We start from the raw sequence: 223,494 nt of genomic DNA, 5'->3' as shown, positions 1-223,494 counted from the left end.
TTAATTTTTTATCAACAAGTTTTAAACATAAAAATTCGTAAATTTTCGTATCTTTTTTTAAAATTGACAATTTCAACAAAAAGATATTGACATATTTTTTTAAATATCTATATTTTTTCGTTTTTTAAAATTGGTTGTTTTTTCTTCCTAAAATAATAAAATTTGTTATACTTTTTATTATTTATAATATTAAAAATATTTATTCAAATAATTAAAAATTTTATTTTAAAATAAGGAGAATTATGAAAAGAACTTATCAACCAAATAAGAGAAAACATGTGAAAACACATGGTTTTAGAGCTAGAATGGCTACTGCAAACGGAAGAAAAGTGTTATCTAGCAGAAGAGCAAAAGGCAGAAATAGATTAACCGTTTCTGAAGCTTAATTAGAAATTTAAAATGAAAAAAGAAAATAGACTTAAAAAAAATTGAGAATTTCAGGATGTTATTAACAACAAAAAACAAATAGTTACTAAAAGTTTGATTTTGTATTATAAATCATTTAATATTTTTCAAATTGGTATTTCCGTTCCTAAAAAATTTTCAAATGCTGTAAAAAGAAATTATTACAGAAGACAAATTAAGTCAATATTAAATAAAATTAATTACAAAGAAATTAAATTTCAAATAGTTTTAATTTTAAGGAAAGGATTTCTGAATCTCTCCTTTCAAGAAAAAGAAAACGAGATTATTAAAATTTTTAGGAGGTTAGGAAGTGGAGAAAAAAACTAAAAAGCCCAAATCCTATGACTTCTTCAAAGGTAAAGAAAACCCAAATGAGCAAAAGGGTGTTTTTGCAAAAATATGAAAATGATTTAAAATTTTTATTTATGCATTTATATTCGGAACATCATTAACAGGGTGTATTCAGTCCTTTGTTATTAAATCTTCAGTTCATACAGGAGCAGGAATAGAATTTTATAACTCTTCAGATGCTATTTCTCCAAATGCTGTTGTATTTAGAAAAGAAACAAATAGCGAAGGAAAAGAAGTTATAGTAAAGAAAAAAACTAATGATAATTTTTATGTTTCAAATCAAGATGAAGTAGGAAAAAATGTAATTTCCGAGCTCAAAAAACAAGCGAATGGAAAATATGGTGATTGAGCCAATTACAATGCTTTAATTTTATTTCAAAATGAAAAAGGTGAATACGAATATGCCAAAGGTGATGAAACTATGGCAAAAGAGTATTTATTTATAAACAGTTCAATGAATGAATATAATCAAAAATATAATTGAACAGATATTAAATTCTTAAGTGCACTTGGCGAAACTATTAAACACGAAGAAGAATATGTTAATAAAGCAGATCCTAATGTAAATTCTTATATTTGAAAAGTAAATAATCAAATAGCACCAAACGAAACTAAATTGGAAAATAATAACAAATTTTCTCGAGACTTTATACATTATTTAAATTCTAAAATATTGACATTTGATGAATTTAAAGATGGAAAATTAGATAGAGCGATAAGCGAAATAGAATTAAAAGGTCGTGGTGCTTCGCAAGAAAATATTGATATTGTTAAAAATTACACCAAAACTTTAAAACCGATTTTAACAGATGCAAGATATACAAAAATATATAATAACGAACTTCATTTAGAAACTTCTAATTTAAAAGATCGTGTAACATTTTATGAAGCAATTCCTTATTCACTTGGAGAACCTCAAAAACCAGTGGTAACTTGAGGAGATTCTTGAGGATTAGGTCCATTTTACGGTTTATTTATTTGACCAATGTCAAAAATAATGATCGCACTAGCTGATTCAATGTCCTTAATGAGCACATTCGGTTGATCTTCAATAATTACAATCTTAATAGGTGTTTTAATCACTAAAATAATTTCGTTTTCATTTAGATTTAAATCGTTGTTTAGTCAAAACAAACAACAAGAATTACAAGTTAAAAAAGCGAAAATAGATGCTAAATATCTACCGCATAAAGGTAATAAACAAATGGAAGCGAGGCAAAAACAAGAAATTGCTGATTTATATAAGAAAAATAACGTCAGTCCTGTTGAGCCCTTTAAACAACTATTAATAACAATGCCAATTTTTATTGCTATGTGGAGAATTTTACAAGGAATTCCAAGCATTAAAGCAACCACTTGATTAGCAATGAATTTATCTTCAACTTCGTGACAAGAATTATTTGGTGGAAATTGAATTTATTTACCAATATTACTAATAACAGCAATAATTCAAATTGTTCAACAAATTCTTCCAAGAATTCTTGCTAAGAAAAATAAAACTTACTTGATGAACGCGGCAGAAACGGCTGCTATGAAAAAACAACGAAAAACTCAATTATATACTGGTGCAATATTTTTATTTATGGGTCTTATGTTCCAAGCTTCGATTCAAATTTATTGAATTTTTGGTGGATTATGAGAAATAGGGCAAATATTATTTGTTCATTATTTCCAAAGAACAAAATTATTTAAAGAAAAAGTACGCCCTTGAATTAATAAAAAGAAACCAGCATAAAATTTAATATAAAAAAATGCAGACTTTAAACATCTGCATTTTTTAAAATTTAAATTTAATTAAATTTTCACTTGTATATAAAAACCCATATTTAACAACACTATTAAATATGGGTAATTTATTATTTATTATAGAACTCAACAATTAGGGCTTCGTTAATTTCTTTATTTAATTCTCTTCTTTCTGGAAGTCTTAATAAAGTTGCTTTAAAATCTTTATATTCAATTCATTCTGCTTTAACTCTTGTTTCTAATGCCGAAAGAATTTGTGCATTGTTTCTTAGTTTTGCTTTTAATTCTACAACATCATTAACAGATACTTGCATTGAAGGAATATTTGCTTTTTTACCATTTAAAGTAAAGTGTCCGTGATTAACTAATTGTCTTGCTTGTCTTCTTGTTTCTGCAAAACCTGCTCTATAAACAATATTGTCTAATCTTGTTTCTAACATTTGTAAAAAGTTAGTTCCTGAAACACCTTTACGCTTTAAAGATTTAAAGTATGTATTTTTAAATTGTCTTTCGTTAATTCCATACATAAAACGAACTTTTTGTTTTTCATATAAGTGTAATCCGTAATCTGACAATTTAACCCTTTTATCTCCATGTTGCCCTGGGGCATAAGTTCTTTGTTTACCTTTAGCAAACTCTTTTCCTGTTTCTAAAATAGAAAAACCCAATCTTCTGGATTTTTTAAATACAGGACCTAAATATCTTGACATTTTTTCCTCTTTCTGCATTAAAAGAGTAAGAATAATTCTATATCAGGATTTTAAATCTAATGATTTCGGCATCCAGCAAGCTTACTCTCAAATTTAAAACAAATTTAAAAAAACTTGACATATATTAATTCTGCTGTGTTTAATGCTTAAATATTTTACAATAATTTTGTATAATTAAAAGTAAATGAAACAATTTTTATTTATTGCACTAGGATTTTTAATTCTTTTTTTAATATTACTATTACCAATTATAGTTATAAGTATTAAAAAAAGATATGTTTTAAAAATTAAAGAAAAAATTGATGAGTTAAAAAAACATCAGTTATTTTTAAAACATAACGAAATAGAAACACTTATTAAACAAGTGTATATTTTTTTAAGACAACAAAAAAAAGAACAGTTAGTTAAAGAATATTTTGAAAAAGAAAAAAAATATTTAAAATACGATAATAAAATTCAGGAAAACCTAAATAAAAAATATGAAAAAATGAAAGATCTTTTACATATAGAAAATGAAATTAATAAGTTTTTAAAAATTCGTGAAGATTTTATTAAAGTGATTAAAAAAGAATTTAATTATATTTTAAAAAATAATGAAGCCATTTTAGGCCATTTAAGCAGTTTAAATAAAGACTTACATAAAGCAACAATTTTTTATAAATCGTGTAAAGAAGATTTTGCTCACGATAGTAATAATATAGATTTTTTATTGTCGGAAATAGCTAAAAACAATCGCGAAATCCAAACAACTTATTTTTTAGATAAAAATATTGATAGCAACTTTAAATTATTAATAGAAAATCAAAAAAAAATTTTTAATTTATTTTCTATATTAAATTATTCTTCTTATTTGAAAGTTGTTTTAAACGAGAATTTAAATGAAGAATTTAATAAATTAAAAAGATTTTATCAAGAAAATAGCGACTTGATTATCGATTTTCCATACAAATGAAATAATGTTTTTTCAGAATTAACAGAATTAAGTAAACAAGTTAAAAAAGAACACGAAAATTTTAATTTTTCTAAAATTAATCAAAATATAACTGAAATTTACAAAAAAATTTATCAAACAGAATATCAAATTTTAAAAGAAAGAAAGGCTAAAGAATTAGTTTTAAAAAATCTTTTAGTTTTAGAAAAGCATAAAAAAAATTGAATTGATATAGTTGCGAAAATTGAATTTGCTTTTCCATTTTTAAAAACAGAGTTATTTAAAATAAAATCTAGATTATTTAATATGACATTTTCTAAAATACGTAATAATGAAATTTCTTTTTTTGAAAGAAGAAAATATTTTTCTCTTTATATAAATGAATTTATTAATATAAAATCACAAATTGAAAATATTTTAAAAAATAAAAACGAAAATGATGTTTGACTAATTAAAAATATTAACGAAACATGAGATGATAAAAATAAAATTTTAGAAAATTCCTTTTTAAAAATCGAAAAAGAAAATTTACTTTTATCTGAAACTGAACAAAAAGCTTTAACAAAAATAAAAAAACTTGTTTTATTAATGAAAAATTTCAGTTCTAGTGATGAAAAACTTATATTAAATAAAAAAATTATTCAATCAATTGATGAAAATCATAAAATTTTTTTAAAGCTTGTGGATAAAATAATATTAAATAATTTATTTTTAAAAGTAAATAGTTATAGAAAATTTAAAAATAAATTAGATGCAACTATGAGAATTGCTGAATCTTCTTATGCTCAAGGAAAATATGATGATAGTTTAAAAACAATTACAAACTTTTTAATTCAGGAGAATAAATAATGTACGATTTAATTTTGATAAGATATGGTGAACTTGTTTTAAAAGGAGGAAATAGAAAGCAATTTACTAACACCTTAAAACAAAATATAATAAAGCAAGTAGGAGAAGTTCCGATAGTTGCTTTTGATAGAATGTACTTAAATTATAGCGAAGATAATTTACGAAGATTAAACTACGTTTTTGGAATTTCTTCTTTTTCCCCTGTTAAAAAAGTTGAAACTAATATTGAAAAAATTAAGGAAATAGTTTTGCAAGAATTAGATCCTAATTCTAAAACATTTAGATTAAATTGTCACAGAAATTGAAAAAAATTCGAATATAACTCAGAACAAATTATTAATATAGTCGCATCACAAATTTTAAAAAACACTAATAAGAAAGTAGATTTGTTTAATTACGATGAAAAAATTAACATCGAAATTAGAGAAAATTATAGTTATATTTTTAATAAATCTTATAAAGGTTTAGATGGATTACCTGTTGGTATATCAGGAAAAACGCTCCATTTAATTTCCGGAGGAATTGATTCCCCTGTTGCTGCATATGAATTGATGAAAAGAGGAGTTCATGTTGATTTTCTTTCGTTTATAACACCGCCACACACTGATGATAAAACAATAGAAAAAGTAAATAGAATCGTACAACTTTTATCAAATTATCAAGGTGGCTCGAAATTATTTCAAATCAATTATACTGATTTAATGAATTATATTGGTTTTGTTTCCGATCAATCGTATAAAATAAATTTAATGAGAAGAAGTTTTTATCGAATAGCAGATATAATTGCTAAAAAAGGAAATTATTTAGCAATTTCAAATGGTGAAAATTTAGGTCAAGTTGCATCACAAACGATGGAATCAATTTATGTAATTGGAAGTCAAACAAGTTTACCAATTTATCGACCGCTATTAACTTTTAATAAAAATGATACAATCAAAATAGCACAGAAAATTAAAACATATGAAATTTCTATTGAAAAAGCAAATGAAGCATGCGAAATTTTTGCTCCCAAAAGACCTGTTATTAAGCCGACATTTATTCATGCTGAAAAATTAGAAAATGAATTAAGCGAAATTAAAGAATTAGAAAATCAAGCAATTGAAACAAAAATGACTTTTAGTCGTTTTAAAAACATTTTACAATAGACAATAAGTTAAAAAAGAAAATTAAAACGGACTTTTTCAAAAAGTCTGTTTTTTATAATTGAAAAATAAAATTTTATTTTTCTTAAATAATTTTACTTTACATTTTACAATCATTAATCATTATAAGTAAAATATAAACTAAAAATATATTGTTTATTAAATAGAAATTATTTTTAGATCCCGGAATTAAAATGACCTCTTTGTCAACGTTTTTATTTATTCGATATTTAATGGACAAATTATCTAAAATGAATTTAAATTTACTATTTTTGTTTATAATAACCAATTCTTTTGTTCAATTTTTACTTTCATATTTTTTAATCACAATTTCATTATTTATATTATTTAAATTAAACATTAATTTTATCATCGGAAAAATAATGTTTATTTTTTCTATATAAATTTCGTTTCCATTATTTAAATTTGAAAATTGAGAGTTTTTATTATTTTTAAAAATGTTATTAAGAAACAAATGCTTATTGATTAATAAGTCATCAATAGCCTTCATAAAAATTTCGTAATATAAGTGAGTTGGTTTTAATAATGAAAACATTTTAATATTTACTTTTTTTGGTTCGATTTCGCTCATTAAAGAAATTTTTCAATTATTTTTAGAATAATATGGCATTTGATTTTCTCGATGATAAAAAAACCAAAAAATATAATTACTTAAAACATAATCAAATATTATTCGATTTCTATCGATAATGAAATTATTAAAAACTTCTTTGTTTTTAACAAAATTATCGAAATCATTGAAAGTATTAAATATCTTGATTATACTAAAATCTTTTCTTTTTCAATAATTTGCACTTAAAAGCGTTCCGATCTGAGCGATTTTTGCCATAATTGCATATTCTTTGCTCACTATGTAAATATTTTTAAAAAATTCATTGTAATAATGGTTTTTAATATTTTTTGCCAAAATTATTTCGATTTCAATAATTTCATTATTAAACATTATTGAAATTTTTTTAAATACTTTGTTAGTGCTATAAATTTTAATAACATTTAATTTAGAAATTCATAAATCTACTTTATCATTTAAATAGTTTGAATTTAAATTAGAATCATTTAATACAACAAAGTCTAAATCATTTGGTTCTCTATTTATTAATTTATGATAATTTAGAGCAAAACTCCCTTGAACTATTAGTGTTATATCATTAAAAATATCACTCATATTTTGAGAATTTCATTCAAGAAAACTTATTAGTAATTCTTTTTTCACTATAAAATAATAGCATTTTATTTCTTTTTATATAAACACCAAACTTTATTTTTTAATATTTTAAATAAAAATAGCATTTTAAAAAATGTTTACCTTTTTTACTTTTCTATATCTTATAATTAAATTATAGATATAAAAATTATCTATAAAAAGAAAAAAGGAGAAATTAAAAAAAATATGAAAACAACTTTTTCATTACTAAATTTATCACAACTAACAACAGGAATCGTTGTGCCGATTCATAATCAAACACGGGAGCAAAATAATGATTTAAAAACTATCTATAGCGACATTTTATTTTTTGATGCTATAAACAAAATGGATAAAGGCGAAGGAAATGTATTTAAAAATGATTTCGTTCATTTTATTAAAGAGTTAGAAAAAGAAGATTATCAAAATATTAATAAAGAAATGAAATTAGACATTTTCATTTCTAATGATCAAAAAAATACATTTTTAGAAATTTATAAAAATAATAGTTTATTTTACCAAGAAGCAGAAAAAACTTACATGGTTTTTCAAAGTCAAAGAGCACTATTTTCTTCCCGTCAAAGAATGTCTATTTCAAGTTGAATAAATATTTTAGAAAACAAATTTTTAAGCATTTCTGATGAACCATCATTTTCTAATATAATGGGGATATTTGGACTTATTTTTGCTGGTGGTGCTTCAATAGTTGCTGCACCTTTCACTGGGGGCACAACTTTAGCTATGCTTGCCGTTGGAGGGGGAGCTCTGGGTTCTTCCATTGGTTTTAGTTTTTGAGAAGGTAGCAGAATAAATAGTGCTAAAAGAAAAAAAGAATTTCTTAAGTTAATTTTAAGAGAATATAGAACACTTTATGATTTTGTTTTGGAAAGCAATGATTATCAAAAAGAATCAAAAATAAAAAGTTTATTTAAAGAATATGCAAAAAAAGTTAATAGTGTATTTCCAAATTTAATCGACTTTGAAGATTTTGAAGTTAAAACAAACACAGATCTCTTTTATGATTATGAAATATATGGTGGTTATTAATTAAATGAAACAAAACAAAAAACCAACAATTTCCTTATATCATTTTATAAAAAGATTGATTTATAATTGAAATACATTATATTTTTCAATTTCAATTTTGATTTTATTTTCAATTCTAGCACCAATTGTGTGGATTTATACCAATAATGGAAAAATCGATTCTCTATTGTTTCTTTTTATTGGATTAACCAGTTTATTATCTATTTTTCGTTTGACAAAAGATATTCAAATTTGCTTTATTTATCTAAAAATGATTGATAATAATTTACTTAATACTGATGATGAAATAAGTAGAGAAAAAATAAAACAGATTTTAATGTTTTATAGAAAATATATTATTGTTTCAGAAAAAAGAATTAATAGTTTTTTGAACACATACAATTTACTAACTGATCTTAATGATCGAAAACTTAAATCATATTATGTAGAATCTAAAGTATCTACTGGGTTATTTTGCTATCCTATAATATTTGGGATAATGTTGATAATTGGTAGATATACACTTTTCAGTCATATTATATCTTTGGAAAACATTTTTATTTGACTTTTTTTCTTATGACATTTTGGCTGAGTTGTTATAATTGCATTAATTCAATCAGCAATTGAAGTATTTATTACAAGAAAAAATAAAAAGCATTTTGAATTCGATTTATAAATCTATTTGTTTTAAATATTTTTAAATAATGAAAAAAGAAAAATTTTTTTAAAAATACACCTTAATTAATCAAGGTGTATTTTTAAAATCGTTTAGATTTTAAAATTTGCATTTAAAATCCTTTATTTTTATAAGTCTTTACATTTTTAAATTAATTATTATATAATTTAAATTATGTATAATCACAAAAAAATAGAAAAAAAATGACAAGACATTTGAGAAAAAACTAAAGCGTTTAAAACAACCGATAAATCAAAAGAAAAATATTATGTTTTAGATATGTTTCCTTATCCTTCGGCTTCTGGACTTCATGTAGGACATCCTGAAGGTTATACTGCGACCGACATTGTTGCTAGATACAAAAGATTAAAAGGATTTGATGTATTACACCCAATCGGTTGAGATGCTTTCGGTCTTCCTGCAGAACAATATGCAATAAAAACCGGGAATCATCCAGCTCCATTTACTCAAAAAAATATTAAAGAATTTACTAGACAATTAAAAAGTTTAGGTTTTTCTTATGATTGAGACAAAACAATTGATACAACCGATCCTAAATTTTATAAATGAACTCAGTGGATTTTTAAAAAATTATATGAAAATAATTTAGCTGAAATAAAAGAAATTGATGTAAACTGATGTCAAGAATTAGGAACCGTTTTAGCAAATGAAGAAGTTGTAGTTAATGAAAAAGGGGAAAGAGTAAGTGAAAGAGGTAATTTTCCAGTAGTTAGAAAACCGATGAAACAATGAGTTTTAAAAATCACTGAGTATGCTGAAAAATTATTAGAAGGTCTAAAAAATGTTGATTTTCCTGAATCGTTAAAAACTTTACAAGAAAATTGAATTGGAAAATCAACAGGTCATAATGTCGTTTTCAAAATTGAAAATTCCAATGAAACTATAAAAGTGTTTACTACTAGACTAGAAACAATTTTTGGAGTCTCATTCATAGCAATTGCCCCAGAACATGATTTAGTAAAATCATTATTAAGCAATAAAAAAATTAAAGAATTTATTGAATATACAAAAACTTTAAGTGATAGAGATCGAATTTCTAACATCAAAGAACAAAATGGAATTTATACACAAATTAATGCAATCCACCCATTAACTAATGAATTAATTCCGATATGAATAGCTGATTATGTTTTAAATTCTTATGGAACTGGGGCTATAATGGGCGTTCCTGATGGCGATGAAAGAGATAAAAAATTTGCTAGCAAATATTCACTAAAAGTTAAAAATATTTTAATTAAAAAAGATGAATATGAATATTTAATTAATTCACAAGAATTTAGCAATTTAAATATTTTTGATGCAAAAAATCAAATTTTTGAAAAAATGAAAAAGCAAGATCTTGCAAAAGAAAAAATCAGTTATAAAATCAGAGATTGAATTTTTTCAAGACAAAGATATTGAGGAGAACCCTTTCCTGTTTATTTTGATGAAAATGAAAATATTTATTTAGAGGAAAATATTGTTGAATTGCCTTATATGGAAAATATCAAACCATCACAAACTGGCGAATCTCCTTTAGCAAATAATAAGCAGTGATTATATTTTGAAAAAAACGGAAAAACTTATAAAAGAGAAACTAATACAATGCCACAATGAGCAGGAAGTTCATGATACTTTTTAGCTTATATTTTGAAAAATGATGACGGTAGTTATCTTGCTTTAGATAGTAAAGAAGCATATGAAAAATTTAAAAAATGGTTACCTGTAGATCTATATATAGGGGGGCAAGAGCATGCTGTCGGTCATTTGATTTATTCAAGATTTTGACATAAGTTTTTATATGATATAAAAGTTTTACCTAATCAAGAACCATTTCAAAAAGTAGTTAATCAAGGAATGATTTTAGGACCGGATGGACAAAAAATGTCTAAAAGTAGAGGTAATGTTATTAATCCCGATGAAATTGTTGAAGAACTTGGTGCTGATACATTAAGAGTTTATGAAATGTTTATGGGTCCACTAGTTGATACAAAAGAGTGAAGTGTTGAAACAATCAAGGGAATTAGAAGATGATTAGATCGTGTGCAAACAATTATCTATAAATTTGCAGATAATAAATCATTATTAGATGAAAATCATTTTGATAAAGAATTTCAATCTATATGACAATCGACTATATTAGAAGTATCTAATGCAATTGAAAATTTAAAATTTAATATTGCAATTAGCAAATTAATGATTTTTATTAATGCTTTGTATAAAATTGAAAAAATTCATTCATATAAACCTTTAATTGATTTTTCAATTTTACTTTCACCTTTTGCTCCTCACTTAGCAGAAGAATTTTTAGAAAAACTAAATCAAAAGCAATTATTATTTCAAACTTGACCAACTTATGATGAAAAATTAATTGTTATAAATTCAGTTAAAATACCTGTTCAAATTAATGGTAAAGTAAGAGCGATTTTAGAAAAAAATGAAGAAGATGATGAAAATTCGCTTTTTGAAAAAGCATTAAATAATCAAAATGTTAAAAAACATATAGAAAGCAAAAAAATAAATAAAAAAATTTACATTAAAGATAAAATAATTATTTTTAATACAAATTAAAAAACATTAATTTTAAAAAATGGGCAAAAAACAATTTATTGATTATTTTTGCTTATTTTTTTTAATTTCAAATTTATTTTTGTTAAAATTTATTTTTAAATAAATAATATTTAAATTATTTTTTGAACTAATGTTTATTAATAATAAATTAGTTATATAAAAACAAAAAAAGGAGGTTAATTTGAAAGAACAAGCAGTTTTAAAAAACAAAATTTCTCTTTGAAAAATTACTGAAAGAACCAGATTTTTTATCATTGTTGTTTTATTAACAACGATGTCTGAAATAGTTATGCAACTGTTTATGCCATTTTTTGTAAAAAACTTGATTGACGAAGGGATTGTTAAACAAAACCTTGATGTCGTGGTTAAGTTTGGTAGTTTGTTAATTGGAATGGCCGTTGGTAGTTTGATGCTCGGAGTTTTAGGTGGAGTTTTTATAGCAAAAATATCTGCTATTTTAACTTTTAATATTCGAAAAGAAATTTTCAATAATGTTCAAAAATTTTCATTTGGAAACATTGATAAGTTTTCTACTGGAGCAATTTTAAACAGAATGCTAAATGATGCTAATAATGTTCAAACGGCATTTATAATGATGATAAGAGCATTTGTGAGAGCGATTTTTATGTTAATAGGAGCATTATTCTTCTCCTTTAGTCAAAGTCCACAATTATCAATGATGTTTTTAGTTATTATTCCTATTTTAATTATTACATCAGGAATAATATGATGAAAGGCATTTCCAATTTATGTAAAATTATTAAAAAAATATGATGAATATAATTTTAAATTACAAGAAAATTTATCAGGAATAAGAACAATTAAATCATATACTACAGAAAAACATGAAGCATCAATTTTAGAAAAAATTGTCAATAAAGTGATGAAATCTAATATAAAAAGTTCAACTTTAAGTATTTATGGTCAAGTTGTTACAATGGGTATTATATTCGCTTCTTTATTAAGTGTTGCAATAATTGGGAAACAACAAATTCTTGATGGGAAAATGGAAATCGGTTTATTAGCAGCATTTGTTTCTTATGTATGACAAGTTACAATGTCATTAATGCTTTTAACAATGGTGTTTTCCAATGTTGCCCTTTCTATACCTAGTTGAAAAAGAATTAAAGATATAATTAATGAAGAAAGTAAAATCGATGAAAATATTAATGGAAAAACAGAAATAAAAAACGGAAATATTCGATTTGAAAATGTGTTTATGAAATATCACGAAGAAGAAGGCTATTCACTAGAGGATATTAATATCGATATTAAACACGGTCAGACAATTGGAGTAATTGGACAAATTGGAAGTGGTAAAACCACCTTTGTTTCTCTTATTTCAAGACTTTATGACACTACAAAAGGGCAAGTTTTTGTAGGTGATGAAGATGTTAAAAATTATAATGTTCATTCATTAAGAGATGCTATTGCAGTAGTTTTACAAAAAAATACATTATTTAAAGGTACTATTCGTTCTAACTTAAAATGAGGAAAACAAGATGCGAGCGATCAAGAAATGTATGAAGCATTAGAAAATTCGGGAATTTTAGATTTTGTTAAAGATTTAGAAAAAGGATTAGATAGCGAAGTAGAACAAGGCGGAAACAATTTTTCAGGAGGTCAAAAGCAAAGACTTTCAATTGCTAGAGCATTAATTAAAAAACCAAAAATTTTAATTTTAGATGATTCTACATCTGCTGTTGATGCTAAAACTGAAAAACAAATTAGAAATGCTTTTAATACAAAAATCAATGATTGCACTAAAATTATAATTTCTCAAAGAGTTTCTTCAATTGAACAATCGGATAAAATAGTTGTTTTAAATGAAGGAAAAATTTTAGCAGTTGGAACACATCAAGAGTTATTAAATAACTGCGAATTTTATGCTTGATTAAACGAAACTCAAAAATCAAAAGGAGGTTATGGTGAAATTGAATAATAAACCTTCAGGAAAAAGAATTCGTTTAGCAAAAGGGGAAATGAAAAAAATATCTAAAAGACTTTTTTCAACCCTTTGAAAAGAATATAAATGACAAATAATTTTTGCGATTATTTTTATAATTTTATCAGCTTGTGGAATGTTATTTCAACAATTATTTGTCGGAAAAATCTTAATAGATGGATTTTTTAAAGATTTTAATTTAGAAAACTTTAAAAATGGAAGTTGAACTTTTAATGAAAGTGGTTTTGTTTTAATGATGGCATTTTCAGCATCAATATTTGCAGTAAGTTTAGTATCCCAATTTGCATATAATAAAATTATGGTTAATTTGACTTATAAATTTACTACAAAATTAAGAAATCAAATGTACAATCATTTACAAAGTTTGCCAATTTCTTATTTTGATAAAAATCAAAAAGGAGATATTTTAGCTAAATTTACAAGCGATATTGACACATTAAATATTTTCATTTCTCAAAGTTTACCTCAATTGATTAATGCTATTTTTACTTTAAGTACATCGCTAGTTATAATGTTTGTTTTAAACTGATTTTTAGCAATTTTAACAATTATATTATCAATTATTTTATTTATACCATTAGTTCTTTTAGGAGCTAAATCAGCAAAACATTTTGCTAAGAGACAAAAAGTAAATGGTCATTTATCAGGTTATGCTGAAGAAATGATTTCAGGAATCAGAGTCGTTAAAGTATTTAATTACGAAGAAAAAAGTAAAAATGAATTTGAAAAAATTAATCTTCAATTATCAAAAGTAGAAGAAAAAGCAAATATATTTGCTAATACATTATTTCCAATTGCTATGAATATGGGAAATATTGTTTTTGCATTAATTTCTATAATTGGTGGAGTAATTTTAGTTAGTTCAATTAATAGTTCGGTATTTTTACTAACAATAGGAACACTAGTATCATTCACTCAATTTGCAAGAAGTTTTGCTTATCCAATTTCTACCGTATCACAACAAACTAATACCATTTCTTTAGCTCTTGCTGGAGCATTTAGAATTTTTTCAATTTTAGACACTATTCCAGAGGAAGATAATGGAAAAATTACTAGTGTTAAAATTATGAAAAATTATGAAACTAATGAAATTTCAGAAGTAGATTTAGAAGACGTTTTTGGAGTTTATGCTTGAAAAATTCCTTTAGAAAATGGTAAATTTACATATAAAACTGTTAAAGGTGATATTGAATTTAAAAATGTATCTTTTGGATACACAAATGAAAAAATGATTTTAAAAGATATTAATTTGGAAGCTAAACAAGGACAAAAAATTGCTTTAGTTGGACCTACAGGAGCCGGAAAAACTACTATAACAAATCTTTTAAATCGTTTTTATGATATTCAAAAGGGTGAAATTTTATACGATGGAATTAATATTAAGGAAATTGAAAAAGCATCACTAAGAAGACTTTTATCGGTTGTTTTACAAGAAACATCTTTATTTACCGACACTATTAAAAATAATATTGCTTATGGACAAAATGAAGCAAATGATTATATAATGGAAGATGTTTCGATAATGACCAACTTAACCCACTTTATACAAAATCAAAGTCATTCGTATGATACCTTATTAAAAGATTCGGGAAATGAATTATCACAAGGGCAAAAACAATTATTTTCAATTGCAAGAGCAAGCTATACAGGGGCACCTGTTTTAATTTTAGATGAAGCAACAAGTAGTATTGATACAAAAACGGAAGTGACTGTTCAAAATGCAATGGACAAATTAATGATTGGTAAAACATCGTTTGTTATCGCTCACAGACTAAGTACTATTCAAAATTCTGATGTTATTTTAGTGATGAAAGACGGACAAATAGTTGAACGAGGAAATCATGATGAATTAATTGCTAAACAAGGTGATTATTACACTCTATGAAATAACGCTTTAGCGAAAGCGAACGATTAAAAATAATAAATTAAAGATGAAATGGCTCACCTTTTTTATTTAAATAGGAAAATTAAATATATATTAATAATAAATCAATTTTGATTTTTATAATATTATTTTTTATCCTTATGATTTTATATAAAACTTAAGAGAAAACCACAACTATTCAGTGGTTTTTATTTTTTTATTTTAGTAAAAATATTATAATTTATATGATATGAAATTTTTTGAAAAACTAAAAACAAGGCTATTTGGTTCTAAAGAGGAAAAAGAAGAACTTAAAAAGATAGAATTACAGAAAAAAACGGAAAAACTAGAGAAAAAAATTGAAAAAGATCTTCAAAAAAGATTGATAAAGGAAGATAAGTTAGACAAGTATGTAGAAGGACTTAAAAAGTCTAACGTTTCGTTAACACAAAAGATTATTAATTTGCAAAATTCTCATAAAAAAATTGACGAAGAACTTTTTGAAGAATTAGAAGAAATTTTAATTATGTCAGATATTTCTTTTTCATTAGTAGAAATCATTTTGTATGAAATTAAAAAAGAAGTTAAAAATGAAAATATTAATGATCCTAAATTAATTGGCGAAATTATTGCAGATAAAATCTATACTATTTATGCTAACAATTCAATAATTAATACTCAATTAAATGTTGAAGATAATAGATTAAATGTTATTTTAATGGTTGGTGTTAATGGTTCTGGAAAAACTACCTCTATTTCAAAAATAGCTAAAAAATATTGTGATTTAGGCAAAAAAGTTTTAATAGCAGCTGGAGATACATTTAGAGCAGCGGCAGTAGAACAATTAAAAGTTTGAGCAGAAAGAGCTGGAGCTGATATTGTTGTGCCAAATGAAAACGAATATGATCCAGGCTCAATAGTTTATCGTTCTTTAGATAAAGCTATTGAAGAAAACTATGATTTATTAATAATAGATACGGCAGGTAGATTACAAAATAAAGTAAATTTAATGAATGAACTAGCAAAAATTAACAACATTATTCACAAAAGAATCCCTGAAGCACCGCACGATTCGTTGTTAGTGATCGATGCAACAACAGGACAAAATGGAATATCACAAGCAAAACATTTTAAGGAAGTTACACCGATTTCTGGAATTGTTTTAACAAAAATGGATGGAACAAGTAAAGGAGGAATTATTCTTTCAATTAAAGAACAACTAGATTTAAATGTTAAATTAATAGGACTTGGAGAAAAGATGGAAGATTTACAAGAATTTGATCTTGATGCTTTTATTTATGCTCTGACAAAAGGTTTAATTGAAGTTTAAAACATATATGAATAATATAGATGAAAGAGAATTATTGATTGAATTATTTGAAAAATATTCTGGTTTACTTACACAAACTCAAAAACAAGCATTTAAACTTTTTTATTTTGAAGATTTATAATTATCAGAAATTGCCAAAATTTGTGTAACAACCAGAAGTGCTGCTTTTGATGCAATTAAAAAGGCTAAAAATAAATTGATTAAAATAGATAGTGAACTAAAAAAGTAAAATGGCAGCATTTAAACCAAACAAAGAAATTGTTTTTTATTTAGAAAATAAAATAAAAAAATTTAAAAAAATTTCTAAAGTTTATTTTTGATCAAATATCATTTTATCTATTTCAATAATTTTAGCAAACATTCTTTCAATAATTTTAGCAATTTTATATTTAGACAATGCAGCTAATATCATAATTGCTGATAGTGATTTAGGAGTTAATATACATTCAAAATCTCAATGAATCGAGATTTTGAAGATGCTTTCATTTACTTCGCTTTTTGTAGTATTTTTAATTGCAATATTCTTTTTAAGTGTATTTTTAACTTTTTTTAATTCTTCTTTTGAGTATAAAAAATATAAAAAAATTCAGAGGCAATTAGCTTTTTATATTACAAAATATCATTCCAAAAATTCTAAATATACATTAGAGCAATTTAAAGAAGATTTACAAAAAGTGGAACCGATATTTTTAAACTGACATAAACGTAGTTCTAAAAAAGAACTGAAAAAAATTTTATTTAAGAGAGTTAAATAATATGGAAAATTTAAAGTATGCAAGATTAATTTATAGAAATATTTTTATAAAATCAGTAGTTTTAAAAACTCTGTTTTTTTCTCTAACTTTTGCAACTTTTGCTTTTATTTTTATTAGTTCAATTTTCACTGCCTTTTATTTAGCTGGACATACAATAAGATTTAGAGTTGTTTTACCTAAATTTTCCGCATCGGATAATTTCAGAGATGTTTATGTATTAATATCAGGTTGATTTTCTGCTGCTGTTACTTTTTGTACATCAATTATTTCTTTTTTCACAATGAATGATAAATATAAACAAAATAAAAAATATTTAATTACTTTAAGATTAGAATTTGCCTTATATAAAGCTAAAATCGGGATTTATAAAAAAGCTAGACAACGAGAAACTGTTTTTTTAGAAAGAACAATGATCATTGCTAATTGAAATGCAATTCAAAAAGAAGCTAACAATAAACCTGTTATTTTAAGTTCGAAAAGTAAATCAATGTATTATCTTCAAGATTTAGACGAATATACCGAAAAACAAACATTACAATATGCTAAAGACATTCAAAAACTTTATCAAAGAAAGTTATTTGTATCTTATACAATTTTTGCTATTTTAAATATAATTTTAATAATAATGTCATCATTAATGGTTGTTATCAACTTATATTCTTTAAGATTTAATCAATTTCCTGATATACCAGGAACAGAGGGAACTATTTACTATTTGATTATAGTAACTTCCATTTCTGCTTTTGTGACTTTTTTAACTTCAATATCTTCATTTTTTTCTTTCTCGGAACGAAGAGCAAAATTAAATTCTGACATTCAGGAATTGGAAAACAAGTTAAATGAGTTTAAAACAGTTCCAATTGAAGATCTTAATGGTTGAATTGAATCCATTGCCAATTATGATGAAGATTTATCAACAGAAATGTAAAAAATATATTATAATAATTTTATGTGATTATTAATTGTACAAATAGTAATATTTTTTTTATGAAATACTGGTTCATCAGCGATTTTATTTTTAAGAATAAAAACCCCTTATAAAATTTTTAAAAAGACCCATGTTTGAGGAAAAATGGAAAGAATTAACCTTTTTCCTTATAATACATATGTATTTGCAACATTAGGTTATATGATGAATGTTATTTATAGTTTATTTCATTATGGTTATTTTTCGCAACCAATAAATATTACTATTACATTTTTCGCTTCATTAATTTATATTATTTCTGTTGTTTTTTACACTTTAGGAATTTATGTGTCTTATAAAATAAGACAAAACCCATTATGACTATATAAAGAAAAATAAAAACTTGTTAACAACCAAGTTTTTATTTTTTTATAAATCATTTATTTTTATTTTGATATTCTTTAGCAACATTCACTCAAAATCTTTTTCTTTTTTAACAACCTTTTTTTAGTTGTGAAATAAAAAAGAACAAATAAACGAATTATCATTATTTGCAAAGTTTTATTTAAATCGTTATCAACAATTACTTTTGTTGCTACAACTCTTCGTTTTTAAAAATTTATAACTTAAAATCAAATCTCCAGTGTCTTTATTTAATTTTTCCATACTAATTAATATCCGTTATTTTAATTATATAAGTTAAAATTTTTAAATAAAAAAGCACATTTAGCGCTTTTTTATTTATTGTTTATTTATTTTCTTTTTCCAAAAATTGTTCTTTTTAATATTAATAAAATAATAGCGGGAATTACTAACAGAATTGCTATCGATAAAAAGAAGAGACGCATATAAATACGATTCATTCTGATTTTTAATTGATCTACTTCAGTATCTTTGATAACTTGAAAACCAAAATATTCTTGGATATCCGATAATCTTTTTTTTCTAGCAATAGATAAAACTATCAAAATAACAATCGATAAAACTACAATTATTGTTAAAACAATTGAAAGATAAGTAGGACTTGGTGTTATTTTATTAATAAATGCTTCAAAATTCAAGATTACATCATTGAAATTTTTATCTTGGAAATATCAGAAAAACAAAGCTGCTAATCCCACGTAGAAAACACAAAAAATTGTCATTCAATTATGATGAATTTGTTGTTTTACTAATTTTTTATATAAATTAGCAATCGAAGCAGGAACACTCTGTGCATTTCGTTTTAATTCTTCTCTATAATTATTTAATGATTTTTTAATTGAACTGTGCTCAATTCAACGAACTGAAAATTTATATAAAGAAAAAATTAAAACAATTGCAGGTATTATAAATCAACTCCATTTATAATCCTCTTCAATTAATTTTATTTTTTTGAGTGAATTTGTAGCAATTAAAGTAATTGCAATTGCAGACAATAATGAAATAATAAAATAGAATAGAACTTGAATTAAAATTATTCTTTTTTCTAATGCAAATACTTTATAAGGGCCATTGGGAACAATTCCATAAGGATCTTTTAATTTACTTTTATAAGAACTTTTTTCAGAATAATTAGTTGTGTTTTCTATTTTATAATTTTCAAAATGAACTGTTTGTGTATTATTTAAAGGTGTTGGTTTCATAATTATTTTTTCCCATTATTATTATCAGTTTTAAGTATAGCTAAAAACGCTTCCTGCGGAACTTCAACAGAACCTATAGCTTTCATCCGTTTCTTTCCTTCTTTTTGTTTTTTTAATAGTTTTTGACGTCTTGTAGGATCGCCACCATATAATTTAGCAGTAACATCTTTTCTATATGCTTTAATAGTTTCTCTAGCAATAACTTTAGAACCAATTACCGCTTGAACTGGAACTTCAAATGATTGTCTAGGAATAACTTCTTTTAATTTTTCTGTTAATTCTCTTCCTTTGTAATAAGAAAAATCTTTATGTACAATCATCGAAAGAGCATCTACCTTATCGCCATTTAGTAAAATATCTAATTTAACTAATGAGGATTCTCTATAACCAATAAGTTCATATTCAAAAGATGCATATCCTTTAGAAATTGATTTTAGTTTATCAAAAAAATCAAAAATAATTTCAACTAAAGGAAGTTCATAAATAACTCTTCTTCTTGAAGTGTCAATAAATTCAATGTCAATATAAATTCCTCTTTTGTTTTGACAAAGTTCCATAACTGCTCCAACATAATTTTCAGGAACTATAATCGAAGCTTTAATATATGGTTCTTCAATGTGGTCGATAAAAGTAGGATCAGGAAAATTAGAAGGATTAGAAATTATTTCAATACTTTTATCAGTTTTAAAAATATGGAATTCTACTGATGGTGCCGTTGCTATTAAATCAATTCCGAATTCCCTTTCTAATCTTTCTTGTAATATTTCCATATGTAACATACCTAAAAAACCTATTCTATATCCAAATCCTAATGCTTTAGAAGATTCGGGCTCAAAAGTAATAGAGGAATCGGATAAGGAAATCTTTTCTAACGATTCTTTAAGTAAATCAAAGTCTTTACTATCAATTGGATAGAATCCTGTATAAACTACTGGTTTAAGTTTTTTATATCCGGGAAGTGCAACATTTGCTGGTTTTTTTGTTAAAGTAATTGTGTCACCTACAGAAATATCTTTGGCATCTCGAATTGAAGCGGCAATTCAACCAACTTCACCCGAAACCAATTCTTCTTTTTTCAATTCATTAGGAGTTCTTACCCCTAACTCAACAACATGAAATTTTTTGCCGCTGGACATTAATGTAAAATTATCACCGACAGCAATTTTCCCTTCGACAATTCGAACTAATAAAACAACTCCTTTATATGGATCGAAATAAGAATCAAAAATTAATGCTCTCAGTTCTTTTTCATCATCAGCATTTTTAGGATAAGGTATTTTTTCAATGATTGCTTCTAAAACTTGTTCAACATTCAATCCTGTTTTAGCAGATATTAACACACTATCATCAGCGGGAATTCCAATAATATTTTCGATTTCTTTTTTTACTCTTTCAGGATCGGCTGAAGGTAAATCAACTTTATTAATAATCGGAATTATTTCTAAATTATTATCAATAGCCAAATAAACATTTGCCAAAGTTTGTGCTTCTATTCCTTGTGTAGCATCTACAAGTAATAGTGCACCTTCAGTTGCAGCTAGAGATCTTGAAACTTCATAAGTAAAATCAACATGTCCTGGAGTATCAATTAAATGAAAAATATAATCTTTGTATTTTAATTGAACTGCATTTAATTTAATGGTAATCCCTCTTTCCTTTTCTAAATCCATAGAATCAAGATGCTGAGTTTTTAATTCTCTTTGAGTAACAGCTCCAGTAATTTCTAAAATCCTATCAGCTAGTGTGGATTTTCCATGATCAATATGGGCAATTATGCAAAAATTCCTAATCTTTTCTTTTTTCATATTATTTTAATTTTACAATAAATTAGTTTTTTTAATATTAAAAAAAGCAACTTATGGTTGCTTTAATGTTAAGATTATAACTTTCAAACTTAAAACTAATTATTGACTATTTGTATTGCCTTGTGCATTTTTTTGTGCTTCTTCTTTGTCTTTTTGAACTTCTTTTGTTGTTTCAACAGCAGGATTCTTAGACTCTTTTCTAATTTGATTTCTATATATTAAATATGAACCAGCAACAGCAAAACTTGTTATGCAAACTGCTAAAAATCCACCTCAAAATCATCTATTTCTTCTTCCTGCTCTTGTCTTTGCCTTTCCAGGATTAAAGATTTTTTCTTCTTCTAATTTTTGTTCAGGTTTTGCATTAATATTAATTGTATTTGTCCCAATAAGATTTTTATCAAGCATTTCCACTGTATTGTTTAAATCTTTAACAAGAATTTCTACTGTATTATTTGTTGTTTTATCCATAAATACCTCGTCTAAATAATAAAAATTATATCATTTTATTTATTTTTATTATAATTTTTTTATTTTTTTGTAAAATAATACTTGTAAAATAATCTAAAATAATATAAAAATAATTTTTTAATAAAATGCTTATAAAATCAACGAATATAAAATTAATAATAATTTAGTAAAGTGGACTAAAATTTCTTTTGTTTATATAACATTTATTTGCTAAGTTAAGTTTGAATGTTAATTTTATTTTTAAAAGGAAAAATATGGAAAAACAATATAAAAATACATTAAATATGCCATATACAGAATTTGAAATGAAGGCAAATTTAACAGAAAAAGACGAAAAATTTAGAAAGTATTGAGAAGAAAAACAAATTTATCAAAAATTAGTAAATAAAAACAAAGGTAAAAAACAGTATGTTTTACATGATGGACCTCCATATGCTAATGGAGATCTTCATTTAGGGCATGCTTTAAATAAAACTATTAAAGATATTATTGTTAGATATAAAATGATGAAAGGTTTTTATTCTCCTTTTATTAATGGATGAGATACTCATGGATTACCAATTGAACTCAAAATGCTTCAAAAACTCAATAAAAATCACAAAGATTTTTCAGTTTTAGAATTAAGAAAAGAAGCAGAAAAATATGCTTGAGAGCAAATTGAAATTCAAAAAGAGCAAATGAAAAAATTACAACTTTTAAGTGATTTTAAGGAAATTTATGTTACTTTAAGACCTAAATTCGAAGCGAAACAATTAACTTTATTAAAGAAAATGGCATTAGAAGGATTATTAAGAAAAGGCTTAAAACCAGTTTATTGATCCCCTTCTAGTCAAACAGCATTAGCAGAAGCGGAAGTTGAATATGCAGAGCACAGATCGCCATCAGTTTATGTTTCTTTAAAAATAACAAAAGGAAATTCATTTGTAAACAAAGGAGAAAATTTAGTAATTTGAACAACAACGCCTTGAACATTAATTGCCAATTCAGGAGTTGCTGTTGGTGAAAATTTCAATTATTCAAGAATTTCAGTTAATGAAAACATTTATATTTTAGCAACTGAATTAATAGAAAAACTGGCAGCAGAATTTAAATGATCTGATTATAAAATTCTTTCAACTTTTAAAGGTAAAGATTTATTGAATGTAGAATATAGAAGACCTATAAAAAGAGAAAAAGTTGGAAAAGTAGTTTTAGGACATCATGTTGAAATAGGCAGTGGAACCGGAATGGTTCATATGGCTCCTTTATTTGGTGAAGATGATTTTATCATTGCCAAAGAATACGATCTAGAATTTATTATGCATGTTGAAAAAGATGGTGTTTTAAACAGCGAAGCCGGAGTATATGAAGGAATGTTTTATGAAGATGCAAATAAATCCATTGGTTTATTTTTAGATGAACAAAAAGAGTTGTTAAAATTACAATTTATTAAGCACTCATATCCACACGATTGAAGAACTAAAAAACCTATAATTTATCGGGGAACACCACAATGATTCGTTTCCATTGATAAATTTAAGCCAGAAATTTTAAATGCAATTGAAAAGATTAAAGTCCATCATGATTGAGCTAAAAAACGTTTAACTAAAATGATCGAAAATAGAAATGAATGAACAATTTCTCGTCAAAGATCTTGAGGAGTTCCAATTACAATTTTTTATGATGAAAATAATGAACCAGTTATTAATGAAGAAGTATTTGATTATGTAATTGATTTAGTTGAAAAACACGGAAGTAACATTTGATATGAAAAGGAAACAGATGAATTACTGCCAGAAAAATACAGAAATAAAAATTGAACTAGAGAAATGGATATAATGGATGTTTGATTTGATTCAGGTTCAACTTCAATTGCTGTAGAAATTGAAGGAACAACTAAACCATTTGAATTATATTTTGAAGGATCTGATCAATATCGTGGTTGATTTAACTCTTCATTAATAAATTCTGTTGTATTTAGAAAAGAAGCTCCATACAAAGAACTTTTATCACATGGATTTATTGTTGATTCTAAAGGGCAAAAAATGTCTAAATCGTTAGGAAATGGAGTTGCTCCGCTTGATTTAATTTCAAAATATGGAGCCGATGTTCTTAGACTATGAATAGCAAATAGTGAATATTCAGATGATGTTTCATATTCAACTAAAATTTTTGAACAAAATATCGAAATATATAGAAAAATAAGAAATACATTAAAATTTTTACTAGGTAATATTAATGATTTTGATTATAAGCAAGATGTAAAATTAACTGATATTCATGCCTTAATAGATGAAAGAATAAGTAATCTAAAGAATTCTATTATTAAAAATTATGATGAGCATAAATTTTTAGCAGTTGTAAAAGAAATTAATAATTTTATTATTGATTTTTCAGGATATTATCTTTCAATAGTAAAAGATGCACTTTATGCCGACGAAAAAGATTCGGTAGAAAGAAAAATGATTCAAAAAAATCTATATAATTTAACATTAGTTCTTTTAATTGCACTTTCTCCAATTATCCCTACCACAACAGAAGAAGCATATTCGTATATTAATAAAAAAGATAAAAAAGAATCTGTGCATTTGGAAGATTTTTTTGAATTTCAAGAAATTAAAACTGATTTAGAAAATGAATGAAAAGAATTTTTTAAATTAAAAGACGAAGTTTATAAATTAATAGAAGAACAAATAAAACTAGGAACATTTAAAAGACAAAATGAGGCTAAGGTATTTATAAATTCCGATAGTGAATTTATTAAAAAATTAGACTTAGTTAAATTATTAATGGTTGGTTCTGTTGAATTTTCTCAAACATTAAAAGTGACATCATTTGATTCGTTTAAATGTCAAAGATGCTGAAATCATTTTGAAAAAGAAAAAATGGTTAATGACATTTGCCAAAGATGTGATAGGGTTTTAAAAAATGAAAGATAAAGCAAATAAAGTATTAAATGACTGAAAAAAATCGATTATTGCTTTTAATAGGAAAAAATTAATTATAAATTCTATACTAACAGTTTCAATTTTATTAATTTTGACATTAATTGATCAACTAAGCAAAAATTTAATTTTTGAACATAAATATTTTACCGCAAAGCCTAATTGAAATGAAAATAACACAATTATCGATTATGGATTTATCGGTTTTAGACCGCTTATGCACTATGGTGTGACTTCTGGACTTGAAAGATTATTTGGTGGTTTTTGATTCATTCACTTATTCAGTTTAATTATTGTAATTGTTACCCCTTATTGAATGGTATTTAGTAAAAGATATTATTTATTAGTTTTCATCGGATTTTTATGATCTGGAACATTTGGAAATATGATTGATAGATTTATGTATAATAACGGTGTAAAAGATATTTTATTTATACCTTGAAGAGATAATGGAACATTTAATTTTGCTGATATATTTATTATAATCGGAGCAATTGGTGTTTCGCTTTCATTTATATACATAAGTTTAATTGAATCACATTTAGAAAAAAGAAAACAAATTAGGTCAAAAGCAAAGTTGAATGAACAAGAATCATTAAATCAAGTAATCGAGAAAGAAGAACAAGAAAAATAAAATTTAGTAATGAAATTAGCACTTTTTGATTGAAAGTGCTAATTTTTAATTTATAATTATATTTATAAAAGGAGGTAATATGAATCTGTATATTTATTCAGATGAATCTGGTGTATTAGATAATAAGGGAAAGTATTTTGTTTATTCAGGTTTTATTTTTATTGGCGACCAACAATTACAACAAGCATTAATAATGTATGGTTCTATCGAAAAAAGTGTAAAAAAACAACTTTCTATTCCGAAAAATCAAGAACTTAAGGGAATTTCTTTTAATGCACAAAATAAATATAGAATTATTAAAATTTTAAAACGTTTTAAAGATTTTCATAAGTTTTCTATTTACATTGAACAAGATAAAATTAGAAAAAAAGAGATTTTTAAAAATCAAAAAAATCGGAGAAGATTTTTAGATTATTTATATAAATTTATAATTAAATCAGCAATTTTAGATTTAACACAAAAAACTAAATTGAACTTAAAAGAGGTTCAGCAAATATTTATCAATGTTGATAATCAAAGTATTAAAACTTCAGGATGATATGATTTAAAAAGTTCTATTGTCAAGGAATTCACAAAGGGGATGTATAATTATGAATACGATATTCAATGAGATGCTATCTTTCCTAATTTAAATCCGAACAATATTCATTTACAATATTGCAATTCAAAACATCATTTATTGATTAGGCTTTCTGATCTTTTAGCAAATTCAGTAAATTTTTCTTTAAAAAATAATAAAAATATTTTTGAAATTCTAAAAGAAAACTTCATAGTAGTTGACTATACAAAAAAATATCCAAAATAGAATAGTATATTAAATTAAAAAAATAATTTAAAATCCCCTTTAATCAAATTTTAATATTTTTAATTGAAATAAAAAATTTTAAATTTATATTAATTTGCAAAAAACATTTATTAAAAATATTATTTTATATTAAAATAATACTATGGAACATAAAAAAAGCGACAAAAAATTTGATTATTTAGAAAAAATTATTAAAAGTTATATTGAAACAGGTGAACCAATTGGTTCAGAAACTCTTAAAGAAAAATATAATTTAAATGTTTCATCTTCAACAATTAGAAGTATAATGGCTCAATTGGAAAAAGATGGATATTTAGAAAAATCGCATATATCAAGCGGAAGAATTCCATCTTTAAAGGCTTATAGATACTATGCAAAAAATGTTGAATCATCAGAAAATCAGAATCTTGAAGAAAGACTAAATGATATTTTTGCAAAAAGAAGATTATCAATTGACAAAACAATTGATGAAGCAGCAAAAATTATAACTGAAATTTCAGGAATAACTTTAGTCACTTCAACTAGTTCCATAAAAGAAAAACTACGTTCTATTAATTTAACTATACTAGATGAAAATTCTAGTGTAATTATTTTAGTTACTTCATCAGGAAGAGTAGAAAATAAAACAATTTTCTTTAGCGACGAAGTCGAGAAAGAAGACATAAAAATAGCAGTTAGAGTATTTAAAGAAAGACTAATTGATGTTGCTTTAAATGAAATCCAAGAAACAGTAAAATTAATTGCCCCAATATTGGCGAAAGAAATAAAAAATCTTGATAATGTTTTAAAAACATTTATGCAAAATGTTTTTAATTTTAAAAATGAAATCGAAAATAAAATATTTAATAAAAATAGTTTAATTTTATCAAAAGAGATATCTCGTGAAAAATTAACTGAAATATTAGAGTTAATTGAAAAAAAATCAATTTGAGAAACAATTGAAGATAAAATTGAGGAAGATGAAAATTTAAAAATTAAAATCGATTCAAAAGAGGCTGCCTTTATTTCTAAAAAGATTGAAAATAAAGAGATCAGCAAAGAAATAACCGTTGTAGGACCGACAAAAAGAATGGATTATTCCTTTGTTTTAAATGCTTTAAATTTATTAGAAGAATTTTTAAAGAAAGAAAAATAGAAAGGATTTATAATGGAAAAAGAAAAAGAAAATTCAATAGAAAATCCAAAGAAAAATCAAACGAAAAAAAGTTATAATAGTAAAACACAAAATAAATTTTCAAAAAGAAAAGAATCTAAAAAAGAAGAAAAAAGTTTAAGTGAAAAATATAAAATTAAAATTTCATTATTAGAGTTAGAAAACGAAAAATTAAAATTACAATTAGAAAAAAATAACGAAGAATTAAAAAATAAGGCAATAGAAATTCAGCAAAAAGCAAAAGAAGAAATTCAAAAACATAAAGATGAAAATTTTTCAAAAGTCGAATTAGAATTAACAAACATTAAAAAATACGGAATTCAAAAATTCTTTGAAAGTTTTTTAATCCCTTTAAGAAACTTTGAATTAGCAATTTCTGCTGGAGAAAAACAAAACAATCCTGCAATTTTAAATTATGTAAAAGGTTTTTCAATGTTATTTAAACAAATTGAGCAAGTTTTTGCCGACTTTGGAATTAGTAAAATCGAACCATATGTTGGTCAAGAATTTGATGCCGAATTACATGATGTTTTTGAAACTATAGAAGATGAACAATTAAAAGATAAGATAATATCAGTTAAAAGCAATGGTTATAAATTATATGATAGAGTAATTAAACCGGCTGTAGTTGTAGTTGGTAAATAAAATGAATACAAAAGATCAAATTATTAGTGCTATTAAACAGGCGTTAAATAAATTATCAATTGATAAACAGATAATTTTAACTGAACCAAAAAATTTTGGTGATTATTCGACAAATATTGCACTAACTTTAAAAAATCAATTAAATAAAAACCCATTAGAAATAGCAAATTTAATAGTTACTCATATTGATAAAGAAAAATATTTTATTGAAAAAATAGAAATTGCTAAACCTGGTTTTATTAATTTTTTTGTTAAAAATAATATTTTTGTTGAACAAGTTAATGAAATTAATGAAAAAGGATTAGATTATGGAAAACTTAATCAAAATCAAAAAATAAACATTGAATTTGTTTCTGTTAATCCAACGGGATTTTTACATCTTGGACATGCTAGAGGAGCGGCGGTTGGAGCTACACTTGCTAATGTGTTAGAATTTGCGGGAAACAAAGTTTTTAAAGAATATTATATAAATGATGCAGGTAATCAAATAGATTTATTAGCTATTTCTGTTTTTACAAGATATTTACAACATTTTAAAAAAGATGTAAAAATGCCTGAAAATTCTTATATTGGTCAAGATATTGTTTGAGTTGCTCATGTAATTATTGAAAAATATCGAGATAAATTTGTCAGCTCTTCTTTCGAAAATGAAGAAGTTAGAAATTTTTTCAAAAATGCTTCGGTATTTATTTTGATGAATCAAATAAAAAAAGATTTAAAACTTTTAGGTATTGAATTTGATAAGTTTGCAAGTGAAAAGTTACTTTATAAAGAAAATAAAATTCAACAAGCATTAAGTAAATTAAAAGGCACATACGAAAAAGATGGTGCTCTTTGGTTAAAAACAAGTGATTTTGGCGATGATAAAGATCGCGTTTTAATTAAAAAAGACGGAAGTTATACATATTTTTTACCAGATATCGCCTATCACAATCAAAAATTTTTAGATAATGGTGGTGTTGATAAATTAATTGATGTTTGAGGTGCTGATCACATCGGATACATAAAAAGAATGGAAATAGCACTTAGTCAATTGGGTTATGATTCAAAAAATGATTTTAAAGTTTTGACTTGTCAAATAGTTAGATTAATGAAAGATGGTCAAGAATTAAAAATGTCTAAAAGAAAAGGCATTACATTTACTGCTAGAGAACTAGTTCATCTAGTGGGAAAAGATGCAGTAAGATTTTTCATGATAGATAGATCAGAAAATTCAGGTTTAGATTTTGATGTGGAAATCGCAAAAGAAAATTCACAAAAAAATCCAGTATTTATGGTTCAATATGCTTATGCTAGAGCCAATCAGTTACTAAATAAAGGAAAATATTTAAATCAAAAAGCTAGCAAAATAAGCGAAGCTTTAGCAATCAAATTAATAAATGTTTTAAAAGATTTTCCTGAATTAATTAAAAAAATTAGTGTAAATTATAAAATTAATTTAATTTCTGAATATCTAATTAAATTAGCAAAGGAATTTAATTCATTTTATTCTAATGTAAAAATTATTAATAGCAAAAACGAAACCAGTTTATTAGCACTTGTCAAGGCTACAAAAACCGTTTTAGAAATAGCGATGAAATTAATAGGAGTGTCAACTCCTGAAAGGATGTAATCAAAATGAAAACAATGATTAATTTAGCTAAAGAAATTTTAAATAATACAAAAGATTTAGAATTTGAAGAAATTTTTCTTTATGTTAAGGAACATTTGTATGAAAGATGAGTAAAAGATTTACCAAAACTTTCTGACGAAGAAGAAAAAAACCTCTTAACTAAAAAAAGAGGTGAATTGTATAAATTATTAACAGTGGATAGCAACTTTAAAAGATTAAATGACGGAAAATGAACAACCCAAGTGGTTGATAGCATTTTTTAATTACAAAATTTATTTTTTAATAGAAAAGGTTAATTATTTAACACAGACAAATTAATTCCTAAGCATAAAAGAATTAATTTGTCTGTGTTTTTTTAATAATTTAATTAGGAGGAATTATGAAACAAAAAATAAAAATAATTTTAATAAATAAATTTAGATTTTCTTTATTAATTTTAATTTCTGCAATAAAATCTATAATTTTTGGTCTTTCATTTTTTTCATTATTTAAAATTTTTAATTCAATTTTAAATTCAAATGAAATTAAAGAAATATTAATCTACAGTTTTTTATCACTTTTATTTGTGATATTTAATGTACTACTAAATAGTATATATAAACACTTTTATAAAAAATATTTAAATACAATTATTAATATTTTAATAAAAGAGGCAACAGATAATCTCGAAACACTTTCGGTCAATAAATTTAAGTTAAAGACAGACGAAGAAATTTTGTATTATTCAACAGAAATTCCGAAGCAAATTTCAGGTTTTTTCTACGAAATAATTTTTCTTTTAATTGAAGACATTATGAAATTTATTGTAATAATTACTTTATTTTTCTATTTTAATTGAATTATTGGAATTTTAGTTACTATAATGGGAATTTTATTAATTTTATACTATAATAAAACACTATTTTTAATGACTAAAATTGATTATAAATCAATTGATTTAGAAGAAGAAAACAGATATCATTTAAACAACTTTTTAAAATTATATAAATATTTTTTCCTTATGAGAAAAAATAAATTATGATTTATCTTATTAAATTTAAAAATAAAAGATAATCATAATCAAATTTATAAAAACGAAAAGAAATATTTTAAAATTGATGCACTTAATGAATTTGTTATAGCACTTTTTATAATTATTAATATTTTAATTTTTAGTTTGTTTACTTTTTACAATTTATTCAATTTTACAATTGACATTTTATTAATTGCTTTTATTTTAATTTCAAGTTGAACTTTAAATATTACAGACATTTATCGTTCAATTCCAGCATTTTCATTAGCAAAAGAATTAATAAATGAATTAGATGAAGTTAAAGAAAAAGAGATTCAAACTGAAAAAAGCAATTTATATTTTAATGAGTTAAACATAAGAAATTTAAACATTTTCATTAATGAAAAAAATATAATAAAAAATTTAAATTTATCTTTAAAAGAAAATGAAAAATTAGCAATAGTTGGCAAAAGTGGCGCGGGGAAAAGTACATTGGTTAATTTACTTTTAAATAATAATGTTTTTGAGCAAATTTCATTTAATGGATCAATTGATTGAAATGAGCAAAATGCTATGGAAATGTCCAATCAAGAAATAAAAGAAAATTTTATATTTGTTGGTACTGAAAATAATTTGTTAAATGGGACTATAGAAGAAAATATTTCTTTATTTTCAAAACAAATAGATTCTTTAAAACTAAAAGAAATTTGTAAACTATTAGAAATAGATTATTTGAATTTGGAAATACAAATTAACACAAGTGAATTTAAATTAAGTGAAGGAGAAAAGAAAAGAATTATTCTAGCTCGTCTATTATATTTATCTAGCAATAAAATAGTAATTCTTGACGAATCATTTAACAATTTAAATAATAAAATGGCAGAAAAAGTTAGAGAAATTATAATGGAAAATTCAAGAATTTATATTGAAATATCTCATAACTTTTCTGACAATGATTATAAAAAATTTGATAAGGTGGTAAAACTATAATGATAAAAACGCTATTAAAAAAACCGATTACAAATTCAATATTACTATTATTATTTGTTTTATCATTTTTCCCTGTTTTATCAATTTATTTTCAAATTGAAGCAATTAAAATACTTTTTGAAAATAACATTGATAATAAACAGTTTATTATTTTTCAAGTTTTATCTTTAATTTTAGAATTGATTTGTCTCCCTATAAAATCACTAGTTAATATTTTTATAAAAAAACAGAAAAAGACAGTTATTTTAGAACAAAAACAAAAAATTTATCAAGCTATTAGCAATCAAAAAATCACTGATTTTCACTCAAAAAATTCTAATTCAAAAGTTTTTGATTTAGAGACTAATATTAATAACTATTATTCATTTTACTTAGACAATTTTTATAATATTTTTTGATATTCAACAATTTTTACATTTTTAATTATTTTCATTTTTATTGAATCATTTTTATATTCATATTGACTTTTACTTGTTATTGGCTTTTTGATAATTTCATTTTTACTTTTTATTTTTTTACCAATTATAAATAGTAAAAAAATAAAAAAAGTCAATGAAAACTACTTAGTTAAAGTTGATCAAAATATTGCTAATTTTTCTAATATCGTTAATAATTATGAAGCATTTTATTGAAATAATAAAACAGCAATTTTTAAAAATTTAATTCAAAAAGAAAATATTGAATCAAATGATGAATCATTTAAATTGTCAAAAAAGAAAATTTGACTAAAGTTTTGAGAAATCTTATTCAGTTCAGCTATAGATCGATTAGTTATTTTGACTATTGCCATAACAAGCATTATTAATCCGATTAATAAAATTTTAGTTTCATTAATTGAAAAAATATTTAATGACAGCAAAAATTCAGGAATTTTTGCTGTTGAAACTTATAAAGAAGCAAGAGAAAATAGTGCATTAAAAAGCAGGATAGAAGAATTTAAAGTAGAAACTATTAATTTAAAAAATAATGTTAACCAAGAAATTAAAACAATAAAAATGGAGAAAATCAATTTTTACATAGAAGATAAAATTTTATTTTCACAAGATATTAATTTAGAATTTTTAGAAAACAACATTTATTTAATTAAAGGTAAAAGTGGCTCAGGAAAAACAACAATTATAAATTCACTTTTAAATATCAAAAAAATTGATAAAGGTAATTTACTAATTAATAATCAACAATTTAATGAACAAATGTATTTAAATTTTTTAAATCAATTAGTTTATTTTAATAATGAAGAAATAAATTTTATTAAAAGTGCAAAAGATGTAATAAGTCTATACACAAAAAATGTTGATGAATTAAAATTAAAAAAAGCTTGTGAATTAGCTAAAATTGACTTTGATATTGAACAAGATTTTTTAAATTTATCTAAAGGCGAAAAACAAGAGTACAACTAGCAGTGTTTTTCTATTTAGATAGAAAAATATTAATTTTAGATGAAGCATTATCGGCAATTGATTATCAAACAAGAATAGAAATAATTAAAAATTTAAAAAGCTTAAAAAACAAAATTATTATTATTGTTTCTCATCATATTAAAACAGAAAATAATTTACTATTTTCAGATGTAGTTAATATAAATGATTATAAAAAAAAAAAAAAAAATGATCATCAAAAATAGGTGATCATTTTTTAAATTATTTATTTTATAAATTTAAAAAGGACAATATATCATCAATAGTTAATTCTTTTTTATTAACTAGCTTTTTTACTTCATCTTCATCAGAAAATGCAATACCAATGTTTCCTATTGCTTCCATTTGATTTTCTGGTTTTAGTGCCAAAGCAACAACAAATTTAATTAATTGATTATCAATTTTAATAATATCTTTTAAAGAAACAAAAATAATATTATTTTTCAAAACAAATGGCGAACAATCAAAATTTCCATGAGGTAAAAATAAATAATTTCCAATAGCAACCGATGATTCTTTGTCTCTTTGAATCATTGAATTTAAATATTGATCAGTTACAGAGTTTTGACTTTTAAATTTATCAAAAACAAATTCAAAAATTTCTTTTTTATTTTTTAAATCTACATTTAAATAAATGCTCTTTTTATCTAACATCTTTCTCCTTTATATAATTCTTTTAAAGTTTTTAAATCTTTTTTATTTCAATAACTAAAATAATTATTTAAAAATAATTGTAAATTATTATTTAACTCTTTTTGCATTTTCAAAGATTGTAAATCATTTTTATAATCGAATTTTAATAAATAATTAATTATTTTTATTAAATTTATTTTATCTATATTCGCTTCGTTTAAAAGTCTATAAATTACAAAAAATCTTTCATTTATGCTAATTTTTTGCAATGGATTGCGGGCGACTCGAACATTTAAATCATTTATATATTTAGAACAAAAACGCTTAGTAATTTTATTTCAGTATACAATCAAATCTTCTTTATTAAACTGATTATATTTTCAATTAAGAGCTAAAATTAAATCGTTTGCTAAATTTTGAATTTGTTTTTTAATATTTTCATCATTAAATGATTGATTTGTATATTGATAATTTAAAAAATGTCCTAAATAACCAATTGCTGAATGAAGACCATTTATTAAAACTAATTTCCTTATTATGTATGGATCGATTTGATCAACATATTTAATTAACTTCAGTTTATAATAACAATTATTTTGGGCAATTATTTCGAAATAATTTTCAACATAAACAGTCATTTTTTCATCATTAATAACTTGTGGAATGATGCAATCAATAGAAACATTAATAAAATTTCAATTAGAATTTAAATTTAATGATTTTTTAAACTGTTCTGAAATTTTATTACCATTTTCAAAACAATAAATATCTTTCTTTTTGCTTTTATCAGCTTTTTGAAAATATTTTTGAATATAAACTAAATTATTACTTTGAATTGAAGTAGAAACGATATTTACTTCATTTATTAAATCAACAATTTTTTTCTCTTCGTTTGATCAAATTGCTTTAAAATCATTAATTTCAATTTTTTCATTTGTTTCAACATTTATAATTTGATACTTTTTTAATTGATTTAATTTATCAACAACTTCTTTATTTGTGTCAATGAAATAAATTTTTACATCATTTTGCTTATAAATATTTGCTATTAAACCTCTACCAATATTTCCAGCTCCAAAATGAAGCACACTAATTTGTTTCATTTATAATTTCCTCAATTATTTGTTCATATCTTTTTTTATTTAAAAATTGATCTAAATCATAAATTTTTGCATTAGGATTTTTTGCTTTAACTCTATCAAATAAGGAATGAATTGTAATAATAATTTTTTCATCTCCTTGTAAATTATTAATTGCTTTGTGAGCAACTTCAATATTATTAATTTCTTTACTTTTTAATAAGTTTTTAAAAATTCCCGATCCCATAACACTAGAGCCCATTCCTGCATCACAAGCAAAAATAACATTTATTTTTTTATCAAAAATTTTATTTTCTTTATTAACTTTCATATTTTTGCTTTTTTCTTGGGCAATTTTTAAATCACTTGTCAATATCATTTTTTTCTTAGAATATTTTTCAGTTAAATAAATAGTTAATCAAGCACACAATAATGAAAATGATGCTGAAAAAACTATTCCTAAAGTTAATCCCAAAATATCTTTTCAATTTTTATTAACTTGTATAAATTGAGAAATTACAGAACCTGGAGATACAGGCGCAACTGCACCTACATCAAATAGTTGGAAAGTTAAATTTCCAACTATCCCTCCTGCAATTACTGATAGAATTAATAGTGGTTTTAATAGCACAAATGGAAAATATACTTCGTGAATTCCGCCTAAAAAATGAATTGGAATAGTAGAAGCGGCTTGAGCTTTTATTTCTTTATTTTTTCTTCCTCCAAAAATAATTCAAGCGATTAATACACCCAATCCTGGGCCTGGATTAGATTCTAATAAAAATAAAATTGATTTACCAGTTTCACTTACTTCAGCTGTTCCTAAAGGAGTAAAAACTCCGTGATTAATAGCATTATTTAAAAAGAAAATTTTTGCTGGTTCAATGATTATCGCTAATAATGGATAAAGTTTATAATTTTTCATTGCTTTAACCATTTCTGATAAACCGACATTTAAATAGCCAATTACATAAACACAAATATAGAAAATAGGAAATAGTAAAACAAAACCTAAAATTCCTAGATAGAAATTATTAACGAGCATTTCATATCCTGACTTTATTTTGTTAATTCAAAATTTTTCTGTGTGTTTTAAAATTAAAGCAGCCAAAGGACCAAAAATCATCGCCCCTAACAACATTGAGCCGCTACTTTCTGTGATTTCTTTAAATAAATATGATTGTCCAGCCGCAATTACAGCAATAGCAACTAATGATGCAATTGCTGCACCTCTTAAATCATAGACTCTTTTTCCGCCTAAAAAAGCAATTAATAATGGAATAACATAAATTATTCCAATATCAATCATTGATGCCAATTCTTGATTAGGAGTTCAACCTTTTGGATGAACAAAGGAAGTTAATAATCCTCAAGCAATGAAAATTCCTATTATTGGCATAATCATTGATGAAAGCGCAGAACCAAAAGATTGAATTTTTACTTTTAATTCCTTTTTTCAACTAATTTTCATATTATCTCCTATATAATTTAATAAATGCATAAACACAATGTTATTTATTTATTAGAAAAATATTCTAATCAAAACATCAATATAATTTACAAATCTATTTCAATTTTTTTATTAAGTAAATTAAATGAAGTTAGCAATTTGAAATTAAAGGAAGTAGCTTTAAATTCTAATTGTTCACAAGCTTCAGTTGTAAATTTTGTAAAAAAACTAGGTTTTAGTACATTTCAAAGATTATTATTTCAAATTGAAAAAGATTATAATTTTATTTCCGTTTTAAAAGAAAAAGAGATAGATCAAAATGTAGAAATAAGACCCGTTCATTATAAAATTCAAAAATATTACAATTTAATTCAAAGTAATTTAATTTTCGCATTTCATAAAAATCAGGATGCCATTTTAAAATTAGCTAAATTATTAAAAGAGAAGAAAGAAGTTTATTTATTTGGTAAAGGTTCTAATTTAGAAATAATGTCAATTTTTCATAAATATCTTTCAGCAAAAGATATTAAATGTCATTATTCATATGATTTAGATTTACAGGAAAAATGAATTAATTATGTGAAAAAAGACAGTTTATGCATCTTTTTTTCCTTTTCTGGAAATACTGAACCAATTGTTTCTAATTTTAAAATTATAAAAAATACTGAATGTTATACAGTATCTTTTACTTCTAATTATGAATCATATTTATTTACAAACAGTGATTTAAATCTTGTTACTAATTTAAATGAAGATGTTTTAGAAAATCACGCATCTGTTAGAATATCTTTTCTTTTTATTTTACTAAACATTATAAATATGCTTTAGAGTAAGATTACTCTATCAAAATTTTAGTGAAATTATCTTTTTATTTTTCACTTTATAAATAAGTTCATAATTTTTGAATTAATTCATAAATCAATTAAAAAAAGGAATAAAAAAAGCAGCAACTCCCTATTTTCCCATCTCTGGTATTTTCGGCGTAAAAGGGCTTAACTACTGAGTTCGGAATGGTATCAGGTGATCCCCTTTGCTATGATTGCTGTAATTATTATACATAATTTTTTTAAAAAAGCAAAATATTTTTTCTATTTTCTATAAAAAGCAATAAAAATTAAAAAAACATTATATAATTAATAATATTATTTTAAAAAAAAGAAAGGAAATAAATGAAATTTTTCAAAAATAAAACAATAAATCTTGTTTTAATAATTATTTTGGCAGTTATTGTTGGTTGAGCTGTATGAAAAATAATGCAGCCAAAACCTGCTTATGCAACAATAGATCAATTTTATGCGAAATTAAATGAATTTTCAGCTAAAGCCGACGATGATAAATTCTTTTCATCGGTTTATATGGATGAAAATTCTTGAATTTTAAAGTATAAAATACCCGAAATTAATAATGCTGGAATTTTTGTTCATAATGAATATATTGTTAATATAAGTCCTACAATTGCAAGACAATTAAACGGTTCTGTTACTGAACAAATTAATGCCGCAATGAAATATAACGAAGCAAGCAATTTAGTTACAGAATTGAAAAAAACTGGTGAAAGTTTAGGATTTATAAATGAAGGAAAATTCAAACCTTCATTATGACAACAAATTTTAAGCTTTATTCCTCTTTTGTTTTCATTTGCATTACCTATTTTACTTATTGTATTTTATTACAAAATGTTGAAAGGAAGCAGTTGAGGTGGAATGGGTGGATTTTTTGGTCCACAAAATAATAGCCAAGCTGTTAAAGTGATGTCAGATAAAAGATTTAGTGACATCGCCGGTAACAAAGAGGTTAAAGAAGAGGTTATGGAACTTGTTGATTATTTAAAAAATCCAGGAAAATACGAAGCAGCAGGCGCTAGAATTCCTAAAGGGATTTTATTAGGTGGTCCTCCAGGAACTGGTAAAACTTTATTAGCAAAAGCAACAGCCGGTGAAGCAAATGTTCCATTTTTCTTTATTTCTGCATCTAACTTTGTTGAATTGTATGTTGGTATGGGTGCTAAAAGAGTAAGAGAATTGTTTAAAGAAGCAAGAAAAGAAGCGCCGGCGATAATTTTTATCGATGAATTAGATGCTGTTGGTCGTTCAAGAGGTTCAGGTATTGGTGGAGGAAATGACGAAAGAGAGCAAACACTTAACCAATTATTAGTTGAAATGGATGGAATGACCGATAATAGCGGAATACTAGTTATTGCAGCAACTAACAGAACAGATGTTTTAGATCCTGCTTTACAAAGACCTGGGCGTTTTGATAGAACAATTACTGTTAATTATCCAGATATCAAAGAAAGAGAAGAAATTTTAAAATTACATGCTCGCGGAAAACGTGTAGATGGAACAATCGATTTTAAAAACATTGCTAAAAGAACTCCAGGATTTTCTGGTGCGCAATTAGAAAATGTTATTAATGAAGCATCAATTTTATCAGTTAGAGAAAATACAAAAGTAATTACAGCTACTCAAATTGATGAAGCTATTGATAGAGTAATGAGCGGACCTGCTAAAAAACACAGAACAATTACAGAGCAAGAAAGAACAATGGTTGCTTACCACGAAGCAGGACATGCTGTTGTCGGTATTAAATTACCTGGTGGAAATAAAGTTCAAAAAATTACTATAATTCCAAGAGGTAATGCTGGTGGATACAATCTTATGTTGCCTGAAAATGAAAAATATAATGCAACAAAATCTGAGTTGCTCGCAACAATAGCATCATTTATGGGTGGTAGAGCAGCTGAAGAAATTATGTATGGCGCACCTGAAATTTCAACAGGTGCTGCAAACGATATTGAAAAAGCTACAAAAATTGCTAGAAGAATGGTTACTGAGTTTGGAATGTCATCTTTAGGTCCTATTCAATACGAAGAAAATTCAGCAAATCCTTTTTTAGGAAGAGATTATGCTAAAAATATGTCATTTTCGCATCAAGTTGGACATGAAATTGATTTAGAAGTAAGAAAAATAATTTCTGAAGCTTATGAAAAAGCAGTAGAAATTATTAATTCAAATAAAGAATTGCTAGAATTAATAAAAGATTCTCTTCTTGAAAATGAAACAATTGTTGCTGAAGAAATTGAATATATTGCAAAAAATATGAAATTACCAGTTCGTGATGAAGTTAGCGAAAAGAAATCAAAAGATTTAGATTTAGATGAGCTAATTGAAAGTGTTTCTAATAAGGAAAACGAAACAGATTTAAAAGATAAACAATCGCAAGATGATTTAAATAATAGTGATAATAAAGAAAAATAAACAAATCCAAAATAAATTTTAAATATTTTATTAGTACCTATTTTATATAGGTACTTTTTTTGTGAAAAACATTTAATAATTTGTTGCTTTTTTTAAAAAAATATTTATAATTATTTAGGTATTTTTTTAGGCATCTAAATTAAATATAAAATTATTATTCAAAATAAGGAGATAATATGGAAAGAAAATTTAATGAACAAGAATTGGTCAGAAGAGAAAAATTAAAAAAATATAAAGAATTAAATATTAATCCTTTTTCTCAAGCTGATAAAATTATTGATAATTCAACATCTTTAATAGTTAAATATTATAATTATTCTAAAAATGACCTTCATGAATTGAATTTTGAAAGTTCTATAGTTGGTAGAATAATGACTTTTAGAGGTCCTTTTATTATTTTAAAAGATGAAAACGGTAAATTACAAGTTTATTTTAACAAAAAAGAAAATTCTGAATTAGCGCAATTAGTAGAAACTTTTGATATTGGTGATATTATTCAAGTTAAAGGCATTGTAATGAAAACTAATACAGGAGAAATTTCTGTTAAAGCAAAAGAAATAAAACTATTAACAAAGTCGCTTAAACCACTTCCTGAAAAATATCATGGGTTAGCTGATGTTGAAGAGAAATATCGTCATCGTTATGTTGATTTAATAATTAATGAAGAAGCAAAAGAAATTTTTTGAACAAGAAGTAAAATTATTTCTTATGTTAGAAAATATTTTGATGATTTAAAATATTTAGAGGCCGATACTCCTGTATTGCATCCAATTTTAGGGGGAGCAAGCGCTAAACCTTTTACAACATTCTATAATGCACTAAATATGGATTTTTATTTAAGAATCGCAACTGAATTACCGCTAAAAAAACTTTTAGTAGGTGGTTTTGATAGAGTGTATGAAATTGGAAGAATTTTTAGAAACGAAGGTGTAGATACTACACATAATCCTGAATTTACTTCAATAGAATTTTATGAGGCATATTCAGATTTAGACGGAATGATGAAAAGAACTGAAGATTTAATTTCTGCTTTAGCAAAAAAATTAAATCGTGAGGAAATTGTTTATGGAGGCAATAAAATTTCTTTAAAAGCACCATTTAAAAAAATTGACATGGTTGATGAAACATCTAAATATGTTGGAATTAATTTAAAAAATGCTACATTCGAAGAAATTAAAAAAATTGCAATTGATAATAAAATTAAAATTGAAAATTACTATACTTCTGGACATTTAATAAATGAATTGTTTGAATTATTTGTTGAAGAAACTTTAATTCAGCCAACTTTTGTTTATGGACACCCAATTGAAATTTCGCCGCTTGCAAGGCAAAATGAAAAAGATAAAAGATTTACAGATCGTGCAGAATTATTTATTAATAAAAAAGAGTATGCAAATATGTTTAGTGAATTAAATGATCCAATTGATCAACTTGCTAGATTCGAATCTCAATTAGAAGAGAAAAAATCAGGAAATGATGAAGCAAGCGAAATCGATATGGACTTTATTGAAGCATTAGAATACGGAATGCCTCCAGCAGGTGGTTGTGGTATAGGAATTGACAGATTAGTAATGCTTTTAACAGGCAAAGAATCCATTAGAGAAGTATTACTATTTCCACATTTGAAAAATAAGGAGAAATAATGAAAAAATTATTTGCATTCGATCTCGATGGTACTTTATTAAATTCAGAAAGCAAATTTCATTTAGAAACAATTGATGCTTTAAATAAAGCTAAAGAAAAAGGACATTATTTAGCTATTGCTACTGGAAGAGGAGTAGCATCAACATCCATTTTCTTAGATCAATTTGCTAATTTTGACTTTTTAATTTGTAATAACGGTACCGTTGTATACGATGTTAAAAACAAAAAAACTTTAATTAAATCTTATTTACCTAAAGAATATTTATATACTTTAATAGAAGAAGCTAAAAGAACACATTCTTTTTTCACTTTAAGTACTGAGAAAAAAGTTTATCCTTATAAAAAAGAAGGCGACGATTTTTCTTGATTAAATGAACAAGAGTTAATGGATTATAGTGCTCAAGGATTTAAAAGTGAACAAGAAATATATGATGCTATTGAAAAAAATGGTGAAAAAATAACACAACTAGCTTTAAGAAATTCTGAAGATAAAGTTAAAGCTTTAGCAGAAAAATATAGAAATATTTTTAAAGATAATGCAACATGCTTAGTAACAAACAGAGTTTATTTTGATGTTAACCCTGCAAAAACTGATAAATTTTATGGTATTTTAACAGCATTAGAAGAATTGAATTTAACAACTGAAAATTTAGTTACATTTGGTGATTCGGGAAATGATGTTATGATGATTGAAAATGCTAAATTCGGATTTGCAATGGGAAACGCAACTCCAGAAGCTAAAGCTGTTTCTGTTGAAGCAATTGGTCACTTTAATAGCGATGCGATTGCTAAAAAGATTTTAGAATTGATTTAATTAATAATTTTAATGATTAATAATAAAAAACAAAACAACAATTATTTAAATTGCGTTGTTTTGTTTTTTATTATTAAAAGAATTTTCAGCTGATTTAAAAACTAATTTATTTTTTATTTTTAATAAAAAAATATTATCCTTTATTTTATAACTACTAGTTCTATTTTTTGAAATAATAAAATTAAAAATGGACTCAATTTTACCTTTAGTTAAGTTAATATTATAATAATTTTCATTGATCATTTTATAAATTAAATAATGAAAATTATTCTGTTTTTTTAATAAAAAAGAGGCATCATAATTTTTATTTTTCCACCTTTTATAAACTCAATTTTTTTTTAAATTTTTTAAATGAAGAAAAAAATTAAACATTTTGTATTTATAAAATAAAAAAAACTTAAATAAATATTTATTTTTTAGTTCCAATCTTATTTTGTTTCTTTGATAAATGTTTTGATTATTAGAAGAATCGATTGCATATTCTATTTGTTTTTTTTTCAATTTATTTTCAATTTGTTTTTTTCATAATTTGTTAATTAATGGTCTTTTAATATTCATTGAAAATATTTTATTGTTAGTTTTAATTCCTCAATAATTTACGATTTTATTTTGTTTTTTTTGCATAATAGCACTTTCAATAAAATCATCTTTATTGTGAGCGATAAACAAAACTGAGCAATTTTCTTGTTGATAAATTTGTTTAAAAAAATCGTATCTTATTTTTCGGGCAATATCTTGAAAATTTCCAGTTAGTGGATAATTTTGTTTATTAACATTTAAAGTAAAAAAAGGAATCTGATATTTTTTACAATATTGTTCAACTATTATTTGATCTTTATTGCTGTCAATTCTTTTATTATAATTTATATGAGCAACTACAACGTTATACTTTTTAAATTTGTTAAGCATAAACATTGAATCGGGCCCACCGCTAACTGCTAAAAGAATCTTTTCTTTTTTTATTTTTAGCATTAAATCTTTCAACAATTATTCTAATATCATTTGATAAAAATTGAATAGCTGCATCAGCAGCTGTTTCAACAACTTTTTCTATTATTTTTTGTTCTTCATTATTAAAGGGAGTTAAAACATAATTTTTATTTTCCTTATTTAAAGGTCTTGAAATTCCAATTTTTAATCTTTTAATTTGTTCTGTCCCTAACTGCTCAATAATATCTTTCATTCCGTTGTGCCCAGCAGCTGAACCGTTATTTTTAATTGCTGCTTGACCGATAGAAAAGTCCATATCATCATAAATGATTAAAATATCATCATTACTTATTTTAAAAAAATGTGCTATTTTTTGCACAAACAACCCTGAATTATTCATATATGTTAATGGTTTAGCTAAAATATAATCATCAGCTTTTGCAAAAATACCATTAAATTTTTGCTTATCCAAATTTAATTTTAATTCTTGGGCAATTTTGTCTATTACCCAAAAACCCACATTATGCTTTGTATTTTTATATTCATCTCCAGGATTTCCTAATCCAACAATTAATTTCATAATTATAAATTATATAAAAAATTAAGTTTATTTTTTAAATAAATGTCTTAAATTAGTATTTCTTTCAATGTCAATATTTTTTAGAGCAAATTCTAGCACCTCTTTTTCTCCGATCAATTTTAAAAACTCTTGTGCTCTAGTCATACCTGTGTAAATTAATTTTCTTGTTAAAAAACTTTTGTAGTTATTGAAAATCAACATAATAATTACAGGAGATTCTGATCCTTGAAATTTATGAACAGAAATACAATAAGCTAAAGTGATATATTTTTCAAACTGTTTCTTTGTATATTTAATTTTTTTATCATTAGCAAATTTAACAATAATGAATTTAATTTCTTCTTTATATATGGCTACATCCTCAATTATTCCAATTTCTCCATTAAAAACATTTAATTCAGAATCATTTTCGTTTTGAATAACTTTATCATTTATGAAGAATTTTTGATTTTTTATTATAAAAAAATCTTGATTGTTGTTAAAAATTTTAGATTGAACTATTAAATTAACATTATCAATTCCTGCTATTCCTTTATAAAAAGGAGCAATAATGGTGATATTTTCAATTTTATAAAGTTTTAAATAATTGTCCATCTCGTTTTCAAATACTGATACAAAATTTTCTTCAGTAATTTCTATAAAATCAGATTCATAACTATTAAAATCTGGCAAAATACCTAAATTTGCTTTTTGAGCATCGTTAATAATTTGCATTTTATCTTTTTGGCGATAGTTATTTTCTAGTTTTATAACATTAAAATAGCCACTATTGATAAAATCCGATAGTAAATTACCATAGCCTATTGCAGGAAGTTGATCATTATCGCCAATTAAAATAATTTTTTCTAATTCATTAATTTTTATTCCCTTTAATAGTGAATAAAAAACACTGGTATTAATCATAGAAAATTCATCTATAATTAAAACATTAATGTTTTTTGTGCTTTCTTTTTTGAAAACAAAAACATTTTCCTCTTTTTCAGCTTCTAAAAAAGAGTGAATGGTTTTAGCATTAGCAAAAGATTTTTCTGTTATTCTAAATGCAGCTCGACCAGTCGGGGCTAAAACTGCGATTTTACTTTTTTCATATTTATTTTTAAGATTATTTCAAATATGCTTTAATAATTCCGTTTTACCAGTTCCTGGACCGCCTGTAATAATAGTTAAATTTTGATTTAAGGCAGTTTTAATAGCACTTTCTTGAATATCATCCAAGTAATTTGGGATATTCAATGTAAATTTAAAATTAGAATTTTCTTTTTTGAAAATATCATCAAGTTTTTCATAAATAAATAATTCTTGTTTTAAAATATTTTTTAGTGTTAAAGATTTATTTATCGGATTATAAAAAAGAAATTTTTCATTAATACACATTTTAACAATTTCTTTAAAATATTCATCAGTTATAGGAAAGGTTCTTTTAACATAATTAAAAATAATTTTAATATTACTATTTATATAAGTGTTTCCAGAATCTTCAAAGTATTTTAAAAAAGCATTTAAAATTAAATACTTTAGTCTTTTTAAATTATCGTGTGAAAACCCCAATGCTAAAGCGAATTCATCAACTTCTTCAAACAAAAAAATATTGTCATCAAAATTCAATAATGAATAAGGATTTTCTTTTAATTCATTTCACATTTGAGATAAAAGAAAATTATTTTTTAATTTTTTATAAAAACTTTTAGATAACTTATTAACATTAAAAAAATCTAAAATTTCAGTTTCTAAATCTTGAGTAGTTAAAATGTCAAAAATAGTTTGAGCTTTTTTCTTTGAAATGCCAACATTGAAAATTTCGTTCGGTTTTTTCTTTAAAAATAAAACAGCATTATCACCTAATTTGTCATAAATGTCTTCTGCTACTTTCTTACCAATTCCTTTAAATACTGAAGAAGAAAAATAATTTATTACTTCTGATTTTTCAGAAGGAGCAATTGGTTGAATTTTATTTAATTCTCAAGTATCGGGGTATTTTTCATTTTTACTTTCTTGAATTTCAATTAAATATCTATTATTTAAAATAATTTTTTCAACTGATTTAATTTTATAAATATTTTTTTGTAAATCTTCAAATAAAAAAATAAAAAAGTCACTTTTATCACTAGCGAAAAGAATTTTTTTAATTTTGCCTTCAACTGTTTTCATTTTTCTATTATATCTTTTTTAATAATTTTTTAATATTTATTTTTATTAGTTCGGTTATAATTTTAATTATGTTAAATATTAAATACATATTAAATAATAAAAATGCGGTCGTAGAAGGATTGAAAAAAAGAAATTTTGACACTTCAGTTATTGATAAAATAGAAGAATTAGGTAAACAACGAAGTGAACTAATGTCTGCATTACAAGTTTTGGAAAATCAGAGAAACGAAAAATCAGCATTAATTGGTAAATTTGTTAGAGAGAAAAAAGATCCTACCAATCTTAAAAAAGAAGTTCAAATAATTAAAGATGAAATAGAAATAATGACTTTAAAAACAGATTCAACAAATAAAGAAATTGACGAGATTTTAATGACCATTCCAAATTTACCTTTAGATGATGTGCCATTTGGTGTAGATGAAAATGATAATGTTGTAATAGAAACTAACGATAAGTTGGGCAGAGGAACTGTAAAGGCGCTAAAGCCGCATTATGAAATTGGGGTTGAATTAGATATTTTAGATTTTACTAGAGCAGTAAAAATGTCCGGTTCAAGATTTGCAATTTTTAAAAACGAAGGAGCAAAATTAATTAGAGCATTAGTATCATTTATGTTAGATGTTCATTCACAAAATGATTATATTGAAATGGTTACTCCAACAATGGTAATGTCTAAAATGCTTTATGGAACTGGACAATTACCTAAATTTTCAGAAGATTTATATAGAATAGAAAATAATGATTTATGAATGATTCCTACAGCAGAAGTAACTTTAACTAATTATCATAATGATGAAATTTTAGATCTTACTAACGCTAAAAAATATGTAGGTTATACTAAATGTTATAGATCCGAATCTGGTAGCGGCGGAAAAGATACAAAAGGATTAATTAGATCGCATGAGTTTCATAAAGTTGAACTTGTTAAAATCACAAATAAAGAACAAGCACTGAAAGAATTTGAAAAAACAGTTAACGATGCTTCTAGCATTTTAGAAAAACTCAAAATTCCCTATCGTAAATTACTTTTATCATCTGGTGATTTAGGTTTTTCTTCAAGAAAAACAATTGATTTAGAATTATGATTACCTTCGGAACAAAGATATCGTGAAGTTTCATCAATTTCTTATTTTGGAGATTTTCAAGCTCGCCGTGCAATGATAAGATATAAAAATCAGAGCAATTCAAATGAATATGCTCATACAATTAACGGTTCTGGAATAGCAATTGACAGAGTTTTTGCGGCTATTTTAGAACAATATCAAAATGAAGATGGTTCAATTGATATTCCCGAGGTTTTAGTTCCTTATATGAATAATTTGAAAAAAATAACTAAAAAATAAATAAATTATCAGATTTTTTTTAAAAAATCTGATTTTTAATTTATTTTATTACAATATAGAACAAGGATTATTATGAAAAAAACTAAAATTTTAAATTCAGCACTTTTTTCATTTTTACCATTAGCAACTTTTATTTCTTGCGGTGATACAAAATTTGATCAAAGTGATGATGGCGTTCTTAAAATCGCCAATTCTTTTCCCGCTGAAAGCGGACAGACATTAGCATTAAAAGAAATAATTAAAAAATGAAATGTAAAAAAAGAAGTTATCGACAAATGAGATAATCGTTTTTTACCAATTGATTTATTTTCCATCCAGGGTGGATATCAAGGTCTTGCTGATGATTTAAATACTAAATTACCAATTAAAGCAAAAGATAATTTGTATAATTTAGTATTTAATTATCCTACAGTTGTATCGATGTTAGCAAAATACGACATGCAATTAGATTTAAATGGAGTTAATGAAAAAGAAAGAGATTTGACAATTAAAGAAATTGTTAATAGTAAAATTTCAAGTCAATTTTTAACTATCAATAATCAAATAGTTGGTGTTGCTAAAAGAAAAATGGAAAATTCATTATGAGCAATTCCTACAAGTCGTTCTTCGCAAGTTATTACAATCAACGATTCAGTATTTGCTTATATAATAAAAAGCGCAATTGAAACACCTAATTTTGCTACTATTAAAAAGGAAGATTTATCATTTTTTGAAACCATTTTGCAAAAGGGTTTTTATGATCAAGAGGAAGTTAAGAAAATTTGAGGTCCATATACGCCAATTAAATTTGAAGATGGCGGATTAGCAGGATATGAATTTTCCAAACAAGCACTAGAAAATTATGATGACTTTTTTGATTTAATTTCACGAATAAAAAAATCGTTTACTAATTTAAATGAAAAAATTTTTGGTGTTGATTCAGTTGCTAATTTACTATTTCAAATGTCATTTGCAGAAGTTAATGGAAATTGAGATGAATTTTTATTAGGTATTGATCACAAGAAAGATCTGGTTGATTATTCAGCACTTTTAACAAAAGGAACTGAAAAAAATGCAATTTTCGAAAGAAATTTTAATAAAATTGCTAATTTAATAAATCAAGGAACTTTGTTTATTAAATCCGGTAGAAACTTCTCTTCGAATTTATTAAAAAATCATAAACTTTTATTCGCTATGGGCTCTTCATCGGGGTATTCAAATTATTTTACAAAAAATAATGATACTTATAAATTTGCCTTATCAGTATTTGATAAAAATTTAAACAAAAATATAAATAGTGAAATTGATTTTGGGAAAAAAACCTTCGCTTTATTAAAACCGACTAAAGATGAAATTAAAAAAGGAATTATTGCAAAATATTTAGTTTCTAATTCTACATATAACTATATTTATTACAATTCCAATGATGCTAATTTAAAAACTTCTAAATATGCTATTGAATCATCGCAAGAGTTTTTAAAAATAGTACAATCGCTTTCAAATTATGAAAGTGCTAAGGAAAATGAAAGTGTTGCATATATTTCTACTAATGATGAATTTAGCAATTTAAATAAACTGTTTTTTGATAAAAAAATTGTTTTAAATCCTGTAAAATTAGGAAATTATAATGTTTATACAATTGATAAGAATCAAATTATTAATGATAACGAAACCAAAAACGGTGTAAAAATAAAAATAATAACAAGTGGACAAACTTTACAAGAAAATGAAATAACAGTTATTATGGCACCCTATTATTTAAATAAAGAAAATATAGATTATTATAACAAAATAATCACTTTGCAAGGACCTTCTTTAATGGGTGTTCATTCTAATGAAAAAGAAAATTATGCAACTTTAAATTTTATAAAGTGATTTGTTAGTGAAAAACAGAATTGAGAACTTAATCAAAATAATAATGTTATAAATTTTCACAATATAACTGCACTAGAATTTTTTGCAAATGCTTCCGGTTATATTGTTCCAACTAAAGAAATGATAAATGAAAATTATTTTAATATTAATCCTAACAATCAAATGCTTAATGAAATATTTAAAAATATATCTAATCCACAAAACGGAGAAAATTTTGCAATTTATGAAGATCCATCCGATTCTAGACTAGCTGCTTTTAGAAGTGGAATTGAGGAAACTATAATTGCTTATTCAAATAGATCCAATAAACGGGAAAAGGAAACATTTGATGAATATTTAGTTAAACTTAAAACGATATTAGGAGCAAATTTTTCTTAAAGTAAATATTTAAAATAAATTTAAATTTAAATAAAACAACAAATGAATTCATTTATTTTAATGATTTTTTTGTTGTTTTTTATTTTGAAAATATTTAATAATTAACAAATATCTTTTAAATAATTTGTGGTAAATTTAAATTAGTTTTTAATACAAAAATAATCAATATTTTTCAGCATTTAATAGTCAATTTTTTAGGAAAAATCGCCTGTTTTTCCCAAATTTTTCCGTTTTTTGACAAAAATGACAAAAAACCGATATATATATGTGGAGGTATATATGAAAGATAATAAGACTTTAGTTTCATTAAAAGAAGCAATAAAATAATTAAGCAATATGAAAAACATCAATGTAAAATAGATTTTAAAGACGAAAAAAAGTGTAGAATTATAATGGAAGGAGAAAAAATAAAAATGCAAGAAACTAGTGAGAAAAAAATCACACTTAAATCTTTATATAATTTAGTTTTTAATATGCAAAATGTGCTTTTGGATGTTCAAAAACAAACTAATGAAAATTCTTCTGATATCAAAGACATTAAAGTGGTTCTAGCAGACCACAGTAGAATTTTGCAAGAACACAGCCAAGATATTAAAGAAATAAAGGTTGTTTTAGCAGAACACAGCCATGATATTAAGGAAATTAAAGAAGACATTAAAATGTTAAAATCTTTCCACGAAGATGATATTAAAAAATATAAAGATAAAAAGTAATTTAAAATTGACATACTGATTTTTATAAAATAAATGCTACTTTTATAAGAAAATAAAATAAATTGACTGATATTTTTTCTTCAGTCAATTTTTTAAATTTTAAGATAAATTTAAATTAGTTTTTAATACAAAAATAATCAGTATTTTCAGCATGTAATAGTAAATTTTAGGAAAAAATAGTAAAACATTGAAATTCTATAAAAAACTTATATGCATAAAAAACATCAGCTTAAAATTTAACCTCTAGATAATTGATTTTTTTGCCATTTTCAGATCATTTTTTTTCATAACCCGTCATTACATTTCCTTCAGATAAATTGCTATTATGAAAATCATTGGTTGAATTAATTATTTTAGCTCCATATTCATTAAGTGATTCAATTGAGTATTGAAAAAGAAAATCATTATCTGTTTTAAATTTTAAAATTCCATTTTCTGAAAGCAAACTTTTATAAATGTCTAAAAATATTTTATGAGTTAACCTTCTTTTTGCATGTCTTTTTTTAGGTCATGGGTCAGAAAAGGTTAATCAAATCAAATTAGTTTTGCCATTAATTAAATCTGGTAATTTAATAATATCTTGATTAATAATTTTAAAATTTTTAAGTTTTAATTTTTCTGCTTTTTTCATTGATTTTAGTGCGACTGTTGGATATTTTTCAATTCCAATATACATTATATGAGGATTTTTATTCGCGAGTTCTACAAGCATCTCACCCTTACCCATTCCCATTTCCAAAACTGTATTTTCATTAATTTCAATAGGAAAGTTTTTAATTAAATATTCACTTTCTAAAAGCTTTTCTTTAGCATTAGGTATATTTCTTAATCTCATAATAAAAATAATACTAAAATTTATTTTTTTTAAAAGTATAAATAATATAATTATTTAGATTATGAAAAAATATAAGCAAATTTTGTTAAAATATCTGAGTTTTTTTTCACTAGCAACAAATTTTAGCTTTTTTGTCTCCTGTAATCATCAACAACAGGAACAGAAAGCAATTGTAAATTTTGTAGAAAACTCAAATAAAGATCAATATTTAAAAATCTCTCTTTATGAAAATAAATCAGCTTTTTATATTTCTGAAATTGGCTTGAAAAGATTAACAAAAAGAATTCAAGATAATTTATTTTTTGGTCCTGAAATAATGTTTTTAAAACAAATAAATATAAACAAGCAAATAAAATTATTCCAAGATGATAGAAAATTAACTGGTTTTTTTTCTTCTAACACACAAGAAATTTTTATAAATAGTGAATTTTACGAAAATATTGATAATGAAGACGATCGAATTGAGTTATTGTATCAACTAATTTTTCATGAATATATTCATTTTTTAGATTCTGTTTATTTTTCCAATTATGGAAATAATTTTAAAGTTAAAGGAAAAATATATAATGATTTTTTTATTGACAATATTAATAAGTTATTAAAAACAGATACAAAAATGGACTATGAAAAAGTATCGGATATAATTAATGAAAATCATTTATTTAATAAATTGACTTTGAAAGAGATTTTAGATAAAGTTAATAAGGAAAAAAATAAGTTAGATTTCAATTTTGAAAATACTTCCTTTTTCCCAAAAAACACAGATCCATCGATAGTAATCGAGGATGTGAATTACTATTATAATTATGAAGAATTCATTGCTAGAGAAGCATTTAAGTATTTTTATAAAGAAAAAGAAAATAATTTGTCACTGAATAGTGATACTTTTTTAAGAGAATGATTAAGAGTTGCGGACGTTAAAAAGAAAGATAAAAAGGTTGTTATTGAAAAAATTTATGCTCCTTATGTTTTATTTGATAATAATGATTTATCTAATAATGAAAATGTAAAAAAATTTGCAAATATTTTTTTAAAAGCAATGAATTATGGCAAAAATATTAGTGGAATTTTTATTGATGATCAAACAAAATTGAACAATTTAAATCAAGTTATTAATTCACGAAATTTCAATTTAGTTAAATTTATCGGATATTTAGACAATCAGAAAGTTAATGCACTAGTTTTTAAAAATAAAAAAGAATCCAACTTAATTAAAATTCCTATTATTTATAATACTTTTGATCAATTTAAGTTTTTTAATGATCAAAAGTATTATAGTTATTATTCAAGCGAATTTTTAGACATAGAATTAATTGATAAAAATTATTTACCTAAATTGTGAACTGACTATAATAATAATGGTAAAATAGAAGAGAATGAATTAAAAGAAATTAATAATTTTTCAGACAAGTTTAATGACAATTATTATCCCTCTTCTTTTAGAAGCTTTTTTAAAAATTTAGATAATTATAATTTTATAAATTTTAAAGATAAAAAAATTAATCAAAAGGAATAAATATGAATGTAGCGCTAAATAAATTTCTCAATGTTCAAGCATATAAATATAATGGTAAACTTTATCGTCAATGAAGTGGAGTAAGAATTTTAGAAGATAACGAAGATCATGTGGTTGTGTATTTAGATAGAAAAACTAAAGTAATGGAAAAAAGCAAGCATAGATGAACAATTAGAGATAATACTATTTGATTTTTTCATAAAAAACATTTTTTTAATGCTTTAATAACAATAAAAAATAATCGTCATTACATTTATATTAATTTAGCATCACCTTATTTTGCAGAAGAAAATACTATTAAATATATAGATTATGATTTGGATATCAAGGTTTATCCAAATAAAGATTTAAATATTATAGATCGAGCAGAATTTATTAATAATGCAAAAAAAATGAAATATTCAAGAAAGTTAATTGATGTAGTTTTTGAAGAATTAAAAAAATTAGTGAATTGATACTATGATGATTATTATATATTTAATGGTAAATACATAGACAACTTTCTTAATAAATTCAAAATAAAGTAAAAAAACAAAAGCAAATGTAAAATCTGTTTTTGTTTTTTTAATTAATTTCTTTAGTTAAAATTTTTAATTTTTCAATAAATTCTTTCACCATTAAATATCAAACAATGCTCCCTATAAAATAATGAGTAATAATTCGATAATTAAAAATATCAACCTTTTCTTTTAAATGATGACCAATCATTTTGTTATTTTCAAAATAAAACATTAAAGTACTATTATTTTTATCATAACAATTTCAAAAAATAGATTGATCATTTGTTGTTTTTATTTCTAGATAAAAATTACTTTTTAACTGGTCATTATCAAAATATTTTTTAATAATTTCCGTTTTAGAAACAATATTAAATCTTTTAATATTAATATTTTTATCTTCGATCAAAGATAAAAAATGATTAAGTGCAACCAAATTAACTTTCAATTTGATAATTCTTTTTGCTCTTAAGTAAAATACTTGTTTAGATATTGATAGTATTAAAAAAACTGAATATAAAAAAGAAATGACACTAGATAAAATAATTCAAATTATTTTTAATTCTTTTAAATTGTTTAAATAAAACAAAGGAGTAAAAACTCAATAGAAACTAAAAATCAAAGAAAAGAGAATAAAATGCTTTCAATTAAATTTTATTTTTTTAAAAAATGTTAAACTTTTTGTTTCAACAAATTCACTATCTTTAAATGAATTATATAAAAACATAAATTTGTCATCTAAATTTGTTGAATGAATAAAATCATAACTACCGGCTATCATTTTTATTTTTTTATCTTTTTTCATAATTTTCCGCTTCTATAATTAAATCGTTTATTTTATAAATTCTCACACATATTCTTTCAACAATTTCAAAAAGCGAAAAAATATTTCATACAGATTCGCTTATGCTTAAAGATTTTAAATTTATGTTTAGCAAATCTATATTTTGCTCTGTTTCATATATTTGATTGTTTTTAATAAAAATGTTATTATTTTCATCGTTTAATGGCATTCCTATATAAAAAATTCTCATATTTTTAGTTAGTATTTTAACTCAGCTATAACTTGTTTGCATTTTTTTAGAAAGAATATTAGTAAAATTTAAACTATCAGAATTTATAAATTCAATTTCTTTGTAACAAATATCATTTTTATTTATTTTATTAAAAACATCTAAGAAAAAAATCTTTGAAATTTTATATTCTCAAACCTTTTCTCCTGGATTTTCTTTTATATATTGAAATAAAATGATGGCACATAAAATAAAAAAGGAAGAAAGCCAAAAAAGCATCGCTAAAATAAACATTTTTATATTATAATCAAAAACAAAATCTGTAAAAGTTAATGAAAGGGATAATATAGCAAATATAATGAATAAAAACAAAGAAATTATCAACAAAAAATGAGATCAATAAGACATTTTTTCATGGTTTTTGTTTTCAAAATACCATTGTTTTTTTAAAACTATATTTTCTTGCTTATTATCATTGGATAATCAAAAATTGATAATGCTATGGATTTCTTCTTTATTCATTTTTAATTCCTTTTATTAATATTATAAAATACAACAATAAAATTTATTTTTTTTAATTAAATATTTGTTAAATTAAAAAAGCAAATGTAAAATCTGCTTTTTTAACTAATTAATTTCTTTAGTTAAAATTTTTAATTTTTCAATAAAATTTTCAACTAGTAAATAATAGATATTTAAAAAGTGAGAAGTAATTTTGTAATTAAAAATATCAATTTCTTCTTTTAAATAGTAAGTAATTATTTTTTTATTGTCCTCAAAATAAAACATTCAATTACTATTATTTTTATCATAACAATTTCAAAAAATAGATTGATCGCTTGTTGTTTTTATTTCTAGATAAAAGTCGCTTTTTAGCTGGCTATCATCAAAATATTTTTCAATAATTTCCGTTTTAGAAACAATATTAAATCTTTTAATATTGATATTTTTATCTTCAATTAAAGATAAATAATTATTTAGCATAACTAAATTAACTTTTAAATTGACAACTCTTTTTGAACTGAAAACAAATATTTTTTTAGATATTAGTAAAATGAAAAAAACTAAATACAAAAAAGAAAATACAGATGATAAAATAATTCAAGTTATTTTTAGCTCCTTAGATTCGTTATAAATAAACAAAGGAGTAAAAACTCAATAAAAAGTATAAATTAAGGAAAAAATAACTAATTCTCTCCTACCTAATTTAACTTTTTTAAAAAATTTTGCCCTTTTTGTTTCTAAAAATGGAAATTTGTCAAAATTGTCTTCAAAAAATGTTGAATTTTCATCTAAATTAGTAATATAGATTTCTTGAAAATTTTTACTAATTTGTTTTATTTTTTTATCTTTAGTCATAGTTAGAGCCTTCAATAATTAAATTGTTAAGTTTATAAAAATTTATACAAATTCTTTCGATGATTTCACTCAATTCAATCGATATTTTTTCTCAGATTGTATCAACTTCAAAAAATGTTACTAAATGAATGTCTAATATATTTATCTTATTACTAATATTAATTATTTCCTTTTCTTTTATAAAAATATCATTTTTTTGTTTGTCTTTATTATTTCCAAAATAAATCTTTAAATTATTTTTGGTTAAAATTTCAATCCAAAAATAATCGCTTTTTAAATTTTCTGGAATATGATTATTAAATCTTAAACTTTCATCTTTTAAAAAGACGATTTTTTTATAACAAATATCATTTTTATCTAGTTCATTAAAAACTTCAAGAATTTTTTCTTCTGTAATTTTAAATTCATAGATTCTTTTAGCTTTTTCTTCTATTTTTTGATGTTTTAGAAAAAGTCCAAATACAGCAGATAGAGCTCCACATCATAGTAAAATCGCTAAAATAAACATCGAAATACTTGTATTTAATTCAAATTCAGATCGTTTATTTACTATACTAAATGCAATAGCTGCTATAAAAAATAATATAACGAGAATCAAAGATAAAAAAATCCACAATCCGAATCATTTTACTATTATTTCTTCTGTTTTATTTTTGTAAATTATTCGATGAGAAGGCTTGATAGCGATATTTTTTTCTCTTTCTGGATCGCTCATTCAAATGTCTTTAATTTTATTTATTTTTTCATTGTTCATTATTAATAAAGACCTTTAAATATTGCATTTGGAAAACAGTTGTTTTGCTTTTTGATAATTTGTTATAGCATTTTTAAATAAAAGTGAAAAAAAACTTTGATATCTTTTTAGTTTTTCATCAATATTATGTCTTTTAAAAGTTTTAAACAATTCGCACATTGGTTTTTCAAATAGTTTTTTATTTTTTTTAATCACATTTCAATTAGAAGAGAAAAATAAATGAATGAAAATATTTTTAAAAAAGAATTTTTCAATTTTTTCTCACTCATGATAATTTTGTGATAATTTTAATTCACTATAAAGATAATCTAAATTATGAGCAATACCCATAATTCGATTTGGGCTTTGTTTTTTAGATAAACCCTTGAAATTTAAATCGTATTTATAAGTATTTTTATTAATATATTTAGTTTTAGTTGCGCGATAAAATAAATTAATTGTTACAGCAAAATCTTCAAAAATATATCCTTTTTTAAAAGGCAAATTTTGCTCTAAAAATCATCTTTTATTAATTGCTTTATTTCAAATAAAATAAGATTCTTTTTCTAAAAAAATCACCGGATCTTCTTTAGTTTTATTACTACTAAAATCAATTTTTCTTAAAAAATTAAAAACTCTAATATTATTTAAAACTAAAATATTTTTAGCATAAATAATTTGATAGTTATTTTCTTTTATTGCCTTATTAAATTCCTCGATTGTATAATTATAAATTTGGTCATCAGGATCTAAAAAATAAAAATAATCAGTTTTACATTGTTCAATTAATATGTTTCTAGCATTAGCTAATCCACCATTCTGATCAAGTGAAATAATTTCAATATTAAATAATTTATGATTTTCTTCTTGAAATTTTTCTAGCATAAATTGTGTATTATCAGTAGATTTATCATTTAAAAAAATAACATCAAAATTTTTATCAATTTGATTTTTTAAACATTTAAAAAGTTTAGGATAAAATTCTTGTTTATTAAAACAAGGTATAAGTAGTGAAATTTTGTTCATAATAATGCTTTCTTTTATTTTTTTATTATTAAATTATACAACTATTTAAAAAATATCTAATTAAGACAGAAAAATCCCTCAAAATGAAAGGGATTTTTTTATTTGTATTTAAAAAAATTACTAACTTTTATTTTCGTTAATTATCTTTTGAAAAAAATCTACATATTTTTGAGTTTCTTCATCTCAAGATTCAAAAACTTTATAACAATTTTCTTTTACATTATTATATGTTTTTAGATCGCTAAATATTTCAATTATTTTATTAGCAAATAATTCTGGATCATTTTTAGCAATAAAGCCAGTTTTATTATCAACAAATCTTTCTGAAGGGCCGGTGTTTTCTAATGTTATTGCAGGAACTTTAAATGATGCGGCTTCTCCAACAACCAGAGGATCGTTATCAAAAATAGAAGGAAAAACGAATAAATCACTTGCAGCTAAAATTTCTTTTTTCAATTCTTGATTTTCAACAACTCCGGTGTATATGATTAAATTATCGATTTCTAATTTAATTGCTAGATTCTTAAAATAATCGAAATCCGGTCCGCCTCCTGCCAGTATAAAACGGAAATTAAATTTTTTATTTTTTAAAATTTTTAAAACATTAAAAATAAACTCAATATTTTTATATTTATGTATTCTACCTAAAAAAGAAAGAATTTTTATGTTTTCATCTTCAATATTATTTTCTTTTTTAAATCTCAATTTCAATTCTTCTATCTGTTTATCATTTAATTTTTCGATATTTAAGCCGTTTCTAATTATTTTTGCTTTATGTTTAAAATTAAATTTTTTCATTTCTTCTTTCATAGATTTTGAAACGAATGTAAAATTATTGCTCTTATTTAAAATTTTTATTTCAATTTTATATAAAAAAGATGCCAATCATGGTTTTTTTACTAGTTCCAAAAAATGAAAATAATTTTTAGTGTGTTGTGTAATAACTAAAGGGATGTTGAATTTTTTTGAAACATTTTGTGCTAATCTAGTAGAAAATATCGAGCCATGAACATTGATTATATCTGGATCAAATTTTTTTATTTCGTTTTTTAGTTTTTTAGTTATTTTTTTTGACACAAAAGAATTTTTAAACAAAACATTTGTTTTTACATTAAAAACTTCAAAAGGGAAATTTTGGTAAGTTTCGGTATCTGAAATTTTTGGTGTAAATATCTTCACTTGATGACCTAAATTAATTAGTGATTTAGCCAAATTAGCAACTGCAATTTCTGTCCCTCCGATAGATGGATAAAAATGGCAAGTAAAAATGATTATTTTCATATTTTTTCCTTGAATAAAGTATAGATAAAATTATTAAATATTTTTCAATTTATTTTTTGAAATTTAGTATATTTTTTGTCTATTTAATGTGTTTAAAGTAAAACAACTTATTTATTTATTTTTTTTCTTCAATTTAAATCGTCTTTAATCATATCTTCTAGTGAGTATTTAGGGTAAAAATTCAGTTTTTCTTGAATTTTTTTAGTGTTAGCTGCTAAAAAATCAGGATCCCCTGCTCTTCTTGGACCGTACTGAAAATCAATTTTTTTATTTAAAATTTTTTCAAATTGTTTAATAATTTCTAAATTAGAGTGAACTGAATTTGCTCCTGCATTAAATACATCGCTTGGATTATTATCCAAATAATAATTTAATAAATAATGAGCATTTGCTAAATCGCTTACATGAATATAATCACGAACACATGTTTTGTCACTGGTTTTGTAATCGTTTCCAAAAATAACTATTTTTTCATTATTTAAAATAGCATTTGAAATTACTGGAATTAAAAGTGAATATTGATTTGTTTTAGAATACAATCCACTTCTTAATAAACGGTCGGCACCTGCAACATTAAAATATCTTAAAATTCCGTATTTAAATAAAGGATTTGTTTTAGCATAATCTTGAATTATTTGTTCACACATCAATTTAGATTTTCCGTATGGATTAATAGGGATTTTAATTGCATCTTCATTAATTTTTTGTCCTTCACCTTGGCCGTAAACTGCAGCTGATGAAGAGAAAATTAATTTATTAACTTTATATTTATCCATTAATTGTAAAACATTAATTGTTCCATTTAAATTATTTTTATAATATTCGATTGGTTTTTGAACGGATTCGCCAACTTTTATTAATGCAGAAAATAATGCAACAGTATTAATTTTATTTTCTTTAAAAACTAATTCCAAATCATTTAAATTATTATGATCTAAATTATAAAATTTAACATTTGGATGGATAAAATCTTTATTGCCAGTCGAAAGATTATCAACAATAATTACATTCTGATTTTCATCAATTAATTTTAAAGCAAATATATTCCCAATATAACCGGCTCCGCCGAGTAATAAAAAAGTTTCTTTTTTCATATTTAATATTATAAATACTTTTTTTAAAAAATAAAAAATATCTAAATTTCATAAAATTTAGATATAAAAGTTAAAGTTTTTTTTCTTTTATGTGTTCAATTATTGATTGCTTAATTTTTAAATCATTAAGTGCATAGTCAATATTTGCTTTCACAAATCCTTCAATAGAACCTAAATCATATCTAGTTCCTTCTAATTCAAAAGCAAATATTTTCTGAGTTTTCATTAGTTCAGGAAAGGCATCTACTAGCTGAATTTCACCGCCCACGCCAGGCAATGTTTGCTTTAATAATGTTACAATTTCTGGTGTAAAAACATATCTACCAATAATTGCTTTGTTAGAAGGGGCATTTTTAACATCTGGTTTTTCCACAGCACTAGCAATTTCAAAAACTTTTTCATTTTTTTCTTCTAGATTTTTTGGGACAACAATTCCGTATTTATTTACATTTTCTCAAGGAACTGATGTAACACCTAATATTGACGCTTGTTTTTTGTTGAATTCATCAATTAATTGTTTAATTGCTGGTTTATTGGGGCTATATATTAAATCATCTCCCAAGATAACAGCAAATGGCTCGTTTTTAATTTTTCTAGAAATTAATGAAATAGCATGTCCTAGACCGAGTTGTTCATCTTGATAAATTGTCCCAATTTTTATTTTTGAAGATTTATCAAAATTTGTTTTTTGAAGCAAGTTTAGTAGTTCGTCTTTATTTTTTTGTCTTAATTCTTCTTCTAAATCATAATAAACTCTAAAATATTCAAGAAGTTGTTCTTTTCTGGGAGAAATGATTAGTCAAATTTCTTCAATTCCTGAATCAATTGCTTCTTCAACTAAATAATCAATTGCTGGCTTATTCAAAATTGGAACCAATTCTTTATGAACCGTTTTAGTTAAAGGCAAGAATCTTGTTCCTCATCCAGCAGCAGGAATAATTAATTTTTTTACTTTCATATAATAATTATAAAATAAAAGTAATTAAGTTATAAACTTTGTTATTATTTATTTTTTTCATAGTCAATTATTTTTTGAAAAAAATTTACATATTTTTGAGTTTCTTCATCTCAAGATTCAAAAACTTTATAACAATTTTCTTTTACATTATTATATGTTTTTAGATCGCTAAATATTTCAATTATTTTATTAGCAAATAATTCTGGATCATTTTTAGCAATAAAGCCAGTTTTATTATCAACAAATCTTTCTGAAGGGCCGGTGTTTTCTAATGTTATTGCAGGAACTTTAAATGATGCGGCTTCTCCAACAACCAGAGGATCGTTATCAAAAATAGAAGGAAAAACGAATAAATCACTTGCAGCTAAAATTTCTTTTTTCAATTCCTGATTTTTAACAACTCCGGTGTATATGATTAAATTATCGATTTCTAATTTAATTGCTAGATTCTTAAAATAATCGAAATCCGGTCCGCCTCCTGCCAGTATAAAACGGAAATTAAATTTTTTATTTTTTAAAATTTTTAAAACATTAAAAATAAACTCAATATTTTTATATTTATGTATTCTACCTAAAAAAGAAAGAATTTTTATGTTTTCATCTTCAATATTATTTTCTTTTTTGAATTTAAGCTTCAATCTATCAATTTCCTGATTTTTTGCTATTTCTATGTTTAAGCCGTTTCTAATTATTTTTGCTTTATGTTTAAAATTAAATTTAACCATTTCATCTTCTAGTGATTTAGAAACTAATGTAAAATATTTACTTTTATTTAAAATTCTTATTTCTCTTTTATAAACTAATGAAGATAATTTGTGAAACTTAAAAATTTCTAATATTGGTAAATAATTTTTAGTGTGCTGAGTTATAACTAATGGAATATTAAATTTTTTTGAAACATTTTGAGCTAATTTTATGGAATAAACAGAACCATGACAACTTATAATATCAGGATTAAATTTATCTATTTCGTTTTTTAATTTAACATCAATTTTATCTGAAACAGTAATAAAATTAAAAAAATTTTTTGTTTTTACATTATATACTTCAAACGGAAGTGATTTATAATTTTCTCCTTCAGAAACTTTTGGTGTAAAAACTTTTACTTGGTGCCCTAAATTGACTAGAGATTTTGCAAAATTAGTTATTGCAATGTCCGACCCGCCAATTGTGGGAAAAAAGTGACATGTAAAAATCATTATTTTCATATTTTGAATCTTTCCTTCGTATTTATAGTATTAAATATTTTAGCAAAATAATAAAAAACACGAAAAATATTTAATATCTACAATCTAATATTTTCTCTTTATTAATAATATTTTATTTGTGCTATAATTTAATAACAATTTGAAAGGATAAAATGAGTAAAATTTCATTACTTATACCTTGTTTTAATAAGGAAAAATATTTACCTATATTATTTAGAACATTAAAAAAGCAAACTGATAAAAATTTTAATGTTATTTTTTTAAACGATAAATCAACAGATAATACTGAATTTATGTTGCAAGAATTTAAAAAAAATAATAATCATTTATTTGATATAAATATTATTTCGTTAAAGAAAAATAGCGGAATTTCTAGAGCAAGAAATCTTTTGATCGAAAGTTGTCAAACAGATTATTTTTATTTTTTAGATCCTGATGACCAACTTTATGCACACACAATTCAATATCTGAATTTAGCGATAGAAAAAGAAAATTTTGATTTAGTTTATGGAACATTTTCGCTAAAATATAAAAATATTAGAATTTTTAACTATTTTAGAAAAAAACAAATAAAAAAAGTTAATGCTAATCCTATTTCATTTTTAAAAAATGAGCAATATTTTATTTGGAATAAATTAATTAATAAAAACTGATATACAAACCAAAATTTGCATTTTTTAAATGGGACAATTTTTGAGGATTTTCCAGTTACAATAAATTTATTTTTTAGGGCTAGAAAAATAAAATATTTAAATAAAAATTTATATATTTACAAAATAAACGATTTAGGATTATCCCGTTCTTTAAATAGAGAAAGAATTTCAGGGATAGCAAAAAATTTAGATTATTTATATACAGAATTAGAAAAAACAAGAAATATATAAAAATGATTAAAAATAGATAAATTTTTCCTAAAAAATATTTTATTTTCAATTTTTGGTTATAGTCATTTTAATGTTTTATTAAAAAATAGAAACAAATTTATAGTTGAAATTTATGAATTATTAAAAATTATAGAAAAACATAAAATAGATAAGAGAATAGAAAAATATTCACTTGATGATTTTATATTTAAAATCTTCAAGAAAAAATATGCAAAATTAAAAATCTCTTTAATGCAATACAATCGTTATTATAGTAGCATAAGTGAAAATACAATATTTAACAAGTAACTAATACTTGCTTATAAATTTAATATTAAATAATAAATTATTAATTTGCATTAAAATAAAAAGAATTTAATATACTTTTTTTATTTAACTTCAATTATTGAACATGTGAAAAAAACTTAAAATAAAATTTGGCACTTTTTATTTGTAAGTGCCAATTTTTGTGCTATAATAGTTTCATAATAAAATTTTTAAAAATAATTAAGGAGAATTTATGGCAAAAGAAATAATTTTAGGTATAGATTTAGGAACTACAAATTCAGTAGTTGCTATAGTAGAAGATAAAAAACCAGTAGTTTTAGAAAATCCAAGTGGTAAAAGAACAACTCCATCTGTTGTTTCTTTTAAAAACGGAGATACTATTGTTGGTGAAATAGCAAAAAGACAATTAGAAACAAACCCTGATGCTATTGCATCTATTAAAAGATTAATGGGTACAAGTAAAACAGTAAAAGCAAATGGAAAAGAATACAAACCTGAAGAAATTTCAGCAATGATTCTTTCTTATTTAAAAGAATATGCAGAAAAAAAAGTTGGTAAAAAAGTTTCAAAAGCAGTTATAACTGTTCCTGCATATTTTGACAACGCTGAACGTGAAGCGACAAAAACAGCTGGAAAAATCGCAGGATTAGAAGTTTTAAGAATAATTAATGAACCAACAGCCGCTGCACTTGCTTTTGGACTAGATAAAACAGACAAAGAGATGAAAGTTCTTGTGTTTGACTTAGGTGGTGGAACATTTGACGTTTCTGTTCTTGATTTAGCAGGTGGAACATTTGAAGTTTTATCAACAAGTGGTGATAATAGACTTGGTGGTGATGATTGAGATAATGTTATTGTTGAGTGATTGATTGAAAAAATTAAAAATGAGCATAATTACGATCCTAAGAAAGACAAAATGGCAATGGCTCGTTTAAAAGAAGAAGCAGAAAAAGCAAAAATTTCTTTATCAGAACAATCAATAACAACTATCTCTTTACCATTTTTAGCAGTTTCAGAAAATGGACCTATTAATGTTGAATTAGAGTTGAAAAGATCTGAATTTGAAGCAATGACTGCTCATTTAGTTGATAAAACTAGAAAGCCAATAATGGATGCATTAAAAGAGGCTAATTTAGAAGCGAAAGACTTAGATGAAATTTTATTAGTTGGTGGATCAACTAGAATTCCAGCTGTTCAAGTTATGATTGAACACACATTAGGTAAAAAACCAAATAGAAGCATTAATCCTGATGAAGTTGTTGCAATTGGTGCAGCAATTCAAGGTGGTGTTTTAGCAGGAGATATAGATGATGTTTTATTATTAGATGTAACACCATTAACTTTAGGAATTGAAACAATGGGTGGAATTGCTACTCCATTAATTCCTAGAAATACAACAATTCCTGTAACTAAATCTCAAATTTTTTCAACTGCAAGCGATAATCAACCAGAAGTAACAATTTCAGTTGTTCAAGGTGAAAGACAAATGGCTGCAGATAATAAAGTTTTAGGAACATTTAATTTATCAGGAATTGAACCAGCACCTAGAGGTGTTCCACAAATTGAAGTTTCTTTTTCAATTGATGTTAATGGTATTACAAAAGTAACTGCAAAAGACAAAAAAACAAATAAAGAACAAACTATAACTATTCAAAACTCTTCAACCCTTTCAGAAGAAGAAATTCAAAAAATGATTAAAGAAGCTGAAGAAAATAGAGAAGCAGATGCTAAGAAAAAAGATAGAGTAGAAACAACTGTTAGAACTGAAGCATTAATTTCACAAATTGAAAAATCCTTAAAAGATCAAGGCGACAAAGTTGATGCTTCTCAAAAAGAAATGTTAAATAAACAAGTAGAAGAACTAAAAACATTATTAAAAGAAGAAAAATTTGATGAATTAAAATCAAAATTAGATCAAATAGAACAAGCTGCACATGCTTATGCTCAACAAGCAGCTAATGCAAATGCTAATTCATCAGAAGATGATACAATAAAAGCAGATGTAAAAGAAAATTAATAAAAAATAGTTTATAAAAAAGCGGATAAATCCCGCTTTTTATTTTAATTTATTTTACATTCTAATGATTTATTTTTTGTTTTTATAACATAGTAACTAATAAGTGTTAAGAAAATATAAAGCATTTTTTTCTTTTTACAAATTTTTAATTCATAATGAACAAAAAGAACTTTAATAATGAAGTTTCATATCAATATAAAACAAGGAGTTATAACAGATAAAAATGTTGGATCAGATAATTTGCCATTAGCAAAATTATAATCATTTATACTCAAAATTAATAAAATAGTTGAAATTAAAATTATTATTTTTAATAATAAAGATAAATAGCCCATTATTTGTAAAACTAAATTTTGCTTTTTGCTTTTTTCATCATCATTAATTTCTTGTTCATCAATTTGATAATTTAAAAAATATAAATTGATTAGTGTAAAGAAAATAATAAATAATTTATTTTTCTTAGATTCATTAATCTCCATTTTAATATAAATAACTTTAAAAGCAAAAGTTCATATCGCTATTACTGAAGTAATAATTCAACAAAAAATTGAAAAAATAAACATTTCTGCTCCAATATCTTTTGATAATATGTTAAAAAGATACTGACCTATTATTCTGCTATAAGCGAATAAAATAATAGCTATTAAAATAACTATTTTTTCCGCAAGGGAAATAAAACCGATAGTTTTTATCATTTTTCTTTCTATTTTTTTATTATTATCAAAATAATTAATACTTTTATCTTTTTTAATAAAATACAAGAGAATTAATATAAAAAAGATATATAGCAATTTAGTTTTAATATTTTCATCGATATACATAAATACATAAATAGATTTTAAAATTAAAATAGTAGTTAAAGAGACGGAACTTAATATAGTCATTATTGCTCCATAACTTTCTAATGAATAAATATTTAAAGAAAAATCAATAATCACTGAAATAATTGCAGAAATTAAAAATATTGTTACAGTTAACGATAGAAAACCAAGAGTTTTTAAAAATTTCATTAGATGATACCTTTTCTTTTTGTTTTGTTTAGCAATTTTTATAGAATAATATCTATATTTTAATTATAATTAAAAAACAACTACAAAAATTAACAATAAATAAAAAATTGACTTTTTATTTAAAATTTCAATAATTAATGCCGAATTATAAAAATGATTGCAATAAAAATGATCCTCTTTATTTTAGATGATCATTTTTTTATTTATAAAATATTAATTAAGTTAATTTAAATTTAATTTTATTATTTTTTATTAAATAGAAACTAGTAAGAGTTAAGAAAATATATAGCATTTTAATATTTTTATGATCTTCGGTTTCAAAATAAATAAAAACTACTTTAAATATAAATGTTCAAATTCAAATAACTATTGAAATTGATAACAATAAGATTGAAAGAGTAAATGTTATATCGCTTAATTGTTTGAACATTAAAGGTCTTTCAGAACTTAGTGCAAACAAAATAACAAAACTTATTATCATTATTTTTTCAATTAAAGAAATATAACCAAATGATTTTATAATTATATTTTTATTATTAGTTTCAAGCGAATTATCAAAATACTGGTTATTTTTATTTTTTTCAATAAAGTATATGTTAATTAAAGTGAAAAAAATATAAAGTAATTTAATTTTTGTTTCTGCTTTAACATAAAGCATTACATAAATTGTTTTAAATATTAGTATAATTATTAAAGCAGAAAGACTCAAAGATGTTACTATTATTCCGAAAATAGAATTATAAAGTACTCCTGTGCTCGCTTCAACAATCATTGAAATAGCTCCTATTAAAATAATAAATGCATTAAATAAATTTATAAATCCCATTGTTTTTAAAAACTTCATTAAACAACTCCTTTGTTTTAAATTATTATTTATAACTTAATTTTAGTTTAAAACATAAATCAAATTAAAAAAAAAAAAAAAAAAGAAATTATTTTTTTATAGCAAGCATTATTTTTATATTAAATATTTTTTTATTTTTTTTAATTAATTAGTTGTATAATATACAAGTTCATTTTAATTAATATAAGTAAATATGTTCATTTTAGTTCATTATCTTGACCACTATGAACTAAATTTAAATATTTTTTGACCGATATGCAAAAATATTTTTGAAAATCTTAAATTTTGTTGTATAATTATTAGTGGTCGAGAGACCATAGTTTATTTATTACATTTCAAAAATTTGTTTTATATTTATTAAATTTGTTAAGTTTTATTTTGATAGTCACAAATATTAATTGATTAAGCATTATTTCTATTTTTATGTATTTTATCACCTTCATACAAGGTATCTCCTTTCTTATTTTATAATTAAATGTAATTATAAATAATTCTAATTGATAAAAACAGTATTCTTAATTAATAATAATTTAACAAATAATAATTTAATAACTAAGATTGAGTTCTTAGTTATTTTTTATTTTAAATAAAATTAAAATGTTATAATTTAAATGTTATTTTTATTATATTCAAAGGAGAAAAATGTCAAAAATTATTAGTGTTCATGCACGAGAAGTTTTAGATTCAAGAGGTAATCCAACTGTTCAAGTTGAAGTTCGCACAGAGTTAGGAGGATTTGGTTCTGCTATTGTACCATCGGGTGCATCAACAGGAACAAGAGAAGCTTTAGAATTAAGAGATCAAGATAATCAATTTGCATCAAATTGATTTGGCGGAAAAGGAGTAATGCAAGCAGTTACAAATGTTAATGAAAAAATTGCTCCAGTAGTTTTAGGAATGGAAGTTACTGATCAAAGAAAGATTGATTTAGCTATGATCGACTTAGACGGAACACCATTTAAGAAAAATTTAGGTGCTAATGCAATATTGGGAGTATCATTAGCTGTTGTTAGAGCTGCTGCTGATGAATTAGATTTACCATTATATAAATATATCGGTGGAACAAATGCTAGAAAATTACCAGTTCCAATGTTAAACGTTATTAATGGTGGAGAACACGCTTCTAATACAATCGATTTTCAAGAATTTATGGTTATGCCTTTAGGTGCAAAAACAATTAGAGAAGCACTACAAATGGCTAATAAAGTATTTCACAATTTAGCAAAATTATTAAAAAAAGCAGGTCACGGAACACAAGTTGGTGATGAAGGGGGATTTGCTCCGAATTTAAAATCCCACGAAGAAGCTTTAGATTTTTTAGTTGAAGCGATTAAAACAGCAGGATTTGTTCCCGCTACTAAAGGAGAAAAAGCGGTAGCAATCGCTTTAGATGCTGCATCATCTGAATTATATGACTTAAAAACTAAAAAATATACATTTGGTAAATTAAAAGATGCAATCGATTCAAAAAAAGAAGGTTTTGCAAACTTAAAAGACAAAGTTGAATTTACAACAGATGAATTAGTTGATTATTACGGAAAACTATTTGATAAATATCCAATTATTTCAGTCGAAGATGGATTTGCTGAATCTGATTGAGAAGGATTTGCTAAATTCAACAAGAGATTTGGATCAACACATCAAATTATGGGAGATGATTTAACTGTTACAAACGCTTCAATTTTATCTGAAGCAATTGCAAAAGAATCGATTAATTCCATTTTAATTAAATTAAATCAAATTGGTTCGGTTTCAGAAACACTAGATACAATCGAATTAGCTCACAAAGCCGGATTTACTGCGGTTGTGTCTCATCGTTCGGGTGAATCGGAAGATACAACAATTGCTGACTTGGCAGTTGCTGTAAATGCTGGACAAATTAAAACCGGTTCCCTTTCAAGAACTGATAGAGTTGCAAAATATAATAGATTATTAGCGATTGAAGAAGAATTAGCTGAAGCAGCACAATATGATGGAGAAAAAACCTTCCATAACTTAAAAAGAAATGTTAAATAATAAAGTTAAACAAAATACTTTATTTAAATAGAATAAAAAAAGTTGACATTCTAAATTTTAGTTAGTCAACTTTTTTATATTTTTGTTTCATAATTTTCATATTTATAATAAAAATGAATAAAGAATTTAAATTAAATAAATATCTATTTTAGTAAATTCACTTTCAAAACAATAGAACTAAATAAAGAAACAAAAGTATGGATAAAAATTAAAAACACAGGAATATTTAAATTGAATTTTTTTATTAAAAAGTTAATAAATTCTTTTTTAAATATTATAAATAGTAAAAAAAGGAGAATTGTAAAAAATAACTATTAGTAAATGTAAATACATTTTAACTAAAATTGTTTTTGTTCCATTTCTATCTAATAAATTAACATCACAAAAACTTTATAAATAAGATAAAAAAATTAAAAAAAGTGATAATCGTCACTATATTTGTAATGCATAATTTAAAATACTTTATAAAATTGAGCTGATGCTATTTACTACAGGATTAGTTCACGAAGTTCAAGAAATGACTTTTTTAATTGTTTTAATCGCTTAAATAATATTTTTAAAAATATCATCATTATATTTATGATTTTTTTATTATGTTTATTGCTATATACACTTTGAATTATTATTATAGATGCAAAAAAACATTAAACAAAGTAATGGAAGTCACTATAAATATCATTCTATTATTTTTATTAATCATCTTCCTTTTAATATTAATTTTATTATTAAATATTTAAAAAATAAAAAATTTCTCCCCAAAAAATAGGGAGAAAAAATGTACATATAAGTTATAACAAAAAAACAACATTTAATGAAATATTTATATTTTTTATTTAATAAAATTAATAATAATTATATAAAATGAGACAAATGTTTGTTTATACTATGATACGGATATATCGCTATATAAATTGTAGTGTTTTAAAACTATAAATTATTTTTTTATTTTAAATAAGAAATTATTTTATAAAATATATTTATAAAATATAAAAAAGGAGAAAATTTGAAAACAAAAGTATTTTAATTATGTCAACCATTACTGCAGTTGGCAAATTAATATCAATTTTAATAATTATGCATAAAAAAATAGATAATAAGGAAAATGAAGAAAATAAAAATAATAAACAAATAAAAAATCTTATATTTAACGACATATTGCATTCGCCCAGTGTTGAAAAAATGAAAAATGACTTTTTTAAAGCAACCGCTGTTTTAGCTACATTAGCACTAATTCCTAGTAACTTTACTGTTGTAGGAACACTAATTGGTATTTCTATTTATGAATATAGATCATTAAAAGATACATTGAAAAAGGTAGAAAACGCTACTAGAATTTTAATGAACATCCAAAATCAATCTCATGAGCATGCCCTGTTGTTTTTGCAGCTACAAAAATATTGGAGAGCATTTTAACATATGTTGCATTTGTATAGTGACAACTATCATTTAAATGCTTTTTTGAAAATGAAGTTAACTAAATGAGTTTATTTCCCTTTTATTGGATTTATAATTTTTTATCTTATTTATAAAGTTTTTTGCGATGTTAATTTATTAGATAGAAACAGAGCGAGAAAAATTTTATTTAAAATTATTATTAGTTTAACTATAATAGTTCTATCTAGTTTTCCAATAATTTTATTTTTAACATGAATGTTTGGTCTTTTGTATAACACTAGCAAAAATTCCCTTTATATTGCTTTTTATTTTTTATCAGTATTACTAGTATTTGGAATTCTTTCAACTCTTAGTGTTATAATAACAAAAAAATCATTAAAAACCTTTTTTAATATTGAAAATGATAGTAATTTTAAAAGTAAATTAATTTATTATAGTGCTAAAATTACAAATCAAAAAAAGTACTATCAAAATTTAATCAAAAAATTCAAAGATCAAACTACTTATTGCTTTTTAAGTGATGATTTTGTATGCGAATCTTATGATGAAAATGAAATAATGTTAAATAATCCAAACATAAGCGATTATATGGAAAATAAATACAGAAAAGGTGAGTGAACAATATATGGTTCTTGATTGAACCGAGGGATTTTAGCACTGTATTCTGAATATGATTATTTTTATAAATTAATTATTTTACATCAAAAAGCAATTAATGAAAATGCAACTTATGTAGTAAAAAATGTTAATAAATATTTGTTATTTATTCGAATAACCAGTTTTATTTTACAAGTGGGTTTTTTTATTCCATTAATTTATTTTAAAAATGATCCAATACAAATATTTGTTATTTTATCATATATTATAATTTCAATTTTAATATGCGTATGAAGATTCAATTTTGCTAAAAAGAAAATTTTTAAAATTTGAGAAAATTATTATTATCAAGATTAAAAAAATAAACTAAGTAATTTAAACAAAATAAAAACAGTGGATTTTATACTTTTAAAAATTCCGCTGCTTTTTATATCGCTTTATGGTATAAATTATTTATTAAATGCACTATCATTTATTTCAGTATTAGCAGGAAGAATTACATTAGCCCTTTTAATAGTTGCATCAGAACCAACAAAAGCATCTTTTTCAATTACTAATTTTTCTTTTCTTTCACCTAAATTAAATGTTATTGTAGTAAGAAGGTTGTCTTTAAATGCGCCATTTTCAATTTTAGATACTTCAGTTGATTTAAAATTCAATTCAGTTAATTTATTATTTCAAAAGGCTCCAGTTTTAATAGTTTTTAATTTTGATTTTTCACTTATAATCAAACTGTTAATTTGATTTAATTCAAAAGCGCCTTTATCAATAGTTTCAACACTATCTGGTAATATTACTGATTTAATATTATTTCCAGAAAAAGCCTCTTCACCTATATATTCTAAATTAGTAGCTTTAGAAAAATCTAATTCAGTAATTGTTTGGTCGATTGAAAGAGAATTATTATTTCTAAAAGCTTGTTTTTCAATTCTTTTTAAAGTTGCAGGAAAAATAATTTTAGTTAAATAATATTGAACAACTTTTGTTTCCACTTCAGTTCCGTTTTTGATTTCTTCGCCCTTTAAAACAATTCTGCTTTCTCTATTTAAAAAAGCACCAGGATTAATAACTTCGATATTTTCTTTACTTAGATCAAGGGTATAAGTTTTATTTTTTTCGTCAAAAGTTACATTAACAAAGTTTCCGCTTTCATCTTTTTTATCAGTTCATAATTTTGCATAGTTTGTATTATCTCCACAAGAAACAGCTATTAAAGGTAAAATAACCGCAGGAGATAGTGCTAAAAATATTCTTTTTTTCATATCAAAATTTTACACTATTTATTAATTTTTGTATAAAAATGATTAATAAATTATAATTGTTTATATGTATAAATTAAGTTCAGAAAATCAACCTCGCGGAGATCAGCCAAAAGCAATTAAAGAATTAGTTAAAGGTGTAATGGAAAATAAAAAGCATCAAGTTCTTTTAGGAGTAACGGGAAGTGGAAAAACTTTCACTATGGCAAATGTCATTATGCAAACCAATAGACCTGCAATAATTTTGTCTCACAATAAAACACTGGCATCGCAACTTTATTCTGAAATGAAAATGTTTTTTCCAGAAAATAAAGTTGAATATTTTGTTTCACATTTTGATTATTATCGTCCTGAATCATATTTACCATCGAAAGATATTTATACTGAAAAAAGTAGTAAAACAAATTGGGATTTAGAAGCTATGCGAATGTCAGCAATGAATTCACTAATTAGTAGAAGAGACACAATAGTTATTTCATCTGTAGCTGCAATTTATGGTGCACTTAATCCTGCTGAATATGAAGAATCGTTTATATATATTGAAACAAAACTAAAGTTAACAAGAGAAAATTTATTTCGCAATCTTGTTAAAATTGGTTATTCAAAAAACTTAATGGAATTAAGTCCTGGAGAATTTCGTTCTAAAGGAGATTCTGTTGAATTATTTCCTAGCTGAACTGATGATTTTTTAGTAAGAATTGATTTTTTTGACGATGAAATAGAAACAATTGCTTTTATTGATAAATTAAATAAAACAATAATTAAGAAAGTTAAAAATTTTATTATTTATCCTGCAAGTTCATATACAGTTACAAATAATACTATCGAAAAAGCAACAATCGAAATTGAAAAGGAACTGGAAGAAAGATTAAATTATTTTGTTTCAGAAAATAAACTACTGGAAAGACAAAGATTGGAAGATAGAGTAAAAAATGACATTGATTCATTAAGAGAGTTTGGTTTTTGTTCAGGAATTGAAAATTATTCAAGACATATGGATGGTAGACAAGAAGGAGAAAAACCTTATACATTAATTGATTATCTACCTAAAGATGCATTAATTTTTATTGATGAATCTCATATTACTATACCTCAATTTAAAGCTATGTATAATGGCGATTATCAAAGGAAGCGAAATTTAGTTGATTACGGTTTTCGTCTTCCTTCGGCTTTAGATAATCGTCCATTAAAATTTGAAGAATTTCAAGAAATTGAACAACAGAAAATTTATATTTCTGCAACGCCCGGGGAATATGAATTAGATAAAACAAATGGTGAAATAGTTACACAAATAATTAGACCTACAGGTTTATTAGATCCGATAATAGAAATAAAGCCGACTGAAAGACAATTTGAAATAATGTTTGATGAAATTAAAAATCAAATAGATAATAAGGAAAGAACAATTATCATTACAGCAACAAAAAGAACTGCCGAAGAGTTATCACGAAGCTTTCGGGACAAAAAAATTAAATCCGCCTATATTCATTCTGAACACAAAACTTTTGAAAGAAATGAAATTTTAAGAAAATTAAGAAAAGGAATTTATGATGTTGTTGTTGGAGTAAATTTATTAAGAGAAGGAATTGATTTGCCAGAAGTTTCTCTGATAATGATTTTAGAAGCTGATGTTAATTCATTTGCTAGATCAAAAAATGCTCTTATTCAAATGATTGGAAGGGTTGCTAGAAATGATCACGGTAGAGCTATTTTATTCGCTGATAAAATCACTGATAATATAAGTGAAACTGTAAAAGATAATGAAAATAAAAGAAAAATTCAAATTGAATATAATGAAAAAAACAATATTGTTCCTAAAACAATTATTAAACCCATTTCGGATCCAATTCAAGGATTTAGTGACATTGATAAACTTGAAAATTTAGGCAAAATAAAATCTAAAAAAGAGAAAAAGGCTTTAATTGATAGTTTAAAAAACGAAATGGAAATACACAAAAATAATAATGATTTTGAAAAAGCAATTGAACTAAGAGATTTAATTTATGAACTTGAAGCAGAACTATAAAATTAACAAAATTTAAAATAAAAATCTGCATAAAAAAAAAAAAAAAACATTTCTTTTTATTTTAAAAAGTGATATCATTTATTCGCATAGGCAACTATGCGCTTAAAATTATCATAATTACTTTTAGATTTGTTTTATTTAGTTTATTTCTTTATTTTTATTTTTTTAATAATTTTGTTAAACTCCTTTTACTTCACACAATTTTACACTTTTTTACACAATACACAAGTTTCAAAATATAATAATTAAAAATAAGATAATAACTTAAGATATGATATCCTACTTAATTAATTAAGTAGGTTTTTTATTACTTTTTTTACAATTTTATTATTTTTAATATTTTAAATTTTTGGTAAAATATAAATATTAATGTATTTTTATTTATGGATGGGAAATAGGTGAAAGACTATTCTGTGGTTGGTTTTAAATGCATTTAAAATAACAATAAAATAATATTTATTAAACGAAAGGAAATAAAATGGCAAAATTAAATTTCGATAGATCTAAAGAACACGTAAATATCGGAACAATTGGACACGTTGATCACGGTAAAACTACTTTAACAGCAGCTATTGCTACAGTTCTATCTAAAAAAGGATTAGCAGAAGCTAAAGACTATGCTTCAATCGATGCCGCTCCAGAAGAAAGAGCACGTGGAATTACAATTAACACAGCACACATCGAATATGAAACAGAAAAAAGACACTACGCTCACGTTGACTGTCCAGGACACGCTGACTATGTTAAAAATATGATTACTGGTGCAGCACAAATGGACGGTGCTATTTTAGTAGTAGCAGCAACAGATGGACCAATGCCTCAAACTAGAGAACACATCTTATTATCAAAACAAGTTGGAGTACCTAAAATTGTTGTATTTTTAAACAAAGTAGATATGTTAGCTGGTGAAGAAGAAATGGTTGATTTAGTTGAAATGGAAATTAGAGACTTATTATCAACTTATGAATTTGATGGAGATAACACACCAGTTATTAGAGGATCAGCAAAAGGTGCATTAGAAGGTCAAGCGCAATGAGAAGAAAAAATTATGGAACTAATGGCTGCAGTTGATTCATACATTGATGCTCCAGTTAGAGAAATGGATAAACCATTTTTAATGGCTGTTGAAGATGTTTTCACAATTACAGGACGTGGAACAGTTGCAACTGGTAAAGTTGAAAGAGGACAAGTTAAAATTAACGAAGAAGTTGAAATCGTTGGTTATAAAGAACAACCTAAAAAAACAGTTGTTACAGGTATTGAAATGTTTAGAAAAAACCTTGATTCAGCTATGGCTGGAGATAATGCTGGAGTTTTACTACGTGGAGTAGATAGAACTGAAATTGAAAGAGGACAAGTTATTGCAAAACCTAAAACAATCGTTCCTCATACAGTATTTAAAGCAGCTATTTATGCTCTTAAAAAAGAAGAAGGTGGACGTCATACACCATTTTTCCAAAACTACAAACCACAATTTTACTTTAGAACAACAGATGTTACTGGTGGAATTAAATTTGATGCAGGAAGAGAAATGGTTATGCCAGGAGATAATGTTGATTTAACAGTTGAATTAATTGCTCCTATCGCCGTAGAACAAGGTACTAAATTCTCAATCCGTGAAGGTGGAAGAACTGTTGGTGCTGGTTCAGTAACAGAAATTATTAAATAATTTTAAACTCAAATAACACTAGCGAAATAGTGTTATTTTTTTTTTTTTTTTTATGATAAATAAAAAAGTAAATGAATGTATAATATTTATATGGATAGTGTTAAAATTTTAATAAAAAATAATATCAGAATCATTGCTTCTAATGTAACTGATGTTTGTCAAAAAGCAATTGAATATCAAGAAACATTACCTTTTACTTCGTTGATTTTGGCAAAAGCAATTTCTGTATTTGCTCCTTTATCTTTTATTTTATCAGCAAAAGAAGGAAAGGTCACTTCTTTTATTAAAAGTGATGGAGCAATTAAAAATTTAATTGTCGAATCAAAAAACGATGGTTCAATTAGAGCTTTAATCGGAAATCCAAATATCGAAACTGAAAAGGATGATAGCGATTTTGAAAACACTCCATTAATTTTAGGAATAGGTAATGAAGGAATTTTAAGAATTACAAGAACTAGCGGAACTCACACTTTTGGTGGAGAGGTTAAATTAGTTAAATCAGATTTAATTACAGATTTAGCTTATTATTTCGAAGTTTCTGAACAAATTTTTACAGCAATAAGATCAACTGTAAAATTTGAAAATAAAAATAAAATTCAAAGAGCTAATTCAATAATTTTCCAACTTTTACCTAATCACCAGGAAGATGACATCGTTTGAATTGAAAATTTTATTAAAAACAACGATCTAGAAACAACGAATTTACAAGACTATATAAATAAAATGGAAGCTAATTTACTTTCAGAAAAACCAATATTTTGAAAATGTGAATTTGATAGAAATAAAGTTATAAGTGTTTTACAAGATGTAGTTAAAAAAGAAAAAAACGATTTATTTGAAAATGATGAAAAAATTGAAATAGAATGTCATTTTTGTAAAGAAAAATTTTATTTTTCAAGAGAGGAGATAAGCTAATTATGGAAAAGAATGTTTTAGTTGAATTAATAGATGTATCTAAAGTTTATAAATTTAAAAAAGTTTTAAATAAGATCAATTTTAAAATTCATAGCGGAGAAAGAATTGCTCTTTTAGGAGGTAATGGTTCAGGAAAATCAACATTAGTGGAAATAATAGGAAAAATTAGAGAAAAAACTTCGGGAGAAATTAAATATAATCCTAATTTAAGAGTTGGATTTCAATTTCAAGAATCTAAATATCCCAATTCAATAACCGTTAAAATGGTAATTGATTTTTATAAAGATACTTTTCCTGATAGTTCTGCTAATTCAATTAGTGATGAGCACATTCAAAATTTATTAAAATTATTTAGATTAGAAGTTTATTTAAATAAAAGAATTTCCAAATTATCAGGAGGAGAACAACAAAGATTAAATATTTTATTAGCATTAATAAATAGTCCTAATTTTTTAATTTTAGATGAATTATCTACAGGTTTAGATATTAAAATTAAAAGAGAAGTAATGGAATATATTACAAACTATTTAAATTTAAATCCTGAATGTGCCTTGATTTTAATTACACATAATCCTCCTGAGGTGAAAAAAATGTGTAATAAATTAATTATTTTAGATAACGGAAATTTTGTCGAAAATAGAGAAATTAGCACAATTGAGAAAGAAGAAAATTTAAATTTAGATGAATATTTAGAAAATGTATTTAACAAACTTTATAAAAAGGATGATAAAGTTTATCAAATACCGGATAAAATGAAATATTCTTCAAAATCATTATTTTCAAAGATTTTTAAAAAGAAAGGAGGTAAATAATGTTAGCTATTTTTAAATTTATAAATACATATTTTTGAAAAAGTATTATTGGTCCTATTTTCATTTTTTTATTTCCAATAATGACAATGGGTACACAAGGTTTATCTGCGATTTTGCTTTCAAGTTTTTCAAAAACAGCAGCCAATTCAGTGCTTAAAGATATAAATTTTTCTACTGTTTATTTTTCTTTATTATCAAATGGTATTTTGGTATTTTCGATGCTTATTGTTAGTTTCAAAAGAACGACACTAGTAAAAAGGATTGCCGCTATAGGGGTTAATAAATTTTATTTTCTATTAGCTGCTATTTCTTATCAATTTATTTGAGCAATTTTAACTATATTATTTATACCAATTATTAGTTTCTTTTTATTTGGTTTTTATGAATTTACCGATCGTTCATTGATATTTAATTCAGGATATTACAAAGCCATTCCATTTATGTTATTACTATTTTTAGTTTCGTCAGGAATCGGGTTATTATTTGCATCTATTTTTAATAATTCTATAGCTAGCAATATTGTTTCATTTATTTTTATTCAAATAATTAATATAATTACAACTTTATCTCCGGCACTCAAAGATAATTCAACATTTCAAGCAATAGAATTATTTTTACCAACTAGTTATTCTATTATTCCGATGAAATCAATTATGAGCACTAATCTTTATTCATCATTTTTTACTTCCGATAATTGAAAATCATATGTTTTCCCAATAGCTAGTTTAGCATTTGTGGGATTATCATTAGGACTTTCTTTAAAACTATTTAAATGATACTAATGAATAATAATACAAAAAAAATTACAATCGCTTCAGTCGAATCATTTACAGGGGGTGCTTTTTCAGCAAAAATTGTTTCAACTCCAGGAGCATCTGCTTATTTTAAAGGATCATTAGTAACATATTGAAATGAAATTAAAGAAAAATTAAATGTAGATACATCTTTAGGAGTTGTAAATGAAAAGGTAGCACTTTCAATGGCGCTTAATGGCAAAAAATTTTTTAATGTTGATTATTGTTTTGCTTTTACTGGCAATGCTGGTCCTGATGTTTTAGATCAAAAACCAGTTGGAGAAGTTTATATTGCTATTAATGACAAAGTTATAAAATTGTTATTAAAGGGTAATAGAAAGGAAATAATTAATCAAGCAGTTGAATATGCTTATAACGAGTTTTTACGCTTAAAAATTTAGGAAAAATCGCCTGTTTTTCCTAAATTTGTTTATTTTTTAGCTAAAATCGCAATTTTTTGTCATATATATTGGAGGTTAAAATGACAGATAATAAAGCATTAAAAAATGCAATAAGTGAAATTGAAAAAAGATTTGGTAAAGAAGCAATTATGCTTTTAGGCGATAAACCACCTGTAGATGCAGAGGTTTTTTCATCAGGTTCATTGGCAATTGATCACGCTTTGGGAATCAAAGGATTTCCAAAGGGAAGAATAATTGAAATTTTTGGACCTGAATCATCTGGTAAAACTACAATAAGTTTGCATGCAATTGCTGAAATTCAAAAAGAAGGTGGTATAGCAGCATTTATTGATGCTGAGCACTCAATCGATCCTACTTATGCTAAAAATTTAGGAATTAATATTGACAATTTAATTTTATCGCAACCCGATTCAGGTGAACAAGCATTAGAAATTGTTGATACACTTGTTAAAACTGGTGCTATAGATTTAATTGTTGTAGATTCGGTAGCTGCACTAGTTCCAGAAGCAGAATTAAATGGCGAAATGAAAGATCAAACAATTGGAGCGCAAGCTAGATTGATGTCTAAAGCACTAAGAAAAATCACTGGTTCATTAAACAAAAATAAAACTACAGTTATTTTTATTAATCAAATCAGGGAAAAAGTGGGGATAATTTTTGGTAATCCAGAAACAACTCCAGGCGGTCGTGCTTTAAAATTTTATTCATCGATCAGAATGGAAGTAAGAAAATCTACTCAATTAACTACTGGAAGTGATATTACTGGTAATTTAGTTAAAATAAAAATAGTAAAAAATAAATTAGCTGTTCCATTTAAAACAGCGAATGTTGAAATTATTTTTTCACAAGGAATTTCTAAATTTGCAGAAATAGCACAATTAGCAGAGGATTATGGAATTTTAGTTAAAAAAGGTGCCTGATATTCTTATAACGGTGAAAATATTGCCCAAGGAAAAACCAATTTACGTCTTTATTTAGAAAATTCACTTTCATTTTTTGAAGAATTAAAAAATAGAGTTATTGAAAAACTTAGTGAAAATTAGTTTTTAGGTTAAAATATAAATTATGAAAAAAGGAATTGGAATTCTTTTTATTGGTGATGTTTTTGGAAAACCCGGAATTAATAATTTAGAAAAAAATATACCTTTATTAAAAGAAAAATATAAAATTGATTTTATAATCGCTCAAGGCGAAAATGTTTCAGGTCGTAAAGGACTAAACGAAAATGATTATTTACAATTAAAAAAAATTGGAATTAATGCAATTACTTTAGGAAATCATGTTTGAGCTGATGAAAACATTTATAAAATAATTGATAATCCAGAAATCATTAGACCTTATAATATAAATAAAAATTATAAAGGTCATGGAACATCCGTTTTTACAGTTAATGGATATAAATTAAGAATCACTTCGATGCTCGGAATTACATTTAATAAATTATTATTTCCTTGAAACGAAGAAACTGCTGATAATTTTTTTGATGCATTTGATCAAATTTATAAAAAAGATCAAGTGGAAAAAAATGTTGATTTTCACATTATAGACTTTCATGCTGAAACTACATCGGAAAAAAGTGTTTTTGGTTTATATGTTGATGGTAAGGTAGATGCATTTATTGGAACTCATACTCATATTCAAACTAACGATGCAAAAATTTTGCCCAATGGTACATTATATATAACAGATGCAGGAATGACTGGTCCGATGAACGCAGCGATCGGTGCTAATTTTGATGAAGTTTATCAGAGAATGAGATACGAAAAGAAAATTAAATTTACAGTTTCTAAAAATAAAACTCAATTTAATGGAGTATATTTAAAATTATCAAAAGATCAAAAAAGAAAAAAAATCATTCCAATTTCTCTAGATTTTTAAATAACTTTATAAAAGCAGGTGCTATGCCTGCTTTTTTTATTAAAAATATTTTGATTTTATTTTAAATGTAGTAAAATTAAAAGGCATTAAAAAAAGCAATTATTAAAAAAATAAAAAATATTTTGTTTTTTAAAAATATTGTGTATAATGATTAATGCAATTTAAAAGCATAGATCTTTCAAAACTAGATACAAAAACCATAATACATTCAAATCAATTTCAAGAGTTTGATCCTGGCTCAGGATGAACGCTGGCTGTGTGCCTAATACATGCATGTTGAACGAAGCAGTGCTTGCACTGACTTAGTAGCGAATGGGTGAGTAACACGTACCTAACCTACCTTTAAGATTGGGATAACTATTGGAAACAGTAGCTAATACCAAATATGGGGTTCTTTCGCATGAAAGAGCCTTAAAAGAAGCCCTTAAAGCTTCACTTAGAAATGGGGGTGCGGAACATTAGTTAGTTGGTAGGGTAAAGGCCTACCAAGACGATGATGTTTAGCCGGGCCGAGAGGCTGTACGGCCACACTGGGACTGAGATACGGCCCAGACTCCTACGGGAGGCAGCAGTAGGGAATTTTCCACAATGAGCGAAAGCTTGATGGAGCGACACAGCGTGCAGGATGAAGGCCTTCGGGTTGTAAACTGCTGTTGCAAGGGAAGAAAAAATAAGATAGGAAATGATCTTTAATTGACGGTACCTTGTTAGAAAGCGATGGCTAACTATGTGCCAGCAGCCGCGGTAATACATAGGTCGCGAGCGTTATCCGGAATTATTGGGCGTAAAGAGTTCGTAGGTTGTTTGTTAAGTCTGAAGTTAAATACTGGAGCTCAACTCCAGCCCGCTTTGGATACTGGCAAACTGGAATTGCAAAGAGGTTAGCGGAATTCCTAGTGAAGCGGTGGAATGCGTAGATATTAGGAAGAACACCAATAGGCGAAGGCAGCTAACTGGTTGTATATTGACACTGAGGAACGAAAGCGTGGGGAGCAAACAGGATTAGATACCCTGGTAGTCCACGCCGTAAACGATGATCATTAGTTGGTAGAAAAATTTACCGACGCAGCTAACGCAGTAAATGATCCGCCTGAGTAGTATGCTCGCAAGAGTGAAACTTAAAGGAATTGACGGGGACCCGCACAAGCGGAGGAGCATGTGGTTTAATTTGAAGATACGCGTAGAACCTTACCCACTCTTGACATCCCTTGCAATGCTATAGAGATATAGCGGAGGTTAACAAGGTGACAGATGGTGCATGGTTGTCGTCAGCTCGTGTCGTGAGATGTTAGGTTAAGTCCTGCAACGAGCGCAACCCTTGTCTTTAGTTACTAATATTAAGTTAAGGACTCTAGAGAGACTGCCTGGGTAACCAGGAGGAAGGTGGGGACGACGTCAAATCATCATGCCTCTTACGAGTGGGGCAACACACGTGCTACAATGGTTGGTACAAAGAGAAGCAATATGGTGACATGGAGCAAACCTCAAAAAACCAATCTCAGTTCGGATTGAAGTCTGCAACTCGACTTCATGAAGTCGGATTCGCTAGTAATCGCAGATCAGCTACGCTGCGGTGAATACGTTCTCGGGTCTTGTACACACCGCCCGTCACACCATGGGAGTTGGTAATGCCCGAAGCCGGTTAGTTAACTTCGGAGACGACTGTCTAAGGCAGGATCGATGACTGGGGTGAAGTCGTAACAAGGTATCCCTACGAGAACGTGGGGATGGATCACCTCCTTTCTACGGAGTACAAAGACATCTTTTAAATTTGGCGTATTTCAAAATCCTTTATTTAAAAATTAATTAATATAAAGTAAAGGTTATTATGGGCTTAGCCAAAAAGTTTTGTATCTAGTTTTGAAAGATTTATCTTTTAAATTCAATAGTTCTTTGAAAACTGAATAGCAAATATTTGAATAATTTCAAAATATTTCAACAACGACATTAAAAAATAAACCGAGTCTAACTGTTAAAGTTAGCAAAATAAATTAGATACCTTAGATATATAAATCTAAACAATAGGCTTAAAAAATACAAGTTATATTAGCTTTTAAATAAGTAAGAGTATATGGTGGATGCCTTGGGTCTGGAAGTCGATGAAGGACGTGAATACCTGCGATAAGCCTCGTGGAGCTGGATTGCGCTGTGATACGGGGATTTCCGAATGGGGGAACCTAACTAGATAAACTCTAGTTGATTTATAATGAATCCATAGTTATAAATGCGAGACACGTTGTGAACTGAAACATCTTAGTAGCAACAGGAAAAGAAAATAAATAATGATTTCGTTAGTAGTGGCGAGCGAATGCGAAAGAGCCCAAACCATCAATTAGATGGGGTTGTAGGACATTCTATATAGAGTTACAAAAATTTATTATAGTTGAAAAAGTTGGGAAGCTTTGACAAAGAGGGTGATATCCCCGTAAACGAAATAATAGATTCTCTTGAGTGTATCCTGAGTAGGGCGGGGCACGTGAAACCCTGTCTGAATCTGCCGGGACCACCCGGTAAGGCTAAATACTAACCAGACACCGATAGTGAAACAGTACCGTGAGGGAAAGGTGAAAAGAACCCCGGGAGGGGAGTGAAATAGATTCTGAAACCGTATACTTACAATTAGTCAGAGCCCGTTAATGGGTGATGGCGTACATCTTGCAGTATGGGCCGGCGAGTTATGTTAACATGCGAGGTTAAGTGGAAAAAAACGGAGCCGTAGGGAAACCGAGTCTTAATAGGGCGCTTTAGTATGTTGATATATACCCGAAACCAGGTGATCTATCCATGAGCAGACTGAAGCTTAGGTAAAACTAAGTGGAGGGTCGAACCGTAGTACGCTAAAAAGTGCCCGGATGACTTGTGGATAGCGGTGAAATTCCAATCGAACCTGGAGATAGCTGGTTCTCCTCGAAATAGCTTTAGGGCTAGCGTGTAGTGTTAAGCATTGGGGGTAGAGCACTGAATATGGAATGGCGGCGCCTAGCTGTACTGACTATAATCAAACTCCGAATACCAGTGTGTATTACTATGCAGTCGGAACATGGGTGATAACGTCCGTGGTCGCGAGGGAAACAACCCAGATCGTCAGCTAAGGTCCCAAAATTATGTTAAGTGAGAAAGGTTGTGAGGTTTCCTAAACAACTAGGATGTTGGCTTAGAAGCAGCCATCATTTAAAGAGTGCGTAATTGCTCACTAGTCAAGAGATCTTGCGCCAATAATGTAACGGGACTAAACATAATACCGAAGCTACGGGTACGAAAGTACGTTAGAGGAGCGTTCTAAGTGGCGGTGAAGCTAAACCGCGAGGATTAGTGGAGTACTTAGAAGTGAGAATGCCGGCATGAGTAACGATTCGGAGTGAGAATCTCCGACGCCTATTGGGAAAGGTTTCCTGGGGAAGGTTCGTCCACCCAGGGTTAGTCAGGACCTAAGATGAGGCAGACATGCATAGTCGATGGATAATAGGTTAATATTCCTATACTTCCTATAAAAGTGATGGAGTGACGGAGAAGGATAATACTACCACTTATTGGATTGTGGGGTAAGCAACAAGAAGGATAGTTTGGCAAATCCGGCTATCATAACTTTGAGTTGTGATGCATAGTGAAAGAGCAATCAAGTAGCGAATTGTATGATTTCATGCTTCCAAGAAAAGCTTCTAACGCTAATTTTATAGGAACCTGTACCGAGAACGGACACACGTTCCCAAGATGAGTATTCTAAGGCGAGCGAGAAAACCAATGTTAAGGAACTCTGCAAAATTATCCCGTAAGTTCGCAAGAAGGGATGCCTACTTTAAGTAGGCCACAGTAAAATGGGGGGGGTGACTGTTTATCAAAAACACAGCTCTCTGCTAAGTCGCAAGACGATGTATAGGGGGTGACGCCTGCCCAGTGCCCGAAGGTTAAGTGGAGCTGTAAGCATTAGCGAAGCAGTAAAATGAAGCCCGGGTGAACGGCGGCCGTAACTATAACGGTCCTAAGGTAGCGAAATTCCTTGTCAACTAATTATTGACCTGCACGAAAGGCGTAACAATCTCCCCACTGTCTCAACATTGGACTCGGTGAAATTATGGTCCCAGTGAAAACGCTGGGTACCCGCATCAAGACGAAAAGACCCCGTGGAGCTTTACTATAGCTTCGTATTGAAAATTGGTCTAACATGTGTAGGATAGGTGGGAGACTTTGAAGTAAGGACGCCAGTTCTTATGGAGTCAACCTTGAAATACCACCCTTGTTATATTGATTTTCTAACTTGCTTCCATTATCTGGAAGGAGGACAGTGCGTGGTAGGTAGTTTGACTGGGGCGGTCGCCTCCTAAAAGGTAACGGAGGCGTTCAAAGTTACACTCAGTATGGTCAGAAACCATATGAAGAGCGCAAAGGTAGAAGTGTGATTGACTGTGAGACCTACAAGTCGAGCAGGTGCGAAAGCAGGACTTAGTGATCCGGCGGTACATTGTGGAATGGCCGTCGCTCAACGGATAAAAGCTACCCCGGGGATAACAGGCTTATCTTCCCCAAGAGATCACATCGACGGGAAGGTTTGGCACCTCGATGTCGGCTCATCGCATCCTGGAGCTGGAGTCGGTTCCAAGGGTTTGGCTGTTCGCCAATTAAAGCGGTACGCGAGCTGGGTTCAGAACGTCGTGAGACAGTTCGGTCCCTATCTGATGTGGGCGTTGGAATATTGATGAGAGCTGCTCTTAGTACGAGAGGACCGGAGTGGACGTACCACTGGTGCTCCAGTTGTTTCGCCAGAAGCACAGCTGGGTAGCTAAGTACGGAAAGGATAACCGCTGAAGGCATCTAAGCGGGAAGCCTCCTCAGAGATTAATGTTCCCTTGAAATTCCTTATAGACGATGAGGTTGATAGGTTGGAAGTGTAAGTGTAGTAATACATTCAGCTGACCAATACTAATAAATTGATTGATTTAATAGCTAAATATTTAGGTATTTAATTTATAGAAAAACAAAGTTTAATTTGCTATTCAGTTTTGAAAGAACTAGGCTCCTAAAAAGGAGTTTTTTTCTTCTGTTTTTTGAAAAATATTATATAATTTAAAAGTTAATTTAGACGTTGAAACATAAGGTTGTGATACTCCGAACTTAGTTGTTATTCGTTGTACAGTTTTTATGTGGAGTCTAGTTCATAAAATGAACAGAAAGGAACAACATTTTATATGAGCAAATTAAAAGTTAAAGTTAAAGCATTTGATCATAAAATAGTAGATAGTGCAGCTTTAAAAATAGTTTCTTTACTAAAAGAAGCTAAAGCAAGTTATAGTGGACCAGTTCCATTGCCTACAAAAAAAGAAATATTTACTATTTTAAGATCTGTTCATGTTAACAAAACATCACGTGAACAATTTGAGCAAAGAACACATCAAAGATTAATTGTTATTAATAGTGTTAATAGTGCTTTAATGGATAAAATTAAAAGATTAGAATTACCAACAGGTGCTCAAATTCTAATAGAAACAAAATAAATAAGGAGAAACAATGAAAGGAATCTTAGGAAAAAAAGTTGGTATGACACAACTTTATACAGATTCTGGTGCATTATTACCAGTAACTGTTATAGAAGTTCAGCCTAATGTAGTTACTCAAGTTTTCACAAAAGATAAAGATGGCTACGATGCACTACAATTAGGTTTAGAAAATAAAAAGAATTCTAGACAAACCAAACCTGAACAAGGTCATTTTAAAAAAGCAAATACAACACCTAAGCGCTTCGTAAAAGAAATTAGAGGAATGAATGGTTTTGAATTAGGACAAACTGTTGATTCATCAATTTTTTCTGTTGGTGATTTAGTCGATGTTACTGGAACTTCGAAAGGAAAAGGTTTTGCAGGAACAATTAAAAGATACAATCAAGCAATTGGTCCTAAATCTCATGGTGGTGGTGGTGGATCACAACCAATAAGACAAACTGGTTCTTTAGGAGATATTTCAGGAAATAAAGTTGTTAAAGGTATGACAATGCCTGGTCAACTAGGTAATGTAAAAACAACAATTCAAAATTTAGAAATAATAAAAATTGATGTAAAAAACAACATATTAGTAGTTAAAGGGTCAATACCAGGACCTAAAAAATCATATGTTGTTATTAAATCATCTGCAAAACAAGTTCCTTCTAAAGAGGGAGTAAAATTAGTTAATTTAGCTGAAGCAATAGAAAAAAATCATTTATTTGAACAAGCTAAAAAATACAATGTTGAATTACATATGGAAATGTCTTTAGAAGAAATGAAAAAAATAATTGATGAAGCAGAGAAAAAAGCAGAAGAGGAGAATAAATAATGGCTGAAACAAAGAAAACAACTGTTAAAAAAACAGCAAGTAGTTCTAAAACTACAAAAACTTCAGCACCTAGAAAAACTCCAGTAAAAACATCTAAATCTGCTACTACTGTAAAAGTAGAAAAAACTTTTGATTTACCAAAAAGTGTGTTCGGATTAGATAAATTTTATAGCCAAGCTGTTTTCGATACAATAATAGCTGAAAGAGCTTCAAGAAGACAAGGAACACATAAAGTTAAAAACAGAGCTGAAGTTAGCGGAACAGGTAAAAAACCTTGAAGACAAAAAGGAACAGGTAGAGCAAGAGCAGGTTCTATGAGATCGCCTATTTGAGTAGGTGGAGGTAGAGCATTCGGTCCTACAGTAGAAAGAAATTATAATTTAAAAGTTAATAAAAAAGTAAGAAGTTTAGCTTTATTTTCAGCATTAAGTGAATTAGCTAAAAATAACCAAGTAATAGTTTCAGATGTTAAAGTTGAAAAATATTCAACAAAAGAATTGCTTTCCCAACTTTCAGCATTGAAATTAAATCAATTAAGACATATACTACTTGTTTCAAACGATGAAAAAACATTTATATCAGGTAGAAATCTTCAAAATTTAGTAATTAGAAAAGTTAGTTCACTATTAGTTGAAGATTTAATACAAGCTGATGTTTTAGTTATTAGTCAAGAAGATATTAAATATTTAGAAGGGTTGGTTAAATAATGAATATAAACGAAATAATTAAATATCCAATCTTAACTGAAAAAACATATAAAAGAATGAATGAAGGTGTTTATGTATTTGCTGTTGACAAAAGAGTAAATAAATCTGAAGTTAAAAAAGCAGTAGAATATATTTTCGATGTTAAAGTTGAAAAAGTAAACATTTTTAATGTTCCTAAAAGACCAACTAAATTAGGAAGATTTAACGGATTTACAAAAGCCTTTAAAAGAGCGATTGTTAAATTAGAAGCCGGTCAACAAATCAACATACTTTCTGAAGATACTCCAGTTGCAGAAGAAGCTGAAATTATCAAACCACAAGTTCAAAAAGATAAAAAAGAAATGTCCGATGTTGAGAAAAAAGTAGCTGAAAAAATAGCGGCAAAAGAAAAAAATAAAAAATAATAACTTTAAAGATAACAATATTTTAGAGTAAGGAGAAAAAATGGCACTTAAACATTATAAGCCAACTTCCAACGGTCGTCGTGGAATGTCTTCTCTTGATTATAAACAAAATTTATCAGGACATGCTCCTGAAAAAAGTCTACTAGTGATTTTAAATAAAAAATCAGGAAGAAATAATCAAGGAAAAATTACCACCCGTCATAAAGGTGGAAGAAATAAAAGAAAATATCGTATTATTGATTTTAAAAGAAATAAAGATAATATTCCAGCAATTGTAAAAACTATTGAATACGATCCAAATAGATCGGCTAACATTTCTTTATTAGCATATGCCGATGGGGAAAAACGTTATATTTTATCACCTAAAGATTTAAAAGTAGGTCAAACAGTGGTTTCTGGAGAAAATGTTGATATTTTAGTAGGTAATTCATTACCTTTAGCTAACATACCTGAAGGTACAGTTGTTCACAATGTGGAAATGCAACCAGGTGGTGGTGGAATTATTGCTCGTTCTGCAGGTTCATCAGCACAAATTTTAGGTAAAGATGAAGATGGAAAATATGTTGTTTTAAAATTAAAATCAGGAGAATTTAGAAGAATATTAGCAAAATGTAGAGCTACAGTTGGTGTAGTAGGAAATGAAGAACATTCATTAGTTAATATTGGTAAAGCAGGAAGAAACAGACACTTAGGAATTAGACCAACAGTTCGTGGATCTGTAATGAACCCTGTTGATCACCCACACGGAGGAGGGGAAGGTAAACAACCTATCGGTAGAAAATCACCACTTACTCCATGAGGTAAAAAAGCTCTTGGTGTTAAAACAAGAAACAACAAAAAATCTTCAACAAAATTGATTATAAGAAGAAGAAAGGAAAGTAAATAATGGCTAGATCACTTAAAAAAGGTCCATTTGCTGATGCATCATTGTTAAAAAAAGTTGCATTAATGAATGAACAAAAAAATAAAAAACCAATTAAAACTTGATCTAGAAGATCAACCATTTTCCCTGAATTTGTGGGATTAACTTTCCAAGTTCATAATGGAAAAATATTTAATGATGTTTTTGTTACAGATGATATGGTAGGACATAAGTTAGGAGAATTTTCTCCAACAAGAACTTATACAGGACATGGTGCAGATAAAGGGAAGAAAAAATAATGGAATCAGTAGCAAAAGTTAAAATGCAAAGAGTGTCGCCTAGAAAAGCGCGTCTAGTAGCTGATTTATTCCGTTATAAAAATACAGAAGAAGCACTATCAATCTTACATAATACAAACAAAAAATCATCTAAATTATTTATTAAATTATTAAATTCTGCAATTGCAGGCGCAGTTAATAATAAAGGTATGGACGGTAATTCGCTATATGTTAGTGATGTACAAGTTAATGAAGGTCCAACATATAAAAGATTTCAACCTAGATCAAAAGGTACAGCATATTCAATATTTAAAAGAACATCACATTTATCAATAACAGTTAAAGAAAGAAAATAGGAGATAAAAATGGGACAAAAAGTTAATCCAAACGGTTTTAGATTTGGAGTTACCAAAAAACACAATGTAAATTGATATGCTGATAAGTCAAATTTTGCTTCTTATTTACTTGAAGATGTAAAAATTAGAGAATATGTTGAAAAATTTGTTAGAGAATACCAAATTGGAAAAGTTGAAATCAAAAGAGATCAAAATAATAAAGTTACTTTAATTATTCACACCGCAAAACCTGGAGTAGTTTTAGGACAAGGTGGAGAAACAGTTAAAAAATTAACTTCTGATATTCAAAAATATGTAAAAAACAAAAAACTAGTTTTAAATATCGAAGTTTTAGAAATAGCAAAACCAGAATTAAATGCTCGTTTAGCAGCTGAACAAATTGCTATTAAATTAGAAAATAGAGGATCATTTAGAGTTGCTCAAAAAACAGCTATTAAAATCGCATTAAAAGCTGGAGCTAAAGGTATTAAAACCCAAGTTTCAGGAAGACTTAACGGTGTAGAAATGGCTCGTTCAGAAGGTTATTCAGAAGGAGAAATGAAATTACATACATTAAGACAAAATGTTGATTATGCTCAAGCAACTGCCCACACCACATATGGAGCATTAGGTGTTAAAGTTTGAATTTCTCTAGGAGAGGTTAAAGAAGGTGAAAAATAATGTTACAACCTAAAAGAACCAAATATAGAAGAAATTTTAGAATTTCACACGATAAAAGAGAAGCATATAAAGGTAATAAAGTTTCATTTGGAGAATTTGGATTACAAGCAATTACTTCTTCATGAGTAACTGCTAGACAAATTGAATCAGCAAGGATTGCTATTACAAGAAGAATGGGACGTGAAGGACAAGTTATTATTAGAATTTTCCCTCATTTATCATTAACTTCTAAACCAATTGGTGTTCGTATGGGTTCAGGAAAAGGATCGCCTGAAAAATGAGTAGCAGTTGTTAAAGTTAATACAGTTATGTTTGAAGTATCTGGAGTTAAAGAAGAAGTAGCAAGAGATGCTTTAAGACTTGGTGGACACAAATTACCAGTTAAATGAAAAATTATTACAAAAAATGAAGAGGGAGATAAATAATGGAATTCAAAGAATTAAAAAATAAATCTCTTTCAGATTTACAAAATCTAGTAAATGAATATAAAGCTGAACTATTTTTACTAAGATTTCAAAACAAAACATCACAACTTGATAAAACTCATAAAATTAGTGAAATTAAGAAAAACATCGCAAGAGTTTTAACAGCAATTAAACTACAAGAAAAAGCATCAAAGGAAGTTAAATAATGGAAAGAAAAAATGCTAGAAAATCATTAATTGGTAAAGTAGTTTCTGATAAAAATCAAAAAACTATTATTGTAGCAGTTGATACATATATTAAACACCCATTATATGGAAAAAGATTTAAAGTTACTAAAAAATTCGCTACACACGATGAAAAAGAAGAAGCTTCATTGGGAGATATTGTTAAAATCAGTGAAACTAGACCTTTTTCAAAAACTAAAACTTTTAGATTAGTTGAAATTCGTGAAAAAGCAAAAGAAGGAGTTGAATAATGGTTCAAGAACTTTCTAGATTAGTTGTAGCAGATAATTCAGGTGCTAAAGAAGTTGGTTTAATTAGAAACTTAGGTGGTTCAGTTAAAAAATCATCTAATATTGGTGATGTTATTGTATGTTCAGTAAAAAAAGCTCTTCCAAACGGAATAGTTAAAGAAGGACAAGTAGTAAAAGCAGTTATAGTTCGTACTACTTATGGAATCAAGAGAAAAAATGGTTCTCATATTAAATTTGATGATAATGCTGTTGTTATTATTAAAGAAGATGGTTCTCCAAGAGGAACTCGTGTTTTTGGACCTATAGCTCGTGAAATTAGAGATAAAGGATATTCTAAAATTGTTTCACTTGCTCCAGAAGTTTTATAAAGAGAAAGGAATAGTTGATGAAAATTAGAAAAAATGATGAAGTAGTAATTATTTCAGGTTCTCATAAAGGTAAAACTGGACAAGTTTTAGAAGTATTTCCAAAAACACAAAAAGTTATTGTAAAAGATATTAATAAAATTACAAAACATAATAAACCATCTCAACAGAAAACAGAAGGTGGAATTGAAGTATATGAAGCGCCAATTCATGTATCTAAAGTTGCACTATTAGTAAAAAAAGCTTCTAAAGATAAACCAGCACAATATTCAAAAATAGGATATAAAATTGAAGGTAATAAAAAATCTCGTGTTGTTAAAAAAACAGGGAAAACAATTTAGGTAGGTTAATATGACATTAAAAGATAAATATGAAAAAGAAGTTAAAAAACTACTTGTAGAAAAATTTGGTTATAAATCACCAATGCAATTACCTAAAATTGAAAAAATTATTTTAAATATGACAGCTGGAAAAGAAGTTACAAATTCAAAAGCTATTGAAGAAGTTATGAACGAATTGGCATTAATTTCTGGTCAAAAACCTTCACAAACAGTAGCTAAAAAATCATTGGCTTCATGAAAACTACGTGAAGGAATGCCAATGGGAGGAAAAGTTACATTAAGAAGAGAAAAAATGTGAGATTTTTTAAATAAATTAATTAATGTAGCAATTCCAAGAATTAGAGATTTTAGAGGAGTAAATCCTAAAGCATTTGATGGTAGAGGTAATTACTCTTTAGGTGTTAAAGAAGAAATTATTTTTCCAGAAATTAGTTTCGATAAAATAAGAAAAATTAAGGGATTAGATGTAATTATTGTAACAACTGCAAAAACAAATGAAGAAGCAAGATTTTTATTAGAAAAATTAGGAATGCCTTTCGGTAAGGCTGAAAAATAAGGGGAACAATGGCAAAACAATCATTAAAAGTTAAAGCAAAAAAACATCAAAAATTCAAAGTTAGAGAATATACAAGATGCGAATTATGTGGTCGTCCACATGCTGTTTTAAGAAAATTTAAAATATGTCGTATTTGTTTCAGAAAATTAGCACACGAAGGAAAAATTCCTGGTATTAAGAAAGCGAGTTGATAATTATGGCTATAATTACAGATTCAATTGCAGATATGATAGTAAGAATCAAAAATGCATTCATGAGAAAACACAAAACAGTTGAAATCCCACATTCTAATAAAAAACACCAAATTCTCGATATTTTCAAAAGAGAAGGATACATTCAAGATTTTCAAGCAGTAGGAGAAGGTGTATCTAAAAAACTTGTTGTTGAATTAAAATACAAAGGGACAACAAGTGCAATTACAGGAATTAAAAGAATTTCAAAACCTGGATTAAAAGTTTATTCTTCTGTAAATAATTTACCTAAAGTACTTTCTGGTTATGGAACAGTTATTGTTTCTACATCAAAAGGATTTTTAACTGATAAAGAAGCAAGAAAGGAAAATGTTGGTGGTGAAATCATCGCTTACATTTGATAATCTATGTCTAGAGTTGGAAAAAGAGTTTTAACAATTCCTCAGGGAATTGAAGTAATTGTTAATAAAACAGAAGTAACAGTTAAAGGTAAATTAGGTACATTAGTTAAAAATTTTTCTCCATTAATTTTAATTAAAATCGATGGATCTTCATTAACTACCGAAAGAGTTAACGAAGAAAAACACACAAAACAATTACACGGAACCACCAATTCATTAATCGCCGGAATGATTGAAGGAGTTACTAATGGATTTGTGAAAGAATTGGAAATTAAAGGGGTTGGATATAAAGCGACTTTAAAAGATAATCAATTAGAAATTCTAGCTGGTTTTTCCCACCCTGTTTTAGTAGATATTCCAAGTTCATTAAAAGTGGAAGTTCCAAAACCTGTATCAGTAAAAGTATCAGGAATTGATAAACAAGAAGTAGGTCAATTAGCATCAGTTATTAGAGCAGTTAGAAAACCAAGTCCATATTCTGGAAAAGGAATTATGTACAAAGGTGAAATGATAAGACGTAAAGAAGGGAAAAAAGCTTCTAAATAGAGGTTAGGTTAATAAAATATGGCAAAATTATCAAGAAATCAAGCTAGAATTAAAAAACATAACAGAATTAAAGCAAAATTAGCTTTAGGAACTGCTATTAAACCTCGTTTATCAGTTTATAAATCTTTATCTAATTTTTATGCACAATTAATTGACGATAGTACAGGAAAAACATTAGCATCTGTTTCTACATTAAAAAATGCAGAATATGGTGGGAATATTAAAGCAGCTGAAAAAGTTGGAACCTTAATGGGTCAAAAAATTAATGAATTGAAAATTCAAAGCATTGTATTTGATCGTTCAGGATATATTTATCACGGAAGAGTTAAAGCATTTGCTGAAGCAGTAAGAAAAGAAGGGGTTAAATTTTAATAATGGAAAATAAACAAGAAGTTAAAAAAGAATTTGTTAAAAAAGCAGCTCCAACAAGAAAAATTGTTGCTCTAAAAGAAAATGCTTCTTCAAAAAACAAAGATGATAAAAAAGACGGAAAAGCAAATCGTAAATTTTCAAGAAAAAGAGATGTTAATAAACAAGCATTTCAATCAGAATTTGAAGAAAAAGTTATTGATATCGCTAGAGTTACAACAGTTGTTAAAGGTGGAAGAAGATTTTCATTTTCAGCATATGCTGTTGTAGGAAATAAAAAAGGAAAAGTTGGTTTTGGTCACGGAAAAGCTAACGAAGTACAAGACGCTATTAAAAAAGCAGTTAAAGATGCTCAAAACAATTTAATAACTGTTCCTATTGTTGATGTGGCAGCGACAGTTCCACATGAAATTACAGAAAAATTTTTAGCATCAAAAGTTATGTTAAAACCCGCTCCTAGAGGTAAGGGGATTATAGCTTCAGGAACAGTTCTTGCTGTTGTTGAATTAGCAGGATATTCAAACATTTATACAAAAACATATGGATCAAGAACAAAAGCAAATATTGTTAGGGCAACAGTAAATGCATTACAAAAACTTAGAACAGTAGAAAAAATTGCAGAACTAAGAGATGTTAGTGTTGAAGATCTTAATAGTAACAAATAATCCAGGAGGAATTTATGTCATTTAAATTACATTCATTAGTTAGTTCAGAAGGTTCAAGAAAAGAAAAGCACCGTAAAGGTCGTGGGCATGCAGCTGGTAAGGGTAAACAAGCTGGTAAAGGACAATCAGGACAAAAAAAACGTGGAAGTGTTAGACCTGGATTTGAAGGTGGTCAAAACCCATTATTTAGACGTTTACCAAAAATTGGGTTTAATAACATTAATAAAATTGAATATCAAATAGTTTCATTAGCAAAATTGGAGCAAAATTATAACGATGGGGATAAAGTTTCATTAGAGAGTTTATTTGAAAAAAGATTAGTTAGAAGAAAAACAATGCCTGTTAAATTACTAGCATCTGGTTCATTAACTAAAAAATTAACTATCGAAGTAAATTCCGTGTCAACAACTGCAAAAGAAGTGGTTGAAAAATTAGGGGGAACAGTAAATTTAGTTTAATATGTTTAGATTATTTAAAAAAGCTTGAAATTGAATTGTTTATAATGTGTCAAGAGCTTATTTAAATATTAAACATAAAATTCAAACTTTTTCTCGTGAAAAAGTATTAACCAAAAAAATATTATTTACAATTGGAATTTTATCAATTTTTGTAATTGCAGGAACTATCACTATGCCAGGTGTTGGTCTTAATAAAAATGCAACAATTGATGCTAATTCCTTTTTGGGAATAATTAATATTGTTGGTGGTGGTGGATTATCTAATTTTTCCATCGTCGCCTTGGGAATAGGTCCGTTTATTACATCATCATTAATTATGATGGTGGCGCAAACAAAACTATTTCCTCCTATACACCGCTTAAGTCAATCTGGACCGCTTGGGAGACGGAAAATAAATATAATAACTAGATTTTTAACAATTGCTGTTGCAATTGTTCAATCTATTGTTTTAATAAGAACTTTATTTGACAGTAATCAAATAACTAGTAGTTTTGTTTATTTACAAAATAATAGTAATTATTATAAATATTTTATTTTACCTTCTATTCTCATTGGCGGTTCTTTATTTTCTTTATTTTTAGGAGAACAAATTACTGATAAAGGTGTAGGAAACGGAACATCACTTTTAATTTTTTCAGGTATCATTGTTCAATTACCTGCAAAATTCCGTTCAGCCTATAGCTATTATATGGGTGGTGCTGAAAGTGGTGCTTTAATTAGCAATATAATCTTTTTTGGTGTATATATCATCGGATTTTTAGTTTTAATATTTATAATTTCTTATGTATATCTTGCAGAAAGAAAAATACCAATTCAGCAAACTGGAGCTGGAATGTCGAAGAACATTAAAGATATTTCAGTGTTACCAATTAAGGTAAATCCAGCAGGGGTAATGCCAATTATTTTTTCATTAATTGTTTTATCATTACCAACATTGATAGTTGGACTTTTAGATCCTTATACTTCAAGTACAAGATATTGAGTAGAAAGAAGTTTAAGATTAACAGATCCAATTGGATTTTCTATTTTTATTGTTATTACATTTTTATTTTCAATAGGAATGGGATTACAACAATCTAGAGTAGATAAAATTGCTGAAGATTTTGGGAAAAATTCAACATTTATTCCTGGAATAAGACCGGGTGAACAAACTGAAGATTATTTAATTTCAGTTGTTTTAAGACTTTCAATTTTTTCAGCATTTTATCTTGTAGCGATTGGTGCTACTGAACCTATTATGCAAATGTTAGGAATGCCACGAACAATAACTTATGGTGGAACTTCATTGATTATTTTAGTTTCAACAGCACTAGAAACTATGAGTCAAATAAAAGCGAGAAGAGAATCGGAAAAAATTTCTCATAAAAGAAAAAAAATAACTAAGTCAATTAACAAAAACAATAACAAAAACTTTAATAATAATGGAGATTTATTATGATAAAAAATTTAATTTTTCTGGGAGCTCCTGGAGTTGGTAAAGGAACTGCTGCTTCACTACTTTCCAAAAAAACAAATTTAGTTCATTTATCAACGGGAGAAATTTTCCGTTCAGCAATTAGGGAAAAAACAAAGTTAGGATTAGAATTAAAATCAATTGTTGAAAATGGATTTTATGTACCTGATGAAATTACTAATGCTATAGTTCAAGAAAAAATTGATGAATTATATACTAAAAATATTAATTTTATTCTTGACGGTTATCCCAGAACAGTCAATCAAGCAAACTTTTTAGAAAATTTAAAAAGTGCCAATATTGACAAAGTTATTTTGCTTGAAGCACCAAAAGATATTATCATCCAAAGATTAACTAAAAGACGTTATTGTCCTGTTTGCTCAACAACTTATCATCTAGATTTTAAACCTTCAGCAAAAGGTGAATTATGTGAAAAAGATGATACAAAGTTATTGCAAAGAGAAGATGATAAAGAAGAAGCAATAATGAAAAGATTGGAAGTTTATAATTCAGAAACTAAAATATTAATTAGTTTTTACGAAGAAAAAGGTATGTTAGTTAAACTTTCTGCTGTTTCATCGCCTGAAGAAATTGTAAATAATATTTTGCAAGAGTTAGAAAAATAATGAGCAATATAATTAAAAAAGATTCAGAAATAGAATTAATTAAAAAATCTTGTCAAATTTTAGCAGAAGTAAAAAAAATTGTTTATGATGCAGCCAAAGAGGGAGTATCACTTTTAGAATTAGATAAATTAGCTTATCAAGAAACTATCAAAAGAAATGCTGAACCAGCTTTTTTAGGTTATTTAAATTTTCCAAATACAATTTGTACCGCATTAAATGAAGAAGTAATTCATGGCATTCCTGATAATCGAATTTTAAAAAATGGCGATTTAATTTCTATTGATATGGGAGTTAAATATCAAGGATATTATTCCGATTCGGCTTTTAGTAAATCAATAGGCGAAAATAATTTTGAAAATTATAAACTTATTGAAGTAGCTAAGCGCGCATTTGATGCAGGTTTAAAAGCAATTAAACCTGGAGCAAGAGTTAATGACATTTCAAAAGCAATATATAAAGTGATTAAGGAAAATAATTTATTTACTCCATTAGAATTTTCCGGTCATGGAATAGGTAAACATTTACATGAAAAGCCTTATGTATATAACTATATAACTAATAATCAAGGGATGCTTTTAAAAGACAATATGGTTATTTGTATTGAACCAATGATTATTCAAGATAGTAATAAAGTTAAAATTTTAAAAGATGGTTGAACAGTAGTTTCTGCGTCAAACAAAAAAAGTGCTCATTACGAGCAAACTGTATTAATAAAAAATGGTAAGGGCATCATTTTAACAGAAAAGTAAGTAATAATAATTACTGAAATTTTAAAAATTTAGTATAATTTAAATTATATTTCAAATCCCTGGCAAAACTAAAAGGTTCAATAAGTCCAGGTATTTCTTTAAAAGGTTGCAATTACTTTTAAAGAGATAAATAAAAAACAATTGACATAATAATTAAAATAAAATTTAAAGAGGAGCTATTTTAATAAATGGCAAAAGATGCAATTAAAATGGCAGGTAAAGTAATTCATGCTCATAACGCAAGTGAATTTGATGTTTTATTAGAAAATAATTTAACAATCAGAGGTCATGTATCAGGAAAAATGAAATTACATCACATTAAAATTATTCCAGGTGATAAAGTTGATGTAGAAATTAGTCCTTATGATTTGAGCAAAGGTAGAATTGTTTATCGTCATAAATAAAGGAGACTTATGAAAGTAAGAGCGTCAGTCAAAAAAATGTGTAAAGACTGCAAAATCATTAAACGTAATGGTATTAATAGAATTATTTGTGTTTTACCTAAACACAAACAAAGACAAGGTTAAGGAGAAAAAATGGCTAGAATTTTAAACGTTGAAATTCCAAATAATAAAAGAGTTGTTATCTCTTTGACTTATATTTTTGGAATCGGAAAATCAAGAGCACAAGAAATTTTAAAGCAAGCTGAAATTAGCGAAGATATTCGTGTAAAAGATTTAAGCGAAGAACAATTATCAAAAATTAGAGATATAGCATCACAATATATGACTGAAGGTGATTTACGTCGTGAAGTTGCTATTAATATTAAAAGATTAATGGAAATTAAATGCTATAGAGGAATTAGACATAGAAAAGGAATGCCTGTTCGTGGTCAAGTTACTCAAAAGAATGCCCGTACAAGAAAAGGGCCTAGAAAAACAGTTGCTGGAAAGAAAGGTAAATAGGATATGGCTAGAAAAATTAAAAGAAAAAATATTACTAGCGGAATCGCTCACATTCATTCAACTCATCAAAATACAATTGTTACATTTTCAGATGAACAAGGGAATGTAATTGCTTGATCTTCGTCAGGTGCTATAGGATATAAAGGAACAAAGAAAAAAACTCCTTATGCTGCTGGTTTAGCAGCGGCTGCAGCATCAGAATCTGCAAAAGAACATGGTATTAAAGAAGTTAAAGTTGAAATTAAAGGTTTAGGTCCAGGAAAAGATGCAGCTAGAAAACAAATCGAAGTTTCAGGAATAACAGTTACTGAAGTTAAAGACGTAACACCAATTCCTCACAACGGAACAAGACCTCCAAGAAAAGTTATCAAAAGAGAAACAAAAAGATAGGAGGTCTTAGGTGCAAAAATTCGCAAAAATTCATTATAAAGAAGAAAAAGAAAATAAACAATCAGATTATAAAACATCTTTTGTTTTAGAGCCTTTAGAAAGAGGTTTTGCTAGAACATTAGGAAATGCATTAAGAAGAACAATTCTTTCATCTGTTTCATCTGTTGCACCGTTTGCAGTTAAAATTGAAGGTGTTGAACATGAATTTGGAGCAATTGAAAATGTTACTGAAGATGTTGTTACTATCTTAAATAATTTAAAGAAAATTAAATTTGTTTATAATAAAGATGTTTTTAAAGATAATGTTCCTGTTAAAGTTAGTTTTAATAGTGAAAATTTTGAAGGTGATCAAGTATGTGCCAAAGATATTTTAGTTTCTCCTGAAATTAAAATTGTTAATTTAGATCAACCAATAACAAAAATTTCTAAAAAAGGAGCATTTAATTTTGAAATGTATTTATTATCAGGAAGAGGATTTGTTTCTTTTGAAGATAATAAAAAAATTGTTTCAGAATTTGGTTCATCATTAGAAAGTAAGTTAAAATCAGGAAAATTTTTAGCTGTTGATTCTGATTTTTCACCAGTTTTAAATGTAAATTATACTGTTGATGAATTAAATTCAGCATCAACTATCGTTGAAGAAAAATTAGAATTAACTGTAGAAACTGATGGAACAATCGAAGCTAAAGAAGCTATTTCAGAAGCTGCTAAAATTTTAATGATTCATTTAGGAATTGTTTCTAATGTTGATAATTTAGATTTAAATGAAAAAGACTTTTTTGAAGAAGAAAAAGTTAAAGAAGAAGTTCCAAAAGATAAATCAATCGATATTAATGAACTTAGTTTAACAGTAAGATCATTAAATGCTTTACGAAGAGCAGGATTTAAAACTGTTTCTGATTTAGAAAAAATTGATGAAGAAGAACTTCAAAATGTTAAAAATTTAGGAAAAAAATCTGTTCAAGAGATTATTGAAAAATTAAAAGAACGTGGAATTGTTCTTAAAAAAGAAGGAGAATAAATATGGCTAATCCAACACAATTATTTAAACGTAATTCAACATGAAAAAAACACGTTTTACGTTCTTTATCTACAGATGTAATCGTTTATGGAAGAATCACAACAACTGAAACAAGAGCTAAAGAACTTAGAAAACATGTAGAAAGATTAATTACAAAAGCTAAAACAAATACTCTTGCTTCTCGTCGTTTAGCTGCCGCATTTTTAAGAGATGTAAAAACTAAAGATGGCAAAAGTGCTTTATCACATTTATTTGAAAATGTCGGTCCTAAATATAAAGATCGTAATGGTGGATATACAAGAATTATCAAATTACCTGCTAGATTAGGTGATAATTCCAAAATGGCAATTTTAGAATTAGTTTAATAAAATAAAGGCAAAATTACAACTTTTGCTTTTTTTATACAAAAAAATAAGAAAATATTTTTATTTATTTAAAAAAGTTATATAATTTAAAAGCAATATTTAAATACCTGTTACATTATTTAATAAAATTAAGCTAAATTAAAGGAAGGAATTATGAGACAAACTACTATAGTTAAGCATTTAGAAGTAGAAAAAAAATGATATGTAATTGATGCTGAAAATCAAGTGCTTGGTCGTTTAGCTACTTTAGCTGCTACATATTTAAGAGGAAAAAATAAACCATCATTTACACCTAATGTTGATATGGGAGATAATATCATTATTATCAATGCTGAAAAAGTTTTATTGACAGCAAATAAAGAAGAAAATAAAATTTACTATTCACACTCAGGATATCCAGGTGGATTAAAATCAATTAATGCTAAAAATTTAAGAGAAAAAAAACCAACAGCAATTGTTGAAAAAGCAATTAGAGGTATGTTGCCACATACTAAATTAGGAAATAGACAAAGAGTTAATCTTTTTGTTTATGCTGGACCAGAACATAAACACAATGCTCAAAAACCAGAGAAATTAGAGGTTAAATAATGGCGAAAAAAGAAGTTGTTTTTTACAGAGGATTAGGAAGAAGAAAATCTTCAACTGCAAGAGTTATTTTAAAACCTGGAAAAGGTAGTTTTATAATCAACAAAAGAGAAGCAAAAGATTATTTAATGTCAGATTTATTAATTAAAGATGCTTTACAACCGCTTGAAATTACGGAAACTCAAAATTCTTGAGATATTACTGTTAATGCATCCGGTGGTGGATTATCAGGTCAAGCAGGAGCAATTAGATTAGGTATTGCAAGAGCTTTATTACAAGCTTCAAAAGATTATAGACCTAATTTAAAAAAAACAGGTATGTTAACTAGAGATGCTAGAGCTAAAGAACGTAAAAAATACGGACTTAGAAAAGCACGTAGAGCAAGACAATTCTCAAAACGTTAATTTATGATATAATTATACAAGTTAAATTTAAAACTTGTATTTATGGGAGCGTAGCTCAGCCGGTTAGAGCACACGACTGATAATCGTGAGGTCGATGGTTCGATTCCATTCGTTCCCACCATTTCATTGTATGACCTAAAACACAGACATTCTGTGTTTTTATTTTATTTTTTTAAAAAGTTTTTATTTTGTTTTTTAATAAAAAAAGTTATAATATTAAAGCAATAGATAACAATTGCAGAAAGTAGATTCACTTCTCACCTGATGATTCTTTCATGGGTTTAGCTACAATGATTATTTATATACTTTATATTTTTAATTTTGTTAGTTGAGAAAGTGGATAAAAACCACTTTTTTATTTAAAAGGAGATTAATTATTAGCAGATTGAATAATATGGGGAATAGAAGAAAACCACAACAAGAACATTTGGTTAATGAAAATATTCCTTTTTCCAAAATTTTCGTTATAAATTCAGATAATACCCAAATTGGTGTTTTATCAAAAAATGATGCTATTGCTAAAGCTAAAGAGCAAAAAATGGATTTAGTAATCATTTCAATTGATAATTCAAGTGATAAACCAAAACCAATTGGAAGAATTATGGATTATGGAAAATTTAAATACGAAAGAAAGAAAAAACAAAAAGAAGTTAAGGAAAAACAGACTTTTGTTAATAACAGAGAAATAAGATTAACATTAGGAATTAATGTTAAAGATATTCAAACTAAAGCGAAAAAAGCTAGAGAATTTTTATTAGATGGCGATCGTGTTAAAGTTTCTTTAAAATTCAGAGGTCGTGAAGCTTCAAGACCTGAATTAGGGAAAGAAGTATTAGATAAATTTTTTAAATATGTTGAAGATATTGCTAAAATAACTAAAGACGCACAGCAAAATGAAAGATTTTTAGATATGTATTTAGAAAGAGACAAGAAAAAATCTCCCCATTTAACAAGTTCTAAAAAAGAAAAAGAATTACAAAAAGAAGAGAAAGGTAGATTAGAAAATGCCAAAAATGAAGACTAAATCATCTTTAAAAAAGAGATTAAAAATAACAGGTAGTGGAAAGGTTAAAAGAGGTCAAGCTTACAGATCTCACCTTGCTCAAAATAAAACAACAAAACAAAAAAGACATGCAAGAAAAGCTACATTAGTTTCTGCATCAGATTTAAAAAGAATTAAAGGTTTATTTTAATAGAAAGAGGTAAGTTAAATGAGAGTTAAAGGCGGAACAGTCACAAGACAAAGAAGAAAAAAATGATTAAAATTAGCAAAAGGATACTGAGGACATAAATCAGTTGGTTTCAAAGTTGCTAAACAAGCTGTTGTTAAATCATGAACTTATGCTTTTAGAGACAGAAAACAAGTTAAAAGAGATTTTAGAAAACTTTGAATCGCTAGAATTAATGCAGCAGTTAGACCTTTAGGATTAACCTATTCACAATTAATTAACGGATTAAGAAAAGCAAACATTGAAGTTAATAGAAAAATGCTTTCAGAAATCGCTATTCATCACCACGATGTTTTTGAAACTATTGTTAAACAAGCACAAGCAGCTTTAAAATAAAAAGGAGGAACTATGGCTAGAAGAGACGATATTACTGGAAAAGGGTCAATGACTGGAAACAGAAGATCTCACGCTTTAAATGCAACTAAAAGAACATTTAGATTGAATTTACAAAAAATTAAAGTAATGAATGACAATGGTAGAGTTATCACTATTAAAGTAAGTGCTAAAACTGCTAGAACATTACGTAAGCAAGGGATTTCTAACTAATAGTTATTAATAAAAACAAGAGCAAGTTTTACTTGCTTTTTTTATTTGTAAAAAAAAAAAAAAACGAATTACATTAAATATAAAATGATTCGTTTTTAAATTTGTTAGTTTTTTCTTCTTTTTCTTCAAGTTGACTAGTAAATTCATTTAATATATTTCTTTTAAATATTCATTTTTCTAAATAAAAATTAATAAATGGAATAATAATTATAATTAAAAGATTGATTATATATAAAATAAATTCTAAAGGAATTTTTATAGCATTTGCATCAGTTTTAAACAACCCTCAATTAGCGATTTCCCATTTAACTAAATTTTCACTGATTGCATATAAATAAGCAATTTTTACTACAGCAATTCCAACTACTGAAATAAATGCAGCAATATAATAAAGATATTTATTAATTTTTTGAGTTTCATTAATTTTATTTCTTTTAATTGTATAAGTTAAAATCAAATAAGCATAGACCATCATAAAAAATGCTGTTGGATAGTTAGACACACCATCTATTAATGCATCTGAATCGATTATTGCACTTGGTAAAATTCACATTAAATTTCAAATTAATAAAATAAATAATCAATAAACAATTTTAGCTTTATCTTGAATTTTGTCTTTTAATCATTTTGATCCGAAAAGAACATTTAAATCAATAAGATTTTCTATTTCCGCACTAAAAGCAGCGCTTATACCATTAGTAACACCTAAGGAAGATACTAAAATAAAAAAGACAACCATCGGTACAATATAATTACTTATATTTGCAGGCATAGTATTTTTAAGTAAATCTCAAATCACACTAGAATTATGTAAAATTGAGGAAATAGCTATCAGCGAATAAAGAATTACTATTGTTATCATCCCAATTAAAATAGCAAGCGGTAAATTACGATTAGCATTTTTAATTTTATTTCCAATTGAACCTGAAACTAAAAATGCATCATAAGAAAACAGTACAGCAGGCAGTGCTAGAACGATTCCCTTAGCGCTAAAAGTATTTTTAAAATCTACAAACGCATTTGTTCCTCCATTATTATTAACATAAGGAAAAATTATTCCAGCTAATGCTCCTAATAATAATGGAATAAATTTTAAAATAGTAACAACCGTTTGTACATAACCACTAATTTTTAGTGAAATTCAGTTTAATACATAAAATAAAATTCCAATCCCTATTCCTGTTAAACAAATAACTCATAACTTTATTTTTTGAAAGTCAATAACATTAATAGTACCTAAAAAATAAAATAACATTTCTGCAGAAAATATTGGGATAATAACTAGCAAAAGACCTCAATAAAATATTGCATAAGCTACAGAAGTTCCATAGCCAATTTTAGTTCCTGATGTGCGATAAATTCAACTAGATAAGCCACTTAATTTGCTTTTTTTCATCGTTCCAATTTCGGCAAAATTTAGTGCCGCAGCGATAGAAATAATTCCACCAATAATTCAGGCGATAAGTCAAGAAATTCCATTACCGCCAGTTTCTCTTGAAATAGTTCCATTTTTAAAAAAAATTCCTATTCCTACAACGGAACCAATAAGCATCATTAATGCAAGTACTAGTCCAATTTTTTTACCTTGTTTTTCAGACATTTTTCTCCTTTAAGGAGTATTATACTATAATAACCGATTTAAAATTTATTATTTTAAATTTTTTACAATTTTATTAAGTTTAATTGATCAGTGGTTTAAACCGCTTTTAGTTTTTTTAATATTATGCTTTTCACTTAATAATAAAGCAATATCATTTAAGTTTAAAAAGGGTTCATTAACTCTTTCTTGAAAAAAAATTAACTCTTCCTTTTTAAATAAATGTTCTAATTTATTTTCTAAAATAAAATTATAATTTTCAATATCGCGAGAAGCGGCATTAACTAATCTTTGTTGATTATGAACATCAAGATTAGCTAATCTATTAGCATTATTTTGAATATCTCTCATATTTTTTATATTAAAAAAAGTTTGAAAATTTTCATTAGCACCAATAGCATTTAAAAAATCTTGAATATTTTCCACTTGTTTTTCATAAATTAAAAATTTATTTTTATTTTTTGTAATTTTAAAATTAAATTGATAACTATTTAATTTATCTTTTATTATTTCTCCAATTTCTTCATAAAAAAAAGTAATTTGCAAATTATAGTAAATTGAATTAATATCAGAAATAGTTCCAGCTCCTACAAATGCTCCGGCAAAGAAAAATTGCGGATTTTCAATTTCATATTTAATTTTAAAATCTTTTTTTAAAATGACAATTCAATTTTTATTTTTAGTAGTTCGATAAAATTTAATATCATATTTTTGTAATTTCTCTTTAATTAAAAAAGAAATATCACTTTTGTTAATTTTTATTATAAAACTCTCTTCTTCAATAAATTTACAATTAGTTAAAATAAGACCATTTAAAAAGGAAAGAAAGTGCTTTTCTTTCATTTTATTTTTTAGAACTTCTAATTTTATTTGATGACTAAATGACATAAAACCTCCAAATTACTAAAAATAAAATAAAAAAAAGCAGCAACTCCCTATTTTCCCATCTCTGGTATTTTCGGCGTAAAAGGGCTTAACTACTGAGTTCGGAATGGTATCAGGTGATCCCCTTTGCTATGATTGCTGTAATTATTATACAACATATTTTAAAAAAACAAAATTTTTTATTATAATTTTATTTAAGAGGTAAAAATGACAATTTTAGCAATAGAAACATCACACGATGATTCATCAATAGCAATTTTAGAAAATAACAAAATTTTAAAAAATATTATATTTAGTCAAATAGATATTCATGCTAAATATGGCGGAACAATTCCCGAAATCGCTTCAAGAGAGCATGTTAATAACATTGCTTTAATTTTGCAAGAAATTAAAAAAGTTATTAAATTAGATAAAATTGATTATATTGCATATACAAAAGAACCGGGATTAATTGGAGCACTACAAGTTGGTTATTTATTTGCAAGTGCTATTTCATTGGCGATAAATAAACCACTAATAGCAATCAATCATCTAGATGGTCATTTTTTTTCAGGAGCAATTGATAATGAAATTTTATATCCAGCATTAGGGCTATTAGTTTCAGGTGGTCATACACAAATTCTGTATGCTGAAAATGAAAATAATATTAAAATTATTGGTGAAACTTTAGATGATGCAGTAGGGGAAGCATACGATAAAGTTGCAAGAAAATTAAATTTAGGATTTCCCGGCGGCCCGCTAATAGATAAAGAATATTGAAATTACAGTGGCAAAAGAACTTCCATTAAACTAACAAAACCAAAAACCGAAGAGATTTATGATTTTTCATTAAGTGGTATTAAAACTCAAGTTATTAACATCATTAATAATTTTGAAAACAGAAAATTAAATGTTCCAGTTAGTGAAATTGCTTATGAATTTCAAAAGACAGTTGTTGAATATTTAATTGAAAAATTTTCTTTAGCAATTAAACATTATCAAGTAAATTCAATCGTTTTAGCAGGTGGAGTTTCTGCTAATAAATTATTAAGGCAAGAATTTTTAAAATTACATAAAAATGTTATTACTCCTGATTTAAAATATTGTACTGATAATGCAGCAATGATTGCTAAAGCAGCTCAAATTTATTTAAAAAATAACTAATTAAAAAAAATATAATTCAATCTAATATAACATTTTTTAACTTAAGTGCTTTTTAAGACTTGATGAGACTGTTTTATTAGGAAATGGTCAAGAAATAAATCATCACATATCTGGTGATGTTTTTGAATCGCCATTAGGTGCTATTTATAGAGATAAAGGGAAAAGTGAATTAATTCATTTCTTATTTGGCCAATTAATATTGAATGTAAATGATGGAAAAATCTGTTAAAAAAGCTATTTTAGCCCAGTTCTTTAAAAAATATTCATAATAATTAATAAACAGTTATGAACAAGTTTTTTTATATATAAAAGCAGTATATAAAAATGGCCTTTACTTTTTATGTGCTGTTAGTAAATGTAATTATAAAAAATCAACCGTTTATTTTTGCGGTTGATTTTTGGTATTTTATTTAAATAATTTATTAATCTAAGTTATTATTTATCTTGAATTGCTTTAATTCCAGGAAGTTCTTTTCCTTCTAAAAATTCGATAGAAGCTCCGCCACCTGTAGAAATGTGACTAAATGCATCTTCAAATCCTAAATTTTCAACAGCGGCAACTGAATCGCCACCACCAATAACTGAATAAGCATCTTCTAATTTAGATATTTCTTTTGCAACAGCTTCAGTTCCGTATTTAAAATTAGAAAATTCTGTTACTCCCATTGGTCCATTTCATAAAACTGTTTTAGCACCTTCTAATTCAGATTTAAATAATTCAATAGAATATTGATCAATATCTAGCCCCATTGTATTTTCTGGAATTTGTAGTGGGTGAGAAGGATTTAAAATTCTTTCTTGATCTTCAAAACTTGTTGCTGAAGCATGATCAACAGGTAAAATAATTTTATCTTTATATTTTTCTAAATATTCTTTCGCTAATTCGATTTTATCTTCTTCAACTAAAGAATTACCGATATTAAATCCTAGCGCCTTATTGAAAGTATATGCCATTCCGCCACCAATAATAACTTTATCTGCTTTTTCTAATAATGATGAAACAACACCGATTTTATCTGAAATTTTCGCTCCTCCAATAATTGCTACAAATGGTTTAATAGGATTGTGAACTATTTTCGATAGTGCTTTTACTTCTTTTTCTAGTAAATATCCCATAGCTGATTCAGCGATATTCGAAGCAATACCAACATTAGAAGCATGAGCTCTGTGAGCTGTACCGAAAGCATCATTAATAAATACATCTCCTAATGATGCTCAGTATTTTCCTAACTCAGGATCATTTTTAGATTCGGCTTTATTATTTAAATCTTCAAATCTTGTGTTTTCAAATACTAAAATTTCACCATCTTGCATTTTTTCGATTGCATGTTCTAATTTAGCACCTCTTGTTTGATCAACATAAATAATATTTCTTCCTAATTGATTTGCTAATTCATAAACAACAGGTTTTAAGGATTTTTTAGTTTTATCAGCTTCTTCTTTTACTCTTCCTAGATGAGAAAAAACAATTGCTTTTCCACCTTCTTCAAGTACTTTATTTATTGTAGGTAAAGAAGATACTATTCTTTTTACTGAAGTTATTTTTCCATCTTTGATAGGAACATTAAAATCAACTCTTATTAAAACTTTTTTTCCTTTTAATTGTAAATCATCTATTGTTTTTTTGCTTGTTAAATGCATTTTTCCCCTTAATTTATTTTTATTTATTTTTTAATATTAATATTATAAAAAAATAATGCAATTTTTTGCCAATTTTTCCATATTTTTTTATAAATGCTCTTTATTGTCTTGATTTTTAACGCTTTTTAAATTTATTAATATCATTTAAATAAATTAATTAAATTTATAATTAAAATTTTATAAAAACAAATAATTTTTATTTTCTTTTTCTTTATTCAATTATCCAACAGTGATTTTTTTATATTTTATTACTTTTACTTTTTTATTAAATTTAAAAAAATGAAAATATTTAATGTACATAAATTATTTTTTCTTTTAGTTTATAAACATTAAATTTAATTTTTATTTTATTAAAAAATGCCTTTAAACAAGTGTTTTTTTAATCTTTTGAGTAAAAAAAAAAAAAAAAAGTGATGGCTTTATAATTAAATTAAGGAGGTTAAAATGAATTATAAAAACATTGCTCAGCAAATCATTGATAATGTTGGAGGAAAAACAAATATTATCAATGCAAAACATTGTATGACAAGGTTGAGATTAATATTAAAAGATGAAAATTTAGCTAATACAGAAAAAGTTAAAAAAATTAGCAAAGTTATTAGTGTTGTTAAAGCTGGCGGACAATATCAAATCATTATCGGAAATGAAGTTAAATACATTTTCGATGCCGTAATTGAAATTTTAGGTTTAAGTGGCGAAATATCAAATAATTTAAGTTCTAATAATGTTAAAAAAACAACTTTATTAAATAAATTTATTGATTTTATAGTTGCGACAATTACACCAGTAATTTCTATTTTAATAGTTTCGGGGTTATTTAAAGGGCTTGTAGCAATTTTAGGTGCCGCAAATGTTCCTGCGAATAACACAATGTACATTATATTAGCAGGAATGGGGGATGCAACATTTGCTTTTCTTCCTGTTTACATTGCATATAATGTTGCTAAAAGAAAAGATATTAATATCTTTGTCGCGATGGGGATTGCATTATTTTTAATTATGCCAACCATTGTTTATAATTTTTCAGGAATAGTCGATGGTGCTAATTCCACAGCAAAAGAACCAATTGATGTTATTTTTGCTAATACGATATTTGAATCGAAAATTTATGCCAAACTTGGTCAAATGCCAATAATTTGACCAAGTGGAGGATATACCTCTTCATTTATTCCGATCATCGCTATTTTATTAATTGTATCTAAATTAAATCGTTTTTTAAAAAGAGTAACACCAGAAGCACTTTCTTCAATTACTACAAATTCCATTGTATTTTTTGTTGGAGCATTTGGCGGTTTATTATTTATCGGACCAGTTATTTCCTGAATGCAACAAATATTAAATTATGTTATTAATTCTATATATGAATTTTCTCCAATAGCAACAGGGTTGCTTTTAGGTTTTTTCTGACAAATTTTAGTAATTTTCGGTCTTCATTGATCAGTTGTTCCGATTGTTATTTTACAATTAGCATCAGGAGCATCACAAATTGGGGCGATTATCTTTTTACCATTTGTTTCGCAAATAGGAATTTTATTAGCATTAATGCTTTTAGAAAGAAAAACAATTGATTTGCCTAAAGCTACAGGAGCATTTGCTAGTGCAATTTTCGGAATTACTGAACCAACAATTTATGGATTTACTTTATCTAGAAAAAAATTATTCTTTTTATCTTGTTTGGTTTCTGGTATTTTAGGAGCAATAGCAGGAGCATTTAAATTAGAAGCATATGCAAATCCGTTAGGATTAACTAATTTACCATTATTTATCACACCAAATGTACCGATAAGTGAAAATACCAATTTTTGAGTTGCAATCGCTTTATCTTTCGGTGGAATTTTATTAGCTTTTGGATTAATGCTAATGTTTTATAAAGTTAAATTGCCTGAAAAAGCAATGGTTAAAATTAATGCATTTAATTCAAAAATATCAAATGGTTATTCTAATTTTAAAACCAAAGTAAATAATTATGTTGTTATTCCTGTTAAAACACATACAATTGACAAATTAGTTGTTGCAAAAAGCAATTTAAAAAATAAAACACAAGCAAAAATGTCAAAAAATAATATTATTAAATTTAAAAAACCAGGAAATTATTTACCTTTAGAAAAAGTCAATGATCAAGCATTTGCTAGTGAAAGTTTAGGAAAGGGAATTGCATTTAATAATTTTAATAATAATGCCCTTATTGCATCACAAGATTTTACAGTAGTTTTTGTTGCTGAAACCAAACATGCAATTGCTTTAAAAACTAAAACTGGAATTGATATTTTAATTCACATTGGAATTGATACAGTTAATTTAAATGGTAAATACTTTAAAAGTGATTTAAAGGCAAATGATATAATTAAAAAAGGCGATAAAATTATAGAGTTCAATTACCAAAAAATAAAAGAAGAAGGTTATGATAATTCATTGATGATTACATTACCAACTAAAGAACAATATAAAGATATTGAAATAAAAGAAACAAAAGATTATATAGAAATGAGGGTAAAATAATATGAAAAGTAATTTTCCTAAAAACTTTTTTTGAGGTGGCGCAATAGCGGCAAATCAAGTTGAAGGTTCGTATAATAAAGATGGTAGAGGTTTAAGTATTCAAGAGTTTTTACCACAAGGTGCTTTTGGAAAAATAACAGACAAAGTTTTAGATAGCAATTTAAAATTAAATGCTATTGATTTTTATCATCGCTGAAAAGAAGACATTGACTTATTTAAAGAAATGGGGTTCACCGCTTTAAGAATGTCGATTTCTTGATCAAGAATTTTTCCTAATGGAGATGATGAAAAACCAAATGAAAAAGGACTTGAATTTTATGATAAAGTATTTTCATATTTAAAAGAGTTAAATATCGAACCTATTGTAACTTTAAGTCACTATGAAACTCCATATAATTTAGCTAAAAAATATAATGGATTTGCTTCAAGAAAAACCGTTGACTTTTTTATGAACTATGTACAAACGGTATTTGAAAGATATAAAGATAAAGTTAAATATTGATTAACATTCAACGAAATTAATGCAATACTATTTTCACCATTTATGGCAGCCGGTGTACTTGAAAATCAAGAAGATGTAAATACACAATTTCAAGCAGTTCATAATACTTTATTAGCAAGCGCAAAAGTAGTAAAATTAGCAAAAGAAAAATACAAAGATTTTAAAATTGGATGTATGTCAATTGGAATGCCCATTTATACATTAACAGCTCATCCAAATGATAATATTGCTAAAATGAAAAAAGATTGACAAAATTTCTTTTTCTTTGATGTTCAAGCACGAGGATCATATCCAGGTTATATAAAACGCTATTTTAAAGAAAATAACATTGATATAAAAATGGAGCAAGGAGATGAAGAAATTTTAAAAAACACTGTTGATTTTATAACTTTTTCATATTATTTTTCAACAGTCACTGATGGTAAAGATGAATTATTTAATGGATTCCATCATACTCCAAATCCAACTTTAAAACAAAGTGAATGAGGTTGAACAATTGACCCGCAAGGACTAAGAATTATCTTAAACACTTTATGAGAACGTTATCAAAAACCTTTAATGATAGTTGAAAACGGATTTGGTGCTAAAGATCAATTAATTGAAAAAGATGGAATTCAAACAGTTGAAGATGATTATCGAATTAACTACATGAAAGACCATTTAATTCAAGCAAATGAGGCAATTGCTGATGGAGTTAATTTAATTGGCTATACTTCTTGAGGTCCAATTGATTTAGTTTCAGCATCTACTGCCCAAATGTCAAAACGTTATGGCTTTATTTATGTAGATTTAGATGATCAAGGAAATGGAACATTAAATCGTTATAAAAAAGCTTCATTTAATTGATATAAAAAAGTAATAGCTTCAAATGGGAAATCGCTTTTTGAAAATAAAAAGTAAAACAAATTAAATTTAATGGTTTAAAAACCGAGGATTATAAATAATTAAAAATAGATCTAGATTTTAAAGATCTATTTTTAATTATTTTTTATTTTTTAAAAAAAGTTAATAAAAATGGCTAAAAAGTAGGTTTTTCACAAAAAAAAAAAAAAAAGCGATGTTTTTTATAATTGATTTAAGGAGGTTATTAATTATGAATTATAAAAAAATTGCTCAAGAAATAATTGATAATGTCGGTGGAAAAGTCAACATCGTTAGTGTAAAACACTGTATGACCAGATTACGTTTAGTTTTACAAAATGAAAATTTAGCAAATACTGACAAAATAAAAAAGATGGCACAAGTAATTAGTGTTGTTAAAGCTGGCGGGCAATATCAAATTATTATCGGAAATGAAGTTAAAAATGTTTTTAATGCAGTTAATGAAATTTTAGGTTTTATTAATGCAAATAATAATAATAATAATTTAAATCAAGATAAAAAGACTAAATTACTTTCTCGTTTTCTCGATTTTATCGTTGGTGTTATTACACCAGCATTGCCGATTTTAATTGTTTCTGGACTTTTAAAAGGAATAGTTGCAACAATGAGTGCATTTAAAGTTCCGTCAACTGATGCGATGTTTATAATTATGAAAGCACTAGGAGATTCGACATTTAATTTTCTTCCAGTATTTATAGCATATAATGTCGCCAAAAGAAAAGACATAAATGTTTATGTAGCAATGTCCATTGCAATTTTTCTAGTATTTCCATCAATTGTCTATAATTTTTCAGGAGCTGTTGATGGCATTAGTGTGCAACAAAAACAAGTAGCAGATAAAATTTTTGTAGGAACCATTTTTGAAACTGACGTTTATGCTAGAATAGGGAAAATGCCTATTATTTGACCAAAAGGAGGTTATGCTTCTTCGTTCATTCCTATCATTATTATTTTATTATCTGTATCAAAATTAAATAGATTTTTAAAAAGAGTGACACCACAAGCTCTTTCGATGATAACAACTAATTTAATTGTCTTTTTTGTTGGATCATTTTTTGGTCTTTTATTCATCGGACCATTAGCATCATGGGCGCAACAAATTTTAAATATCGCCATTAAAAATATTTACAACTTTTCTCCAATATTGGTTGGATTAATTGTAGGTTTTTTCTGACAAATACTAGTAATTTTTGGACTTCATTGATCGCTAGTTCCAATTGCTTTATTAGAATTTGCAAGTGCAGCAAATGCTTCACCACTAGCTGCAATAATTTTCTTTCCTTTTGTAACCCAAATTGGAATTTTATTAGCTTTAATGGTTTTAGAAAAAAGAAAAATAGATTTTTCAAAGGGAATTAGTGCTCTAGCAAGTGCTTTTTTTGGAATTACTGAACCAACAATTTATGGTTTTACATTGTCGCGGAAAAAGACATTTGTATTATCTTGTGTAGTATCAGGAATAATAGGAGCAATAGCGGGTGCATTTCAAATTAAAGTTTTTGGTGCACTGGCATCTGGTTTTGTTCGTTTACCATTGTTTATAGATCCTGTAAATGGATTTAATTTAAACTTTTATTTAACATTAATATTAACTTTTGGAGGACTTTTTGCATCGTTTTTATTAATGCTAATGTTTTATAAAGTTAAATTACCTGAAAAAGCAATGGTTAAAATTAATGCATTTAATACAAAAATGTCAAATGGTTATTCTGATTTTAAAACCAAATTAAATAATTATGTTGTTATTCCTGTTAAAACACATACAATAGATAAGTTAGTTGTTGCAAAAAGCAATTTAAAAAGTAAAATACAAGCAAAAATGTCAAAAAATAATGTTATTAAATTTAAAAAACCAGGAGATTATTTACCTTTAGAAAAAGTCAATGATCAAGCATTTGCTAGCAAAAGTTTAGGAAAGGGAATTGCATTTAATAATTTTAATAATAATGCCCTTATCGCATCACAGGATTTTACAGTGGTTTTTGTCGCTGAAACCAAGCATGCAATTGCTTTAAAAACTAAAACTGGAATTGATATTTTAATTCACATTGGAATCGATACAGTTAATTTAAATGGCAAATACTTTAAAAGTGATTTAAAGGTAAACGATGTAGTGAAAAAGGGTGAAACAATAATCGAATTTGATTATCAAAAAATAACAGAAGAAGGTTATGATAATTCATTGATGATTACATTGCCAACTAAAGAACAATATAAAGATATTGAAATAAAAGAAACAAAAGATCATATAGAAATGAGGATAAAATAATATGAAAAGTAATTTTCCTAAAAACTTTTTTTGAGGCGGGGCAACAGCTGCAAATCAAATTGAAGGCGCATATAATAAAGACGGTAGAGGTTTAAGTATTCAAGAATTTTTACCAAAAGGTTCGCACGGAGAAGTATCAGATAAAGTTTTAGATAGCAATTTAAAATTAAATGCTATTGATTTTTATCATCGCTGAAAAGAGGATATTGACTTATTTAAAGAAATGGGATTCACCGCTTTAAGAATGTCAATTTCTTGATCGAGAATTTTCCCTAATGGAGATGATGAAAAACCCAATGAAAAAGGACTTGAATTTTATGATAAAGTATTTTCATATTTAAAAGAATTAAATATCGAACCAATTGTAACTTTAAGTCACTATGAAACTCCATATAATTTAGCTAAAAAATATAATGGATTTGCTTCAAGAAAAACTATTGATTTTTTTATGAAATATGTACAAACGGTATTTGAAAGATACAAAGATAAAGTTAAATATTGATTAACATTTAACGAAATTAATGCAATACTATTTTCTCCTCTTATGGCAGCAGGTGTACTCGAAAATAGAAATGATATAAATTTAAGATTTCAAGCAGTTCATAATACTTTATTAGCAAGTGCAAAAGTAGTAAAATTAGCAAAAGAAAAATATAAAGATTTTAAAATTGGATGTATGTCAATAGCAATTCCTATTTATACATTAACAGCACACCCAGATGATAATATTGCTAAAATGAAAAAAGATTGGCAAAATTTCTTTTTCTTTGATGTTCAAGCACGAGGATCATATCCAGGTTATATAAAACGTTATTTTAAAGAAAATAATATTGATATAAAAATGGAACAAGGCGATGAAGAAATTCTAAAAAATACCGTTGATTTTATAACTTTTTCATATTATTTATCAACAGTAGCGGATAATAATAATAATAATTTATTCAATGGCTTTAAGCCACTAATTAATCCAACATTGAAACAAACAGAATGAGGTTGAAATGTTGACCCACAAGGACTAAGAATTATTTTAAACACCTTATGAGAACGTTATCAAAAACCTTTAATGATAGTTGAAAACGGTTTTGGTGCCAAAGATCAATTAATTGAAAAAGATGGAATTCAAACAGTTGAAGATGATTATCGAATTAACTATATGAAAGATCATTTAATTCAAGCAAATGAGGCAATTGCTGATGGAGTTAATTTAATTGGATACACCTCTTGAGGTCCAATCGATTTAGTTTCAGCAGGAACAGCTCAAATGTCTAAACGTTATGGCTTTATTTATGTAGATTTAGATGATCAAGGAAACGGAACATTAAATCGTTATAAAAAAGCTTCATTTAATTGATATAAAAAAGTAATAGCTTCAAATGGAAAATCGCTTTTTGAAGATGAAAACAAGTAAATTTTACTAAATAAAATATAAAAACAGACTCTCTAAATTCAGAAAGTCTGTTTTACAATAAAATTTATTTAATTAAATAAAGTAAATTTGTTTTTTACTATTTAAAATAATTATTTTGTCCTTGAAAATATTATAATTTAAATATGAAAAAGTGAAAAAAATTTAGTTTAGCTATTTTTATGATTTTATCATCTTTTTCACTAATTATTTCATGTTCAAAAGCAGAAATAAATAAAAAAAATAAAGATGAAAATGACAAAAAGATCATTAAAAAATACAAAGAGCCAAATGAAGAGCCTAAAATTATTAAAAAAATAGATGATAAAGAAATAATTAAAAAGGATGATGAAATTAAAAGTAAAAATGATGTTTTAAAAATCGATGCTAAAAATAGCGATAATTTTAGAAAAGAATTTTATTTACCTAAATATGAAAAAGATAATAAAATTCATCTATCAGTTTTAAAAAACGGAGAAAAATCTAGGAATTTAAGAGATGAATTTTTCAGTTATTCTAACATTGATCCTACAGGAATTTATTTAGATGCAGGAAAAAAATATAAAATTAAAATTGAATTAAATCACAAACCTGAAGGTGATGTGAAATTTGTCATTAGACAAGGTGCTAACACTGAAAATGATAGTTATTTGTCATTAGATGAAAAAGAATGATTTTTAGATTATAAAGATAATGAAATAGAAATTGATTTAACAGATAAAAAATATGGTTATTTAACTTATTTAAGTAATTTATCAGAAAAACCAATATCTGCAGAAATTAAAAATCTAGATGAAGTTAATGCTCCATTTTCTAAATATTTATTTTATATTCACCAAGAAGATGAACCTGAAAATTTTTGACATTATTTAAATAATCTTAAAAAAGAAGATTTAAATAGTTCCACTTTTATGAGAATTAGTAATTATGATAATGGAGGAATTGAAATAGTTTGAAGTGTTTCTTGAGCTGTTAAAACATTTATAGAAGAATTAGAAATTGATAGTGACCTAAAAGCTGTTGATTTTATTAAAAAAATTACTAGTGAATTAAAAATTTGGATTGATTTAGTAAATAAATATGATGGATTAGATATAGAAGATGAATTAGAAGTGCACAAACCAACCAATTTGCCATTGTTAATAATTGGTTCCGATACTGTTATGAATCCATCTAATATTTATGCTTTTGTTAATTATTTACATTTTAATCCCAAATTAATTTCAAATATTTTTAAAGACACTTCTCTTTTATATGATTGAGCAGCTACTCATGAAAAAGGTCATATTATTGATAAAAAAAGCATAAGCATTGTTGAAGTAACAAACAATATGTACCCATCATTTACAGGTTTAAGTGAAATCAAACGGCTTATTAAGCAAGGAAAATATGAACCTAATGTTTATGTAAATGAATTTATGCCTAAATATCAAAATGGCGAATTAAATCAATTTAAATATTTAAATGATAAAATACAAAACAAGCAAAAAACCTTTTTTGTTGAAAAAAATAAAGTTAATGGAATTCCATTTTTTCCAATGTATGTGTGATTTTTAACAACCGAATTCATTAATAAATTCAATTACAATGATTATCCATTTAATAAATTAAATGATGTAATTTTTACAAATGATGAAATAAATACATTAAAAAAATTTGGAGCTTGAGGAGCGCTACAAAGATTAGTAAGAAATAAAGATCAATTAGCTAAATATGATACAAATAATCTTTTTAACTCTTTAGAAAACAACAATGATATGAATAAATTTCCTTTGCTATTTTCAATAGTAACAGGATACGATTTTTCTGAAATTTTAGTTAGATTTGGCCAAGAAAATATAAAAGAAGAAATTAAAAAATTTACAGCAAATTATCCTAAATTAAATAAAAAAATTGAATATTACAACATTTTAGCAGAAATTAATAATGAATTAAAATATCCGTTATTAACAGAAAGGTCTATACCTAAAGTTACATTTTCTAAAAACATAAATAGTGATGAAACTGAAAATATCATTTTAACAATTTCGTTCGACGAAAAAGATGTTGAAAAATCAATAATAGCATACGAAATTTATTTAGATGATAAATTATTTAAAATAGTTAAACCAGCAAATAAAATAACTATAAATGAAAAAATAGATAATAAAAAAATAACAGTTAAAGCATTTGATTATAAACTGAACGAAAGTTTATTAAGCGATATTGCTTTAAATGAAAATGAAATTTAGTAAATTTGGTGTTCCGCAAAAGAGAGAAAGAGTTATTTTTATTGGTGCAAAAGAAAAATATAAAGAAAAAATTGATTATATAATTAATCAATTAAAAAATTATAGTGAGCCAGTTAAAACAACAAAAGATGCTATATACGATTTGTTAAATACTCCAGAAGATAAAGAATTTAGCCATATTTTTTCTAATCATAGTGCTCAAATGAAAGAAAAAATAATAAATACTCCAGTAGGAAAAAGTGCTATGAAAGGTTATTCTGATGCTTTTAGGAAATTAGATTACAATAAACCGTCTTATACCGTGAAAGAAAATCATGGCGGAGTCCACTTACATCCAGAATTACCAAGAGTTTTAACTCCAAGAGAATTAGCAAGATTACAAACATTTCCCGATGATTTTCTTTTTTGCAGAAATAAATCACAAATACTTAAACAAATTGGAAATGCCGTTCCTTGTAAACTGTCATTTGAAATAGCTAAAATGATAAAAAAAGAAATGAAAAATATAAAATAAAAAGTAGGAATTTGTCCTACTTTTTCATTGACCTTTATTTAAATAAATCATAAGATGTTTGTTCTAAATATCTTAAAATTTTTTCTGCTTGTTTTTCATCATTATTGATTGAAAAAATATAAAGCTTAATTTTCGGTTCGGTACCTGAAGGTCTTAAACTAACTCATGATTTATTTTTAAAGAAAATTTGAATCATATTTTCTGGATTGATGTCTTTATAACCTTTACGATAATCAATTATTGTATCAATTTCTAATTCAAATTTTAGAGATTTAAAGTTATTTAAATATTCATTTAATTTAACTTTATCAAAAGTATTGAAATTAATTGAAATTACTTTACTTTTTACATAACCATATTTTCTATAAATATCTTGAAGTTTTTGATAAAAAGATAATTTAGAATTTTCTTGTAGCATTTTTATAACTGCTATAATTGATTGAAATGCATCTTTATCATAAGAAATATTATAATCAATTAACGATCCATAACTTTCTTCAAATGCAAATGCTTGAAAATTATTTGTTTTTGGTAAATATTGATCAATCTTTGGACCAACTCATTTAAATCCTGTAGGAATTATTTCAGTATTTAAATTATTTTTTTGAGCAATAATAGCAGGCAAATTAGTAGAAACAAAAGAATAAATTAATGCACTTGTATTTTTAAAATATTGTTTTTCTACCAACTGGTTAAAAATTATTGTTGCTAATTCGTTTCCTGTAAAATAATAAAATTCATTATTGTCAAGTTTTTCTACAAGACCAACTCGATCTGCATCAGGATCGCTTACTAATCCATATTTTAAATTTTTATTTTCCATTAATTTAATTAAATTATCATAAGCACTTTTAACTTCGGGATTTGGATTAAATGCATAATGGAAAAATTTACTATTTTTCATTTCTTCTTTTACATAATGAACTTTAATGTCAGTCATTTTTTCAATTTTAGGCATAATTATTGAGCCAGTTCCGTGTAGCGGGGAAAAAGCGATTTCAATTTTTTTATCATTTTTATATTCGCCTAAAATTGATGAAACATCTTTTACATATTTATCAATTAAATAATCGATATTAATAACTCTTTTATTATCAAAACTAATTTTTTTATTTGATAAATTATTTTTAATTAGATGATAGTTTTTAAAAAAAGGCGTAATCAGTTTAACTTCATTAGGTAAAATTTGAGCACCTGTTTGATTATATAATTTAATACCATTATATTCTTTAGGATTATGAGAAGCGGTAATATTAATTGCTCCTGTTGCTCTTAGTTTTTTAGTTGCATAACTTATAAATGGAGTTGCTAAAGGAATTTTTGAACTATAAACTTTGATTTTATAGTTTTTCGCTAAAATTTTTGCCGCTAATTTTAAAAATATAAAGGACATATTTCTATTATCTCTACCAATAACAATTCCATCTTTTTTAACATTAGGGAAATATTTTAATAAATATCTTGCATAGCCATCAATTATTCTATAAACATGTTTTTTATTTAAATTTTCTTTTTTATTTCCTAAAATCCCTCTAATTCCTGCTGTTCCAAACTCTAACATATTTTCTCCTATTTTAATAATAAATCTAGTTTAGATTTTGAAGGTTCAATTGTTAAATATGAACCTGAAACTAGTACATCAGCACCTGCTTTAAAAGCACCAGAAGCTGTTTTGTCATTTATTCCGCCATCTACTTGAATTAAAATATTTATTTTATTTTTATCAATATAATTTCTTGCACTTTTAATTTTATCTAAAGAAGTTTCAATAAAAGATTGTCCACCCTTTCCTGGTTCAACAGACATTATTAATAATAAATCAATATTATTTAAAAATTTTGTTATTTTATCAAAACTTGTGTTAGGTTTAATTGATAATCCTAATTTAATTTTTCCTTTATATTTATTAATAAATTCTTGTAAATCGTTTTCACTTGAAAAGGCTTCGTAGTGAACGGTAGCATAATCAACTAATCCAATAACTTGATCAACAACTTTTTCTGGTTCAAATGCCATAATATGAATATCCATAATGTGTCTTTTACTATTATTTTTAATATTTTCAATTTCAGAAATTTCAATAGCACTATTTGGCACAAATTTTTCATCCATATAATCATAGTGGATTCAATCAATGTTCATATTAAACAGCTGATTAGCAACTTCTAAACGATTTTCTTTTTTTATACTTAACAATGAAGGACTAATTTTTTTCATTATTTTCTCCTAAAATTTCTTTTAAAAATGACAAGTAATTTAAATATCTTTGCATCGGGATTTTATTTTCATTTACCATCATTTTAATTTTACATTCTTTTTCATTTTCTTGATAGTGAAGACAACTTCTAAATTTACATAAAAAAGCATTTTCTTTAAAAATTTTAAAACCAGTAGCAATTTGTTTTTTATCTAATTCAATGCTAAAAGAACTAAAACCTGGAGTATCAATTAATTGACCGCTGTTTCAATCAATTATTTGCACAACTCTTGTTGTATGTTTCCCTCTGTTTAATGATTTAGATATTTGTTGAGTGAGAAAATTATTATCTGATAAATTATTTATAATACTAGTTTTACCAACCCCACTTTGACCCATAAATACACTTAATTTATTTTCAAATAAATTAGCTTTTTTAATATTTTCAATTGTCTTTGGATTGTTATTATCGATAAAATAAATTTTATAATTCATTTTTAAATAATCATCAACAATTTTTTGATAGTTAAATTTTAAATCTATTTTAGTTATTAAAATAATAGGTTCAATTTCTTTTGATTCGCTAATTAAAAGGAATTTATCAAGTAGCAAATTGGAAAAATCAGGCTCTTTAATAGACATTACTATTATTGCTTGATCAATGTTGGCAATTTTAGGTCTAGTAAAAAAATTTTTTCTATCCAGTACTTTATGAACAAATCCGCTTTCATCATATTCAACTATATCGCCCACTAAAGGAATAATGTTTGAATTTCTTAATTTCCCACTTCCTCTTAATCTTATTTCTTTTTTTTGATCATTTAAAACATCAAAAAAGCCAGCGATAATTCTAATTATTTGTCCTTTTTTCATTAAATTCCAATTCCATATAATAATATAATTACTATTATTAATAATAAAAGTGTTATTCCAAAAATAGTTCAAATAGTGATCATACCGGCTTTAGAGGCTAAAAAGTCTGCTATTCCCTTTTTTACTTTTCTTTTATAAACAAGTTCATTTTCAGCCATTCTTTTTGGATCTAAACAAGTTGATAAATCGCGATATAATTCTTCCATATTATCATAACGATTATTTGGATCCTTTGCTAAACATTTATTAATAACGTTTATTAAACCATTAGATGTATTAGGTTTCATATTTTTAATGTTAGGTATTTCACTTTCACGATGTTTAGCTAAAATTTTTATATATGTATCACCTGTAAAAGGAACGTTTCCAATTAACATTTGATAAATCACTATCCCAATAGCATATATATCAGCTTTTGGTGAACCCTTTTTCTTATATTCAGCAATTTCCCCGGCCATATAATGTACAGAACCGATAACATTATTTTCTTTTGTTACTCTTTCTGAATCTTCATCAATTGCTATTCCTAAATCGATAATTTTAATTTCATTTAAATTGGATACCATAATATTTGTATCTTTAATATCTCTATGATAAATTCCAGCTTTGTGAATTGCATCAATTCCTAAAACTATTTGCTTGGCATAATTAACAGTTTCGTTTTCAGTTAAACTACCAACTCTTTCAATGACGTTTTTCAAAATAGTTCCATCCACAAATTCCATAGCAATTCAAAATTCATTATTGCCAGGATCGAAGCAATAATCATCTATTTTTATAACATAAGGGGAATTAACTTTGTTGCTAATTCTAATTTCTTCTTTAAATCTAGTTATTCCTGTTTTATCAAGTTGTTCACTTTTCATTACTTTTATAGCTCATTTAGAATTATCATCCTTTTTAATTGCTAAATAAATAACGGACATTCCACCTTTTCCGATTTGAGTTAATAATTTGTATTTACTATTTAATTTTTTATTATTTTCTAAGTTAAACATTTTGTAAATCTAATTCAAATATTAAAATTGTTAAATTATCGGTGGAACCATTTTTAAAAGCAATATCAACAATTTCATGAGCTTTATCTTCTAAACTTTTATCTTTTTGAAATAGAATATTTTCCATAATAGGTTTTGAAATGGAATTGTGAACACCATCTGTTGTTAAAATTATTAATGTATCATCAATGTTAGGAAGTTTAAATTTACTAATAGTAGGAGTTTGATTTTTTCTTGGACCTAAACATGAAGTTAATTGAAAAGCACCAGGTCATCTCTGCGCTTCTTCAAAAGAAATATTTTCTTCATTTACAAGACGATTAAAAACGTTTTGATCTTCAGTAATTTGATTTAAATATTTTAAATATAAATACCCTCTTGAATCGCCAATATTTAAAACATATGTTAAATTTTCTTTTTTATAGTGTAAAAATGCAACCAAAGTAGTACCCATATCTAGAGAATGTTTATTATTTTTTACACTTAATTCCATATTGTTTATTGAAGATTCTAATCCATTTAAAAATCAATTGTGCACTTCTTCTTCGGTGGATTGAGGAATTTGTTTATCTGCTAAATCTTTGAAAGTATTTACGGCTATACTAGATGCAATCGCTCCATCAGCGTGTCCTCCCATACCATCGCAAATGATACCAAAAGAAACATCTTCAAAATCCTTAGCGTAAACCGCATCTTGATTTTCTTTTCTTTTTCCGATTTTTGACAGCGAATAAAAATTACTATTCATCTTTTTCCTCTATTTCTTTTAAAATTATTTCTTTTATTTTTTGGGCAGCTTTTTCAGGAGTGTCATTAACTATCTTATGAATAAATTTATCCATTTCAGCAATTTCTTCTTCAGCTTTTCTAATTCTAATATCAATTTCATCTTGATTTTCAGTTCCTCTATTTTTGATTCTGGTTTTCAATTCATCAAGTGAAGGAGGAGCTAAAAATATTGATATTACAGCATTTTTTTTGTTTTTATCATTGTAATATTTCATTATATTCAATGCTCCAACTGTTTCAATTTCAAGAAGTGGCAAATATCCTTCTTTATTGATTTTTTTAATTTCTGAATATAGTGTACCGTAATAATTATTAAAATGTTTATTTCATTCAATAAATTCATTATTTTCAATCTTTTTTAAAAAGTCTTCTTCAGAAATAAAATAGTAATGAATTCCATCAGTTTCATTTTGCCTCGCTTTTCTAGTGGTAGCTGAACAAGAAAGTTTTAAAATATTTTTTAGTTTTTCATCAGCAAATAAAATATTTTCCACAGTCCCCTTTCCTACTCCTGATGGACCTGCTAGGATTATTAATTTATTTTTATTCATATTACTCCTTTATTATTTTCCCAAAAAATAAATAAATGTTTTGCGATATTTTTTTAATTTAAGTAATTTAAATTTAGCATTAAATTCTAAATTGTCAATATTAGTTTCGATAATAATTTTTCCATCATCACTTAAAATATCAAATTCTTGAATTTTTTCTAAAGAATCTAATAGCAATTGTTGGTTGTCATAAGGAGGATCTAAAAATATAAAATCGTATTTTTTTTCTTTTTTTAATTCTATCATTTTTAAAGCATCGATGTTATACAAATTTAAATTTTTTATTTTAAGTTGTTCTGTATTTTTTTTAATAATATTAAAAACTTTATTATTTTTTTCAGATAAATCGACTTCTTTAGCTTGTCTTGAAATAAATTCAATAGAAATTGCTCCTGAACCTCCAAAAAGATCTAAAACAGTAGCATTTTCAATTTCAAATTGAATTGATGAAAAAATTGCTTCTCTAATTTTATCGGTTGTTGGTCTAACGACTGTAAGATCTGGTTCTTCAATTCTTCTGCCTTTAAAAATTCCTGAAATTATTCTTATCATATAAAAAAAATATTACCACATTTAAGCAATATTTTCTTTAAGAAAATTAATAATTTCTCTATAAATGATTAAATTAGCATAAGAATTGGCTAATTTAATATAATCTGACATTGAATAATTTAAATAATAAAAGGTTTTTAATTCTTCAATTGATCTAAAAATATTATCTTTTGAGTGAAATTTACACAAAAATCCACCCGAATATAGCTGAAAATCTCTTAAATTTTGATTGCTATTACACTCTACACAACTTCTTAAATTTTGTTTAAAACCAAAATTTTCAGTTATTTTAAATAGTAAAAATGTTTTACAATAATAGATATTTTCGCCATTAGCTAATGATATAAAATCATTTAAATTAGTAAATAATTGATGATTTGAAATTTCCAATTTATTTAAATAATATAAAATTTCTTGCATTTCACTTAAAAAGGAAGTCATTTGTAAATGATCAATCGTTTTAATTATTGTCCCCTTTTTTAGTTTTGAAAGTTTATTGTTTAAACGGGAAAGAAAAATTTCATATTCTCCTAAAGTTCAAACTAATAGTGATGGACGATTTTTGCTATTTGGTTTTCTAACTCCTAATGCCACAAAAGAGATGATTTTCTTGTTTGTTATAATTTTAACAATTGCATCATGATCGTTAAAATCATTATTAGCAATTACAATTCCCTTAATTATTTTTGATGACATTTTTTTCTCATATTTTTCTTTTTACATTAGGATCGTCAATATGCCTAGCTCAATCAACTTTAATAAAAATAATTTCAAATATAAAAATTTTAAGAAAATCTAAAGCAAAAAATATTCAATAAGTGTGTCATAATGATAAATGTTCATTATTAGGAACTATAACTAATGCAATAATAATTAATCAAATTAATGATACTGCTTCTAATATAAATTCTAAAAATGCTGCTAAATTAGTTCTTCCTCCAGAAGCAATTAATCTATCAGATGTTACATATCAAATTCATAATGGATTAAAAAATGCTACAACAAACAGTGTGTTTCTAATTTCATTTAAATAAATTTTTTTAGCATCTAATTCTTTAATTGCAGAACTAAAATAATCTATTTTAGGAATAATTAAAGCGAAAATAATTAAAATTATCGATAAAAGTAAAGCAACAGTTGTATGAAATCCTTTTAATTCATTAGCATTTTGTTTGGCAATTTCAAATTCTTTATTACCTAAATATTTACCTACAAAAATAGAGATATTAGAACTTATAGCACCAAAAACCGCTAAAAATATTTCACTTATAGCGCCAGTTAATCCTAAAATAGCTGCCGCCCCTATTGCTCATTCATAATTACCAATAGTTCCTTGAGGAAATGCTGTATTAAATAAAACATTTCTTAAAATAATTAATATAACATTTGAAGCAATTAAAAGCGAACTGTGAATTCTTATAAAAAATTTTTTTCAAGTTGCTTTTGAAATTTTATAAATTGTTAGCGGATTAATTAAGCATTTTTTTACTTTTAAAAATACAAAAAAAGTATCACCAATTATTCCAAAAATTCTAGCTGCAATCGAAGCATAAGCAGCTCCTTTAACTCCTAATTTTAGTCCGTAAATTAAAATAGCATTTAAAATTATATTAATTAATAATGATCCAATTGAAGAAATTAATGCTTCTTTTCCATGTCCTGTTTCTGCTAATAAAGCGCTCATCGGAGATGTTCAAGAAAAAATTATTCATGTTACTGTAATTAACATTAAATAATCTCTTGCTTGATTCATAACAATTTCAGTTTGTTCTCCTCGATAAAACACAGAAATCATTTGATTAGTAAATGTAAGCGCAAAAATAGCAAAAATTGTTGTACAAATAAAAGTGAGTAAAACCCTCATTCGCATTACTTCTTTTATTTTTTTATAATTCAAAGAACCTCAATATTGACCGATTAAAACAGAACAAACAATTGAAATACCAGCAATTAATCCACTAACTATACCACTTCAAGAATTGGCATAAGAAAGTGAATCAACACCGTGAGCAATATTGGCAACCATAAAGTTATCAATAAAGCCATTTAAAGCAAATAAAATTCCAGTTATAATAACTGGAAGCGAAAACTTTAAATATGTTTTTCATTTAACTCAGTTATTTGGAAAGTGCTCCTTGAATGCTACTAGTCACTTTTTATTTTTAATCATAATAAATATTTTACCATTTTTATTTTATAAATTTTAAAATGTGCTATAATAATATAGATTCTTCTGACGATAGAGGGATTATCGAAACTAAATGTTTCATACGATAATATTTTCCGATGCAAAAAGCATTATTTCATAAATTAATAAGCCAAGAAAGGTGAGCCGTTCTTGGATTTTTTCTTTTTATTATATAATTTAGTAATGGAAAAGAAAATTATTAACTGAGATCAATATTTTATGGCTTTAACCAAATTAAGTGCATTACGGTCAAAGGACCCTAATACGCAAGTTGGTGCCTGTATTATAAATAATAGAAAAAGAGTTATTGGATTAGGTTATAACGGAATGCCAAGCGGAAATGATTTAGATTTCCCTTGAGACAGAGAAGCTGAAAGTCCAAAAGAAACAAAATATGCTTATGTAGTACATGCGGAAATTAATGCAATATTAAACTCTATTACAAGTTTAGAAAACGCAACTTTATACACTTCTCTTTTTCCGTGTTCAAATTGTGCTAAAACAATAGTTCAATCAGGAATTAAAGAAATTGTTTATTTTCAAGATATTTATCACGATACAGAAGATGCATGAATTGCTAGAAAAATATTTAAAGATTCTTTTGTTAAAACAAGAAAACTCGAGGAGATTAAAATAACATTAGAATTATAAAATAATAAAAAAGGCGGGCTTCCCCGCTTTTATTTTATAAAATTTAAGCATTTTTTAAATTTCAACTTTTATTTCTGATAGTCATAATAAAGACTTATCATTTAATAAATTTAATGCTTTTTCTTTATCTACTAAATGATTTGTAGCTATTTTTACATCAGCTTGTAAATTTTGTGTTTTTGGAACAAAAAATACATAAATAAAAGTTTTAGCATATTTTTCTCCAGTTATGGGTTCTGAATAATCACCACACCCATTAAATGAGGAACATTCTGCACTAAATAATTTTAAATTTTCTCCTTCAGCTTTTAAAGCAAGTGATAGAGGATTTTTTTCAAATAATCTTGTTCTAATAGTTTTATATCAAACTAAAAAATCATAATTATTTAAGTCTAACTGTTTTTCTTTTGCTATTTTTTGAATTTCTTCAATTTGTTTTGTTGCATTTGCTTTATTATTTTTTAAATTTTCTTCAAGTGATTTTAAATCACTAAGAAGATAATGTTTTTCTTTATAATTTTTGTCTCAATTATAATATGCATAATTTTCTGAAGTTTTTTTAGTAAATTGTTTATCATCAAATCTTATATATAGTGATGAATTATTTGATTGTTTTAAATCATTAACTTGATTAACAAAATTATCATAAGCAATTTCATTTTCTGTTTTTTGTTTGTCCACTTTTTGCTCATTTCTTTTCTCTTCTGTTTTATTTTCGATTTTAGTACACGAAGTAAAAATCATAGTTGATAGTACTGGTATAAACATTAATTTTGATATTTTTTTCATATACCCCCCCTTTATTATTATAGCAATATAAATAAATAAATAAATAAAAAATAAAAACCCTTTTGAAAAAGGGCTTTATTATATGGAATTTTGTAAATTCTAAATACTAAAATTCTTGTTTTTTAGCTATAGGAATGATATATTTGAATTCCTGCATTTACTAGTAGATAAATAGCAACCACTATTAAAGCAAATCAAACAATTTTTCTTAAAAATGGCGATTTGAAAACAAATGAAAGAACTAATCCTACAAGTCAAATTCCTGCAAAAATTGCAAAAACTATTCAAGAATAGTATAAAAATTGAGACATTTTTCTCCTTTATTTAATTATGATAGTATAAATACAAAATTAAACTATCCTATATATTGTATTAAAAAACAAAAAAAAAAAAAAAAGTAATTTCATTTAAATTAAAAAATTACTTTAAAAAAATCGTTTTTAAAATAAAAACTCCTTCGCGGAGTTTTAAATATTATTAATCAAATTTAATTTTAATTGAAGGTCCCATAGATGCAGAAACTGTTAAATTTAAAACATAAGCACCTTTAACAACGCTTGGTTTTAATTTTTTAATTAATGAAATTAATGTTTGAGCATTTTCTGCTAATTGTTGAACAGACATTGATGTTTTTCCAATTAGTGAATGAACAATTCCGGATTTATCTGCTCTATAATTTGCTTTACCTTTTTTAATTTCCTCCACTGCTTTTGCAGGGGTAGGAGTAACAGTTCCTGTTTTTGGGTTAGGCATTAATCCTTTAGGTCCAAGTTTTTTTCCATATTTTCCTAAAACTGGCATCATTTTCGGATCAACTACCATAACATCAAAATCAAATTTATCAGTTTTTAATGTTTCTTCTAATTCACCTGTTGTATAAACTAAATCAGCTCCCGCTTCTTTTGAAGCTTTTTGCATTTCTGGATTATCAGTAGCTACTAATACTCTAACTGTTTTACCTGTTCCGTGTGGTAAAACAACTGCTCCTCTTAATTGTTGGTCTGCTTTTCTTGTATCTAAATTTAATCTAATTGCTAAATCAACTGAAGCATCAAATTTTGCATATGAAGTTTTTTTAACTAACTCCATCGCTTCTTCTAGTGAATAAACTTTTTCTTTTTCAACTAGTTTTTTAGCATTTTGAAGTTTTTTACCAATTTTTCTCATTTTATTCTTCTTCGCTTTCGTTAGATTTTTCAGTTACAACTTCAGCTTCAACAAATTCTTTGCTTGATTCAGCAGCAGCTTTCGCATCTTCTTCTAATTTAGCAAGCGCCGCATCTGCAATTGCTTGTTCTTTAGCTAGTCTTGCAGCTTCTTTTTTAGCTTCAACAACATTGTCTCATCCTTCGATTAAGACTCCCATGTTTCTTGCTGTTCCAGCAACGATGTGCATTGCTTTTTCTAAAGAATCTGTATTTAAATCAATAAGTTTATATTTAGCAATTTCTTCTAATTGTTGTAAAGTAATTGTTGCAACAATTTTGGTTTTAGAATTTGAAGAACCAGATTCAATTTTTGCAGCTTGTTTAATTTTATATGAAGCAGGTGATGTAAATAATTTAAAATCAAATGATTTATCTTTATAGATAGTAATAGCAACAGGAACTGGTTCGCTACCTCTATCTCTAGTTTGGTCGTTAAATTGTCTTGTAAATTCAGGCATAACAATTCCTAAACCCGCTAATGCAGGTCCTGGTTTAGCTTGCCCGGCATTAAATTGCAATTTAGCAACACGTACTATTTCTTTTGCCATTGCGAGCATCCTTTCTAATCTCTTGGTGGTTCTAGCGATTTCTCTCCCACTAAGGCAATATAAATATTGCTTTTGTATTATACTATTTTTTGTCAAAAAACAAAATTTTAAATACTAATTATTTAGTATTAAATGTTAATTTGATAAACAGACTATTAAAATCCAAATTTAATAAATTAATTTTAATCAATATCATGATTCAATTCTTTCTTTTTGTATAATTTAAATAGTTATATCCATAATAAAAGGAGAAAAATGAAAATAGCTTTAAATATATTGAATTTAACAGCAAGTGTTCCATCGGTCATTGTTTCAAATGCTGTTAATAATGATGTATTAACTTTTGATGGTAAATTAGAAAATGAACAATTAAATAATAATAAAATATTAAAAACATTTGCAGATAAAGATGGTTTATTTACCAAAGTTCAAAGAGATGTTGTTAAAAGTTGAATTAAAGATATAGAAATAAGAAGTAAAAGCTCAGAAAATAATTTAGCATATCTAGCTATAACCCCTGCTTTAAGTCTTGTTACTGTGCTGATTGTAAATTTGTGAACATTAAAAGAAAAAAGTAAAAAATTTAGGCGAATTTATTATTCAGTATTACTTTCAACTTTTGCTATTAATTTAGTTGTAGTAATCACTGTTTATGTTATAAAAAATAATAAACAAGAGCTTTTAAGAAATTATCAAAATGATTTTAACAAGTTTTTTCTTGCAATGCATCAATACAATGATGCAAAATACGAGCCAGTTGCTAAAAATAAATTAAAAGAACTTGTAGATCAGATAAATGAAAAATTTCCAGGAATTATAAATTTTTATGAATTCGAAACCGACTGAATTGAAGATTTTCCAAATAAAAATTTTACTTACTATAAAGAATTTAATAATAAATTATGAAAAAATATTTAAATAAATTATTTTATTTATACTTTGACTAAAGGAGAAAAATGAAAATAGGGTTAGAATTATTAAATTTAACTACAAACGTAATGGCAATTACTGCTCCTGTAAATAATAATCAAAATATTGATTTTTATGAGCAGAATAAAGTAAAAAATTTTGCTTTGGAAAATAATGAAAATTATGTTTCAAGATCGTATATAGTATCAACTTGAATTACTGATATAAATATAGAAATGGCATCAAAAATAAAACAAAAAAAATACTTATTTTTGCATCTTCCAATTTTATTTATGGCACCGTTAGTATTTTTTCCTGTAGTGACTAGATCTAAAAATAAAAAATATTTGTGAACATATATAGGAATTAGTTCCATAATAGTAATTGTCGGACTAACAGTTCCAATAGCGTTAAATGAAAAATATAAAGGTGAAATAAATTCTTTAGAAAATTATAAAAATGAATATCAAAAATTTTATATTGCCATGGAAACTAAAAAGGATGCACAATTTCAAAATGCAATCGAACAGAATTTAAAACAATTGACACAAAAAATAAATCAACAATTTCCTAATATAATCAATTTTGAAGATTATTATAAAGAAGAACGATTTTCATCATATTCAAATTTTGATTATTATCAAACTCAAGTGATAAATTCTTATAAAAAATAGATCACCTTTTAATGATCTATTTTTTATTTATATTTTTTTTATTTATTTAATTTAATATTGATAGTTTTGATCAATAAATCGTTTGCCAATTGAGGATTAACTTGTCCTTTAGTTTCTTTCATTATCTGCCCTAAAAAGAATTTTATTACTCTTTCTGGTCTGTTTTCAAATTCAGCAAGTAAGTGTGAATTACTTTCAATTAATTTATTGATTAAATCAATAATTAAATTATCATCTTCAATTTGCTTAATATTATATTTTTCAATTAATTTTTCAATTGTAAGATTTTCTTTTTCTTTTAATAAAATAATTTCTTTTACTTGTTTTGAAGAAATTTTATTATTTTTTTCTAAATTTAAAATTTTTTCAATATCAACAGCATTTATATTAATATTATTTAATCCTTTTTCTTTAATTAAAGGAACAATTTCGGAAAAAAACAATTTAGCAACTTTAAATTTATCTACAAAATTAATTTTGTCAAAAAATAACAGTCATTCATAATTATTTATTAATTGTTCAACATAGTTAGCAGGAATTGATTTATTTTTTAATTCTTCTTCTCATTGTCAGTGTAATTTTTCAATTGTAATAGAATTAATAAATTCTTTTTCCAATTTCATTACTGGAATATTTGGCTCAGGAAAATAACGATAATCAATTGCTCCAGTTTTTTCCCGCATTGAAATGTTAATTTGTTTTACATCGTCAAATCTTTTTGTTTCCTGTTTAATTTTGATATTACTATCTAATTTTTGACTTTGTTCTTTGATTTCTAGTTCAATAGCTTTTTTAATATTTGAAATAGAATTAATATTTTTAATTTCTACTTTAGTTCCAAAAGGCTCATCTTTTTTATTTAGTGAAAGATTAATGTCAGCTCTTAGTGATCCTTCTTCTAATTTAGCATCTGAAATATTTAAAAATTTAGCAATTCTAGCAATAGCTTCCACATATTTAGCAGCTTGTTCTGCATTTTTTATTACTGGATTTGAAACAATTTCAATTAATGGTACTCCAGCACGATTATAATCTAAAAAAGTTCCATTTTCGGTGTGAATTTGCTTTGCAGTGTCTTCTTCTAAGTGAATTCTTTCAATTGAAATTTTATGTAATTGATTATTTTCTTCAATTTTTAAATACCCATTTTTACCTATTGGTCTAAATTGTTGAGTAATTTGAAATCCCTTTGGTAAATCAGGATAAAAATAATTTTTTCGATCAAAATGCAACTCGTTATCGATTTCCATATTTAATGCTTTGGCTAATTTTATTGCCTTTACAATTGCTTGTTTATTTGGTAAAGGCAATGTTCCTGGATAAGCAACATCAATTAAATCAACATTAGTATTAGGACTTTGATTAAATGAATTAGCAGCAGAAGAAAACATTTTAGTTTTTGTATTTAATTCTAAATGAATTTCAATTCCAATAACTACATTATATTTATTCATTATTTTCTCCTTTATTAATAAATTGCTCAATTCATAAAGCATATTCTAATAATTTTTTATCATTATTGCTTTTAGCATCGATTGCTAAATTAAAAGGCATTTTTTCTATTTTGCTTTCTTCAAGTTTCATTGTGATTGATGGATTTCCTGCTAAATTAGAACCTGTTAAAATATAATCCATATAACCATATTTACTTTTATCATCAAAAAGTGGAGCAATTGAAGCGGAAGCCGGGTAAATAACTATATCATATTGTGAATGTAAATCATCTAAATAATTTTTAATTAATCTTCTAATTTTTTGAGCTCTTAAAAACAATTTTTCTTGATTATCTTTTTCTAAAAAATACGATCCTAAAATTAATCTTCTTTGAACCATTTTACCAAACCCCTTACTTCTGGTATTGGTCATAATTTCTTCTCAGTTTTCCCCCTTTTGTCTTTGACCGAATGCAATTCCATTTAAATTAGATAAATTAGATGATGCTTCTGAATAAGAAATAATGTCATAAACTGGTTTAATGGCAGTTAAAAGTTCAGCATTAGGTTCAATTTTTTCCATCGTCACTTCTTTTGCTAATTTATTTACTAAATTAAAATAAGAATCTTCAATTTCTTTATTTAATAAATGTTGACCTTTAATGTTTAAATATCCAATTTTTTGCGGTTTAGTTAATTTAATATTTTTAATTTCAACATTTTTTGATGTAAAGTCTTTTTCGTCTTTTCCATAAACTGCTTGCGCTACTTGAATAATGTCATTTACATTATGAGCAAATCATGCAACAGTATCTAGTGATGATGCATATGCAAACATTCCAAATCTTGAAACAGCTCCATAAGTTGGTTTAAAGCCAACTTTTCCAATAAATGAAGCAGGTAAACGAACAGAATCACCTGTATCGGATGCAAGAGCAAAACTTATATTTTCAGTTAATGTCGCTGCTGAACCGGAAGAAGAACCTCCTACTTTTCTTTTTAAATTTAAAGGATTAGCGATAATTCCTCAGTGGGAGTAAATTCCTTCACCACCTAATGCTAATTCATCGCAATTAACTTTAGCAACCGGACTAGCTCCTGCATCTAAAAGTTTTTGAATAACGGTTGCATTATAATTGGCATGAAAATCTTTGAGTATAAATGATGAAGCTTGAGTTTTTGCACAAAAATTGGCAAATACATCTTTTATAGTAAAAACACTTTTTTCTAATATACCGGAGTTATTTTTTGCATTTTCGAATATATGACTAACTGCATTATTTTTATCGTTAATCATTTCTTTTTTTGCTTTTTCAAAATCACCTTTAATTTTAATCATTAATAACCCTTTCTATTTTTACAAAATCTTCATTCGATTCACTTGCGTTATTTAAAATAATTTGCTTATTTTGCTCTTTATTTTCAGGAATATCTTCTCTTAAATTTAATTCAATAACATCAGATAATCTCGCTAAGGGTTGTACATTATCAACATTAATTTTATTAAATTCATTCAACATATTTTCTATTTCTGAAAATTCTTGTTCTAAAGAAGAAATAACTTCTTCAGTTGGAATAAGTTTTAAAAGCTGAGCTAATTCTATAATTTTTTTTCGTTCCATTTTTCTCCTTAATTAAAATTTATCATTTCGGATAACAAATAAATTCTTTTTCATTTAAATATTTTAATTCACCATTTAAATTTTTAAATTTAAGTATGTGTGAATGCAAATAAACTCTTTTTTCTTTTTTTCCACCATATTTTTTATCTCCGTAGATCGGAAATCCTAATTTTGAAAGAGAAACTCTTATTTGGTGTTTTTTTCCGGTAATTAACTTTGCATATTTTTTCCCACTTTGTTCATAAAAGTCAGTAATAGCTAGTTCATTACTTTTTTCAACAACTTTCATTTTCATCTTTTTGTCATCTTTTTCTAAAAAATATGAAACTTGAAATTCTTTATCTATTTTAATATCTGATTTAAATATGTAAATTTTATCAAAATTACTTTGTTTTTCTTTTAATTGAACAAGCGAATGATAGTTTTTTGCATAAACAACAATCCCCGAAGTGCTTTTATCAATTCTTCCAATGTGCGATGGAACAAAAGAAGAATTTTGAATAAATTTTAAATATTGTAATACTTGATTATCTAAACAATTATCTTCTCCGTGAATTGCAATATTATTTTTTTTATTTACTATTAAAATATTTTTATCTTCGTAAATTACATTAAAATCAATTTTTAAATTTGAATTTAATAAATTTATTTTATTACTATTTTCTAATTTTTCATCTAAACCATAAATTTCAACTACATCATTTTCCATAACTAAATATTTTTTATTGTTTGTTTTAGTTCCGTTAACTTTAATATCTTTTTTTCTAAATATTTTTTCTATTTTTGATAAAGGAACTTTATTAAAATGCTTAATTATAAATTTGTATAATGTTCTATTTTGATCATTAAAAGTTGCAATAATTTTTTTCATATTTTTAATTTTACTTTATTTATTTTTTAAAACTAACAAAAAAATATTTAATAAAAAAAATAAAAGATATTTTTCTTTTAATATCTGCTTTTTTATCGTTAATTAAAGAGAAATTTTATTTTAGATAGATGAAAATCTATAGTATCACCTTTTTTAAGGTTGCTTATAAAAATTATAGCATCTTTTTTAAAATAAACCAAATATTTTTTTAAGAAATTTTGTTTTTTTAATAATAATTACTGATTTTTATCGCTATTTGGCTTCTATATTGTTAAATGCTCAATTGTTAGTTTGACTTTTTTTGATAAATATTAGATTTTTTACATTGTTTTTAGATTTTTTTGTTGCTAGTTAAAGTTATTGCTCTAATTTTTCATTGTTTTATTGGCTTTTATAATGCTTAATGGTTGTTTAATAGTTTGGCTTTTTAATAAATAATAATGTATATTTTAGTTTTGGTAAATAAATTTGTCATTTTTAGTAAATTTTTTAACCGTCAGTTTAAATAATTGCTTATTTTGCTTCTTAAATGCCTTAAAAATGCTTGCTTTTATGATAGTTTGTTAGAGAATTTCTTCTCTGTCAGTGTTTTCATCCTATCAATTAAGGCATAAAAAAAGTTTTTTCATTTCTTTAATGAAAGTTTTTATTATTTAGTGATGATAGTTTGCTAAAGAACTTCTTGATTGATAGATGATAGTTTGTTAGAGAACTTCTTTATTTTTAGATGATTTATATAAAGTATAAATCCCAAAGTATTTATACTTTATTCTATACTGACCAATCACTGGACTTATATTAAATAACGAATGTTTTTTCTGATTTGTATTTTAGAAAAAAAGAACTAAAGAGCACCAAGATTCGCAAATCCCAAGCATTTAACTTTTTTATTTTTTATTATAGTTATCACTCAGTGCTTCTTAAAATTATTATAGCACAATATTTTTCAGTTTTTATTTTTTTTTATTAAATATTTTCACGACAAAATATTAAATATTGGCGAAAAAGATTGAAAATGGCGAGAATAATGCAGATAAATGCTAGATAAAAATATAAGTATTATTTGGCTTTTCGTTTAATTTTAAAATTGCTCTTGCAGTTTTTTGTGAAAAAGTAGAAAATCTTTTAATTATAAATTTTTTTAAATAGTGCGACACACTAATTTCTGTGTGTGTTCCTTGATAACCGTTTTTTGGTAAGTAATTTTCGGTTTTTAAATCATTTTTTATTAAATAATTGATTAATTTTTTTATTTGTGTAGTTTTTTGCTCTGACAATAATGCACCAGCATTTGATAAAATGTTTTCCAATAACTCAATTACTTCTTGAAATTTAAATTCTAGAACTAATTTTTTATATTCTTTCATAAATTTAATATTCAATTTTCTTTCGGCTTTTTTAAGTTCTTCTTTATTGCTTTTATATTTATTTCAATAATAACCTAAAACTTTATTACCGTTTGCTAAAATGTGATAAATATCTGTTATGTATGTAGCATCTAAACCTTTTGCTATTCTTTTAATTCAACTTGCTCCATCACCCATAACTAGAATTTTAAAATTTTTATTGCCATATTTTTCTTTTATCACATTTTTAGTTATTTCAATTAATTCTTTTACTGAATGACACTTTTGTCTTTGTGCTCTATCTTCAATAATAAGTGATAAATTTTTCATTTCTCTTTTTTCATTTAAACCAGTAGAAATAACTAACATACGATGTTTAAATTTCATTTTCCGATTATTCTTTTTCAAAGATAAAAAAGTATCATCTAAATTAATGTAAAGTATATTTTTATCTTTACTTTCTTCAATGAAATTCTTTTCTTTTACTTGTTCTGCTTTAGTTTTTACTAAATTTATTATATAAGTTCTTGAAACATCAAATTTTGATGCTAGTTCGGTTGCAGAAATGCCTTTTATAACTCAATTAACAAGAAGTTTTTGCAAATCAACTTCTATTTGATAATTTCTATTTTTAAGTAAAAAATCATTTTCAAATTGCTTTGTTTCAATTTTACCATCTTCATTTATTCTTTGATATTTAGTAATTTTAAAAACTAAAAGTCCAAAAATCGTTTTTAATTTTCTTTCAATTTTCTTTTGAACTCTTCATTTTTCTTTGCGATATTCGCCTTTAAGGCGATATTCTTCATCTTCTTTTTCTATTTTTTCTTTCATTGACTTTAATCAATATGAGTTATTTAAATCATCAGATTCATAAAAATTCATTTTTTGTTTCCTTTTCTTTTTTCTTTAAATATTATATCTTTAATATAATTTATTTACATCACTTCAATTTTAAAAAGCAAAAAAAGCCACTATAAATAACTTTTATTAATATTTTTTTGTATTTTTTACAAAAATAAAAATTCAATGATTATTTTTTAACTATGTAATTAATTTTTCTGCTAAATTCCTTTTCAATTTATTAAATGTCATATTTTTTTATAAAAAAACACCCGTAAAAGGTGTTTTCATTTATTAAATTAATAGTTATTTATAGTTTGGCAAGATTTTTCATACATCTAACATATTTTTTTCAAGAACCTTTTTCATTTCTTTCAAATATTTTAGGAAGTTCGTTAATATCTTCATTAATGATAGCATTATTAATTTCTTCTAAAATTCTTTTTCTTTCTTCTTTTGACATTTCTTACATATTTTCTCCTTTTTATATTATTATAATTCAATTAAAAAATAAATTAAAATTCTTGTGTTTTATTTAATTTTTGATAAAATACTTTCTTTTTTATTTGTTGTCTTTTCTTAAAAGGTCTTTTATTGTATTTTGAAATATTATTTTTTTTAAAAATTGATTTAAATATTTTTTCTATTAGTAAAAATAAACCATAAAAGACAAGGAAAATAACTAAAACCGATGTAATAATTGAAACAAAAATGACTGTAGTTTTTCAAAACATTTTTTCTTTTTTATCACCTAAAAAAATTCAAAGTATTAATTCTTTTATAGCATTAGAAGTTGTAGAATTCATAAATACTATTAGACAAATAAAAATAGTTATAATAACACTAATAATTATAAAAAAGAGTATTTGTTTTTTATTATTTTGTTTCAATTCAATAATTATATTTTTTTGATTTTGAATTTCCTTTTCCAAACTTTTTATTACTAATTCGCTATATTTTTGTTTTAATTTTTCGAATCTATTTATCAATTTCACTCTTTTTTCATTTTCAATACTCTCAACATTGAAAAAATTTTGCAATTTATTATATATTTTATTGTATAATAGTTTTCTTTTTTCATCGTTTAAAATTTTGTTTTTATTGTAATAAGATTCTATATATTTTTCTGTTTTATCCATTTCTTCTAAAAATTTTTTTTCTGATAAATCTATATCTTTTAATGTTCTATTGATTTTTTTCTCATTACTAGTCATTTAATTTTTAATCCTATTTTATTTTTAAATATTTTTCAACGATTTCATATTTATCATTTTTCATATCGTTGTTTGTAATTATTTTGCCAACTTTTTTCATATCATAATTATTTTTTCAGGAATTTAAATCGTGCGATAAAATTACTAGTTGTTTTTTAGTGAATTCGCCCATACTTTCTCAAACAAAGAACATATAATCGATTAATTTATTAGGCAAATTAAGAGTTTTAATAATGTTTTCTCGTATTTTTTCATCACTTGTTTTACTAACATTATCTAATGTTCAAAAACCTGATACTTGAAATTTAAACACCTGTATTATCATCGCTCCAAAATCATATGCTCTAATTTCATTAGAAAATAAAGCAATGTTAAATTTTTTTAAAATGGCTCAATGAGCGAAAAATAGCATTTTTTGTTGTCAAGTTCTTAATTCTTTATCTTTAAAATTCCTATTTTTACAAAATTGTAAAAAATAAGGAAATAAATCTTCTGCTAATATTGATTCAAAACTTTCCATTTTTTAACAACTCCTTTTAAATTATTTAATATCTAAATATTTTTCTAAAATATCTAGATTATCTTCCTTCATTTTATTGTTTGTGATTGTTTTGCCAACACTGTTTTCATCATAAATATCTTTTCAAGAATTTAATTGATGTGCTAAAATTACCAACTCCTCTCTTGTTAAATTTTCTAGTTTATTTCAAACAGATAAAATGTAGTCAATGATTTTATCTTCAATGTTAAATTTATCGCTTAATTCCCTTTTTATTTTACTTTCTGTAGTTTTTTCAATATCTTCACTTTTAAAAACAGTATATTTTTGTTTTCAATACACTTCCAGAATGTTTGCTCCAAAATAAAATGCTTTAAATTCTTCTTTAAATAGTGAAATATCAAATTTCTTTAAAACTGCTCAGTGAGTGAAAAACAGCATTTTCTGCTGTCAAGTAAGCAAATTTCAGTCCTTAAACTTTTTTAAATTACAATATTTTAAAAAAGTTTCAAAAAACAATAAAGCAGATATTGGTTTAAATTTGTTCATTTTAATTTCTCCTTTTACATCGTTATTTTAATTCAATTAAAAAATAAATTAAAATTCTTGTTTTTTAATTGAATTTTGATAAAATACTTTCTTTTTTATTTATGCAATAAAAGTTCTTTTTTGCTCTATTTTTCCTTTATGTTTAATTTGATTAACTGTTGGTTTTTGATTAAAAAAACACCAAAAGGTGTTTAATAATTTTTAATATTTTCTTTAGATACTAAAGTTTTTTGATAATCTTCATACATATTAACTAATTCTTCAAATGATTTATTTAATAATTCGGATTCATTTCAAAGATTAGTTTGAAGCATTTTTTGTTTATATATTTCTCTTCTTTCTTCTTTTGATTTACCAACTAAACTAGCATCACTTTTTAAGAACTTAATATTAAATAGGTTTTTTCTTTTAGTAAATACATCATTTTCTTTATCTACTCAAACATATTCTTCTAATCATTTTTCAAGTTCGCTAATCGCTTGCTCTCTGCTCATATTTAAATCTCAAATATCGCTTGTATTATAATTAACAGTTCTGGCAATTTCTAGCCCGTTTTTGTTTAAGTGGCTATAGTCAAAAAAGTGTTCTTTAGCGATTCTTTTGTTGTGAAAATTCATAATTATTGGTATTTGTGTTCCTAATAAATCTGGTTTTCCATCATCGGCTAAATCAAACAGTGCTCCGATTCTAGCCATTTCATAAAATTTGTTAAATGTTAATACTGAATCGTTATTTTTATAAGTAATATCACTGAAAAATGGCAAATTTAATGCAAATTCAGGAACCTTAGGATCATATTTAGGATTATAAAACGGATTTTTTCTTTTTTCTTCATCAATATATTTTTGTGTTTCTCCGTGTTCTTTTGCTTTATTGTTAATAAATTGCTCTGAGAAACCATAATCACCCAATTCGCTAGCAGTTATTGATAAAGCAGGATATAAAATCGGATTTAAAATATTAGTATAACCACTAAATGTTCATAATTCTTTAAAATTTTTAATATTTTCAATTTGTTCGCTTAGCATTAGTGTATTATCTCATTTAAAAGGAACTCTAACTTTCATTCATTCATCAAGTTCTTTCGAGTTTTTTCTAATAGGATTTAATAAATTCTTGAATGAATCAAATCAATAATAATAAACGGTTTCATAAATATTTTGAATATAACGATAAAATAAAGGCAATTCCAATTCTTTCATTACCATATTACCTTGTGTAATCATTGTTGCTTTATCATCAAAATTTGGGTCTTTTTTGTCTAATTCTTTAAATTTTTCTTCTGCATTTGAAGGTTTATTAAACATTCTATTAAAATCATCCATTACAGAACTAAAGGTTGCCAATTTAGTTTTTCCAGAATTTGTTTGTCTAATTTCTTCTTCAAATTTTTCTGTTAATTTTCTAAATTCAGAATTTACTCTATCTATATCAAAAACATCATCTAATCGTTTTTTATTGCTTTCATTATCAAAATAACTTTTTAATGTAAAGTTGGTAATTTCACTATCTTTTGGATTTACTGAAGTGCTATTATTTTGTTTATATTCTTCTACTTGTTTTTTATATGCTAAAACGGGAAGATTATAAATTCAAGCAACTAGTTTTCCTAAATTTTGATTTGTTTTAGAATTAAATCTTGGAATGGTATCAAAAGATAAATCTTCATAAACACCGTATTTACTATCAACTTGTTTTTCTACTCCTGGGTTATTTGGAGTTCCTAATTCTGAACCATCAAAATGCGGCGGTGAATCTGGAGATGGTTTCGGTTCAGCATTAGGACTATTTGGTTCTTTTTTTGGCGAACCTATTATTGGTATGCCGTTTCAACTTAAAGAACAAGAAACCACCGATAAAGGCAATAATAAAACGGGAAGTGAAAATAAAATTTTTGTTTTTTTCATCAAACTCCTTTTGTTAATTTTTATATAAAAAAATCGTTCAAAATTAGAACGACCTCTTTGCTCGTTGGCGAATTTACAAAATCGCTTAAGGCTGGCTCAACTTTTAAAGAGTTAGTAGTAACTTAATCTACTATTATATTCTAACACATTTTTATATTTTTCAAAGAAAAATACACCTAAAGGTGTATTAAAAGGTTTTAAAATATAAAAATACAATATTTTTAAAGTAATTTATGAACTAAAATGAAAGAAGTTTAATGAGATATTTAAGTGATAATAAAAAAATAAAAATGATAAAATAAAAGATAAATTTTAAAAAATATTGTATAATTATATTGTAATGTGCTAGCCCGTTGGGGTTAGTTTTTTTATATTATTTTTCTTTGTCTAATATATAATACATATCCGCTGTAAGAGGAGAATATTAAAACAACTAAAGAAACACCAACAATTGAAATAATATTGCTTGTTTTTTGTAAGTTATTTAATGATTTAAGTGCTAATTTTCTTTTTTCTTCAGCACCTAATTCATCATTTTTATTATTTGATGCATTTCCGTATTCTTCTTTGTAAAAAGGAGATTCACCAACATTTGTTAAATCATTAATTATAGTAACTTTAGCACTTCCTTTAAACTTTCTTCCATCTGATAATTCTTCCATTTTAGGAATTAATGTTGCTTCAATTGAATTTAAAGTTTTAGGTTTTAATAAAGGTTTTAAAACAGCATCTTCATTTTGAATTTGTATTAGTAAATTGGCTTTGTTATTTCCAAAATATTTTTTTGTTTGTTCTGATAAATTATTAAAAATTTCTTCTTTTAGTATTTCGGGAATAATAATATCTTTTAGTGCAATTGTTTGAAATTTCATTTTCGAAAAATCAGTTTCAAGAATTTCATCTTCTTTTATTTTTTCCTTTTTTTCTTTTTCTTTACTTTCTTGAAACTTTTTGTCTTGTTCTTCTTTATAATCGGGAGAATCTTTTACATCGGTCATATCATTAGTAACATTTATTGTGATTTTACCTTTAAATTTTTTCCCGTTAGATAACCTATCAATTTTTGGTTTTATAGTAATTTTTTCAGTATTTGATGATAACGGTTTTAATAAGGCATTAAGAATATCATCAAATTTTTCAATTTCAATTAAATTAGTTATTTTATTATTTCCAAAATACTTTTCAAATTGTTTTTGTAAATTTTCATAAATTTTATCTGATAAAGTTTTTTTTATATTTATTCCTACAAAAGATATATCTTTTATATCCATTTTAGCAAAATCTGTTTCTTTTATTTGCGATTCATTTATTGAAACATCAAAAGGATTACGATTAGAATCTTTTACAAGTTCTAAATGAACCACATATTCTTTATCTTGAAATTGTAAATTACTAGTTATTTTTCTATTAAAATTAAAAGTTAATTTGGCTTTTTTATTTTCATTTTCATTAGTATCATATTTGGTGATTATAAGATTATGTGCTTCTAAATTTTCGTATGTTGTGGTGTCGAAAAAGTTATTTTTATGAGTATTTAAATCATCAACTGTTATATTTTCATTATTTTCTCAGTAAAAATCATTAATCAATTTCGTTTCTATTTTAGGCATAAATAAATCTTTTTTATTGCCATTTCCACCGTTTCCGCTTTCACCATTGTCCAATTTCATTCAATTACCATAAACGGTTATTTCATTTTTTGTTAATTTAATAAAATTAGTTGAAGTAGTAAATTTAAAAATAATTTTCCCTTTATATTCACCACTTTCTTGAGAAATATTTTCATCATTTTCTTTGCTTAATTTAGTATTTTTGTTTTGATTTGATGAATCGTCATTTGTATTGTCTGTTATTTTTGAATTTGCTTTTTTGCTTTCTGTGTTTGTATTTAAAATATTTGTTTTATTACTTTCAATATTCTTATTTTCTTCCTTATCTAAACTTTTTATTACATAACTTACAGGTTCTCCAGGAGAAAATCTTATATTGCTCAATTGTGAAATTAATTCATCAGATTGTAAATCTTTTTTGAATTTTTCAATTTGTTCATCACTTCAGTTTTCTGATTTTTTTAATTCATTTAAATAAAAATCCATTAAATTATTGTCAATAAATGAATTTTCATCATTTTTACTGATTGTTATATCTCTATTAATTGGCTGATTATCTATTGATTGTTCTTTTGTTGATGAATTATCATTTGTTTGAGTTGTACCTGCTTTTTCTACATCTGCTAATTTTTTATCAGTTGATGAATTACCACTATTTTTTGTTATAGATGTTGATTCTGTATTTGTAGATTGATTGTTTGTTGGTTGATTTTCTGCCGATGAACTGTTATTTGTTTCTGCGATATTTTCAAAAATTATTTCAGTATTAATGTATTCAAAATAAGGAAATGAAACAAAATTCATTAATTGTTTTTTATAATTTTCTTTTAATTTTTCATCATCTTTTGGATTAACATTATATTCCATAAAATTCTTTATTTCTGCTTCATTAATAATTGGAGTAATTTCTTTTAATGTTAATTCATTGTTTGAAAAATTATAAAATTCTTTTCAATAATTTAAAATTTCATCATAATTAAAAGTTTTAGCAATATTTTCGCTAATATTGTAAGTTAATTTTAAGAAAATTAATAATTGTTTTCCTCAATAATGTTCTCATAAAGGAGTGATTTTATTTTCAAATTCTTTAATATTTTCTTTAACTGCTTTAGAGAAAAATTCATCATTAACTTTTTCTTCTTTTCCGACATTCTTTTTAATATAAACTATTTTATGTTTTGCTTGTCCGTTTTCTTTATTGGCAACAATTTTAAATAAACCCGCATCTCCTATAATATTTTCACTATTTTTATAAAAATCAATGTTTTGACTATAAAAATCTTGCTTTTGTCATTCTCTATTACTTCCGTCTCATTTTCATACATCAAAACGATTTACACCATTTCCTAATTCTAATTTAATACCACCATAAACAACATGTGCTTCATATATATTTGTTGTTTCACTTTCTGTTGGTGATTGATTTTTTTCTCCTTTTTCATTTAAAAGATTAAATAAAATAAATTGATTATTGTGATTATATTTTCATTTCGCCTCTTTTTCTTGAAATTTTTCTGATAAAACTATATATTCCATATTAGTTCCTGTTTCACTATTGATAAATGGATTATATTTAGGGTTAGGAATTTTGTTTTTATTTTCATCTAAAATATAATTACCTTTGGGGTCAGTTAAAAATTGTTCTATCATTTCTTTTTGTTCTTTATTATTTTTTGGATTTCAAGCGAAAAATTTAATATTAAATAAAACATCTTTTTGTGACTGAATCATTATTTTTTTGCTAAAAATTGTTTTTAATTTATCTTTATTTTGACTTGTTTTATCAAACTGTTTAACTTCAATTAAATATACATTAATATTTTGATATTTATTTAATGCTTTTTCATATTCTAACTGATTTTTTTGTCTTTCATTTTCATTACTAGATGCTTTTCATCTTTTTTCCAACTCTTTAATTTGCTCTAATAAATAATTAGTGCTCGGTTCATTTAATTTATCTTTAAATTGATATGTATAAACATTATTAAATATCGGAACTGGTTGATTATTAATATACAAAATCTCATTATTTTCCTTTGGAGAATATAATTCTAATGACGGGAAATTGTAATATTTTTCAATTTGCTCTTTTTGTTTTGTATCACCCTTAAAAAAGGTTCATTCAACTATTTCTGGCACTTCATTATTGACTAGTTTAAAATCTAAATTGCTTTTTTTGTCAATATAGGCACTTGGTTTAAATTTAAGTCGTTGAGCAAGAGAAATTTCTATTTGCTCATTTATTTTTTTATAGTTAATATCTTTAAAAACTGTAATAGATTTATTGTTATTAAAAATATCAAAATAATCAAAATTTAAAATAGAAGTATTATTTTTTTCATCATTTTTAAATGTTGCTTTGATATTTAAATTATTTGTATTTTTAATAAATTCTTTAATTTCTTCTTGTTTTTTTAATACATTTTCATAATTGGATTTACTGCCTCCATTGATGGTTTTATCAAAAGGATTGGCAAAATTTGTTTCAGAATTATATAATATATAACCATCTTTAGTAATTAAATTTGTTTTAACTAAATTTTGTTTTAATTCATTAAGAGTTTTAATTAAATTGTTGTGTTGTTTTAGTTGAACGCCATTTAAAACTACAAAATTTAAATCGAAATTTAATAAATAATTTATTATTGGTGGTCTATCATAATACCCCTTATCAATTGATGATTGATAAGGAATTTCCTCCTCAGATTCTATAATATTATTTATATTAAATTCTAAAATTCTGTCATCAGAACTAATTTTAGAAATTTTTTCTGTTCAATTAGTTTGTGCCGACTTATTATAAAATAAAGAAGTTCAAAGCATTGCAAGACCTGAATTGGTAATATATTGTGGAAATTTTAGAAATTCAAAACTTTTATTTAAGGATTTAATTCTTTTTAGATACTCATCTCTATCATATCCGTCGTTAAACTTTAACTCACTTTTTATTAAATAATTTTCTTTATTAATTTCGTTGTATGATAATTTCGGCAATTGATTTTTTCATTCTTTATTTTCGGTTAAATATGAATAATCTTCTGAATTATTGTATGCTTTCTTTTTGAAACTATTTCAATTAGAATAATATAAATTTACCTCATATTTAAAAGAAATAAAATCATTAGTTTTTGAATAATCATATATTCTTAAATCAGAAATAGTTAGATAGGAATCTATTAATCTAACATTATATATATCACTAAATAAAATTTCTTCAAATTCATCTAAATTATATTTTTTTAGTTCATTAATTGCTAAAGTAGAACTTTTTTTATTAAAGGCATCTTGTATTACTGAAGAAAATACTCTTTCATTACTAAAATAATATTCTTTATTTATATTATTTAAATTTAAAAAATTAAAATTTTGTCAATTGTTTTGATTTATATAATTTGGCTTTTGAAATGTCGTTGAACTTTGAATTTTAACTTTTCAAGATTCGGGTTGAACATTTTCGTCAGTTAGTTTATATTCAAAATCAAAAGTTAAAATTTTTCCATTTACTGTATTTTCTAGTTTTAAATTTTCAAATTTAGGTGAATAAATAAAGTGTCCTGGATAAATTTTATTTAATCCCATTTGTTCTCACATAGATAAAAAATGTTCATCTGAAAAACTTTTAATACTTGATTTTAATTTATTTTTAAAATTAGAAAGAATTTTAGCTTCTTTAGAGTTAAAACTGCTAATAGTTGTTTTTAAATTTTCAATTTCTATATTAGTTGAATCACTAAAATTCAATTCAATTTTTTTATTATAATAAGTAAAACCATCGGAAACAGTTTTTTCATTTTCATTATTACTATTAGCACTTATAAAAAATGGTAAAGTAAAAACTATTGGTATTGTTGATAATAGCAAGTGAAATTTAGTTTTTCTTTTCATAATTCTCCTTAATTTGTTTTATTGTTGATATTTTAATTTTCAAGTTCATTTGTTGTTTTAAAATGTAATTTAGCAATTTTATCTAATTTATTAAAACCGTAGATTTTTAAAAACTTTTGGGCAGCCACTTTAACATTAGAACTTGCACCTAAAGGGAAATTAAATTTTCACAGTTGCTCTTGTTCTTTCATTTTTTCTAGTAAAAAATCTCTTGCTAAAATGGAAGCACAAGCAACTTCTAAATACTTATCTTCGCTATGAATTTCTAATGTTAAAGGTGAATTAATTTTTTTAACTTTATATAAATTATTTGATGCTAATTTTTCCATATAAAGTAAAATTGTTTTTTCGGTGGAAAATTGGTCAATTACTATTTCATCAACTAGTAAATTTTCTTCCATATAATTAATATTTTGCAAATGAATTAACATTTTTAATTCATTAGCATTTAATTTTTTATTTAATTTATTATATTCTTGTTGTGATAAATAACTGATTTTATAAATACAATATTCTTTTAATTTTTGGGCAAGGTTTTTAATTGTATAATCAGAAAGTTTTTTTGAATCTTTGATATTTAATTCTTTAATTATAGGTAAATTTGATTTAGGAATATAAACGGCACAAGCGACAATTGGTGTTAAATAATCGCCAGTGCCCACTTCATCACAACCAACCCTTTTAACAGTGTGTTGTTTATTCATTTTGCTCCTTTTATTTGTATTTAAAATTTTTTAATATCTTCTTTAATTCTTTCGGGAAAAGAAAGTTGCTCGGTTTTTATTTTTGTATCTTCTTTAAAAGTAAAATCATTAGGCTCACGAAGAAGTTCTTTTATATATTCTGATAGTTGATAATCACCTAATTTATCAAATTCTTTAGCAATTAAATATGCTTCATTTTTAAAATTTAAATCATCTTTTTCAGAATAGTATTTTATTAAATTAATTATGTTGCCTTTTTTCATTTTGTTCCTTTTTTGTGTGTTTTTAGAACTTAAGTAAGTTTTCATCTTCATTTAATTCATCTTCCGATTCTTCAATTATTTGCTTTAATTTTTGTATATGCTCTTGTAAAAGGTTGTTTGAATTTTCTTCTATGTAGTTATATAAAATTAATTTCGTTTCTATTACATTTCACATTAAATAATATTCATCTTCTTCAGTGATTCTGTCTATAAGGGAAATATATTGAACATCATCGTTTTTATCAATTAATTTATATAAAGTTTTAGTTAAAAACTTTTTAGCATTATAGTTTAAATTTGAACTAGTAAATCCAATACCATAATCATTATAATCTGTATGTTTATGAATATAATTGGCACCTTCAAGTTTATGTTGATAAAGAATTTCTTTAATTTCTTCAACTGTTCAATAAGACAATTTATTGTCATTATAAAATCGTCATTTATCAAAATCTAATACTTTATCATAAAGATTGTTTTCAATCATATAATGCTTAATTTTTTCCACTAGTCAATTTTTTTGTTTTTTAATAAAACTTTTATCTTCGTCTTCTAGTTTTGCAAGAGTTATAAATTCTTTTATTTTGTCAATATATTTTTGCTTTAATAAACTTTGTTTTCAAGTTAAAAATAGTGTTAAATGCTCTGAAAAAGATGAAATTTCTCATTTATCTCAAGATTGTTTTAATTTCATACTGTTAAGTAATTTTTTATAACAATCATTTTTATAACTTCAATTTTTTATTGAATAATTACTAATGTTTTTAACAAAATCAATTCCCGATAACTTTTTAGTTATTTGATAAAAATTAACAAAGATTTTTTCTTTATTTAAAAAAACAGTTTTTGATTTTTTATAATTAAAATAAGATGTAAGATTTTCAATGCGGGCTTTATAATACTTTACACTTTTAATGGGACTATTATCATAAAAATCTCAATAGACAGTTTTTAAATCTTTTTTATCTTCAAGATAATTAAAAAATTGATAATAAACTGCTGATTTAATATTATTTTTAACTGTTTGTTGTTGTAAAATATCTTCCATATTTATCTTCCTTACTGCTGTTTTTAATCTAATATTTGCTTTAATAAGTTATTTTTTTGTTAATGTTCCAACTGTTTATTGTTCATATTAATAATTTCCTCTAATAGTTTAATTTTTTCCTTTCAATGTTTTAATTGACTATCATTCATATTGATTATTTGCTCTCAAGTTGGCAAGTTAGTTTTATCATTTTGTTCTAAAATTAATTCTAGTAATAAATATTTTTTTAATAAACTTGGCAATGGAATATTTTTTGTATTAAAAGCAAGAATTTGCTTTCTAATTGGTAAATTAGTTTTATTTTCTTGTTGTAAAACTAGATTTAATAAATTTAATTTCCATTGTCAATAAAATAATTGATTATTATTCATATTAAAAATCTGCTCTCAAGTTGGTAAATTAGTTTCATCTTCTTGTTCTAAAATTGATTTTAGTAATTTGGCCTTTGTAACTCAAGATTTTAATTGTTTTTTACTTAAATTAAAAATCTGCTTTTTAGTTGGTAAATTCTTTTTATTATTTTGGTCTAATAAAAAATTTAATAGATAAAATTTATTTACTCAATTCAACAATTGATTTTCGTTCATATTAAAAATCTGCTCTCTAGTAGGTAAATTACTTTTATCTTTTTGCTCTAAAATTAATTTTAATAGTTCAACTTTTCATTCTTCATCTATATTAAAAATTTGCTCTCAAGTTAGCGAGTTAGTTTTGTCTTTTTGCTTTAAAATTATTTTTAGTAAATCAATTTTAAATTTTCAATGATTTAATTGATTATCATTCATATTGATAATTTGCTCTCTGGTTGGCAAATTACTTTGCTTTGGCTTTAAATCTTCAATTTTTTTAACCATAATGTAATATTCCTTTATATGTTTAAATAAAATAGTTTTTTATTTTAAAAATCAATAATTATGTTTTTTAAGAACTTAACATTTGCTTTAATAATTCAATTTTTAAATTTAAATTATTTAATTGATTATCATTCATATCAAAAATCTGTTTTCAAGTTGGTAAATTGCTTTTATCTTCTTGATTAATGACAAATTCTAATAATTCGGTTTTAATATACAAACAAAATAATTGATTACTATCCATATCAAAAATCTGCTCTCTAGTAGGCAAATTGCTTTTGTCTTTTTGTTTTAAAACAAATTTTAATAACTCAATTTTGTTATTTCAACTACTTATTTGATTATTATTCATATTTAAAATTTGCTTTTTATTAGGTAAATCGGTTTTGTCTTTTTGCTTTGAAATTAGTTTTATTAAATCTAACTTTTTTTGCCAATCATACAATTTATCAATATTCATATCAAAAATCTGTTCTCAAGTTGGTAAATTGCTTTTATCTTTTTGTTTAATGGTAAATTTTAATAAGTTAGTTTTTTTATATAAATAAGATAATTGAATATTATTCATATTAAGAATTTGCTTTTTAGTAGGCAAATTAGTTTTGTCTTTTTGTTTTGAAATTAATTTTAAGATTTCTATTTTGTCATTTAAATTCAATATTTTAGTATAATCCATATCAAAAATCTGCTCTCAAGTTGGTAAATCAGTTTTATCATCTAACTCTACAATCAATTTTAATAAATCAAGTTTTAGAAAAAAGCAGTTTAATTGATTTTCACTCATATTAAAAATCTGCTTTTTAGTAGGTAAATAAAAATTATTTTTATACTTTAAAACAAATTCTCATATTCGTTTTTTGATTATTAATTTATTTATTTCTCTTTCGTCCATATCAAAAATCTGTTTTCAAGTTAATGAACTAATTTGTTTATTTTCTAAATTATTAAATTCTTTTATCATAATGCAATATTCCTTTATATTTTTAAATATTTTTTATCTTCACTACTGATTTTAAGAACTTAACATTTGCTTTAATAATTCAATTTTTAAATTTAAATTATTTAATTGATTATCGTTCATATCAAGAATTTGTTTTGTAGTTGGTAAATCAGTTTTATTATTTTGATTTAAAACAAATTTTAATAACTGAATTTTTCTATTTCAATTATTTATTTGACTATCATCCATATTTAAAATTTGCTTTTTAGTAGGCAAATCAGTTTTATCATTTTGCTTTGAAATTAATTTCAATAAATCTAATTTTTCTAGCAAGTTATGCAATTTATCAATATCCATATCAAAAATCTGTTTTCAAGTTGGTAAATCAGTTTTATCATCTAACTTTACAATCAAGTTTAATAAATCAAGTTTTATGTTAAAATCCTCTAATTGGTTGTCATTTATATTAAGAATTTGCTTTCTAGTTGGTAAATTAGTTTTATCTTTTTGATTTCAAACAAATTCTAGTAATTCAATTTTGTCGCTTCAATTATTTATTTGATATTCATCCATATTTAAAATTTGTTTTTTAGTAGGTAAATCAGTTTTATCTTCTTGTTTTAAAATTGATTTTAGTAATCAATATTTTTCATATAAATTTGATAATTGATTATTTTCCATATCAAAAATCTGCTCTCAAGTTGGTAAATCAGTTTTATCATCTAACTCTGCAATTAATTCTAAAAATTCAAGTTTTGGAAAGAGATTATTTAATTGATTATCATTCATATCAAAAATCTGTTTTCAAGATGGTAAATTGCTTTTATCTTTTTGTTTAATAGTGAATTTTAATAAATTAGTTTTTTTATATAAATAAGATAATTGATTATCATTCATATTAAGAATCTGCTTTTTAGTTGGTAAATTACTTTTGTCTTTTTGCTCTAAAATGAACTTTAATAAATCTAATTTATCTAGTCAATTATGCAGTTTATCAATATTCATATTCAAAATCTGTTTTCAAGTTGGTAAATTGATTTTATCTTTTTGTTTAACGGTAAATTTAAATAATTTAGTTTTTTCATATAAGTGTTTCATTTGACTATCATCCATATTTAAAATTTGCTTTTTAGTAGGTAAATTAGTTTTATCTTTTTGCTCTAAAATGAACTTTAATAAATCTAATTTTTCTCATCATTTATACAATTTATCAAAGTCCATATCAAAAATCTGTTTTCAAGTTGGTAAATCAGTTTTATCATCTAACTCTGCAATTAATTTTAATAAATCAAGTTTTAGTAAAAAATAATTTAATTGTTTATGATTTATGTTAAAAATCTGTTTTTTAGTAGGTAAATCAGTTTTATCATTTTGCTTTAAAACAAATTTTAATAACTTAATTTTTGCACTTCATTTATTTATTTCTCTTTCGTCCATATCAAAAATCTGTTTTCAAGTTAATAAACTAATTTGTTTATTTTCTAAATTCTTAAATTCTTTTACCATAATGTAATATTCCTTTATCTTTTTCAACTTTTTTATTATTTATCACTATTTTTATAATTAACACCATCTCAAATTTGAATTTGCTTATCAAAAATTTTGCTTGTTATTCACATACTGGCAAACGAAGGTCTTTGTAATTTTTTTACATCATAATTTAAATAATCCTTTGTAAAGCACATTCGCCTTTTTAAATGAACATATTCAATATTGCTAAATTTTTGTAATTCATTGCAAAATCGTTCGCTATTTAATGCTTGAATGCCAAAAATTAATGCTCAAGGTTTATTAAATTCCAATAATCTTACTAGTAATTTATTTTTATTTTTAAAGGGCGGATTACTTACAATAATGTCCCATTTTTTAGGTTGGTATTTATAAAAATCTTTTTCATTATTAATGTGAGAATGAACAACTTTATAGCCATTTTTTCTAAATGTTGTTACGAAATTAGAATTTTTTAAATCAAAGGGACATCAAATAATTTTATTTTTATTTATATTGGCATTATCAATAAAAAACTGCACATCTTCTTTTGTTGTATATCATTCATCATCGTTGTTAAAATTGAAAAAATTTCGCTTTTTATCTTTCTCCATTTTTTACTCTTTTTATTTTTTATAGTTTTTAATGGCTACTAATCGCTTTTATTGAAACTTTTCCATTAAATCGGTTAATTGATTTTTTAAATGTAATTTTAAATTTTCACTTTCACTATCATTAATTTTTTCATTTTCAAAAATTTGGTAAATAACATCTATCATTTGAGTTTGTAAATCTTGTTCGATAAATTCATCCATATAAGCATTTAATTGATAAATTTTTTCATCATCTAAATAGTAAATTTCACTATTAGTTGTTTTACCTAATAATCAAGCACTATTAATTCCATATTGTTTTAAATTACTATGAATATATGCTTTTAATTCATCACTATTTAATAGTGCTTCTGTTTCTATATGCTCATCAAAATCACTACCATTTAATTCCATTATTTTTTTATCTAGTTTGACTTCCACAAAGTCATTTTGAGCATCATTAACTTTAAAAAAGTAATTTCCGTGTCTTAAAAAATCAACGGCAGCCAATTTTCTTTGTAGATTTTTAAAAATATAAATATAATGAGAACTTAAACCTTTTTCTTTTAATTCATCATCAATTAAATATTTAAAATCTTTTCCATAAAATAACGAATGTTCGCTATCTAATTCAATGCTATATTTGCAAAGTTTATATCCATTTTTTTCTAAATTTTCAATTATATTTAAAAATTGACTATAAAAATCTCAAATCTTTTTAGGGTCTAGATTTTCTATATAATTTATAATTTTTGTTTTAAAATTTTCCATAATTTTCCTTTATAATTTTTTAATTATTTTTCATAATGCTTTTTTATTTTTTCAATTTAAATTGTTTTCTTTAATATAAAAACTTAAAGTTGTTTTTAGCGATAAATGAACTCAAATAGAAGGGAATTCTTCATCTTTTAAAATAAATTCATCTTTATCTAAATGCTTTGTTTGTTGATAAAAGTTTTGAATTTCAGTAAATTCTTTTTCACAATCAAAAAACGATTTAAAAAATTTAATGTCGGCAAATCAAAGGAATTTTCAAATTCACTTACTGATTTTATTGCCGGTAAATTATCTGTTTTTCAATTACTAAAACTTGGTAAATGGTGATTATCAATGTATGTGATAAAATTTTGAAAAACTTCTTGTTCTTTATCGCTCATTTTAATAACATAAATTTAAATCGCCCATTCCTTTTTCAAAACGATAAGCGAAAATAATTTTTAAAGCAGTTTGAAATAGCATTTCGTAGTTCCCATTTAATGTCATTTTAGATAGTGCTAGTGTAATTTCTTCTTCACTACAATCAAAGTTTGCTAAACTTTCTTTAATGCGAATTAATAATTTATTTTCCATTATTATTAAAGTTTTTAAGTATTGCTTTTGCTTTTCTATATTTTGTTAATTCAAAATTTAAAAAAATAAATGAAACAATAAAAACAATTGTTTGAAAGATAGAAAAAATTAATAGCCCTATTCCATAATCTTTAAAATAATAACTAAAGCCAAAAACCATAAATATGCAAGATAAAAAGCAAATTAATCCGTAGTTTTTGAACTTTTTAAAATGTTTATTAACTGTTTCCATTTTATTTTTTCTTAAACATTTTGATAACAACTTCTAGTGCTTTAATTAATTTATTATCATTAGAAAAACTTATTAGAATATCATTATTAAAATCGTTAATTAAATCAAATTTTTGTAATTGATACACTTTATATTCATCGTGTAAATAAAATAATTGCTCATCATCTTCATTATCAACTAAATTTTTTAAATTCAATCTTACATAATCTGAATTAATACCTTTTTCAACTAAGTCTTTATTGATTTTGAAAATTCATTTATAACATTCTAAAAGATGTTTATTTTGCAAATAATGCTTTAATTTTACTTTCTTATTAAGCAGTTTTAATAGTTTATCTTTTTCCTTGCTATTAGCATTTAAAACTAATTCATTTCAATTTTTAATAATAATTTCCATTTGGTTTTTTGTTAATAAATTATTTTTCATTTCTTCCTTTTAAATATTTTTTTCTATTAGTGCTTTTTCTAAAGTAATTCTAGTTTCATCAAAAACTTTCATTCATCTTAAATAACGATTATTAGCATATTGATTAACCGGTTGATATTGACTTTTATTTAAAGATTGAAGTTCTTGATTTTCATTATTAAAGTGCTTTTTAACTTCTTCTTTAGATTTTTTAGTAAATTTTCAACAGCCATAATATTGACCTAAAGATAAAATTAAGTTAATTTTTTTATTTAAATCAATTAAATTATTTGTATAAATCCTAATATTTTGAAAATATTTTTCTTGTTGTTTTAAAGGCAATTTTGACAATTGCTTAGTTTTAATAATATTTTTGATATTTGATTTTTCAAATCTATTTAACAACCGCTTAATCTTTTTAATTAATTTTTTTATTGAAAGTAAATTTTCAAGAAAATCAGTAGTTTTTTTGCTATTTTCGTTTGAAATTAATTCAAGTAAATTATTAAGTAAAAGTTGTTTGCCTTTTTCTTTACTTTCATTAAAAGCACTTTCTATTTCAATTAATTTATTGTCTTTAATAATCATTTTTTCCTTTCTTATTTTTATATTTTCATCTGTTAGCAACTTTCATTATTAACAGATGAAAAGACAAAAATGTCTTTTTCAAAATTGTTAAAATTAATCTAATGATATTTGATGAAGATTGTTATCATCATCGACTTGTTCGCTTTTATCATTAGTATCAAAAAGTTTATAATTATTGTTTTTGATAATTTGGATACTATTAGCAATAATTACAATATTTTTATATTCTTTATAATTGTTAGCAGTAATTTTTCCATTTATTAAAAGATAATCATCGTTAGAAATTTTTTCAATTGTTTTTACTAATCTGCCTCAAACATTGATTTCAATAATATTTTCAGTTTTATTTTCATCTAGAAGTTGCAAGCAAAAAACGGCATTTTCTACATCTTTATCTTTAAATTTAATCTTTTTATATTTAGGTTTTTCAACCATTTTTCCCGTTATTGTTAATTGATTAATGCTAAACATTAGTTTTCCTTTTGCTGTTAAAAAATAAATCTATAAAATTAATTTTTCATTTTTTAATTCCAAGAATTATTTCTAAAATTAGGGAAATTAATATTAATATCACTGAAATTCATACAATAATAAAAAGTGTTAAATATATTTTGCTTATTTCAAGTGCTATTTCCTTGCTTTCAATTAATATTTGACTATCGGAAGTTGAAGTTGAATTTCATCAAATAAAAAGATAAGTTATAATAAATGCTTGTAAAAGTAGCAAAATTGAAAAACCTATTTTAAAAACAATATTAATAATATTTAATGCTTTTTTCATTTTTTCCTTTCTATTGTGATTGCTGATTCTTTTTAAAGAAAAATTCTTGCTCAAGTTGATTGTAATTAACTTTTATTTGAAATCTTCTTAAAGGTGAGACAATTAATAAACACTCACCTTGTCTAAATAAAGAAATATTGCTTTTTTCGTTTTCTGAAAGACCACCAATACTTGAAAAGAAACTATCAATTTTAGATAATGAATCGGCTTTAATACTAAATAAAACTAGATATTGACAACTTTCTATAATTGAACGACCCATTGAAGCAAGAGCATCAGTTCTTGTTAAATCGTGAACTTGTTGGGTTGTTAAAATACAATTAGAACGGAATTTTCTTCCCTCTTTTGCCATTGAATAGATAAAGTTAAAAATCATCATATTATCGCTTTTTACATACTTGTGAAATTCATCAAATACTAATCAAATAAAATTCTGTTTATCTGATTGTAAAGATATTTTTCCTTGTAAATAACTTACTAATAAATAGAAATACGAATCCAATAAGTTTTTATTTTCAGAATTTATTAAAGAAGAAATATTAAAACAAATTACCTTATTATTTAATTCAAGTGTTGAATGATTATTAAAACTTTTGGCGAATTTTCCATTATTTTCAAAATCTAATTTTAAAGTTCTTAAAACATTGATTTTGGTTTTATTATCAAAAGCGATATTTGATTTTTTCATTCCCTTTTGAATGTGTTTAATTAAATCGGAAACTATAGGATATTTTTCATTTGGTAATTGACTTAAATTTTCATTTGTGTCATAAAAACCTAATGATTTATATAAATCTTTTAAATAATAGATAATCATATCTCTTTCATTAACACCTAATTTATCACCATAAAGCAACTTTAATCAAACTTCCATAAAATTTTCTTGTTGAATTAAAAGTGATTCATTATTAAATTTATATTCTTCTTCTGTTAAGGGTCTTGGATTTCAAAAGTTTCTTATTTGTAAAGGGTTAATAACAATTTCATTATCTGAACCTAAATTAATCATTTGACCATTTAATTTTTCTACAAAATCAGTAAATTCGTTTTGAGTATCAATTAAAATGATTTCATCACCTTTGGCTAAATTAGATAACATTATCTTTTTAGTAAAAGTTGTTTTTCCTTTTCCAGGTTCTCCAAAAATAAACATATTATGGTTTGTTCTATCTGATTTTTTTAATCTTGGATCAAAAAAGATGGGAACATTATTATTTTTATCTATACCTGTAATTGGAAAAGTTCCATCATTAAATTCTTCAATTACAAATGGTCATCCATATGAAATGTTTGACACTGCTTGTTCTTGAAATTCTTTTAATAAATCGTTTTTAATAAATAAACTTGCTGAAAATCCTTCAAATTGACGGTAAATTAAATTATCAATTTTAGAATTAATACTTGATAAATTTCTTTCGTTAATCGTTTTAACTTTTTTAATTGTTTGTAAATTAGTGGCTTTAGTTAAAAATATAATTGTGCTTTCAACAATATTTTCTTGTCCGCTCATAGCAGAGTCAACTATTTCTTTAATCGCCTCTATCTCTTGATTCATTTTTCTAGATTTAGGACGATTTTTTTCTTCAAAAGCATTCATTTCGGCATTAATTTCTGTTCTATTAATATTATTTAAAAATAATTCAATATCAATTGTATTTATATGCCATATAACAACACTAGGAGTATTAAAAATTTTTCAAATTCAATCGTTTTTTAATAATGTTCCATATTCGTGTATAGTTTGTGTTGAATAAAAATTTCCATCAATTTTAAAATAATCTTTTTTAAATTCCACATTATCAAAATTTAAAGTGATTTTATCTTTTTTTAGTTTCTCAAAATCAAATTCTGGATCGTGAATATAAATTTCATTAATTAAATTTGCTAATTGTTTAGTATTTAATTTTTCAGAAACTATTTTACAAACACTTAATTCTCTTGATAAATCATTAATTTCTAATTCTAATTTTTCTTCATCTTGTTCGTAAAGAATTAAATAGTATTCACTTTTCATTTTCTGAGAAAAATCAAAAGTTATTTCATTATTTCATTCATCGTAAAATTTTGATATATTTTCAATTTTTGCTTTATTATCTTTAATTGAAATTAAATTTTTAGTTAAATCTTCTTTAACTGGTAATTTAACTAATGTTGCTTTAGTTTTGATTTTATTGAAAAAATCAGTTAAATTTTTCATCATCGTTAATTGGTCATTTTTTGATTCTGATGTTATATTTTTACCGTAAATTTTCAATGCTCCAAAAACACTTTTTCCATCTTTGTTTATAATGCAATTTTTACCAAAAGATGAATATGGAATAATATTGTTTAAATTACCTTTATTATTTTTGCCTTTAATTCGTTTATATTTTTTAGCAGAAGAGATATATTTAAACATTCTAATAATAATTTGATATCCCTTTGATTGATGCTTTCTGTATTTAACTATTAAAGGTAATAATGCTAAAGTAATTACGACAAATAAAGATATTTTTAATATTCAATTATTATTTTGTATAAAAATTATAGGAAGAGAAGCGATTGATAAAATAATTCCTAAAAATAGAAAATCTACTAATGCTAAACCTTTAAAAATAATAATCTTTTTACTTTGTTTTAATCTTTTAATTTGATATTTCATAGTTTATACTTTCATTATTTAGAAACTTTCTTTGTAGGAATTGTTGAAAATCCACCTTGGTTATTTTTAAAAGCATTTCAATTATTATTTTGTGGAATAGAACTAAAATTTTTGTTTTTTTCAACATTTTCTTTTACTGTTGGAGCAGAACTTGCACTATTAGAATTTGGTGAAGCCATTTTTGCTAATCCGCTTTTAGCCAGAATTGGATTTTTTGCAATCGCCCCACTTGCTAACGATTTTGCTCCCGAAACGACATTGGAAACTGTTGGTGAATTTGCTTCCATTTTTGCTATAAATTCTTTAACTCCATAACAACCCGCTGCAATTGCAACAATTTTAAATATAAAGTTAATTGAATTATTAATAATTGCTGGTAATCCACTTGCTAAATCAACATTGAAATTTATTGAAAATATAATAAATAAAAAGAAAACATTAAAAAAGAATTCTGCAGTTATTAAAGAAACTAATGACGATTTCATTTCTGATTTAAATTTAGAATATTCTTTTTCATTATCGGCCATTATTAAACTAATTAACACAGGCGAAATAACCATATAAATATACATAATAATTATTTTTTTACCTAAATTAATTATCATTCACAATTGAAAAATTGCTAAGATGACTATTATTATTAAAAACATTAAAATCATTTGGAAACCATCTCCTCAAGCAAAGTTATTTCAAGAGTTTCTAATAGTTTCTACATCAAAAAAGTATGATTTTACTAAATTCAATCATTCATTTTCTGCAACATTTTGTGGTTTTAATTTTACAAATAAATTTTGCATTTCAGATAAATTGTTATCTGAAAAAAATATTTGTCTAATCATTTCATTTAATACTTCTAAAAGTAATAATGAAATAAAGTAAATTATTGGCATTAATAATATTAAAGCAAAAGTTTTTAGACCTTGTTTTAATATTTCTTTTGAATTATTTTCTTTAAATGAAACAGCATTTTTAAAAATAATATAACATAAAATAACTAATGAAATAATGATTGCTAAAGACGATAATATTAAAAAAATTCAAGGTAAATTAAAATATTCAAAATTTTCTGATTTACCAAAAAATAATTGTCTAATAAATCCAAAACCGAAAATACTTTTTACAAAGTTTATCGCTTCAAGTAATACATAAGGTAAAGCGACAAATGTCGTTCATAGAATACTAAAAAAGAAAAAGGCAATAGGATTAACTATCTTATCTACTAATCAAGCACCCATTGTGTTTATATCCTAGCCAGTCGGAATTGCTGTTGAAGTATCTCCACCAGGCAATAAGAAACCTATTAAAATTGGTAAAATAATCATCACTATCATTCCTAAACCGATTGCGGAAAAGATGGTATATTTTAGTTTGTCCTTATATTTTTGTGCTTCATTTGGTTTTATACCCATCATAAAAATAAAAACAATTGATATAATCAGTAAAACTAAAGTGGCAATTATTAAAATTGGAGTAAAATAGATATTTATTTGTTTAAATATTCGTTCTGTTGTGCTATTAATTTTCGCTACATTGTTGGTTGTATCGGAATTACTAAACAAACTTAAAATTTTATTATCTATCATCTTTTTTTCTCACTTCTAAATTTTCCACTTCTTCTACTGCTTCAGATTTTGCTTTTTCTTTTTTCTTTTTAAAGATGTATTTTTGTAATTTTCAAGCACCAAAACCAATTAAAACAGCAGTAATAATAACGGCTAATACTATTAGTGAATAAATTCCATATATTTCAAGCATTATTTATCCTCTTTCTTTGATTTTTTTGTAACTTTCTTTGTTTTTGGCTCTTCTTTTTTATCTTCTATTTTTTCTTTTTTATCTTTTTGCTTTTTTTCTTCTGTTTCTTTTTCATTAGATTGAAAACTTTCTTTTATTTCTAGTCATTTTTTAGGGAAAAATAATCTAATAGTAATAATTGCAATAAGTAAAGCGATAATCGCAAAAATTACAATATGAATTAATATTTGTATTAATTGCTCACTCATATTTAACTTTCAAAAATTTCTGAATTAATTTGTTTTTTTAATTTTTTATTTACAGAAAATTTAAGTTTTTTATAGTTTTCATATTCATCAAAAGTAGAGGTTGTGAAATTATAAAACTTGTATTTTTCAAGGTTTTTTATTTTAAAAGTTCCTAGATGTTTTAATTTAACATCTTCTCCTTTTTTGATTTTTTCAACAATTTCTAATAAAAAATCTTCAATTATCCTTTCTTTATCTTTTTTAGATATTTGATTCATTCTGTTCATTTTTCTCCTTTTTTACTAATATACTGAATTAAATGAGTTTTTTAAATTGTTTTCAATGATTAAATTCATACTGTGTTTTGTATAAAAATGCTGTTTAATTTTAGAAAATTTATATAAAACATTTATGGACATTATTTTTAGTTTATTAGTAAAATTATTTAATAATTTAATAAAAGAATCTGAATTGAACTTTCTTTTAATGTATGTAAAATGAAGTTTTGTTTTACTAAAAACAGAATAGAAAAAATTGAATTTTAATTCAGTTTCTTTTGTTTGGTAGAGACAATTTTCTCTACAAAATCGCTGATTATTAGTTATTTTCAACTTATAATGAATAAAATCATTATGTTTTGTTTTTATTTTCTCTTTTACTTTTTTAGTTTTCTTTTCAATTATAAATTTGGAAAAAGAAACTAAAATTAACTCTTTAGGAGTGATTTTTCCAATATTTTCAAGTTGTTTCATATCATTAATTAAAATAAATGGGCTTTTTGATTTAGTTTTTTCAATTAATGAAATTCGTCCATTTTCAAATTTAATAATTTCTTTATCAATTAAATTTTTTAGTGAAAAATAAAAACTTGATTTAGAAATATTTACAATATTTTTTAGTTCAACTGAATTTATTGTTTTTGTTTTAGAAATTTTTAAAAGTTTTAAAATAACTAATATCAAAAGCGAACTTTTTTGATTTTTTAGCAGATTAAGAGTATCAAAACTTATTTTAATTTTGATTTTATTTTCATTTTTAAAATTTGTTAATCACTTCATATTTCTCCTTAAAATAAAAAAGTTGCTTTTTTAGCAACCGATTTATTGTGATACTCTTAAATTTCGCGAATTTATTTACATTAACAAAATATATTTTTGCTTTAAAAATGGCCAAAAAATAGTATAATTTAAAATATATTTTATATAAGAAAATATAATAGAAAGGTGTGATTATGAGCAATGAATATGGTGCAAGTAGCATTCAATCGTTAGAAGGTTTAGAAGCAGTAAGAAAACGTCCTGGAATGTATGTTGGTGGCACCGGAATTTTAGCGTTACATCATTTAATATGAGAAATTGTTGATAATTCAGTAGATGAATCTTTAGCTGGTTTTGCTAATGAAATTTCTATCACAATTACTAAAGACGGCTATGCAAAAATAAGTGATAATGGTAGAGGTATTCCTACAGACATTCATCCAAAACACGGAGTGTCTGCGGCTGAAGTTGTTTTAACTATTTTACATGCTGGTGGAAAATTTGATAGCAATGCTTATAAAGTTTCCGGAGGATTGCATGGTGTTGGGGCATCTGTTGTAAATGCTTTGAGTTCAAATTTAAAGGTTTGAATAAAAAGAGAAGGAAAAATTCACTTTCAGGAATTTATTGATGGTGGTAAAAAGGTTGACGATTTAAAAGTTATTGGAGAGTGTCCAATTGATGAAACAGGAACAACAATAATGTTTAAACCTGATTTTACAATCATGGAACAGCATGAATTTAAAATCGATACTATTATTGACAGAATTAAACAAACTGCATATTTAACAAAAGGATTGAAATTTTTAATTTTCGATGAAAGGTCGAATATTAAAAAAGAATTTTGTTTTGAAGGCGGAATTATTGATTATATTTCAGAACTAACAAAAGGTTATGAAAAAATTACAGAAAAATCAATTTATGCTGAAGGTATTTTTAATTTAGGCGAGGAAAAATCTACTGATATAAGTGTTGAAGTTGCATTACAATATGTTCAAGAAGATCGAGAAGAAATTTTAACTTATGCAAATAATATTTACAACAAAGAAGGCGGAACTCACGAAACTGGTTTATTTGATTCTTTATCAAGAATTTTAAATAATTATGCAATGGATAATAAATTTATTAAATCTGACACTGATAAATTTTCTAGAGACGATTTAAAAGAAGGAATGTTTGTCGTTATTTCAATCAAACATAGCGATCCTATGTTTGAAGGACAGACAAAAGGAAAATTAATTAATAAAGATGTAAGACCAGCTGTTAATAAAGTATTTTCAGAAGTGTTTGAAAGATTTTTAAATGAAAATCCTGGTGAAGCTAGAAAAATTATTGAAAGAAACCTACTAGCGCAAAAAGCAAGAAGGGCTGCTGCTTCTGCTAGAGAAGCAACAAAAAGAAAAGGGCCATTTGAAATTGGTTCACTACCAGGTAAATTAGCTGATTGCTCAACTAAAAATGCTGAAATAGCTGAATTATATATCGTCGAAGGTAATTCAGCTGGCGGAAGTGCTAAAATGGGAAGAGATCGTCATTATCAAGCGATTTTACCTTTAAGAGGAAAAGTAATTAATTCGCAAAAGACAAGTGATGAAAAATTATTTAAAAATGAAGAAATTTTATCTTTAATAACCGCTTTTGGAACTGGTGTTGGTTCTGAGTTTAATATAAACAAATTAAGATATCATAAAATCGTTATTATGACTGATGCTGATGTTGATGGCGCTCATATTAGAACATTATTATTAACATTTTTCTACAGATATTTTAGACCTTTAATTGAATATGGATTTATTTATATTGCTCAACCACCTTTATATAAAATTTCTTACGGGAAAAAAGACGAATATGCATATAACGACCAACAAAAAGAAGAAATTTTATCTAGAATTGGTGATGTAAAAGTAACAATTCAAAGATACAAAGGACTTGGAGAAATGGATCCTAGTCAATTATGAGAAACAACTATGGATCCTGTTGCTAGAAAAATGCTTCAAGTGCAAATTGAAGATGCAATGATTGCTTCACAAGTCTTTGAGCAATTAATGGGCGAGGAAGTTGCTCCAAGACGTGAGTTTATCGAAGAAAATGCAAAATTTGTAAAAAATATTGACTTATAATTACAAATAAAGATAAAATAATTAATGATGTAAAAAGATTTTCTTTTTGCATTTTTTATTAAATAATTTAAAGGAATTTTATGAAAATACTAAAAAATTTTAAATTTTTGTTATTTGCAACAATAATAACTTCAATTATTAGTTATTTATTACCTACTATTTCAGTTTACTATTTGGGTAATTTTATTAACGAAATATCAGCAAAAGATAATAGTAAGTTTAATTTTTATACAATTTTATTAATTACATTAGTTTTAAATACGGCTTTCTTTACAATTGTTAGCGGTTTTTTAAAAAGCAAATTAGAATTAAAATTTAATTTAAAATTAAATGAAAATATTTCTAATGCCATAGCAAATAGCAAAGCCATCGATGTGGAGAAAAACAAATCAGGAACATATTTATATTGAATTGAAGTTAGAGCAAAACAAATTAGTTCAACAATATTTCAATCGGCATTTAATTCGCTTTTATCAATTTCTTTAATGATTTGTTCAATTTTTATAATATTTTTTACTAGTTGAAAATTAGCATTAATTGGTTTATTAATAGTAGTAATTACATTTATTTTTCCAACATTTTTAAGTTTTATAGCCGCTAAAATCAACAGTAAATTTGGTTCAAATCAGGAAAAATATCATGCTCTATTAAAAAATAATTTTGACGGCTTTATTATGCTTTATTATTTAAATAAACCTGATAAATTTGTTCAAAAATCAGACAAAATTATTAAAAAATGAATTGCCGATTTTAATAAAAACAAAAATAAAGCCTTGCTAATTGAGGTTATTAATTCAGGATTTTTTACTTTTGCAAATCTTTTATTTTTCTTTTTAATTGGTTATTTTATTTATTTTAATAATTTACAAATAGGAACTGTTTTTATTTTGCCTTCAATATTTTTAAATATTGTTTTAGCAATTAAAAATACTATTAAATTTTTACAAGATTATAATTCCTTTAAAAAATACATTAAAATTTTTAGTGAATATAATAAAATTGAAAATAACAAGCAAGAAATTTTAATTAGTAAAATTGAATTTATAAATGTTAGTTATGTAAAAGAGGAAAAAACATTAATTAAAAATTTCTCTTTTAGTTTCCAAAGTGGGAAAAAATATGCATTAATTGATGAAACCGGTAATTTAAAAACACTTTTAATTAATTTGATTTTAAAAGAAGAGCAGGAATATCAAGGGACAATTTTAATAAATGATATGGATTTAAAAGAAATAGATGATTATTTATTAAAAAATAGTATATCTTTTTTAAATTCCAAAAGTTTTATATTTAAAACAAGTATTTATAATAATGTTGCATTGTGAGATGAAAATGAGCAAAATAAAGTAAAAAATGCTTTAGCTAAATCAACTTTAATTGATTTTGATATTGAAAAAACAATTGAAAAAGATGATGAATTATCAACAGGCGAAAAACAAAGAATTAATTTTGCAAGACAATTTTATCGTGATAAAAAAGTGTGAATCTTAAATGAGGCATATGGAAATATTGATCCAGAAAATGCAGAAATAATTAAAAATGAATTGTTTAATGATCATAATTTATTATTAATTAATGGAGTACAAAATTTAAATGATGAAAACAGTTATGATGAAATTATTAATTTGGAGGAACAATGCATTTAGTATTTAAGCACAATAAATTTAGAAATTTAATGTTAATTGTTTTTTCAATTTTAATTGCTGTTTTACCAGCTATCATAACATCGATAGAAGCATTTGCAATTGATGCTTTATTAGGAAAAATTAAAATTAATGAATTAAATAATTTTTCAATGTTTTTAATTTTTATAGTTTTTATAGCTTTTTTGGAAATAGTTATTCTAATATCTAACTATTTTTGAAATAGTTTATACAATAAAAATAATATTTATTTTTCAAAATCTGTAGCAAGAGATTTTATAAATCAATATAAAAATGTTAGTGCTGGTGAAATTAAAAAATATTCTAGCGCAGATGCCTATAATCATGTAATTCATAATTCAGATAATTATTATTTTAATCGTTTCATTTCTTTAGTTAATATTATAACATCGGTTATTTTTATAATAATTTTAATAATTATTTTTTCAATAAATAGTTGAATAACATTGATAATTTTTATAATCGTATCAATTATTATTTCAATTCCTAATATTGTCAGTTTTAAAAATACACAATCAGGAATTGAAAGTGGTCAAAAAGCATTTAATGATTTAATTGATAAAACAAATGAATTATTAGAAGGCTATTCTCAATTTTATTTTAATAATAAAACCCACTTAGTTGAAAATTTTTTAGCAAAATACATTTACGAATTTTATTTCGGATCTTACCAGGGTTCTAAAATGGAAGTAAAAAATAAATTCTTTTCCAAAAATTTTATTGAGATTTTAGAATATACAGGAGTAATAGTTTTATTATTTATTTATAGTCAAAATTATTTCAATGTTTCAATTGGTTCTGTTTATATTTTTAGAAAAGCATTGTCCACTAATGCTACAACTAATTTATTTAACTTATTTACTAATATTAGAACCTACTATGCATCTAAAAATTTAGAGACAATGTTTGATTTAAAAATTGAGCAAGATAAAAAAACAATTAAAACTATTGATTTAAGCGAAATTAATTTAAAAAATTTAACTTATAAAGTGGAAGATAAAATAATTTTAAATAATTTTAATTACAGCTTTAAAAAAGGTAAAAAATATTTAATTATTGGCGAATCAGGTTCCGGTAAATCAACAATTTTACAATTAATATTAGGTAATATTGATAATTATGAAGGAAAAATTGAATTTACAAATGTCGATATTAAAAACATTAAAGATAGCGCAATTAAAGAACATATATCTTATTTAGATTCAAGCGGTTTTGTTTATGATGATAATATTTATAATAATTTAAGTTTAGGTAAAGCAAAATTAGAAAAAGCAAATAAAATTTTAAAATTTCTTAATTTAGATCCAGAACTGGAAGAAGAAATAAAAGATAAAAATTTTGATTCATTTAATAATTTATCTATTAGTCAAAAACAACGACTAGCATTTGCAAGATTATTATATTTTGATAAAGATTATTTATTACTTGATGAATCTTTTTCAAATGTAAATAAAGAACAGTTTGAAGAATTACTTGAAAAGATAATTAAAACAGATAAAACAATTATTTATATTTCGCATCAATTAGAAGATAAAGATAAAAAGCATTTTGATTTTATTATTGATTTTGATCAAATTAATAAAAAAATGCAAATTAATTAATGTCAATAAAAAAATTCAAGATGAATAATAATTTACAAAGAATTATAAAGAAAATTGCTGAAATTTGCATTCAGTATCATACAATAACAGTTCACTAAAAAAAGAAATATTAAGAGGTAGTGGTCGAGTGGAGGAATTTTCACAAGAATTTTAACGCTTATACCAGTTAATAATCCAAATTGAAATATAAAGCGCAACACTTAGTAAATCAATGAAAAAATATTTTGGTTTAAAATTAAAAATAAGGGGTTGCATTTTTTTATTTAATTAAATATTTGAAAAATAAAAAAAATCCTCCCCAAAAAATAGGGAGAAAAATGTACAAATATATTATAAAGGAAGAACGACATTTAATAAACTATTTATTTTATTTTAATAAAAAAATATAAGTCAATAGCTCAAAATTTTAAAAAATAAATCAACTATATCTAGAGAGTTGAAAAGAAATTTTGATGAATTTAGTTTTTATGATGCACATAAAAAGCGTCAAAAAGCAAAAGAAGATCTTATCATAAATATGCCGGTCCATTTTATAAATATGATAAAAATTTTTATGGAATTGAAGCCACTTATCAATTTGTTAAAAAAATATCTAAATATAAAAATTACATCTTCTAGACAAATTTTTTATTGAATGAGTAGCTACTAGTATAAGAAAATAATCAAAGAAGATGATTAATAAAATAACATTATTTACTAATTTAAATGATAAGTCAATTATTTTTTCTATATATAGATATATGCAATTAAACAAACAACAGTATTTGTTTAAATTTTGTTTAAATTTCTTGGTAATTTAATTTTTTTTGATTATGATTATGGTATGATAAAAAAGACAGGTAAAAAAATTAAAACCTCTGAAAAAGAGGCATTAAAAACTTTACATAAATATGAAAATGTTGAGTGAAGTATAGAAGAAAAGGAAGGAGAAAATTGTACAGTTATGGCGTATGCAAATCAATTAAAAACACAAGAAACTGGTGAGAAAAAAATCACACTTAAATCTTTATATAACTTAGTTCTTAATATGCAAAATGTACTTTTAGATGTGCAAAAACAAACTAATGAAAATTCTGCCGATATTAAAGACATTAAAGTTGTTTTAGCACAACACAGCCAAGATATTAAAGAAATCAAAGCAGTTCAAGCGCAACACGGCCAAGATATCAAGGAAATCAAGGTTATTTTGGCAGAGCATAGCCAAGATATTAAAGAAATGAAAGAAGACATTAAAATGTTAAAATCTTTCCACGAAGATGATATTAAAAAATATAAAGATAAAAAGTAATTTAAAATTATTTTAAATAAGATGTAAAAGATATTTAAAACAGAAATAAAAAGAAATTCCAAATTGAAATATAAAGTGCAACACTTAGTAAACCAAAAGAAAAAATAAACAATATGCCAAGAAAAATTTTTAATTGAATGAGTAGTTGTGAATATAAAAAAATAATCAAAGAAAACGATGAATAAAATATCAATTTCCAGAATAAGTTGCTTTACACAACCTTGCATAGTAATTATAACAGTTTTTTAAAACAAGTCAAGAAAATTTTTTTATTTTTTTTAACGACTTGTTAATCATTTTATATTAATTAAAATAATTATAACTTTTTAAATATTTATTTAAATATTTTTTTTTAAAATTTTTTAATATGTAAATTATATTGAAAATTAATCATTCATTAATTTATTATAAATTTTTAAATTCTCCTCGCGAGTTATATGAACATACCTATAAGTTGTTGCTACATCTGAGTGCCCTAGTTGCTGGGAAATTAGTTTAATATCTACACCGCTTTTTAAAAAGTAAGTTGCAAAACTTCTTCTAAGTGAATGTGGTGTCAAATTGTTATTTAAATATTTTTTAATATTTTTACAAATGCTTGCAGATTGAATTTTATTTTTTAATTGCGACTGGTATAAAGTTAAAAGGTTGAAGGTTTTTTTATTGTAAAAAATCTCTCTTTTTTTATTGCCTTTACCAATAACATACAGTTTATTATTTAAGTGACTAAGGTTATTTATTTCGCTTACTCTGATTCCTGTTTGAAATAGAAACCGAATCACTGTTTTCCAAAAAATATCCTTACTACTATCAGTTTTTAAAATCTCGGTTTTTTCCATCAACTCATCTTTGCTTATCACATCACGGAAAACAACATCTAAGTGCTTTAATTTAACTTTTTTTAATTTTTTTATTTTTTCAGTATCTTCTAAAAAATTTAAATAAGATTGATAAACTGCCTTTAGATATCTTTGATAAGTAGCACTATGATTATTATTAATAATTTTTTGTGTAATTTCCTCAAAAGTTAAGTTTTCTACATCTAAAAGTTTTAATGTTTGTTCGTATTTATATATTGTTAATTCTTGCCTATTATATAGCTTTAATTCATCTATAAAGTTTTTAATCATTTTTTAACTTCCTTTTTTATTTTATTATTAATTATTATTTTAAGTTATTTTTTTCGGCAATTGCCGGGTAATTGTTTTTAATAAATTGTTTTAATGCTTTAGTTGTTAATCTAGAAATAACCAGCCCTTGGTCTGCTAAATCTTCAAGACATTTTTTTAATTCATAGTCAATTGTTAAATGTATATTGTATTTAACTTTTTTATTTTCAGACATTTTTTACCTCCTACCAAAAGTATAACTCCAAAGTTTTAAAATGTTATTAAAATAATTAAAATAATTTTTATATTAATAACTATTTAATAAATTAAATAAAAATAAAAAAAATTTAGTGGCAGTTGATTAATCGAGTGGTTTTTTAATTTATTAATGTGGGGGGGTAATCTTGCTTTGGTTATTTTAATTAATTACGATTGTGATTAATTTGGCTGCTAAAACAGCAAGGGGTTAAGGTTTTTCATTTGCTTAGGTTGCTGGTGAATGAGGTTTTTAAAATTAGTTTGCTTGAAGATTTTTGAAGTATGGGGGGGAGTTTAAAAAAATTTGATTATGTTGCTTTAACCCAGGCCGCAAGGTTTTCGTGCATTTTTTGCAGATTTAAAAAATTATTTTGAAAAATCTTGAGGGTTTTAATTTTCTTGATTAGGTTAAAAAGCAAAGTTTCAAAATCAACTACATCTATTTACTTGATATATCTAAAAAAGGGTCAAAAACAATGAAGATGAGACCCCAAATTATGAACGGAAGGGGGGTAAAAATGAAGATGAAGGGGTAAAAAATGAATTTGAAGGGGTAAAAAATGAAAGCAAGGGGGTAAATTAATGAATGCTATTAATTTAATAACCACCGATAATGCCGTTCATATTTTTAGTTATGTCGTTCATATTTTTGCCCTCTCCGTTCATAATTTTGCTCCTTCCGTTCATATTTTTGCCCTCTCCGTTCATAATTTTGCTCCTCATTTTCATTGTTTTAGGGGGTTTTTTGAATATATCAAGTAAATATTTTTATTTATTTTACTCGGAATTTTCCGAGGTTTTTAAAATTCATATATTTTTATAAAAAAAATAAATTAGTTACACACAGGTAAAAGTTTGGATATATTATGGGGTTGTTATATCAAAGAAAATTACAAAAAATAAAAAAATAAAATGAAGTTAAAAAAAATTAATAAATTGAAATCGGGTTTTTTAGCGATAAAATTATTATAAAAATCGGCAAGTAAATATATCAAGTTAAACCATTTTAATACCACTAATAAATTTAAATTTTATTTTTTTCATTTAGTTGGTATAATCAAAATAACGGAGGAGAGTTGTTTAAAAATATTGACGAAGTTGAAAAATTAAAAAGTGAATTAAATAAAATTGCGGACAATCATTTAAACTATGAAGATTTTACAGTTCAGTTAACTTTGTCCGCTATTGATAATATTTTGACAAAATTAAAAGAGTTGGAAAATTTAGTCAGCCAGTGGAAAAATAAGATCAAACCTAGCAGGTTAAAAGTTTTAAAAAATGAACTAAATTACTTACATAATCAAATTGAAGAAAGCAAGGAAAAAATTGAAAAAAATAACGAAATGTTAAATTTGCCAATACTTGCTGACATTTCGCCCGAAAGTCCTACCAATCTTTATTATTTTTATACAAACATAAACAACCTAACAATTGCATACATGAAAATACTTGACAAGTTGTATAAACGGTTTGAGCAAGTTTCAAGCGAATACGAAAACTTAAAAAATGACAATAATTTCTACATTTTTGATGAAAAGGGTAAACTTATTGATAAAAAAATCGATTTAGATTCATATTATGAAAAAATACAACTGCATATTCGTGCTAATTTGCAGGTGCAAATTTCGAAGGAACAACTTAAAAAAATAATTTTAGAAAATGAGCAAAGTAAAAACATTGCGGAAGTGGAGGACAATGACGATTTTTAGATCTAAAACTTGAGAGAATGTTAAAAACTTTATTAATAACCTTAAACCGCAAGAAATTGACCCACCAACTGCTTATGCTATAAAAACATTTAATAAAAATAATATTAGTTCAAAAATGGTGCTTTATGCTTGTGCTAGGCATCTACTATTTTTATACCGTCAAGCAACTGAACCTGATTTTCCATTTATCTACTTAAAAGAAAAATATCAAGCAATTGAAAAATTTGCAAGTAAAATCATCATACCCGAAATAAATAAACCTTTTATCTTCACCGACTTCAGGCAATTTATTAGCGGTTTTGTATTTGGTTGAGTTTATAAATCTGATAAAAATAAACTAATAACCAAGGAGATTTTTGATGTTGAAGCGAGAAAGCAGTGAAAAAGCAGCTTTTGGGCAATGATAGCCCTCGCGACTTCTTTGGGACTTTTAAAAGATGGTAAACCAGAAGTTTACTTTTGTGGGCCGCATAAGGATTCTAGTAAAATACCCTACAATATGGCGGTAAATTATATAAAAAAAAGCCCATACCTTCGCCCTAGGTTTGAAAAGAATAACAGCATCAGAATAGTAAGCAGAAAAAACGGCGAAATTAAAGCCCTACCGTTTGACAAGGCGGGACTTGAAGGTAAAAACCCTTCGCTAGTCATTTTAACCGAATACCACTTGCATAAAAGCGATGAAATGCAAGAATCAGCTTTAACTAGTAGAAATCTTTCTCGCCCTAATCAATTGATCGTTTATGACACTACCAAGGGGAATAATTTAAATAGCCCGTGCTATTTTAGGGAAAAAGATTACAAAACTTTTTTAACTGAACAAATACTTGAACCCGAAACAATTCACCCAAACTATTCAATTTTTTTATTTTGTGCCGAACTAGATGAAGAGGATTTGGAAAATTGAAAAGATTTTAAACTATGAAAAAAAGCAAATCCTGGCTTGGATATAACTGTGGGGCTAGAAGATTTAAAAAAAGAGTTAGCGGCTATTACCTCTTCGGTTGCTGAAGCAGAATTCAAAGCCAAGCGGTTGGGAATTTGAGTTTCTTCTGCTTTTGCTTATTTTAATTTTGACGAAATAGAAGCCAGTCAAAAAGCAAATAAAAATTTTATTGAAAATTATTTACAAAATAACGATTTAAAAAATTTAACGGGTATTATTGGAGTGGATTTATCGAGCACCAACGATACGACCGCCATTGTCATGAATTGAGAAATTCCAACCGATGAGGGCGATAATATTCAAGTATTTAAAGCCCATTTTTTTATCCCTGAAAATGCGATAGCCAAAAAAGAGATAAGCGACGGAGCACGATACAGGGAGTGAGTTAAAAATGGCTATCTAACAATTTCAAAAGGTAAGGTAGTGGATTATTATTTAATTACTGACAAAGTCAAAGAGTGAAAACAACTTTATAACATTAGTGCACTTTTATACGACCCCTGAAGATTTTTCCCGATTAAAGAGCATTTTTTAAAAAATAATATTTTTTACGAAGACGAGGTAAAGCAAGTTAAGCAAGGAGTTTGATTGAACCCTGCTTTTCAACTTTTTGATATAAAACTAAAAAATAAAAAAATTTATATACTTGATAATAATCAAATGTTAATTAATCACATTTTAAATATTGAAACAAAACAAACAAATAGTGCAAACCAAACCTTTTTTATTAAAAAAATCTCTGAAAATTCTAGAATTGACGGCTTTATGGCACTTTTAAACACTCTGAGCGAAAGACATAATTACGAAAGTATTGAGCAAAGCGGTTTTTTTGATATAATCAAGTAAATATGGTATAATTTAGACATATAACAATTAATAAATAACAAACAAGACAAAGAGGAAAAAACTTTTACAAGAACAAAACCACAATTTAATTTAAAGGTGGTTAATGACTTTAAAAGACAAAATCAAAAACTTTTTTAAATTAAAAAAAATTGATAATAATCACAATTATCAAGATTTTAACATTCCGTTAAATTTTAATTTTTCAAGTTCTACAATTAGAACATTAAGTGAGCACGAGTTTTTGACTTTTGGTTTGTGTGTTCGTGCTTTTCAATTAATAGCGAATGATATAGGTAAGGTTAATTTTAGGCATATTAAATACAACGAAAACGAAGAGGGGGAAACAATTTTAAACTCGCCGATTTCTAAGTTATTAAATAAAAAAATTAATGATAATTTAACACCGTGAGAATTTAAAAAAATTATTATATGGAATTTATTAATCTACGGAGTTGCTCCCATTTATAAGATATTTAACGAAAACGGAGAGGTTGAAGAATTAGCACCAATTTACCCCAATTATATTTATAAAGTTGAAGAAAGTGGCAAACTTTTTTACATTTTAAAGCGGAATGGAAAAGAACTTTTAAAATTTAATGATTTTGAAATCATTTGAATAGAATTTGAGCAAGTAAAGGGCTTTGATAATGTTAACATTCGTTCACTGTTTCAATCTACAATCTCCAAGATAAAAGAAAACGAACTGGCAATGATGAATGCAATAAAAAACGATATTTCTTACAGTGCTTTTATAAAAATCAAAGACACTACCAATAAGCAACAACGAGAGCAAGCAAATCTAGCACTTAAGGAAATGATCGAAAACCATAAGCGAAGCGGTTCCTTTGCTGTTGTATTAGATGACAAGTGAGATTTGGGAAAGGCCTCCGATATTGTTAACATGCGAATCGATTTTCAAACCAGAAACAGCATAGGGAGAGAATTTGCTGCAAGTTTAGGCATACCACCGAGCAAGTTGGGAATTGATGACCCCAATAAATACAATTCATCAGCTGAATTAAATAAGGACTATGTCGATAATGCTTTAAAACCGATTTTAATAAATATTTGTCAAAAGTTAAGTTTCTCACTTTTAAAAAATGAAAATGAAGAAATAACATTCAAACCCTTGGACTTGCTAAAACTGGACATTAAAACAATTCAAGAGTTTGCTTCTAGTGCTATTAATAACGGTTATGCGACTGCTAACGAAATAAGGGCTTTAATTGGTTTAGATAAACATCCCGACGGCGATAAACTTCTAATTAATTCCACATTAATACCGATTACAGCAATTAACAATCAGTTTTTAAATCAAAGTAATGACCAAGATAAAAAGGGGAGTAATGAAGTTTATTCAACCGATGAAAATGAAACTATAAAAAAGGGAGGTGATGATGGATAAGTTGTTTTACTTTTCGGCTAATAATTTAAAAATTTATAAACCCGAAGAGAAAAAAAGACACATAGAATTAACAATTCAATTAAATAGTTGAAGCCCTATCTATGAATCGAATGGATTTAAATACAGGGAGAAAATTGCGATCGATGCTTTTGATAAATATAAACCAATTGAAGAGCAATCAATAAGCTCATATTTGGATCATAAAATGTCAATAGAGCACCTTTTAGCAAGCACCAAAAATAAAAGTATGAAAGTTATAAAAGAGGGTGAAAAAATTGTCGCTACCATTGAGGTAAATGAAAATGACAAACAATTAAAAAGGGTTGCCGATTTAATCGAGCAAGGAGTTATAGAAAGTAATTCCTTTATATTTAAAACGGGTAAAAATGGACTTGAAACCAGAGAAATAAAAAACGATAAAAATCTAGATTATGAGTTCATTTACACAGAAGCCGAATTGATAAGCATCGACCCCGTTTATGCTGGTTTTTATCCGCAAGATAGATGTCGGGTTTATGATAAAAATAGCGATAAAATAACCCCAGATATTTTACAACTTATTAAAAACGAAGAGGAGGGCGAAAAAATGGAGAAATATAAAAAAGAAGAGGAAGAAAATAAACCAAATAAAGAAAAGTCAGAAGACCAAGAAAATGAACAACAAGAAGAACAAAAAGAAAATAAGGAAGTTAAAAATCTTGATTTGTCTGAATTAAATAAATTAATTGAAGAATTTAAACAATTACTAGAAACCAATCAAGAACACAGAGTTATCAAATTAGAAAAGGAGGTCCAAAATATGGACGAAAAATTAAAAATAATTAAACAAGCTGAAGAAAGTTCGGAAAATTTTGAAAATGATTTTATAAATTTAAGAAAGAAAGCAAAAGAGGGAGTAAAATTATCACAAAGGGAACAAGTAAGATTCTTCAATTCTCAATTGTCTTATTTAGATGATGTTAGAGTTATAGAAACTAAACTAGCGTGCCCTGTAAAAATAGATCTTAATAAAAGGAGTTTAGACGGAACGACTGACTTAAAAGGTTTAGCTTTAGTTGAAACACTAGATATGCCTGGAATAATTTCAGAGTGAAACATTGTATTTCCTGAATTAAATCAATTAGCCCAAAGACATCCGCTTGAGGGTTTAAATTTTGTTAGAAAGGCGGTCTTTATAGGTTCTCAGTCAGCGATCGAACCAATAGCCGAAGGAGCGGAATCAACACCATTGCACAATCAAACTTTTACAGTTGGTTTATCGCCAATTAGATGATCTACCGTCTCATCACAAAACAATGCTTTAACAAGAGGGCCAGAACTTTGAGACAAACAGATCCAAGATGCTAAAGAATCGATTTACAAGGGAATACGAAACAGATTTTATAAAAGTTTATTCCAACACGCGGATACTCCTATGCCTACAAACGGATCATATGAGGGCGGTCTAACACAAGAGGCAAAAATCTTAACAGCTGAAACAGGTAAATTTGATTTTGATGACATTAATAAATTAATTGAAAATACAAAGTCAAGATACGGGACCGATATAACTTCTCGTTTCGTTATTGTTATGCACCCAGATACATTAAACCATTTAACACGAGAATTTGTAAAGGGACAAAGAAACCCGGGATTTATTAACTTGTATTATACTGATAAAAGCAAAACAGCTTACAGAGGTGTAGAAATTATTACTTCAGATTCTTATCCAGATTCAACAATTGAAAGTGGTAAAAAACTTGCAGTTATTTTCGACAGACAATCGATCGTTGCTTACGGTTTAACTTTAACAGTTGCAACCGACCCTTATAAAGATATGTCGAGAGATATTACAAACACCTATGTTTCCACTCGTGGCGAAGTTAAATTAATTGACCCGCATGTTAATAGCCGTTTTATTGAAGTAAAATAAAAAAGTTTTACTTCTTTTTTAATATTTTAGAAAATTTAAAAATGTTTTTAAGCGAAACAATTTTTGAGTGGCTAGAACAATTAAAAAGTAATTTAGCAATTGCAGACAACGAGCGGGATGAGTTATTACTTGACTATATTGAAATAGCAAGGAAGAACATTTGAACACAATACTACGAACTTGAGTTAAATGAAAGTGAAGAAGTCCCCGAACTTCACAAATGGAGCCAAGATTTAAAAACTAAATTAGCCACCTTGCACCTTGCTGCGATTTATGTTTCAAATCCCGACATAAACATGGAAACAAGTGGCTTAATTGACAGCCGTATGATATTCAGAATACTAGGAGACAGGATCAACTATGGCAAGAAATAACAGAATCAATAGTCGCAATTATAAAGAACCCTTTTTAATTGTAAAAGTTAAGCAAGAAAATAGCCACGGCTTAAATCTTTCAACTTTTTATTACCACAAATTAATTTACGGCTCAATTATGCGGGCAAAAGATTTGAGCACAGATTCAACCTCAAGGGTGGAAAGTGAAAAAATCAGCATTAAAATTTTAAAAACTGTTTGAAGTGTTGAAATTAATGATCTTATTATTCGAGCTAATAAAATTTTTAACATTGTTTCGGTTGATGTTGACCAATTCAATATTCAAGAACAAAAAATAGAAGCAGTTTTTTTAAGTAATTTACAAGACAACCAACAACTTGCAAACTATTTAAAAAATGTTGAAGAGTTAAAAGAGGTTGAAAAAAATGTCACTAATTTTTTAACAATTGATCAATTTAATAATGAAAAAAATCAAATGGAGCAAAATTTTAACAATCTTTTAAATTTAAAACAAAATAGTTTAAATGAAAATCAATTAAATAATTTACAAATGAACCACAATGACTTTGCAACAAATGATAATTTAAACACAATAAAAAACAACTTAACGAATGAATTTAATAAAAATATTAAAGTTATTAATCAGGAAGTAGAAAAATTAAAAAATGTTGAACCTAAATTATTAAAACAAATAAATTTAAAGCAAAATAATTTAACAGAAAGTCAGTTAGACAATATTAATTTAAATCACGATAATTATTTAAATATTGATACTTTTAACAATTTTAAAAACGAGGTAAATAATAAAATAATTGTTGTCGAAAATAAAGTTCCCGACCTTTTAAATGAAATTGAAGAAAACAAGCAGGAGTTAGAAACTGTTAAAGTTGATTTATCAAATTTATCAAACAAACTAACAGAAGAGAATTTTTTAAATTCAATTAAAGGAGAAAAAGGGGACAAGGGAGAACAAGGAGAAAGAGGGGAAAAAGGAGAAAAGGGCGATAAGGGCGACGGTTTTGATTCCGCTCAACTAAAAAACGAAATCATTAAGGTGGTAAATAGTTTTGCGGTGGATTTAGGTAGTTGTTATGATATGTATAAGGAAATTGATTTAATTAGAATTAAAAAAATCCCACAAATTCAATGAAGTAATGACAATCAAAACATTGAAAAGAGTTTCGCAATTAATATTTCAGAACTTCTTTTAAAAGCATATATAGCACAAATTAAAAGAACGGGAGAAAATAAAGTTCAGTTTATTGAAGATTTATACACAATAATAAAAGATAGCGGCTATAGGTTGACATATGCTAACTTTAGGGAAACTTTTACAGGAAACTCAACTTTTGACAATCGTCCTAACAGTTGATTCAGAATTGACCTAGGCAGAAACTACGGAGCTGATGAAATTGAGCCAAATAGTCAGGCGATTAAAGGCAAAATATTAGAATGATTAGACAACTTGCCACAATTACCAAATTACGAAAATATAGCACACTATAAACACTGCACCGTGCGACTAAGATCCCCGCAGGAAGCGGAAAAATTCGTTCATGCAGAAGCACCAATAAGAAGGAGGGGGAACTAAATGGATCCGACACTTGAAGTAGATAAAAGCGACATTGAGGCAGTTTTTAATTATTTTGAAAAAAAACTCGGTGGTAAAAGCAACTTGCTTAATGCCCTACATAGTAAGGAATCGAATAAATATATTCGGCAAAATTGAATTAACCCAATTTTAACACTTGCAAAACAATACACACCCGACGGGAATTTTAATCAAAACTATAAAAGAAAATCAGGAAGAGAACCACTTCAAAAAGCAATGCGAATTAAAAGCAAATCAAATAAAAAAATACTTTCGATTATTTATTGGGTTGGAGTATTTCCTAAAGGGTCGCCTACATCTAGAAAACACAGAATAAACGACGAGTATTACCCTGTAATTAAAGGCTCAAGACTTGCAAGTTCAAAAAATAATCATGTAATTAAATTTAAATACTCTAAATCATCTGCTTTACATGATGGAGTGTGAAAAGCGAAAGAAAATGTCTATCGTAATCTAAATAATTTTTTGAATGATTTTGGCAATAATATCATATTAAAAAAAATAGTTGAAGGAGTTTAAAGAATGACAAAAGAAAACAAAATCGCTTTAAATATTTATCAATATTTAAAAAATAAAATCAAATTACTGCCCCACTTTTGGTTTCAAGTTGTAGAAGATAACGGAAACTATAACGATGCAATGTTGTTCATTTTAGAACCTGCCAAAAGTTTCGATCTATATTTGGACGATAATTTTAAACGTGTTCAATTTAGCACCCATTTAATCAGCAATAAAAATAATCACGGGCTACAATTAGAAATGTTTAAAAAAATAATAAAAGAAGTTCAAAAAATTAGCGAACTTGATGACTGGTGAATCAGATTAAAATCAATAAACGGGGTAATTTGTGAAAAGGGGCGAGATTATTCAGATAGAATTCAAGCAGAATCTCCCTCGTTTAACTTAGACAGTCAAACCTATAATTTTAAAATTGAATTACTGCTTGAAGGAAAGGAACTAAATGTTTAAAACAAACGCACACAATAAAATTTTTATAGCAATGAATCCGAATGGTTCAACAGAAGCGGAAAAAAACTTTCAGGAAATTAAGTTTATGACTGATTTGCATAATAATACCTCTCATAAAATTGAAAAGCGAGAGTATTACCATAATAAAGGAGAAACAACAAGCAGGGTAGTGGGTAAAGAACAATCGTTAAGCATTGAAGTAGATCTAACCCTTTCACTTCCTTCTCATAGATATTTATTCGATTTATTTGTTTCGTCTGCTGACGATTTAAATAACCAATATATGCGATTAGAATTACATGCAATTAACCGCGAGGATAATAAGTACGCAATTATAATGGGTAAATGTATGATTAAATTTAATGACGGTATTCCTAGCGGAAAACCTACCGAAATCACCAAAATGAAACTTGATATCGCCCCTCAAGATTATACTTGGGTTTATGAAGATCGTGAGTACACAGGATAATTAAACTATGGCAACAATAAAATTAAATGAATTAATTGAATTGGAAGATAAAGTAACTCTAGAGTTTAATAATTTGACTTATGAATTAGATCAAAGTTTCCAGTCAGTTCTAAAATTTGAGCAATTTCAAAAAGATAATCCCGACTTTGAAGATATTAAAGCAGATAAAACACTTGAATTTTTATCCATATTTTTAAACGATAGGGCGGAGGATTTTCATAATAATGTTATTAAAAAATTAACTTTAAAAAATAGTCAAAAAATTTTAAAAGAGATTGTGTTAGTTTGACTAGATAGAACAGTCGGTAGCGAACAAATTAAAAAAATAAGCGACCAAGAAAATAAAAAAAAAGTAATAGAAAATTAATCAGTTTTAACGATGATTTAAATTTTATAATTGTAGCATTTAAAAAAACATATAACATCAATTACCAGGAGTTGTTAAAAATGCCTGTTAAATTATTTTTAATTTATTTAGCTGAATTAAATGAAGATACAACAATGGCGAAATTAATGTTATATAGAAGTTTAGATAATAATCAACTAACAAAAGAACAACTTGCATTAAAAAATGCCTATAGAATAGAAGGGCAAGATTCAAGAGACGAACAATTTGAAAGTTTTTTCAATTTTATGAAAAGAAGAATCGAACGGGGGAAATAATGGCAGCTGGAAAAGTGGCGATCAAAATAGGAATAGAAAAGGCGAAAAATTTTTCAAGTCAAACCGATAAAATACGAAGAGAATTCTTTTTTATTTGAAAAGATTTAAAAAGTAGTTTGTCAGTGGGTAAATTGTCTTCCCTATTATTTCAGGGTATGAACGATGCAATTGAAGAATATAAAGTCAAAGCAAGACAGGCAGCGAATTTGACAGAGTTGGGTTTTAATTCCTCAGTTATGGAAAACCTTCAAGATATGGCGGACAAGTTTGAACAAATTGGCTATAATGCTGAACAGGCCACAGATATTTTTACCCAATTTCTAGCAACGGGAAAAGCCACAACCCTTCAAGGTATTGGGATTTATTTAGATAGTAATACAAAAAGCATTTTGACAAATGCAAGTGCCCAAGAGCGACTAAATTGAATTATGAAAAACGGCAATCATTTACTAAAGTCCCAAAGTGATGCAATGCCTGAAAATATTAAGGCAATGATACAAATGAAAAAAGCGTCAGATGATGTTAAAAAGGCACTAGGTTCATCTTTTTCCAACACACTTACTTCAATTATTAACTTGTTCGGTGGTGTTAATAATGCTATGAAAATGGCTATCGTTGCTTTTACTGCTTATAAAATGGCGATGATTGTCGGGAATGTTATGATCGGTATTTCTAAGGCGATCGCGGTTGGAACTGTTTTTTCCGCTCCTGTGGCTATAGGAATGGGTGCAGCTGCACTTGCTGCCTTGGGAGTTATGGGGGCGATGGCTGGAATAGCATACAACTCTATAGGGTCGGAATCTAGCACAGCACAAACAAGCAATAGTCCAACTGTAACCAATGTCATTCAATTGGAAGTAACAGAAGATAGATTCGGCAAGGAAATTATCGAAAAAAACGGAAATAATAACGGTAGGGTATAAATGAATATAAAAGAGTTAAAAGGTGATTTAAAACTAGTTATAAACGGTGATGACAATTGATTTTTTAACAATACAATTAAATTTAATTATCATGTTACCAATTATTCTAAAATAATAATCGATCATGTAATTCACAAGGAAATGGTCGATTCAAATTTACAAACAATTAACCACCCCTATCTGTCAAATGTTGACACTTTTGCCCTAGCGACTTTATTGAGTAATAATAAGCCAATTTTTACAGGCATTATAACAACACAAGGGCGATACTCTTTAAAACCTAATACAATAAAGGACAAAAGTATAGAAATCGTTGACATTAGGTTTATTTTGAGCAAGATGTCACCCACTGACATAACTTTTGAAAATGTCTCACCATTAGAGGCATTAAATGACTTTATAGCAAGTTTAAACGAACCAAAAATAAAAGTCGGTAAAGCATCTTTTTCAGATAATTCTAAAATTACAGCATACGACACCACAAGTAAAAGCCCGTATTCAATTTTAAAAGACATAATCGCCGTTCAATCTAAAAGTTTTTTATATTTTTCACAAGATGAGCAGGGTAATTTATTAATTAACTATATGTCAAACTATGACTTTGAAAATTTAGAACCGATTGAATTAAATAAAAATACAATTGAAAATTATTTTATTGAGGACATAAAAATTGAAGAACATACCGACAACTATTTTAATAAATTAAGATTAGAAAGCGAAAACATAATCTCAAATACTCCAACACAAGATTATTTTATTCTAAATAATGCTTTAAAAAGTGTTTGACTTTCTGAACCCTTTGGCCTTAATATTGAAAATAAACAGGAATTTAAAAACTTTTATTATTTTCTAGATAGACCTGAACAAAAAAACAACTTGGAAATTGTTAGCAAGCAAGAATATACAGAGGGTAAAAATTATCATTTATATTACCAGCAAGACAGCAGGGAACTAGTTTTAAACCCTGACTGGGAAAAGGAAAACGTTGCAATTTATTTTAACTATTATTCAAAAAATCGTCAAGCGATTACATTGGAAAACACTAGCGAAATAAATCGCCTTCATTTATTAAATGGCTTTAAAGGTGATATCTTTAGATATGATAAGAATAACGACATTTCAACATTTACTGATTTATTTAGGCATACACAAAATAAACTGGATATAAATTCACATTTTACAAAAGAATTAAAAATCAAATGCGACAGGGCTTTTTTAAATTTAGGTGATTTTATTAATTTAGATTTTAATCAACCAAAATTTGACGGTAAATATGTAGTGATCGGCTTTAGTGGCGACTATTTAGCTGCTAGCCAAAGAATTACGGTCAATTATGTTTTACGAAACACATTCAATTCTGACACTTTAATCAATTTTTACGACAGTCAAGATTATAAAATCAACCCATTAATTCCCGACGAATTAAATGAAGTTTATAAATATATTGACAAAACAAAACTAAAAATTTGAAGCGAATTAAAAACAATTAATAAAAATATGCTTCAACTCGAACTAATTAAAAAAAATAAATTGCCCGCCCCTCTTCCTTATACACACAAATTATTTATTGATTATAAAACTCCATTAAATAATTTAAAAAAAGATATTGAGGAGCTGGAAACGTATGAGAGATAAAAAAAACACCTTTAAGGTGTCTATCTTCTTACCAACTTCCACTTTAAAGTTAAAAACTTGTATTTGTTATTAATTGATAAAGCAATTCCAAAACTTGAAAGAATTAAAAGAATTGAAAAAATAGCAGTGAATCAATTTTTTGCAGTCGTTAAATAGTTGTTAAATTCGTTTCAACCGCTATGATCGGCAAAGTTTGACACATCTGCCTCGGTAAAATTGTTTTCAATTGGCTCTAAAACATTTTTATAAAAATCGTCAAAGTTAAATTTATCCGAGTGTAACTGAGATAACTGGCCTAACGCCTTGCTATAAAGCTGTAAAAAATTTTGACCAACCTTCGAAGATTTGGCTATCTTACTACTTTCATAATCAGGGTTAAAATATTCATAAATTGAATTGTATTTAACATTTGCCAAAATCAATAAAATCAAACAAATTAAAAATAATATAAGTGAAAAAGTTAGGTAAAATATTCATTTTTTATCTTTCATAATAAAAATTATAACAAAAAGGAGCAAAATGAACATTAATAAAAGTAAAATCGAAAACACACCCAAGTGATTGATAGCATTTTTTACATATATCACATCACCAGAGAGTGAAAGACATAAGATCTATAAAAATAAAAGTTTAATAGAAACCGAAAGTACTTACGAACCAGATTTAAATTATTTTGAAAACTTTAGACAAGGTGAAAAAGCAAACTTTATTAATTTAGATTATGAAAATGCTTTTTTAAAATTTCTTGAATTTAAACCGACAATTGCTACAGATGAAAAAGAACTAATACTTTTAAAAGAAGTTATAAAAAACAGTAATTTAAAAAATTCATTCGCTAACAAGCACCGACTTTTAAAGTTTTATCATTTTAATTATAAAAATGAGGTTTATTATTTCATTGAGGTTATTACTAATTTTTTAACAAACAAAGAGAAACGATCTTTTATTTTTGCCGATACTCTTAACAATGAAAAATTACCAGAATTTATTGAAGTTAAATTATTACGAAGCGGTTATTTAGCTGCCTTTACAAAAATAAAACAAGTTAATAATTCATATAAATTTTATATAATGAAATTTAGCGACATAATGAGTAATTTAAGTTATAACAGCGATAAATTTAACGTTATTTTTAAAAAAGAACTCGTGGACAGCAACGAAGTTAAAGACCCTGTAAATTGGTTTAATAATTATAAATTAATTGATATAAATGAAAATTATACAAATGGTAATTTATTAGATGTAGTTGTCTATTTAGAAAATCAACGAATTTGATACGGCCAAATAGACAGTGATGTCATTAATCATCAAAAAGCAGTTTGAAAATATAACCAAAATATTAAATATAATCAAAGCCCTAACGATTTAAAAGTTGATAAAGTTAAGAACATAAAAGTCAGCACAATGACCAAGCGAATAAATGAAAAAGATGTCTTTTATGGCAACATTAATGTAGCAACACAAAAGGGAAGCCAAAGTACTCAAGGAAATAAAACTTATACATTTACTTCCAAAAATAAAGGCGAATCATACAAGTGGCTAACCAATGGACTTAAACCGCTTTTTATTAATACTAAAACAAATAAATTTAAACGAGATAAAATAAGCGAAGAAACTTCTCCGGGTAGTAAGCCATATACAAAAGACACAAGGACAAACGACTTACCCTATCAGTTATTTGAAGAAATAGGAACAGCATTTTCCCCACTTTTAAAAACTAACCCCGCCCCTGTAATTGATTCATACCGTTTTAATTTAAAAGTTAAATTATCGTTTGCTATTAGTGGACACATTTTAAAAAGCGATTGACAAACTTTAGAAACTTCTAGAGAGGAATGGTATATATATGAATCCCAATCAGATTTATGAAAAAACTCACCAAGTCCAAAAATAATTACAGTTGAAAAAAGTTTTTCAGTTAGTTTTGAACAATTAAAACAATTTTTAAACCCTAATACTAACGGTAATTTTAAAATTTCTGTAAATAATGATACAAGTCCAAAAATACAGATACATTTAAAAAATGTTTTAGTCGGAGAAATAGAAAACAATGATCTAAAAAGATTAATGACTTGAAATATTTACAGTGCTGAATTTAGTTGGGACATTTTTGTGCAAGCAACTTTTAGCGAAATTGAAAGAAGCACGGATACCGCCTTTAAAATCGCGATAAGAGAAGAGGAAACGGGTGGTAGTTTAATTTTTGAAAGGGACAAAGAAGTAAGCGAAATTCAAGACAGTAAAAAAGCGATTGTTTTAAGTAATAACGAAATATATACACCTATAAAAATAAATGGAATTTGGTATCTTTATTTATTTGATAACTCTTCAAACATCGGCGAAAATAATCAAATTGTAAAAAGTCAAGCGGTTAAAGTCGGTTTATTTGATATTAATACCGAGGAAGTTGATTTGATTTCAGTAAGAGAAGAACCGCTATCTAGACCAATTTTATTAAATGTAGTTAATTTGAATACAATCAGATTTTTTTACAAGCAAGCAGATAGCCAAAACTCTAAAAATTGAATCGACATTAAGTTGTCAAATGGATATCACTTTAACCGGGATTACCTTTTTGCTTTTAAAGAACATAACATAATTAAAGTTTTATTTTTTGACAATTTTAACAACTACGGGTTTTTAAATATTAAATACGACGGTAAACCTTATTCACTAAATAATTACCCTTATTTATTTACTTACTTCCCCGAATTTAATACAATAAAAGAAGCATACAATCTTTCAACTGTTGAAAGTAATAAACTAATTTACAACAATCAAATAAAGGACATAATTCAAAATAAAAACACCCTAACAATTTCATCGCTGATTGATAATACTACTTTAAATAATTATGGCGATAGTAAGCAGGCGAAAAAATTAAGCATATTAGATAATAACGGGAACGAAGTTTTTGACATTGATTTAAATTTAAATAAAAGTAATTTAGATAACTTCCAAGTTAATTCACATATTAAATTTACCTGAAATATTTACAACGAAAACGGAGAAGCAACGGAGGATCAAAATAAAGCAATTGACTATGCTTCTTTATACTTGGACAGTTCAAACATTGACAAATTTTTAAGGAATCAAATTAAATTTGATTTTACAAGAAACGGCAAAACAATTACCGAGTATGGAAATATAAATCAAAAAGCGATCAGGATAGAAGAAAAAACTTTAATAATAGACATATTTTTCTCGTTAAGACCCGAACCAAATGTTAGCAAGTTAATTAATAATGTTTGTATTGGTAATAAACAGCAAAATAATTGAATAAAACTACCGATCGAATTATCTTTATCAGGAACAGAAACCCAAGGGGTAGGAATGTTTTTCGCTTATACACTAGAATACGAGGAGGAGTAAAAAATGGCTAGAATTTTATACAAAGATAAAAGAAACTTTACAAATACTATTTACGACGAGGAAGAAAAAAGAGAAATGGTTAGTGCTGAAGATATGAACGAAATTAAAACCGTTGTAAATCAAAATGTAAACGAAATAGAAACAATTAAAAGAAGTTCGAACAATCTGAGCAATGAAATTAATTCAATTAATCAAAGAATTAACAGATCTCAAGTAATTAGATACCATACACTTTATAACAATGTTGAACGAACTGTAAAACAAGCAAACCACCGAGACCGTTCAAATACTAACTCAATAACTATCCCCTTTTCTGCTTTTGTTTTAAATCCTGGGGAGTATGTTGATTATTATATTCTAGCGATTACTCCGCAATTGAATAGAAGTTGGGACGATTTTGGAAGTGAGTTTATAAATTCAACGGTTAGGTTTATTATTGAACCAAATGAACGAAGTAGGGATACGGGTGTTTTTAGTGATAGATTAAGAGAAACTCAAAGTTTAACAACAATAGCTGAAACCGGTCGGGATCATACTGTAATTACTTTTTCAATAAATGCCGAAAGTAGCGGGCTTCATTTAAAAATTTATGAAAGCATAATCAACAGTGGAAGCCCTCAATTGGACGGTATTAAGATTAAATACTCATTAATTGCGAAAATTGTAAAATTATAGTTAATATTTAATTAATTAAATATTATAATTATATTGAAAGGGGGTAAAATTGATAGTAGGGCTTATTATTTTCATAATGTCATCATTGTCGGCACCTGTTGAAAGATTAGCGGAATTATTTCCCAATATTAGCGAAGTAGAAGTGTTAAACAAAATTTACCAAAGCGGGGCTTATTCATATTTTGACACTTTAGGAGTTAAAAAAACAATTGCCTACATTTTCTTAGGAATTGAAGCAGTAATAGAGTTTATGGCATTTTTAAAGTTCTTGCCGTTTTATTTATCAAGAAGATTCGAAAGGTTAAGAAATCAGCCGATGTTTGAAAATGAGGTTATTAAGGCAATAAAATACAAAATTGACAACAATATTGAACTAAATAGAAGAGAGATTAAGTTTTATAATAAGAAGTTAAAAAAATTTAAAGGAGATTAAATAAATGAAAAAATTTAATAAAAAAATTACACTTTTAACAAGTGCATCGCTTGTTGTTGCTTTAACTGTTCCAACTGTTATCAGTTGTAAAAAAACTAATAGTAAAAATGCAATTACAATTTTAAAAAATAAATTTAAAAATAAAAATGAGAATCCAGAACAACCGCAACAATCGGAAAATAAAAAAACAGAATAGGGGTTATGTGTGTATCGTTGATTAGAAAAATTATCAAACAGGCAAAAATTAATTTTATTTATTTTGTCATTAATAACCTTTTTATTATGTTTGTCGTTAATGATTTCAGGGCTGGCACACGACGGTTATAATAAATTTGCTAAAGTATTTTTTTATTATGAGGATCGTCTTGTTCAAGATGATAGGTGAAAGGTATTTCTTGAATATGCTAAAAAATCAAACATTGACCCCGAACATATTGAAAAATTAAGGGAGATTTTTGGCGACAGTTTAATTATTCAAGTAGAAAAGCAAAACACTCTCGGGTTTTCATTTTTCACCTTTTCTATGATTGCTTTAATGTTTATTGCTTTCTCGTTTATGTCTTCGCTTACTTTTGTAACATTTAAAGAATTTGAAGTCCGTTTAACTTCACTTTACCACAACAAGATGTTCAGTAAGGAGGGTTTTGATACTGTTGGGGCTATTATTAACCAAGAGCGAAGCAATTGAATTAAATCAAAAAATGGAACTTTAAAAATTGAAGTATTACAACAAGCACAGCAATCAGAAAAACAAAAAACGGAGGAGGTAAAAAAATAAGTGAACCACTTTTTAGATAAATTCATCATAAAGGGAAGACCGCTAAAAGCAAAACACAAAAAGATCATTACTTTTACATTAATATTTTTGGCATTTGTTGCAATTACATTAACTTTATTATTTTTACCGATTAAAAACGGTTCAACAATTGAAAACATAATCTCAGAGTTTGCTAGCAAGGATTGAAATAGTAAGACAATAATTCAAATTGTTGGAGGTTTATTAACTTGGTTATTAATTGTTTGAAATTTAACGATGCGAATAATGGATACACTGCTTTACAAGAAGAAGAAAAAACTTTTTGAAAGAGAATTAAAATTACACAATGAACTAAACATTTTAGACAACAAGGGGGACAAATTGAAATTAACTTTTAAAGAACACGAAAAATATGTGGAAAACACTTTATCAAAAATTATTACAGCTGCATTAAAATCAGGAACACCATTAAGGGGGGTAATAAATTTTGAAATACGTGAAATTTTAGAAAACTTGCAACTAAAACGAAAAGAAAAAACAATCAAAATTAATGAACTTTTAACAAAATATGGGGTAGATACTCAAAACAAAGATGTTAAAGAGGCATTAAAACAAGTATAAAGGGCATTTAATTGCTCTTTTTAAATTAAATAATATAAAATTACAGAAATAAAAAAAGGGGCGAATTAAACCCCTATTTTTTTAATAATAAAAATTATAAGTCGAATGAACAAAAATTAAATTAAGTAGAAGAGAATTAAACACAAAACTCTTTTGCGGATATTCCGCTTTATAATTATAACATATTTATTTTATTTATAATAAAATAATGGTATAATTTAATTGCTCTAAAATGAGCGTGGTTTTGTTTATGTTTAATTTTTTCTCTTTAACTTAATAGTTTATTTTTTTCTAACTGTTAATTATTAAATAATTTAACCAGCTATTAAATTAGCTGGCTTTTTTATTGCTTGAAAAATACTTCTTTAAAAATGTTGTCCCTTTCAATTTTCAACCTCTTAGTTTTCAACTTAATGGCACGATAATACAAAAGCACCTCACTTTTAAAATTGACCTTGCTTAATGCTTTAAAGCCGTTATTTAAGCAATAATCTTTATACTCGTTATAAATATCAACAACAGGTTTATTAATTACATTCAAACCGCTTTTAATTTCTTGGTCACTGTAAAAAAAACTATCTTCCAAGTATTGGTGAATTGAATTGTTGCTTTTTTCGTAGTTGTTTAAAATTTCGTTAACTTTTTCTGAGAAAGTGAACTCTCCGTTTTCTCTTAATCGCTTAAGTCCTAAAATTGCCCAAGAGAATAAAACATTCATGTTATTTTTTGTTAATAATTTTTCAAGAATATTTTTATCATTGCTTTTACCCTTGAACTCTGCTAAAAATGGCACAATTAAAAACCGCCTAAAATAACCGTTGGTCTTCTCGTTTGTGCTTGGTAATTTATTAGTTGCAAAAATCAATTTGGCTTTGTTTTTAAATTTAAAAAAGTCCTTCCCTTTGAACTCTGCCAAAACTTCATCACCAGAAACTAATTTTTTAAACATTGACGGGTCGGGTATGTGGTCGGTTTTAATATCTGCCCCTATGTTGACCATTTTATCAATTAAAACACTTGTTGTAAATCTTTTGCTAAAATCTTCAAGCGATAAATTCGAAACATTAAAAGGGTTAAAAAAATGACTTAATAATTCTATGAATGTACTTTTCCCATTGCTGGCACTTGCTCCGTATAATAGCAGTGCTTTTTGGTATCTTGTATCAAATGTCAAGCAATAACCAATAAACTCCATCATAATGTTAAATAATTCATTGTCGTTTAAAGTTATGTCATTGAAAAATTTTTCAAGTTTGGCGGTGTTTTGCTTAATAGTTCTCGGGTCGTAAGTTACATTAATTTTATTAATTACAAATAAATTAAAGTTATAGGGTATTTTAGAATATGTATCCAAGTTATAATAGCAGTTATTTAAAGCAATGATATTTTTTTCGGGTTCTCTTTCTTCAACGTATGGACTAACTTTTAGCTGCTGTAAAACTTCTTTTAAATTTTTTGATTTTATCATAGGTTCTTCCATTAACATCAGTTCCATTAACTCATTATCTTCAATTCTTCTATAATAATTACCCTTATGCTCATAGGCATAAAGTTGTTTAGCATATTTAACAATTTTATACTCATCAATTAAAAAGTGAACCATTTTTAAATATAAAAAAGTTTTATCCTCGTAATATTTTTCCTTAATTTTTTCAAAAAATTTGTCAGAACCTTTAAAGCAATTGTCAACCTCATAATCATCAAGTGGTTCTAAAAACAGTTTTTTGTTAATTACTGTCAACAAGTTAAATGCCTGTTGTTTGCTTCAACCACTTCTCGCAAGTTCACCAATTCTATTAAAAAGGTTATCCCTTCTGCTACCTTTTTTTAAATTCACAGGACAGTCCAGCCCAGCAAATGAATTTTGATTAATTGGAGTTAATTCCATTGGTAAAAAATCAACCTTATTAAAAAACCTCAACCACTCTCTGAATCTTCCTTTTGCTTTTATAACAACAAAGGAATTTTTTTCAAACACTTTTAAATCGGCTTTTATTCCAATCGGTAAAGTTACATCAACTCAATTTTTTAACTCTCTTGAACTTTTAAATCAAAAGTGATGCCCTCTTGTAGTTTTCATAATATTACACTGAAAACCGTAAGTGTCAATTATTTCTATTAATTTACTTGAAGAATTTTCGTTGTCTTTGTTATCTATATCAACGACTACTCAGTTGTCGTTTAATAAAATCCCAATATTTTCCTCGTTTTGTATTTCATTAAGTTGGTAAATATTTTTACCGTCTTTAAATGGTTTAAACGGAGATTTGTCATCGTTTAGAATTATAAAGTCGCTATTATTATAAAAATTTTTTAAAGCGGTTGTATCTATTTGATTTGCCACACTTATCTCCTTAATCTTCTTTATTTAAGTAACATTGCTTGCATATTTCTTGTTGATTGTAATGCCTTACAACCAATTCGTTTAAAAGTGATTTTGAGCATAAAAAACAGTTAGTAAATTCCCCTGGGTATGATACTTTATTAATTTTAGTTTTTATGTCATTGTTTAAATAGTGGTCGATTCTTTCATAAGCTAACTTTTCATAGTAATCATAATCTAAATCAATAAGGTTGTCACTTGTTTTTATATTTCTGACATCTTGGTTGTAAATTTGGCAATTACTACTACTATTAGCGACCTTGTCTTTTTTTCACTCTCCGTTTTCTTTTAAATATGCTTTGTAAACGGGTTTGCCTTTTTTAACGTAAAATATTCTTCACACTTTCCGCCTTTCTTGTTTCTCATCACCAAGAAAAAAGTCGCTATAATTGCCCTTTATATCTAGCACAAATTGAAACCGAATTACCTCTTTAATTTCTTTTAATGTTTGTTCAACGGGTTTATTATATAAAAAGTATTTCACAACAGCTTCGTCGATTGCGGTCAAATTATTATTAAAAGCCCCTCTTACTTGATTAAAATCAGCATTATGGAACTGATTATCTCAATATTTAACCATTGCCCCTTTTGCCTTGATTTTATTAGTGTCGTCGTTTATTATAATGTAGTTATTAACATCCTTTTGAAAAAGTCGAGAAAAAGTTTCTTCCTCTAATTTCATAAGTGTTATTTTTTCCCACACTAGACAAATTTTATCAATTTTATTTTTTTGCTCTTGGGTGTCATATTTAAAAAGTATTCCGTCAGTATTAATTTGTAATAATTCACAAAATGGACTAATTAAATAAGCAAGGGCAAAAATAATTAACTGCCCAGTTAAACAAATACTCATCCTTTGCTTGGCATCTCACAGGTCGTTGTACTTGTATTCCATAGCACCAAAAGGGCGAACTATCAGCTCTTTTAAATAATCTGATTTAATTTTATTTTTTTCCGCTTTTGCTTGCTGTCTTTCTTCTAAGAACTGCCCGATCATTTGACTCATTCTTGGTGCTCTTCTGCTACCATAATTATAAAGTTTTATTAAGTTCGGGTAGTTACTGAAAATATCTTTATTAACTAGATTAACTTGATTATTATAAATTTTATGTTTTGCACCGTGTAAACCGCCGCTTTTAAATTCAATAATTAAGTTATTAAAATTAATATTAATATTAACCTGCTCTTTTTGGTAATTTTCATTAAATTCAGTTAAAAAAGTTTTACTTTCTAGTTGTTCAATTATTCAGTAATAATCTTTAATATAATTGCTATAAAGTTTTTTAATATTTTCTGGAACCGTGTAGGTATATGATTTATAAAATGGAAGTAACTCGCTTTTTGCTTTGAAAATCTTGGCGGTTATTTCGCTACTTGTTTTTTTTAAATTAATTACATCAAGATTATAGTCGAGTATTAGTTGGCTACGAATTATAAATTGGTCAATGAACTTTAAAAATAAATATGCAGTCGCTTTAACGTCATAAATATTATAGTTAATTATTTCCTGTTTTTGCTTTTCACTTAATTCCTTGTCATAATCAAAAGGCACGGAAGATTCTTCGATGGATAAACCCAAAAAACCTTCATATTTTTTTAAAGTTAATCGCCCTGGTCCTAGTAGGTTAATGATATCAAAAGAAAAGCCGGGAAATTTAGCGAATTTAATTGAAGGTCATTGCCACGGTTCGCAGCTTTTGTTAATAATGCAATTATTAAGATTATAAGGGTTATTATTGGCTAGCAATTCTTTGAGAATATAATCATCATAACGGCTATTATTATAACCACCAACAAACGAACCAATTAAATTACTATTAACAAAATCATTTAACTTTTTAAAATCGTTTTTGATTGTTGTTAGCTGGTTTGTTTTAACATTGAGAAAAGTAACACATCAAAAAAATTTAAACACCTCTATGTCGTAAATAAAAATATTTAAACTAATATTATTCAACTTTTGCTTCAATGTCAATTTACTCATTTTTTAAGTACCTTTCTTTTTAATTATTATTCGTTTAAATAATTGTTTATTATTAACATAAAGAACAGGAAAGAATCCATCTTCATCCTTTCCAATTACTTCCCACTCGTTATCAGTGTCTAAAACGACACAAGCGGTTACAGGAACAGCAAATAGCCCGTTATGAAATTGTTGAACTTCTTTCAATACGATTATTTTTTCAATATTTATTAAATTCGGGTAATTATCTACATAATTTCAGTATCTCTTCTCTCGTTCCTTTTTTAGTGTTAGGTAATTGTATCACTTTAGATCTTTTTCAATGTTTGTAAATCAGAAACAATTGACTCCCTTATTTCAGACCTTTTCGGCTTTAAATGCTTTAAAGGAAAAGAATTCTCTTACATAGTTAAAACCGAAAAATAGTTTTTTTTGTTTAAATAACTTAAAATATTGATTGGAACCGATTGTTACCATATGTCCAATAAACAAGAATTTGCTTTTTGTCGCTCGTAGAACATTTAAAAAATCTGTTTTAATTGAAAACGGCGGATTTGTTATTACTATGTCGCTGTTAATAAACAAAGGAAAATTGTCTAAATGCCTAAAATCTCCATCATTATTTAATTTATAATATGTAAAATCAAAAACATTACTATCGTCCCCGTTTCCATCATATTCATAAACAATTGCCTGCTCATTATTGAAATTTTTAGAAGTTGCTACAATTTTTTTTAATTTTAATTTTTTAAAATTCTTATGAAAATAAACTCAAAATTGCGAAGGTATGTCGTCGGGATTAGTAAAATAATCTTTTAATAAAAATACATCATCGCAGGGCAAAAAAATTGTTTTATTAACTAGATCCTGTTCATAAAAAGCGATTTCTCTTTCAATTTCCTCGTATGTAGTATAAAACTCATCATTTTTATTTTTTATAGCATCGATTAAGTTTTCTGTTCTTGCCCTTTCTTCTTCTTGAAATAGGGCTTTTTTCGCTTCTTCTAATGTTTTAAATGCCATCCCCCCCCTTTTTTTTAGATTATTCCGTCTAAATCAAAATCATCGCCGTCGTTATCGTTTTCATTTTCTTCATTTTCAACATAAAAATATTTTGATTTATATGGTTTACCATTTGGCCCAATTTTATCGCTAGTTTTATACTCAAGTTTTAATTCTAAATCAATCAAGTCAATTAAAGCCCTTGAAAATTGTTTTTTGTCGTTTAATGTATTTAAATTATTAACAACATTTAAATCACTTAAAATTGAGGCAAGTTGCTGTTCGTCAATTTTCTTTTTTTGTTTATGTTGATAATTTTCATCAATATAAAAGACCTTTTCAACCGTCTTTTTATCATAATCAAAACCAGGTGCCATAACTTCGACTTTAAGTTTGACAACCTCAAGCCCGTCGTTTGTTAAATCGGTGCCAGCACTTACAATTTTTACATTATATTTACCATCGGGTAATTTAATAAATCCCGCCTTATTTTCTTGAGCTAGTTTTTCTCAATCTTTATTAAAATTAATTCCCATTATTCATCTCCTTTATAACCTTTAATAATTTCGTTTGCTCTTTTAATTGATAAGCCAGCAGTTCCGAAGATTGCTCCTCCGCCTAATGCCTTGCCTTTATTTTTTTCAATCTGTTGCTCAATTTCTTTATTTAATTCAAACAACATAACCCCGCGGGAATTTCTGCTTCCGTGTTTGTTGAAACTTGCTAAAGTATATTTTTCAAGTTTTTCGTCGTAAAATATTTGGAATTTAATTTCCATTTGTTTCCTCCTTGTTATCTCAGTATTTTTTTTCAAATAATTTTAAAGTGTAATTTTTTGACTGTCTTAAAGTTTGCAAAATGTCCGATTCGATAGTTTGTATATTTATTAAAAAATAATAATTAACCTTGTTCATTTGTCCGATTCGGTGAACCCTTTTAATTGATTGTTTAAACAGTTCTCCGCTTAATGGTAAAGAGAAGTAAATCTGATTATTAACTTTATTTTGTAAACCGTCGATTCCTCTTGCTCCGCTTCCATATTGAACCAAGACAATAAAACGAGTATTACAATTTAAAGCATAATCAATCTCATTTTTTTCGCCGTTTATTTCGTAAGTGGTTAAATTTAATTTTTTTAATAATTGTTTAATAAAAAATAATTCAGCATTATAATTGTAGAAAATCGTAAAATTGTTTTGATTATCTTTTTTTAAAAGTTTTTCCAGTTCGTTTAACTTAGCAAAATCAACAACAAACAAATTATTTAAATCATCTTTAACAACACCAGAAGCCAACATTCTTAAATCGTGCAAAAATTTAATCGAACTGCTTGCACTTAGTTGCCACCTGTCGCTTATGATGGCTTTATCTCGTTTAAATTGTTTATAAAAATCGTTATTATTAATTTTTATTAATTTTGCTGTTTTTTCTGGTAGAACTATCGCATCTTCTGTTTTCAGGAAAAAAGCCCGCTCATTTAGTAAATTCATTAACTTATTAACATTTTTATAATCTTTAATAACTTCAAAAGATTTATTGGGAAAACGATAGGTTACACAATATTCATTTAAAAAATTATAATAAGTATAATTACTTTTAAAAATTTCAAGCATTTTCATTTGAATGAATAAATTTTCGTAGCCGTTAGAAATTGGATCGCCACTTAATAAAAGCAATTTTTCAACTTGTTTATTAATATATAACATTAATTTGCTGATTTTGCTACTGTGATTTTTTAGTGCTTGACTCTCGTCAATAATCAAATTTAATTTACTGTGCAAAAACACTTCATAATTTTTATAAATATTTTTTAATTTTTGGTATGAAATAATAAAAATATAGTTTTTTAAATTTTTAAAATTTTTAAATATTTCCACATTTTCATTTTTAACAACTACAATTATATTTTTAAACTCCAACTGCTCAGCTTCATGTTGTCAATCATTAATTTTTTTACTATCGCAAATTATTACCGTATTTAAATCATTATTTAATTTTATTTTTTTCAATCACGACAATGCGGTAAATGTCTTACCTAAACCCATATCAAGAGCGATTAAAAATTTGTTAAATTTTAGTGCCTTTTCTATTGCTTGACTTTGGTAATTATAGAGTTGTTTTATTTCCATTTTTATAAAATTGAATATAATAATCGATTTGTTTATCTGATAAGTGTTTTAAAACTTCAAGATTATTTTTTAAAATATTTTGAATAATAAAATCGTAATTATTATTATCAATAAACAGGTAAATTAAATTTTTTTGATATTTCTTGGCTTGCAGTGTTTGCAATTTGGTCGGTTTATTCTTTTTTAAATCTCGTTTAACCTCTAGAGCATAAGCCCTGAAATTGTGAAACACAAACAAATCGGCTATTCCCGAAACTTGAAAAGATTGTCCGTGTATTTTAAAATAATTTATGCCATTTTTATCAAAAAATTTTTTTATCCTTTGTTCTAAATTTTTCTCAAGCATTTTACAATTAATTTAATTTAATCAATGTCGGCACTATTCGCTCTAATCTAACAAAATCAACATTTAAATTTTTATCTAGTTCCTTTAATTGTTTCTCGTATGTGTAAGAGGTATGAAGTAAAACGAAAAGCGGTTTAATCTCTTGGTAATTGTTTTTAATTTTCATTTTAACCCAATCAATAAATTCCGCTGATTGTTTAAAGCTAAAATGACCTCACTTACTCTGTTGAATGTCTTCCTTTATATTACTCGGGTTTTTTTCTTGGTGATTGCTTTCTATCAAATAAGCATTAATATTTTTAAAATTAATATTTTTAAACTGCTTTAAATCTAGAGAACCACAATCGGTAAAAAATAAAATTTTTTTGTTTTTATTAATGAAATTAATCACATAACCATTATTAGCAGCCGAATTATGATTACATTTAAAAGCCCAAACAGTTAAAAAATCAATTTCCTTATACTCTCCATAATTCAAAAAGATAAAACGGTGCTTAATTCTTTCGTAAAAGGAATCGTATCTCGCAAGTTCATTGAAGCACTCTTTATTGATGATTACTTTTGTTTTTATATTGAATTTTAAAAATGTTTTTAGGTATTTAGTGTGGTCGCTGTGTTCGTGAGAGATAAAAACATACTTGACCTTTAAAAGGGTGGAAAGGTATTCAATGTTTTTAATAATGTTTATGCCTAGATCGATGACAATACTTTCATTTATGTCATTATTATCGGTAATTAAATAACTATTACCCGCACTACTGCTACCAAATGACTGAATAAACACTATTGATCCACCTTTGCAGTAATTACCTGGTTATTTTTTGTAATCTCTTTTAATCTCATTTTATTACTATCATCTAAATGCTCAAAATCATCGTAAATTAAAAATAAATTAACATTTAATAATTTTTGAAAAAATAACGAGATTTCTGTTCCTAGAATGACTTTTTCCGCTCTGTTTAGATCTTTATATTCAACATTATTTAAATCAGTAATAATTAATTCGCCCTCATCTTCTCCGCTTGTTAAAAAATTAATTTGGAAGTTAAAATTATGCTCTAATATTTTTTTATTAATTTCCTTTAAAACATTGATTTCGGCTTGATTAAATAAAATTAAATCTGAATTTAATGATTCAATTAATTGACTTTCATTAATGGCATTTTTATAATCGTTTTTTATATTTATCGCAACCGTTATTAAATGTTCTAGATTTTTATCGGCTGTTATTAGTTCATTTTCTAAAAGTTCGATCGGTTTGTTGAAATTGTCTTTATATCTACCTAAAAAACCAACATCAAACTGAGCCTTAACTTCTTTTATTTTTTTACTTATTAGTTTTTTTAACTCTACCATACTTTTGCTTTGCTCTCGTTTTAAAAAGTGTTTTTCCCTTAATTGTTCAAGTGTTGGCTCGTCAAATAAATTAATGTGATTATAATTATTGAATCAAACTTTTTCAACTATGTTAATAAAAGCAGTTTTTTGGTCGTTTCTATTTAAAGAGGCAAAGTAAGACGGAACACATAAAAAGTGTAAAAGATCGCCGCTAATATTGAGCAACTCCGTAATTTTTTCCCTAAACTTAACTACTTTATAAATTTTATTATTAATTAAATAATTATCATTGTTAAACTCGATAGAATACTCGATTCCATCTTTTTCAATTAATAAACTAATATAAGGCGGTTGCTCGGTTAATTTTGATTGTATATTAAAAGTTTTATTCTCTAAATTTTTTTTATTTCCAAGTAAATAAGTAATAGCTTCTAGTTTGCTACTTTTACCACTAGCATTTTTACCACTAAAAGTTGGCTCATCAATTCCATTATTTAATTGGTTATTAATATACTGGCTTACACCTTTAAAGTCAATTAATTTAATCTGTTTTATTTTCATAATCCTCCTTAATGTTTTTTTTGTTATTATATTAATACAATGATTAACTGAAAATACCCCTACAATTCTAAAGAGTGAATCACTATTAAAAACGAGCATTTAAATAAATTTCCATATTGTAAAAATTGTTTTACAACCTTAAATTTACAAGTTGACCACATCTTGGAACATAACAACAATTTAAATTTATTTTTAAATAAAAACAATCTTCAAACTTTATGTTGAAAGTGCCACGGTAATAAATCTTTATATATGTTAAATTTAAAAAAATTAAATGTAAAAGATATTAAAATCAAAATAAATTTAAATGTTGAAAATGGTTTAAATATTGAAGGTAATGAGTTTTTGTTTTCCGATGTTAAAAGATTTTTAAACTATGGTAATTTTTATGTGATTAATTTAAAACAAAATAATTTAACACCTTCTCAAGTTGATAAGTTGATTCAATATCTAGTTAAATTTTTTATAACTATTAAATTTATTTCCTTTAATATTGTTTTTAATAATGCAGTTGAATTTGATTTATCAAAAATTTTTAAAATTAGAATGGGGGTAAATTCAGATTAATAATCCAACCTAGTCCATTCAAAACTAGAGTTGCTCAGTTTCGTTGTGGTTAATTTTTCAAATTGCTGATTTGCTTTATCTTCTAAATCTCTTAATTGAACTTCAAGTCCTTTGATTTTAGAATTCGATTTAAATTTTCTACTGTTTAATTTTCTGATTTTTTTCGCAAGTCGATCGATTTCTTTAACTCTTCAAATTAATAAAGATAGTTCATCAATTGCCCTATAATTTCAGTACCTTTCGCTTCTGCTATCTTTTTTATTAAATTTTTTTATTGTTGTAAGTTTTTTAAAAAATCAGATCATAACTCTTTGCCTTTCTGATGATTTTATCAATCATTTAAAAACTCCCTTTTAATGTATGTTTTAAATAGTCAGTCGTATCTCGTTTCGTTTTTCATATTTGTAATTAATGGTTTTGTTATTAATTTACTTCACTCATTTTTATTATTAATAAAAAATTGATTAACTTTATTTTTATCTACCAACTCTTGAACCTCCTCATCTGTTAAATAATGATAAAGGTAAAAAAATGTAAAAAATAGCAGTCCGTAATTCCAATGATTAATGTCATAAAAATTTATTTCGTTATTATTAAATTTTTTTAAAAGTTCGACAGCTTCTTTTATTTTTATCGGGTTACCAGTAGAAGAAGAAAAAAGGCTAAATTCCATTTTTTAACTCTTTATTTATTTAAATCAGCAAAGGCCTTTTCTAATTTCTTTACATAAATGTTGCTCGGCTCTTCTTCTTTTATTTTATTAAAACGGTCTAAAAAATAACTTTCCGAAATTGCATCTAGATCCCGCATTAATTTCCTTACTTCTTCTATGTCAATTAATTCAATTTGTTGGGGCTCAAGTGTGTTTTCGATGCGACTTTTATCAACCTGTAAACCAAAATATAAAAACAGATTTAAAATAATTTCCCTAAGTGCCTCACCTTTTCTATAACATTTATTCATTAAAGTGATAGTTTTAGAAAGTTCGTTCATATTTGCCCTTCAATGTCGTTCATTTTCACCGCCCTTTAAAATTTCTTCAATCTCTTTAAATTCAGTTTCATTAAAAATGTTTTTAGCAATAGGGAGGTAAAAAGTGGCTGCTTTGTTTGGTGTGTAATAAGTTCAAACATAATCATTTACATCCTCGTCATAAACAATTGCCATAAAATAATTTTCCTCATTGATTTTTCTTACTTCGTCTAATTTAAGCAGCAAGGATCATTTATTTTTATGTTTTTCATTTAAATATTTACCAAATTCCTCAGGGTTTTTTATTTCTTTTAAATTTTTAATGTTGTAAATAAAATTACTTTCTAGAGCACTATCTAAATCAATGTCAAAATTTTCAAGATATTTTTTTAATTTTTTATACTTTTCCATTATTTTATCCCTTCATTTTTTTATTTAAAATTTTAGCAACTTCTCTTTGTTGGTGCTTATTAATAAGTCCATAGTGTGGTGCCATAATTCAAAAATATTCAAGCACTTCACTGGTTCTAAATCAAGTTCAATAATATTCATCAAAACCACATTGTAAATTTCCTATAAACTCTTCTTCAAATGGATCATAGTTATTATTGAAAAATTTTTCAAGTTCGTAATCTAGTAAAATCATTTTCCTTTCGCCGTTGCAAATTCGTCAAATAGATGAACCTTCTCTCTGTCTTTTACAGAATTCGAAAAATGATTCCCGCTTTCTAATTTTATGAATTTTTTCAGTTTTATAAATGTATTGTCCCTCTAGTCAATTTTCCAAGTTAAAGTCAATAGTTTCCAAGTATTTTTTTAATTTTTTATATTTTTCAATTACTTCAAGTTCTTTTTTTGGTAATTCTATAATGTTTTTAATTTCCTTTTGTTCGCGCCAAGTAAAAGAGTTTTGTCAAATTATTAAGTAGAGATGTAGCATATGTTGTTCACTCCCTACTGTCCACTCATGGCGACACTCTATTTCTCGGCTGCCTCTCACTATTAAAAAATTATCTTGCCCGTTATAATCTTGAATAAAATCCTTTAATTTTTCAGATAATTCTAGAATCTGTGTATCTGATAGCTTTTGTTCAACTCAACGGTGTTTTAATTTTTTGGCTTTTTCTTTTAACTTGTTGTAATACTCAAAAAAACTTTCTCTTTCTATGACTTTTTTAATAGTTTTAATTTCATAAATAAAATTACTTGCTAAATCAAGAGTCAGATCTATACCAACAGTTTTTAAATATTTTTTTAATTTATTGTATCTATACATTTTTTTACCTTCTTACTTTAATTTTATTTTTATCCGTAGTTCTGCAACTTCCTCGGGATTTCATAAATGTTCGCTATTATCTAAAAAAAGTTTTAACATTTTGTCGGTGTCGTATTTAACTCATATTACTTTGCCGTTATCGTCCTTAATAATGCCAACAAATTCATCATCATTGCAGTTTTGAATAAAGTCCGTAAATTCATTTTTTAACCTAGTAAATAACTGTGCAACAGCAGAATAATTTACTTCATCAGGGTGCGAAAAATAATTCGAAAATGTGTTTTGCTCAACGATATTTTTTACATCTTTAACCTTATAAAAATAATGGTCGCTTAATTCTTTGTCTAAATCAACCGATAAAGTTTTTAAGTGATTTTTTCAGTAGTTATATTTTTCCACCATTTTCCTCCTTGATTTTATCGATAGAAATAAACGGCGTGCCGTTTACATTACTTTTTAAATATTTTTTAATTATCATTATTTTGATCCTCCTCATTTTGTAAGATACATTAACTTGTTTTATTTTCTTCATCGACAAGAACTTGGTCTAATTCTTCGTTGAGTTTTATCATATCTTGGCAAAATTCAAGTAAATCCTTTTGGAATTGGTTGTGCGATTTTTTCGCGTTTATCGATATATCACTTAATTTTTTAAAAAGCTCCTCTTGCTTTTCTCTGTTATTAACTTTTTGAATTGCTCGTTGGGCATCTTTCATCTCATTGTATTGGTACTCCACAATATTAAATTCAGTTCCCATAGTTTCGTTTTTATTAAATTTAATTTTTTTCATTATTGTTTAACCTTTCAGTTTTTTTAATAGTTAGTTAAAAATTTAACTACTATCCATTTTTTAATTGCAAGGTTGTAAAAGTTAAGAAAATATCAATATCTAATTAATTTAGATTCAAATATTTTAAAAAAATAATAAAAATCCTCTAATTTAGAGAATTTTTTATTATAATTATTGATTAAAATTTTATTTTTTGATAATTTTTTTCATTTTTATAATTTGTTCTTTTGTTAAAAATAAAAGTAATTCATTGTCACTGGCATTATAAATGTTTTCATAATTTAAAAAATGTTGAAGCATTAAATTTTCAGTTTCTTTACTAATTTTTAATGTCTTGGATAAAAAACTTTTGTTTTGATTTTGAATTTTTCTTTTATTATAGGCCTTTTTAGCAATTAAATCCACTTCTTCTTGAACCTTGCTTAAAAATAAAAATAAAGGTTCGGAAATGTTGATTTTATTATCAAATTCATCAATTAACTCTTTTGTTTTGTGATTATTATCTTTTTTTAGTCCTGCTATTTTAATATTTTTTTTAAGTTTTTTCAAAACATTATAAACTGAATTGATTTGAATTGTTGCTCCGTCTACTAAAATTAAATCGAGTTGAGGAATATCTTTATTTAAATATTTTTCAATGGCAATTTCCATTAATTTATTATCACCTTTAATATTTTTGCTTTCGTGATAGTAAAAAAAATTATAATTCTTTAAATTTTGATTTTTATTTCAAAAAGAAATGAATGTGGTAGGAAAATTATCGATTTCAAAAGAATTATCAATAATAATAAAATTATTCAATGAATCTAAATTTAAAGTAGTTTTTAATTCGTTAATGATGTTTTCTTCTTTTTCAATTTTCATTAGCAATAATTTATTAGTTAATTTAGATTCAGAATGCATCAAAACTAAGTTCATAGCATTTTTATATTCTCCAGTTTTGGCAAACATAATTTTGTCTTTATAATCAAAATCATCTCAGTCAAAATTTTGAAATTTATTATCAAAAACAATGTTTTTCGGAACTAAATTATCACGATAATAACGATTTAAAAATTCAATAATAAATTCATTTAATTCAACTTTTTTTGCAAAAATTTCATCTCTTTTATCTAAAAAGGAACCAAACCGATAAAAATAAATAGTGACAAAAAAATTTTTTTCGTTTTCAACAACATCAATAAAATCTATGTCGCTATTGGTTTTTAGATCTATTGCTTGATTTTCGTTTAAATTTTTTTGAAATTTTTGAATGACTTTAAATATTTCAAAAGCAAGTTCTCATTTATTAGGATCCTTTTTTAACTCTTCGCATTCTTCAATTAAATGATTTAAAAAAGTTTTATTTTTATTTGTTAAAATCTTTTTAATATCTAAAAATTTATTTTCTACTATTTCGGGATTTCACATTTCATCTTTTATTAATAAACCATTGTGATATAAAAACTTTCTTTCTAAAAGATTTTTAATATTTGTAATTCCATAATTTGGAGGAAATGGTCCAAAATAAAAATGATTTCTTTTGTTAGAAATATGATTTTCAATTTTAATTTCAATTTTTTTATTTTTTATAATAACTAAATATGGATATGATTTGTTATTTTTTAAAAGTATATTGTATTTGGGATTTTTTTCAGAAATTAATCTAGTTTCTAAAGCTAATGCTTCTTTTTCGTTTCTTGTTTCAATTGTTTCGAAACTGTCAATTTCTTCAACCATTTTATAAGTATAACGAGAATTTTTAGAACCTTTAAAATATTGTAGCATTCGACTTTTTAAATTAATTGCCTTTCCAATATAAATAATTTCCCCGTTTTTATTTTTTCAAAGATAAACACCAGGTGAAGATGAAATGCTCTTTTTTATTTTTTCAATCATATTAATAATTTTACTATTTTCTAAGTTAAATATATTTTATTTTTGCACAAAAATTTAGGAAAAATCGCCCGTTTTTCCCAAATTTTTCCATTTTTTACTAAAAAATTAAAAAATTTGGAATTATTAGTGGGAGGTAAATATGAAAAAAAAGTTAATGTTGCTAACTTTTGTTCCTATTTTATTAAATGTAGCAACAATTTCTTTTGCTAAAAAAGAAGAAAAAAAGTTATTTGATTTTGATAAGTTAAAAAGCAATATAAACTTCGTTAATAGAAACAAAAATGATTTAGATATTAATTCAGGAAAAATCGCCATTTTAATTAATGAAAAAGAATTTACCAATTTATTTAATGGTAATTTAATTAATAATGCAAATGTTAATTTTTTAATTGATATTATAAAAGAATTGAGTCCTGAAACGGAAATTAAAATTTATAGTTTTCTTGATAAAGATAGCTATGAAAAACAAATTAATAAAATTAAAGAAGATAAAATTAAAAATCTTTTTCATTTATATACTATTGTTGATGATAAAAACGAGCAAATTAATAAAAATATAACTTCTTATCTTGATCGTGAATCAAAAGAAAATGGTTGAATAAATTTTTTTGCTACTAGCGGCAATAAATATTCTGCTTTTTATAATATGTATAATGCAATTTTGGTAAATGAAATTTCAGTTAAAAAGGAAAATTCACAATTTGTTAATTTAGATTATATTGAAAAGTCAGCAATTTACGAAAATAAAGAACAAGCATTTAAAAAAACATTTCCCAATATCGTTGTTCCAGTTGCTGGAATAACTAATACTAATTTTTCTAATTTAGAAAATTCGCAATTAGCTACGGCAATATTAATAGCATGTTTTTCTAAAATGATGATGAATGATGATCAAAGCAATCACGAAATAAAGGGGCTTCAAGTTATAAATTCAATTTTAAGTTCAGCCAAAAAAAGTAATATGTACACAATTAAAACATTTAATAATAATTATATTTATGTTGGTGCAGGAATTTTCGATTTTGACGAAGCTTGAAAAACCCATTTTAACGGAACTAATGTAGCTATTACAAAATTTGCTATTAACGACTTTATTTATGAAAAGGAATTTGAATTAAATAAAGGTGATGAATTTAAAAGTAATTTACTTTGATTTAATGAATTTGAATACAATTGACAAAAAGCGATGATTGAAAATAATATAAATGACAAACTAATTTTATTATTTTTAAATCCAGTTATTTGACTAACAGTGGAAATTGCTGATATTCTTAGTAAAATAAAAAGTAAAATGAGCGATTTAGATATGGTAGTTGAATATTTTGATGGAAATTGACAGGAAATTTATAGATCTGATAGCAAAACAATGAATTTTGAAAAAATTAGTTTTAAAGCAATTTATTCAGGTAAATATCGAATAAGAGTTTTTAAACATAATGAAACTTTAGAATTTCACAAACCATTTGCACTTAATATGTACATTAAAAAACAAAATCAATAAACGAAAAGCGAATTTTTCACAATTCGCTTTTTTATATATATTTTTTTAATTGTAATTTTAAAAGATGATTATCTAAATGCTCTAAATGTTCATGGATATGATTGTGACCCTCTTCGTGAGAGTGGAATGCTAATAACATCAAGGTAAAAACAATTCCAATTGCTAAAAATATTAATATTAAATATCATTCTTTTTTAGCGTTATTTCTTAAATGAATGAATTCTGGAACTAATTCAATAATTACAACAAAAGTTAAAATAGCTCCTCCTGAAGCATTAACAAATGGCATGATTCATCATTGTGTTCTTAAATATTGATTTATAAAGGCAGCAACTATCATAATTGGTATTAATAACAATGTTGTTAATAAGTTATAAATTACTGATTTTTTTATAGTTTGTCCATATTGAACTTGCCGATAATAAACAATTAAAATTTCAACTAAAATATGAATATTAAAAGTAACAATAAGTCCAATATTAATTTGCTCTCCAGTTGACATTCTGGCAACAGTAGCTCCTAAAACAAATCCATCGATAGTTCTGTGAGATAAAAGCAACAGTATTGCTAATCAAGCTGATTTAGGATTGTCAACATCAGAAAAATTTATAATATGATCATGATGATCGTGTTCGTCATGATCTTTATGTAAATCCTTTTTAGAAAAAGCTTTTACAAAAAAGTATCTAGCACCAAAAATAATTGAAATTCCTGTTAAAGCACCTGCTCCAATAATTCCCGTTGTAATTAATTGTTCATTGACAGCAGAAACATTTAAATTATCGTGAATTCCACTTTCTAAAGATTCATAACCTTCTTTTATAAATCCTACTGTCCCAATTATTAATAGCATTCCAGCACTTAAAGCATATAAATAAACATTTGATGTTTTTTTAATTTTGGGTTTAATTTTAGCAATTAGCAGAACTAAAGTTATTGGTACTACTAATAAAATAGCAATATAAATTAGTAAATTAACAAAAATTGCTAAATTTAAATTATTAAAATCTTCACCTTTAAAAGGAAACATAATAAATGCCCTCTTAATCTTTCTACATTAAATTATAAAAATTTTATCACATTTCAAAAATTATTTATATATTTTCAAAATTTAGTATAATTTATTTTTACTATGATACCAAAAATTCTTTTTATCGATTTGGATGGAACCCTTTTAGATAAGGGTTTTGGCGTATGAGCTAAAATGAGCAATGTAAATAGAAAACAAGTTTTAGAATTTTCTAAAACTGGTATTGTTGTTATTTCTACAGGAAGAGTTTTTAATTCTGAAGTTAGAAAAATTTCCCGTTCAGTTAATGCAAAATATACAATTTGTCAAAATGGTTCAATCATTTTAGATGAAAATTTCAATGAGTTAAGCAATTTAGCAATTAATCAAGATTTAGTTACAACTGTAACTGATATTATAAAAGATTATAAATTAACATTTTCTGGTAATCCAGGAAATTATTTATACGGTAGAGGTTTTTGAAATAAAATATTTTGTTTATTTTCTCATTTTAAACCTAAAAAATATCTAAATTTTAAAACCAGAGAATTAAATAAAATTTTAGTAATTGGACACTCTAAAAGAAAAATAAAAAAATTATCAAATTTTTTACAAGAAAAATTAAATGATCAAATTAATATAAAAATAGTTGGTAAAAATTATGCAATTGAAATTACTAGAAAGGACTGTTCTAAAGGAATTGCCGCTTGTAAAATCGCAAAATATTTAAATATTGATTTAAGCGAAACTGTTCATATCGGCGATTCGATGAATGATTCATCAACTAAAGGAATAGTTGGTAAATTAATAGCAATGAAAAGCGGTTCAAAAAGGCTTAAAAAAATGGCAGATGAAATCGGACCAAGAAAACATAATGCTGGAGTTGCTAAAATTATTAAATCATTTAAATAAATTTTAAATGTCTAATAATAAATGCAAAAATAAAACAAAACGAATATAAATTGTGAGACATTTTGCAAAGTTTATTTTATTAATAATGAAAAATGTGTAAAAATGTGAATATTTTTGAAAAAATTATTATTATTTCAATAGTTCATTTATTGTTTTTTTGCATAACTTTAATACACAAATGTATATAGAAAGTTTTTTTAATCAGTATTATTTTAAATCCCTCCCTTTTGCTATAAAAAATTTTATTTTTTTAATACTAATGTTTATAAAAATGACTTAATTATTTTTAATTATTATTCTATGAATTTTTTCTATAAATACATACTATTTTATATTATGTGATTATCTATAATATAAATATTTAAAAATTTTAGTAAGGAATACATTAAAATATTATTATCATTGAAAAACATATGTTAATTTTTTTTAAAATATTAATTATTAAAGATATAATTAAATAAAATGATTTTATATATATTAAAAATAATTGAATAAATTTTGCTAATATTAATGACATTTAAATTATTAGGAAAATAACAAAATTATTTAATGTAGTTATTTTCATTGAATTAAAAATGGGAGAAAATATAATGAACGGGATAATAGAGATAAAAAAAGAAGGTTATATTATATTAGAAATTCGAAATTTAACCGACGAATTAAAAAAGACAATTAAAAATCTATTGGTTGAAATATGTCATGGGGAATATGCCAATGATTCAAAATTTAAACTCTTTTCATTTGATGAAACAATAAAAGAACTTGTTGAACATAGACTTAAAAAAGATAAAATTAAACAGATCGGTGCTGTCGGAGAAATATTGCTAAATGTAGTAATTAGAGAGTTTACTGATATGAAAATAGCTTCTCCCTTTTTTAACATTGAAGAAAGAAGTGCGAAAAAAGGTTTTGACATTATTGCTATTGATTCTGACAAAAAATTGTGAATTATCGAGTCTAAAGCTGGAGAAATAGGTAATTTCAGTTCTCCTACAGAAAAATCTTGCTTATTAATAAAAAAAGCAAAAATGGATTTATATACAAGATTAAACGATAAAAATTCACAAATATGGTCGAATGCAGTAAAAAGTGTAAATAGTTCATTGAATGATAGCGACGAAAAAAAGGTAATAATGGATATACTTATTACAAATGGCAATTCAGATTCAAGTAAGGATAAAAATGTTGTTTTGGGTGCCACGGTATTTTGCTTATTAGACAAAACTATAGAACCATCTAAAATTAACGACCTGTATAAGTCAATTTTAGAAATGAAAAAATTCTCGGAAATCAAATTAATAGCAATTCAGAAAAAAACATATGATGCAGTAATAGAATTTTTATCATCGTTAGTAAAGAAAAATGAATATTATTAATAGATTGACATTAAAAAAACTTTATAATACTAAATTTTCTGAATTGTATAGAAAATTACAGATAAATAGAGAATTATCAAATGAAGAGTGGCAAAAAATATTATCAATAGGTATTTTTTTAATAAGATTGGAAGATAAAAATCTTCAAAAATTAGGATATAGATTATTTTTACTATATAGTACGCTAGTAGACGATTATAAACCTTTATATGAATTAAGTTTAATTAAAGGACTCATTCCTATATCCAAATTTATAGAAAATAATTTGAATTATTTGGAAAAATACGGGAATTTATATACTGAAATAAATAGTATAATGAATGAAAAATTCAAGCGAAATAATTCGTATTTAACAATAGAACAATTGGAATTATTTGAAGAAACATCAAAATCAAAATCAGAATCTCAGATTATAGTAGCACCAACTTCGTATGGGAAAACAGAATTGATATTACTATTTATTGGCGATAATATTATTGGCGATACTAAATTTAAAAAAATATGCATAATTTCTCCTACAAAATCACTTTTAACTCAAACAAAGAAAAGAATAATAAATGAATTTGGATATAGAAAAATTGTCACATATCCAGAGATGTATAGTTCAAATGATGACAAAATAATTGCAGTGTTAACTCAAGAAAGATTACTGAAATTACTGCAAAATAATTCTAACCTGAAATTTGATTTATTAATTATTGATGAAGCACATAATTTGCTAGAAGAATTTTCGAACAAAAATACACGTAGTATAATTTTGGCCTCGGTAATTATTATTTGTAAAAAAAGAAACGAAAATATTGTTTACAAATTTTTGACTCCTTTTTTAAAATCTAAAGAAAGTTTAAAAATAAATCATATTTCAAATGAAATTAAGTGATATAGTGTAGCAGAAAACATTAAATCAGAAATGTTTTATTTTTACGATATTGAAAATAATAAGAAATTATTATTAGATCAATATTCTCCGACGAAAGATATGTTAATTGAGTTGCAAGTTAATAAATTGGAAGACGATGCTAGTGTTGTTCTTTTTAATTCTGACCGAAAAAATATAATATACTTAAATAGTCCAAAAAAACTTGAAAATTTTGCCCACAAATTATTTTACAAAATGCCCAAAATAGAATCATTTAAACTTAAAAAAGCCGCTAATGATTTGCGTGAATATGTTCATGAAGATTATAAATTAGCTAATTATATAGAAAAAGGAATTATTTATCACCACGGCTCCATACCAGAATCAATAAGATATTTTATAGAAGATTTATATATCAATGTGCCAGAAATAAAAATGCTTATAGCCAATTCAACATTATTAGAAGGAATAAATATTCCAGCAACGAGAATGTTTATATTGGAACCATACAGAGGTGTAAGATATTTATCACCATCATCTTTTAAAAATTTAGTCGGAAGAGTTTGTAGATTTGGAGAAATTTTCAATAGTAATACTGGTGATTTAAAATATTTATTACCTGAAATTCATATTGTTAAAGGCGAATATTGTAAAAAAGGCTTTAAAATAGAAAATTTCGTTAAGGAACGAAAAATTCTTGTTGAAGACTATGATAAAATTATTGATGATATAAAAAATCCTCTGTTAGTTAATTCTATTTCTGATGAATATGCTAAGAAAAAAGCAGATGATATTTTAGGAAATATTTCTCGTTGAGATATTACAACTGATAATAATTCAAATAAAGCAAAAACTATAATAGGTAAATTGTGTTTTGAAAACAACATTAATATATTTAATATATTGGAAATTGAATGACAAATAGATAGCGAAATAAAAAATATAAAAAAAGCACAAAATTTAGATGAAGTTTTTGAAATAATAAATTTTTTATTCTTACTAAAAATAAATGATGATGAAATAAAGTTTAATTATATAAAACGTTTGAGAGAAATTAAAACACAAAATTTTTACAAGATGCTAATCAATTGAAGAATGAACAATTTTACTCTAAAAGTAATGATAAATAAAATGGTTGGGTATTGAAATAAACTTAAAATAGAAGAATCAAAAATTGTTTATGTTGGTAAATGAGGCGATAAGACATGAGATGATAAAAACAAAAGCAAAAAATATTGAACTGATATTACTGAGAAAAACGAATACGAAAAGGTTAATCTTGCTATTGTAAGACTCAAAGAAGAATATGACTTTATTGATAATGAAATAATAAAATTTATAGAAATTTTACACTCTTTAAAACTCATTGAAGAAACCCTTTATTTAAAAATAAGATATGGAACAGATGACAAAACTAAAATTGTGCTATTAAACTGCGGTATTAGTAATAGTTTATCAAAATTATTGCAAGAAAAATATTCTCATATGTTTGAAGTTGACATCGTTAATAGTACCATAGTTTTTTCTGAAAATTTAGTTTCTAAAATGGAAGACAATGGCGAAAATGGCATTTTAATTTCAGAGGTAAAAATTAATGTACAGAATAAATTATAATCAAACCTTACATTATATATTTATTTTAGTGGAAAAAATTAAAACTATATACACTTTTATTTTTAAACAGTTAAAAAATAAATTTTATCATTTTGAAATCTACAAAATTTTACTACCAATAATTTATATAATTATTTCTAAAGATTTAATGTTATAAATGCTAAAATTATTAAATCATTTAAATAAATTTATGAAAAAACATTTATTAATGTTATAATTAAATTTATTATGGCACCATAGCCAAACGGCCAAGGCATGGGTCTGCAACACCCTGATTACCGGTTCGAATCCGGTTGGTGCCTCCATATAAGCGCCCGTAGCTCAATTGGACAGAGTGTTTGGTTACGGCCCAAAAGGTTGGGGGTTCGACTCCTCCCGGGCGCGCCATATCAACAATTTGACCATAGGAAAGTGACAACTTTCCTTTTTTATTTTTGAAAGGAACTATGAAAAAAAATATTAATTTACATACAATTAGCGAATATTCTTTTTTAGAATCAACAATAACAATTGATAATTTATTTAAATTTGCAAATGAACATAATTTCAAACATTTAGCAATAACTGATAGAAATTCGATGTTTTCAATACCGAAATTTTTAGAAAATTGTCAATTTTATAATATTAAACCGATAATCGGTATTGATCTTGATGTTGATCAATATCGATTTATTTTACTTGCAAAAAATTATGATGGCTATTTAAAATTAATGAATTTATCATCTAAAAAAATGGCAAAACTAGAAATTAATTTGGATGAACTTAATAATGACAATCTTTTTATTATTGATCATCCCAATTTTGGATATTATGCTCAAAAAAATGAAAAATTAAATTATAAAAATTATTTCATTTCAACAAATGATGAAAATGATAATTCTTCCATTTATTTAAATGAAATTAGAATGTTAAACGGTGATGAAAGTGAAAAAGAAATTTTATTAACTTTAATTCAAAATAATGAAAAAGGCGCAAATTATACAAATAATTTTCAGTATAATGGATTTTTTAGCAAAGATGAAATTTCGCCAATTGTTATTGAAAGAATTGAAAATATTGTTAAACAAATTGATATTCAGTTTCCCAAATTAAAATCACCACTACCTAAATTTAAAAATGATGAAAATTTATCGTCGGAAAATTATTTAAGAAAAATAGTGCGAGAAAATTTAGAAGCTAAAAAATTTGAATTAAAAAAATATGAAAAAAGTTTAGAAAGGGCTCAATATGAAATTGAAATAATTACCAAATTAGGATTTGAAGACTATTTTTTAATTATTTGAGATTTAATTAAGTGAGCAAAAAAACAAAATATTTTAATTGGACCTGGTAGAGGTTCGGTTTCTGGTTCGCTAATTTCTTATGTTTTAAATATTACAGAAATTAATCCTTTAAAATATGATTTATATTTTGAAAGATTTTTAAATCCTAAAAGAGTTACAATGCCAGATATTGATATTGATATTCAAGATAATCGAAGAGAGGAATTAATTCAATATTTAATTAGTAAATATGGCAAAGATAACGTTGCATTAATAACAACTTTTCAAACTCTAGGAGCTAAAATGGCTTTTAGAGATGTAGCGAGAATTAATAAAATCAGTGTTAGTGAAGTTAATGAAATTTTAAAAATTATTCCTAGTGATTTAAGTCTTGAACAATCATATAACTCTATCGCTAAATTTAAAGCTAAAATCGACTCATTAGATATTTATAAAAAAACTTATGAAATTGCTAAAAAAATTGAAGGATTTCCCCGTCAGCACGGAACTCATGCAGCGGGAATAGTTATTTCTAATGAAAAAATTGAAAAATTTGTACCAACTTTATTAACTGATAATGGGGATTTAGAAACACAATTTTCAATGGAACATTTAGAAAAATTTGGGTTATTAAAAATCGATTTATTAGGTCTAAAAAATCTAACAGTTATTCAAGATATATTGCGTTTATTAAAAGAAAAAACAGGAAATGAAATTAAAATAGAAAATATTCCTACTTATGATTTACAAACAAATATTTTATTGTCAAGTGCTAATACAAACGGAATTTTCCAACTTGAATCTCCAGGAATGAGAGAAACTTTAAAAAAAGTAGGTGTATCTTCAATTGAAGATATTATAGCAATCATTTCTCTATTTAGACCGGGGCCATTAAAAAATATTGATACTTATGCAAAACGAAAAAAAGCAATTGAGCAAGTTCCTAAAATTTCTGATGAATATGATGAAATAGTTAAATCTACTTATGGAATAATTGTTTATCAAGAACAAATAATGTTAATTTGTCAAAAAATGGCAGATATGAGTTTTGCTGATGCCGACATATTAAGAAAGGCAATTTCAAAAAAGGATTTTTCTTCAATTCAACCAGTGAAAGAAAAATTCTTTTCAGGAGCATTAAATAAAGGTTATAAATTAGAAGTTATTGAAAAAGTTTTTGAGCAAATTGAACATTTTGCCGAATACGGTTTTAATAGAGCACATGCAGTAGCTTATGCAACTTTATCATATAAAATGGCCTATTTAAAATCTAAATATACAATTGATTTTTATTCTTCATTAATAAATAATGCCAATGGAGCTCATGAAACTATTAAAAAATATGTACAAGAAACAGAAAAAATGAAAATAAAGGTTTTAGCTCCGTCAATTAATAAATCATTAAATCATTGTGTTATAGAAAATAATCAAATTATTTTGCCTTTTATAATGATTAAAGGACTAGGAACAATAGCGACACAAAAAATAATTAATTTAAGAGAGCAAGGATTATTTAAAGATTTTTATGATTTTTGCTTAAGAGCAAAATTAAATAAAATTACCGATTCGGTTATTAAAATTTTAATTGAAGCCAATGTTTTTAGAGAATTTGGTTCACCTAAATTTTTAGAAAGTGAATATTCAACAAAAATTGCTACATTTTTAAATTTAGCAATTGATAAAAAAGATGATCAAAATATATTGAATGAAGATGCTTTAGAATTACTAAAACAAGATTTTAATATTAAAAATTCACTAGTTACAGACCCAAGTGAGCAAGAAATTTTAGAAATTCAAAAAAATGAACTTTATTATTTAGGAATGGTTTTTACAAAAGAAAAACCCAATAAGTATGAAAAGGAAATAAAATTAGTCGATGTTCATGAGCACACAAGTCACATCTTGCCTTTAAGAGTTATTAAAAAAAGTGTAAAAATTGATAAATTTCAAAGACAATATGGAATTTTAAGTTTAAAAGACAGTTCAATGACAATTGATGTACTGGTATTTTCAAGTATCTGACCAAGATTTGAAAATGTTAAAGTAAATAGTTTATATCAATTTGAAATTACTAAAAAAGAAAATAAATTTTTCATTAACAAATTAATAAAGGAGCTTTATGAATAAAAAAATTTTATTAGTTGATGCTAATTTACTTTTATTTAAATCGTATTTTGGTTCATTTAGAACAGAATTAAAAAGCGATGATAAAATTCAAACTTTTGCTATTCACACTTTTTTTAGTTCTTTATTAGCAGCAATTAATTATGTAGAACCCACTCATTTGTATTTAGCATTTGATTCGCCAGAAAAAACCAAAAGACATGAATTAAATCCCGATTATAAGGCAGGTAGAGCACAAGCTCCAGATGATTTATGAGAACAATTTCAATGAATTAAAAAACTTTTAGATGCACTTAAAATTGTTCACCAAAATATTGCTCAGTATGAAGCGGATGATTTAATTGCAACATTGGCAAATAGGTATTCAAATGAAAATAATCAAATCATCGTTTATTCAGATGATCGTGATTTATTACAACTAGTTTCACCTCATATTTCAGTTTTAACTAAAAAAAATAAAGAATTTTTATTAAAAACTGTTGATAATTTTAAAGATTTAGAAGGGATTGAGCCTTGTCAAATGATCGATTTTAAAGCAATAGCAGGCGATCCTTCAGATAATTTAAAAGGAGTGCCGGGAATAGGTATTATTGGTGCTAAAAAAATGCTTAATTCACATCAAAATTTAGATAACATTTACAACTCTTTAAATGATTTTAGTGCTAAAATCCAACAAAAATTACTAGAAGGTAAAGAAAATGCCTATTTATGTCGAAAAATGGTTAAATTAAATAGCAATGCTCCTATTGAATACAATTTTAATGATTTAGCATTTAATTTAACTTACACTTTAGAAGCAGAAGAAATTTTAAATTATTTAAATTTATATTGACTTAAAGAAAGAATAATTTAAAATGATCGCAATAATTGGCAAATACGGAGTTGGAAAAACAACATTTTTAAAAAAAGTTGAATCTTTTGGTTATAAAATTTTATATACAGATGAATTTTTTGCAAATTGCTATAAATTTAATAACTCATGCTATTGAGCAATTAAAAATGAACTTGGGCAAAATTATGTTAATGAATCAGAAGTTATAAAAAACGAGTTGCGAAATTTTATTTTAAAAGATAAAAATAATATAAATATTTTAGAAAAAATTGTTTATCCAATTTTGGAAAAACATTTAGAAGAAAATAGATATGATTTTGTAGAAATTCCAAATATTTTTTCAAAAAATGCAAATTTTGAGCGTTTTTTTAGCCATATTTTTAATATTAAAACAAGTGAAAAAAAACGCCAAGAAAATATTGAAAAAAAGGGTGTTTTGAAAAAAAATTCTAATCTAAATAACTCATTAAATGTCGGAAAAATCAAGAAAAAAGTTGTGGATATCTTGTGGGAAGATATAGAAAAAGAAGATTTTTTTATAAATTTTTTTAAGTCTCTAAATTAAGTGTATTAAAATATTTTTACAAGATTTGGAGGAAAATAAAATGAACGAGAATTTTAAAATTGAAGTTGAGAAGAGAATTACTGATTATGATATGGAAATCATCAATTCTTTTTATCTACCATTAATAGGAACAAGTGCGGTTATTTTATTTTCCCATTTAAATAGTAAAGTTAAAGATAATAATTTTGATTATCAAACAACTATAACTAAAAATGAATTATTTTCTCAAATTAATATTAAAGAAGAGAGATTTAATAAATCGAAAAAATTTTTAGAAGCAGTCGGTTTAATTAGAACCTTTTTTAGTGAATATTATAATGAATATTTAATTTTAGTTAAAAAACCATTAGAAATTGATTTAATTTTACAAAATAGACTTTTAATGTCCAAAATTGAAGATAAAATTGGTGTAGAAAATTTAGAAAAACTAATCGCTAAATTTCAACCTAAATCAATTAGTAAAGATGAATATGAAGATGTTAGTGCAAAATTTTACGAAGTATTTCCGATTAATTTAGAGTCAAAATCAAAAATTATTTTTGAAAATAATTTAGAAACTAAACATGAAACTAAAAAAACAAATTCTGAAAAAGATGATCGAAATACCGAAAAATACATTGAATTTTTAACTAAAAGAGTTGCAAAACCTTCAACAGTTAAAAAAATTAATAAATATTTAACTCATTTTAATCAAAAAGCAATTAATGAAATTATTGATTTTTGCTTTAAAGTTAACGATAAATTAAATATTTCTTATTTTGAAACAATTGCTAAGGACTTAATTAAAAAAGAAATTTTTGAAGCAAATTATATAAAAGCAGAGTTATCTGAAGCCTTGGATTTTAAAAATAAACAAACCGATATTTTCAAAAGCAAAAGTTCAAATGATGTTGAGCAACCATTTTTTGAAGATTTTTCATATACTTATGATAGTTCTTTAAATAATACTGCATCAATGAAATTAGATGACATTTTAAGTATTATTGTTCAGGATGAAAAAGATGAGTAAATACGAAAATATAATTTCTAATGAACTTAATTTAGATATTGAAAAAGAAAAGCAAAAAATTATTGAAGCACTAGTGCAAAATGAGAGAATTAAGGAAGTTATAAAAACTGAAAATATCAGTTTTCAGGAACTTTATAACAATATTAGTTTATTTATTCAAATGTTAGATGAAAGTCAAGATTATTTAATCACTATTAAAAAAATTGATAATAAGTTGCAAAAGATTTATGTTCCTTCAAAAGAAAGAAAGAAAAATTTATATAAAGAAAAATTTTGATTAACCGAAATAACAAATTTAGATACTGAGTTAGATTTGCAAAAATTAGTAAAAGAAAATGATCAAAAAGATAAGAATTTAAATTCAAGATTTCAAGAAATTTTAATAAATTTTAACAAATTAAAAAATCAAGGAATATATTTATATGGAGACGCCGGAATTGGAAAAAGTACTTTTTTAAAGGCAATTGCTGTACATATTGCTAAAAAAAGGAAAAATACTGTAGCTTTTTTAAATGTTCCAGAACTAAAAAGTTATATTATAAACGGTTGAAAAGATCCTAATTTTAATAGTAATTCAATTCTTAAAGCAATGAAAGAGGTAGATGTTTTATTTTTAGATGATTTAGGTGCAGAAAAAATTTCTTCTTGATTTAGAGATTCATTTTTATTTTTAGTATTGGATCATCGAATGAATTTTAAAAAAATAACTTATTTTTCATCAAATTTTTCATTGAAAAAATTATTAGAAATAGAGGCAAAAGATTCTAAAACAGATGAAATAGATCGCGATAAATCTAAAAGATTGATAGAAAGAATTGGAACATTATCAAAATCTTTTTTAATAAAAGGTGAAAATTTAAGAAAAACAGACATTAATTAATATATAATTTACAGTATGGATAATAATCAAGAAACAAGAGTGAAGAAATTTAAAAAATATAGAGAATCTATTTATGGAGGTTCTTTTTTTTATAAATCATTTTTAAATTTCAATGTAAATACAAAAAAATATTTAGAAGTTATTGAAAAATATATTCAAAATTTTGACCATAAAAAAATCATTGAAAAAATAGAGATAAATGCCGTTGATCCTAGTTATAAAAATTTAGATTTAATTTCACATTTAAATCTATCTGAGTTATATAAAATTGAAAAAGAAATAGAGAAATTTGATCAAGAATTAATTAATGATTTTTCATTTTTAGAAAAAAATGATTTAAGTTTACATATTTTTGATCAAGAAATTGAAAATATTAGTAAAATATCTATTAATAACAAGGAGAAAAATGAAAAAAATTAACATTGCTATAGACGGACCATCAGGAGTAGGTAAATCGACGATTTCTAATTTTATCTCCAAAAAATATGGATTAAAATTTATTAATACTGGATCATTTTATCGTGCTGTGGCATACTATTTTTATGAAAAATATAATAAAAACCTAGAACTAATTGCTAATGAACAATTTGTTTTGGATAATTGAAAAATTGAATATATTTCACTAGATGAAAATGGAAATGTTTTATTACAAAATAAAAATGTTTCCGATAAATTAAGAATGGATGAAATTTCTTGATGAGCTAGTTATGTTTCTAAATATAAAATAATAAGAAAACAAATTGTTGATTTTCTACAAGCATATGCTGCCAAAAATAAAGGAATTATTATGGATGGTAGAGATACAACATCTGTTGTTTTAAAAGATGCAGAACTAAAGATTTTTTTATGAGCATCGCCAGAAATTCGTGCTAAAAGACGATTGAAACAAAATAAAGAATTAGGTTATAGTTCTGATTATGAACAATTATTAAATGAAATTAAAAAACGGGACTTTCAAGATATGAATCGCGAACACGATCCTTTATATAAAACTGAAGATTCTGTTTTAATTGATTCAACTGATTTAACTTTTGAGCAAGTTACTGAAAAAGTTTCATCATTAATTGACGAAAGAGTTAAAGATGAATAATAATGTAGTTGCAATTGTCGGGAAACCTAATGTAGGTAAATCAACTCTTTTTAATAAGTTAATTGGTAAAAGAGTTTCAATTGTTTATGATCAACCAGGTGTTACTAGAGATAGATTATATGAGGAAATTCAATGGTTAGATAAAAAAATTAAGGTAATAGATACTGGCGGAATAGAAATTGAAGATAAACCATTTCAAGAGCAAATCAGAGTTCAAGCACAAATTGCAATCGAAGAAGCACAAGTTATCATTTTGGTTCTTGATGGAAGAGCGGAAATTGATAAAGATGATTTTTTTGTTGTCAATATGCTTAGAAAAAGCGGCAAAAAAATAGTCGTTTGTTGCAACAAACTTGAGGGAAATAAAGATTTTGATTATTCCATTTATAAATTAGGTTTTGAAAAATATTATCCAATTTCAGCAATTCATAGTGAAGGAATTGGTGATTTATTAGATGAAGTAATTAATCACTTAGATTTTTCACAATCTAGTGATGAAGGAAAATTTAAATTATCAATTATTGGAAAACCCAATGCAGGTAAATCATCACTATTAAATGCACTATTAAAAGAAAATAGATCGATTGTTTCTCCGATTGCTGGAACCACTAGAGATTCAATCGTTTCGCAAATGCAAATTGAAGATCAAATTTTTACAATCATTGACACCGCCGGAATTACTAGAAAATCCAAGTTAGTTGAATCAGTTGATCATTATGCATTAATGAGGGCGATGAGTTCCTTAGCAGAATCGGATTTATCGCTTATAATTATAGATGCAACTAAAGAATTAAGTCATTTCGATTCGCGTTTGGCAGGATATGCTTTTGAAGAAAATAAACCAATTATTTTAGTTGTTAACAAATGAGATCTAATTCACAAAGAAACCAATACAATGGCTAAATTTGAAAAAGATTTGAGAAAAAATTATAAATTCTTAGATTGAGCACCAGTGGTATTTATTTCAGCTATTAATTCTAATAGACTTGAGAAATTAAAAGAGCAAATTTTGCTTGTGAAAAAAAACTTAGAAAGAAAAATTAGTGCTAATTTACTAAATGAAGTTTTAGTGGAAATTCAAGTAAGTAAACCCGCTCCGTCTTTAAAGGGAAAAAGACTTGAAATTTCGTTTATTAAACAAGTCGATGCTAAAATTCCAACATTTTTACTCTTTGTAAACAATAAAGAATATGCCCATTTTTCTTATTTAAGATATTTAGAAAATCAACTAAGAGAATATTTTGATTTTAGAGGAACTCCTTTAAAATTAATATTAAAAAATAAAAATGAAAAAAATACAATATAGGAGAAGATATGAAAAAGAAAGAATTATTGCAAAAAATAGTTGCTAAAACTAATTTAAATATGAAAGATGCTGATGCATTTTTAAATGCATTTGTTGATGTTGTTATTGCTGAAGTTGCTGAAAATGGAGAAGTAGGGATTTCAGGATTTGGTTCATTTTATTCAATAGTTAAAAAAGAAAGAGAAACAACACATTGAGAAACAAACGAAAAATTTGTTATTCCTTCTAAAAAATCACCTAAATTTAAACCAGCTAAAAACTTTAAAGATATTGTTTCTGGAGAAAAAGAAGAATAATTTTTGATTTAATAAAAATATCTCATTTTAAACAAAATAAAGTAAAAACTTTTCTGTTTAAAATGAGATATTTTTTCTTTTATAAATATTGCAATAAATTAACAAAATCAATTATTCCAGGATACATTAATTCAATTTCATAACCATTTTTTTCTAAAAATAAAATATTAATTACTTCTTTTTTAGATTTTAAATCAATTTTGTCAATTGATAAAATAAAAAACCTTTCTAAATGTTTAAATAAAATGATAAAAAAAGAAATGCCTCCATGTTCTTTAATTTTTTTCAAATATTTTATTTGATGTTCTTTTATATTGCTTCAAGGTAAAAAATTTTCATTAGTACTTTTTGCTTCAAAACATATAAACATTCCTTTATAAATACCATAATAATCAACAGTACTTTTTTTAGAAATAATTGCATTTTCTAATTCGTTATTTTTTGCTGTAACTTTTTTAAAAGATATATCTAGATTCTTTTTTTGAAATATAGCTATATTATTATCATTGTAAAACTTAATAGTTTTATTGATAATTACTTCTAATATCATTCCTCGATTTTTATTTGTCATATAAATATATGTGCAAAAAATCGATTTTTAGGCAGAAAAAAAACTAATTTAGGAAAAACTATGGCAATTTTCCTAAATTTTTGCCCTTTCTCTTGCTTTTGAAAAATAAAAAAAAGTTTATAATAATTTATATATGATAGGAATTGATATTACTTATATTTCAAGATTTAAAAATAAATCACGAGATTTTGCAAAAAAAATACTTTCAGATAGTGAAATGATAGAATACGATCAAATAGATGAAAAAGATAAATTTTTAGCAACTAGATGAGCGATAAAAGAAGCGATATTTAAAGCAGATAATTCCTACTATGAATTTAATAAAATTAGCATCTTAAAGCAAAATAGAAGATATTTTTTTAAAAATTTTTTAATTTCGACTTCAAGCGAAGGAGAAAGTATTGTAGCATTTGTTGTAAAGGAGACATTATATGAATATAAAAATAAAACTAGCATTATTTAGTTTGCCCTGACTTTATAGATTAAACAAAATAAGAAAGTTATCAAAAAAATATAGAAAAGGTAAAGAAGAATTAACTGCTCAATTTAGAAATGATTTAATTTTAAAATATAGTTCAAAATTATTAAAATTATTTAATGTGGAAATAAATGTAATTGGGAAAGAAAAAATTACTAAAGGTGGAGTTCTGGTAGTTGCCAATCATGTTTCTAATGGTGATTCATTCGTTCTTTTTAATGCTTTGCAAGCATCATTAGAAAATCCAAAAGACACAAGAAGAATTGCAACTTTTTTAGCAAAAGTGGAGTTAAAATCCAAAAAAACAGCAAGAAATATTTTAGAATTAATTGACACATTTTTTATTGATAGATCAAAAATAAAAGAATCAGTAAAAACAATTGATGATTTTGGAAGATTTGTAAAAGAAAATAAAACTTATGGAATTATTTTTCCAGAAGGAACAAGAACAAAAGACGGAGAAATGCAAGATTTTAAAGCAGGGGCATTTAGAGTTGCTAAGAAAAATTATTTACCAATTGTTCCTATTACAATTAATAATAGTGGTGCAATTTTTGATACTTCTAGAAGTAAAAAGTTAGTTGTTGATGTTATTGTTCATAACCCCATTAAAGCATCTGAATTTTCAACACAAACAAACGAAGCGATAGCAAGCAGAGTTAAACAAATTATTTCTTCAAAATATGTAAAAGGGCTTCCAGAAAAAAGAAAAAATAAAGGAAATAAATAATGAACACTAATGAAGTAAATGAAAAAGATAAAGAAGCATTAGAAATGAATAATGAAGCAGAAGTATCGCAAGATACTCTTAA

226 protein-coding genes, 3 tRNA genes and 4 rRNA genes (1 of these 233 cut by a window edge) are annotated in these 223,494 nt (G+C 25.2%); 137 read left to right on the top strand and 96 right to left on the bottom strand.

Features of this window, described 5'->3' with window-relative positions:
• The first annotated feature begins 242 nt into the window (after positions 1-242).
• From rpmH to yidC, 3 genes are read left to right on the top strand one after another with little or no spacing between them, the layout of a single operon-like run.
• Positions 243-386 (top strand): 50S ribosomal protein L34, encoded by a 144-nt coding sequence (rpmH, locus tag QEG99_RS04310; RefSeq protein WP_280101959.1) that lies wholly within the window; start codon positions 243-245, stop codon positions 384-386.
• Positions 387-399: 13 nt separating this feature from the next.
• Positions 400-732, top strand: coding sequence for a ribonuclease P protein component (gene rnpA / locus QEG99_RS04305; RefSeq protein ID WP_280101958.1), 333 nt, complete (start codon positions 400-402; stop codon positions 730-732).
• Positions 716-2,491: a membrane protein insertase YidC gene (yidC, locus tag QEG99_RS04300; protein ID WP_280101957.1), complete on the top strand. Its 1,776-nt coding sequence runs from the start codon at positions 716-718 to the stop codon at positions 2,489-2,491. The genes rnpA and yidC overlap by 17 nt, the downstream gene beginning before the upstream one ends.
• 121 nt (positions 2,492-2,612) lie before the next feature.
• On the opposite strand, the gene rpsD is transcribed toward yidC, so the two are convergent.
• The gene (gene rpsD / locus QEG99_RS04295) at positions 2,613-3,212 is read right to left on the bottom strand and encodes a 30S ribosomal protein S4 (protein ID WP_280101956.1); all 600 of its coding nucleotides are present in this window, start codon (positions 3,210-3,212) and stop codon (positions 2,613-2,615) included.
• Between the two features lie 184 nt (positions 3,213-3,396).
• Here rpsD and QEG99_RS04290 point away from each other — a divergent pair, with 184 nt between their 5' ends.
• Positions 3,397-4,992, top strand: a complete 1,596-nt coding sequence (locus tag QEG99_RS04290; protein ID WP_280101955.1) for a hypothetical protein — start codon at positions 3,397-3,399, stop codon at positions 4,990-4,992.
• Positions 4,992-6,137 (top strand): tRNA uracil 4-sulfurtransferase ThiI, encoded by a 1,146-nt coding sequence (gene thiI, locus QEG99_RS04285; RefSeq protein WP_280101954.1) that lies wholly within the window; start codon positions 4,992-4,994, stop codon positions 6,135-6,137. Before QEG99_RS04290 ends, thiI begins: the two co-directional genes overlap by 1 nt.
• A 97-nt stretch (positions 6,138-6,234) precedes the next feature.
• Here thiI and QEG99_RS04280 read toward each other — a convergent pair whose 3' ends face one another.
• Positions 6,235-7,368, bottom strand: a complete 1,134-nt coding sequence (locus QEG99_RS04280) for a hypothetical protein (protein ID WP_280101953.1) — start codon at positions 7,366-7,368, stop codon at positions 6,235-6,237.
• Between the two features lie 177 nt (positions 7,369-7,545).
• Here QEG99_RS04280 and QEG99_RS04275 point away from each other — a divergent pair, with 177 nt between their 5' ends.
• The 10 genes from QEG99_RS04275 to QEG99_RS04230 all read left to right on the top strand — a co-directional run bounded on the left by QEG99_RS04275 (position 7,546) and on the right by QEG99_RS04230 (position 18,832).
• Positions 7,546-8,385: a hypothetical protein gene (locus QEG99_RS04275; RefSeq protein WP_280101952.1), complete on the top strand. Its 840-nt coding sequence runs from the start codon at positions 7,546-7,548 to the stop codon at positions 8,383-8,385.
• Positions 8,386-8,389: 4 nt separating this feature from the next.
• Positions 8,390-9,040, top strand: a complete 651-nt coding sequence (locus QEG99_RS04270) for a hypothetical protein (RefSeq protein WP_280101951.1) — start codon at positions 8,390-8,392, stop codon at positions 9,038-9,040.
• Between the two features lie 174 nt (positions 9,041-9,214).
• Positions 9,215-11,611 carry a leucine--tRNA ligase gene (gene leuS / locus QEG99_RS04265; protein ID WP_280101950.1) on the top strand — a complete coding sequence of 799 codons (2,397 nt, stop codon included), beginning with the start codon at positions 9,215-9,217 and terminating at the stop codon, positions 11,609-11,611.
• A gap of 181 nt (positions 11,612-11,792) precedes the next feature.
• A complete protein-coding gene (locus tag QEG99_RS04260) occupies positions 11,793-13,553 on the top strand; it encodes an ABC transporter ATP-binding protein (protein WP_280101949.1) in 1,761 nt (586 codons plus the stop codon).
• Positions 13,537-15,492, top strand: a complete 1,956-nt coding sequence (locus tag QEG99_RS04255; RefSeq protein WP_280101948.1) for an ABC transporter ATP-binding protein — start codon at positions 13,537-13,539, stop codon at positions 15,490-15,492. Before QEG99_RS04260 ends, QEG99_RS04255 begins: the two co-directional genes overlap by 17 nt.
• A 199-nt stretch (positions 15,493-15,691) precedes the next feature.
• Positions 15,692-16,771, top strand: coding sequence for a signal recognition particle-docking protein FtsY (gene ftsY / locus QEG99_RS04250; RefSeq protein WP_280101947.1), 1,080 nt, complete (start codon positions 15,692-15,694; stop codon positions 16,769-16,771).
• A 7-nt stretch (positions 16,772-16,778) separates the two neighbouring features.
• Positions 16,779-16,892, top strand: a complete 114-nt coding sequence (locus QEG99_RS04345; RefSeq protein WP_318034611.1) for a hypothetical protein — start codon at positions 16,779-16,781, stop codon at positions 16,890-16,892.
• Between the two features lie 109 nt (positions 16,893-17,001).
• A complete protein-coding gene (locus tag QEG99_RS04240; RefSeq protein WP_280101946.1) occupies positions 17,002-17,526 on the top strand; it encodes a hypothetical protein in 525 nt (174 codons plus the stop codon).
• A gap of 1 nt (position 17,527) precedes the next feature.
• Positions 17,528-18,454 (top strand): DUF4231 domain-containing protein, encoded by a 927-nt coding sequence (locus tag QEG99_RS04235; RefSeq protein WP_280101945.1) that lies wholly within the window; start codon positions 17,528-17,530, stop codon positions 18,452-18,454.
• Positions 18,455-18,475: 21 nt separating this feature from the next.
• Positions 18,476-18,832 (top strand): hypothetical protein, encoded by a 357-nt coding sequence (locus tag QEG99_RS04230; protein ID WP_280101944.1) that lies wholly within the window; start codon positions 18,476-18,478, stop codon positions 18,830-18,832.
• A 353-nt stretch (positions 18,833-19,185) separates the two neighbouring features.
• Here the strand turns inward: QEG99_RS04230 and QEG99_RS04225 are convergent, their stop codons facing one another.
• The 3 genes from QEG99_RS04225 to QEG99_RS04215 form a co-directional block, all read right to left on the bottom strand.
• Positions 19,186-20,058 (bottom strand): MSC_0882 family membrane protein, encoded by an 873-nt coding sequence (locus tag QEG99_RS04225; protein WP_280101943.1) that lies wholly within the window; start codon positions 20,056-20,058, stop codon positions 19,186-19,188.
• A 2-nt stretch (positions 20,059-20,060) separates the two neighbouring features.
• Positions 20,061-21,863: a translation elongation factor 4 gene (gene lepA, locus QEG99_RS04220; RefSeq protein WP_280101942.1), complete on the bottom strand. Its 1,803-nt coding sequence runs from the start codon at positions 21,861-21,863 to the stop codon at positions 20,061-20,063.
• 99 nt (positions 21,864-21,962) lie between these two features.
• A complete protein-coding gene (locus QEG99_RS04215; RefSeq protein ID WP_280101941.1) occupies positions 21,963-22,334 on the bottom strand; it encodes a hypothetical protein in 372 nt (123 codons plus the stop codon).
• A 254-nt stretch (positions 22,335-22,588) separates the two neighbouring features.
• Between QEG99_RS04215 and ileS the strand changes: the two genes are divergently transcribed.
• The 10 genes from ileS to QEG99_RS04165 all read left to right on the top strand — a co-directional run bounded on the left by ileS (position 22,589) and on the right by QEG99_RS04165 (position 33,712).
• Complete coding sequence (gene ileS / locus QEG99_RS04210) at positions 22,589-25,252, top strand: isoleucine--tRNA ligase (protein ID WP_280101940.1); 2,664 nt, start codon at positions 22,589-22,591, stop codon at positions 25,250-25,252.
• The gene (locus QEG99_RS04205; RefSeq protein ID WP_280101939.1) at positions 25,242-25,892 is read left to right on the top strand and encodes a signal peptidase II; all 651 of its coding nucleotides are present in this window, start codon (positions 25,242-25,244) and stop codon (positions 25,890-25,892) included. Before ileS ends, QEG99_RS04205 begins: the two co-directional genes overlap by 11 nt.
• A 79-nt stretch (positions 25,893-25,971) precedes the next feature.
• Complete coding sequence (locus QEG99_RS04200; RefSeq protein ID WP_280101938.1) at positions 25,972-26,697, top strand: DUF3800 domain-containing protein; 726 nt, start codon at positions 25,972-25,974, stop codon at positions 26,695-26,697.
• A gap of 142 nt (positions 26,698-26,839) precedes the next feature.
• Complete coding sequence (gene hrcA / locus QEG99_RS04195; RefSeq protein WP_280101937.1) at positions 26,840-27,832, top strand: heat-inducible transcriptional repressor HrcA; 993 nt, start codon at positions 26,840-26,842, stop codon at positions 27,830-27,832.
• Between the two features lie 12 nt (positions 27,833-27,844).
• On the top strand, positions 27,845-28,495 hold the full coding sequence (locus QEG99_RS04190) for a nucleotide exchange factor GrpE (RefSeq protein WP_280101936.1): 651 nt from the start codon (positions 27,845-27,847) through the stop codon (positions 28,493-28,495).
• A 1-nt stretch (position 28,496) separates the two neighbouring features.
• On the top strand, positions 28,497-30,107 hold the full coding sequence (gene argS, locus QEG99_RS04185; protein WP_280101935.1) for an arginine--tRNA ligase: 1,611 nt from the start codon (positions 28,497-28,499) through the stop codon (positions 30,105-30,107).
• Positions 30,108-30,112: 5 nt separating this feature from the next.
• Positions 30,113-30,370, top strand: a complete 258-nt coding sequence (gene rpoE, locus QEG99_RS04180) for a DNA-directed RNA polymerase subunit delta (protein WP_280101934.1) — start codon at positions 30,113-30,115, stop codon at positions 30,368-30,370.
• Positions 30,371-30,486: 116 nt separating this feature from the next.
• Entirely contained in the window at positions 30,487-32,088 is a 1,602-nt protein-coding gene (locus tag QEG99_RS04175; protein ID WP_280101933.1) for an ABC transporter ATP-binding protein, read from the top strand.
• Positions 32,088-33,488 (top strand): ATP-binding cassette domain-containing protein, encoded by a 1,401-nt coding sequence (locus QEG99_RS04170; protein ID WP_280101932.1) that lies wholly within the window; start codon positions 32,088-32,090, stop codon positions 33,486-33,488. The genes QEG99_RS04175 and QEG99_RS04170 overlap by 1 nt, the downstream gene beginning before the upstream one ends.
• Before the next feature lie 2 nt (positions 33,489-33,490).
• Positions 33,491-33,712 (top strand): P-loop NTPase family protein, encoded by a 222-nt coding sequence (locus QEG99_RS04165; protein ID WP_280101931.1) that lies wholly within the window; start codon positions 33,491-33,493, stop codon positions 33,710-33,712.
• Positions 33,713-33,737: 25 nt separating this feature from the next.
• Here QEG99_RS04165 and QEG99_RS04160 read toward each other — a convergent pair whose 3' ends face one another.
• From QEG99_RS04160 to QEG99_RS04150, 3 genes are read right to left on the bottom strand one after another with little or no spacing between them, the layout of a single operon-like run.
• Positions 33,738-34,160, bottom strand: a complete 423-nt coding sequence (locus QEG99_RS04160) for a PTS mannitol transporter subunit IIA (protein WP_280101930.1) — start codon at positions 34,158-34,160, stop codon at positions 33,738-33,740.
• Positions 34,154-35,242 carry a mannitol-1-phosphate 5-dehydrogenase gene (locus tag QEG99_RS04155; RefSeq protein WP_280101929.1) on the bottom strand — a complete coding sequence of 363 codons (1,089 nt, stop codon included), beginning with the start codon at positions 35,240-35,242 and terminating at the stop codon, positions 34,154-34,156. The genes QEG99_RS04160 and QEG99_RS04155 overlap by 7 nt, the downstream gene beginning before the upstream one ends.
• Positions 35,229-36,689, bottom strand: a complete 1,461-nt coding sequence (locus tag QEG99_RS04150) for a PTS mannitol transporter subunit IICB (RefSeq protein WP_280101928.1) — start codon at positions 36,687-36,689, stop codon at positions 35,229-35,231. The genes QEG99_RS04155 and QEG99_RS04150 overlap by 14 nt, the downstream gene beginning before the upstream one ends.
• Positions 36,690-36,713: 24 nt before the next feature.
• Between QEG99_RS04150 and QEG99_RS04145 the strand changes: the two genes are divergently transcribed.
• Complete coding sequence (locus tag QEG99_RS04145; RefSeq protein ID WP_280101927.1) at positions 36,714-37,496, top strand: MurR/RpiR family transcriptional regulator; 783 nt, start codon at positions 36,714-36,716, stop codon at positions 37,494-37,496.
• Between the two features lie 113 nt (positions 37,497-37,609).
• Here QEG99_RS04145 and rrf (QEG99_RS04140) read toward each other — a convergent pair.
• Positions 37,610-37,715: ribosomal RNA gene (gene rrf / locus QEG99_RS04140) — 5S ribosomal RNA — on the bottom strand.
• A 122-nt stretch (positions 37,716-37,837) separates the two neighbouring features.
• Here rrf (QEG99_RS04140) and ftsH point away from each other — a divergent pair.
• From ftsH to QEG99_RS04125, 3 genes are all read left to right on the top strand, one after another.
• A complete protein-coding gene (ftsH, locus tag QEG99_RS04135) occupies positions 37,838-39,925 on the top strand; it encodes an ATP-dependent zinc metalloprotease FtsH (protein ID WP_280101926.1) in 2,088 nt (695 codons plus the stop codon).
• Between the two features lie 176 nt (positions 39,926-40,101).
• Positions 40,102-41,568, top strand: coding sequence for a lysine--tRNA ligase (gene lysS / locus QEG99_RS04130; RefSeq protein ID WP_280101925.1), 1,467 nt, complete (start codon positions 40,102-40,104; stop codon positions 41,566-41,568).
• On the top strand, positions 41,568-42,383 hold the full coding sequence (locus QEG99_RS04125) for an HAD family hydrolase (RefSeq protein WP_280101924.1): 816 nt from the start codon (positions 41,568-41,570) through the stop codon (positions 42,381-42,383). Before lysS ends, QEG99_RS04125 begins: the two co-directional genes overlap by 1 nt.
• A gap of 45 nt (positions 42,384-42,428) precedes the next feature.
• On the opposite strand, the gene tilS is transcribed toward QEG99_RS04125, so the two are convergent.
• Genes tilS through QEG99_RS04110 form a run of 3 tightly spaced genes read right to left on the bottom strand, consistent with a single transcriptional unit; the run spans position 42,429 to position 46,041 of the window.
• Positions 42,429-43,355: a tRNA lysidine(34) synthetase TilS gene (tilS, locus tag QEG99_RS04120; protein ID WP_280101923.1), complete on the bottom strand. Its 927-nt coding sequence runs from the start codon at positions 43,353-43,355 to the stop codon at positions 42,429-42,431.
• Positions 43,315-43,893 carry an aminoacyl-tRNA hydrolase gene (gene pth / locus QEG99_RS04115; protein ID WP_280101922.1) on the bottom strand — a complete coding sequence of 193 codons (579 nt, stop codon included), beginning with the start codon at positions 43,891-43,893 and terminating at the stop codon, positions 43,315-43,317. Before pth ends, tilS begins: the two co-directional genes overlap by 41 nt.
• A gap of 27 nt (positions 43,894-43,920) precedes the next feature.
• A complete protein-coding gene (locus QEG99_RS04110) occupies positions 43,921-46,041 on the bottom strand; it encodes an AAA family ATPase (protein ID WP_280101921.1) in 2,121 nt (706 codons plus the stop codon).
• A gap of 68 nt (positions 46,042-46,109) precedes the next feature.
• Here QEG99_RS04110 and serS point away from each other — a divergent pair, with 68 nt between their 5' ends.
• The 3 genes from serS (at position 46,110) to QEG99_RS04095 (ending at position 50,329) form a co-directional block, all read left to right on the top strand.
• Positions 46,110-47,384, top strand: coding sequence for a serine--tRNA ligase (serS, locus tag QEG99_RS04105; protein ID WP_280101920.1), 1,275 nt, complete (start codon positions 46,110-46,112; stop codon positions 47,382-47,384).
• A 72-nt stretch (positions 47,385-47,456) separates the two neighbouring features.
• Positions 47,457-49,616 (top strand): P68 family surface lipoprotein, encoded by a 2,160-nt coding sequence (locus QEG99_RS04100; protein ID WP_280101919.1) that lies wholly within the window; start codon positions 47,457-47,459, stop codon positions 49,614-49,616.
• 413 nt (positions 49,617-50,029) lie between these two features.
• The gene (locus QEG99_RS04095; protein WP_280101918.1) at positions 50,030-50,329 is read left to right on the top strand and encodes a hypothetical protein; all 300 of its coding nucleotides are present in this window, start codon (positions 50,030-50,032) and stop codon (positions 50,327-50,329) included.
• Between the two features lie 229 nt (positions 50,330-50,558).
• Here QEG99_RS04095 and trmB read toward each other — a convergent pair whose 3' ends face one another.
• Positions 50,559-51,164, bottom strand: a complete 606-nt coding sequence (gene trmB / locus QEG99_RS04090; protein ID WP_280101917.1) for a tRNA (guanosine(46)-N7)-methyltransferase TrmB — start codon at positions 51,162-51,164, stop codon at positions 50,559-50,561.
• Between the two features lie 61 nt (positions 51,165-51,225).
• Between trmB and QEG99_RS04085 the strand changes: the two genes are divergently transcribed.
• Together QEG99_RS04085 and QEG99_RS04080 are read left to right on the top strand one after the other, a co-directional pair.
• Positions 51,226-52,680 carry a hypothetical protein gene (locus tag QEG99_RS04085; RefSeq protein ID WP_280101916.1) on the top strand — a complete coding sequence of 485 codons (1,455 nt, stop codon included), beginning with the start codon at positions 51,226-51,228 and terminating at the stop codon, positions 52,678-52,680.
• A gap of 2 nt (positions 52,681-52,682) precedes the next feature.
• Positions 52,683-53,207 (top strand): DUF402 domain-containing protein, encoded by a 525-nt coding sequence (locus tag QEG99_RS04080; protein WP_280101915.1) that lies wholly within the window; start codon positions 52,683-52,685, stop codon positions 53,205-53,207.
• A 37-nt stretch (positions 53,208-53,244) separates the two neighbouring features.
• On the opposite strand, the gene QEG99_RS04075 is transcribed toward QEG99_RS04080, so the two are convergent.
• The 9 genes from QEG99_RS04075 to QEG99_RS04035 all read right to left on the bottom strand — a co-directional run bounded on the left by QEG99_RS04075 (position 53,245) and on the right by QEG99_RS04035 (position 61,849).
• Positions 53,245-53,982, bottom strand: a complete 738-nt coding sequence (locus tag QEG99_RS04075; RefSeq protein ID WP_280101914.1) for a hypothetical protein — start codon at positions 53,980-53,982, stop codon at positions 53,245-53,247.
• Entirely contained in the window at positions 53,969-54,712 is a 744-nt protein-coding gene (locus QEG99_RS04070; RefSeq protein WP_280101913.1) for a hypothetical protein, read from the bottom strand. The genes QEG99_RS04075 and QEG99_RS04070 overlap by 14 nt, the downstream gene beginning before the upstream one ends.
• A gap of 105 nt (positions 54,713-54,817) precedes the next feature.
• On the bottom strand, positions 54,818-55,549 hold the full coding sequence (locus QEG99_RS04065; protein WP_280101912.1) for a hypothetical protein: 732 nt from the start codon (positions 55,547-55,549) through the stop codon (positions 54,818-54,820).
• Positions 55,542-56,303, bottom strand: coding sequence for a hypothetical protein (locus QEG99_RS04060; RefSeq protein ID WP_280101911.1), 762 nt, complete (start codon positions 56,301-56,303; stop codon positions 55,542-55,544). Before QEG99_RS04060 ends, QEG99_RS04065 begins: the two co-directional genes overlap by 8 nt.
• Before the next feature lie 15 nt (positions 56,304-56,318).
• On the bottom strand, positions 56,319-57,308 hold the full coding sequence (locus tag QEG99_RS04055) for a glycosyltransferase family 2 protein (RefSeq protein WP_280101910.1): 990 nt from the start codon (positions 57,306-57,308) through the stop codon (positions 56,319-56,321).
• A 120-nt stretch (positions 57,309-57,428) separates the two neighbouring features.
• Positions 57,429-58,589, bottom strand: a complete 1,161-nt coding sequence (locus QEG99_RS04050) for a glycosyltransferase (RefSeq protein WP_280101909.1) — start codon at positions 58,587-58,589, stop codon at positions 57,429-57,431.
• Between the two features lie 107 nt (positions 58,590-58,696).
• Positions 58,697-59,683 carry a UDP-glucose 4-epimerase GalE gene (gene galE, locus QEG99_RS04045; protein WP_280101908.1) on the bottom strand — a complete coding sequence of 329 codons (987 nt, stop codon included), beginning with the start codon at positions 59,681-59,683 and terminating at the stop codon, positions 58,697-58,699.
• A 70-nt stretch (positions 59,684-59,753) separates the two neighbouring features.
• A complete protein-coding gene (locus QEG99_RS04040) occupies positions 59,754-60,641 on the bottom strand; it encodes a UTP--glucose-1-phosphate uridylyltransferase (protein WP_280101907.1) in 888 nt (295 codons plus the stop codon).
• Between the two features lie 44 nt (positions 60,642-60,685).
• A complete protein-coding gene (locus QEG99_RS04035) occupies positions 60,686-61,849 on the bottom strand; it encodes a glycosyltransferase (protein WP_280101906.1) in 1,164 nt (387 codons plus the stop codon).
• A gap of 152 nt (positions 61,850-62,001) precedes the next feature.
• Here QEG99_RS04035 and QEG99_RS04030 point away from each other — a divergent pair, with 152 nt between their 5' ends.
• A complete protein-coding gene (locus tag QEG99_RS04030; protein ID WP_280101905.1) occupies positions 62,002-62,733 on the top strand; it encodes a glycosyltransferase family 2 protein in 732 nt (243 codons plus the stop codon).
• A 499-nt stretch (positions 62,734-63,232) separates the two neighbouring features.
• The gene (gene dnaK, locus QEG99_RS04025; protein WP_280101904.1) at positions 63,233-65,017 is read left to right on the top strand and encodes a molecular chaperone DnaK; all 1,785 of its coding nucleotides are present in this window, start codon (positions 63,233-63,235) and stop codon (positions 65,015-65,017) included.
• 44 nt (positions 65,018-65,061) lie between these two features.
• Here the strand turns inward: dnaK and QEG99_RS04020 are convergent, their stop codons facing one another.
• A complete protein-coding gene (locus QEG99_RS04020; RefSeq protein WP_280101903.1) occupies positions 65,062-66,027 on the bottom strand; it encodes a hypothetical protein in 966 nt (321 codons plus the stop codon).
• A 217-nt stretch (positions 66,028-66,244) separates the two neighbouring features.
• Positions 66,245-66,871 carry a hypothetical protein gene (locus QEG99_RS04015; protein WP_280101902.1) on the bottom strand — a complete coding sequence of 209 codons (627 nt, stop codon included), beginning with the start codon at positions 66,869-66,871 and terminating at the stop codon, positions 66,245-66,247.
• 642 nt (positions 66,872-67,513) lie between these two features.
• Between QEG99_RS04015 and eno the strand changes: the two genes are divergently transcribed.
• The 3 genes from eno to QEG99_RS04000 all read left to right on the top strand — a co-directional run bounded on the left by eno (position 67,514) and on the right by QEG99_RS04000 (position 71,236).
• Positions 67,514-68,887, top strand: coding sequence for a phosphopyruvate hydratase (eno, locus tag QEG99_RS04010; protein WP_280101901.1), 1,374 nt, complete (start codon positions 67,514-67,516; stop codon positions 68,885-68,887).
• 1,026 nt (positions 68,888-69,913) lie between these two features.
• On the top strand, positions 69,914-70,300 hold the full coding sequence (locus QEG99_RS04005; RefSeq protein WP_280101900.1) for a hypothetical protein: 387 nt from the start codon (positions 69,914-69,916) through the stop codon (positions 70,298-70,300).
• 51 nt (positions 70,301-70,351) lie between these two features.
• The gene (locus QEG99_RS04000) at positions 70,352-71,236 is read left to right on the top strand and encodes a hypothetical protein (protein ID WP_280101899.1); all 885 of its coding nucleotides are present in this window, start codon (positions 70,352-70,354) and stop codon (positions 71,234-71,236) included.
• 92 nt (positions 71,237-71,328) lie between these two features.
• Here QEG99_RS04000 and QEG99_RS03995 read toward each other — a convergent pair whose 3' ends face one another.
• Positions 71,329-72,141 (bottom strand): leucine-rich repeat domain-containing protein, encoded by an 813-nt coding sequence (locus QEG99_RS03995; RefSeq protein WP_280101898.1) that lies wholly within the window; start codon positions 72,139-72,141, stop codon positions 71,329-71,331.
• 64 nt (positions 72,142-72,205) lie between these two features.
• Between QEG99_RS03995 and uvrB the strand changes: the two genes are divergently transcribed.
• From uvrB to rpmB, 46 genes are all read left to right on the top strand, one after another.
• On the top strand, positions 72,206-74,164 hold the full coding sequence (gene uvrB / locus QEG99_RS03990; protein ID WP_280101897.1) for an excinuclease ABC subunit UvrB: 1,959 nt from the start codon (positions 72,206-72,208) through the stop codon (positions 74,162-74,164).
• 478 nt (positions 74,165-74,642) lie between these two features.
• Positions 74,643-75,833: an elongation factor Tu gene (gene tuf / locus QEG99_RS03985; protein ID WP_280101896.1), complete on the top strand. Its 1,191-nt coding sequence runs from the start codon at positions 74,643-74,645 to the stop codon at positions 75,831-75,833.
• A gap of 90 nt (positions 75,834-75,923) precedes the next feature.
• The gene (locus QEG99_RS03980) at positions 75,924-76,748 is read left to right on the top strand and encodes an Hsp33 family molecular chaperone HslO (protein ID WP_280101895.1); all 825 of its coding nucleotides are present in this window, start codon (positions 75,924-75,926) and stop codon (positions 76,746-76,748) included.
• Positions 76,749-76,750: 2 nt separating this feature from the next.
• Positions 76,751-77,560 carry an ABC transporter ATP-binding protein gene (locus tag QEG99_RS03975; protein ID WP_280101894.1) on the top strand — a complete coding sequence of 270 codons (810 nt, stop codon included), beginning with the start codon at positions 76,751-76,753 and terminating at the stop codon, positions 77,558-77,560.
• Entirely contained in the window at positions 77,560-78,342 is a 783-nt protein-coding gene (locus tag QEG99_RS03970; protein WP_280101893.1) for a hypothetical protein, read from the top strand. Before QEG99_RS03975 ends, QEG99_RS03970 begins: the two co-directional genes overlap by 1 nt.
• Entirely contained in the window at positions 78,342-78,755 is a 414-nt protein-coding gene (locus QEG99_RS03965; RefSeq protein WP_280101892.1) for a CinA family protein, read from the top strand. Before QEG99_RS03970 ends, QEG99_RS03965 begins: the two co-directional genes overlap by 1 nt.
• A gap of 80 nt (positions 78,756-78,835) precedes the next feature.
• Entirely contained in the window at positions 78,836-79,819 is a 984-nt protein-coding gene (recA, locus tag QEG99_RS03960) for a recombinase RecA (protein WP_280101891.1), read from the top strand.
• Between the two features lie 19 nt (positions 79,820-79,838).
• Positions 79,839-80,654: a TIGR00282 family metallophosphoesterase gene (locus QEG99_RS03955; protein WP_280102372.1), complete on the top strand. Its 816-nt coding sequence runs from the start codon at positions 79,839-79,841 to the stop codon at positions 80,652-80,654.
• Between the two features lie 215 nt (positions 80,655-80,869).
• A 16S ribosomal RNA gene (locus QEG99_RS03950) occupies positions 80,870-82,397 on the top strand.
• Between the two features lie 308 nt (positions 82,398-82,705).
• Positions 82,706-85,596 (top strand): 23S ribosomal RNA (locus QEG99_RS03945).
• A gap of 241 nt (positions 85,597-85,837) precedes the next feature.
• Positions 85,838-86,143: a 30S ribosomal protein S10 gene (rpsJ, locus tag QEG99_RS03940; protein WP_280101890.1), complete on the top strand. Its 306-nt coding sequence runs from the start codon at positions 85,838-85,840 to the stop codon at positions 86,141-86,143.
• A 13-nt stretch (positions 86,144-86,156) separates the two neighbouring features.
• Entirely contained in the window at positions 86,157-86,957 is an 801-nt protein-coding gene (gene rplC / locus QEG99_RS03935) for a 50S ribosomal protein L3 (RefSeq protein ID WP_280101889.1), read from the top strand.
• On the top strand, positions 86,957-87,664 hold the full coding sequence (gene rplD, locus QEG99_RS03930) for a 50S ribosomal protein L4 (protein ID WP_280101888.1): 708 nt from the start codon (positions 86,957-86,959) through the stop codon (positions 87,662-87,664). Before rplC ends, rplD begins: the two co-directional genes overlap by 1 nt.
• Positions 87,664-88,068 (top strand): 50S ribosomal protein L23, encoded by a 405-nt coding sequence (gene rplW / locus QEG99_RS03925; protein WP_280101887.1) that lies wholly within the window; start codon positions 87,664-87,666, stop codon positions 88,066-88,068. Before rplD ends, rplW begins: the two co-directional genes overlap by 1 nt.
• A 40-nt stretch (positions 88,069-88,108) precedes the next feature.
• Positions 88,109-88,954, top strand: coding sequence for a 50S ribosomal protein L2 (rplB, locus tag QEG99_RS03920; RefSeq protein WP_280101886.1), 846 nt, complete (start codon positions 88,109-88,111; stop codon positions 88,952-88,954).
• On the top strand, positions 88,954-89,229 hold the full coding sequence (gene rpsS, locus QEG99_RS03915; RefSeq protein WP_280101885.1) for a 30S ribosomal protein S19: 276 nt from the start codon (positions 88,954-88,956) through the stop codon (positions 89,227-89,229). The genes rplB and rpsS overlap by 1 nt, the downstream gene beginning before the upstream one ends.
• The gene (gene rplV / locus QEG99_RS03910; protein WP_280101884.1) at positions 89,229-89,564 is read left to right on the top strand and encodes a 50S ribosomal protein L22; all 336 of its coding nucleotides are present in this window, start codon (positions 89,229-89,231) and stop codon (positions 89,562-89,564) included. The genes rpsS and rplV overlap by 1 nt, the downstream gene beginning before the upstream one ends.
• 9 nt (positions 89,565-89,573) lie before the next feature.
• The gene (gene rpsC, locus QEG99_RS03905) at positions 89,574-90,224 is read left to right on the top strand and encodes a 30S ribosomal protein S3 (protein ID WP_280101883.1); all 651 of its coding nucleotides are present in this window, start codon (positions 89,574-89,576) and stop codon (positions 90,222-90,224) included.
• Positions 90,224-90,649 (top strand): 50S ribosomal protein L16, encoded by a 426-nt coding sequence (gene rplP / locus QEG99_RS03900; RefSeq protein WP_280101882.1) that lies wholly within the window; start codon positions 90,224-90,226, stop codon positions 90,647-90,649. The genes rpsC and rplP overlap by 1 nt, the downstream gene beginning before the upstream one ends.
• Positions 90,649-90,855, top strand: coding sequence for a 50S ribosomal protein L29 (rpmC, locus tag QEG99_RS03895; protein WP_280101881.1), 207 nt, complete (start codon positions 90,649-90,651; stop codon positions 90,853-90,855). The genes rplP and rpmC overlap by 1 nt, the downstream gene beginning before the upstream one ends.
• Complete coding sequence (rpsQ, locus tag QEG99_RS03890) at positions 90,855-91,124, top strand: 30S ribosomal protein S17 (RefSeq protein WP_280101880.1); 270 nt, start codon at positions 90,855-90,857, stop codon at positions 91,122-91,124. The genes rpmC and rpsQ overlap by 1 nt, the downstream gene beginning before the upstream one ends.
• Complete coding sequence (gene rplN / locus QEG99_RS03885; protein ID WP_280101879.1) at positions 91,124-91,492, top strand: 50S ribosomal protein L14; 369 nt, start codon at positions 91,124-91,126, stop codon at positions 91,490-91,492. Before rpsQ ends, rplN begins: the two co-directional genes overlap by 1 nt.
• Before the next feature lie 17 nt (positions 91,493-91,509).
• Complete coding sequence (gene rplX / locus QEG99_RS03880; RefSeq protein ID WP_318034609.1) at positions 91,510-91,830, top strand: 50S ribosomal protein L24; 321 nt, start codon at positions 91,510-91,512, stop codon at positions 91,828-91,830.
• Between the two features lie 10 nt (positions 91,831-91,840).
• Complete coding sequence (gene rplE / locus QEG99_RS03875; RefSeq protein WP_280101877.1) at positions 91,841-92,386, top strand: 50S ribosomal protein L5; 546 nt, start codon at positions 91,841-91,843, stop codon at positions 92,384-92,386.
• Between the two features lie 8 nt (positions 92,387-92,394).
• Entirely contained in the window at positions 92,395-92,580 is a 186-nt protein-coding gene (locus QEG99_RS03870; RefSeq protein ID WP_280101876.1) for a type Z 30S ribosomal protein S14, read from the top strand.
• A gap of 2 nt (positions 92,581-92,582) precedes the next feature.
• On the top strand, positions 92,583-92,981 hold the full coding sequence (gene rpsH / locus QEG99_RS03865) for a 30S ribosomal protein S8 (protein ID WP_280101875.1): 399 nt from the start codon (positions 92,583-92,585) through the stop codon (positions 92,979-92,981).
• A gap of 3 nt (positions 92,982-92,984) precedes the next feature.
• Positions 92,985-93,524: a 50S ribosomal protein L6 gene (gene rplF / locus QEG99_RS03860; protein WP_280101874.1), complete on the top strand. Its 540-nt coding sequence runs from the start codon at positions 92,985-92,987 to the stop codon at positions 93,522-93,524.
• Positions 93,525-93,542: 18 nt separating this feature from the next.
• Entirely contained in the window at positions 93,543-93,896 is a 354-nt protein-coding gene (gene rplR, locus QEG99_RS03855; protein ID WP_280101873.1) for a 50S ribosomal protein L18, read from the top strand.
• A gap of 2 nt (positions 93,897-93,898) precedes the next feature.
• Entirely contained in the window at positions 93,899-94,558 is a 660-nt protein-coding gene (gene rpsE, locus QEG99_RS03850; RefSeq protein WP_280101872.1) for a 30S ribosomal protein S5, read from the top strand.
• Positions 94,559-94,572: 14 nt separating this feature from the next.
• Entirely contained in the window at positions 94,573-95,016 is a 444-nt protein-coding gene (gene rplO / locus QEG99_RS03845) for a 50S ribosomal protein L15 (RefSeq protein ID WP_280101871.1), read from the top strand.
• Position 95,017: 1 nt separating this feature from the next.
• Positions 95,018-96,457, top strand: coding sequence for a preprotein translocase subunit SecY (gene secY, locus QEG99_RS03840; RefSeq protein ID WP_280101870.1), 1,440 nt, complete (start codon positions 95,018-95,020; stop codon positions 96,455-96,457).
• Positions 96,451-97,095, top strand: a complete 645-nt coding sequence (locus tag QEG99_RS03835) for an adenylate kinase family protein (protein ID WP_280101869.1) — start codon at positions 96,451-96,453, stop codon at positions 97,093-97,095. The genes secY and QEG99_RS03835 overlap by 7 nt, the downstream gene beginning before the upstream one ends.
• Positions 97,095-97,844: a type I methionyl aminopeptidase gene (map, locus tag QEG99_RS03830; RefSeq protein WP_280101868.1), complete on the top strand. Its 750-nt coding sequence runs from the start codon at positions 97,095-97,097 to the stop codon at positions 97,842-97,844. Before QEG99_RS03835 ends, map begins: the two co-directional genes overlap by 1 nt.
• Before the next feature lie 188 nt (positions 97,845-98,032).
• Positions 98,033-98,248 (top strand): translation initiation factor IF-1, encoded by a 216-nt coding sequence (gene infA / locus QEG99_RS03825; protein WP_280101867.1) that lies wholly within the window; start codon positions 98,033-98,035, stop codon positions 98,246-98,248.
• A gap of 9 nt (positions 98,249-98,257) precedes the next feature.
• A complete protein-coding gene (gene rpmJ, locus QEG99_RS03820) occupies positions 98,258-98,371 on the top strand; it encodes a 50S ribosomal protein L36 (protein ID WP_280101866.1) in 114 nt (37 codons plus the stop codon).
• A gap of 9 nt (positions 98,372-98,380) precedes the next feature.
• Positions 98,381-98,749 (top strand): 30S ribosomal protein S13, encoded by a 369-nt coding sequence (gene rpsM, locus QEG99_RS03815; protein ID WP_280101865.1) that lies wholly within the window; start codon positions 98,381-98,383, stop codon positions 98,747-98,749.
• Between the two features lie 3 nt (positions 98,750-98,752).
• Complete coding sequence (gene rpsK, locus QEG99_RS03810) at positions 98,753-99,139, top strand: 30S ribosomal protein S11 (protein ID WP_280101864.1); 387 nt, start codon at positions 98,753-98,755, stop codon at positions 99,137-99,139.
• Positions 99,140-99,149: 10 nt separating this feature from the next.
• The gene (locus tag QEG99_RS03805; protein ID WP_280101863.1) at positions 99,150-100,160 is read left to right on the top strand and encodes a DNA-directed RNA polymerase subunit alpha; all 1,011 of its coding nucleotides are present in this window, start codon (positions 99,150-99,152) and stop codon (positions 100,158-100,160) included.
• Positions 100,161-100,162: 2 nt separating this feature from the next.
• Complete coding sequence (rplQ, locus tag QEG99_RS03800) at positions 100,163-100,525, top strand: 50S ribosomal protein L17 (protein WP_280101862.1); 363 nt, start codon at positions 100,163-100,165, stop codon at positions 100,523-100,525.
• Positions 100,526-100,678: 153 nt separating this feature from the next.
• Positions 100,679-101,113, top strand: a complete 435-nt coding sequence (rplM, locus tag QEG99_RS03795; protein ID WP_280101861.1) for a 50S ribosomal protein L13 — start codon at positions 100,679-100,681, stop codon at positions 101,111-101,113.
• Positions 101,113-101,514: a 30S ribosomal protein S9 gene (gene rpsI, locus QEG99_RS03790; RefSeq protein WP_280101860.1), complete on the top strand. Its 402-nt coding sequence runs from the start codon at positions 101,113-101,115 to the stop codon at positions 101,512-101,514. Before rplM ends, rpsI begins: the two co-directional genes overlap by 1 nt.
• A gap of 44 nt (positions 101,515-101,558) precedes the next feature.
• Positions 101,559-101,635, top strand: a tRNA-Ile gene (locus QEG99_RS03785).
• A gap of 273 nt (positions 101,636-101,908) precedes the next feature.
• Positions 101,909-102,538: a translation initiation factor IF-3 gene (gene infC / locus QEG99_RS03780; RefSeq protein ID WP_280101859.1), complete on the top strand. Its 630-nt coding sequence runs from the start codon at positions 101,909-101,911 to the stop codon at positions 102,536-102,538.
• Positions 102,519-102,707 carry a 50S ribosomal protein L35 gene (gene rpmI, locus QEG99_RS03775; RefSeq protein ID WP_280101858.1) on the top strand — a complete coding sequence of 63 codons (189 nt, stop codon included), beginning with the start codon at positions 102,519-102,521 and terminating at the stop codon, positions 102,705-102,707. Before infC ends, rpmI begins: the two co-directional genes overlap by 20 nt.
• A gap of 18 nt (positions 102,708-102,725) precedes the next feature.
• Positions 102,726-103,079: a 50S ribosomal protein L20 gene (rplT, locus tag QEG99_RS03770; protein WP_280101857.1), complete on the top strand. Its 354-nt coding sequence runs from the start codon at positions 102,726-102,728 to the stop codon at positions 103,077-103,079.
• Between the two features lie 12 nt (positions 103,080-103,091).
• Positions 103,092-103,289, top strand: coding sequence for a 50S ribosomal protein L28 (rpmB, locus tag QEG99_RS03765; protein ID WP_280101856.1), 198 nt, complete (start codon positions 103,092-103,094; stop codon positions 103,287-103,289).
• Positions 103,290-103,362: 73 nt separating this feature from the next.
• Here the strand turns inward: rpmB and QEG99_RS03760 are convergent, their stop codons facing one another.
• The 3 genes from QEG99_RS03760 to rrf (QEG99_RS03750) form a co-directional block, all read right to left on the bottom strand.
• Positions 103,363-104,889 carry an APC family permease gene (locus QEG99_RS03760; RefSeq protein WP_280101855.1) on the bottom strand — a complete coding sequence of 509 codons (1,527 nt, stop codon included), beginning with the start codon at positions 104,887-104,889 and terminating at the stop codon, positions 103,363-103,365.
• A 48-nt stretch (positions 104,890-104,937) separates the two neighbouring features.
• Positions 104,938-105,774 carry a DNA-binding protein WhiA gene (gene whiA / locus QEG99_RS03755; protein WP_280101854.1) on the bottom strand — a complete coding sequence of 279 codons (837 nt, stop codon included), beginning with the start codon at positions 105,772-105,774 and terminating at the stop codon, positions 104,938-104,940.
• A gap of 34 nt (positions 105,775-105,808) precedes the next feature.
• A 5S ribosomal RNA gene (gene rrf / locus QEG99_RS03750) occupies positions 105,809-105,914 on the bottom strand.
• 64 nt (positions 105,915-105,978) lie between these two features.
• On the opposite strand from rrf (QEG99_RS03750), the gene tsaD reads away from it, so the two are divergent.
• The gene (tsaD, locus tag QEG99_RS03745; RefSeq protein WP_280101853.1) at positions 105,979-106,914 is read left to right on the top strand and encodes a tRNA (adenosine(37)-N6)-threonylcarbamoyltransferase complex transferase subunit TsaD; all 936 of its coding nucleotides are present in this window, start codon (positions 105,979-105,981) and stop codon (positions 106,912-106,914) included.
• Between the two features lie 435 nt (positions 106,915-107,349).
• Here the strand turns inward: tsaD and QEG99_RS03740 are convergent, their stop codons facing one another.
• Positions 107,350-108,555 (bottom strand): phosphoglycerate kinase, encoded by a 1,206-nt coding sequence (locus QEG99_RS03740; RefSeq protein WP_280101852.1) that lies wholly within the window; start codon positions 108,553-108,555, stop codon positions 107,350-107,352.
• A gap of 444 nt (positions 108,556-108,999) precedes the next feature.
• Here QEG99_RS03740 and QEG99_RS03735 point away from each other — a divergent pair, with 444 nt between their 5' ends.
• The 6 genes from QEG99_RS03735 (at position 109,000) to QEG99_RS03710 (ending at position 118,857) form a co-directional block, all read left to right on the top strand.
• On the top strand, positions 109,000-111,054 hold the full coding sequence (locus tag QEG99_RS03735) for a glucose PTS transporter subunit IIA (protein ID WP_280101851.1): 2,055 nt from the start codon (positions 109,000-109,002) through the stop codon (positions 111,052-111,054).
• Between the two features lies 1 nt (position 111,055).
• A complete protein-coding gene (locus tag QEG99_RS03730; protein WP_280101850.1) occupies positions 111,056-112,456 on the top strand; it encodes a glycoside hydrolase family 1 protein in 1,401 nt (466 codons plus the stop codon).
• Positions 112,457-112,649: 193 nt separating this feature from the next.
• Positions 112,650-114,707, top strand: a complete 2,058-nt coding sequence (locus tag QEG99_RS03725; protein WP_280101849.1) for a glucose PTS transporter subunit IIA — start codon at positions 112,650-112,652, stop codon at positions 114,705-114,707.
• 1 nt (position 114,708) lies between these two features.
• Complete coding sequence (locus tag QEG99_RS03720) at positions 114,709-116,115, top strand: glycoside hydrolase family 1 protein (RefSeq protein WP_280101848.1); 1,407 nt, start codon at positions 114,709-114,711, stop codon at positions 116,113-116,115.
• A gap of 143 nt (positions 116,116-116,258) precedes the next feature.
• A complete protein-coding gene (locus QEG99_RS03715; protein ID WP_280101847.1) occupies positions 116,259-118,343 on the top strand; it encodes a hypothetical protein in 2,085 nt (694 codons plus the stop codon).
• A complete protein-coding gene (locus tag QEG99_RS03710; protein WP_280101846.1) occupies positions 118,333-118,857 on the top strand; it encodes a DNA cytosine methyltransferase in 525 nt (174 codons plus the stop codon). The genes QEG99_RS03715 and QEG99_RS03710 overlap by 11 nt, the downstream gene beginning before the upstream one ends.
• 34 nt (positions 118,858-118,891) lie before the next feature.
• On the opposite strand, the gene QEG99_RS03705 is transcribed toward QEG99_RS03710, so the two are convergent.
• The 9 genes from QEG99_RS03705 to QEG99_RS03665 are packed head-to-tail and all read right to left on the bottom strand — an operon-like array spanning position 118,892 to position 126,987.
• On the bottom strand, positions 118,892-120,418 hold the full coding sequence (locus tag QEG99_RS03705) for a phospho-sugar mutase (RefSeq protein ID WP_280101845.1): 1,527 nt from the start codon (positions 120,416-120,418) through the stop codon (positions 118,892-118,894).
• 8 nt (positions 120,419-120,426) lie between these two features.
• Complete coding sequence (locus QEG99_RS03700; RefSeq protein WP_280101844.1) at positions 120,427-121,074, bottom strand: ribulose-phosphate 3-epimerase; 648 nt, start codon at positions 121,072-121,074, stop codon at positions 120,427-120,429.
• Entirely contained in the window at positions 121,061-121,927 is an 867-nt protein-coding gene (rsgA, locus tag QEG99_RS03695; protein WP_280101843.1) for a ribosome small subunit-dependent GTPase A, read from the bottom strand. Before rsgA ends, QEG99_RS03700 begins: the two co-directional genes overlap by 14 nt.
• A complete protein-coding gene (locus tag QEG99_RS03690; RefSeq protein WP_280101842.1) occupies positions 121,927-122,925 on the bottom strand; it encodes a serine/threonine-protein kinase in 999 nt (332 codons plus the stop codon). Before QEG99_RS03690 ends, rsgA begins: the two co-directional genes overlap by 1 nt.
• Positions 122,918-123,673 (bottom strand): PP2C family protein-serine/threonine phosphatase, encoded by a 756-nt coding sequence (locus tag QEG99_RS03685; protein ID WP_280101841.1) that lies wholly within the window; start codon positions 123,671-123,673, stop codon positions 122,918-122,920. The genes QEG99_RS03690 and QEG99_RS03685 overlap by 8 nt, the downstream gene beginning before the upstream one ends.
• Entirely contained in the window at positions 123,666-124,265 is a 600-nt protein-coding gene (gene gmk, locus QEG99_RS03680) for a guanylate kinase (protein ID WP_280101840.1), read from the bottom strand. Before gmk ends, QEG99_RS03685 begins: the two co-directional genes overlap by 8 nt.
• A gap of 12 nt (positions 124,266-124,277) precedes the next feature.
• Positions 124,278-124,817, bottom strand: a complete 540-nt coding sequence (gene rsmD, locus QEG99_RS03675) for a 16S rRNA (guanine(966)-N(2))-methyltransferase RsmD (RefSeq protein WP_280101839.1) — start codon at positions 124,815-124,817, stop codon at positions 124,278-124,280.
• A gap of 21 nt (positions 124,818-124,838) precedes the next feature.
• Positions 124,839-125,513, bottom strand: a complete 675-nt coding sequence (gene recO / locus QEG99_RS03670; RefSeq protein WP_280101838.1) for a DNA repair protein RecO — start codon at positions 125,511-125,513, stop codon at positions 124,839-124,841.
• Positions 125,494-126,987 carry an MATE family efflux transporter gene (locus tag QEG99_RS03665; RefSeq protein ID WP_280101837.1) on the bottom strand — a complete coding sequence of 498 codons (1,494 nt, stop codon included), beginning with the start codon at positions 126,985-126,987 and terminating at the stop codon, positions 125,494-125,496. Before QEG99_RS03665 ends, recO begins: the two co-directional genes overlap by 20 nt.
• Positions 126,988-127,188: 201 nt before the next feature.
• Here QEG99_RS03665 and QEG99_RS03660 point away from each other — a divergent pair, with 201 nt between their 5' ends.
• Entirely contained in the window at positions 127,189-127,656 is a 468-nt protein-coding gene (locus QEG99_RS03660; RefSeq protein ID WP_280101836.1) for a deoxycytidylate deaminase, read from the top strand.
• 54 nt (positions 127,657-127,710) lie between these two features.
• On the opposite strand, the gene QEG99_RS03655 is transcribed toward QEG99_RS03660, so the two are convergent.
• The 4 genes from QEG99_RS03655 to rplK all read right to left on the bottom strand — a co-directional run bounded on the left by QEG99_RS03655 (position 127,711) and on the right by rplK (position 130,201).
• Positions 127,711-128,445 carry a hypothetical protein gene (locus tag QEG99_RS03655; protein ID WP_280101835.1) on the bottom strand — a complete coding sequence of 245 codons (735 nt, stop codon included), beginning with the start codon at positions 128,443-128,445 and terminating at the stop codon, positions 127,711-127,713.
• Between the two features lie 122 nt (positions 128,446-128,567).
• A complete protein-coding gene (locus QEG99_RS03650) occupies positions 128,568-128,756 on the bottom strand; it encodes a hypothetical protein (protein WP_280101834.1) in 189 nt (62 codons plus the stop codon).
• A gap of 166 nt (positions 128,757-128,922) precedes the next feature.
• Positions 128,923-129,612 carry a 50S ribosomal protein L1 gene (rplA, locus tag QEG99_RS03645; RefSeq protein WP_280101833.1) on the bottom strand — a complete coding sequence of 230 codons (690 nt, stop codon included), beginning with the start codon at positions 129,610-129,612 and terminating at the stop codon, positions 128,923-128,925.
• Position 129,613: 1 nt separating this feature from the next.
• Positions 129,614-130,201: a 50S ribosomal protein L11 gene (rplK, locus tag QEG99_RS03640; protein ID WP_280101832.1), complete on the bottom strand. Its 588-nt coding sequence runs from the start codon at positions 130,199-130,201 to the stop codon at positions 129,614-129,616.
• 255 nt (positions 130,202-130,456) lie between these two features.
• Between rplK and QEG99_RS03635 the strand changes: the two genes are divergently transcribed.
• Both QEG99_RS03635 and QEG99_RS03630 read left to right on the top strand, forming a co-directional pair.
• Positions 130,457-131,119 carry a hypothetical protein gene (locus QEG99_RS03635; RefSeq protein WP_280101831.1) on the top strand — a complete coding sequence of 221 codons (663 nt, stop codon included), beginning with the start codon at positions 130,457-130,459 and terminating at the stop codon, positions 131,117-131,119.
• 38 nt (positions 131,120-131,157) lie between these two features.
• Entirely contained in the window at positions 131,158-131,784 is a 627-nt protein-coding gene (locus QEG99_RS03630) for a hypothetical protein (RefSeq protein WP_280101830.1), read from the top strand.
• 38 nt (positions 131,785-131,822) lie between these two features.
• Here the strand turns inward: QEG99_RS03630 and gatB are convergent, their stop codons facing one another.
• The 33 genes from gatB to QEG99_RS03465 all read right to left on the bottom strand — a co-directional run bounded on the left by gatB (position 131,823) and on the right by QEG99_RS03465 (position 162,491).
• Positions 131,823-133,238: an Asp-tRNA(Asn)/Glu-tRNA(Gln) amidotransferase subunit GatB gene (gatB, locus tag QEG99_RS03625; protein WP_280101829.1), complete on the bottom strand. Its 1,416-nt coding sequence runs from the start codon at positions 133,236-133,238 to the stop codon at positions 131,823-131,825.
• On the bottom strand, positions 133,231-134,559 hold the full coding sequence (locus tag QEG99_RS03620) for an amidase family protein (protein WP_280102371.1): 1,329 nt from the start codon (positions 134,557-134,559) through the stop codon (positions 133,231-133,233). Before QEG99_RS03620 ends, gatB begins: the two co-directional genes overlap by 8 nt.
• Complete coding sequence (locus QEG99_RS03615) at positions 134,549-134,839, bottom strand: Asp-tRNA(Asn)/Glu-tRNA(Gln) amidotransferase subunit GatC (protein WP_280101828.1); 291 nt, start codon at positions 134,837-134,839, stop codon at positions 134,549-134,551. The genes QEG99_RS03620 and QEG99_RS03615 overlap by 11 nt, the downstream gene beginning before the upstream one ends.
• Before the next feature lie 19 nt (positions 134,840-134,858).
• Positions 134,859-135,710, bottom strand: coding sequence for a pseudouridine synthase family protein (locus QEG99_RS03610; RefSeq protein ID WP_280101827.1), 852 nt, complete (start codon positions 135,708-135,710; stop codon positions 134,859-134,861).
• A gap of 1,040 nt (positions 135,711-136,750) precedes the next feature.
• A complete protein-coding gene (locus tag QEG99_RS03605) occupies positions 136,751-137,941 on the bottom strand; it encodes an Mbov_0401 family ICE element transposase-like protein (RefSeq protein ID WP_280101826.1) in 1,191 nt (396 codons plus the stop codon).
• A 268-nt stretch (positions 137,942-138,209) separates the two neighbouring features.
• Positions 138,210-138,362 carry a hypothetical protein gene (locus QEG99_RS03600; protein ID WP_280101825.1) on the bottom strand — a complete coding sequence of 51 codons (153 nt, stop codon included), beginning with the start codon at positions 138,360-138,362 and terminating at the stop codon, positions 138,210-138,212.
• 52 nt (positions 138,363-138,414) lie between these two features.
• Entirely contained in the window at positions 138,415-139,113 is a 699-nt protein-coding gene (locus QEG99_RS03595) for a hypothetical protein (protein WP_280101824.1), read from the bottom strand.
• A 13-nt stretch (positions 139,114-139,126) separates the two neighbouring features.
• A complete protein-coding gene (locus tag QEG99_RS03590) occupies positions 139,127-139,633 on the bottom strand; it encodes a type II toxin-antitoxin system antitoxin SocA domain-containing protein (RefSeq protein WP_280101823.1) in 507 nt (168 codons plus the stop codon).
• A gap of 21 nt (positions 139,634-139,654) precedes the next feature.
• Positions 139,655-140,161, bottom strand: coding sequence for a type II toxin-antitoxin system antitoxin SocA domain-containing protein (locus tag QEG99_RS03585; RefSeq protein ID WP_280101822.1), 507 nt, complete (start codon positions 140,159-140,161; stop codon positions 139,655-139,657).
• 191 nt (positions 140,162-140,352) lie between these two features.
• A complete protein-coding gene (locus QEG99_RS03580) occupies positions 140,353-142,068 on the bottom strand; it encodes a hypothetical protein (protein ID WP_280101821.1) in 1,716 nt (571 codons plus the stop codon).
• A gap of 368 nt (positions 142,069-142,436) precedes the next feature.
• A complete protein-coding gene (locus QEG99_RS03575) occupies positions 142,437-147,563 on the bottom strand; it encodes a hypothetical protein (protein ID WP_280101820.1) in 5,127 nt (1,708 codons plus the stop codon).
• Positions 147,564-147,595: 32 nt separating this feature from the next.
• Complete coding sequence (locus tag QEG99_RS03570; protein ID WP_280101819.1) at positions 147,596-148,267, bottom strand: ribonuclease HIII; 672 nt, start codon at positions 148,265-148,267, stop codon at positions 147,596-147,598.
• Between the two features lie 20 nt (positions 148,268-148,287).
• Positions 148,288-148,530: a hypothetical protein gene (locus QEG99_RS03565; RefSeq protein ID WP_280101818.1), complete on the bottom strand. Its 243-nt coding sequence runs from the start codon at positions 148,528-148,530 to the stop codon at positions 148,288-148,290.
• A 22-nt stretch (positions 148,531-148,552) separates the two neighbouring features.
• Positions 148,553-149,578, bottom strand: a complete 1,026-nt coding sequence (locus QEG99_RS03560) for a hypothetical protein (RefSeq protein WP_280101817.1) — start codon at positions 149,576-149,578, stop codon at positions 148,553-148,555.
• Between the two features lie 59 nt (positions 149,579-149,637).
• The gene (locus tag QEG99_RS03555) at positions 149,638-150,432 is read right to left on the bottom strand and encodes a hypothetical protein (RefSeq protein ID WP_280101816.1); all 795 of its coding nucleotides are present in this window, start codon (positions 150,430-150,432) and stop codon (positions 149,638-149,640) included.
• 67 nt (positions 150,433-150,499) lie between these two features.
• Positions 150,500-151,393, bottom strand: a complete 894-nt coding sequence (locus QEG99_RS03550; RefSeq protein WP_280101815.1) for a hypothetical protein — start codon at positions 151,391-151,393, stop codon at positions 150,500-150,502.
• Between the two features lie 51 nt (positions 151,394-151,444).
• A complete protein-coding gene (locus QEG99_RS03545) occupies positions 151,445-152,878 on the bottom strand; it encodes a hypothetical protein (protein ID WP_280101814.1) in 1,434 nt (477 codons plus the stop codon).
• Positions 152,879-152,913: 35 nt separating this feature from the next.
• The gene (locus tag QEG99_RS03540) at positions 152,914-153,474 is read right to left on the bottom strand and encodes a sugar-phosphate nucleotidyltransferase (RefSeq protein ID WP_280101813.1); all 561 of its coding nucleotides are present in this window, start codon (positions 153,472-153,474) and stop codon (positions 152,914-152,916) included.
• A 48-nt stretch (positions 153,475-153,522) separates the two neighbouring features.
• Positions 153,523-154,224 (bottom strand): hypothetical protein, encoded by a 702-nt coding sequence (locus tag QEG99_RS03535; RefSeq protein ID WP_280101812.1) that lies wholly within the window; start codon positions 154,222-154,224, stop codon positions 153,523-153,525.
• A gap of 158 nt (positions 154,225-154,382) precedes the next feature.
• Positions 154,383-154,610 (bottom strand): hypothetical protein, encoded by a 228-nt coding sequence (locus QEG99_RS03530; protein ID WP_280101811.1) that lies wholly within the window; start codon positions 154,608-154,610, stop codon positions 154,383-154,385.
• A gap of 1 nt (position 154,611) precedes the next feature.
• Positions 154,612-154,803 carry a hypothetical protein gene (locus tag QEG99_RS03525; RefSeq protein WP_280101810.1) on the bottom strand — a complete coding sequence of 64 codons (192 nt, stop codon included), beginning with the start codon at positions 154,801-154,803 and terminating at the stop codon, positions 154,612-154,614.
• Entirely contained in the window at positions 154,793-155,035 is a 243-nt protein-coding gene (locus tag QEG99_RS03520) for a hypothetical protein (RefSeq protein ID WP_280101809.1), read from the bottom strand. Before QEG99_RS03520 ends, QEG99_RS03525 begins: the two co-directional genes overlap by 11 nt.
• A gap of 1 nt (position 155,036) precedes the next feature.
• Complete coding sequence (locus QEG99_RS03515; RefSeq protein ID WP_280101808.1) at positions 155,037-155,462, bottom strand: hypothetical protein; 426 nt, start codon at positions 155,460-155,462, stop codon at positions 155,037-155,039.
• A 9-nt stretch (positions 155,463-155,471) separates the two neighbouring features.
• Positions 155,472-156,029 (bottom strand): hypothetical protein, encoded by a 558-nt coding sequence (locus QEG99_RS03510; RefSeq protein WP_280101807.1) that lies wholly within the window; start codon positions 156,027-156,029, stop codon positions 155,472-155,474.
• A gap of 93 nt (positions 156,030-156,122) precedes the next feature.
• Positions 156,123-156,500 (bottom strand): hypothetical protein, encoded by a 378-nt coding sequence (locus QEG99_RS03505; RefSeq protein WP_280101806.1) that lies wholly within the window; start codon positions 156,498-156,500, stop codon positions 156,123-156,125.
• Positions 156,493-156,810 (bottom strand): hypothetical protein, encoded by a 318-nt coding sequence (locus tag QEG99_RS03500; protein ID WP_280101805.1) that lies wholly within the window; start codon positions 156,808-156,810, stop codon positions 156,493-156,495. Before QEG99_RS03500 ends, QEG99_RS03505 begins: the two co-directional genes overlap by 8 nt.
• Positions 156,811-156,820: 10 nt before the next feature.
• Positions 156,821-159,451 carry an Mbov_0397 family ICE element conjugal transfer ATPase gene (locus QEG99_RS03495; protein WP_280101804.1) on the bottom strand — a complete coding sequence of 877 codons (2,631 nt, stop codon included), beginning with the start codon at positions 159,449-159,451 and terminating at the stop codon, positions 156,821-156,823.
• A 14-nt stretch (positions 159,452-159,465) separates the two neighbouring features.
• Complete coding sequence (locus QEG99_RS03490) at positions 159,466-160,686, bottom strand: Mbov_0396 family ICE element transmembrane protein (protein WP_280101803.1); 1,221 nt, start codon at positions 160,684-160,686, stop codon at positions 159,466-159,468.
• A gap of 12 nt (positions 160,687-160,698) precedes the next feature.
• The gene (locus QEG99_RS03485; protein WP_280101802.1) at positions 160,699-161,034 is read right to left on the bottom strand and encodes a DUF1980 domain-containing protein; all 336 of its coding nucleotides are present in this window, start codon (positions 161,032-161,034) and stop codon (positions 160,699-160,701) included.
• Positions 161,024-161,206, bottom strand: coding sequence for a hypothetical protein (locus QEG99_RS03480; protein WP_280101801.1), 183 nt, complete (start codon positions 161,204-161,206; stop codon positions 161,024-161,026). Before QEG99_RS03480 ends, QEG99_RS03485 begins: the two co-directional genes overlap by 11 nt.
• Positions 161,206-161,454, bottom strand: a complete 249-nt coding sequence (locus QEG99_RS03475; protein ID WP_280101800.1) for a hypothetical protein — start codon at positions 161,452-161,454, stop codon at positions 161,206-161,208. The genes QEG99_RS03480 and QEG99_RS03475 overlap by 1 nt, the downstream gene beginning before the upstream one ends.
• A gap of 2 nt (positions 161,455-161,456) precedes the next feature.
• Complete coding sequence (locus QEG99_RS03470) at positions 161,457-161,720, bottom strand: HU family DNA-binding protein (protein ID WP_280101799.1); 264 nt, start codon at positions 161,718-161,720, stop codon at positions 161,457-161,459.
• 15 nt (positions 161,721-161,735) lie between these two features.
• Positions 161,736-162,491: a hypothetical protein gene (locus QEG99_RS03465; protein ID WP_280101798.1), complete on the bottom strand. Its 756-nt coding sequence runs from the start codon at positions 162,489-162,491 to the stop codon at positions 161,736-161,738.
• Between the two features lie 173 nt (positions 162,492-162,664).
• On the opposite strand from QEG99_RS03465, the gene gyrB reads away from it, so the two are divergent.
• From gyrB to QEG99_RS03445, 4 genes are all read left to right on the top strand, one after another.
• On the top strand, positions 162,665-164,590 hold the full coding sequence (gene gyrB / locus QEG99_RS03460; RefSeq protein WP_280101797.1) for a DNA topoisomerase (ATP-hydrolyzing) subunit B: 1,926 nt from the start codon (positions 162,665-162,667) through the stop codon (positions 164,588-164,590).
• Between the two features lie 80 nt (positions 164,591-164,670).
• Positions 164,671-166,236 carry an ABC transporter ATP-binding protein gene (locus tag QEG99_RS03455; RefSeq protein ID WP_280101796.1) on the top strand — a complete coding sequence of 522 codons (1,566 nt, stop codon included), beginning with the start codon at positions 164,671-164,673 and terminating at the stop codon, positions 166,234-166,236.
• Complete coding sequence (locus QEG99_RS03450; protein WP_280101795.1) at positions 166,227-167,855, top strand: ABC transporter ATP-binding protein; 1,629 nt, start codon at positions 166,227-166,229, stop codon at positions 167,853-167,855. Before QEG99_RS03455 ends, QEG99_RS03450 begins: the two co-directional genes overlap by 10 nt.
• 823 nt (positions 167,856-168,678) lie before the next feature.
• The gene (locus QEG99_RS03445) at positions 168,679-169,143 is read left to right on the top strand and encodes a hypothetical protein (RefSeq protein WP_280101794.1); all 465 of its coding nucleotides are present in this window, start codon (positions 168,679-168,681) and stop codon (positions 169,141-169,143) included.
• A 386-nt stretch (positions 169,144-169,529) separates the two neighbouring features.
• Here QEG99_RS03445 and QEG99_RS03440 read toward each other — a convergent pair whose 3' ends face one another.
• Both QEG99_RS03440 and QEG99_RS03435 read right to left on the bottom strand, forming a co-directional pair.
• Positions 169,530-170,273 (bottom strand): tyrosine-type recombinase/integrase, encoded by a 744-nt coding sequence (locus QEG99_RS03440; protein ID WP_280101793.1) that lies wholly within the window; start codon positions 170,271-170,273, stop codon positions 169,530-169,532.
• Positions 170,274-170,307: 34 nt separating this feature from the next.
• Complete coding sequence (locus QEG99_RS03435; protein ID WP_280101792.1) at positions 170,308-170,487, bottom strand: hypothetical protein; 180 nt, start codon at positions 170,485-170,487, stop codon at positions 170,308-170,310.
• 1,099 nt (positions 170,488-171,586) lie between these two features.
• On the opposite strand from QEG99_RS03435, the gene QEG99_RS03430 reads away from it, so the two are divergent.
• The 13 genes from QEG99_RS03430 to QEG99_RS03370 all read left to right on the top strand — a co-directional run bounded on the left by QEG99_RS03430 (position 171,587) and on the right by QEG99_RS03370 (position 183,934).
• On the top strand, positions 171,587-172,219 hold the full coding sequence (locus tag QEG99_RS03430) for a hypothetical protein (protein ID WP_280101791.1): 633 nt from the start codon (positions 171,587-171,589) through the stop codon (positions 172,217-172,219).
• A complete protein-coding gene (locus QEG99_RS03425) occupies positions 172,206-174,011 on the top strand; it encodes a terminase TerL endonuclease subunit (RefSeq protein ID WP_280101790.1) in 1,806 nt (601 codons plus the stop codon). Before QEG99_RS03430 ends, QEG99_RS03425 begins: the two co-directional genes overlap by 14 nt.
• 103 nt (positions 174,012-174,114) lie before the next feature.
• Positions 174,115-175,416 (top strand): phage portal protein, encoded by a 1,302-nt coding sequence (locus QEG99_RS03420; protein WP_280101789.1) that lies wholly within the window; start codon positions 174,115-174,117, stop codon positions 175,414-175,416.
• Positions 175,409-177,328 (top strand): HK97 family phage prohead protease, encoded by a 1,920-nt coding sequence (locus QEG99_RS03415; RefSeq protein ID WP_280101788.1) that lies wholly within the window; start codon positions 175,409-175,411, stop codon positions 177,326-177,328. Before QEG99_RS03420 ends, QEG99_RS03415 begins: the two co-directional genes overlap by 8 nt.
• 41 nt (positions 177,329-177,369) lie before the next feature.
• Positions 177,370-177,702 (top strand): phage head-tail connector protein, encoded by a 333-nt coding sequence (locus QEG99_RS03410; protein ID WP_280101787.1) that lies wholly within the window; start codon positions 177,370-177,372, stop codon positions 177,700-177,702.
• A complete protein-coding gene (locus QEG99_RS03405; RefSeq protein ID WP_280101786.1) occupies positions 177,689-179,254 on the top strand; it encodes a collagen-like protein in 1,566 nt (521 codons plus the stop codon). Before QEG99_RS03410 ends, QEG99_RS03405 begins: the two co-directional genes overlap by 14 nt.
• Positions 179,255-179,794: a hypothetical protein gene (locus QEG99_RS03400; RefSeq protein ID WP_280101785.1), complete on the top strand. Its 540-nt coding sequence runs from the start codon at positions 179,255-179,257 to the stop codon at positions 179,792-179,794.
• 3 nt (positions 179,795-179,797) lie between these two features.
• Positions 179,798-180,244 (top strand): hypothetical protein, encoded by a 447-nt coding sequence (locus tag QEG99_RS03395; protein ID WP_280101784.1) that lies wholly within the window; start codon positions 179,798-179,800, stop codon positions 180,242-180,244.
• 31 nt (positions 180,245-180,275) lie between these two features.
• A complete protein-coding gene (locus QEG99_RS03390) occupies positions 180,276-180,713 on the top strand; it encodes a hypothetical protein (RefSeq protein ID WP_280101783.1) in 438 nt (145 codons plus the stop codon).
• Between the two features lie 7 nt (positions 180,714-180,720).
• Positions 180,721-181,080 carry a hypothetical protein gene (locus QEG99_RS03385; protein ID WP_280101782.1) on the top strand — a complete coding sequence of 120 codons (360 nt, stop codon included), beginning with the start codon at positions 180,721-180,723 and terminating at the stop codon, positions 181,078-181,080.
• Positions 181,077-181,376: a Gp15 family bacteriophage protein gene (locus QEG99_RS03380; protein ID WP_318034623.1), complete on the top strand. Its 300-nt coding sequence runs from the start codon at positions 181,077-181,079 to the stop codon at positions 181,374-181,376. The genes QEG99_RS03385 and QEG99_RS03380 overlap by 4 nt, the downstream gene beginning before the upstream one ends.
• On the top strand, positions 181,376-182,299 hold the full coding sequence (locus QEG99_RS03375; protein WP_280101781.1) for a hypothetical protein: 924 nt from the start codon (positions 181,376-181,378) through the stop codon (positions 182,297-182,299). Before QEG99_RS03380 ends, QEG99_RS03375 begins: the two co-directional genes overlap by 1 nt.
• Positions 182,300-183,934: a hypothetical protein gene (locus QEG99_RS03370; protein WP_280101780.1), complete on the top strand. Its 1,635-nt coding sequence runs from the start codon at positions 182,300-182,302 to the stop codon at positions 183,932-183,934.
• 20 nt (positions 183,935-183,954) lie between these two features.
• On the opposite strand, the gene QEG99_RS03365 is transcribed toward QEG99_RS03370, so the two are convergent.
• Positions 183,955-184,425, bottom strand: coding sequence for a hypothetical protein (locus QEG99_RS03365; protein WP_280101779.1), 471 nt, complete (start codon positions 184,423-184,425; stop codon positions 183,955-183,957).
• Between the two features lie 28 nt (positions 184,426-184,453).
• On the opposite strand from QEG99_RS03365, the gene QEG99_RS03360 reads away from it, so the two are divergent.
• From QEG99_RS03360 to QEG99_RS03335, 6 genes are all read left to right on the top strand, one after another.
• Positions 184,454-187,306, top strand: coding sequence for a hypothetical protein (locus QEG99_RS03360; RefSeq protein WP_280101778.1), 2,853 nt, complete (start codon positions 184,454-184,456; stop codon positions 187,304-187,306).
• Between the two features lie 3 nt (positions 187,307-187,309).
• On the top strand, positions 187,310-187,981 hold the full coding sequence (locus QEG99_RS03355) for a hypothetical protein (protein ID WP_280101777.1): 672 nt from the start codon (positions 187,310-187,312) through the stop codon (positions 187,979-187,981).
• 49 nt (positions 187,982-188,030) lie between these two features.
• The gene (locus QEG99_RS03350) at positions 188,031-188,414 is read left to right on the top strand and encodes a hypothetical protein (protein ID WP_280101776.1); all 384 of its coding nucleotides are present in this window, start codon (positions 188,031-188,033) and stop codon (positions 188,412-188,414) included.
• A 4-nt stretch (positions 188,415-188,418) separates the two neighbouring features.
• Positions 188,419-188,610, top strand: a complete 192-nt coding sequence (locus QEG99_RS03345) for a hypothetical protein (protein ID WP_280101775.1) — start codon at positions 188,419-188,421, stop codon at positions 188,608-188,610.
• A gap of 99 nt (positions 188,611-188,709) precedes the next feature.
• The gene (locus QEG99_RS03340) at positions 188,710-189,192 is read left to right on the top strand and encodes a hypothetical protein (RefSeq protein ID WP_280101774.1); all 483 of its coding nucleotides are present in this window, start codon (positions 188,710-188,712) and stop codon (positions 189,190-189,192) included.
• Complete coding sequence (locus tag QEG99_RS03335) at positions 189,193-189,792, top strand: hypothetical protein (RefSeq protein ID WP_280101773.1); 600 nt, start codon at positions 189,193-189,195, stop codon at positions 189,790-189,792.
• Positions 189,793-190,135: 343 nt separating this feature from the next.
• Here the strand turns inward: QEG99_RS03335 and QEG99_RS03330 are convergent, their stop codons facing one another.
• From QEG99_RS03330 to QEG99_RS03290, 9 genes are read right to left on the bottom strand one after another with little or no spacing between them, the layout of a single operon-like run.
• On the bottom strand, positions 190,136-192,136 hold the full coding sequence (locus tag QEG99_RS03330) for a phage/plasmid primase, P4 family (protein ID WP_280101772.1): 2,001 nt from the start codon (positions 192,134-192,136) through the stop codon (positions 190,136-190,138).
• Positions 192,137-192,146: 10 nt separating this feature from the next.
• Positions 192,147-194,159, bottom strand: coding sequence for a hypothetical protein (locus QEG99_RS03325; protein WP_280101771.1), 2,013 nt, complete (start codon positions 194,157-194,159; stop codon positions 192,147-192,149).
• Positions 194,160-194,162: 3 nt separating this feature from the next.
• Entirely contained in the window at positions 194,163-195,161 is a 999-nt protein-coding gene (locus tag QEG99_RS03320) for an adenine-specific methyltransferase EcoRI family protein (RefSeq protein ID WP_280101770.1), read from the bottom strand.
• 14 nt (positions 195,162-195,175) lie between these two features.
• Positions 195,176-195,676, bottom strand: coding sequence for a DUF669 domain-containing protein (locus QEG99_RS03315; RefSeq protein ID WP_280101769.1), 501 nt, complete (start codon positions 195,674-195,676; stop codon positions 195,176-195,178).
• Positions 195,676-195,918 carry a hypothetical protein gene (locus tag QEG99_RS03310; RefSeq protein WP_280101768.1) on the bottom strand — a complete coding sequence of 81 codons (243 nt, stop codon included), beginning with the start codon at positions 195,916-195,918 and terminating at the stop codon, positions 195,676-195,678. The genes QEG99_RS03315 and QEG99_RS03310 overlap by 1 nt, the downstream gene beginning before the upstream one ends.
• Positions 195,908-197,269 carry an SNF2-related protein gene (locus QEG99_RS03305; RefSeq protein ID WP_280101767.1) on the bottom strand — a complete coding sequence of 454 codons (1,362 nt, stop codon included), beginning with the start codon at positions 197,267-197,269 and terminating at the stop codon, positions 195,908-195,910. Before QEG99_RS03305 ends, QEG99_RS03310 begins: the two co-directional genes overlap by 11 nt.
• Positions 197,247-197,615 (bottom strand): hypothetical protein, encoded by a 369-nt coding sequence (locus QEG99_RS03300; RefSeq protein ID WP_280101766.1) that lies wholly within the window; start codon positions 197,613-197,615, stop codon positions 197,247-197,249. The genes QEG99_RS03305 and QEG99_RS03300 overlap by 23 nt, the downstream gene beginning before the upstream one ends.
• A 7-nt stretch (positions 197,616-197,622) precedes the next feature.
• Positions 197,623-198,399: an MBL fold metallo-hydrolase gene (locus QEG99_RS03295; RefSeq protein WP_280101765.1), complete on the bottom strand. Its 777-nt coding sequence runs from the start codon at positions 198,397-198,399 to the stop codon at positions 197,623-197,625.
• A complete protein-coding gene (locus QEG99_RS03290) occupies positions 198,399-199,514 on the bottom strand; it encodes a hypothetical protein (RefSeq protein ID WP_280101764.1) in 1,116 nt (371 codons plus the stop codon). Before QEG99_RS03290 ends, QEG99_RS03295 begins: the two co-directional genes overlap by 1 nt.
• Positions 199,515-199,553: 39 nt before the next feature.
• Here QEG99_RS03290 and QEG99_RS03285 point away from each other — a divergent pair, with 39 nt between their 5' ends.
• Entirely contained in the window at positions 199,554-200,081 is a 528-nt protein-coding gene (locus QEG99_RS03285) for an HNH endonuclease (RefSeq protein ID WP_280101763.1), read from the top strand.
• Here the strand turns inward: QEG99_RS03285 and QEG99_RS03280 are convergent.
• The 7 genes from QEG99_RS03280 to QEG99_RS03250 form a co-directional block, all read right to left on the bottom strand.
• A complete protein-coding gene (locus tag QEG99_RS03280) occupies positions 200,078-200,386 on the bottom strand; it encodes a hypothetical protein (RefSeq protein WP_280101762.1) in 309 nt (102 codons plus the stop codon). The two genes, QEG99_RS03285 and QEG99_RS03280, sit on opposite strands and share 4 nt — an antisense overlap.
• A 23-nt stretch (positions 200,387-200,409) precedes the next feature.
• Positions 200,410-200,754 carry a hypothetical protein gene (locus QEG99_RS03275; protein ID WP_280101761.1) on the bottom strand — a complete coding sequence of 115 codons (345 nt, stop codon included), beginning with the start codon at positions 200,752-200,754 and terminating at the stop codon, positions 200,410-200,412.
• Positions 200,755-200,765: 11 nt separating this feature from the next.
• Positions 200,766-201,464: a hypothetical protein gene (locus QEG99_RS03270; protein ID WP_280101760.1), complete on the bottom strand. Its 699-nt coding sequence runs from the start codon at positions 201,462-201,464 to the stop codon at positions 200,766-200,768.
• A 4-nt stretch (positions 201,465-201,468) separates the two neighbouring features.
• A complete protein-coding gene (locus QEG99_RS03265) occupies positions 201,469-202,329 on the bottom strand; it encodes a hypothetical protein (RefSeq protein ID WP_280101759.1) in 861 nt (286 codons plus the stop codon).
• A gap of 12 nt (positions 202,330-202,341) precedes the next feature.
• Complete coding sequence (locus QEG99_RS03260; RefSeq protein WP_280101758.1) at positions 202,342-202,731, bottom strand: hypothetical protein; 390 nt, start codon at positions 202,729-202,731, stop codon at positions 202,342-202,344.
• A gap of 107 nt (positions 202,732-202,838) precedes the next feature.
• On the bottom strand, positions 202,839-203,120 hold the full coding sequence (locus tag QEG99_RS03255; RefSeq protein WP_280101757.1) for a hypothetical protein: 282 nt from the start codon (positions 203,118-203,120) through the stop codon (positions 202,839-202,841).
• A 186-nt stretch (positions 203,121-203,306) separates the two neighbouring features.
• Positions 203,307-204,998: a GIY-YIG nuclease family protein gene (locus QEG99_RS03250; RefSeq protein WP_280101756.1), complete on the bottom strand. Its 1,692-nt coding sequence runs from the start codon at positions 204,996-204,998 to the stop codon at positions 203,307-203,309.
• A 139-nt stretch (positions 204,999-205,137) separates the two neighbouring features.
• Here QEG99_RS03250 and QEG99_RS03245 point away from each other — a divergent pair, with 139 nt between their 5' ends.
• Complete coding sequence (locus QEG99_RS03245) at positions 205,138-206,499, top strand: hypothetical protein (protein WP_280101755.1); 1,362 nt, start codon at positions 205,138-205,140, stop codon at positions 206,497-206,499.
• 31 nt (positions 206,500-206,530) lie between these two features.
• On the opposite strand, the gene QEG99_RS03240 is transcribed toward QEG99_RS03245, so the two are convergent.
• Positions 206,531-207,529: a hypothetical protein gene (locus tag QEG99_RS03240; protein WP_318034607.1), complete on the bottom strand. Its 999-nt coding sequence runs from the start codon at positions 207,527-207,529 to the stop codon at positions 206,531-206,533.
• Between the two features lie 102 nt (positions 207,530-207,631).
• Between QEG99_RS03240 and QEG99_RS03235 the strand changes: the two genes are divergently transcribed.
• From QEG99_RS03235 to QEG99_RS03170, 14 genes are all read left to right on the top strand, one after another.
• Positions 207,632-208,420 (top strand): HAD-IIB family hydrolase, encoded by a 789-nt coding sequence (locus QEG99_RS03235; protein ID WP_280101754.1) that lies wholly within the window; start codon positions 207,632-207,634, stop codon positions 208,418-208,420.
• Between the two features lie 590 nt (positions 208,421-209,010).
• Positions 209,011-209,796, top strand: a complete 786-nt coding sequence (locus tag QEG99_RS03230; RefSeq protein ID WP_280101753.1) for a Hachiman antiphage defense system protein HamA — start codon at positions 209,011-209,013, stop codon at positions 209,794-209,796.
• Positions 209,783-212,269: a DEAD/DEAH box helicase gene (locus QEG99_RS03225; RefSeq protein WP_280101752.1), complete on the top strand. Its 2,487-nt coding sequence runs from the start codon at positions 209,783-209,785 to the stop codon at positions 212,267-212,269. Before QEG99_RS03230 ends, QEG99_RS03225 begins: the two co-directional genes overlap by 14 nt.
• 230 nt (positions 212,270-212,499) lie before the next feature.
• Positions 212,500-212,574 (top strand) — tRNA-Cys (locus QEG99_RS03220).
• A gap of 5 nt (positions 212,575-212,579) precedes the next feature.
• Positions 212,580-212,656: transfer RNA gene (locus tag QEG99_RS03215), tRNA-Arg, on the top strand.
• 59 nt (positions 212,657-212,715) lie between these two features.
• The gene (gene dnaE, locus QEG99_RS03210) at positions 212,716-215,658 is read left to right on the top strand and encodes a DNA polymerase III subunit alpha (protein WP_280101751.1); all 2,943 of its coding nucleotides are present in this window, start codon (positions 212,716-212,718) and stop codon (positions 215,656-215,658) included.
• The gene (locus QEG99_RS03205) at positions 215,651-216,508 is read left to right on the top strand and encodes a 5'-3' exonuclease (RefSeq protein ID WP_280101750.1); all 858 of its coding nucleotides are present in this window, start codon (positions 215,651-215,653) and stop codon (positions 216,506-216,508) included. The genes dnaE and QEG99_RS03205 overlap by 8 nt, the downstream gene beginning before the upstream one ends.
• 1 nt (position 216,509) lies before the next feature.
• Positions 216,510-217,052: a dephospho-CoA kinase gene (locus QEG99_RS03200; protein WP_280101749.1), complete on the top strand. Its 543-nt coding sequence runs from the start codon at positions 216,510-216,512 to the stop codon at positions 217,050-217,052.
• Between the two features lie 40 nt (positions 217,053-217,092).
• Entirely contained in the window at positions 217,093-218,061 is a 969-nt protein-coding gene (locus QEG99_RS03195; protein ID WP_280101748.1) for a DnaD domain protein, read from the top strand.
• Positions 218,054-218,941: a DnaA ATPase domain-containing protein gene (locus QEG99_RS03190; protein WP_280101747.1), complete on the top strand. Its 888-nt coding sequence runs from the start codon at positions 218,054-218,056 to the stop codon at positions 218,939-218,941. Before QEG99_RS03195 ends, QEG99_RS03190 begins: the two co-directional genes overlap by 8 nt.
• A 15-nt stretch (positions 218,942-218,956) precedes the next feature.
• Positions 218,957-219,361: a hypothetical protein gene (locus QEG99_RS03185; protein ID WP_280101746.1), complete on the top strand. Its 405-nt coding sequence runs from the start codon at positions 218,957-218,959 to the stop codon at positions 219,359-219,361.
• A complete protein-coding gene (gene cmk, locus QEG99_RS03180) occupies positions 219,348-220,031 on the top strand; it encodes a (d)CMP kinase (protein WP_280101745.1) in 684 nt (227 codons plus the stop codon). The genes QEG99_RS03185 and cmk overlap by 14 nt, the downstream gene beginning before the upstream one ends.
• Entirely contained in the window at positions 220,024-221,337 is a 1,314-nt protein-coding gene (gene der, locus QEG99_RS03175; protein WP_280101744.1) for a ribosome biogenesis GTPase Der, read from the top strand. Before cmk ends, der begins: the two co-directional genes overlap by 8 nt.
• An 8-nt stretch (positions 221,338-221,345) precedes the next feature.
• Positions 221,346-221,633: an HU family DNA-binding protein gene (locus tag QEG99_RS03170; RefSeq protein ID WP_280101743.1), complete on the top strand. Its 288-nt coding sequence runs from the start codon at positions 221,346-221,348 to the stop codon at positions 221,631-221,633.
• A 79-nt stretch (positions 221,634-221,712) separates the two neighbouring features.
• Here the strand turns inward: QEG99_RS03170 and recU are convergent, their stop codons facing one another.
• The gene (gene recU, locus QEG99_RS03165) at positions 221,713-222,204 is read right to left on the bottom strand and encodes a Holliday junction resolvase RecU (protein WP_280101742.1); all 492 of its coding nucleotides are present in this window, start codon (positions 222,202-222,204) and stop codon (positions 221,713-221,715) included.
• A 133-nt stretch (positions 222,205-222,337) separates the two neighbouring features.
• On the opposite strand from recU, the gene QEG99_RS03160 reads away from it, so the two are divergent.
• The 3 genes in view from QEG99_RS03160 to QEG99_RS03150 are tightly spaced (at most 44 nt apart) and all read left to right on the top strand, a layout consistent with a single transcriptional unit that may run on beyond the window.
• A complete protein-coding gene (locus QEG99_RS03160) occupies positions 222,338-222,667 on the top strand; it encodes a 4'-phosphopantetheinyl transferase superfamily protein (protein ID WP_280101741.1) in 330 nt (109 codons plus the stop codon).
• A complete protein-coding gene (locus tag QEG99_RS03155; protein ID WP_280101740.1) occupies positions 222,636-223,412 on the top strand; it encodes a lysophospholipid acyltransferase family protein in 777 nt (258 codons plus the stop codon). The genes QEG99_RS03160 and QEG99_RS03155 overlap by 32 nt, the downstream gene beginning before the upstream one ends.
• A 44-nt stretch (positions 223,413-223,456) precedes the next feature.
• Positions 223,457-223,494: the start of a segregation/condensation protein A gene (locus tag QEG99_RS03150; RefSeq protein WP_280102368.1), read on the top strand. It continues 736 nt past the right edge of the window; 38 of the gene's 774 nt are visible here — the first part of the coding sequence; its start codon is at positions 223,457-223,459; the stop codon falls past the right edge of the window.

The organism is Mesomycoplasma lagogenitalium, from assembly GCF_029854295.1.
Lineage (GTDB): Bacteria > Bacillota_I > Bacilli_A > Mycoplasmatales > Metamycoplasmataceae > Mesomycoplasma_A > Mesomycoplasma_A lagogenitalium.
Note: the sequence above shows the minus strand (reverse complement) of the source record. Positions and strands in the feature narration are given on the sequence as shown.